At 50.4% G+C, this 230,686-nt stretch carries 198 protein-coding genes and 1 tRNA gene (1 of these 199 cut by a window edge); 109 read left to right on the plus strand and 90 right to left on the minus strand.

All coding sequences use genetic code 11. The features are described from left to right. The first annotated feature begins 602 nt into the window (after positions 1–602). Both ACO0LI_RS10070 and ACO0LI_RS10075 read left to right on the plus strand, forming a co-directional pair. Positions 603–3,374 (plus strand): beta strand repeat-containing protein, encoded by a 2,772-nt coding sequence (locus ACO0LI_RS10070; protein WP_423032448.1) that lies wholly within the window; start codon positions 603–605, stop codon positions 3,372–3,374. A 97-nt stretch (positions 3,375–3,471) separates the two neighbouring features. After that, complete coding sequence (locus ACO0LI_RS10075) at positions 3,472–4,614, plus strand: OmpA family protein (protein WP_423032449.1); 1,143 nt, start codon at positions 3,472–3,474, stop codon at positions 4,612–4,614. A 97-nt stretch (positions 4,615–4,711) separates the two neighbouring features. Here ACO0LI_RS10075 and glnE read toward each other — a convergent pair whose 3' ends face one another. Next, complete coding sequence (glnE, locus tag ACO0LI_RS10080) at positions 4,712–7,441, minus strand: bifunctional [glutamate--ammonia ligase]-adenylyl-L-tyrosine phosphorylase/[glutamate--ammonia-ligase] adenylyltransferase (RefSeq protein WP_423032450.1); 2,730 nt, start codon at positions 7,439–7,441, stop codon at positions 4,712–4,714. Positions 7,442–7,805: 364 nt separating this feature from the next. Here glnE and ACO0LI_RS10085 point away from each other — a divergent pair, with 364 nt between their 5' ends. The 12 genes from ACO0LI_RS10085 to aroG all read left to right on the plus strand — a co-directional run bounded on the left by ACO0LI_RS10085 (position 7,806) and on the right by aroG (position 33,923). Beyond that, a complete protein-coding gene (locus ACO0LI_RS10085) occupies positions 7,806–11,984 on the plus strand; it encodes a YhdP family protein (RefSeq protein ID WP_423032451.1) in 4,179 nt (1,392 codons plus the stop codon). Positions 11,985–12,044: 60 nt separating this feature from the next. Beyond that, positions 12,045–12,839: a carbon-nitrogen hydrolase family protein gene (locus ACO0LI_RS10090; RefSeq protein ID WP_423032452.1), complete on the plus strand. Its 795-nt coding sequence runs from the start codon at positions 12,045–12,047 to the stop codon at positions 12,837–12,839. Positions 12,840–13,012: 173 nt separating this feature from the next. Beyond that, positions 13,013–14,473, plus strand: coding sequence for a metalloprotease TldD (tldD, locus tag ACO0LI_RS10095; protein WP_423032453.1), 1,461 nt, complete (start codon positions 13,013–13,015; stop codon positions 14,471–14,473). A gap of 43 nt (positions 14,474–14,516) precedes the next feature. Further along, positions 14,517–15,284 (plus strand): cellulose biosynthesis protein BcsQ, encoded by a 768-nt coding sequence (gene bcsQ / locus ACO0LI_RS10100; protein ID WP_422953914.1) that lies wholly within the window; start codon positions 14,517–14,519, stop codon positions 15,282–15,284. A gap of 334 nt (positions 15,285–15,618) precedes the next feature. Further along, positions 15,619–16,110 carry a cellulose biosynthesis protein BcsD gene (bcsD, locus tag ACO0LI_RS10105; protein ID WP_423032454.1) on the plus strand — a complete coding sequence of 164 codons (492 nt, stop codon included), beginning with the start codon at positions 15,619–15,621 and terminating at the stop codon, positions 16,108–16,110. A gap of 41 nt (positions 16,111–16,151) precedes the next feature. After that, complete coding sequence (gene bcsP / locus ACO0LI_RS10110) at positions 16,152–16,949, plus strand: cellulose biosynthesis protein BcsP (RefSeq protein ID WP_423032455.1); 798 nt, start codon at positions 16,152–16,154, stop codon at positions 16,947–16,949. Beyond that, positions 16,946–17,713, plus strand: a complete 768-nt coding sequence (gene bcsQ / locus ACO0LI_RS10115; RefSeq protein WP_422953911.1) for a cellulose biosynthesis protein BcsQ — start codon at positions 16,946–16,948, stop codon at positions 17,711–17,713. Before bcsP ends, bcsQ (ACO0LI_RS10115) begins: the two co-directional genes overlap by 4 nt. Beyond that, positions 17,714–22,270 (plus strand): UDP-forming cellulose synthase catalytic subunit, encoded by a 4,557-nt coding sequence (bcsA, locus tag ACO0LI_RS10120; protein ID WP_423032456.1) that lies wholly within the window; start codon positions 17,714–17,716, stop codon positions 22,268–22,270. A gap of 160 nt (positions 22,271–22,430) precedes the next feature. Beyond that, the gene (locus ACO0LI_RS10125) at positions 22,431–27,038 is read left to right on the plus strand and encodes a cellulose synthase subunit BcsC-related outer membrane protein (protein WP_423032457.1); all 4,608 of its coding nucleotides are present in this window, start codon (positions 22,431–22,433) and stop codon (positions 27,036–27,038) included. A 243-nt stretch (positions 27,039–27,281) separates the two neighbouring features. After that, a complete protein-coding gene (locus tag ACO0LI_RS10130) occupies positions 27,282–32,006 on the plus strand; it encodes a cellulose synthase subunit BcsC-related outer membrane protein (protein ID WP_423032458.1) in 4,725 nt (1,574 codons plus the stop codon). A 23-nt stretch (positions 32,007–32,029) separates the two neighbouring features. Continuing rightward, positions 32,030–32,461 (plus strand): tetratricopeptide repeat protein, encoded by a 432-nt coding sequence (locus ACO0LI_RS10135; RefSeq protein ID WP_422953907.1) that lies wholly within the window; start codon positions 32,030–32,032, stop codon positions 32,459–32,461. A gap of 400 nt (positions 32,462–32,861) precedes the next feature. Continuing rightward, entirely contained in the window at positions 32,862–33,923 is a 1,062-nt protein-coding gene (gene aroG / locus ACO0LI_RS10140) for a 3-deoxy-7-phosphoheptulonate synthase AroG (protein ID WP_422973853.1), read from the plus strand. Between the two features lie 152 nt (positions 33,924–34,075). Here aroG and ACO0LI_RS10145 read toward each other — a convergent pair whose 3' ends face one another. Beyond that, entirely contained in the window at positions 34,076–34,726 is a 651-nt protein-coding gene (locus ACO0LI_RS10145; protein WP_423032459.1) for a retropepsin-like aspartic protease family protein, read from the minus strand. 5 nt (positions 34,727–34,731) lie between these two features. Beyond that, complete coding sequence (locus ACO0LI_RS10150; RefSeq protein WP_186957195.1) at positions 34,732–35,217, minus strand: YajQ family cyclic di-GMP-binding protein; 486 nt, start codon at positions 35,215–35,217, stop codon at positions 34,732–34,734. Positions 35,218–35,305: 88 nt separating this feature from the next. Between ACO0LI_RS10150 and murB the strand changes: the two genes are divergently transcribed. Together murB and ACO0LI_RS10160 are read left to right on the plus strand one after the other, a co-directional pair. Next, positions 35,306–36,334 carry a UDP-N-acetylmuramate dehydrogenase gene (gene murB, locus ACO0LI_RS10155; protein WP_423032460.1) on the plus strand — a complete coding sequence of 343 codons (1,029 nt, stop codon included), beginning with the start codon at positions 35,306–35,308 and terminating at the stop codon, positions 36,332–36,334. A gap of 76 nt (positions 36,335–36,410) precedes the next feature. Next, positions 36,411–37,940 (plus strand): C13 family peptidase, encoded by a 1,530-nt coding sequence (locus ACO0LI_RS10160; protein ID WP_423032461.1) that lies wholly within the window; start codon positions 36,411–36,413, stop codon positions 37,938–37,940. 143 nt (positions 37,941–38,083) lie between these two features. Here the strand turns inward: ACO0LI_RS10160 and ACO0LI_RS10165 are convergent, their stop codons facing one another. From ACO0LI_RS10165 to ACO0LI_RS10180, 4 genes are all read right to left on the minus strand, one after another. Then, complete coding sequence (locus ACO0LI_RS10165; RefSeq protein ID WP_423032462.1) at positions 38,084–39,091, minus strand: M48 family metallopeptidase; 1,008 nt, start codon at positions 39,089–39,091, stop codon at positions 38,084–38,086. Further along, positions 39,088–40,170, minus strand: coding sequence for a YjgN family protein (locus tag ACO0LI_RS10170; protein WP_423032463.1), 1,083 nt, complete (start codon positions 40,168–40,170; stop codon positions 39,088–39,090). The genes ACO0LI_RS10165 and ACO0LI_RS10170 overlap by 4 nt, the downstream gene beginning before the upstream one ends. A gap of 151 nt (positions 40,171–40,321) precedes the next feature. After that, positions 40,322–40,876 (minus strand): lipocalin-like domain-containing protein, encoded by a 555-nt coding sequence (locus ACO0LI_RS10175; protein ID WP_423032464.1) that lies wholly within the window; start codon positions 40,874–40,876, stop codon positions 40,322–40,324. 1 nt (position 40,877) lies between these two features. Beyond that, entirely contained in the window at positions 40,878–41,870 is a 993-nt protein-coding gene (locus ACO0LI_RS10180) for a quinone oxidoreductase family protein (RefSeq protein ID WP_423032465.1), read from the minus strand. A 129-nt stretch (positions 41,871–41,999) separates the two neighbouring features. On the opposite strand from ACO0LI_RS10180, the gene ACO0LI_RS10185 reads away from it, so the two are divergent. The 7 genes from ACO0LI_RS10185 (at position 42,000) to ACO0LI_RS10215 (ending at position 49,561) form a co-directional block, all read left to right on the plus strand. Continuing rightward, on the plus strand, positions 42,000–42,866 hold the full coding sequence (locus ACO0LI_RS10185; protein WP_423032466.1) for a LysR family transcriptional regulator: 867 nt from the start codon (positions 42,000–42,002) through the stop codon (positions 42,864–42,866). Positions 42,867–43,114: 248 nt separating this feature from the next. After that, positions 43,115–43,501 (plus strand): flagellar protein FlaG, encoded by a 387-nt coding sequence (locus ACO0LI_RS10190; protein WP_423032467.1) that lies wholly within the window; start codon positions 43,115–43,117, stop codon positions 43,499–43,501. 14 nt (positions 43,502–43,515) lie between these two features. Further along, complete coding sequence (locus ACO0LI_RS10195; protein ID WP_423032468.1) at positions 43,516–44,451, plus strand: hypothetical protein; 936 nt, start codon at positions 43,516–43,518, stop codon at positions 44,449–44,451. A gap of 210 nt (positions 44,452–44,661) precedes the next feature. After that, the gene (locus tag ACO0LI_RS10200) at positions 44,662–46,125 is read left to right on the plus strand and encodes a pyridoxal phosphate-dependent decarboxylase family protein (RefSeq protein WP_423032469.1); all 1,464 of its coding nucleotides are present in this window, start codon (positions 44,662–44,664) and stop codon (positions 46,123–46,125) included. A gap of 4 nt (positions 46,126–46,129) precedes the next feature. Next, positions 46,130–47,383: an ATP-grasp domain-containing protein gene (locus tag ACO0LI_RS10205; protein ID WP_423032470.1), complete on the plus strand. Its 1,254-nt coding sequence runs from the start codon at positions 46,130–46,132 to the stop codon at positions 47,381–47,383. Positions 47,384–47,416: 33 nt separating this feature from the next. After that, on the plus strand, positions 47,417–48,949 hold the full coding sequence (locus ACO0LI_RS10210; RefSeq protein ID WP_423032471.1) for a hypothetical protein: 1,533 nt from the start codon (positions 47,417–47,419) through the stop codon (positions 48,947–48,949). A 75-nt stretch (positions 48,950–49,024) separates the two neighbouring features. Further along, the gene (locus ACO0LI_RS10215; RefSeq protein ID WP_423032472.1) at positions 49,025–49,561 is read left to right on the plus strand and encodes an isochorismatase family protein; all 537 of its coding nucleotides are present in this window, start codon (positions 49,025–49,027) and stop codon (positions 49,559–49,561) included. Between the two features lie 35 nt (positions 49,562–49,596). On the opposite strand, the gene ACO0LI_RS10220 is transcribed toward ACO0LI_RS10215, so the two are convergent. After that, the gene (locus tag ACO0LI_RS10220; RefSeq protein WP_423032473.1) at positions 49,597–50,277 is read right to left on the minus strand and encodes a hypothetical protein; all 681 of its coding nucleotides are present in this window, start codon (positions 50,275–50,277) and stop codon (positions 49,597–49,599) included. Between the two features lie 392 nt (positions 50,278–50,669). Here ACO0LI_RS10220 and ACO0LI_RS10225 point away from each other — a divergent pair, with 392 nt between their 5' ends. Together ACO0LI_RS10225 and ACO0LI_RS10230 are read left to right on the plus strand one after the other, a co-directional pair. Further along, the gene (locus ACO0LI_RS10225) at positions 50,670–51,377 is read left to right on the plus strand and encodes an SDR family oxidoreductase (protein WP_423032474.1); all 708 of its coding nucleotides are present in this window, start codon (positions 50,670–50,672) and stop codon (positions 51,375–51,377) included. A gap of 90 nt (positions 51,378–51,467) precedes the next feature. Beyond that, entirely contained in the window at positions 51,468–52,025 is a 558-nt protein-coding gene (locus tag ACO0LI_RS10230; protein ID WP_423032475.1) for a hypothetical protein, read from the plus strand. Positions 52,026–52,027: 2 nt separating this feature from the next. Here the strand turns inward: ACO0LI_RS10230 and ACO0LI_RS10235 are convergent, their stop codons facing one another. Both ACO0LI_RS10235 and ACO0LI_RS10240 read right to left on the minus strand, forming a co-directional pair. Further along, entirely contained in the window at positions 52,028–52,783 is a 756-nt protein-coding gene (locus tag ACO0LI_RS10235; RefSeq protein ID WP_423032476.1) for an SDR family oxidoreductase, read from the minus strand. A 205-nt stretch (positions 52,784–52,988) separates the two neighbouring features. After that, positions 52,989–54,899 carry an ATP-binding cassette domain-containing protein gene (locus ACO0LI_RS10240; protein WP_423032477.1) on the minus strand — a complete coding sequence of 637 codons (1,911 nt, stop codon included), beginning with the start codon at positions 54,897–54,899 and terminating at the stop codon, positions 52,989–52,991. Between the two features lie 175 nt (positions 54,900–55,074). On the opposite strand from ACO0LI_RS10240, the gene ACO0LI_RS10245 reads away from it, so the two are divergent. Then, positions 55,075–55,149 (plus strand) — tRNA-Arg (locus ACO0LI_RS10245). A 183-nt stretch (positions 55,150–55,332) separates the two neighbouring features. Here ACO0LI_RS10245 and ACO0LI_RS10250 read toward each other — a convergent pair. Next, positions 55,333–55,707, minus strand: a complete 375-nt coding sequence (locus ACO0LI_RS10250) for a VOC family protein (RefSeq protein WP_423032478.1) — start codon at positions 55,705–55,707, stop codon at positions 55,333–55,335. Positions 55,708–56,142: 435 nt separating this feature from the next. Between ACO0LI_RS10250 and ACO0LI_RS10255 the strand changes: the two genes are divergently transcribed. Both ACO0LI_RS10255 and ACO0LI_RS10260 read left to right on the plus strand, forming a co-directional pair. Continuing rightward, the gene (locus ACO0LI_RS10255) at positions 56,143–56,763 is read left to right on the plus strand and encodes an ATP-dependent Clp protease proteolytic subunit (RefSeq protein ID WP_423032479.1); all 621 of its coding nucleotides are present in this window, start codon (positions 56,143–56,145) and stop codon (positions 56,761–56,763) included. A 113-nt stretch (positions 56,764–56,876) separates the two neighbouring features. Next, positions 56,877–57,434, plus strand: a complete 558-nt coding sequence (locus ACO0LI_RS10260; protein WP_423032480.1) for an STM3941 family protein — start codon at positions 56,877–56,879, stop codon at positions 57,432–57,434. A gap of 74 nt (positions 57,435–57,508) precedes the next feature. On the opposite strand, the gene ACO0LI_RS10265 is transcribed toward ACO0LI_RS10260, so the two are convergent. The 4 genes from ACO0LI_RS10265 to ACO0LI_RS10280 all read right to left on the minus strand — a co-directional run bounded on the left by ACO0LI_RS10265 (position 57,509) and on the right by ACO0LI_RS10280 (position 63,229). Continuing rightward, the gene (locus ACO0LI_RS10265; RefSeq protein ID WP_423032481.1) at positions 57,509–58,207 is read right to left on the minus strand and encodes a phosphodiester glycosidase family protein; all 699 of its coding nucleotides are present in this window, start codon (positions 58,205–58,207) and stop codon (positions 57,509–57,511) included. A gap of 93 nt (positions 58,208–58,300) precedes the next feature. After that, a complete protein-coding gene (locus tag ACO0LI_RS10270) occupies positions 58,301–59,017 on the minus strand; it encodes a substrate-binding periplasmic protein (RefSeq protein WP_423032482.1) in 717 nt (238 codons plus the stop codon). 482 nt (positions 59,018–59,499) lie between these two features. Further along, a complete protein-coding gene (locus ACO0LI_RS10275) occupies positions 59,500–62,469 on the minus strand; it encodes a site-2 protease family protein (RefSeq protein ID WP_423032483.1) in 2,970 nt (989 codons plus the stop codon). A gap of 376 nt (positions 62,470–62,845) precedes the next feature. Further along, positions 62,846–63,229, minus strand: a complete 384-nt coding sequence (locus ACO0LI_RS10280) for a RidA family protein (RefSeq protein WP_423032484.1) — start codon at positions 63,227–63,229, stop codon at positions 62,846–62,848. A 75-nt stretch (positions 63,230–63,304) separates the two neighbouring features. Here ACO0LI_RS10280 and ACO0LI_RS10285 point away from each other — a divergent pair, with 75 nt between their 5' ends. After that, the gene (locus tag ACO0LI_RS10285; protein WP_423032485.1) at positions 63,305–64,042 is read left to right on the plus strand and encodes an ArsR/SmtB family transcription factor; all 738 of its coding nucleotides are present in this window, start codon (positions 63,305–63,307) and stop codon (positions 64,040–64,042) included. A gap of 200 nt (positions 64,043–64,242) precedes the next feature. Continuing rightward, complete coding sequence (gene sodC, locus ACO0LI_RS10290; RefSeq protein ID WP_423032486.1) at positions 64,243–64,755, plus strand: superoxide dismutase [Cu-Zn] SodC; 513 nt, start codon at positions 64,243–64,245, stop codon at positions 64,753–64,755. Between the two features lie 75 nt (positions 64,756–64,830). On the opposite strand, the gene ACO0LI_RS10295 is transcribed toward sodC, so the two are convergent. Further along, complete coding sequence (locus ACO0LI_RS10295; protein ID WP_423032487.1) at positions 64,831–66,132, minus strand: GNAT family N-acetyltransferase; 1,302 nt, start codon at positions 66,130–66,132, stop codon at positions 64,831–64,833. Positions 66,133–66,282: 150 nt separating this feature from the next. Here ACO0LI_RS10295 and ACO0LI_RS10300 point away from each other — a divergent pair, with 150 nt between their 5' ends. The 3 genes from ACO0LI_RS10300 (at position 66,283) to ACO0LI_RS10310 (ending at position 68,176) form a co-directional block, all read left to right on the plus strand. After that, positions 66,283–67,242, plus strand: coding sequence for a ribonuclease Z (locus ACO0LI_RS10300; RefSeq protein WP_423032488.1), 960 nt, complete (start codon positions 66,283–66,285; stop codon positions 67,240–67,242). Between the two features lie 141 nt (positions 67,243–67,383). After that, positions 67,384–67,776, plus strand: coding sequence for an MAPEG family protein (locus tag ACO0LI_RS10305; protein WP_423032489.1), 393 nt, complete (start codon positions 67,384–67,386; stop codon positions 67,774–67,776). 19 nt (positions 67,777–67,795) lie between these two features. After that, positions 67,796–68,176: a hypothetical protein gene (locus ACO0LI_RS10310; protein WP_423032490.1), complete on the plus strand. Its 381-nt coding sequence runs from the start codon at positions 67,796–67,798 to the stop codon at positions 68,174–68,176. Between the two features lie 58 nt (positions 68,177–68,234). On the opposite strand, the gene ACO0LI_RS10315 is transcribed toward ACO0LI_RS10310, so the two are convergent. Beyond that, positions 68,235–69,407, minus strand: a complete 1,173-nt coding sequence (locus ACO0LI_RS10315) for a serine hydrolase domain-containing protein (RefSeq protein WP_423032491.1) — start codon at positions 69,405–69,407, stop codon at positions 68,235–68,237. Between the two features lie 415 nt (positions 69,408–69,822). Between ACO0LI_RS10315 and ACO0LI_RS10320 the strand changes: the two genes are divergently transcribed. Further along, positions 69,823–74,052 carry a hypothetical protein gene (locus ACO0LI_RS10320; protein ID WP_423032492.1) on the plus strand — a complete coding sequence of 1,410 codons (4,230 nt, stop codon included), beginning with the start codon at positions 69,823–69,825 and terminating at the stop codon, positions 74,050–74,052. Positions 74,053–74,054: 2 nt separating this feature from the next. Further along, positions 74,055–74,594, plus strand: a complete 540-nt coding sequence (locus ACO0LI_RS10325) for an alpha-ketoglutarate-dependent dioxygenase AlkB (RefSeq protein WP_423032493.1) — start codon at positions 74,055–74,057, stop codon at positions 74,592–74,594. A gap of 13 nt (positions 74,595–74,607) precedes the next feature. On the opposite strand, the gene kynA is transcribed toward ACO0LI_RS10325, so the two are convergent. Both kynA and kynU read right to left on the minus strand, forming a co-directional pair. Next, entirely contained in the window at positions 74,608–75,459 is an 852-nt protein-coding gene (kynA, locus tag ACO0LI_RS10330; RefSeq protein WP_423032494.1) for a tryptophan 2,3-dioxygenase, read from the minus strand. Between the two features lie 139 nt (positions 75,460–75,598). Continuing rightward, positions 75,599–76,855: a kynureninase gene (gene kynU / locus ACO0LI_RS10335; protein WP_423032495.1), complete on the minus strand. Its 1,257-nt coding sequence runs from the start codon at positions 76,853–76,855 to the stop codon at positions 75,599–75,601. Between the two features lie 484 nt (positions 76,856–77,339). Here kynU and ACO0LI_RS10340 point away from each other — a divergent pair, with 484 nt between their 5' ends. From ACO0LI_RS10340 to ACO0LI_RS10355, 4 genes are all read left to right on the plus strand, one after another. Further along, the gene (locus ACO0LI_RS10340; protein ID WP_162040649.1) at positions 77,340–77,816 is read left to right on the plus strand and encodes an Lrp/AsnC family transcriptional regulator; all 477 of its coding nucleotides are present in this window, start codon (positions 77,340–77,342) and stop codon (positions 77,814–77,816) included. 38 nt (positions 77,817–77,854) lie between these two features. Beyond that, positions 77,855–78,331 carry an NUDIX hydrolase gene (locus ACO0LI_RS10345; RefSeq protein ID WP_423032496.1) on the plus strand — a complete coding sequence of 159 codons (477 nt, stop codon included), beginning with the start codon at positions 77,855–77,857 and terminating at the stop codon, positions 78,329–78,331. A gap of 432 nt (positions 78,332–78,763) precedes the next feature. After that, the gene (locus tag ACO0LI_RS10350; RefSeq protein ID WP_423032497.1) at positions 78,764–79,525 is read left to right on the plus strand and encodes a hypothetical protein; all 762 of its coding nucleotides are present in this window, start codon (positions 78,764–78,766) and stop codon (positions 79,523–79,525) included. A 216-nt stretch (positions 79,526–79,741) separates the two neighbouring features. Further along, entirely contained in the window at positions 79,742–80,635 is an 894-nt protein-coding gene (locus ACO0LI_RS10355) for an MBL fold metallo-hydrolase (protein WP_423032498.1), read from the plus strand. A gap of 34 nt (positions 80,636–80,669) precedes the next feature. On the opposite strand, the gene ACO0LI_RS10360 is transcribed toward ACO0LI_RS10355, so the two are convergent. Then, positions 80,670–81,668, minus strand: coding sequence for a type II secretion system F family protein (locus tag ACO0LI_RS10360; protein WP_423032499.1), 999 nt, complete (start codon positions 81,666–81,668; stop codon positions 80,670–80,672). Positions 81,669–81,730: 62 nt separating this feature from the next. Between ACO0LI_RS10360 and ACO0LI_RS10365 the strand changes: the two genes are divergently transcribed. From ACO0LI_RS10365 to ACO0LI_RS10375, 3 genes are all read left to right on the plus strand, one after another. Further along, positions 81,731–82,276, plus strand: coding sequence for a hypothetical protein (locus ACO0LI_RS10365; RefSeq protein WP_423032500.1), 546 nt, complete (start codon positions 81,731–81,733; stop codon positions 82,274–82,276). Positions 82,277–82,322: 46 nt separating this feature from the next. Continuing rightward, positions 82,323–82,988: a hypothetical protein gene (locus tag ACO0LI_RS10370; RefSeq protein ID WP_423032501.1), complete on the plus strand. Its 666-nt coding sequence runs from the start codon at positions 82,323–82,325 to the stop codon at positions 82,986–82,988. 119 nt (positions 82,989–83,107) lie between these two features. Then, positions 83,108–83,641, plus strand: coding sequence for a glycine zipper 2TM domain-containing protein (locus ACO0LI_RS10375; RefSeq protein ID WP_423032502.1), 534 nt, complete (start codon positions 83,108–83,110; stop codon positions 83,639–83,641). A gap of 97 nt (positions 83,642–83,738) precedes the next feature. Here the strand turns inward: ACO0LI_RS10375 and ACO0LI_RS10380 are convergent, their stop codons facing one another. Further along, a complete protein-coding gene (locus ACO0LI_RS10380) occupies positions 83,739–84,833 on the minus strand; it encodes a serine hydrolase domain-containing protein (RefSeq protein ID WP_423032503.1) in 1,095 nt (364 codons plus the stop codon). A gap of 102 nt (positions 84,834–84,935) precedes the next feature. Here ACO0LI_RS10380 and murJ point away from each other — a divergent pair, with 102 nt between their 5' ends. From murJ to ACO0LI_RS10395, 3 genes are all read left to right on the plus strand, one after another. Continuing rightward, the gene (gene murJ / locus ACO0LI_RS10385) at positions 84,936–86,489 is read left to right on the plus strand and encodes a murein biosynthesis integral membrane protein MurJ (RefSeq protein WP_423032504.1); all 1,554 of its coding nucleotides are present in this window, start codon (positions 84,936–84,938) and stop codon (positions 86,487–86,489) included. A 193-nt stretch (positions 86,490–86,682) separates the two neighbouring features. Continuing rightward, positions 86,683–87,012, plus strand: a complete 330-nt coding sequence (locus ACO0LI_RS10390; protein WP_423032505.1) for a hypothetical protein — start codon at positions 86,683–86,685, stop codon at positions 87,010–87,012. A gap of 323 nt (positions 87,013–87,335) precedes the next feature. Next, the gene (locus tag ACO0LI_RS10395) at positions 87,336–88,634 is read left to right on the plus strand and encodes a right-handed parallel beta-helix repeat-containing protein (protein ID WP_423032506.1); all 1,299 of its coding nucleotides are present in this window, start codon (positions 87,336–87,338) and stop codon (positions 88,632–88,634) included. A gap of 173 nt (positions 88,635–88,807) precedes the next feature. On the opposite strand, the gene ACO0LI_RS10400 is transcribed toward ACO0LI_RS10395, so the two are convergent. Beyond that, the gene (locus tag ACO0LI_RS10400) at positions 88,808–89,998 is read right to left on the minus strand and encodes a pentapeptide repeat-containing protein (RefSeq protein WP_423032507.1); all 1,191 of its coding nucleotides are present in this window, start codon (positions 89,996–89,998) and stop codon (positions 88,808–88,810) included. 146 nt (positions 89,999–90,144) lie between these two features. Here ACO0LI_RS10400 and ACO0LI_RS10405 point away from each other — a divergent pair, with 146 nt between their 5' ends. Continuing rightward, complete coding sequence (locus ACO0LI_RS10405; RefSeq protein WP_423032508.1) at positions 90,145–90,630, plus strand: hypothetical protein; 486 nt, start codon at positions 90,145–90,147, stop codon at positions 90,628–90,630. A gap of 555 nt (positions 90,631–91,185) precedes the next feature. Here the strand turns inward: ACO0LI_RS10405 and ACO0LI_RS10410 are convergent. The 8 genes from ACO0LI_RS10410 to ACO0LI_RS10445 all read right to left on the minus strand — a co-directional run bounded on the left by ACO0LI_RS10410 (position 91,186) and on the right by ACO0LI_RS10445 (position 103,805). Beyond that, positions 91,186–92,397 carry a serine hydrolase domain-containing protein gene (locus tag ACO0LI_RS10410; protein WP_423032509.1) on the minus strand — a complete coding sequence of 404 codons (1,212 nt, stop codon included), beginning with the start codon at positions 92,395–92,397 and terminating at the stop codon, positions 91,186–91,188. Positions 92,398–92,451: 54 nt separating this feature from the next. Beyond that, a complete protein-coding gene (locus ACO0LI_RS10415; RefSeq protein ID WP_422951267.1) occupies positions 92,452–93,252 on the minus strand; it encodes a YfaP family protein in 801 nt (266 codons plus the stop codon). Positions 93,253–93,257: 5 nt separating this feature from the next. Then, positions 93,258–94,037: a YfaP family protein gene (locus tag ACO0LI_RS10420; protein ID WP_423032510.1), complete on the minus strand. Its 780-nt coding sequence runs from the start codon at positions 94,035–94,037 to the stop codon at positions 93,258–93,260. After that, positions 94,034–95,785: a DUF2300 domain-containing protein gene (locus ACO0LI_RS10425; RefSeq protein ID WP_423032511.1), complete on the minus strand. Its 1,752-nt coding sequence runs from the start codon at positions 95,783–95,785 to the stop codon at positions 94,034–94,036. The genes ACO0LI_RS10420 and ACO0LI_RS10425 overlap by 4 nt, the downstream gene beginning before the upstream one ends. Beyond that, a complete protein-coding gene (locus ACO0LI_RS10430) occupies positions 95,763–100,430 on the minus strand; it encodes an alpha-2-macroglobulin family protein (RefSeq protein ID WP_423032512.1) in 4,668 nt (1,555 codons plus the stop codon). Before ACO0LI_RS10430 ends, ACO0LI_RS10425 begins: the two co-directional genes overlap by 23 nt. A 9-nt stretch (positions 100,431–100,439) precedes the next feature. Further along, complete coding sequence (locus tag ACO0LI_RS10435) at positions 100,440–101,177, minus strand: DUF1175 family protein (protein ID WP_423032513.1); 738 nt, start codon at positions 101,175–101,177, stop codon at positions 100,440–100,442. Further along, entirely contained in the window at positions 101,174–102,766 is a 1,593-nt protein-coding gene (locus ACO0LI_RS10440; protein WP_423032514.1) for a DUF2138 family protein, read from the minus strand. Before ACO0LI_RS10440 ends, ACO0LI_RS10435 begins: the two co-directional genes overlap by 4 nt. Positions 102,767–103,136: 370 nt before the next feature. Further along, positions 103,137–103,805 (minus strand): glutathione S-transferase family protein, encoded by a 669-nt coding sequence (locus ACO0LI_RS10445; RefSeq protein ID WP_423032515.1) that lies wholly within the window; start codon positions 103,803–103,805, stop codon positions 103,137–103,139. Between the two features lie 145 nt (positions 103,806–103,950). Here ACO0LI_RS10445 and ACO0LI_RS10450 point away from each other — a divergent pair, with 145 nt between their 5' ends. After that, on the plus strand, positions 103,951–104,928 hold the full coding sequence (locus tag ACO0LI_RS10450) for a helix-turn-helix transcriptional regulator (RefSeq protein WP_423032516.1): 978 nt from the start codon (positions 103,951–103,953) through the stop codon (positions 104,926–104,928). A gap of 347 nt (positions 104,929–105,275) precedes the next feature. On the opposite strand, the gene ACO0LI_RS10455 is transcribed toward ACO0LI_RS10450, so the two are convergent. After that, the gene (locus tag ACO0LI_RS10455) at positions 105,276–106,178 is read right to left on the minus strand and encodes a LysR family transcriptional regulator (protein ID WP_423032517.1); all 903 of its coding nucleotides are present in this window, start codon (positions 106,176–106,178) and stop codon (positions 105,276–105,278) included. 126 nt (positions 106,179–106,304) lie between these two features. Here ACO0LI_RS10455 and ACO0LI_RS10460 point away from each other — a divergent pair, with 126 nt between their 5' ends. Further along, on the plus strand, positions 106,305–106,916 hold the full coding sequence (locus ACO0LI_RS10460; RefSeq protein WP_423032518.1) for an FMN-dependent NADH-azoreductase: 612 nt from the start codon (positions 106,305–106,307) through the stop codon (positions 106,914–106,916). Continuing rightward, complete coding sequence (locus ACO0LI_RS10465) at positions 106,891–107,550, plus strand: NADPH-dependent F420 reductase (protein ID WP_423032519.1); 660 nt, start codon at positions 106,891–106,893, stop codon at positions 107,548–107,550. Before ACO0LI_RS10460 ends, ACO0LI_RS10465 begins: the two co-directional genes overlap by 26 nt. Before the next feature lie 81 nt (positions 107,551–107,631). Here the strand turns inward: ACO0LI_RS10465 and ACO0LI_RS10470 are convergent, their stop codons facing one another. Further along, a complete protein-coding gene (locus ACO0LI_RS10470; protein WP_422951256.1) occupies positions 107,632–108,099 on the minus strand; it encodes a c-type cytochrome in 468 nt (155 codons plus the stop codon). A gap of 361 nt (positions 108,100–108,460) precedes the next feature. Further along, positions 108,461–109,084: a glycoside hydrolase family 25 protein gene (locus tag ACO0LI_RS10475; protein WP_422951255.1), complete on the minus strand. Its 624-nt coding sequence runs from the start codon at positions 109,082–109,084 to the stop codon at positions 108,461–108,463. Between the two features lie 264 nt (positions 109,085–109,348). On the opposite strand from ACO0LI_RS10475, the gene ACO0LI_RS10480 reads away from it, so the two are divergent. The 3 genes from ACO0LI_RS10480 (at position 109,349) to ACO0LI_RS10490 (ending at position 112,040) form a co-directional block, all read left to right on the plus strand. Further along, a complete protein-coding gene (locus ACO0LI_RS10480) occupies positions 109,349–109,507 on the plus strand; it encodes a DUF3096 domain-containing protein (RefSeq protein WP_422951254.1) in 159 nt (52 codons plus the stop codon). Between the two features lie 62 nt (positions 109,508–109,569). Next, the gene (locus ACO0LI_RS10485; RefSeq protein ID WP_422951253.1) at positions 109,570–110,100 is read left to right on the plus strand and encodes a GFA family protein; all 531 of its coding nucleotides are present in this window, start codon (positions 109,570–109,572) and stop codon (positions 110,098–110,100) included. Between the two features lie 368 nt (positions 110,101–110,468). Next, positions 110,469–112,040 carry a methyl-accepting chemotaxis protein gene (locus ACO0LI_RS10490; protein ID WP_423032520.1) on the plus strand — a complete coding sequence of 524 codons (1,572 nt, stop codon included), beginning with the start codon at positions 110,469–110,471 and terminating at the stop codon, positions 112,038–112,040. A 145-nt stretch (positions 112,041–112,185) separates the two neighbouring features. On the opposite strand, the gene ACO0LI_RS10495 is transcribed toward ACO0LI_RS10490, so the two are convergent. The 5 genes from ACO0LI_RS10495 to ACO0LI_RS10515 all read right to left on the minus strand — a co-directional run bounded on the left by ACO0LI_RS10495 (position 112,186) and on the right by ACO0LI_RS10515 (position 115,654). Continuing rightward, entirely contained in the window at positions 112,186–114,021 is a 1,836-nt protein-coding gene (locus tag ACO0LI_RS10495; RefSeq protein ID WP_423032521.1) for a TonB-dependent receptor plug domain-containing protein, read from the minus strand. A 32-nt stretch (positions 114,022–114,053) separates the two neighbouring features. Beyond that, positions 114,054–114,389, minus strand: a complete 336-nt coding sequence (locus ACO0LI_RS10500; protein ID WP_423032522.1) for a hypothetical protein — start codon at positions 114,387–114,389, stop codon at positions 114,054–114,056. A 77-nt stretch (positions 114,390–114,466) separates the two neighbouring features. Beyond that, positions 114,467–114,772, minus strand: coding sequence for a hypothetical protein (locus tag ACO0LI_RS10505; RefSeq protein WP_422951250.1), 306 nt, complete (start codon positions 114,770–114,772; stop codon positions 114,467–114,469). Between the two features lie 108 nt (positions 114,773–114,880). Further along, the gene (locus ACO0LI_RS10510; protein ID WP_422951249.1) at positions 114,881–115,246 is read right to left on the minus strand and encodes a hypothetical protein; all 366 of its coding nucleotides are present in this window, start codon (positions 115,244–115,246) and stop codon (positions 114,881–114,883) included. 48 nt (positions 115,247–115,294) lie between these two features. Next, positions 115,295–115,654, minus strand: a complete 360-nt coding sequence (locus ACO0LI_RS10515; RefSeq protein ID WP_423032523.1) for a hypothetical protein — start codon at positions 115,652–115,654, stop codon at positions 115,295–115,297. 339 nt (positions 115,655–115,993) lie between these two features. Here ACO0LI_RS10515 and ACO0LI_RS10520 point away from each other — a divergent pair, with 339 nt between their 5' ends. After that, on the plus strand, positions 115,994–116,908 hold the full coding sequence (locus ACO0LI_RS10520; protein ID WP_423032524.1) for a LysR substrate-binding domain-containing protein: 915 nt from the start codon (positions 115,994–115,996) through the stop codon (positions 116,906–116,908). A 174-nt stretch (positions 116,909–117,082) separates the two neighbouring features. Here the strand turns inward: ACO0LI_RS10520 and ACO0LI_RS10525 are convergent, their stop codons facing one another. Next, entirely contained in the window at positions 117,083–117,277 is a 195-nt protein-coding gene (locus ACO0LI_RS10525) for a hypothetical protein (protein ID WP_423032525.1), read from the minus strand. A gap of 274 nt (positions 117,278–117,551) precedes the next feature. Between ACO0LI_RS10525 and ACO0LI_RS10530 the strand changes: the two genes are divergently transcribed. Next, the gene (locus ACO0LI_RS10530) at positions 117,552–117,935 is read left to right on the plus strand and encodes a glutaredoxin family protein (RefSeq protein ID WP_423032526.1); all 384 of its coding nucleotides are present in this window, start codon (positions 117,552–117,554) and stop codon (positions 117,933–117,935) included. Between the two features lie 96 nt (positions 117,936–118,031). Here ACO0LI_RS10530 and ACO0LI_RS10535 read toward each other — a convergent pair whose 3' ends face one another. The 3 genes from ACO0LI_RS10535 to argF form a co-directional block, all read right to left on the minus strand. After that, complete coding sequence (locus ACO0LI_RS10535; RefSeq protein ID WP_423032527.1) at positions 118,032–118,346, minus strand: pyrimidine/purine nucleoside phosphorylase; 315 nt, start codon at positions 118,344–118,346, stop codon at positions 118,032–118,034. 82 nt (positions 118,347–118,428) lie between these two features. Beyond that, positions 118,429–119,661, minus strand: coding sequence for an argininosuccinate synthase (locus tag ACO0LI_RS10540; protein ID WP_110257440.1), 1,233 nt, complete (start codon positions 119,659–119,661; stop codon positions 118,429–118,431). A gap of 402 nt (positions 119,662–120,063) precedes the next feature. Then, a complete protein-coding gene (gene argF, locus ACO0LI_RS10545) occupies positions 120,064–120,978 on the minus strand; it encodes an ornithine carbamoyltransferase (protein ID WP_423032528.1) in 915 nt (304 codons plus the stop codon). A gap of 516 nt (positions 120,979–121,494) precedes the next feature. On the opposite strand from argF, the gene ACO0LI_RS10550 reads away from it, so the two are divergent. From ACO0LI_RS10550 to ACO0LI_RS10575, 6 genes are all read left to right on the plus strand, one after another. Next, positions 121,495–122,154 carry an SGNH/GDSL hydrolase family protein gene (locus ACO0LI_RS10550; protein ID WP_162040678.1) on the plus strand — a complete coding sequence of 220 codons (660 nt, stop codon included), beginning with the start codon at positions 121,495–121,497 and terminating at the stop codon, positions 122,152–122,154. Between the two features lie 39 nt (positions 122,155–122,193). Beyond that, positions 122,194–122,850, plus strand: coding sequence for an alginate O-acetyltransferase AlgF (locus ACO0LI_RS10555; RefSeq protein ID WP_423032529.1), 657 nt, complete (start codon positions 122,194–122,196; stop codon positions 122,848–122,850). Between the two features lie 20 nt (positions 122,851–122,870). Continuing rightward, entirely contained in the window at positions 122,871–124,268 is a 1,398-nt protein-coding gene (locus ACO0LI_RS10560) for an MBOAT family O-acyltransferase (RefSeq protein WP_423032530.1), read from the plus strand. Positions 124,269–124,277: 9 nt separating this feature from the next. Continuing rightward, the gene (locus tag ACO0LI_RS10565) at positions 124,278–125,414 is read left to right on the plus strand and encodes an alginate O-acetyltransferase AlgX-related protein (RefSeq protein ID WP_423032531.1); all 1,137 of its coding nucleotides are present in this window, start codon (positions 124,278–124,280) and stop codon (positions 125,412–125,414) included. Between the two features lie 25 nt (positions 125,415–125,439). Next, positions 125,440–125,940 (plus strand): 2'-5' RNA ligase family protein, encoded by a 501-nt coding sequence (locus ACO0LI_RS10570; RefSeq protein ID WP_423032532.1) that lies wholly within the window; start codon positions 125,440–125,442, stop codon positions 125,938–125,940. A gap of 106 nt (positions 125,941–126,046) precedes the next feature. Beyond that, positions 126,047–126,790, plus strand: coding sequence for an SIR2 family NAD-dependent protein deacylase (locus ACO0LI_RS10575; protein WP_423032533.1), 744 nt, complete (start codon positions 126,047–126,049; stop codon positions 126,788–126,790). Positions 126,791–126,806: 16 nt separating this feature from the next. Here the strand turns inward: ACO0LI_RS10575 and ACO0LI_RS10580 are convergent, their stop codons facing one another. Genes ACO0LI_RS10580 through ACO0LI_RS10600 form a run of 5 tightly spaced genes read right to left on the minus strand, consistent with a single transcriptional unit; the run spans position 126,807 to position 130,583 of the window. Then, on the minus strand, positions 126,807–127,442 hold the full coding sequence (locus ACO0LI_RS10580; RefSeq protein ID WP_423032534.1) for an SMI1/KNR4 family protein: 636 nt from the start codon (positions 127,440–127,442) through the stop codon (positions 126,807–126,809). A gap of 43 nt (positions 127,443–127,485) precedes the next feature. Then, positions 127,486–128,052, minus strand: a complete 567-nt coding sequence (locus ACO0LI_RS10585; RefSeq protein ID WP_423032535.1) for a hypothetical protein — start codon at positions 128,050–128,052, stop codon at positions 127,486–127,488. Between the two features lie 5 nt (positions 128,053–128,057). Then, positions 128,058–128,963, minus strand: a complete 906-nt coding sequence (rsgA, locus tag ACO0LI_RS10590) for a ribosome small subunit-dependent GTPase A (protein WP_423032536.1) — start codon at positions 128,961–128,963, stop codon at positions 128,058–128,060. Next, entirely contained in the window at positions 128,963–129,313 is a 351-nt protein-coding gene (locus ACO0LI_RS10595; protein ID WP_422951234.1) for a 4a-hydroxytetrahydrobiopterin dehydratase, read from the minus strand. Before ACO0LI_RS10595 ends, rsgA begins: the two co-directional genes overlap by 1 nt. A gap of 10 nt (positions 129,314–129,323) precedes the next feature. Beyond that, positions 129,324–130,583 carry a M48 family metallopeptidase gene (locus ACO0LI_RS10600; RefSeq protein ID WP_423032537.1) on the minus strand — a complete coding sequence of 420 codons (1,260 nt, stop codon included), beginning with the start codon at positions 130,581–130,583 and terminating at the stop codon, positions 129,324–129,326. Positions 130,584–130,625: 42 nt separating this feature from the next. Between ACO0LI_RS10600 and orn the strand changes: the two genes are divergently transcribed. Then, entirely contained in the window at positions 130,626–131,222 is a 597-nt protein-coding gene (gene orn, locus ACO0LI_RS10605; RefSeq protein WP_162040688.1) for an oligoribonuclease, read from the plus strand. Positions 131,223–131,319: 97 nt separating this feature from the next. Here the strand turns inward: orn and ACO0LI_RS10610 are convergent, their stop codons facing one another. Continuing rightward, positions 131,320–131,754, minus strand: coding sequence for a VOC family protein (locus ACO0LI_RS10610; RefSeq protein ID WP_423032538.1), 435 nt, complete (start codon positions 131,752–131,754; stop codon positions 131,320–131,322). A 27-nt stretch (positions 131,755–131,781) separates the two neighbouring features. Then, the gene (locus ACO0LI_RS10615) at positions 131,782–132,138 is read right to left on the minus strand and encodes an FKBP-type peptidyl-prolyl cis-trans isomerase (RefSeq protein ID WP_422951232.1); all 357 of its coding nucleotides are present in this window, start codon (positions 132,136–132,138) and stop codon (positions 131,782–131,784) included. Between the two features lie 449 nt (positions 132,139–132,587). Between ACO0LI_RS10615 and ACO0LI_RS10620 the strand changes: the two genes are divergently transcribed. The 8 genes from ACO0LI_RS10620 to ACO0LI_RS10655 all read left to right on the plus strand — a co-directional run bounded on the left by ACO0LI_RS10620 (position 132,588) and on the right by ACO0LI_RS10655 (position 140,549). Further along, positions 132,588–133,562: a cytochrome D1 domain-containing protein gene (locus ACO0LI_RS10620; protein ID WP_423032539.1), complete on the plus strand. Its 975-nt coding sequence runs from the start codon at positions 132,588–132,590 to the stop codon at positions 133,560–133,562. 61 nt (positions 133,563–133,623) lie between these two features. Next, the gene (locus ACO0LI_RS10625; RefSeq protein WP_423032625.1) at positions 133,624–134,379 is read left to right on the plus strand and encodes a polysaccharide deacetylase family protein; all 756 of its coding nucleotides are present in this window, start codon (positions 133,624–133,626) and stop codon (positions 134,377–134,379) included. Beyond that, complete coding sequence (locus ACO0LI_RS10630) at positions 134,379–135,359, plus strand: sterol desaturase family protein (protein ID WP_422951230.1); 981 nt, start codon at positions 134,379–134,381, stop codon at positions 135,357–135,359. The genes ACO0LI_RS10625 and ACO0LI_RS10630 overlap by 1 nt, the downstream gene beginning before the upstream one ends. Beyond that, entirely contained in the window at positions 135,356–136,201 is an 846-nt protein-coding gene (locus ACO0LI_RS10635) for an EI24 domain-containing protein (RefSeq protein ID WP_422951229.1), read from the plus strand. The genes ACO0LI_RS10630 and ACO0LI_RS10635 overlap by 4 nt, the downstream gene beginning before the upstream one ends. A gap of 20 nt (positions 136,202–136,221) precedes the next feature. Beyond that, positions 136,222–137,022 (plus strand): competence/damage-inducible protein A, encoded by an 801-nt coding sequence (locus ACO0LI_RS10640; RefSeq protein ID WP_423032540.1) that lies wholly within the window; start codon positions 136,222–136,224, stop codon positions 137,020–137,022. Between the two features lie 2 nt (positions 137,023–137,024). Beyond that, positions 137,025–138,371, plus strand: coding sequence for a TAXI family TRAP transporter solute-binding subunit (locus tag ACO0LI_RS10645; protein ID WP_422951227.1), 1,347 nt, complete (start codon positions 137,025–137,027; stop codon positions 138,369–138,371). Between the two features lie 39 nt (positions 138,372–138,410). After that, positions 138,411–138,896 carry a hypothetical protein gene (locus ACO0LI_RS10650; RefSeq protein ID WP_422951226.1) on the plus strand — a complete coding sequence of 162 codons (486 nt, stop codon included), beginning with the start codon at positions 138,411–138,413 and terminating at the stop codon, positions 138,894–138,896. A 360-nt stretch (positions 138,897–139,256) separates the two neighbouring features. Next, entirely contained in the window at positions 139,257–140,549 is a 1,293-nt protein-coding gene (locus ACO0LI_RS10655; RefSeq protein ID WP_423032541.1) for an acetamidase/formamidase family protein, read from the plus strand. Positions 140,550–140,606: 57 nt separating this feature from the next. Here ACO0LI_RS10655 and ACO0LI_RS10660 read toward each other — a convergent pair whose 3' ends face one another. Then, positions 140,607–140,864, minus strand: coding sequence for a hypothetical protein (locus ACO0LI_RS10660; protein ID WP_423032542.1), 258 nt, complete (start codon positions 140,862–140,864; stop codon positions 140,607–140,609). Positions 140,865–140,939: 75 nt separating this feature from the next. Here ACO0LI_RS10660 and ACO0LI_RS10665 point away from each other — a divergent pair, with 75 nt between their 5' ends. Beyond that, the gene (locus tag ACO0LI_RS10665; protein WP_423032543.1) at positions 140,940–141,731 is read left to right on the plus strand and encodes a helix-turn-helix domain-containing protein; all 792 of its coding nucleotides are present in this window, start codon (positions 140,940–140,942) and stop codon (positions 141,729–141,731) included. Between the two features lie 31 nt (positions 141,732–141,762). Beyond that, positions 141,763–142,239, plus strand: a complete 477-nt coding sequence (locus tag ACO0LI_RS10670; RefSeq protein ID WP_423032544.1) for a type II toxin-antitoxin system RatA family toxin — start codon at positions 141,763–141,765, stop codon at positions 142,237–142,239. On the opposite strand, the gene ACO0LI_RS10675 is transcribed toward ACO0LI_RS10670, so the two are convergent. Beyond that, positions 142,234–143,307, minus strand: coding sequence for a hypothetical protein (locus ACO0LI_RS10675; protein WP_423032545.1), 1,074 nt, complete (start codon positions 143,305–143,307; stop codon positions 142,234–142,236). The genes ACO0LI_RS10670 and ACO0LI_RS10675 overlap by 6 nt on opposite strands. A gap of 150 nt (positions 143,308–143,457) precedes the next feature. Between ACO0LI_RS10675 and ACO0LI_RS10680 the strand changes: the two genes are divergently transcribed. Continuing rightward, the gene (locus ACO0LI_RS10680) at positions 143,458–144,168 is read left to right on the plus strand and encodes a response regulator transcription factor (protein WP_423032546.1); all 711 of its coding nucleotides are present in this window, start codon (positions 143,458–143,460) and stop codon (positions 144,166–144,168) included. Further along, positions 144,165–145,598: an ATP-binding protein gene (locus ACO0LI_RS10685; RefSeq protein ID WP_423032547.1), complete on the plus strand. Its 1,434-nt coding sequence runs from the start codon at positions 144,165–144,167 to the stop codon at positions 145,596–145,598. Before ACO0LI_RS10680 ends, ACO0LI_RS10685 begins: the two co-directional genes overlap by 4 nt. Positions 145,599–145,630: 32 nt before the next feature. On the opposite strand, the gene ACO0LI_RS10690 is transcribed toward ACO0LI_RS10685, so the two are convergent. Both ACO0LI_RS10690 and ACO0LI_RS10695 read right to left on the minus strand, forming a co-directional pair. Then, entirely contained in the window at positions 145,631–145,972 is a 342-nt protein-coding gene (locus ACO0LI_RS10690) for a hypothetical protein (RefSeq protein ID WP_422951218.1), read from the minus strand. A 116-nt stretch (positions 145,973–146,088) separates the two neighbouring features. Further along, positions 146,089–147,192: a threonine aldolase family protein gene (locus ACO0LI_RS10695; RefSeq protein ID WP_423032548.1), complete on the minus strand. Its 1,104-nt coding sequence runs from the start codon at positions 147,190–147,192 to the stop codon at positions 146,089–146,091. Between the two features lie 104 nt (positions 147,193–147,296). Between ACO0LI_RS10695 and ACO0LI_RS10700 the strand changes: the two genes are divergently transcribed. From ACO0LI_RS10700 to ACO0LI_RS10725, 6 genes are all read left to right on the plus strand, one after another. Continuing rightward, complete coding sequence (locus tag ACO0LI_RS10700; protein WP_423032549.1) at positions 147,297–149,006, plus strand: M14 family zinc carboxypeptidase; 1,710 nt, start codon at positions 147,297–147,299, stop codon at positions 149,004–149,006. Positions 149,007–149,108: 102 nt separating this feature from the next. Further along, on the plus strand, positions 149,109–149,324 hold the full coding sequence (locus ACO0LI_RS10705) for a hypothetical protein (protein ID WP_423032550.1): 216 nt from the start codon (positions 149,109–149,111) through the stop codon (positions 149,322–149,324). A 20-nt stretch (positions 149,325–149,344) separates the two neighbouring features. Next, a complete protein-coding gene (locus ACO0LI_RS10710) occupies positions 149,345–151,102 on the plus strand; it encodes a diguanylate cyclase (RefSeq protein ID WP_423032551.1) in 1,758 nt (585 codons plus the stop codon). A gap of 107 nt (positions 151,103–151,209) precedes the next feature. Further along, positions 151,210–151,482, plus strand: coding sequence for a hypothetical protein (locus ACO0LI_RS10715; protein ID WP_423032552.1), 273 nt, complete (start codon positions 151,210–151,212; stop codon positions 151,480–151,482). Positions 151,483–151,683: 201 nt separating this feature from the next. Further along, positions 151,684–152,511, plus strand: coding sequence for an SAM-dependent methyltransferase (locus tag ACO0LI_RS10720; RefSeq protein WP_423032553.1), 828 nt, complete (start codon positions 151,684–151,686; stop codon positions 152,509–152,511). Between the two features lie 242 nt (positions 152,512–152,753). Further along, positions 152,754–153,152, plus strand: a complete 399-nt coding sequence (locus ACO0LI_RS10725; RefSeq protein ID WP_423032554.1) for a hypothetical protein — start codon at positions 152,754–152,756, stop codon at positions 153,150–153,152. Between the two features lie 111 nt (positions 153,153–153,263). Here ACO0LI_RS10725 and ACO0LI_RS10730 read toward each other — a convergent pair whose 3' ends face one another. The 5 genes from ACO0LI_RS10730 to ACO0LI_RS10750 all read right to left on the minus strand — a co-directional run bounded on the left by ACO0LI_RS10730 (position 153,264) and on the right by ACO0LI_RS10750 (position 156,732). Further along, complete coding sequence (locus tag ACO0LI_RS10730; RefSeq protein ID WP_423032555.1) at positions 153,264–153,479, minus strand: DUF3820 family protein; 216 nt, start codon at positions 153,477–153,479, stop codon at positions 153,264–153,266. A 3-nt stretch (positions 153,480–153,482) separates the two neighbouring features. After that, positions 153,483–154,142, minus strand: a complete 660-nt coding sequence (locus ACO0LI_RS10735; RefSeq protein WP_423032556.1) for a DUF2242 domain-containing protein — start codon at positions 154,140–154,142, stop codon at positions 153,483–153,485. A 51-nt stretch (positions 154,143–154,193) separates the two neighbouring features. Continuing rightward, positions 154,194–154,391 (minus strand): hypothetical protein, encoded by a 198-nt coding sequence (locus ACO0LI_RS10740; RefSeq protein WP_174244932.1) that lies wholly within the window; start codon positions 154,389–154,391, stop codon positions 154,194–154,196. Positions 154,392–155,160: 769 nt separating this feature from the next. Further along, complete coding sequence (locus ACO0LI_RS10745; protein WP_423032557.1) at positions 155,161–156,147, minus strand: LacI family DNA-binding transcriptional regulator; 987 nt, start codon at positions 156,145–156,147, stop codon at positions 155,161–155,163. Between the two features lie 144 nt (positions 156,148–156,291). After that, positions 156,292–156,732, minus strand: coding sequence for a GNAT family N-acetyltransferase (locus tag ACO0LI_RS10750; RefSeq protein ID WP_423032558.1), 441 nt, complete (start codon positions 156,730–156,732; stop codon positions 156,292–156,294). Between the two features lie 87 nt (positions 156,733–156,819). On the opposite strand from ACO0LI_RS10750, the gene ACO0LI_RS10755 reads away from it, so the two are divergent. Further along, positions 156,820–158,235, plus strand: a complete 1,416-nt coding sequence (locus ACO0LI_RS10755; protein WP_423032559.1) for a PLP-dependent aminotransferase family protein — start codon at positions 156,820–156,822, stop codon at positions 158,233–158,235. 156 nt (positions 158,236–158,391) lie between these two features. Here the strand turns inward: ACO0LI_RS10755 and hutC are convergent, their stop codons facing one another. Continuing rightward, the gene (gene hutC, locus ACO0LI_RS10760; RefSeq protein ID WP_423032560.1) at positions 158,392–159,102 is read right to left on the minus strand and encodes a histidine utilization repressor; all 711 of its coding nucleotides are present in this window, start codon (positions 159,100–159,102) and stop codon (positions 158,392–158,394) included. Positions 159,103–159,212: 110 nt separating this feature from the next. Continuing rightward, positions 159,213–160,148, minus strand: coding sequence for a LysR family transcriptional regulator (locus ACO0LI_RS10765; RefSeq protein ID WP_423032561.1), 936 nt, complete (start codon positions 160,146–160,148; stop codon positions 159,213–159,215). Between the two features lie 192 nt (positions 160,149–160,340). Between ACO0LI_RS10765 and ACO0LI_RS10770 the strand changes: the two genes are divergently transcribed. After that, the gene (locus ACO0LI_RS10770; protein ID WP_423032562.1) at positions 160,341–161,132 is read left to right on the plus strand and encodes a 3-oxoacyl-ACP reductase family protein; all 792 of its coding nucleotides are present in this window, start codon (positions 160,341–160,343) and stop codon (positions 161,130–161,132) included. A 178-nt stretch (positions 161,133–161,310) separates the two neighbouring features. Next, positions 161,311–162,117 (plus strand): isocitrate lyase/PEP mutase family protein, encoded by an 807-nt coding sequence (locus ACO0LI_RS10775; protein ID WP_423032563.1) that lies wholly within the window; start codon positions 161,311–161,313, stop codon positions 162,115–162,117. A gap of 81 nt (positions 162,118–162,198) precedes the next feature. Here ACO0LI_RS10775 and ACO0LI_RS10780 read toward each other — a convergent pair whose 3' ends face one another. Both ACO0LI_RS10780 and ACO0LI_RS10785 read right to left on the minus strand, forming a co-directional pair. Continuing rightward, entirely contained in the window at positions 162,199–162,678 is a 480-nt protein-coding gene (locus ACO0LI_RS10780; protein ID WP_423032564.1) for a GNAT family N-acetyltransferase, read from the minus strand. Then, the gene (locus tag ACO0LI_RS10785) at positions 162,675–163,082 is read right to left on the minus strand and encodes a rhodanese-like domain-containing protein (protein ID WP_423032565.1); all 408 of its coding nucleotides are present in this window, start codon (positions 163,080–163,082) and stop codon (positions 162,675–162,677) included. Before ACO0LI_RS10785 ends, ACO0LI_RS10780 begins: the two co-directional genes overlap by 4 nt. A 303-nt stretch (positions 163,083–163,385) precedes the next feature. On the opposite strand from ACO0LI_RS10785, the gene hutU reads away from it, so the two are divergent. The 5 genes from hutU (at position 163,386) to ACO0LI_RS10810 (ending at position 172,653) form a co-directional block, all read left to right on the plus strand. Continuing rightward, entirely contained in the window at positions 163,386–165,089 is a 1,704-nt protein-coding gene (gene hutU, locus ACO0LI_RS10790; RefSeq protein WP_423032566.1) for a urocanate hydratase, read from the plus strand. Positions 165,090–165,302: 213 nt separating this feature from the next. After that, on the plus strand, positions 165,303–166,844 hold the full coding sequence (gene hutH / locus ACO0LI_RS10795; RefSeq protein ID WP_423032567.1) for a histidine ammonia-lyase: 1,542 nt from the start codon (positions 165,303–165,305) through the stop codon (positions 166,842–166,844). A gap of 119 nt (positions 166,845–166,963) precedes the next feature. Continuing rightward, positions 166,964–167,572, plus strand: coding sequence for a HutD family protein (locus ACO0LI_RS10800; RefSeq protein WP_423032568.1), 609 nt, complete (start codon positions 166,964–166,966; stop codon positions 167,570–167,572). Further along, complete coding sequence (gene hutI, locus ACO0LI_RS10805) at positions 167,572–168,795, plus strand: imidazolonepropionase (protein ID WP_423032569.1); 1,224 nt, start codon at positions 167,572–167,574, stop codon at positions 168,793–168,795. Before ACO0LI_RS10800 ends, hutI begins: the two co-directional genes overlap by 1 nt. 123 nt (positions 168,796–168,918) lie before the next feature. After that, positions 168,919–172,653, plus strand: a complete 3,735-nt coding sequence (locus ACO0LI_RS10810; RefSeq protein ID WP_423032570.1) for a DUF748 domain-containing protein — start codon at positions 168,919–168,921, stop codon at positions 172,651–172,653. Between the two features lie 121 nt (positions 172,654–172,774). Here ACO0LI_RS10810 and ACO0LI_RS10815 read toward each other — a convergent pair whose 3' ends face one another. Further along, complete coding sequence (locus tag ACO0LI_RS10815; RefSeq protein ID WP_423032571.1) at positions 172,775–174,418, minus strand: M28 family peptidase; 1,644 nt, start codon at positions 174,416–174,418, stop codon at positions 172,775–172,777. Between the two features lie 364 nt (positions 174,419–174,782). On the opposite strand from ACO0LI_RS10815, the gene ACO0LI_RS10820 reads away from it, so the two are divergent. The 4 genes from ACO0LI_RS10820 (at position 174,783) to ACO0LI_RS10835 (ending at position 179,734) form a co-directional block, all read left to right on the plus strand. Then, the gene (locus ACO0LI_RS10820; protein ID WP_422951193.1) at positions 174,783–175,175 is read left to right on the plus strand and encodes a response regulator; all 393 of its coding nucleotides are present in this window, start codon (positions 174,783–174,785) and stop codon (positions 175,173–175,175) included. Beyond that, entirely contained in the window at positions 175,176–176,819 is a 1,644-nt protein-coding gene (locus ACO0LI_RS10825) for a diguanylate cyclase (RefSeq protein WP_423032572.1), read from the plus strand. 204 nt (positions 176,820–177,023) lie between these two features. Then, the gene (locus tag ACO0LI_RS10830; RefSeq protein WP_423032573.1) at positions 177,024–177,905 is read left to right on the plus strand and encodes a phosphatidate cytidylyltransferase; all 882 of its coding nucleotides are present in this window, start codon (positions 177,024–177,026) and stop codon (positions 177,903–177,905) included. Between the two features lie 26 nt (positions 177,906–177,931). Next, the gene (locus ACO0LI_RS10835; RefSeq protein ID WP_423032574.1) at positions 177,932–179,734 is read left to right on the plus strand and encodes a bifunctional alpha/beta hydrolase/class I SAM-dependent methyltransferase; all 1,803 of its coding nucleotides are present in this window, start codon (positions 177,932–177,934) and stop codon (positions 179,732–179,734) included. Here ACO0LI_RS10835 and ACO0LI_RS10840 read toward each other — a convergent pair. Together ACO0LI_RS10840 and ACO0LI_RS10845 are read right to left on the minus strand one after the other, a co-directional pair. Further along, positions 179,682–180,302 carry a CDP-alcohol phosphatidyltransferase family protein gene (locus tag ACO0LI_RS10840; RefSeq protein ID WP_422951189.1) on the minus strand — a complete coding sequence of 207 codons (621 nt, stop codon included), beginning with the start codon at positions 180,300–180,302 and terminating at the stop codon, positions 179,682–179,684. The genes ACO0LI_RS10835 and ACO0LI_RS10840 overlap by 53 nt on opposite strands. Beyond that, positions 180,299–181,492, minus strand: a complete 1,194-nt coding sequence (locus tag ACO0LI_RS10845; RefSeq protein ID WP_423032575.1) for a phosphatase PAP2 family protein — start codon at positions 181,490–181,492, stop codon at positions 180,299–180,301. The genes ACO0LI_RS10840 and ACO0LI_RS10845 overlap by 4 nt, the downstream gene beginning before the upstream one ends. A gap of 41 nt (positions 181,493–181,533) precedes the next feature. Here ACO0LI_RS10845 and ACO0LI_RS10850 point away from each other — a divergent pair, with 41 nt between their 5' ends. Both ACO0LI_RS10850 and ACO0LI_RS10855 read left to right on the plus strand, forming a co-directional pair. Then, the gene (locus ACO0LI_RS10850; protein WP_423032576.1) at positions 181,534–182,631 is read left to right on the plus strand and encodes a patatin-like phospholipase family protein; all 1,098 of its coding nucleotides are present in this window, start codon (positions 181,534–181,536) and stop codon (positions 182,629–182,631) included. Between the two features lie 2 nt (positions 182,632–182,633). After that, positions 182,634–183,365, plus strand: coding sequence for an SDR family NAD(P)-dependent oxidoreductase (locus tag ACO0LI_RS10855; RefSeq protein ID WP_423032577.1), 732 nt, complete (start codon positions 182,634–182,636; stop codon positions 183,363–183,365). Between the two features lie 225 nt (positions 183,366–183,590). Here ACO0LI_RS10855 and parC read toward each other — a convergent pair whose 3' ends face one another. Continuing rightward, entirely contained in the window at positions 183,591–185,918 is a 2,328-nt protein-coding gene (parC, locus tag ACO0LI_RS10860) for a DNA topoisomerase IV subunit A (protein WP_423032578.1), read from the minus strand. Between the two features lie 51 nt (positions 185,919–185,969). Continuing rightward, positions 185,970–187,961 (minus strand): DNA topoisomerase IV subunit B, encoded by a 1,992-nt coding sequence (locus ACO0LI_RS10865; protein ID WP_423032579.1) that lies wholly within the window; start codon positions 187,959–187,961, stop codon positions 185,970–185,972. 150 nt (positions 187,962–188,111) lie between these two features. Between ACO0LI_RS10865 and ACO0LI_RS10870 the strand changes: the two genes are divergently transcribed. Next, positions 188,112–188,939 (plus strand): response regulator, encoded by an 828-nt coding sequence (locus tag ACO0LI_RS10870; protein ID WP_422951183.1) that lies wholly within the window; start codon positions 188,112–188,114, stop codon positions 188,937–188,939. A gap of 120 nt (positions 188,940–189,059) precedes the next feature. Here the strand turns inward: ACO0LI_RS10870 and ACO0LI_RS10875 are convergent, their stop codons facing one another. Further along, positions 189,060–190,229: a vWA domain-containing protein gene (locus tag ACO0LI_RS10875; RefSeq protein ID WP_423032580.1), complete on the minus strand. Its 1,170-nt coding sequence runs from the start codon at positions 190,227–190,229 to the stop codon at positions 189,060–189,062. 19 nt (positions 190,230–190,248) lie between these two features. Continuing rightward, positions 190,249–190,839, minus strand: a complete 591-nt coding sequence (locus ACO0LI_RS10880; RefSeq protein WP_423032581.1) for a GNAT family N-acetyltransferase — start codon at positions 190,837–190,839, stop codon at positions 190,249–190,251. 321 nt (positions 190,840–191,160) lie between these two features. Here ACO0LI_RS10880 and rpsT point away from each other — a divergent pair, with 321 nt between their 5' ends. Beyond that, the gene (rpsT, locus tag ACO0LI_RS10885; RefSeq protein ID WP_162040741.1) at positions 191,161–191,424 is read left to right on the plus strand and encodes a 30S ribosomal protein S20; all 264 of its coding nucleotides are present in this window, start codon (positions 191,161–191,163) and stop codon (positions 191,422–191,424) included. Between the two features lie 268 nt (positions 191,425–191,692). On the opposite strand, the gene ACO0LI_RS10890 is transcribed toward rpsT, so the two are convergent. Together ACO0LI_RS10890 and ACO0LI_RS10895 are read right to left on the minus strand one after the other, a co-directional pair. After that, positions 191,693–191,869, minus strand: coding sequence for a hypothetical protein (locus ACO0LI_RS10890; protein ID WP_422951180.1), 177 nt, complete (start codon positions 191,867–191,869; stop codon positions 191,693–191,695). A gap of 145 nt (positions 191,870–192,014) precedes the next feature. Next, entirely contained in the window at positions 192,015–192,560 is a 546-nt protein-coding gene (locus tag ACO0LI_RS10895) for a pseudouridine synthase (RefSeq protein ID WP_423032582.1), read from the minus strand. 360 nt (positions 192,561–192,920) lie between these two features. Here ACO0LI_RS10895 and icd point away from each other — a divergent pair, with 360 nt between their 5' ends. The 3 genes from icd (at position 192,921) to ACO0LI_RS10910 (ending at position 198,704) form a co-directional block, all read left to right on the plus strand. Next, complete coding sequence (gene icd, locus ACO0LI_RS10900; RefSeq protein ID WP_422942419.1) at positions 192,921–194,174, plus strand: NADP-dependent isocitrate dehydrogenase; 1,254 nt, start codon at positions 192,921–192,923, stop codon at positions 194,172–194,174. A 359-nt stretch (positions 194,175–194,533) separates the two neighbouring features. Next, positions 194,534–197,452, plus strand: coding sequence for a DUF3857 domain-containing protein (locus ACO0LI_RS10905; RefSeq protein ID WP_423032583.1), 2,919 nt, complete (start codon positions 194,534–194,536; stop codon positions 197,450–197,452). Between the two features lie 22 nt (positions 197,453–197,474). After that, on the plus strand, positions 197,475–198,704 hold the full coding sequence (locus tag ACO0LI_RS10910) for a hypothetical protein (RefSeq protein ID WP_423032584.1): 1,230 nt from the start codon (positions 197,475–197,477) through the stop codon (positions 198,702–198,704). 136 nt (positions 198,705–198,840) lie between these two features. Here the strand turns inward: ACO0LI_RS10910 and ACO0LI_RS10915 are convergent, their stop codons facing one another. The 3 genes from ACO0LI_RS10915 to ACO0LI_RS10925 form a co-directional block, all read right to left on the minus strand. Beyond that, on the minus strand, positions 198,841–199,482 hold the full coding sequence (locus ACO0LI_RS10915) for a response regulator transcription factor (RefSeq protein ID WP_423032585.1): 642 nt from the start codon (positions 199,480–199,482) through the stop codon (positions 198,841–198,843). After that, positions 199,479–200,846, minus strand: coding sequence for a cache domain-containing protein (locus tag ACO0LI_RS10920; RefSeq protein WP_422951175.1), 1,368 nt, complete (start codon positions 200,844–200,846; stop codon positions 199,479–199,481). Before ACO0LI_RS10920 ends, ACO0LI_RS10915 begins: the two co-directional genes overlap by 4 nt. Positions 200,847–201,035: 189 nt before the next feature. Further along, entirely contained in the window at positions 201,036–201,239 is a 204-nt protein-coding gene (locus tag ACO0LI_RS10925) for a cold-shock protein (RefSeq protein WP_110257373.1), read from the minus strand. Positions 201,240–201,636: 397 nt separating this feature from the next. Between ACO0LI_RS10925 and clpS the strand changes: the two genes are divergently transcribed. From clpS to ACO0LI_RS10940, 3 genes are all read left to right on the plus strand, one after another. Beyond that, entirely contained in the window at positions 201,637–201,945 is a 309-nt protein-coding gene (gene clpS, locus ACO0LI_RS10930) for an ATP-dependent Clp protease adapter ClpS (RefSeq protein ID WP_422951174.1), read from the plus strand. After that, entirely contained in the window at positions 201,942–204,242 is a 2,301-nt protein-coding gene (gene clpA / locus ACO0LI_RS10935) for an ATP-dependent Clp protease ATP-binding subunit ClpA (RefSeq protein WP_422951173.1), read from the plus strand. The genes clpS and clpA overlap by 4 nt, the downstream gene beginning before the upstream one ends. 75 nt (positions 204,243–204,317) lie before the next feature. Further along, complete coding sequence (locus ACO0LI_RS10940; protein ID WP_422951172.1) at positions 204,318–204,584, plus strand: hypothetical protein; 267 nt, start codon at positions 204,318–204,320, stop codon at positions 204,582–204,584. 53 nt (positions 204,585–204,637) lie between these two features. Here the strand turns inward: ACO0LI_RS10940 and ACO0LI_RS10945 are convergent, their stop codons facing one another. Both ACO0LI_RS10945 and ACO0LI_RS10950 read right to left on the minus strand, forming a co-directional pair. Continuing rightward, on the minus strand, positions 204,638–205,042 hold the full coding sequence (locus ACO0LI_RS10945) for an OsmC family protein (RefSeq protein ID WP_423032586.1): 405 nt from the start codon (positions 205,040–205,042) through the stop codon (positions 204,638–204,640). Between the two features lie 8 nt (positions 205,043–205,050). Then, on the minus strand, positions 205,051–205,917 hold the full coding sequence (locus ACO0LI_RS10950) for a pirin family protein (protein ID WP_423032587.1): 867 nt from the start codon (positions 205,915–205,917) through the stop codon (positions 205,051–205,053). 255 nt (positions 205,918–206,172) lie between these two features. Between ACO0LI_RS10950 and ACO0LI_RS10955 the strand changes: the two genes are divergently transcribed. Then, on the plus strand, positions 206,173–206,697 hold the full coding sequence (locus tag ACO0LI_RS10955; RefSeq protein WP_423032588.1) for an NADPH-dependent FMN reductase: 525 nt from the start codon (positions 206,173–206,175) through the stop codon (positions 206,695–206,697). A gap of 302 nt (positions 206,698–206,999) precedes the next feature. Here ACO0LI_RS10955 and dut read toward each other — a convergent pair whose 3' ends face one another. The 7 genes from dut to ACO0LI_RS10990 form a co-directional block, all read right to left on the minus strand. Then, the gene (gene dut / locus ACO0LI_RS10960; protein ID WP_422951164.1) at positions 207,000–207,449 is read right to left on the minus strand and encodes a dUTP diphosphatase; all 450 of its coding nucleotides are present in this window, start codon (positions 207,447–207,449) and stop codon (positions 207,000–207,002) included. Between the two features lie 58 nt (positions 207,450–207,507). Further along, positions 207,508–208,713 carry a bifunctional phosphopantothenoylcysteine decarboxylase/phosphopantothenate--cysteine ligase CoaBC gene (gene coaBC / locus ACO0LI_RS10965; RefSeq protein ID WP_423032626.1) on the minus strand — a complete coding sequence of 402 codons (1,206 nt, stop codon included), beginning with the start codon at positions 208,711–208,713 and terminating at the stop codon, positions 207,508–207,510. A 17-nt stretch (positions 208,714–208,730) separates the two neighbouring features. Continuing rightward, entirely contained in the window at positions 208,731–209,255 is a 525-nt protein-coding gene (gene lspA, locus ACO0LI_RS10970; protein WP_422951163.1) for a signal peptidase II, read from the minus strand. Positions 209,256–209,347: 92 nt separating this feature from the next. After that, the gene (ileS, locus tag ACO0LI_RS10975; protein ID WP_423032589.1) at positions 209,348–212,212 is read right to left on the minus strand and encodes an isoleucine--tRNA ligase; all 2,865 of its coding nucleotides are present in this window, start codon (positions 212,210–212,212) and stop codon (positions 209,348–209,350) included. A 66-nt stretch (positions 212,213–212,278) separates the two neighbouring features. Continuing rightward, on the minus strand, positions 212,279–213,256 hold the full coding sequence (locus ACO0LI_RS10980; protein WP_422951161.1) for a bifunctional riboflavin kinase/FAD synthetase: 978 nt from the start codon (positions 213,254–213,256) through the stop codon (positions 212,279–212,281). 138 nt (positions 213,257–213,394) lie between these two features. Further along, entirely contained in the window at positions 213,395–213,610 is a 216-nt protein-coding gene (locus ACO0LI_RS10985; RefSeq protein ID WP_110257360.1) for a hypothetical protein, read from the minus strand. A gap of 74 nt (positions 213,611–213,684) precedes the next feature. Continuing rightward, the gene (locus tag ACO0LI_RS10990) at positions 213,685–214,833 is read right to left on the minus strand and encodes a methyltransferase (protein ID WP_423032590.1); all 1,149 of its coding nucleotides are present in this window, start codon (positions 214,831–214,833) and stop codon (positions 213,685–213,687) included. A gap of 231 nt (positions 214,834–215,064) precedes the next feature. Here ACO0LI_RS10990 and ACO0LI_RS10995 point away from each other — a divergent pair, with 231 nt between their 5' ends. The 7 genes from ACO0LI_RS10995 to ACO0LI_RS11025 all read left to right on the plus strand — a co-directional run bounded on the left by ACO0LI_RS10995 (position 215,065) and on the right by ACO0LI_RS11025 (position 223,665). Next, entirely contained in the window at positions 215,065–216,852 is a 1,788-nt protein-coding gene (locus ACO0LI_RS10995; RefSeq protein WP_423032591.1) for a DUF885 domain-containing protein, read from the plus strand. A gap of 73 nt (positions 216,853–216,925) precedes the next feature. Next, entirely contained in the window at positions 216,926–217,402 is a 477-nt protein-coding gene (locus ACO0LI_RS11000; RefSeq protein WP_423032592.1) for a hypothetical protein, read from the plus strand. 170 nt (positions 217,403–217,572) lie between these two features. Beyond that, positions 217,573–217,950 carry a protein-tyrosine phosphatase family protein gene (locus tag ACO0LI_RS11005; RefSeq protein WP_423032593.1) on the plus strand — a complete coding sequence of 126 codons (378 nt, stop codon included), beginning with the start codon at positions 217,573–217,575 and terminating at the stop codon, positions 217,948–217,950. Positions 217,951–218,473: 523 nt separating this feature from the next. Continuing rightward, positions 218,474–221,266 (plus strand): Ig-like domain-containing protein, encoded by a 2,793-nt coding sequence (locus ACO0LI_RS11010; protein ID WP_423032594.1) that lies wholly within the window; start codon positions 218,474–218,476, stop codon positions 221,264–221,266. A gap of 132 nt (positions 221,267–221,398) precedes the next feature. After that, a complete protein-coding gene (locus tag ACO0LI_RS11015; protein WP_423032595.1) occupies positions 221,399–222,019 on the plus strand; it encodes a glutathione S-transferase family protein in 621 nt (206 codons plus the stop codon). A 99-nt stretch (positions 222,020–222,118) separates the two neighbouring features. Next, positions 222,119–223,027, plus strand: a complete 909-nt coding sequence (locus ACO0LI_RS11020) for an ADP-ribosylglycohydrolase family protein (protein ID WP_423032596.1) — start codon at positions 222,119–222,121, stop codon at positions 223,025–223,027. Next, entirely contained in the window at positions 223,024–223,665 is a 642-nt protein-coding gene (locus ACO0LI_RS11025; RefSeq protein ID WP_423032597.1) for an alanyl-tRNA editing protein, read from the plus strand. The genes ACO0LI_RS11020 and ACO0LI_RS11025 overlap by 4 nt, the downstream gene beginning before the upstream one ends. 60 nt (positions 223,666–223,725) lie before the next feature. On the opposite strand, the gene ACO0LI_RS11030 is transcribed toward ACO0LI_RS11025, so the two are convergent. The 7 genes from ACO0LI_RS11030 to ACO0LI_RS11060 form a co-directional block, all read right to left on the minus strand. Then, positions 223,726–224,151 (minus strand): YidB family protein, encoded by a 426-nt coding sequence (locus tag ACO0LI_RS11030; RefSeq protein ID WP_423032598.1) that lies wholly within the window; start codon positions 224,149–224,151, stop codon positions 223,726–223,728. A gap of 131 nt (positions 224,152–224,282) precedes the next feature. Further along, positions 224,283–225,008: a 16S rRNA (uracil(1498)-N(3))-methyltransferase gene (locus ACO0LI_RS11035; RefSeq protein ID WP_423032599.1), complete on the minus strand. Its 726-nt coding sequence runs from the start codon at positions 225,006–225,008 to the stop codon at positions 224,283–224,285. A gap of 36 nt (positions 225,009–225,044) precedes the next feature. Then, positions 225,045–225,452: a DUF350 domain-containing protein gene (locus tag ACO0LI_RS11040; RefSeq protein ID WP_162058418.1), complete on the minus strand. Its 408-nt coding sequence runs from the start codon at positions 225,450–225,452 to the stop codon at positions 225,045–225,047. Positions 225,453–225,460: 8 nt separating this feature from the next. Further along, on the minus strand, positions 225,461–226,594 hold the full coding sequence (locus tag ACO0LI_RS11045) for a glutathionylspermidine synthase family protein (RefSeq protein WP_423032600.1): 1,134 nt from the start codon (positions 226,592–226,594) through the stop codon (positions 225,461–225,463). Further along, positions 226,594–227,091, minus strand: a complete 498-nt coding sequence (locus ACO0LI_RS11050) for a hypothetical protein (protein ID WP_423032601.1) — start codon at positions 227,089–227,091, stop codon at positions 226,594–226,596. The genes ACO0LI_RS11045 and ACO0LI_RS11050 overlap by 1 nt, the downstream gene beginning before the upstream one ends. Before the next feature lie 27 nt (positions 227,092–227,118). Beyond that, a complete protein-coding gene (gene speE, locus ACO0LI_RS11055) occupies positions 227,119–228,354 on the minus strand; it encodes a polyamine aminopropyltransferase (protein WP_423032602.1) in 1,236 nt (411 codons plus the stop codon). 10 nt (positions 228,355–228,364) lie between these two features. After that, a protein-coding gene (locus tag ACO0LI_RS11060) for an SNF2-related protein (protein ID WP_423032603.1) crosses the window boundary here: on the minus strand, positions 228,365–230,686 show its 3' portion. It continues 1,059 nt past the right edge of the window; only the last 2,322 of its 3,381 coding nucleotides appear in the window; its start codon lies off the right edge, out of view; its stop codon occupies positions 228,365–228,367.

A 230,686-nucleotide genomic window follows, 5' to 3' on the forward strand; every position in this document is an offset into this window, starting at 1 on the left:
CATCGGTTTGCTGGGGCATGCGCCGGATCAGGCGACGTTTGATGCACTGCTGGCGCAATCGGGTACCGATGTGGTGACGCTGATCGGGCAGTTTATTAATTCGCCTGAGTATCTGGCGCGGTTTATGGCCTGAGCCTGAATTCCTCAACATGCAAAGCCGCCTGGGAAAATTCCCCGGCGGCTTTTTTTATTTGATGCGCGTAAGAAAGTATCATCATCAGAGCATCATTCCAGAATCGAAAATGCTCATAACTGTTGTTTAAAAATGCAATTAAAAATTCAATAGCTTATGAGTGCGCTATCGCACAGATAGCGTCCGTAAAAAGAGAGATAAGGGATGCTTGATACCTTACTCAAGCAGAAATTGCCTGGTCAATCTGTCAAAGCTGGACGGATAAAGACTGCCTCCCCCATGTGAAATCAATGAAACCAATGAAATTAATCCTGGTTATTCATTTCACCTCAAGGTCGCTTTCTGAAATATGAAAGAAGCACCGTATTGCGGCCACACCGAAATTACTCGGCACCGGTTTCATCTGAAAAAAAAGGCAAAAATGAACATCCTACAGCGCTACCTGAGGCCGCTTGCGTGCGTCTCTGCAATGCTCATCACATCATTTCTTGCCGGTTGCGGCGGTGGTGACCAGGGCCGCGATCCGATTTTGGGATTGCCATCAACCACTCTTTCTACACTCACCGTCACCCCAGCTACTTCCACAGTAGCAAGTGGTGGTATGCAACAATTTGTGGCTACAGCAACCTTTGCCGACGGTGTTTCCCGTGATGTCACGACGGCTTCCGTGTGGAGTTCTGGCAGCCCTGCGATAGCCAGTGTCGTCAGTGACACTGGTGTTGCCAAAGGTCTGGTGAGTGGATCGGCGATTATCACCGCCAGCTTCGGTGGCAAACTTGCCTCTGCGACCGTGACAGTGTCGCCTGCATCCCTGCAATCGATCAACCTGCTTCCGGCAAATCCTTCTTTAGCTGTTGGTGGCAAGCAGCAATTTTCAGCGATGGGAACTTACTCTGATGGCACCACCAGTGACATTACAGCGATCTCCAGCTTTACGTCAGCCACGCCTGCATCGGCCACGATCAGCAGCACTGGATTGGCGACGGGTGTCGCAGTCGGTTCAAGCGTCATTACAGCAGCGTCAGGTGCAAGGACGGCATCGACCTTGCTGACCGTGACACCGGCAAGCTTGCTCTCCATTGCTTTGACGCCAGCTAATCCGACTATGCAAGTAGGTACGACGCAACAGCTGACTTCTACGGCTAAATATTCAGATGGTAGCAGCGTGAATGTTACAGCGACGACCAGCTTCAGTTCTGCCACACCTGCCAATGCAACAGTCTCGACTGTCACAGCCAGTAATGGTCTGGTGACTGCAATTGCTACTGGCTCCTCTGTCATTACAGCGACGTTTAATGGCATGAGTACGACAACGACCATCAACGTCAGCTCTGCTGTGTTGCTCACTATTACCGTGATACCACCTAATGCTAATGTTGCGGTTGGCAGTACCCAGCAATTTGTCGCCAGTGGCGGTTATTCTGACGGAACTACAGCAAACATCAGCAATGGTGTGACCTGGGCGACGAGCTCACCTTTAGTTGCAACGGTCTTGCCAAATGGTCTTGCTACTGCTGTGGCTACCGGCCCTGCGCTTATCACAGCAACGCTGGGTGGTAAAACAGGTTCTGCCGCATTGACTGTGGTACCCGCTGTTACTTTGAACTCTATTGCGATCACCCCCGTCACTGCAAATCTGGCAATAGGTTCTACCCAGGCATTCGTAGCGATTGGTACTTACTCTGACGCCAGCAATGTCAATGTGACGAATTTGGTTACCTGGAGTTCTGGCAGTAGCTCAGTTGCAAGCATATTGTCGACCGGTGTAGCAACGGGTGTGACGGCAGGTACATCGGTGATCACTGCAAGCCTCAATGCTAAATCTGCGACAGCCACACTCACAGTTGTATCCAGCCCGGCCCTGACTTCGATTTCGATTGCCGCACCACCAGCGAGTTTGCTTGTTGGCGCTACACAGAATCTGGTGGCAACAGGTAATTACTCGGATGGCAGCACCGCCAATATTACAAACACCATCACTTGGAGTTCTGGTGCAAGTACGATTGCAACGGTAAATGCAAGTGGGCTGGTGACTGCAGTCTCTCCTGGTACTACACCTGTTGTGGCGATATCTGGCACTAAATCTACTTCAGTAACGATTAATGTGTTGCCCGTCGCAACTTTAAATTCCATCGCAGTGACCCCAGCCTCGCCAAGCATAGCTGTCAATGGCGCACAGAGTCTGGTCGCTACGGGTAGCTTTGCAGATGGCAGCATCCTTAACATCAGCAATTCTGTCACCTGGTCTTCTGCTAACGCTGCAGTTGCTTCGGTGTCGGCGACAGGTGTTGCCAATGGCTTGTCCGGTGGTACTGCCGCCATTACTGCCAGTTTTGCTGGCAAGCTGGGTAGTGCCAGTTTGACGGTAACACCTGCAGTCACGCTTACGGGTATCACGCTTGCGCCAGTCAATGGCTCAGTACCTGTTGGATCATTGCAGCAATTTACGGCGACCGGCACTTACTCAAACGGCACAAGCAATAACATCAGCAGCACGGTAAGCTGGAATTCAGGTGTAAGTAGTGTCGCTAGTATCTCATCCAATGGACAAGCTACGGCACTTGCAGCAGGTGTGACAAATATCACGGCGACGCAAGGTGCGCAGACAGCAAGTACCAGTTTTACCGTGACAGCTGCACCACTGGCAAGTATCAATCTTGGTAGTGCGGCCAGCTTTGCCGTCTTGGCTGGTGCATCAATCACCAATAATTCTGGTGGCATTACCTTGGTGAGTGGTGATGTAGGCGCGCCATCGCAGATAGTTGATCCGGTGCAGGCAGCAGGTTTTAGCAATTACAAATCTGGTGCCATATTAAACACAGCATTGGCCGACCTGCAAGTTGCCGTTGCTGATGCGAATAACCGCACCTGCACTGTTAATTCGGCGAGCGGCGTTGATCTGGGCGGGCAGACATTTACACCTGGTGTGTATTGCTATGCAGGTGCCATTACTATTACCGGTACTTTTACGATGAATGGTCCTGGCCTCTATCTGTTTCGTAGCAGTTCTACTTTAAATACGACTGCGAACTCCATCGTTGCCTTAAATGGTGGTGCATCAGCGGCCAGCGTCTTCTGGGTACCTGTATCCGCAACAACTCTTGGCGCAAACAGCGTGTTCAAGGGAACTATCATGGGGCAATCTGCAGCCATCACGATGGGGGATACGGCGACCTTGCAAAACGGCCGGGTATTGTCGGGCAGTGCTGTGACGCTTAAAAATAATGTGATTGCACGTTAAACACACATGGATATCTGAAAGAGTTCCCGATGAACTCTTTCAATAAATCATCCAATAAGTCATTCAATAAATTCGGCAAATTCATCAGGAGAAAATTATGGCGCTGCCAAAAAAATTATTCACACTTAACTTGTTCGCTTGCGCACTACTTGCCACTCAACTGGCACAAGCAGATGAACCATGGACCAACCAGGAATGGGCAGATAATGCGTGGTATCTAGGTGTGGGTGCCGGACGTGCAAACACCAGCATCGATAAAGACAGAATAGTACGCAGCCTCATGGACAATGGTGCAAGTTCTGTGACATTCGGATCAAACGAGCGTGATACCGCCTTCAAGCTGTTTATGGGCAAGCAAATAAATCGATACTTTGCCATAGAAGCAGGTTACTTTGACCTTGGCAAATTTGGATTCAATGCAACGACCACACCGCCAGGAGCTATCAATGGTGAAGTAGGCTTTCGCGGTTTTAATCTGGATTTGGTGGGGCAATTGCCATTGTCTGAGCGATTTTCATTGCTTGGACGTGTAGGTGCAAATTACACCAGAGCTGACGCGCACTTCAGTGGCAACCGCTTGTTCTCGATAACAGATCCCAATCCCACCGAGAAAAAGCTGAATCCAAAAGTTGGTGTTGGCCTGGAATATAAATTTACGCAAGCATTGGCAATGCGTGGTGAGGCAGAAAGATACCGCATCAATGATGCGGTACATAATCGTGGCGACGTGGATTTTTATTCTGTCAGCCTCGTCTATAAGTTTGGCAAGCCAGCTTATGCCAGACCGGTAGCCTACGTAGCGTCACCAGTACCTGTGATGCAACAAGATCCTATACCCGTCACTGTTGCGCAAAATCCGCCACCGCCACCAAGGCCGCAGCCTGTGTCTGAAAAAATCACTTTCAGTGCAGAAGCCTTGTTTGACTTTGATAAATCCGTCGTCAAACCACTAGGCAAGCAGGCACTGGATGATTTGTTGAATAAGCTGCAGGGCATGAATACCGAAGTGATGATTACCGTTGGTAACACTGATTCTATAGGCAGTGATGCATATAATCAGAAATTATCCATCCGTCGTGCTGAAGCAGTAAAAGCCTATCTGGTTAGCAAAGGGATTGATGCAACACGCGTCTATACCGAAGGTAAGGGTGAAACCCAGCCGATTGCAGATAACAAGACGAGTGAAGGGCGCTCCAAAAACCGTCGTGTGACCGTGGAAGTTGTTGGTTCACGTCGCTAGCAGAAAATAAGAGGATATCTTTATCCACCTTATGAAAATTGCTTAAAAAAATGTCGCTCAGAATATAAACTGAGCGGCATTTTTTCGTTCTGCTGGATTAAGCGAACAGGCTATCCCATAAAGCTTTGGTCGCACCCGCTTCTTTGCTGGCTCTTTCGCCTTCCACCCTGGCGCGGTCTTCACCCTGCAGCCGTATGCCATGCTGCAATTTACGGAATAAGCGATAAGCATCTGATACCTGATTAGCCAGTTGCAAATCGATTAGGCCTAACTCTCCGCAACGTTTTAATAAGGCGATATTGCCTTTGTTAGCGGTCAATTCAGGATACTGGTTTGCATATTTCAATACCAAAAATTGCACGATGAATTCTATATCTATCATGCCACCCGCATCCTGTTTGAGATCAAACAGGTCGCTGCGATTGACGTTGGCATCATGCATTTTTTTACGCATGCCGATGACTTCAGTACGCAACTTCTCTATATCTCTATGCTGGCGCAGGACTTGTTCGCGTATCTGCTCAAACTGCGCACCTATGCTGGCATCGCCGGCGCAAAAGCGGGAACGTGTCAGTGCCTGATGCTCCCATAGCCAGGCGGATTTTTCCTGGTAACGGGCAAAGGAAGACACTGAGGACACCAGCAAGCCACTGGCTCCATCAGGACGCAAGGCGATATCAATATCGAATAAGATGCCTGCCGGTGTGTGACTGGTCATCCAGGTAATGAAGCGCTGCGCCAGCTTGGCATAGTTGGCGGGAGCCTCCTGGTCTTCATCTTCATACAAAAAGATTACGTCGAGATCGGATGCATAACCCAGCTCTTTGCCACCTTGTTTGCCATAGGCGATGACCGCAAAGCTTGGCTCGGCTTTATGCCTGGTAGCAATAGTTTGCCAGGCAGATTGCAAGACGGCTTCAACGATAATGTCGGCCAGTTGTGAGAGTTCATCGGCCAGATGTTCTACGCTTAGCTGGCCTTCCAGATCTTGCGCCAGCAAGCGAAATTGCATGGCATGGTGCATTTCACGCAGGGTTTCCATTTGCCTTTCAGTGTCGCCGGCATGCTGCGCCAGATGCTGTTGCAAATCCTGGCGGAACACTGACCAGTCCGGGCGCTGATGCAGTGAAGACTCATCCAGCAATTCATCCAGCAGCAGAGGATGGCGGGTCAGGAACTTGGCTGCCCAGTCAGACGCGCCCATCATGCGTATCACCCTTGCCAAAGCATGCGGGTATTCAGTTAGCAGTGCGAGATAAGCCGCGCGGCGGGCGATGGCTTCCATGAAGTCGAGCAGGCGGTTCCAGGCCAGTAATTGGTTACTGCTTTGTCTGGCGATAATGTTGAGGGCATTATTGACCAGTGCCACCAGTTTCATGCGGCTGGCTTCAGACAGGGATTGCACTTTCGGTGATTGCCAGGTGGCCTGCAGTCTTTGGCTGAACGCTGCCGCATCCTGTGCTGAAAATTCCAGACCTGCCAAATGGGCAGCGATTAATTCGTCACTGTCAGGGCTAGACAGGCTGACTGCCAGCATGCCTTGTTCATTTTCGCTATTGTTCTCTGCCTTGTCGCGGAAGATCGCATCAAACTGATCGGCGATGAATTCACGGTGAGGGCGCAACAGGTCCAGCAATTCTGTCACGCTGGCGCAACCCATCATCTGCGCAATCCTCAACTGATCCTCATCTCTGGCCGGGAAGGTATGGGTCTGAGCATCATCCAGATATTGCAGTCTATGTTCGAGATTGCGCAAAAAGGTGTAGGAGTCCAGCAGTTTTTCTATGATGGGCGCATCCAGAATGCCTTTTTCTGCCAGGGTCTGCAAAGTCAGGCGGGTGGAGCGTTCACGCAAGCTGGCATCACGGCCACCGCGTATCAATTGGAAAACCTGTGCCAGAAATTCTACTTCCCGTATGCCTCCACGCCCAAGCTTGACGTTATTGCTGCGCTCTGGATGTTTGGTTTCCTGGCGCACGACTTCCGCCCGGATCTGGGCATGCATGGAACGCAAGGAGTCAATCGCGCCATAATCAAGATAACGACGATAGACGAAAGGGCGGATGATTTTTTCCAGCGCAGCGATGTCTTCGGCATTGCCCGTCATTGCCCTGGCCTTGACCCAGGCATAACGCTCCCATTCTCGCCCCTGTATCAGGAAATACTCTTCTATCATATTGAAGCTGGCGACCAGCGGGCCAGATGCGCCATTCGGGCGCAGGGCCATATCGACACGGAAGCTATAACCATCTTCTGTCACTTCAGAAATGGCAGCGATGAGTTTTTTACCAAGGCGGCTGAAGTACTCGTGATTTGACAGACTGCGCTGGTTGGAGTCTGTGGTTTGTGTTTCGCCGTCTTCGGCATAGCAAAAAATCAAATCTATATCAGAAGAGACGTTGAGCTCATAGCCACCCAGTTTGCCCATGCCCAGCACGATCATCGCTTGTTGCGTGCCACTTTCTTCCCCTATGGGAATACCATGCATGGCTTGCATTTCGGTATTAAGGGCTTGCAGATGCTGTTGTACGACAAAATCCGCAAACAGGCTGATTGTCGTAATCACTTCATTGAGGTCTGCCTGCCCACAGAGGTCGCGCTTGATCAGGGTGCAGACCACCAGCTTGCGCAGACGGCGCATGGCTTTGTTAAGAGTGGCACCTGCGTATATTTCTTTTTGTAAAAACTGCGCAAAATGGGCCGGGCTCAAGGATAATTCAGAAACTTGCTGTAACTGCTCATTTCGGCTGGTATCTGCTTCCATGCAATGAATGAAAAAGCGGGAGGCCTGGAGAATTTCGGCGTTCATGCTGGTGCTTGCGGTCATAATAGGGTTGTAATAAAGCTGAAATGGACAGATATGGTCAGTGTTGTGATTGATTTTAAGCGATAAGAGTCGGGCAGGGTGGTATTGGCTGCCAGGACTATGCAAGCAGCAGTAATTAATTTTATACTCCTTGGGAGTATAAAATTGATGTCAAGTGCCAGAGTGGGTTAAGCTTGATTGTTGCGGGAGTTATTTAATTGATAATGAATGCTGTTTATTTAATTACAGCATGTTAAAAATTCCGGGCTTGTTTTGCTGATATTTCCCGGCATGTGAGGATTTGCGCAAGGGTAATGGAGCTTGCTCATTTGCAAGCGCATGGTTTTTGCGCAAGTTTTACTTACAAACAAATTAAACATTAGCAATGACACAAGCAGATCAAGAGAACATTGCTAACACCGCAGTCAAGGACGACGAGCCGGGTCATTTTTGGCGGTTCTGTCGCTTTACCTGGCGGACTTGCGATAAAAGCCTGCGCTTCACGCTCAGGCTGATATTGGCATTGTATTTCCTGTTTTGCATACTGGTGCTGGTATTGCGCTATGTCGTATTGCCCAATGTAGACAGGTATAAGCCTGATATAGAACAGGCGATTTCAAACTCTCTCGGACGGCAATTGCAGATTGCAAGTCTGCGCGCTTCCTGGCAGGGCCTCAATCCACAACTGACGCTGGAAAATGTCGTGCTGCGTGACAAGCAGGGTGGTGCCGCGCTGGTTTTGCCCGAAGTGTCGGCAACCATGTCCTGGTGGACACTCGCAGTTGCCGATTTGCGTTTTGAGCGTATCGTCATCAATCAGCCTTCTCTTGATATACAGAGGGACGCGGACGGTAAAATTTATGTCGGCGGTTTTCATATCGATCCTGCTGCTGAAAGCAAGGGGCAGGGCCTGGACTGGGTGCTGGCTCAGCATGAAGTATTGATACGCAAGGGGTCTGTGCGCTGGACAGATAAACTGCGTAATGCGGCAGAGCTGAAATTGCCGGATGTGAATTTCCTCTTGCAAAACCAGTGGCGCAATCACAGGTTTGCCCTTAAGGCAACGCCTGATACCAGCCTTTCTGCGCCTTTGGATATACGAGGCGATTTCCAGCACCCGGTTTTTGCCAAAAAGATTTCAGATTTTTCTTTATGGACCGGCGATCTGTACGCCGATCTGCGCCGTACTGACCTGGCTGCATTAAAGGCCTATATAGACTATCCCGCCGATGTCAAGAAAGCCTATGGCTCAGTACGTGCCTGGCTGCATCTGGACAAGGGCAGGCTGGCAGACCTGACTGCAGACCTTAGCCTGGCGGACGTGTTAGGCAAGTTCCGTGCTGATCTGCCTGAGCTGGACATGGCCCTGGTCAGTGGTCGCCTCGTCGCCAGCGAAACCCAGACTTCGACACACAAGTTCCTGGCGGCCCTGATGGGCAAGGCTGGTCATAGTGTCTCGCTCATCAATTTTTCCATGCGCACCCGCGAAGGCCTGCAATTACCTGCCACCACCATCAAGGAAACATTTACCCCCGGTGACAAGGGCCAGCCTGAAAAGGTCGAGTTATACGCCAAAACTTTGGATTTACAGACACTGGCCAATTTTGCCGAGCACCTGCCTTTGCCAAACGACCAAAGGCAGATGATGCTGGACTTTGCACCCAAGGGGCAACTCCGTGACTTCACTGCCAAATGGCAGGGTACTTATCCTGATGTGTCGTCTTATAGTGTGAAAGGGCAGTTCATCGATTTGTCGATGACCGCGCAGCCAGCGCAACTGGCCAGAGCCAAAACCGCCACGTCCCCGGCAAAAGCGGCTGTGCCCGCAATACCAGGGTTTGAAAACCTGTCAGGTAGCCTGGAGGCCAATGACAAGGGTGGCAGTTTCGTGCTGGATTCCAAAAACCTGTCCTTGCGTCTGTCCAGTTATTTTGTTGATCCTCTCATGCCGTTTTCAAGCCTGAACATGCATGCGCAGTGGCAGTTTGTTGAGCAGGACAAACTGATTTTCCAGATACATAAAATGGAAGCGCAACAAGAAGGCATGCGCGCCATTTTGTCCGGCAAGCACATCATGTCCATGCGTCATGGTGCCGATGCCCAGCCGGGCGAGGTAGATTTGACCGGTAGTATTACAGGCTTTGACCTGAAGCAGCTTGACCGTTACATTCCTGCCGCAGCAGAAGAGCATTTGCGGCACTGGCTGCTGAACTCCATACTGGAAGGCAAGGCCAATGATGTCAGCGTGCGCATACGGGGTGATCTCGCGCATTTTCCATTCCATACTGCTGACGGCAAGAAAAACCACAGGGGTGAATTCCTGATCAAGGGTAGCCTGGCTGGCGCCAAACTCGATTTTTCTGCCGGCGCACTGAATGAAGAAGGCAAGCCCCTATGGCCAGTCATTGATGACATTAAAGGTGGTTTTGTGTTTGATAAAGCCAGGATGGAGATTACTGGCGACACCGCCAAAACCCTGGGTGTCGATCTGAAAAAGGTCAAGGCGATTATTCCTGATTTGTCGCAGCATGGTGCCATCCTGAGTATTGATGGCGCGGTCAGTGGCAGTCTGCAAAATATGCTGGCCTATGTGGGGGCGAGTCCGGTCAGTGGCTGGCTGGGGCATTTTCTCAAGGAAGCCAAAACCTCGGCACCTGCTGCCTTGCAGCTCAAATTGCAATTGCCCTTGCAGCATTTGATAGAGTCAAAAGTCCTCGGTATTTTGCAGTTTGCTAATAACGACGTGGTATTACAACCTGGTATTCCCCAGGTAACAGGTTTGAATGGCAAGCTGGAGTTCAATGAAACCGGGGTCAACCTCGGGACACTGAGAGGCATGGCGCTTGGCGGCCCGGTACAAATTACTGGCGGCTCGCAAAAAGATAACAGCGTTAAAGTCAGGCTCGATGGTACCGTCACTGCCGATGGCATACGCAAGATCATCCCCGTCAGCATGGTCGATAAAATGGCTGATCGTGTCAGCGGTGCCAGCCGTTACACGGCCAGCATCCATGTCAAAAAACGGCAGCCGGAAATCATCGTTGATTCAACGATGGCGGGCATCTCCCTGAATTTTCCTGCACCCTTGAAAAAGGCCAGTGCAGAGCTCATGCCTTTGCATTTTGAGCTGTTGCCACAGGCAGGCCAGGATGCGCAAACCTTGCGTGATGAAATCCGCGTTAGTCTTGGTAACTCCATCAACACCAGATATTCGCGGCAAAAACAGGGCAGTGGTCCATGGCAGGTAGTGCGTGGTGGCATAGGTGTCAATGCACCCGCACCAGAGCCGGATAGCGGTTTGAATGCCAATATAGAATTCAAGTCCCTGAATATAGACGAGTGGCGACGCCTGATGGCGCCAGTGTCTGCGAGCCAGCAGGCCAATGCCGCCGGTGCAGAAAGGGATAGTGCCGAAGTTGATTTGTCGCCTTACCTGGAACCGAGCACGGTCGCTGTCAGGACGCCGCAATTGAATATCATGGGCAAGCAGCTCGAAAATGTCATTGTTGGTGTTTCCCGTCAAAATAAAACCTGGCAAGCCAATATACATTCAAATCAGGTTGCCGGTTATCTGACCTGGAATGAAGGAACAGGTGGACAAGCGCTGAGCAGTATTACGGCACGCCTGAGTAATCTCATCATTCCCCAGTCGGCAGCTGCCGATGTCAGTGAGTTGCTGGAAGGAAAAAATACCACGACACAAATTCCTGGACTGGACATCGTTGCTGAAAACTTTGAGTTGTTCAATAAAAAGCTCGGGCATCTGGAGCTGCAGGCAGTTAATCAACTCGTCAGCCAGGGTAATGGGCGTGAGTGGCAGATCAACAGGCTGCTGTTGAGAAATCCTGATGCAGACTTTTATGCCACCGGTAAATGGGCCAGTCAGGGCGGCGATGGGCGTACCCAGCTCAATTATGTGCTGGATATTGCAAATTCAGGCAAGCTGTTGGAACGGCTGGGTTTTGCCGATGTCTTGCGTGGTGGTAAAGGTAAATTAGAAGGCGATGTGCAATGGAACGGCCTGCCTTTTGCGATGGACATACCCAGCATGAGTGGCCAGGTCAAAATGGTGCTTGCTAGTGGGCAATTTTTGAAAGTAGATCCAGGGGCCGCGAAACTGCTGGGCGTGTTGAGCCTGCAATCCTTGCCGCGCCGCCTGACACTAGATTTCCGCGACGTGTTTTCTGATGGCTTTGCCTTTGATTCCATCGCAGGTATTGCGCATATACAGCAAGGTGTGGCAAAAACCGATAACCTGAAGATGCTGGGTGTCAATGCGACCGTGTTGCTGGAAGGAAATGCTGATCTGGTCAGAGAAGCTCAGGACCTGCATGTGACCGTCATTCCTGTGGTGAATGTGGGTACGGCATCGGTCGTTTATGGTCTTGCAGTGAATCCGGTCATCGGCCTTGGCACCTTTCTTGCTCAATTATTTTTGAAAGAACCTTTGAGCAGGGCATTTACGTTTGAGTACAAGGTCAGTGGTTCATGGAAAGAACCTACGGTGACCAAAGTTGAAAGCCGTGACAATCCGTCGGCGATCAAGGCCGCAAGCAAGCCTTGAGTATGGCGGGAATGGAGCCATTTGCTCTGTGACGGTAACATACTGATAAAAGAGGGTGATATGAAGATAGCAGCAATACAAATGATATCCACGCCCGTGCTGGCAGAGAACATGGCAACTGCCAGACGCCTGTTGCAGGAAGCGGCGGCCTCAGGCGCAAAATTATTATTATTGCCTGAATACTGGCCGCTGATGGGCTTGCAGGAAACCGATAAGGTAGATATCGCCGAGCCTATAGGGCAGGGGCCCATGCAAGCCATGATGGCCGAAATGGCGGGTACTCTTGGTGTCTGGCTCATCGGTGGCACCATCCCTCTGCAGGCCGCCGAACCTGGCAAGGTCTTGAATACGACCCTGGTCTATGACCCTCAAGGCCAGCAGATTACGCGCTACGACAAAATTCATTTATTTGGATTCAGCAAGGGTGAAGAGTCGTATGAAGAGGCGCGCACTATCGTCGCCGGTAACCAGGTCAGCAGTTTTGATGCAGGTTTTGGCAAGGTGGCGCTGTCTATCTGCTATGACTTGCGTTTCCCTGAATTATTCCGTGCGCTGGGAACCAGCTCTCTGATCGTTGTGCCTGCTGCATTTACCTATACGACCGGCCAGGCGCACTGGGAAATACTGTTACGTGCCCGCGCGATAGAAAACCAGTGTTATGTGCTGGCTTGTGGCCAGGGCGGCAAGCATGTGAATGGCCGCCGTACCTGGGGGCATAGCATGCTGATCGACCCTTGGGGCAAGGTCTTGAATGTACTGGAAGAGGGCGAGGGTATTGTCAGTGGGGACATTGATGAAAGCCTGATTGCCAGCATACGCGAAAGTTTGCCGGCATTGCGTCATCGCAAGTTATGAAACTAATGCGGGGGACAATGTGGCAATGAGCGAAGTGAGCAGACCAGAGAAACCCACAGATGCTCTACAATGTCAGTGTGTGCGCCAGCGCTTTGCATGTATGTTGCCAGTATTTTGCAAATATTTTGCAAATAATGTGCGCTAATTTAATTGCAGTGTAAATAATTTATTCTATGACCCCATTTGATCCCGCCATGAGCCACCTCGCTATCGCACGCGATATTTTGCTGACCCCATTTGGCCTTGATGAAGCCAAACTCAGCAAGGTGCTGGGCAGCATGTTCACTCATAAAGTCGATTATGCCGATTTGTATTTTCAGTTCACCCGCAACGAAGGCTGGAGCCTGGAAGAGGGCATAGTCAAGACTGGCAGTTTTTCTATCGACCAGGGTGTGGGTGTACGTGCCGTTTCTGGCGATAAAACCGCATTTTCTTACTCTGATGAAATATCCGAGCAAGCCCTGTCCGATGCTGCCAGGGCAACCCGTACTATCGCCCGTCAGGGTACTGGCAAAATCCAGGTGGCATCCAGTCTCAAAGGTCTGGATAACCGCTCACTGTATTTGCGTGATGATCCCCTTCATTCCATGGACGCCAATCAAAAAGTCCAGTTGCTGGAAAAAATCGAGAAAATCGCCAGAGCAAAAGACCCGCGCATAGTGCAGGTCATGGCCAGCATGGCCGGTGAATATGATGTGGTGCTGGTGGCACGCAGTGACGGTGTGATTGCTGGCGACATCCGCCCTCTTGTGCGTGTTTCACTGACGGTCATTGCTGAACAAAATGGTCGCCGTGAAGTGGGTACCAGTGGTGGTGGTGGCCGTTATGATTATTCGTATTTCACTGATGTATTGCTGGAGCAATATGCAGACGAAGCCGTCAAATCAGCGCTGGTGAATCTGGAAGCGCGTCCTGCCCCGGCTGGCCCGATGACCGTAGTACTTGGCCCTGGCTGGCCTGGCGTACTGTTGCATGAAGCGATAGGTCATGGTCTGGAGGGGGACTTTAACCGCAAGGGTTCCAGCACTTTCTCTGGTCGCATAGGTGAACGTGTCGCAGCCAAAGGAGTGACGGTAGTGGATGATGGCACCATGGTGAACCGCCGTGGTTCCCTGAATATGGACGATGAGGGCAATCCTACCCAGTGCACGACACTGATAGAAGATGGCATCCTCAAAGGCTATATCCAAGACACCATGAATGCGCGTCTCATGAAAATGCCGGTGACTGGTAATGCCCGCCGTGAATCATTTGCCCATTTGCCCATGCCTCGCATGACCAACACTTATATGCTGGCCGGTGACAAAGATCCCGAAGAAATTCTCGCATCTGTTAAAAATGGTCTCTACGCTGTCAACTTTGGCGGTGGTCAGGTCGATATAACGAACGGTAAGTTCGTATTTTCGGCCAGTGAGGCATATATGATAGAAAACGGCAAAGTAACCTATCCAGTCAAGGGCGCTACCCTGATAGGCAATGGCCCGGAAGTATTGAATCATGTCAGCATGATAGGCAATGATCTGCGCCTGGACTCAGGCATTGGTGTTTGTGGCAAGGAAGGGCAGAGTCTGCCAGTCGGCGTTGGCCAGCCTAGCCTGCGTATAGAAGGCCTGACAGTAGGGGGCACTGCCTGATGGCTGGTGGCTCTCCATGTATTGACATGCCGGGCTTGCGCACATGATAGTCATTGCCATTGTCTCTGCGAAAGGCGGGGTCGGTAAGACCACGATCACCGCGAATCTGGGTGTCGGCCTGGCTCAGCGCGGGTTTCCTGTCACTATTGTTGATCTTGATCCGCAAAACGCCATGCAATGGCATCTTGGTGGCCTTGAGGCAGGCGAGACCAATGGCGTCAGCCTGTTGACGGCGGCACGCGCCAAGTTGATGGATGCCTGCTACACGAGTCAATTCGGATTGAATTTTGTCCCCTTTGGCAATGGTGGAGAAAAGCAGCGCATGCGTTTTGAAGATGTGCTTGAGCAGCAAGAACCCTGGCTGCGCAAGAAGTTGCAGGCTGCAAAACTGCCTGCCAATGCCATCGTATTGCTGGACACACCGCCTGGGCCTTCGGTTTACCTGAAGCAGGCGATCCATGCGGCAGACTTTTTATTGGTGGTGGTACTCGCCGATGCGGCTTCATATTCAACCCTGCCTGAGATGGAAGAATTGATTTCTACCTATGGGCACAGGAACCAGGCAGATATTGGTTCTGCCTATATAGTTAACCAGGGTTCGCAGCGGCAACTGGCGCAAGATGTGGTAGCCCTGATTGCCGACAGGCTGGGTGAGCGCATGGTGCCCTTCATCGTCCAGGAAAGTCCGCAAGTCGAGGAAGCGCTCGCCTATGAGCGCCCGGTGCTCGAATACAAGCCGGATAATCCCGCGTCTTTAAGCATACAAAAAATCATAGACTGGCTGCTGGCTGGATTGAAGAACGGGCGCTGAGTTTCAAATGCTCCAACAGATTGAAATTCTGTGAGCTATTTGTGAGGCTAGCTGTTTTTGTCAGTCCATTTATCTGCATGGGTAATTGTCAGTGCCTCGCAAAAAAAAGGGGATATTGTGTGCTTTTTGCCCCGTAATTGTGAAAATGGTTTGCAAAACAATTAAATTTTTATAAATGCTTGATCTTATTATTAATTGTTGACATTTCACCATTCATATAGGCTGGACTAGCAATAAAGGCGAGTGGTAAAGTCGCAACGAATCAACACTCTCTATGATTTGCATGTCACGATAGTAGCTATAGAGAAAAAGTTAACGCAAAGGTGTCATTAGCATGTCCACAAATTCAATTCGCTATTACGAAGAGCAGCAGTGCTCAGTTCAATGGAGATCTTTCCTTGGAGCATTTTCTGCTGAATTCGCTTCCAAAGGTGAGCCTGGCGACCTGCGCGCTTTCATGCATCAACTGGGCCGCACCATGGCTGCGGGCTTTCATGTGGATGACGGCAGCAGCCTGCAAGCGCTGGAAGCATGCATGAACAAGGTCTGGTCAGAAATGAACTGGGGCTGGGTCGAGCTGGTGGAAGAAGCCGATGCGCTGGTCGTTGCCCATCACGCCTCGCCATTGAAAGTGGCATTCGGCGAGCAGGCACTGGAATGGTCACCGGCATTACTGGAAGGTGTTTATGCCCAGTGGTTTGATGGCCTGGGTATGGACAAGTCCTTGCGCCTGACACAGCGGGCTGGCGTATTCGAAGATGGACAATTATTTGTATTTGATTTGAAGAAGCAGTCAGAAGAGCCGTCTTATTTCACACGTCGTTAATTGAATCGTGACGCTGCAAGTAACCGGAGCTGGTGAACATTATGGATGATGACGTAAAAAATCTTTTTCAGAAATTTGGGCAATCGACTGATGCGTATCGCGAAATCAATCGCGATGCTGACAGTGAACAGGCAAAGCAGCGCTGGCCCTTGTTGCGTGATGTGCATCTACACTCAGCACCTCCCGCAGTAGCACCTGTACGTGCCCGGCATCGTGAAGAAGACCTTGCCACACCAGTACCATCGAATGATAGTCCATTCCGTCCGGCTGCAGCAAAACCTGCGGCGGCCAGGTCGGTTGCCGTTAAGACCAGTTCCTTGCAGGCAGCACCTGAAGTTCATGCCAGTATCAAACATAGTTCGCAATTGCCCTTAAAGCAAATGCTGATGCAAAACGCTGCGCCTGAAGAGCAGGAAGCTGAGCCAGAAACAGCATCACCATTCTTATCAAAAATTTTGCCGACGGCGAACAAACAAAGTACAGGCAAGCAAAAAGAAGCGGGTAGTACTGGCCTGTTTTCCGGCAGGGCGCAAACACCTGCCCCTGAAGCTCTGACAGCAGCGCCGGGTATTGCAGCGCTTGCCGGCACCCGCAAGCCTGTAGTTGTTGCACCTTCGGCCGCCACTGTCATACATAGTTTGCCAGCAGCACATGCGATGCCCGTGAAGCAAGCTCATGAAGCTGCTGAAGAACCACGTAATCAGACTGTAAAGTCCAGGTCTGCTGCCAAGGACCAGGCTGTCAGTGCAGTCTTTGGTCGCCTGGCAGGCAAGCAGGAAGAAGCCAAACCCGCCGATACTGGCAGTAATTCTTTTTTTAAAAAAATATTTAAACCATGAGGGTAGTTGCTGTCATTTCTCCCAAGGGTGGGGTAGGTAAAACTACCGTTACCGCAAACCTGGCGGCATCCCTGGCCCGTCTTGGTCCCCGTATCACGATACTGGACCTTGACCCGCAAAATGCGCTCAGGCTGCATTTTGGCATGGCACATGATGATGCCAGCGGTATTGCGCAGCAAGAAACCATGGAGAACAGCTGGACAGATGTCTTGTTTGAAAGCGCTTATGGTGTTGATTTCCTGCCCTATGGAAGCGTAGATGAAGATCAACGCGCAGTTTTCGAGCAGGAGATCAAGGCCAATCCAAAATGGCTGGCAAATAAACTGGCTTCGCTGAATTTGCCTGAGAACAGCGTGGTCCTGATAGACACGCCACCTGGCCCCAGTATTTATTTGCAACAAGTCTTGCACGCAGCAAATTATGCGCTGGTGGTTTTGAAGCCGGATGCGGCATCGTATTCGACAATACCATCGATAGAGTCCCTGATTGAGTATTACTGTGCTGACCGCAAAGAGTTTCTGGGGTATTGTTATCTGTTGAATCAGATGGACGCTGCCAAGCAACTGAGCCGTGATGTGTTTGGCATGTTGCGCAGCAGCCTGGGCAAACGCTTCATTCCAGTGACCATCCATAAGGATGAAGCAGTCAGTGAAGCACTGGCTTGCCAGACGCCGGTATCGTATTACTCCCAGCATTGTTCTGCCACCCATGACATGCAAGAGTTGACGGCCTGGCTGCAAACGAATTTCAGATTGGTAGATTAAATGCGCTCGATACTTAACTCCCGATATCTCTATGGTCGTCTTAACGACCTGGGGCGTGCCATGGTCAACTGGCCAGGCTGGGAGCGCAAGACGCCGCGTTTTCTGGCCTTGATGGTCGCAGTGTTCTTGTACTGGACCAGTATCAGCATCCCGCTGGATTTGCCGCTGCAAACACTGTTTTCGATTATCATTTTCAGTACTGCGCTGTACCTGCGCCGGTATACCGGCACGCTGATTTCACTGGTGATGGTGATGTTCTCCATCAGTGCCACCAGCCGCTATATCTATTGGCGCATCACCTACACCATAGGCACGGACAATCTGATCGACCTGTTTTTTGCACTGGTGCTGATCATGGCTGAAGTGTATGCCTGGCTGGTGCTGTTGCTGGGTTATTTGCAAACTGCCTGGCCCTTGAAGCGCAAGCCAGTCATGATGCCGCCAGATACCTCGACCTGGCCTACGATAGATTTGTTCATCCCCAGCTATAACGAAGACCTGGCTGTGGTTAAGCCTACCGTGCTAGCGGCTATGGGCATAGACTGGCCCAAGGATAAACTCAATATCATTATCCTTGATGACGGACGTCGCCCTGCCTTTGCCGAATTTGCTGCCTCAGTCGGTGTGCAGTGTTTTACCCGTGCGGATAATAATCATGCGAAGGCCGGTAATATCAATGCTGCCCTGAAACGCACGACCGGCGATTTCGTTGCGATCTTCGATTGCGATCACATGCCGACGCGCTCATTTTTGCAATATACGATGGGCTGGTTCTTGGTTGATCCCAAACTGGCGATGGTACAGACACCCCATCATTTTCTATCGCCAGATCCGTTTGAGCGCAATTTGCAAACCTTCCGCAATGTGCCAAATGAAGGTGAGCTGTTCTATGGTCTGATACAGGACGGTAATGATCTGTGGAATGCGACTTTTTTTTGCGGTTCCTGCGCCATTTTGCGCCGCACCTATCTCGAAGAAGTCGGCGGCATTGCGGTTGAGACTGTGACAGAAGATGCACATACCGCATTGAAAATGCAACGCCTGGGCTACAACACTGCCTATCTAGCCTTGCCGCAGGCGGCCGGTTTGGCTACTGAAAGTCTGTCCGCTCACGTTGGTCAGCGTATACGCTGGGCGCGGGGTATGGCGCAGATTTTCCGGACTGATAATCCCCTGCTGGGCAAGGGACTCAGTTTTGGTCAGCGGCTTTGCTATAGCAATGCCATGCTGCATTTCTTTTATGGTTTGCCGCGCATGGTGTTTTTGTTGGCACCGTTGTCCTACCTGTTTTTTGAAGTGCATATCATCAAGGCCTCGGCTTTGTCGATTGCGGCATATTCCTTGCCCCATCTCTTGCATGCCAACCTGACCAACTCCCGTATACAGGGCGCGCACCGGCATTCCTTCTGGGCAGAGGTATATGAAGCGACACTGGCCTGGTATATCTTCCGCCCCACACTGGTGGCGCTGATCAATCCAAAACTTGGTAAATTCAACGTGACTGCCAAAGGTGGTCTGGTCGAGCAGGAGCATTTTGACTGGTCGATTTCCAAGCCTTATCTGATCATGCTGGGCATGAATGTATTGGGCTTCTTTGTCGGCATAGGCCGGGCGGTGTGGTGGAATACCTATGAGATGGATACCGTTATCCTGAATATGCTGTGGACGATCTATAACCTGGTCATCCTGGGCGCAACACTGGCTGTTGCCACAGAATCCAAACAGGTCAGGCGTACCCACAGGGTCAGGGCAGTATTGAATGCCACCCTGCGTTTGAGCAATGGCCACTCCATCGTTTGCCGTACTGAAGATTTTTCCATGGGTGGCATGTCTTTCCGTGTACCTGAAGGTTTTCAGATGCACAAGGATGAAGATTTGATGATTTCCCTGTATGGCACCAATGGGGAGTCAGTATTTCCGGCTAAGACAGTGTTCTTCAAGGATAATCTGCTCAGTGTACAATTCGCGCCGCTCGATTTGCAGCAGGAAATGGATTTGATCAATTGCACCATAGGCCGTGCCGACGTCTGGCTCAGCTGGTCAAACGACAGGGATATCGACCACCCGCTGAATGGTTTGAAAGAAATCGCATACCACAGCATGCGCGGGTTCAGCAGGTTTGGTAGCAGCATGAAGCAATACGTAGCGGAAAGAACAGGGCATATGAATAAAATAAATGAGGCGTCCATCGTGAAAAACATCGTGACAAGTGTCAGAGCTAAATTAACGCGCAAAGGCAGTAGCACGGCTCTGGCCATACTGTGTGGCGTAACAGCGGTAGCACACCATGAAGATGGTTTGGCCAAGTCCAAACATGCGAACGCGAGTGCTTCAGCCACAGCTACCGCCCAACCTGCCGTTACTGAAAAAATTGCGCTGGAAGACTTGCAGCCAACCTCGGTAATAGGTGGACAAAAGACCTATAACATCAGCCTCAAGGACATGATAGGCGTCAGTTCCAGTGTCGAATTACGTGGCACTGAGGGCGAGCGTTCCTTCCCCTTCACTGTACGCAGCGACGAGGTGATTACTGCAGCCAAGGTCAAATATGGCATTGCCTATTCACCGGCTTTATTGCCTGACCTGTCGCACATACAGGTGCTGGTCAACAATGAACTGGTTAGCGTTGTTCCTTTGCCGAGAGAGACGTCCAAAGGCATCGTGCGTGAAGACGTTATAGATCCACGTTTTTTTGCTGATTTTAATCAACTCAGTTTTAAACTCATCGGCCATTACACCAGGGATTGTGAAGACCCTTATCACTCCAGCCTGTGGGCCAAGCTCAGCCACACCACCAATCTGGAATTGACAGTTTCTCCCCTGACCCTGGCAAATGACCTGGGTATGTTGCCAGCACCTTTCTTTGACAGACGCGACAACAAATTGCTGGAGCTGCCTTTCATCCTGCCCGCAACACCTTCACTGGAAGTCTTGCGCAATGCAGGTGTCGTTGCTTCCTGGTTTGGACATCTGTCTTCTTATCGTGGCGCGCGCTTCCCTATCGAAGCCAATACCCTGCCACGTGGTAACGCCGTGTTGTTCGCTACCGCCAATGAGGCACCGGCAGGCATTACTTTACCTGCAATTTCAGGTCCGACTCTGGCCATCATGGCTAATCCTTCAAATCCCAAAGCCAAGTTGTTGCTGGTGTTGGGACGTGATGTCAATGAACTCAAGATTGCCGTACAAGCCCTGACCATGGGCCAGATGGCCATGTCTGGCGAATCTGCCGTGATCAAGAACCTCAAAGAAATCGATCCACGCAAAGCCTACGATGCGCCAAAATGGTTGCCTACTGACAGACCAGTCAAGTTTGGTGAACTGGCTGCGCCACCGGCATTGAAAGTTAATGGTCTGACACCAGACCTGATACGCGTGAACCTGCGCGTTGCGCCTGACTTGTTCACCTGGCAAAAAGAAGGCGTGCCTATCGATTTGCGTTACCGTTTCACGCCGCGTCCTACCGTTGATAAATCTACTCTGAACATAGGCATCAATGATGAGTTCGTGCGCTCTCTGCCTTTGTCCGGTGGTCAGGTCGATAAAGGCAAGATCAAGGAATCGGTCATGCTGTTCTTCAAGGATGGCCAGCGTTATGCTCAGGATGAAATCCAGGTGCCGACTTTCCGTATCGGTGCAGAGAACCAGTTGCAATTCCACTTCTTTTACGACTACCCAAAACAAGGTGCCTGTAAAGACGTGTATCTCGACAATGTCCGCTCTGCCATAGACCCTGATTCGACGATCGATTTCTCGAACATGCCACACTATGCCGCCATGCCTAATCTGGCATATATGGCAAATGCCGGCTTCCCGTTCACACGCATGGCAGACCTGGCGCAAACAGCCATCGTCATGCCAGACCGCCCAAATGCACAAGAGATGGAATTGTTCCTCAATGTCATGGGCCGCATGGGTGAATCTACAGGTTACCCGGTACTGAACAGTACCCTGATCCGTAGCGCCGACGTTGAAAAACATAGTGATAAAGACTTCCTGCTGTTAGGTGCAAGCGGCAATCTGCCTTTGCTCAAGCAGTGGTCAAAATACATGCCGATGAGCATGGATGAAAACGGCAACCGCCTGCAATTGCCTACAGGTTTCCTGCGTCTCGTGACCCGCTGGGCTGGCCGTGATCTCGATACCATGGAACGCCATGCCGGTGAAATGCTGGCCAAGACTGGCAATGCCTTTGGTGCCATGATGCAGTTTGAATCACCATTGTCCAGCGGACACAGCGTGATTGTCATGACCTCTGGCGACTCGGCCAGCCTGGCTGACTTGACCGCAGGTTTGAATAAGGCTGATCTGCGCAGCAAATTCCAGGGTGATCTGGTGCTCATCAAGGGCGACCGCATCGCCAATGCACAGATAGGTGAAACCTATTACGCAGGCAGTTTGCCATGGTGGACCTGGCTCAAATGGCATTTATCTACCCAGCCTTTCATCATGATTATTTTCCTGATGCTGGCCTCGCTGATTGCTGCGACCATGCTGTTCCGTTTCTTGCGCAAGAAAGCGGCATCCCGCCTGGCGCTGGAAGATAAAAAGAAATAATTGAAATGGATTGAGTTGTTTGGGCAGCGTGCTATCTGAAACGTAAAATAATGGATAGCGCTGCCCATTTCCTTGATTTAAAACCTGACACAGTGCTGATTTTCTGAGGTGACGATAAACAAGCTGACTCACAGAAAAAAGCGATCATTAGGGGAAGTAAATGGTCTTCAAGAAGAAAGCGATAGTCTTTGCGCTTTTGACGGTTTTTTTTGAGAGCGAAACTGCGTTCGCGCAATCAGCTTTGACACAGCAATTGAAAGAGCAGGCGCAGTTCTGGCAACAGCGTGGCCGCGACGATAATGCGGCAGATATCTGGCGCAAGTTGTTGAAGGTCGATGCCAATAATATCGACGCGCTGATGGCCTTGTCCATACTTGAAGCCAAGACAGGCAATCCCGAGCAGGCCAAAACCTATTTTTCGCGCTTGCGTGGTACGCAGGCGAGTTCTGCACAAATACGCAATGTTGAGCAGGCTTTGCGCCAGGGTAGTAATGGTGGCGTAGGCCAGCTGGAAAACGCCCGCATGCTTGCCAAGCAGGGCGATACTGAAGCCGCGGTCGACGCTTACAAGCAGATTGGCGATCCTTCCAGACTCAAAGGCGATGCCGCTTTTGAATACTTCCAGGTTCTCGGCGGCACTAAAAATGGTCATGCCGAAGCCCGTAAGGGATTGGAAAAACTCAGTAAAGAAAATCCAGGCAACAGCAAATACGCACTCGCCTACGCCCAGGTGCTGACTTACCGTGAACCCAGCAGGGTAGAGGGCATGGCCTTGCTCGAAGGTCTGAGTAGCAGGCCCGATGTCGGCAAACAGGCGACAGAATCCTGGCGTCAGTCCCTGAGCTGGATGGGCATGAAGCCGGAAAATGCCAAATACTTCAATCACTATCTCGAAAAACATCCAGACGACCAGCTCATCAGGGACAGGATGGTGGGTTTGACCAGACCTGCGGCGGTTACGCCACCAGTGGCACAAATCGCACAAACTACGCAAACTGCAAAGCCAACGGAGATCAAGTCCGCAGATAAGCCAGTGAAGCTTGAAAAGGCAGAAAAGGTCGAGAAGACCGAGAAGCCGGAAAAAGCTGAGAGGGTTGAGAAGGCTGATAAGGCTGATAAGACTGAGAAAGCAGCGCTAAAACCCAAGCCAGTCGCAGAAAATCCTATAGAGAAAAGCCGCATAGCCGGCTTCAAGGCGCTGGACGACAATGAGATCGAGGCTGCAGAAGCCGAGTTCCAGGGCCTGATCAAAAACTATCCCAAAAATCCGATAGGTTATGGCGGTATGGGCCTGGTCAAGATGCGCCAGGAAGAGTTCATCGAGGCGCGCACTTTCTTGCATAAGGCAGTCGATTATTCACCTGCGCAATCCAAGGACCAATGGAAGCAAGCTTCGGACGATGCCAGTTATTGGGCAACCGTGGCCGAGGCCAGGAATGCCTTTGAAGATGGTGACAGTACCAAGGGTATCCATTTCCTGCGCAAGGCGATCGCCCATAATGGCAAAGAGCCAGCCGGTATCCTGCAGTTGGCAGATGCCTTGCAAGCAGAAAATGATTTGAAGGGGGCAGAAGAAAATTACCGCCGCGTCCTGGATGCAGACAAAACCAATATCCGCGCACTTGATGGTGTGATTGGTGTACTGGTTTTGCAAAAACGTATAGCTGACCTGGAAGCCTTGAGCAGCATCATGCTGCCGCGCCATCTGGCCATCATCGCCAACCTGAAGTCAGAAGATTTGTGGAACAAGGCCAAGGCTGCAGAAGCCGCAGGTGACATCAACACAGCACAAAAAATGCTGGAAGATGCCATCATGATCAAGCCGGATAATGCATGGCTGCGCATGGCACTCGCCAGGATTTATCTGAAGCGCGACATGCCAGGACAAGCACGTGCCCTGATCGAGGCCATGACCAATGTCGAAGCGCCAGACCCTGAAGCGTTGTATGTCAGCGCCTTGCTCAGCGAGATGCAGCAACTCTGGTGGGAAGCCCTGAATACGCTGGAGCGAGTACCTGCAGCTTCACGTAAGAAAGAAATGGTGGATCTGCAAAAACGCCTGTGGATCAGGGTACAGATAGACCGCATCACCTTGCTGGCCAGGCGCGGCAATACCAGTCAGGCGAGTGAGATATTGACACAGGTTGAGCAGGTCGCCGGGAGTGATATGGAATTCACCGGCACCATGGCGAATCTGTACATACAGCTGGGCAACAAGGAACGTGGTTACGCCATGTTGCGCGATGCTGTGCAAAATACCTCTAAACCAGCAGCAGGTTTACTGTTGCAATATGCTGGCACGTTGATGCAAGCAAACCAGGAAGGTGAGCTCGAAGCCGTCATGCGCCGGGTAGCGGCCATGCCCAATCTGCAAGAAGGAGAGATTACTGCTTTCACGCAATTGCAAAGAGTATTGGCGATGCGCTATGCCGAGCGTGCGCGTGAGGCGGGCGATTATGCTACGGCTTATGCCTACATACAGCCCATGCTGATTGCCACGCCTGATGACGAGATGTTGCTGCTGACGCTGGCCCGTATTTATACGGCTTCAGGCGATAGCGCATCGGCGCGGGAATTGTATGTCAAGGTTTTGCAAAGCGATCCAGAAAACCCGGAAGTCTTGCAGGGCCTGGTCTATGCCGCAATGGAAGCACGTGATCTCGACAATGCAGAAAAATACCTGAGTGTGTTGCTGCGCCAGGAACCGGATAATCCGCGTTACCTGGCACTGGCAGGCAATGTCGCCAGGGCGCAGGGAAATAATAGCCGCGCCCTCAGCTATTTCAAAAAAGCGCTGGCACTTGAACAGGCGCAAAAAACCGTGGTCGGCTCCGGCCCGAATGGTTTGCGTCTGGTGGATACTGCACCAGCCAGTACGGTCAATGATTTCAAGGTCAACCCTTTTGCTGACCGCAAATCTGGTGCACCTGCCAACGCTCAACAACCACAGCTAAGAACAGTAGCGCCGACGTCGGCACCAGGAGCAGTACTTGCCCCAGGAGTAGCACCGGCACCAGGACCACTCCTGAAAGAAGCCCCAGCCAGTAACTTTACCGGCGGTATATTTGCGCCAGTCGGCAAGCCATTGACTACGTCGCCTGCACCTGCTGGTGTCCCATTGAATAATGTAGCGCCTGGCAGCACTCTACCCAAAACTATCCCAAGTTTGCCGAGCTTGCCACCAGCTCCAAAAGCTCAACCTGCTCCAGCCAGTGCACCTGCGGGCTCGGCACCGCCACCTGCCAATACCTTGCAGCCCAAGATGCCAACTGCTGTCGGTGCGCCACCAGAGCCAAACCGTGGCAGGCCAGATACCTATAGCAATGGCGCGACCATGCAAAGCCCTTATCCTGAAGGGCAAACCATGCTGGCGCAGTACACGCCAGCTGCGCCATATGTACCATATGTGCCACCGAAAACCAGCTTCACGGCTGCAGTGCCAGTGCCGCAGCAATATGCCGTTGCTAATAGCAATAGCAGCAAGGCCAGGCCAGTCAAGGCAGCGAACGTAAGCGCCGAAGAAGCGGCATTGTTAAAAGAAATAGACTCCATCAACGAACTCAAGCGCACAGAAGTATCGGTCGAAGTTGCGACCAGAGCGCGCAGTGGAGAAAAAGGTCTGTCAGCGTTGACCGATGTAGAAATCCCGATCGAAGCCCGCATCAATACCCTCGGCCTCGGCCAGTTTGGTCTCAAGATCATTCCCGTGGTTGCCGATGCCGGTACCCTGTATCTGAACGACCCTGCTGTTTCAGGCCAGTTTGGCCGCAATGCGATAGTGGTAGAACGCGCCAGATACGCCAAAGTCCCGTTCACCACCATCGCCCGTCAGCAAGGCCTCTCCAATGTCGCCACACTCGATGAAGAAGCCAAAGGCGTCGCCCTCAACCTCAGCTACGAAATAGCCGGTGTCAGAGCAGACATAGGCTCCAGCCCCATAGGCTTCCCCGTACAAAATGTAGTCGGTGGCCTGCGCTGGAGCGGCAGTGATGATGGCGCCAGCCTAGGCATAGAAATCGCCAGACGCTCCGTGACAGACAGCTACCTCTCCTATGCCGGAGTCAAAGACAGCCTCTACGGACTCACCTGGGGTGGCATCACCCGCACCGGCGTCAAGATTGACACCTCCTATGACGGCGAAGATGGCGGTGTCTATGCCAGCTTAGGCTATTACGGCCTCACAGGTAAAAACGTCGCCAAGAACACCGAAGCAGAAGTCGGTGTCGGCGCCTACTGGCGCGCCTACAAAACCAATGACTTCAGCTTCACCACTGGTTTAGGGCTCACCTCCTTCTTCTACCAGAAAAACCTGCGCTACTTTACCTACGGCCATGGCGGCTACTTCAGCCCCAAATCCTATGTAGCTCTGGGCATACCGCTAGAGATAGCAGGACGCAAAGGCAAGTTCTCCTACCAGCTCGCCACCTCACTCGGTGTCCAGCACTTTCGCGAACTGTCAGCTTTGTATTACCCGAATTCAGCAGCAGACCAGGCAGAGCTGGAACAATTTGCCGCGGCCAACCCCACCATCAACATCCAGACCAGCTACCCTGGCCAGACCAGGACAGCGTTTGCGTTTAAAGTGGGTGGAGCAGCAGAATACCAGCTGACCCCGCATTTATTCCTTGGTGGCAAGATCAGTGCAGACAACTCGGGAGATTTCAACGACACTTCGGCAGCGCTGTACCTGCGCTACAGCTTTGAGCCGCGCAAGGCACCGGTGACGTTCCCGCCTGTCGCCCCCAAGGCTTATTACCAGGGTAACTGAGTCAGGCTAATCAGACTTAAATTGCGCAATGCAAGGAAACCGCTCAAATCTTTCAGGCTTGAGCGGTTTTTTTTATTGGATTTACAATAGATTTACAATTCCTGCCACACATGGACTTCCTATTTATGCTGGCTTACTTCAAAATGCAGGTAAAGTGAGTGTTTGTAGAATGTTTGTAAAGTGTTTATCTATAAGCATTGGCAGACGATGCCCTCACTAGCGAAGAAGTTAAAGGGGACATGAATGACATTTAAGAAGAAAGCGCTGGTACTGGCGCTTTTGACGGCATATCTGGAAAGCGGGACAGCTCTCGCGAATACCCCTTTGACGCAACAATTGAAAGAGCAGGCGCAATTCTGGGCACAGCGTGGCAAGGATGAAAACGCTGCCGATGCCTGGCGCAAGGTCTTGAAGCTGGAACCTTCCAATGTGGATGCCTTGTTGGCCCTGGTCTTATTTGAAGCCAAGGCGGGCAATACTGCACAGGCAAAATCCTATTATTCCAAACTGCGGGGTTCGCAAGCCACGATCACGCAATTGCGCACGGCTGAAAATGCTGTCCTGCAGGGCGGTAGTGGCAGCGGTGGACAACTCGAAGAAGCACGCAAGCTGGCCAAACAGGGCGATGCCGATAGCGCGGTCGAAGCCTACAAGCAAATGGGCGACCCTTCCAAGCTCAAGGGCGATGCCGCTTTCGAATATTTCCAGGTATTGGCCGGTACCAAGGCAGGCTATCCTGATGCCAAGCGTGGCCTGGAAAAGCTGCAAAAAGAAAATCCAGGTAACACCCGCTATGCACTGGCATATGCCCAGGTCCTGACTTACCGTGAGCCTACGCGCCTTGAAGGTATGGCAGCGCTGGAACAATTGACTGTCAAGGCTGATGTTGGCAAGCAGGCCGGGGATTCCTGGCGTCAGGCTTTGAGCTGGATGGGCGTCAAGAATGAAAATGCGAAACACTTGCGTCGTTATCTCGATAAGTTCCCGAATGACCAGGTCATCAGCGAGCGACTTGCTAGTCTGAGTCATCCGGCAGCGCCAGCAGTGCCAGAAGAAAAATCCAACCCTGCCAAGGTCATGGCGGCTGCCAAGCAAAGTACGGCAGTGCAGGCCGCGGCTGAAAGCAAGCAAAAAATAGAAGCAGCACCAAAACCTGAAGTGGTCGCCAAGGCAGAGCCAAAAAACAGCAATAAGCCAGAGGCCCAGTCAAAATCAAGCGGTGACGCGCCAGAAAAAGCACGTACTGCTGCTTTCAAGGCCCTTGATGACAATGACCTCAAAACAGCGGAAGCAGCTTTCCAGGCGCTGATCAAATCGCATCCCAAAGATTCAGCGGGGTATGGTGGCATGGGCCTGGTAAAAATGCGCCAGGATGAGTTTATCGAATCGCGCACACTCTTGCAAAAAGCGGTGGAATTGTCGCCATCAAATCGCAAGGATCAATGGAAACCCGCTTATGACCGCGCCAATTACTGGGGCATGATCGCAGATGCGCGTAGCGCATTTGAAGACAGCAATAGCAGCAAAGGCATCGCCTTATTGCGCAAGGCCGTGGAAATGGACCCCAAGGAAGCAGTCGGCATGTTGCAGCTCGGTGATGCCTTGCTGGCAGAAAATGATGTTGTCGGTGCCGAGGCAAATTTCCGTCTGGTCTTGCGTGACGATAAAAAGAACCAGGGTGCACTTGATAGCCTCATAGGTTTGCTGGCGCTGCAAAAACGCATTAAGGATCTGGAAGAGCTCAGCGCCTATATGTCGCCGCGCCAGATGACAGTGCTGTCTGAATTGAAGGCAACGCAGCTATGGGACAAAGCCAAGGCGGCTGAAGCAGCGGGTAATATCGCCGTCGCGCAAGCCAACCTCGAAGATGCCGTGCTGATCACGCCAGACAACCCCTGGTTGCGCATGGCCCTGGCTAAAATCTACCTGGGGCAGAATGCACCTGGTGCAGCACGCGCCCTGATGGATGCGATAGCCAATGTAGAAAATCCCCAGGCCGAGGCCTTGTATGCCAGTGCCTTGCTGAGCGCCATGCAGCAATTATGGTGGGAAGGTTTGATCACGCTGGAGCGCCTGCCTGCCGCCGCCAGAAAACCTGAAATGTTCGAGCTGCAAAAGCGTCTCTGGACCAGGGTGCAGGTTGATCGCCTTAATGTCTTTGTCAATCGCGGTGATACCGCGAGAGCGCGTGAACTGCTCGGTATCATAGAAAATACCGCCGGCAATGATGCAGAATTTGTTGGCATCATCGCCGCCTTCCACATGAAGGTGGGTGACCCTGCGCATGGCCTGGCCCTGGTTAAACGTGCAGTAGAAGGTACACCCAATCCGCAGGCAGGTTTGTTGCTGCAATATGGCATGGCTTTATTGCGCGCAAATCAGGAAGCAGAAGTGCTGGCCGTTATGCACCGCGTGGCTGACATGCCCAAGCTGACTGCGGAAGAAGTCACTGATTACAAAGACTTGCAGCGTATAGTCTCGATGCGCTATTCCGAGCGTGCGCGTGAGGCGGGTGATTATGCCAGCGCCTTTAATTTTATCCAGCCTATGTTGGTGGCTGACCCTGAAGACAATTTGCTGTTGCTGGCTTTGGCACGCATCTATTCTTCTGCGGGTGATACTGATTCGGCTAAAGATTTATATCAACGCGTTTTGCAGTCAGAACCCGATAATCCTGAAGTCTTGCAAGGTCTGGTCTATGCGGCGATACAGGTCAAGGATTTTGACACGGCCGAGCAACACCTGGCAACGCTGATGCAACAGCAGCCATCCAATCCGCGTTTTATTTCTTTGGCAGGTAACCTCGCACGTGCACGCGGTAATACCGGTAAAGCCCTGGCGTATTTCAGGCAGGCCCTGGCATTGGAACAGTCACAAAGACCAGGCACTGATATGGGTGCAAATGGCATACGCCTGGTCGCACAGGCGCAGCCAGCGAATGTCAGCGAATTCAGTGTCAACCCTTTTGCTGACCGCAGCGGCAGAACCCAGATGGTAGCAGCATCCTATGCAGCGCCTGCACCTGCCCCTGCACAGCAGCTAGTTGCACCTAATCCCAGGAGCGCGATTTTTGCTCCGGTAGGCGTGCCTTTGCAAACTGCGCAGCCACAGTATGCTCAACCCCAATATGCGCAACCTCAATATGCACAGGCACCTCAGCCTGTGATACCACAATTGCCAGCCTCTACCATGGCGGCGGCACAAAGCCGTGCCGCCAATCCGGTAATGGCCGCTACTGCTCCAGCACCTATGCCCAGTATCCCGCAATTGCCCGCTACTGCCTTGAATAACAGAGCACCGGTACCGCAACAGGCTTATGCTGGCAATGCTATTCCAGTGGCAGTGCAGGGTGGCTCCAGCGGTAATGTCAGCACGGCGACAGGTGCGGCAACGGTATATCAGATTCCACCAGCTAATCTGACACGCAGTCCATTATCACAAGCTTCACAAGCAAATCAAGCGACACAAGCTGCGCCAGTACAAACGAATCCACTGCAAAATCAGGCTGCACCCAAAAATAATGATGTAAGCGGCAGTGCTGCTAATGTACCTGCACTGGTGACACCTTATGTGCCACCCAAAGCCAGTTATTCCGCTGCGCCCGTGCCTGTGCCGCAACAATACGCAGCGGCTGGCAACAACGCTTATGCTGCTGCTCCAGCTAACCTGGCGCAGGCAAGCAAAGTCCGGCCCGCGAAGGCAGCGAACGTAAGCGCCGAAGAAGCGGCATTGTTAAAAGAAATAGACTCGATCAACGAACTCAAGCGCACAGAAGTCTCGGTCGAAGTCGCGACCAGAGCGCGCAGTGGAGAAATAGGTCTGTCAGCGTTGACCGATGTAGAAATCCCGATCGAAGCCCGCATCAATACCCTCGGCCTCGGCCAGTTTGGTCTCAAGATCATTCCCGTGGTAGCTGATGCAGGAACTCTGTATCTGAACGACCCTGCTGTTTCAGGCCAGTTTGGCCGCAATGCGATAGTGGTAGAACGCGCCAGATACGCCAAAGTCCCGTTCACCACCATCGCCCGTCAGCAAGGCTTATCCAACGTCGCCACACTCGATGAAGAAGCCAAAGGCGTCGCCCTCAACCTCAGTTACGAAATAGCCGGTGTCAGAGCCGATATAGGCTCCAGCCCCATAGGCTTCCCCGTACAAAATGTAGTCGGTGGCCTGCGCTGGAGTGGCAGTGATGATGGCGCCAGCCTCGGCATAGAAATCGCCAGACGCTCCGTGACAGACAGCTACCTCTCCTATGCAGGCGCCAAAGACAGCCTCTACGGACTCACCTGGGGTGGCATCACCCGCACCGGCGTCAAGATCGACACCTCCTATGACGGCGAAGATGGCGGTGTCTATGCCAGCCTTGGCTACTACGGCCTCACAGGTAAAAACGTTGCCAAGAACACCGAAGCAGAAGTCGGTGTCGGCGCCTACTGGCGCGCCTACAAAACCAATGACTTCAGCTTCACCACTGGTTTAGGGCTCACCTCCTTCTTCTACCAGAAAAACCTGCGCTACTTCACCTACGGCCATGGCGGCTACTTCAGCCCCAAATCCTATGTCGCGCTCGGTATTCCGCTAGAGATAGCAGGACGCAAAGGCAAGTTCTCCTACCAGCTCGCCACCTCACTCGGTGTTCAGCACTTTCGCGAACTGTCAGCTTTGTATTACCCGAATTCAGCAGCAGACCAGGCAGAGCTGGAACAATTTGCCGCGGCCAACCCCACCATCAACATCCAGACCAGCTACCCTGGCCAGACCAGGACAGCGTTTGCGTTTAAAGTGGGTGGAGCAGCAGAATACCAGCTGACCCCGCATTTATTCCTTGGTGGCAAGATCAGTGCAGACAACTCGGGAGATTTCAACGACACTTCGGCAGCGCTGTACCTGCGCTACAGCTTTGAGCCGCGCAAGGCACCGGTGACATTCCCGCCTGTCGCTCCAAAGGCGTATTACCAGGGTAATTAAGTATTTTTTGAAAGCAAGAGATCATGAAAGTCGTGGCACACCATATCCAATCGCTCATTACAGGCTTGTTGGCCTTGAGCTTTGTTGCAAACGTATATGCTCAAGACCCAAATGCAGAAGGTCGCAATTTCCTTGCTGAAGGAAACAATAGCGCTGCCAGTAAAAAATTTGCAGAAGCCGCCAAGATCAACCCGTTTGATGCTTCCGCACTCAATAACCAGGCAGTTGCCCTGGCGGCACAAGGCGACAATGAAAAAGCCTTGAACTTGCTGGAAAGGGCAAACCGCCTTGCCCCCAACCGTGCTGATATTGCCGCCAATCTCAATGAGTTGCGTAACTGGATGAACCGTAACACGCCACAAGTGGCTGCTGTGCAGAGAAAGGGCCCAGTACCTGGCGCTTACCCCAATCAGGGGGATATTCCACCAGAGCCGCCACCTTTGTGGAAAAAATGAATAAGCTTATTTCCGCAACATTCTTGCAAATTGCTGAATTCTGAGGCACTATAGTTTTGAATTACTCGTTTTACCGAGTAAAACCATGTAAAAACAATAATTGAGCTGAATACATACGCAAATATTGATATGAAACACATTGCTTTCTTTTTCTTCTTTTATTTTAGCTATTCCAAGCCAAGGGCGGTGGAAAGACGGTAAGCACTCGAAGAAAAAGAGCCAAACCAAAATTCTAAAAAACCGCCCGATCAGGCGGTTTTTTTTTGCCCTTGCACTTATTACCAGTAAATTGCAATTGGGCCAGGAAAAAATTGAACCATATTTATCCGTAATTATTTTTACCGATCAGAATTTGACTACATTGACACATATTATTTTTTAAGAATTCTCAGGAGAAAACATGCAACGCACCGATGATTTACGCATACGCGAAATGAAGGAACTGGTTCCACCCTCACATTTAATACGTGAGTTTGCCTGTTCCGAAAAAGCGTCGGAAACCGCAGCCAATGCCCGTACCGCCCTGCATCGCATTTTGCATGGTCAGGATGACAGATTGATGGTCGTCATCGGTCCGTGCTCCATCCACGATACCAAAGCCGCAATGGAATATGCACAACGCCTGGCAGAAGAACGCCCGCGCTTTGCTGGTGAGCTGGAAATCATCATGCGCGTGTATTTTGAAAAACCACGCACCACAGTAGGCTGGAAAGGTCTTATCAATGATCCTTACCTCGACAACAGCTTCCGCATCAATGATGGCCTGCGCATAGCCCGTGAACTGCTGCTGAACATTAACGAACTCGGCCTGCCTGCCGGTACTGAATACCTCGACGTCATCAGCCCACAATACATCGCTGACCTGATCAGCTGGGGTGCGATTGGTGCCCGCACGACTGAATCACAAGTTCACAGGGAACTGGCATCTGGCCTGTCTTGCCCGGTAGGTTTCAAGAATGGTACAGACGGTAACGTCAAAATCGCTGTTGATGCGATCAAGGCTTCTTCCCAGCCTCACCATTTTTTATCGGTGACCAAGGGCGGCCATTCTGCCATCGTATCGACCAATGGTAATGAAGATTGCCACATCATCCTGCGCGGTGGCAAAGCACCTAACTACGATGCCGCCAGTGTTGATGCGGCCTGCAAGGACATCGCCAGTGCGGGCCTGGCATCCCGCCTGATGATAGATGCATCGCACGCCAACAGCTCAAAAAATCCCGCTAACCAGATTCCGGTCTGCGCTGATATCGGCAAACAAATTGCAGATGGCGATACCCGTATCGTCGGTGTCATGATCGAATCTCACCTGGTTGCCGGTCGTCAGGACTTGGTGCCAGGCAAAGAACTGGTCTATGGTCAGTCAGTAACAGATGGCTGCATCGATTGGGAATCAAGCATCAAGGTGCTGGAAGGTTTGGCAGAGTCTGTTAAACAAAGGCGCTTGAAGCAGGCTTATTGATAATCTGGCTACCAAACAAATCGCTACGGTTTGAGGTGGGACCAATGTGCCAGCAGACATGCGCAATGTCTGCTGGCCAAATTATTTAAAAGGCTTGAGAGTTTGACCCCTAACCTTTGCAATCTTGGATATTGCAATGAACGCAAAAGAGATTAATACCGTTTAGTCAACGTCATCTGATCGCCTTCACGTCGCATGTCCATGCGGTTCAGGAAAGACATGCCCAGCAAAGGGGTGGACAGGCCTTGCTCCAAGATGGATGCATCCACCTGATACAACTCCACGTCACCTATTTTGATTTTATCAAGTTTGACGTGGTAGGTTTTTACAACTCCACCAGCAGTATCTGCACTGTTAGGCGTGCCTTGCTTGTAATTGATGCCCAGCCTGGTTGCCTCCGTCGCAGGAAGGGCGATGAGACTGGCCCCGGTATCGACCAACATATTGATGCTGATGCCGTTGATCATGGCCGGTGCCGTGAAATGGCCGCGATCATCTGCACGCAATACGACGCTGCTGCCACTGCTAGGCGCAGAGCGATGCACGGTTCGTCCCATGACCAGCACTTGGCGTTTGCCGTTAATGAGCACCGTGGCTGATTCACGGTCAGCATCAACGAGCTTGGCGTCGCTGCTGATATTACTGCCCACGGTATAGGTTTTTGGTGAAGCACCATCAACCACCAGGATAGCCTTGCCCGGGAATAAACCGACCACACCTATGTCGGTGGCATGGGCCATTGCAGTGCCTGCCAGCAGGCAGATTGCGCTCAGAAGTTTCAGTTTTTTTACAGGCAGGCGCATGCTGATCAATCGCGGAAGTTATTGAATTCCAGAGGCAGGTCTTTGATTTCCTTGCGCAGCATTGCCATGGCAGCTTGCAGGTCATCACGCTTGGTACCCGTCACGCGTACAGCGTCACCCTGTATGCTGCCTTGGACTTTCAGCTTGCTGTCTTTGATCGCTTTGACGATTTTCTTGGCATCTTCAGTTTCTATGCCATTTTTAACCTTGATGCCTTGCTTGACTTTGTCACCGCCAATTTTTTCTATCTTGCCCATGTCGAGAAAGCGTACATCGACATTGCGCTTGGCCAGGGTCATCGTCAACTCCAGGCGAACCTGGTCGAGATGGAATTCTGAATCGCCATAAATGGTCAGTTCACGGTCTTTTTGTTCAACTTTGGCGCTGCTGCCTTTGAGGTCGAAGCGATTGGTGACTACCTTATTGGTCTGGTCTATGGCATTCTTGACATCAACCATATTAGCTTCAGAGACTGTATCGAAAGAGGGCATCTTGCTTCCTTGCTTAAAATAATGAATTAAGCTCCATTTTAGCAAATGCAGGCAGGCATGAGAGAGCAAAGGCTATAATTTGGGTCTTATGACGAATTTACTCACATTTTTAGCAGATTATTCTCTGCAAAACCTCAATACCTTTGGCATTGCCGCCCGCGCCAGCCAGTTTTTGCGCATACAGCAGTTGGCGCAACTGCAAGCCATCTTTGCTGATGCCCACCTAAAAACCTCACCGCGCCTGATACTCGGGGGCGGCAGCAACCTGGTTTTGTCTGATCACGTCAATGCGCTGGTCTTGCAGATATGCATGAAGGGCAAGAAGATTCTGTCTGAAGACGACAACTATGTGTATGTGCAGGCTGCCGCAGGTGAGAACTGGCATGAATTCGTACTGTGGACGCTGGAACAAGGCTTGGGGGGGCTGGAAAATTTGTCCTTGATACCTGGCACGGTAGGTGCTGCACCCATACAGAATATAGGTGCGTATGGTATCGAAATCCAGGATGTATTTACCAGTCTGAGTGCCTTCGATTTTGTCACCGGCCAGTTGGTGGAAATCGACAAGGCTGCATGCCGTTTTGCCTACCGCGATAGTATCTTCAAGCAGGAATACAGAGATCGCATGGTCATACTCAGTGTGCGCTTTGCCTTGCCCAAGCGCTGGCAGGCAAAGCTGGGCTATGCCGATGTCGCGCAATATTTAAGCCAGCACCAGATTGCCGAGCCCGGTGCCAAGGATATCAGTAAGGCGGTCATCGCCATACGTCAGGCAAAATTGCCAGACCCAGCCAGGATAGGCAATGCGGGTAGTTTTTTCAAAAATCCGATAGTCCCCGTGAGTTTGCGCAACAGCTTGCTGGCTGCTTACCCCGGACTAGTCAGCTACCAGCAAGATAGTGGTGACTACAAGCTGGCTGCAGGCTGGCTGATTGATCAGTGTGGCTGGAAGGGCAGGCAGTTGGGCAAGGCTGGCGTCTATGAAAAACAGGCGCTGGTACTGGTCAATCATGGCGGTGCCAGCGGAGCAGAGGTAAGGGCACTGGCGCAGGCAGTGCAGGCGGATGTGCTGAGCAAGTTTGGCGTGCTGTTGGAAGTTGAACCGGTGTTTTTCTGACGCGTTTATTTGTCGCTACAGGTTTTACTGCAAGGCTGTAAATATTATCCTCGAGTATTTTTTAACAGGTAATTGAATGACGGAATTTTTATCAGCAAATAGTGCAGCGCACAGCTCTGAATCAGAGGAGGAAGTGCTGCCCCTGACACCAGCCACAACATCCACGCAGGACCCTGGCGACAATCATGCTATTGCCCTGCGTCGTTTGCTGGTAGAGGCCATGCGCGTCAGTATGTGCTTAAAACCGAGGTGGCAGGGGCTGCCAGCGTCACCGTGGCTGATCGCGCTATTGATGTCCTTTTACTTATGCTGCCATATAGGCTTGCAGCGCCTCATGTTCGTTGGCTGGGCCCGGTTTTATTGGCAAGTTCTGGCTTCAGGCTGGTTGGAATTCGCTGCTCTTGCCTGGGGATGTTACTGCTTGCGTCCAGTGAGTATCCTAACGCCAGGAAACCATGCAACTTCTGACAGCAGAGCACCGGACGCGGCGCATTTCTTTGTGCTGGCGCTTGCTCAAATGCTGGTATTGAATGTTGTCATCTGCACTATCGGCGCTTTACTCATACATATGGGTTGGTATGATCTGTCAAAATTATCCATGCGCATGCAATGGCTGGTCTATCTTGTGCCACCTGTCGTAGTTTTGTTTATTCAGTGCTTGTTCTTCTGGCGCGCTAGTGACAGGCGCGTACTTGCCATGCTGTCGGTTGTCATCGCCATGGCAGTGGCTGGTGGCTTGGGTATCAGCACCAATGCAACACAATTCTGGTATCCGGTCCAGGAAAAGACAGAAAAAAATGAGGAAGATACAGAGGTCAAGTCCCCTGAAATTACCCAGGAAATATTCGAAGAGCAAGCGCTTTTGCTGAACCAAAAACTCGAGGCACTGCAGCCACACAGACCAGGCATCATAGACTTGTACAGCCTCAGTTTTGCCCCTTATGGTGAAGAAAATGTTTTCCTGAATGAGACCAGCATGGTCACGCAAGTGATGGCGAAACGTTTTGATGCAGAGGGGCGAAGTCTGCAACTGGTGAATAATCCGGGAACCATCCATAGCCTGCCCTGGGCTACACCCTTGAATCTGCAGCGCGCCATACAACAGATGGCAAAACGCATGGATGTCAATGAAGATATCCTGTTCCTGCACATGTCTTCACATGGTGCCAGTGATGGAGAGTTGTCTGCCGGGATGTGGCCGCTCAGCGTGAAGTCGGTTACGCCAGACGACTTGAAAAAATGGCTGGATGAGGCGGGTATCAAATACCGCGTGATTTCAATTTCAGCTTGCTTTGCGGGTAACTGGGTCGCACCTTTGTCGGATGCGAAATCTCTGGTCATGACAGCATCAGATGCCGATCATACTTCTTACGGCTGCGGCAGTAAATCTGACCTTACTTTCTTTGGCCGTGCCATGTATGACGAACAGTTGCGTAACACGACACTGTCTTTTGAAGCTGCACATGCAGCAGCAAGACCCATCATCAAGCAGCGTGAAGAAGAGGCTGGCAAGAGTGACGGTTATTCCAATCCGCAAATTGCAGTTGGTGAAGAAATACGCGGGCGTTTGAAGTTACTGGAGCAACGCTTGCAGGTGCAAAAATAGCGTAGGCTGACGCTAATACTGTTTCGTGATCAGCACCATGGCTATGGTGCTGATTTATGCTCAGTTTGAGTTGACGCTTTTTGAAAATCCCAAAAACAGGATTGAAGTCAGTCGCGGTCTTGAGCTTATTTCAATTGCTGTCCTCAATTATTGCCGCGTATGCGCATGACGCGTTCGCTGCCAGAGGGGTGGCTGGAGATGTAAGGTGATACACCAGGAGCAAGGGCTTCGAGCTTTTCAAAAGCTGCTGCCAGGTGTTCACGGGCTATGCCATTGGCATCCATCATTTGCATGGCGTAGTCATCCGCTTCAGTTTCAGCGTCGCGCGAAGACTTCATATCCAGCATCAGGGTCGGTATATTGGCGATCACTGCTGACACATCACCAAACAGCAAAGTAGCGATCGCACCTACTGCAGAACTTTGTATGATGCGGCGTGTCATGTGGCGTTCGTGCAAATGCCCAAGCTCGTGTGCCAGCACGCCCATGACAGCGTCGTCGTCCTTCATCAGGGCAATGATTTCATCGGTGACGATGATGTCGCCAGATGGCAGGGCAAAGGCATTCGGGCCTATCTTGCTTTTGCGAAACACCAGCTGATATTTGGGGCTGCCTTCACGTGGTGGGCGCAAGCGCTGGAAGCGTTCACGCAATTCAGCCTGTTTGGCGGCAGGCAATTTTGAAGGCTGGAATATATGCTTGTCAAAAAATTCCAGCACCCCGTCACCCAGCTTGCGCTCTACTGATACCGGGACGGAAAACGCCACTACCCGGGCAGCTGCAGGCAAGCCATAGATATAACCCAGGGTCAGGGTAACGATGACAGCGGCGAGAGCTGCCAGCGTGCCTGTCCAGCTCTGCTGCAATTGAACCACGGCAGAATCCTGGTAGCCAGTACTGTCAAGTATGGCATTGAAGCTGGCATGATCATTGATTTCCAGGTAGGCGCCATCGCTGAAGGTGACCTTGCGCGGGGCATGCCGGGTACGCTCAGATACCCGCAATTCTGACAGCGGGCAACTGCGTATAACTGATGCATGCAGTGTATTACTGGCTTCGCATACCTGGGCGATATCGCCCTGCACCGAAAATTCAACCTGGTGCAGGCGCGAGGTTTTGCCATCAAAATAGATGGCGGCAACTTTGTTCATAGAGATAAATCAAAATCCAGTAAATCAGCCATGCCTTCGCCAGTTGCATTGACTTGTTCTTGTGTTTCGGCGATGAAATCGTCCAGACTGCCATTGACTTCCAGTTGCAGGCTTTCAACACGGTAACGCAGGGAGCGAATTTGTGCAAACGGGATAAACAGGCCCAGAGTACAAACAATACCAAGTATATTGGTGATGGCAATAAAAGTCATGCGACCCCATTGCAGATTGTTCTTGAACTGATGATCACCGAGTTTGGTATGGTTCCAGATCAGGTTTTGCAGCAAGGTCAGGAAGATAGGGTAAATTGCAAACATCCACATATACAGGACGAAGATGAAAAGGCCAAATGAGGCTGCTGCAGCAACATCAAATTTGTCCCCATGGCCGCCGGCAAACAATGCCATTACTGTACTGCCAAAACCTATGCAAATGACGATAACGCCTGCCAGCAGGATGCCTATACCAACCAGATAGGCCCAGTAAAACTGGCCAACGCCTGCATTGAAAGAAAAATGCGTACTGCCAAACCGGCTTTCGCTATGCTGGAATCTTTTCAGGCGTTGATGCAGGACTGGTGCCAGTAAATACAAAGTGATGCCTGCCAGCAGTGGCCACAGCAAAAAGGTGCTATATGCCTGTCCTGCTGTGCCACGAAAGCCAAAGCGTATGCCACGGTAACTGGAGTTATACAGTTTAAACTGCAAGCTTTTCCAGACCAGCCAGGGCATGACTGCAACCATCATCAACATCATTACAAAGCCCAAGGGCACAGAGAATCTGAATGCCAGTTGATACCCAAAGACAAATACGAAAGCGACGATGCGACCCTTGAGTATGGCAATGGCATTACCATGATATTCAAAACTGCTGCCACCCAGATGCGTGCTGGAATACAGGTAGCGGTTGCGACGTACTTTGGCCCAGGCTGAGTAAATACCCAGCGTGACTATCGTGAGTAATAAATTAACTATCCAGATACGGAAATATTCGCTGCCACTTCCCCTGAACTCAAGTTGCAGCGTGCTACCTGATGATTGCTGACTTACTGAAAAGTCATTGTTTTGAAAGTTATCCATGCTTGTGTTTTTCCCATGCACTTTAATTTTTTTGGAGCTTGGACAATCGCATGGAGTTGATATTAAGTCAAGTGCATTAGCGCTTGCGACCTCTCATCAAAGATGCTTTACCACAAACTGTTGTGGAAAATAAATGGTTAAGGCAACTTGGCTAATGCAGCTTTTTCCAGGTGGAGATAGCAGTTGTGCCATTGCCGCTAGCGCCGGCGGGTACGCGATAGCTAAGTACGTCATCCTTTAACTCAAACTGCCGGGCCTGCTCACTACCATCCCAGTTAGCGAAGGATGCATGTTCTACTTTGAAGACCAACACATTTCTCTCGGTATCAATGAAGCAGCGACCATAATGTGAACTGGTATCGAGGGCGGCAGCGCGGTATTCTGCTTCCGTACCTTTGCGTTTGTCGCCTGCGGCAAATTTGCTGCGTTCGGATTTGTAGATTTGTAGTGAATAGCGACCAGTGCCATCAATGATGAGCAAGCCTTGCGGATTTGGCCCAAAGGTTTCGCCACGGCTGCCGTCGGCGCGAATTTCTGGTGCAGCCAACAATGTCCAGGTACCTGCCAGGTATTTTTGTGCCTGCTCATTCTTATCAACTTCCTGTTCGGTGAAAGCGCTGGCTGGCAGACTCAGGGCCAGCAGGCAAATCACAGCGATGACGTTGTTAATTTGGGTTTTCATTGAGGTTTTAACTGCGATTTTCATGTCATTTCCCTTGCTGTTCATTTTTTGCTGTGTCACTGATTGCCAGCAGTAATTTGCCTGTCGTCTGGCGTGATTCCAGATCTGTATGGGCTCTGGCAGCCTGCTCCAGTGGATAAACCTGATGTATGCGCAAGCGCAATACGCCTTCGCGCAACCAGCCCAAAACCCGTTGGCTACGGTACTTGAGGCCTTCGGCGTCAGCAATATGATGGGCGAGGGTGGGACGCGTGAAGAACAGTGAGCCCTGGCGGCACAAGTGCATGGGGTCTATCGGTGGCACATTCCCGCTGGACTGGCCAAACAAGACCAGACTGCCCAAAGGACGCAAGACCGCCATGCTGCCCAGATAAGTAGTCAGGCCGACTGAGTCATACACCACATGCACACCTTTTTGCTGAGTCAGCTCCATGGTCGCCACAACAAAGTCAGTCTCCGTATACAAAATAACGTGATCTGCTCCAGCGGCTTTGGCCAGCTCTGCTTTCTGTTTACTTGATACTGTGCTGATAACGATTGCACCCTTATGTTTCAGTATCTGGGTCAGCAATAAACCAACTCCGCCGGCGCCAGCATGCACCAGCACGGTATCGCCAGATTGCACGCGATAACTGGTCTCGGTCAGATATTGCACGGTGACGGCTTGCAGCATGGCCGCTGCGGCTTCCTGCGTGCTGACTTCTGCTGGCAAGGCGATCAGCTTCCATGCTGGAATAGCCAGGTATTCGCCATAAGAGCCGGGTTGTGACAGCCAGGCCACCCTAGTGCCGGGTGTTAGTTCCGCATTGCTTTCGACCACCGTGCCCGCACCTTCTGCCCCCGGTATGAAGGGCAGGGAAGCCGGGTTTTGTCCATTGCGCTGATACACATCAGCGTAATTGATGCCGGCGTAATCGACGCGTACCAGGACTTCACCTTCTTTTGGAGTGGGTTTTTGCAGGTCGCGCACCTCTAGCACTGCTGGCCCACCTTGTGAAAAAATTTGTATGGCTTGCATATTTTCTCTCTTGTTCTCTCATCACCTATTGTTCAGACCCTATGTCTGTTTGTCTGGCTTGCAGCTTAATCAAACGTGGTCAGAAAGAAAATTACTGAAAAATTCGCCTGGACTGTGCATAATTGCACCATGATGAATTGGGATGATTTACGCTATTTTTTGGCACTGGTCGATTGCGGTACACTGACCGGGGCTGCGCGCCGCCTGCAGGTGGAGCATACGACGGTTGCGCGGCGTATTGATAAGCTAGAGGCGGCGATCAAGTTGCGTCTGTTCGACAGACTGGTGCGCGGCTGGCAACTGACCACAGAAGGACATGACCTGGTCACTCATGCACGGGAAGTGGAAGAGCGCTGGTTCAATTTTGAGAGAAAGGCGCTCAGTACCAGCAAAATGGAAGGCATAGTGCGTATTTCTGCACCGCCCAGTTTATCGACTTTTGTGCTCGCGCCCCAGCTTAAAAAACTCTGCGCCAGCTTGACCGGCGTGGAATTGGAGTTACAGGCAGAGCGCCATCAGGTCAGTCTCGGCAAGCGCGAGGCAGACATCGCTTTACGAATGGCGCGCCCACAAACCGCGGGTCTGGTCATTAAGCCCTTGGCCAGCGTAGGGTATGGCCTGTACGCCAGCAAAACCTATCTGAAAAAGCGCAAGGAAGAAGATTGGGAATTTGTCGCCTATGAAAAAAACTCTGCAACGCCCCATCATCAATGGCTGGAAGATTATCTGGCGCAGCGCAAAGTCATGCTGCGCAGTAATGACCAAATGGTGCTGGCTCAATGCGTGGCGGCAGGTCTTGGCGTAACCGTATTACCGCATTATTTGCGCCAGAGTCACCGCGAACTGCACCGTATTGAGCATCAGGCTTGCCCTCTGCGCAGAAAACTTTGGCTGGTCATGCATGATGATGTACGCCGTTCACCCAGGGTAAGGGCAGTGGCTGACGGATTGATCGACTTGTTTTCCAGTGCAGAAATGAATGACTTATTGTTATGAACAACGTCGGTCCGGTTTGATGAAAATAAAACATTGACTTTTTATAATGTTATATTTAATATAATTCTATGGGGTAGGCCAAACGCTTGCTTACATCTGCTCACATGTCTGCTCACATATCTGTTCACACTAAGCACCTATTAAATTAAGCTACTTTCAAGAATAAACCTAAACTTTTGACAAAATCGACCGTAATACACAATATGCGGTAATCCGTCACGTGGTTTAATTTAGGGCTGGAGAGCAAAATGAGCATCAATCAAATAGCAGGTGGGGCCACTGGCAGTGTCAGTGTTGATACCCGGCAAGATGTCAAGGCTGCACCAGTTGTTGCTAAAGCGGCATCTGCGCCGGCAGTTGTTGAGGCCAGTAAAGTTGCCGTCAGCAAAGATAACCAGCCCCAAAGTGACATTTCTGCCAAAGAACTCAAGAACTCTGTCGATCAGATTAACCGTGCCATAGGTTTGAATAAAAGCGTTAATCTCAATCTGGACAATGATTCTGGCAAAGTGGTGGTGCAGATTGTTGATAATGAGACCAAGGTCGTATTGCGACAAATTCCCTCCAGAGAAGTGTTGGCGATAGCCCGTGATCTGGAAGGTAAAAAAGGTGTTTTGTTGAACGACCATGCATGAATGGATAAAGAGTAGTGATTGTCAGCTCTGACGTTGAATACTGGTTAAAGCAAGCAAATCTTCCCCTCCCCGACAGGATAGGTAAAGCACCTGAAGAATTATTGGCCTATGTTGCAAAAGTGAATAACTGCACTTCTGCTGACCAATTGCCTGCGCAAGTTGAATTGAATCCCGATTTTTTAAATGATATCCGCGCAGCGATAGCGGATATGCCACCTGTTGTGTTGCAGCTTTTGGATAAACCCCTGCTAGGTGTCTATCTTGGGCGTGGCCTTGGTTCATCTGCGGTAACCGACGTTGTCGCGGGCCCCGATGGTCAGATACTGGGCCTGGTGACCCTGATGGATGCCGACGCTTTTTTAGGCCGCACTGCCAATGACTGGGCTAGCTGGAAAGAAAATACGCCGTTTTTGTCACACTCAGCTTTTCAAGTCCATCTGCAAATTGAAGCTGCGGAAAACGATAACCGTAAAAATGCCATGCAGTTTTTGCTCTTGCATGAATTTGGTCATGTGCTGACGGCCAATAGCGAATTTTTACCCGACTGGTGGATAGGTTCGCAAAAATTCAAATCGACTGAAGAGTATAGTTTCTTGAGTCTGTCCTGGCAAATCACCATGAATGGCGACATCATTCCCTTGCTCAGACATGATTTCGAACACCGCAAGAACTTGCACTTCTATAGCGATCAGCAGGTTGCGGGAGATTTAATTCCCGGCATTTACAATGCGCTGGAAAAAACCGGTTTTTCCAGCCTGTATGCCGCAACCAATGCCTATGATGATTTTGCCGAGGCTTTTGCCATGTATGTGCATAGCGTGATGATGGGCAAGCCTTATCGATTGAGCATCCGTTCTGGCGATGAAATTATCATGGAAGTGGCAGATTACTGGTCCAGCCCACGATCCCGCTCCAGAAAACAGTTATTTGCTGAGTACCTCGGTAATTGAGAATACTCCCCCTAAGCTCTGGACATAAGTAGGGGGTAGATAAAGCGTTGCCTTTAGGCCACTTATTGCTATTGAACTATTCGTTTGCATCAATAAAGCAGCAAAATTTGCTTTATTCGACACTTCATTTTCCATCCGCTCATCCATAATGTGAATAAGCTTAGACGCTTCTTGTCTTTATGCTGCAATTATTCACGGATGGATATCTGAATGACCGTACCGCCAAAGAACTCACTGGACCCGGATGACTGGCAGGCCCTGCGTGCGCAGGGACATCGCATGCTGGACGATATCCTTGATTACGCAGAACACATACGCGACCGCCCGGTCTGGCAAGTGATACCCGATGAAGTGCGCGCAAAGTTCCAGTCCGGTTTGCCAACTGCGCCGGCTGAGCTCGGTGACGTGCATCAACAATTCATGGAAAATATCTTGCCGTATTCGGTAGGCAATAGCCATCCTGGATTTATGGGGTGGGTGCAGGGAGGTGGCAACCCCGTGGGTACGTTGGCAGAGATGCTGGCAGCGGGTCTGAATGCCAATCTCGGCGGGCGTGATCATATACCGATAGAGGTCGAGCGCCAGATAACCCGCTGGGTCAGCGAGCTATTTCATTTTCCGGATACTGCCAGTGGTCTGTTTGTTACTGGTACGTCGATGGCGAACTTCATTGCCGTACTGGTAGCGCGGGCGCGCACTCTGGGTGCAGAGGTAAGGCATCAAGGGCTCACGGCTTTTCCTGAACGGTTGGTGGCTTATACCTCAGCAGGCGCCCACGGTTGCGTAGCACAGGCCATGGACATGGCAGGGATGGGTAGAAACGCCTTGCGCGTTATTCCCATGAATGCCAGCTTTGAGATGTATGTTGGCGCATTGCAGGCAGCAATCGCGGCAGACCGCGCAGCGGGATTGACGCCATTCATGCTGGTAGGTACTGCCGGTTCAGTGGATGTTGGCGCGATTGATGATTTACAGGCCCTGGCAGATGTAGCCAGCACTGAAAAATTATGGTTCCACATAGACGGTGCATTTGGTGCTCTGGGTATGCTATCTCCCGTCATTGCTGCACGCCTGGTTGGCATAGAACGAGCTGATTCTATTGCCTTTGATTTTCATAAGTGGTTGCAAGTACCTTATGACGCCGGTTTTATTCTGGTGCGTGACAGTGATGCCCATTATGCGACCTTTGCCACGCCAGCCAGTTATTTGCGGCGTGAGAGCAAAGGCCTGGCAGGTGGCTCACCCTGGCCCTGTGATTTTGGCCCTGATTTATCACGCGGCTTCAGGGCGCTTAAAACCTGGTTCACTTTGCAGGTATACGGCGCAGAACGCCTGGGCCAGATGATTGCCCACACCTGCGAGCTGGGGCAGTATCTTAAAGCCAGTATCCTGGCGAATTCAAAATTTGAATTGATGGCACCGGTTGCCTTGAATATCGTCTGTTTTCGCTATCGTGTTGATGGACTCAGTGATGAGGCGGGTGATGCGCTCAATGCCAGCATCGTCATGGCTTTGCAAGAGTCAGGTATAGCAGCACCATCCACCACCATCATCAACAAGCGGCTTGCCATACGCGCGGCAATCGTCAATCACAGAACTACCTCTGCCGATATTGACGCCTTGCTCAATGCAACTCTCGCCATAGGCGAGCAAATTCATAATTCAGGTGATTGAGAATATGACCAATATCGACGAATCCCTTGTTGCAGAAAACAAGCCAGCGCAAAGTAAATTGATAGGCCTGGCTCCTCTGATGCGCATCGCTTTTTCTGGTGGTGATTTAAAGCCACTCGGGACAGAATTGATCGCTTATGCAGGAGAGCATCCGCATGACGCGCATGCACTCATGAACCTGGCCACGGTATTGATCTTGCTCGGTCATCGTGATGCGGCCTTGTCCACTCAGATGGAGGCATTGCGCCTGCAGCCATTGTATTCTGTCCCCACGACCCGCGAGCCTGCCTTGCGCTTGCTGGCGCTCATGACAGACGGCGACCTGATGGCCAATACCCCGCTTGAATTTTTGGTTGAAGATTCCGATATCGCACTTGACTTGTTATATGTAGGCGCAGGCATACCCGCAGTCGAGCAAGTGCCACCACATGACGTCATGTTTGTTGCTGTGGGTGAGGCCGATGACAAGAATAGCTTGCTGCTTGACCTGCAAGAGATTATCCAGACCTGGCCCACACCGGTACTGAACGCGCCTGAGCGTATCACCCACCTGGGCCGTGACCGCGCCTGCGCCCTGCTGCAAGATGCACCAGGTGTTGCCATGCCTACATCCGCCCGCATCAGCCGTCAAACGCTGGAGCAGATAGGCAGTGGCGAGGTGGCTGTCAGCAGTATTTTGGGTGGCGATGATTTTCCCATCATCGCCCGTCCGCTGGGTTCACATGCGGGCCATGGCTTGCGCAAAGTATTGTCGGCTGAAGATGTGCCGGATTATCTGCAAGCCGTACCTAGTGAAGAGTTTTATATTGCCCGCTTTGTCGATTACCGCACTCTTGCAGATGGCCAGTTCAGGAAGTACCGCATTATCCTGATTGACGGTAAACCCTTCATTTCGCACATGGGTATTTCCAAACACTGGATGATCCATTACTTGAACGCCGGCATGACAGACAGCGCAGAAAAACGGGATGAAGAAGCACGCTTCATGCAAAGCTTTGATGAAGATTTTGTACCCCGGCATGCAACAGCATTTGCAGAAATATTCAAACGCCTGGACCTTGATTATGTCGGCATAGACTGTGGTGAAACCCAGGATGGCAAGCTACTGATTTTTGAAGTCGATAGCGACATGATTGTGCATGCGATGGACCCGGTCGATATGTTTCCCTATAAGCAGGAACCGATGCAAAAATTATTTGCCGCATTCAGGGATTTGCTGATCAAGACAGCCAGAATGTCGCCAGCCTATCAAGGCTAGCCTGTACCGGATTGCGCAAGTCCATGCCTAACCATGTCAAATAAAACTCATACCGCATTCCCATCGTTCGATCAGCTTTTGACAGGTGGTGGCGATGCGCGTATCGCCCTGGATGATGATGGCTATAATAAATACGGGTGCGGCATAGTGCCAGACAGCTTGTCGCTGGCCTTTGGTTCTGCGACTGCATCAACGATCTCTGATATGGCACGTTCTGCTGCTGACGCTGTTTATCAAAAACTGGCAGCCGTCAATGCTGATGCAGAATTTTACTCGTTAGCAGAACATGAGCTTGAACTTGTCAGGCAAGAGTTAAAGCAATTATGTGGGTTAACAGGGGAGGGTAAATCTGCCGACCTGGCAGCGACTGATATCGTCTTCGCCGCCTCAGGTACCGACCTGCATTTGATTGCCGCGCAAATGCTGGCCTTGTCATCACAAGCCAGTCAGTCTGCCTTGCCCATGCTGGTGATCATGGTCGAGCCAGGTGAAACAGGCAGCTCGGTACCAGCCGCTTTAAGCGGGCAGCATTTCAGCAACCGTTCTGCTCTTGATGTCACAGTCACTGCAGGCGAAAACATCCCTGACACCATACCCACAGAATTGCGCACGGTAAGCATCAGAGATAGCGACGGCAGTGCGCGCAATTTGCAAGAGGTTGATGCAGAGGTGAGAGCATTGACTGAGGTGGCAATTGCCCAGCACAGGCAGGTCATGCTGGTGCTGGCAGATGTCAGCAAGACTGGTATGATTGCACCTGCTATCGATGTTGCCACGGGTTTAAGCATGCGGAATCGCCACAATTTTCATGTCATGGTAGATGCCTGCCAGTTCCGCATTTCCAATATCAGCCTGAATGCCTATTTGCAGCAAGGTTTTCTGGTTGCAGTTACTGGCTCCAAATTTTTAAGTGGCCCCAGCTTTTCTGGTGCATTGTTTGTTCCTGCTCCAGTAGCAAAAAAACTCAAATCATTGAGTTTGCCGCTGGCTTTGCAAGCTTATTCCAGCCGTGCCGACTGGCCGCGTGACTGGCTAGGGGCATACAAGCTGGGCAGGCAAGTCAATACAGGTTTGCTACTGCGCTGGGTGGCGGCGCTCGCTGAATTACGTGCGTTCCGGCAACTGCCGGAAACTGCCATCCATCGTTTTTTCCTGCAATTTGGACATGCCATCCAGTCTTATTTTAAACATAGCGCTCATCTGGCTTTGCTACCCATGGTCATTCCTGAACGCGGTGCTTTGCATGAAAATGTGTCCTGGGACCAGTTACCGAGCATCTTCTCCTTTTTAATCAAGGATGCCAGCGGCCAGCATTTTCTTAATCGTGAGCAAACCATGCTGGTATACAGGCGCTTGCAAAAAGAAAAACATATGCAGTTAGGGCAACCAGTGCTGTGCGGCGTTCGCCAGCAAACGCCCGTTAGTGCACTCCGCGTCTGTCTCAGTGCACGGCTGATAGTCAGTGCAATTGCCGGAGAGGGTGATAGTGCGCAGAAAGTTATCGAAGATGCATTACTGGTCCTGGATACTACGGCACAATTGGCAGCACAGCTTGAACAGGCCTAGCGTTGCTGCACCGGGTTACCATATCCGCAGTATCATATTGCTTTATGCCATATAGTGCTTTTAGGCTTTGCTACAATGAATACCTTACTGATTATCGATATGCAAAATGCCTGGTTACATGGTCAAACCCGGCGTTTTGACAAGGTAAACGTCATCAAGCGCATACAGCGCGCAGTAGAGCATACCCGTGAGCATGGTGGTCAGGTGATTTTTGTGCGTCATGCCAATGACGAAGCGCTGGCTGGTTCTGCAGGGTGGGAAGTCATACCCGAACTGCCATTTGCACCTGGCGATGTTTTCGTCGATAAAACTGCCTGCGATTCATTTGCTGGTACCGGACTGGATACACATTTAAAAGTCACCGGTGCACAAACGCTGATTGTTTGTGGTTTGACGACAGAGTTTTGTGTCGATACGACAATCCGTGCTGCCGCATCGCATGGTTTTGATGCGATTGCCCTGTCTGATGCACATACGACTGGTGACAGACCTCACATGAAAGCCGAAAAAATAGTCGAGCATCACAACTGGGTCTGGTCGAATATTGCGACTCCAGCCAATAGCCGCATCATGGTGCGTACTACGGCTGAAGTGTTTGGTCAGCACTATTAAGCTCGCTTAGGCACGCTCAAGGCCAGGCACGCATACTACTTTGTACAGCCCAGCTCTTTCAAGCTGGTGTCAGTGTCGCGCTTGTTATTGGCCTGTGTTTCCATGTCCTGTGCCGTTCCACCTGCTTTTTGGGCATTACGCAAGGCATTGATTTGCTTGCGTAGTTCATCGCACTGCTTTTGCTTGCGGGCAGCTTCGGCAGGATCTGGCTTGCTGCTGTCTTTTGAGTTTTCACCAGTCACTGCCTTGCGCTCAGCAGCCTGATGGCGGCTGGCCTCATCTTCACTCGCGCGTGGACCAAATTTGCGCTCGGCTTCTTTTTCAGCCATGCAATCACTTTCGATTTTCATGCGTACGTCATTGGCATTGCCCTTCATGGCATAAACATCAGCAACAATTCTGCGCTGCTCGGCAGTCTTGGCTTCAGACAGCATTCTGTCCTGCAATGCGCCGCCTTCCTTGTACCAGATCATTTTCTTCGCTTCTTCGCCACGGCGCACGCAATTGGCATCGAGAGGCAGTTTGTCCGAGGTAGAAGGGCTGGGGTTTTTCTTGATCATTTGACCTTGCCCGCCATCACAAGGTTTGTCCTGATACGTGCTGCCACAGCGATACAGGTTTTGCGCCTGGGCCTGGCCAGGCAAGCTACTGCCAGCGATGAGCACGGCTTGCAGTGACAGGGTGATAGCGAGTGAAATAAAGAGAGCGGGGCGCATGCTGATTAACCAATGCAGAGAGATAAAGATTCATTACTTTAGCATCCTGCCCGGCACAGTGGTGAGCTGTAGAGGCAGGGAGGCCCCTGATTTTTGTAAATTACGTAACATTCTTTGATCAGTTTTTTACAATCAGCATTTGAAATTTATTTAAATGATGATTGACATCTAAAAATATGACGATCATAATCTAATTAACTTGATTGATTTCAAACAGGGGAAAAGCAAGCTTTTGACGGTCTCGCCTGCAACGCTATCCAATCAAACTGATTTATCAAGCTTGTTTACCAACTTAGTTTTCAACCTTTGCGGTCAAACTTATTTATCAAACTTAGCTGTCGAACTTAGCTGTCGAATTTAGCTGTCAAACTCATTCATCAAAAGGATTAATCATGGAACTCAAGAATACTGTCGCCTTCGTTACTGGTGCTAATCGCGGTTTAGGTCTGGCATTTGCCAAGGCCTTGCTGGATGCGGGCGTCAAAAAGGTTTATGCAGCGGCCAGGAACCCTGCGCAAATTACTTTGCCCGGTCTCCATCCCATACAGCTGGATGTCACCGATCAGCAGCAGGTGCTGGCCGCAGCCCAGGCTTGTGGTGATGTGAACCTGCTCATCAACAATGCAGGCATTGCCCAGCCATCACCATTTCTTGCCAGCGACAGCGTGGCTGCCATACGTACGCAGTTCGACACCAATTTCTTTGGCATGCTGGCAATGAGCCAGGCTTTTGCCCCTGTGCTGAAAGCCAACGGTGGCGGTGCACTGGTCAATATGCTCTCGGTCCTGAGCTGGATTAACCTCGCTGGCATCAATGGTTACAGCGCATCCAAGGCTGCAGCCTGGTCATTGACCAATGGTTTGCGCAATGAATTACGGGCGCAGGGTACGCTGGTCGTTGGCGTACATGCCGCCTTCATCGATACCGATATGACGCAACATGTAGCGATGCCAAAATCTACTCCACAGCAAGTTGCATTACAGGTCGTGGAGGCAATAGCGCAGGGCAGGGAAGAAGTGTTTGCCGATGAGATTACGCACCAGGTCAAGCGAGCTCTGTCGCTGGACTCTGCCCCCTATCTGCGTGAGGGCGGTCAGTAAAATTCAGCGATGTGAATTAGCGCAGCAGTGCAATGAAAGCCTTTGCCGGGTTATGATGCAAAATCCCCAATCCGGTGAAAGGACGTGCCCGTGTCTGGACTTATCCGTAATTTCCTGACGGTCATACTGGCCCTGTTTGCTTACTGCATAGTCCGCCGCCGCGCAGCTGCAACTGCTACTGCAGGTGATATTATTACTTCGTATTTCTGGATCACGCCATGGGATACCGGCATCAGGACGTTGAAGAGTGACAAATACTTCCAGCTCGCAGAATCTGCTCAACTGGACTTTGTCATCAAAACCGCTTTGTTGCGTCCCATGCTGAGTAGCGGAACGGCTTTTGTCAATGTATCGCAACTGGCCAGTTTCATGAAACCCATACACATTTTCCAGCGAGTGCGGGTAGAGACGCGCATCATGCATGCAGATGAAAAATGCGCATATTTTTCACATGTATTTTACGCAAGTGATGCGCTACATGTTGAGCCACATGCTGAGCTACTGGTCAAAATGAAATTCAAGCGCGGGCGCTTAACAGTAAACCCATTTGAATTGCTGGGCTTGCGTTTTGAAGAGCCACCCGCACAACTGCTGGCCTGGGAGCAGGCGCTGGCAGCAATGACATCTTTACGAAACGCCTCGCAATAACATTACCGCCCGCCAGACACATCAACAAAACTGCCGGTGATATAAGAAGCCGCATCACTCAACAAAAAATTGATGGCTGACGCCACTTCTTCCGGTGCACCGCCGCGCAACATGGGGACATTGGTTTTCAGTCTTTCTACCCGGTTCGCCTCGCCTCCATCTGCATGCATGGTGGTGTGTATCAAACCAGGCCGCACGCTGTTGACACGTATGCCTTCAGCCGCCACTTCTACCGACAAACCCTTGGTCAGGGTATCAATCGCCCCCTTGGTCGCCGCATAATCAATGTATTCAAAAGCGGAACCAAGACGTGCCGCGGCTGAAGAAACATTGACGATGGCGCCGCCTTTGCCACCGTGCCTGGTTGACATGCGTTTCACCGCTTCGCGGCAGCATAGAAAATAACTGGTGACATTGGTGCTGAGCAAGCGGTTGATGCGCTCTGCCGTCAAGTCTTCCAGGCGGCATTGCTGCATGAGTATGCCTGCATTATTGACCAGCGCATCGAGCTTGCCAAGCCGCGCATCTATTTCATTGAACAGGCGTACGACCTCTGTTTCATTGGCAACATCAGCTTGCAGGGCAATCGCCGTACCACCTTGCGCCTCTATCTCTTGCACGACTTGCTGTGCAGCTTCATGATTGTGCAGGTAGTTGATGCAGACGGCATAACCGGCAGCGGCCAGTTGCTGTGCCGTAGCTGCACCTATGCCGCGACTACCACCTGTGACCAATGCTATTTTGGCGACTTTTGTCATGACTACTCCTTCTTATAGTATGCATGAAATCATGCATCAAGAACGCATAAAATATATCATCCAGCTATGGTAACCGGGATGAAAAATCTTCGCTGACAGAGTGGACTTAGAGGGGGAAGGAGTTGAGAGGAGGAGGTGGTGCGCATGGCGCACCCTGTTGAATGCATCCCTTGCAGTTGCGAGGGATGCTGTGTGCTATGGATAATCAGCCTTTACTACGTGCTTCTATCACTTCCCATTTTTCCAGTGCTTCAAGCAATTGCTCGTCAATTTCAGCATGACGCGCATTCAAGAGATTGGCTTGCTCCGGGCCGTTTTTATACAGATTGGCATCGGCCAGTTTTTCGGTGATGGATGCCTGCTCGGCTTCGAGAGAAGCGATCAGCTTGGGCAATTCTTCCAGTTCGCGCTGCTCTTTGTAGCTGAGTTTTTTCGGCTTGGCTGCGGCCGGTGCACTCATGGTCGATACTGCTGCCACGCTTGGTTTTTGCTCAGTCTTCGCTGCTTTGGTGATCGGCACTGTGCTGCGATAGCGTTCCCAGTCGGTGTAGCCACCAATAAATTCACGCCACTGGCCTTCGCCTTCAGCGACAATAACTTGTGTCACCACATTGTCGAGGAAGGTGCGGTCATGGCTGACCAGGAAAACTGTGCCAGTATATTCTTCCAGCAATTCTTCAAGCAACTCCAGCGTGTCGATATCCAGATCATTGGTCGGTTCATCCAGCACCAGTGCGTTGGCTGGTTTGGCGAACAAACGGGCCAGCAACAGGCGGTTGCGTTCACCACCTGACAATGATTTAACGGGTGAGCGTGCGCGTTCTGGCGCAAACAAGAAGTCACCCAAATAAGACATCACATGCTTGCGCTGGCCATTGACTTCTACCCAGTCACTACCCGGGGCTATCGTGTCCGCCAGGCTGGCTTCTTCATCCAGTTGCGCGCGCATCTGGTCAAAGTAAGCGATCTGCAATTTGCTGCCTTGCTTGATGGTGCCGCTGTCTGGTTGATCCTGGCCCAAAATCAGTTTCAGCAGGGTAGTTTTACCGGCACCATTCTGGCCTATCAGGCCAACCTTGTCGCCACGCAAAATAATGCTGGAGAAATCATCAATGATGACTTTCTCGCCAAAGCGTTTGCTGACGTTTTCCAGCTCTGCCACGATCTTGCCTGAGCGTTCGCTAGAGCCTACATCCAGCTTGACCTGGCCCTGTTGATCACGACGGGCGCTGCGTTGCAAACGCAACTGTTCCAGGCGCTTGACGCGGCCTTCGTCACGTACGCGGCGGGCCTTGACGCCTTTGCGTATCCAGATTTCTTCCTGCGCCAAAAATTTGTCAAACTTGGCGTTTTCTACTTCTTCATTTTCCAGCAGATCTGCTTTGCGGGTCTGGTAAGTCGTAAAATTGCCTGGGAAAGAAGTCAGTTTGCCACGATCCAGTTCTAAGATGCGGGTCGCTACATTATCCAGAAAACTACGGTCATGGGTGATGAACAGCACGCTGCCTTTAAAGTCTTTCAGCAGAGCTTCCAGCCATTGTATCGATGAAAAATCCAGGTGATTGGTTGGTTCATCCAGCAGCAAGACATCAGGTGCACTGACCAAGGCACAAGCCAGAGCCACGCGCTTTTTCATACCGCCCGATAAAGTGCCCATGATCGCATCTTTTGACAGGTTCAACTTGTCCAGCGTGGTTTCTACCTTGTTACCCAGGCTCCAGGCATCAGCCGCATCCAGTTTTACCTGTATGTCATGCATGCGCTCCATCAGGGCATCATCATTGTCACCGCCAAACTGGCCAGTCAGTGCTTCATATTCCTGCAACAGGGCAGGCAGCTCACCCAGACCGGATGCCACCGCGTCGAACACGCTGAGTTCCATGTCAAATTGCGGTTCTTGCTCAACATAGGCGATCTGTATGCCTTGCTGCATGACCAGCAAGCCGTCATCAATCTTGGACGTGCGGGCGATAATCTTCAGCAAAGAAGACTTGCCTGTACCATTGCGCCCGATCAGGCCTACGCGCTCGCCTGCTTCTATGGAAAACTCTGCGTGGTCGAGCAGAGCAACGTGACCGAATGCCAATTGGGCATCGCTTAATGAGATAACTGCCATAAAACCCTGTGGAACCGGCATCATGGAGATGCGCGGACATAAATTGGAGAAAAGCAGTATTGTACGCTAGGGGGCACCTAAACTCATCTGCTGAATTGATTGTTGGCCCAAGCTCAGGTAAGATGGCGGGCTGATTGAGAAATGCACAAGCAAATCCGGGCATTTCTCACCGTGTCTCGCCGTAGTTCAATGGATAGAACGTATGCCTCCTAAGCGTAAGATACAGGTTCGATTCCTGTCGGCGGGACCAGTCACCTAATTGCGAATTCTCGCAAATCATCGTAAAGCTAAGTACTGTCAGGCTTTCCAGGCCTTCTTGGCTATTTGAAAAATTCCAGAAGCTCCCTAAAATTGTATATTTTCGTTAATGTTTTTTTACTATAATGGCCATCAGTGGCTAAAACTGGTAAAAATACTGGGTGACATGGGAAGCTTAAGCCTCAGGCTCGTGGTAAACCGCTTCAATATTGTGACCATCAGGACCAATCACAAAAGCCGCATAATATCTACCCTGATATTGTGAACGCAGACCGGGAGGGCCATTGTCTTTGCCACCGGCCTCAAGTGCTGCACGATAAAAATCTTCCACCTGTTGCCTGCTTTCTGCCTTAAAGGCCAGGTGAAGATGGGCAGGTTTTTCATCGGTTTGATACAGGCACAATGACACTTCATCATTGGCACAAAGTTCGACTCCGTAGCTTGGTATCCCCTCGGCTATTACTTTTACGCCTAAGGGTTCCAATGCCTTAAGGAAGAAGGTTTTGCTCGCAGTGAAGTCACTGACTCCGAATTTGACGTGATCAAACATGGCTTATCCTGGGATGATTGCTTATGCAGAAGCAATTAGTTTTAAATGCGCATTCAAAACTTAGCAGAAAAGTTCTAATCAGGCAATTGTGATGATCTTTAATTATGCATTCACGCATTTGTTCAGTTTTTAATCCAGAAAATTGCCCATGTGCAAAGCAATGCTTGTTTATTTCAGTCGAGGGTACAGTTTTCTCACTTTAAGAAGTGATTTTAATTTGCGCAAAAACTGCTTTAAATAATAAGATGCCGAAAAGTAAATCCTTTTTGCTTGTATGCAAGCTTGGTTTTCACCAGGGATTGCTCTGGATAGGTCTGATACATGAATCGAAGTAACTCTTACAATGAAGATGATAGGTATATGAAATTGAATTCCCGGATAATTTTGTTATTCTTGGCACTATGTAGTACTTTCTTTTCAGCTCATGTTTCTGCGATGAGCATGGTGCGTTCGTATGAAACCCTGATCTTGTTTGGTGGTGTTGAACCAGATGATGCTGAGCGCTTTCGCAAACATCTTGAAAAAGGTGTGGTCAAACAAGTTGTTTTGAGTGAGAGCCCTGGTGGCGATTTGAAGGCGGGTTATGCCATCGCTGAACTTATCGCTGCCAATAAAATCAATACGGCAGTTCAGGGAAATTGTTTTTCTTCATGTGCCATCATTTTCATGGCCGGTGTGAAAAGACAAATGCTGGCAGGCAAGGCTCTCTCTCGCACGCGCCTTGGTTTCCACGGTCCGCATAAAAAACAGACACATGAGGTCGCTGTGGCGGCGATTCCCCACTTGCGTGAATGGTTGCTGGCAGCAACGCAAGGTAAATTCCCCGAAGAGATATTGAATCGTGCGATGTATATAGATCGTGCTGGTGACATGATGCTGTTTTACTACCCTGGCCAAAGCCGTTTTGGCGACATCCGTTTTTGCACTGAGGGTTCCATTCGTTGTGAAGGTGTAGAAGGCTACGACATTGTCAGTGTAGGCATTCTGACGACGGCTGAATTGCTGGATTCTGACAGTCTTGCCCCTGCTGCTTCAGGCAATAAGGCAAGTCAATAAGCAGTAGCTTGATGAAAAAATGCTTTGCTCTCTACTGCTGACTTGCTCCTGAATCTGCTTTTAAATCTGCTTGTGAATGTGCTTATAAATCTGCTTATAAATAAGGTGCACTGATGAACCATGATTTGAATGTCGAAGACGAAAAGCGCATCGCTTTAAGTAAGAGCAAATTACGCCTGTTGTTTGTCGGCTCCATCCTGTTTGTCGTAATGGGCATCTGGATGGTGCAATTGGATGCTGCTGATATTGAAGCACATAGCCGTTATAACAATCCTGTCATGATGCATGGCATAGGTGTGGTGGCTATCCTGCTTTTTGGGCTTTGTGCCGTGTTTGGTGCCAGAAAATTGCTGGATAACAGACCGGGTCTGATATTGAATTCAGCTGGCTTACTTGATAACAGCAGTGCCGTTGCCGCGGGCTTTGTACCCTGGTCTGAAGTTGTTGGATTCAGTATTTTTGAAATGCAAAACCAGAAAACCCTGGTCATCAGGGTGCGCGAGCCCGAGCGCTATATCATGGCTGGTGGCATGTTCAAGCGCATGCTGAACCGCATGAATTACAAGCTCTGCGGTAGCGCGGTCGTCATTTCAGCCAACTCCCTGAAGTTGAGTTTTGACGAATTGCTGGAGATCAGCCATACCTACTTTCATAGGTATGGTGATAAATGATCAAGCTGTGCGTTGCAGCCCTACATAGCACAGGGCAGGTAAGGTAGAGTGAGTAAGGAACATCAACGCACTAATCAACGCACTACCGCGATGATCGGCCCCAAATCTACCGTCCCATCATTCCTGTTGAGTTCCACTGAATAAATGCCAGAGATACTGCCATCCAGATACAGGGCATCTGGGCAGTGCAGCGTATCGCGAAAAAATATCGCCATCTCATAAAAATTGACAGGCTGTGCGCTGATCACAAATATTGCTTTACTGCCGATGACGCCAACACCGTTACGCTTCAGGCGTGAATTTGAATCAGGTTTGAATGCGGGATGTATTATGCCGTTTCTCAGCAGTAGCGGGCCAGACTGGGTCGCCAGTAAAACATCCTTGGCCAGTGCCGGGTATTCCGAGGATTCAACAACCTGCGGACCTGATTTTTTGAGCAGGAAAACGCCATTCGGTTTCAGGAAAAAATTTCCCCAGTTACTGCTCAAGTTCAATGCAGAGACCTGTTCTCCATTCTGTACAAACAGACCTACAGGTGAGTAGTCTGCATGGTACATGCCAGCGTTCATCGCGAACAGCAGTTGCTTGTTGCGTGCTGTCAGTGAATTCTTGAGTTGCTCAAAGCGCCTGTATCCCTTGCCAGCTTCATCGCGCAAGAATAACTGCAACTCCTCATGTTCCGTATCTACAGTGATGAAGGTGAAGCGTGGGTCAGCGGCCCAACACGTCAGACTGAGTAGCAAGCACGCCAACAGCAATAAGATTTTTTTCATGCAGGATAAATTCGTGAGTTTTTTGCGACTTTGATTTTACACTGCCTAATATGCCTCCTATGCTTCTCACCTGGAAACAAATTTCATGAAGATCTACTTGTATCGTTTTTCTATGGCAGCGCTGGTGCCATCCTTATCCATCTCCTTCAAGATCTGGTTCCATTTTTCAATTTTCGCTTGTGACATCGTGGTATTGCAAGCCAGGTACATCTCGGTCTGATTAAAGGTGAACAACTGGACTACCATCTTGGTCAGGCCTTGTTGCTTGAGTATTTCCCAGCCCAGCAATTCGCCGCTGGCCCAGAAATCAAAGCGTCCTGCCAGCATCTTGCGCGGGTTGTCGGCATCCGTGCTGGCCAGTTCGGTATTGAAACCCTTGAGTGAAAAATACTCTGCAATGGCATCATTGCGGTAAGAGCCTATGGTGTATATGCGCAAGTCTTCCAGGGTTTTGGGGTGACGGGTATCGTCGGCCCTGGCGAAGATGACCCAATTGTTTTTGACCAGCGGCCCCACCCATTTGTAGAGCTGCTCGCGGCCTGGCGTGCGCGAGGTGGAAAAGACACAAGTGTCAGGATTGTTTTGCGCCATTTGTATCGATCTTGCCCAAGGGTAAGCCGTGATACTGTATTTCTCCCCGGCACGGCGCATGAGTTCCTGCACCTTTTCTGTGGATAAGCCAGTGACTTCACCTGTCTTGGGATTGACGATATTGAAAGGGGGATAGTCTTCGGTGACCAGTATCTCTGACCAGCAAGACAATGGCAGGGAAATGCCCAGTATGAATATACAAAAACGCAGGATAGCCATGTTGCCCCCTACAATGTCTGCCCATCGGCAGACTCGATATTGGCCTGTGGGATATCTTTGATAAATAAGCAGCCTCAGAGGCAGAGGTGACCTGGCCTGATCACCCGCTTGTCTTGCATCAACAAGAGATGTTGTTCACATTTCTATCAGGATAGAACATTTGAATTACTTTACGATGTTTTTCTATCCGCTCACATGATGTATCACGCGCTTGCCATTTCTATATGTAAATAAAGTGAGCGCGGGTTGCTGGATGTCGTCGCTGTCGTCAGATGGGGCCTGACTCTTGAGGTGCATGCTGACCAGGCGTTGTATAGGGGTGACTACCATTCTGATGGGACAGCATCGTCATTTTCTGTGATTAACTCAAACTTGATTGACTGGGCACTGGTAACGATATTCATGAAATTCAAATCTTCAATACCTATTCCCAGCGAAGAAGCGCAGCAGGCATCTGCCTGGCGGCGCTTCATTTGCCAGCCTCAACGTGACATCTGGCCCATGCCGGCACGGGGCGCGCACCGGGTTTCTCTTTGCTCAATATTGAGCAGGGTTTGCAGTAACTGGTTTTTCCAGACGTCACCCTGGATGAGGGTTTTACATGCAATTTCGCTGCTGACTGATTTGGTATTGCCGGACTCTGCATGCGTTTTGCGCTGCGCTTCCTGTAACTGTAAGGCAATTTTGCCTGCCTCATCCTGTTTTCCTTGCGCGCGCAAGGTTTCGATCAGCATTAGCATCAACTCTGATTGCTGATAATCTATCGGCTGGGCACGTTGCATAAACAGATCCGTCAGCCAGTTGCCGGTACCTGGCACTGGTGATTGCGCGAGTGCCATGGCTTCCTGCCTGGCCTGAACGTAATCTTTCTGGTGCATGGCGATGATCCATTTGATCTCGTGGATATCACGCCCGACGATGTCAAACCCGGCTTGCTGCCTGGTATGGGTTGCCAGAGATTTGAGCATGTCCTCAGTGGGGCCAAGTTTCTTGAGATTCAGCAATAGCCAGGCTTGATCTCTTTTTAACATGCGGCAGAGAATATTGCTCGTGTCTTTGCTTGCGCAAGAAAAATCATCGTCTGCGGCGTGCAATTGATTTTCTGCATCTACAGCCCTGCCTATTTTATAGTAGGCGCGCGCCAGCATCTGCCTTGCTTGCAGTAACTCTGTGTCATCTGCTTTTTTGTCTTTTGCAAGCAGGTTGACGACTTCTTCTTTCAAGTTCAGTTGTGCGGGATTTTCCGTATCGATATCGCGTGCCTGCAAAACTTCTGCCAGCAAACGTGCGTCACGTCTTTCACCTTGCTCACGCAGTCTTGCACGCAGGATGGCTTCTGCTTCCTGCAGATAGTTGGCGATGTCTGTATCGTTTTTCTTTGCGTTTTCAGTGTCATCCAGCTCTGACCATTCACGTATCGCGTTTGCCATTGCCAGCGCCGCATCGGCATGCAGATAGGTTGGCTGCAACGAATTATTATTTTCAGCGTAATACATTTTGGCGATACGCAAAGCATCTTCAGGGTCAGCTTCCCTGGCCTCATCCAGTACAGATCTGAGTATGTCTGCTCTTTCACTTCCTTGCGCGGCCGAGATTTTCTCGGTTCTCTCCTGCCTTTGCTTCATTCTTTCTTCTTGCCAGGAACGTTCGCTATCCCCGTTTGCATGCTCGCTGATTGCCACGGGCTTGCTGGCATCGTCTGATGCCAGCAATGCAGACATACCCTGGCTAGTCATGCTCATCATGACGGATGGTGAAGTGTAGAACATGGCAAACAAGGCGGCCAGCGGTAGAATAATGCAGGCCAGATACAAAGCCATACCTGCACTACTTTCTTTCCAGCCGGGCAGGCCACCAAGGTAACGCGACAATATGGTTTGACCCACAGTCAGTTTACTGGTGTAACTCCATTTGCTGAATTTTTCTTGACTCAGAAAATCAAATAAATCAGCCGCTGCTTGAGAAAAGTTTTTTTCCTTGCCTGGTGCACTGACATTTTGCCTGGATAAAAGTGCAGCCGCACTGGCGAATTTGTACTGGAATTGCGCACCAATGAGCGCAAACATGCCTATGCCAGCCAATACCTTGTCGCCGGAGTATAAGCCATATCCCAGCATGGCAAGGCCACTGCATAAGGCAAATAAAAACCGCAACCAGGGCAAACGGGCCATGAGCAAAAGCTCTATCACCCGACCGCCATCAAGTGGCAATAAAGGCAGGAGATTAAATCCATTCACCATGAAAGATGCCATCGTCGCCATCGACAGAAGTGGTCCCCATGCCGTATTGAGTATGCCTGGTTCCCTGAATATCAAGGCCATGCCGACCAGCGACAATAGCAGGCCAGGCAGAGGGCCTGCCAGATAGACCAGCAAATGCGTCAAAGGACGGGCTTCATGTTTTTCTCCACTGGTGATGCCTCCCATACCTGGTACAAAAAATACCTGTACATCGCGAAATCCTGCCATTTTCATTGCCAGCCAGTGCCCACTTTCATGCAAGGCAATGACAGCGCCAATGACAATGGCACCGGCAATACCCCACCACCAGGTACCCAATGCGAGAAATAACAAAGCAGACAATGCAAAGCTTGAATATTGATACCAGCGTGGTGCCCGCATGGAGCGCAAGGTGCATAGTGAGCGTATGAAAGCATGGCGGTCGCGCAAGCGAAGTGCGGTGTTCAAACTCTCTCCGTCAATATTCGCCAAATTGCTGGCTGCGTCTGATCCTGACAGAGATTTCATGGATTTGTGTGTACTCTCTTTGCGCAATTGCCACGCCAGTTTCAGGGCGGGCCATAGGCGGAAACCATAAATATTTTCTTCACCGCGCTGATCGCGTTGATATATTTTGCCCTCTCTTTCCAGTCTTACCAGCCAGCGTTCGGCCAGGTTCTGGGAGATTCCCGGCGCATCGGCAGGGTCACTGCGTTGTACGGTAATCAGCTCGCGTACATTTAAATGCGTTGCCAGTTGTCCGGCCAGATTGCCACTCTTGTCGCTGATAGCGCTGACCCTTGAGGGGTAAGGTATTCTGGTTTGCAAAGAACCATTGATTGTCAGCAGGGTTTTTCCATCGACATAGGTATTCCATAGAAAAACTGTGTAGAGACTTGAATCAAGCAGCGACTCGTTTGGATAAACCTCAGCCAGCACATCTTGCGCCAGATGGTGATAGACATCGCAATAACTGGCTGGAATATCTTCGGACGCGATTATCGAACGTTCACGCCAACTGTGCATATAACGGAACCCGGCTTGCTCCATTTCAGTACGGGCTGCTTCAAGTATAGGTAAAAGTCCGCCGCTGGCTGTGCGCAGGCAGGGTGTTTTGCGTGGTGTCCATAATGGTAATTTTAGTAAGCGGTTGGCGCTAACCAGCAGGGTTGCGGCCTGCAAAAGCAAAATAACGACAATCAGTGTTATGCCTACACTCAACAACAGGTCCATCCCAATTTCCACCCAATTCTCCACGCGCAAAGTATCAGCAGCATTGTCAGCTAAATAGTGTGAAATTGCGAGTGCATGAATAGAATTAGAGCGCAATTCAATCGAATAGATGACTGAAATTGCATGAAACCTGCGCCTTACTGCGTTACTTTTTTCATTTCGATAATAATTATGAAATCAGTTCCTGCAAATGAAGGAATCGCATGTCCTGCATGTCCTTATACAATTTGCATTGAGCCAGCGTTGTTATTACCTGGACATATGATCGCGCCAGTATAAAAATATAAATGGATGTAGCCATGTACAGGCATTTGCCGGGACATGGCTATTCAAATCGCCAGCTTCAATCAAGCTGCATGCAGTTGTCAAGACAGTATCAATATTGTGCTGCGATGACTTCTATTTCCAGCAGAAAGCCTGGCTTGACCAGGGCAGGAATAATCATCAGCATGGAGGCAGGGCGCGCATCAGCAAGATAATGGCTGCGAACCTTGACATACTCTGCGATGTCGGATTCCCTGGTCAGATAGTGAGTCACTTTGACGATGTCAGCCGTCGTAATTTTGCTGCTTTCCAGTATGCAGACAATATTACGCCAGGCTAGGTCGGCCTGACCGGTAATGTCATCTGGCAAATTGCCATCTTCATCCAGACCCGGCGTGCCCGAAGTGAATAACCATCTTGCATTGCCAGACACTTCCTGTGCATCAGCGTATTTGCCGATCTGGCTGGCGATACCGATATTGTGAGGAATATGCATGTTCATCTTTCGTTGTGGATAGTGATGTACATTATGGTTAAGATGTCATGCCGACATTTCAGCCCAGGATGAAATATGGACGATGCGCAAAATATTTCCGACGCTATACCTCACATCATTCCCCGCATTGCGGCTTTGCTGGCAGACCCTGCACGTGCCGCCATACTGTGGACACTGATTGATGGCACGACACGTCCTGCAGGTGAACTGGCTTTCGCCGCAAATGTATCAGCGCAGTCAGCCAGCGCCCATCTGGCAAGGTTGGTGGAAGGCGGCTTGTTAACCTCGCAGGCACATGGACGGCATCGCTATTTTTGTATTGCCAGTGCTGAGGCTGCGAGTCTCATAGAATCCATGGCCGTTCTTGGTGCAGCAACTCACACGAAAGCATCGAGCCAGCCACCTCAGCCTGCCTTGGTACGTACCATGCCAAAGCCGTTTTTACATGCAAGGACTTGTTATGACCATCTGGCGGGGGAACTGGCTGTGCAATTGCTGGATGCCATGCTCACAGCGAAATGGCTGGAAGCAGATGGCAAGGATTTCAAGCCAAGCACGTTGGGCAGTGAAAAGCTCGTCGCTCTGGGTATTGCAAGGCCTGAGACAAACGCTGAGCACACAAAGAGTCGCCGCATATATGCCCGCTGCTGCATAGACCTGACGCAACGCCGCCCGCATCTGGCGGGAGTACTGGGTGCCGAGTTGTTGAACTTGTTTGTCAGAGAAGCCTGGATACTGCGCATCCCCCATTCACGGGTCGTCAGTGTAACGCCCAAAGGCCAGCATGCTTTGCGGCAAATTCTTGAGGCCTAATTTGAGGTATTGAGGCGTACACCAGGGCCTGCCTGCTCATGGGCAATATCATCAGTTTTGTTTGTAACACCATGTAATCCTGCACTGTTAACCTGGCTCCGAAATTGCCAATCGCATGCCAGTCGCGTATATTTTCACTCCATACGTTACGATGTTGGCGTTGATTGTATTTCTTTAAGGTAAAAGAAGGTAATAAGACCATGAAAACCAAATTAATTTTTTGCTTGTTAAGCGCCTTGCCACTGATCGCAGCGGCGGATGTCACTGTGAACATGAACCAGGTCAGTGAAGCTGGTGTTGGTACCAAACTGGGGCAGGTTGTTGTCTCTGAAAGCAAATACGGCCTGGTGTTTACGCCTGCTTTGACAGGACTGACACCTGGCTTGCATGGCTTCCATGTACACCAGAATGCAGATTGCAGCGCCAAGGAAAAAGATGGCAAGCTGGTTGCAGCCCTGGGTGCAGGTGGCCACTATGATCCAGAAAACAGCAATCGCCATGGCACACCCTGGGGTGATGGTCATGCTGGCGATTTACCACCTTTGTATGTCGATGCAAGTGGCAATGCCAACCAGCCTGTACTGGCACCACGTTTGAAACTGGCTGACCTAAAAGGTCGCTCACTGATGATACATATAGGCGGTGACAACCACTCTGATCATCCGGCAGTATTGGGTGGCGGTGGCACGCGCGTAGTGTGCGGCGTATCCTGATTTATTGAGTTTATCGATTATCGCTTATCGCTTATCGTACAGGCTGCTGCTGAAGGCAGCAGCTTGTAAGAGGCTTTACGATGATGTTTCAGCTTTGGCCGCTTTTTCTTTTTTGAAGGGATTCCGGTCAGGTGCATCTTCATGTTCTATGCCCAGTAACAGGCGTTTCATGAGTTTGTTCAGCACTGGTTGACGGTGGCGCACAAATACACCAAAGGTTTGCGGCTTGGCACCCAGTGCAGCCTTGGGTTCCAGTGCTGTGCGGCCATAAGAGATACGTTTGCAACCCAGGTCTATCGCGTCGGCAATGCCTGCATGCAGCAGGCGCAGGTAGATTGGTAATTCTTCTGCGGCGGCGCGGTCAAAACCTATGTGATAGGCAATCGCCGTTTCACCGTCTGCGACGGAAATCAAAAAGCCTAACAAGCGGCCATCGCGCTTGATGACGCTGCACCTGAACTTGTCGCCAGCGGCAGCCTGCAAGACAGGAAAATATTCAGGCAATAATTCAAACGGACGGAAGTTGGCATTCACCTGTACCGCTTTGTACAGCGCAAAGATATCGTTAATCACCGGGCTCAGGTCATCCAGCCTTTCTACACTGCAGCCAGCTTCATCGAGTGGTTTGAAGATGGCGTTGCGGATATTGCTGCGGTATTTGGATGCGAGGCTGGCGAGATAGTCGTCGTAATTTTTCCAGGCGGGTGACAGCTCAAGTACCATGTTAGGCTCAGTTTCTACATAGCGGTAACTGAGATTTTCGAGGTGGGCAGCCTGGTCTATGTAAGGATCATGCAAATCCTTGATCATGACAAAATGGGTTTTACCTGCGAGTTTTTCTGCCTGGCGCACGCGGTATAACACTTCGACCACGCCATGCCATGCCAGCTTGGGATCGACATCTTTGGCAAAGGCAATGCCGTGCTGGCCAAAGGTCAGGAAATTGCCGCAACTGAGTATGCGCTGTTTGGCATGCTGGGCCAGTTGGTCCAACGGCAGTGCCCATTTTTTATCCGTGTCCGTTGATTTTTCTGGTCTTGCCTGCGCGAGGCTGATATCGGCAATTTGCATATACACGGCGGCGACCAACTGGCGATCTGCGCCGGTACCATCAAAAATCAGCGCATAGCGGGCGGAGAGATTAAGTGGCAATACCTGTTCGAGTGCGCCCAGATATTCCAGCGACATGAAAAAGCCAGATTGTGCCGCCAGTTCCTGCCAGGAGTTTGCATCAAGCATGCTGATGGAGTCGGCAATGGCATAATACAAGTCAGCAGGCCCACGCAGACGCTTGCGTTCTTTCTGGCGCTCTCTCAAGGCATTGGTAACGGCACTGGTAACAGACTGCAGTGATTGCAGGGCAGCAGGAATTTTCATGTCTCAGATAGATGATGAATTGTGAGCTTGCATCATAAGCGCAAATCAGCATACAGAATAGTATGCTAGAGACTGTATTGTTAGAATTTGCAACAACGACAAATTTCCATACAATCAGTAGAAGAACAGAAAATCAAGTTTAAGGAAATTGTGGATATTTTATTTTTAGGCACCTCGGCAGGTGCACCTACCCGTCAGCGCAATGTCACTGGCCTGGCTTTATTGCCTGACCAGGGCAGTGAATGGTATCTGGTTGATTGCGGCGAAGCTACCCAGCATCAGATATTGCATACCTCATTATCCATCCATGGCTTGCAGGCGATTTTTATTACCCATGTGCATGGTGATCACTGTTATGGTTTGCCGGGTTTGCTGGCCAGTGCGGCCATGCATGGTCGCAAAACCCCTTTGCACATCATTGCACCTGCAGGTATACAGCACTGGTTGCAGGTCACGCATGCAATGTCAGAATCTTTCCTGCCGTACGAATTGGTATTCACGGATGTTGAGAACATGGATGCCTGGCATGATCATGCCGTCAATGTAAGCGCAATCAAATTGTCACACCGTGTACCTTCGCATGCTTATCGCTTCAGTGAGAAGCATACTGAGGCGGTGCTGGACACCGCCAAACTGCAAGCCGAGGGTGTGCCAGCAGGCCCGCTCTGGGGACGTTTAAAAAAAGGTGAAGATGTCATTCATGAGGGGAAAAAATTAATCAGCCACGATTATCTGCATCACCCTTATCCGCTACGCAGCATCATCGTCGGCGGTGATAATGACGCGCCAGACTTGTTGCTGGAAGCCAGCCAGCAAGCCCATGTGCTGGTACATGAAGCGACTTATACAGAAGAAGTGGCAGAGAAAGTGGGCGCGCGCGTCCAGCATTGTTCTGCCGCCGCCGTCGCCAGCTTTGCTGCTACTGCTGCCTTGCCCAACCTGGTGCTAACGCATTTCAGTGCGCGCTATCAGCATGACAGCGAAAGGTCACCGTTTATAGGCGACATCGAGACAGAAGCGAGGGCGCATTATCAGGGCAATCTGTTTCTGGCTGAGGACTTCGCGCGTTTTCGCTTGGATAAAACAGGGGTTTTAAGCAGGATTGCATAAAACTGTTGCTGTTTTCATGCCAAAAATTGAGCTTGTTGAAAAAATAAGCACAAGTGCTTGTTGTCATAGCATAATCGCTGGCACTGGGCGCTAACATAGTCGCCTGGTCAATGATAATCCAACCTGAGACGAGGAGTGAGCATGAAAACAGAATTGCTGTACCTGAGCTATGTCACGATATTGACTGGCGTATTGTGGATACCTTATATACTTGACCGCGTGCTGACCTGTGGCCTGCTGGCAGCGGTTGGTTATCCAGATAACAGCAAGCCGCAATCCCAATGGGCAGTGCGCCTGATGAAAGCGCACAGCAATGCAGTAGAAAATCTGGTGGTGTTCGCTACCCTGATACTGCTGGCCAATGCCATGAATATCTCCAATCCGGTAATTGCCAATGCCAGCATGCTCTACTTTGCTGCCCGTGTGGTACATGCAGTGTGTTATACCCTCGGCATACCCTGGGTGCGTACGCTGGCTTTTTTAACTGGTGTGGTCGCGCAGACCATGGTTGCCGTGCAATTGCTGGCGCATTAGTCAGGCGTGATGGGACACCATGATTGAATTTTTTTTTGAAATTCTATTGCAGCTGGTCTTTGAAATTCTTGAACTGGTGTTCACATCAGGAATAGAGACGCGTGAGCGTAGTCCACGGTCTCCGCTTGTCACAGCAATTTTATATATCGTATTCGGTGTCGTTGCGGGTTTCGCCAGCTTATGGATATTTCCGCAGGCATTCATCCACAGCAGTGTGGGTCGCATCATCAACCTGATATTGACGCCGGTGTTGATGGGGACGCTGGCGGCTATTTTTGCAGCATGGCGTACTGGTGATGGCTTGCGTCTCTGGCGTTTCATCAATGCATATGTGCTTGCATTGTCACTGGCGCTGGTGCGGTTCGTCTTTGCGGGCCATTGCATGACCTGCGTGCAATGATGCCTTGTGCCTGCACTGGGCACAAAGCATCAATTTATTGGCCTCAGCCGGTTTGTCATTATTTAGGTATCAGCGGCTGCATCAGCGAGTCTGCAAAATCGTCCAGCTTGCTGATGGCGGCTTCGTTATAGCAATTGCAGGCGATAGCAATAGCAACGTTTTTGCTGGGGATCACTCTGTTACTGGCGTAATAAGTCAATTCTGTACCGTTATGTATGCTGACATTACCCAGCCCAGGAACAGTGGCGATACCCCAGCCCATGCCATAATTATCGACAGGCGTGTGCATCAGCTGGAAATTGGCTTGAGTCAGATAAGTGCTCTGGCCCTGCAAGCCGCGTAGTTGTTCACGCAAGAAGAGGCCATAGTCAGCCAGGCTCAGATTCATGCCACCTGCAGCATTGATAAAAAATGCGTAGCGGGGATCGACGAGAGATGATGTAACCTGCCACTTGCCGCCGACCAGGGTATGCCCAATATTGTTATTGACGCCTGCATCTTCAGGAAAACCAAAGCGTCCTTTGATACCCAGTGGTGCAAATACTTCTTTCTGCATCAGGTTTTCATAGCTGTCACCACCTGCGACCTCGGCCATCAGACCAGCCAGGGCATAACCTATATTTGAATACACCATCTTGCTGTTGGGTGGATATTCAGGAACGTCTTGCAATAGCAAAACGGCGAGGCCACGGCGGTCTGCCAGCAAGTCGCCAGTCAGCAAGGGCAGGGCTTTTTCTATGGTTCCATCGTTCACTTCACGTGGCAGGCCAGAGCGGTGGCGCAGTAATTGTTCTACCGTGACATTCAAATATTCAGGACGGATTTGCGTGCGCCAGGCAGGGAATATCTCTGCTATCGTGCTATCCCAACGTAGCTTCTTTTGTTCCACCAGGCGGCCTACCAAAGTGGCGGTAGCCGCTTTTGTCAGCGAACCCAACTGGAACAGGTCTGTACTTTGCACAGCCTGGCTGCCATTGACTTGCCTGGTGCCTGTCACGACGTTTTCTACTTTATCCTGATTGACGATAGTGACTGAAACTGCAGGAAAATTGTTGGTGCTGCGGAAGCGCTCAACTTCGGCGCGCAGTGCATCTCCGGTCAATAGTGCTGCCGGTTTTTGTACTTCTACGGCTGGCGTGGTGACGGGAGCCGTAGAGCTGGAGCTGCCACCACCACAGGCAGCGAGCACGCCGGAGAGGCAGGCGGCAATCAGTATATTGTTCAAGCGCATATGCATGGTCCCATAAAAAAGTATGCCATCAGTATCTTCAGGAAAGAATGGAATGCCGGGCGCCTGTGTAAATTCTGCCCAATCTGTTTGCAGGCTTGCAGAGTGGTGGCTTACAGGCACCGCAGCGGGCGCAGTATCGCTAGTTATTTGTCAATAAACTATGTTTTCGTACAAGGTATAGTTTTATAAAACGACAAGTATTATCTGGTAGAACTTGGCAGTTCCGGCGGTATCTTATGTCATGCAGGCGTCATACCGGCGTCATGTAGAGCTTGTGAAGTTCAGGCAGGTCAATAATGATTTCTGTTTTAGCCAGGCAAAGAAGCTTGCAAATAAAAATCACCAACGCCGGGTGCTATTGCAAAATATGCCACTATAATTGCCGTGACCATATCTTAACCATCAGGGATACAGAATGCTGAAGAATTGCATTGCAGCCTTAGTCATCGTTTTATTTGCTTCATTGCTCAGCCACGCCAGCCAGGCTGCTGAATTCCCTGTCGGTGCCGTCCCCGATCCCTTAAAGACATGGGTACCATGGGCACTGGATGGTGTAGAAAACTTCGGTTGTCCGCAACAGGGGGCTGACGCCAGCCAAAAGCAATGCGTATGGCCCGGCCTGCTGGATATAAAAGTAAATGCGCAGGGGGCGAGTTTTGCCCAGGATATGCAAGTGCATAGAGACACCTGGGTTTATTTGCCGGGCAGTGCCCTGCATTGGCCGCAAGAAGTCAGTGCCAATGGCAAACCACAGGCAGTACTGGCACGCGATGAAATGCCTGTTATAAAACTGACGCGTGGCACCTATAAACTGGCAGGTAAATTTATCTGGACTACAGTACCAGAGTTTTTACCCCTGCCACAAAATGCGGCTTTATTGAAGCTGGACTTGAATGGCAAAGCAGTGAATTTCCCTGTGCGCGATGAAAGCAATCAGTTGTGGTTGCAACGCAAAGCCGATGCAGACAGTGGCGAACAAATCCAGATACGCACCTTCCGTAAAATCACGGATGGTGTGCCGGTCATGGTAGAGACTTATATCCGGCTCGAAGTCTCCGGCAAGGGCAGAGAGATCAAGCTGGAGCGTGCACTCTTGCCAGATTTGATCCCGCTGGAATTACGCTCTGGATTACCTGCCAGCCTGAAGCCGGACGGCAGCATGACAGTACAGGTCAGGGCAGGCAAGTGGGAAATACGTTTGCTGGCGCGTCAGTCCGGGTCTTCCAAGTCTCTCAGCATGCCCGAAGGTGCTGAGGAAGAAGTCTGGTCTTATGAAGCGACCCCCTTGATACGTACGGTGGCGATAGAAGGACCATCCACCGTTGATCCGCAACAAACTACCTTGCCGCCAGAATGGCGTAATTTGCCAGCATATCTCATGCGTGCTGGCAGTACATTTAACTTCAAGGAGATACGCCGTGGCGACAGTGATCCGGCGCCGGATAAACTGTCTTTGCAACGCCGTTTGTGGTTGAGTTTTGATGGCTCCACGCTGACCATGAGTGACCAGATCAAAGGTGACATCAGTCATTCCAACCGCCTGACGATGGGCAATATCGCCCAACTTGGTCGTGTCAGCGTAGCCGGACAAGACCAGTTGATCACCCGTGGCAGTGACAAGCTGGCGGGCATAGAAATCCAGCGCGGCAGCATTGATGTGGGTGCTGACAGTGTGATCGGTAATAGCACCCGCAAGCTTTCTGCCGTGACCTGGCAAAAGGATTTTGACAAGCTGGGCATAGAATTGATCTTGCCGGCAGGCTGGCGTTTACTGCATGCCGGCGGAACTGACCGGGCCGAAGGAGCCTGGCTGTCTCGCTGGAATTTGCTGGATTTTTTCCTGGTGCTGGTGATTGCGCTGGCTGCGGGCAAGTTGTGGGGTAGGCAATGGGGCGCACTTGCCTTGTTTGCGCTGGTGCTGTCTTATCAGGAGGCAGATGCGCCACGTTATTCATGGATAGTCTTGCTGGCACTGACTGCGATTTTGCGCGCCTTGCCAGCCAGCCGCTTCCAGATCTGGATCAAGCGTTTGCAGCAAGTCAGTTTGCTGGTGCTGGTCTTGCTGACGCTGTCATTTGCCACGCAACAGGTACGTTCAGCTTTGTACCCTGTGCTTGAGACCGATGGTAGTGCAGCTTATAGGTATCAGACAGTTCAAGGCGATATGTCGCCAACACCTGCCGCTGCGCCAGCTGCAATACCAGTCGATGCTAATACAGAAGTGCAGGGCGGTAGCAATGCTGAAATTGCGTCACCACCTCCGCCTCCAGCGAGGATGGTAGAGGAAGTCAAGCCAGCCGAGCGCGCTGCCGAAAAACTCGCCAAAGGGGACGCAGTGCGATCTTATAGAACGACCAGTCCCAAGGCAATTGTCGGTACGCGCGCAACTAACTATCAAGTGCTGGACCCCGATGCCAAGGTGCAGACTGGCCCGGGCTTACCCACCTGGAACTGGCGTTCCCATCAGTTGATTTTTGATGGCCCGGTCAGGCAGGATCAACAACTGGATTTATGGCTGTTACCACCCTGGGCAAATAAACTGCTGGTTGTGTTGCGCCTGATACTGCTGGGCTTTTTATTGCTGTGCGTTAGCGAGTTGAGAAAAGGATCAAATCAAGGGCCTTCGGGCAGTGACAAACCAGTTGCTGGCAGATGGCCATGGCGTGGCTTGGGCGAGGCCGCGTCCCTGTTGGTGATGTGCAGCTTGATTACACTTCCTGTTGTGTACAGCGAAGCTGCACATGCCCAGATGCCGGACAATGGAAAACTGGAAGAGTTAAAACAAAAATTAACCCGCCCGGCAGACTGCCTGCCAAATTGTGCAGAAATCTCGCGCATGATGGTGCAAATCAATGGTAACAGTGTCAGACTTGGGCTGGATGTTGATGCCGCCATTGAAGTTGCCTTGCCATTGCCAGGTGGTATAAAAAACTGGTTACCTGCGCAGGCGCAACTGGACGGCAAGCCAGCCTATATAAGCCGTGCCGAGGATGGAACCATATGGTTGCTGGCCCCGGCAGGACGACACAGACTGGAACTGACAGGCGAACTGATGCAGAGCGATACCTTGCAACTGCCCCTGCCGCAAAAGCCGAGACAGGTCGATGTACATGCAGATGGTTGGGATGTGGCAGGTTTGTCAGACGACTCTGGTGTTGCCGATACCCTGCAATTCAACCGCCGCATCAAGGCCAGCAGCAAGACTGAGGCGAATGCTTTGCCGAGTTTTTTACGTGTCACCCGTCGCCTGATACTGGACAAGGAATGGCAAGTCGAAACCACAGTCTCGCGCCTGTCTCCCTCGGGCCAGCCTGTCTTGGCGCAAATTCCATTATTGCCGGGTGAGGCAGTCACTACTGCTGGTTTGAATATCAGGGATGGCAAGGTTGCCGTTAATCTGGGGCCACAAAGTGAGAGCATGGAATGGCATTCGAATTTGCCACAAACTGCCCAGCTTAAACTGAATCTTGCGCAGCAAAGCAATTGGGTTGAAACCTGGGTTATCGCCGCCTCAGGTATCTGGCATCTGGGCACGACAGGATTACCGCCACTCGCCAGTGATGCCAGCAATGGTGAGAGCGGTGCTGATCTGGTGTTCCGGCCATGGCCGGGCGAGACCCTGGCTATCACTGTAGAACGTCCACAAGCCATTCCCGGACAAACCCTGACCATAGATGAAAGCCGCTTGCTCGTCAGCCCAGGCAGCAGGGCTACAGATCATCAACTGAGACTGCATTTGCGTAGCAGCCGTGGTGGCGACTACACCCTCACCTTGCCTGAGGGCGCGGTATTGCAGCGTGTGAACATCAATCATCAGTTAAGGCCATTGCGTGCCAATGGCAGGCAACTGGTGTTGCCGGTAGTGCCAGGTGCGCAAGACATAGAAGTGCAATGGCGTCTCGATCAGGGCGCAGTGGTCAGCTATACGACTGCCACTGTGAATTTACAGCAGGCCAGTGTTAACCACACCCTGCAATTGATCTTGCCACGAGACCGCTGGCTGTTGCTCGCCAGTGGGCCCGGCATAGGGCCTGCCATCCTGTTCTGGGGCAAGCTCATCGTCCTGTTGCTGGTTGCAGTTGCCCTTGGCCGTTATGCAGGCTTGCCTGTCACGACCCGACAATGGCTGTTGCTGACCCTCGGTTTAACCCAGGTTACCTGGTGGTGCGCAGCTCTGGTTGTGGCCTGGTTCTTTGCATTTGTCCGGCGCGCGGCAGCGGCTGAGACAGTCACAGCAAGATGGCAGTTCAATTTGCGTCAGTTGGGCCTGGCGGTATTGACACTGGTCATGCTGTGCATCTTGCTGGATGCCGTGCAAAGCGGCTTGCTGGGTCAACCCGACATGCAGGTTGTCGGCAATGGTTCCAGCGCCAATAGCCTTGTATGGTATCTGGACAGGGCGATGGCAGACCTGCAAACCGCCTGGGTATTATCACTCCCCATGCTGGTCTATCGTGGCCTGATGTTGCTGTGGGCCTTGTGGCTGGCATGGTCCTTACTTGGCTGGTTGAAGTGGGGCTGGTCGGCATTTGCCAGCGGCAGCTTGTGGAAACAAAAGCAGCGTGTGCTGGAGACTGACACTATTTTGCATGAACCTACCGTCAATGCAGAGGAGCCAGCACCTGAGCAAACGCCGCTGAAATAATTATGTCAACACCAAATATTTATTTGAAGCCAAATTTTCTTACAGCACCGCAGGACTTGTTTGATCTCTTGAAAAAAGAGGTCATCTGGGATGAAAGAATGTGCGCCCGTAAAACGGCGAGCTTTGGCGTTGCCTATGATTACTCGCAAATCTCGTATGCTGAGACTGAGATGCCACAATTCTTGCAGGTGATTTGTAAGGATGTAGAAAATGAACTCGGTTTTTTACCCAATAATTGCCTGCTGAATTTTTACCTGGACGGTAACTCAAGCATGGGATTTCATTCAGACTCTACTGATGAACTGGCAGAAGGTAGTGGCGTCGCCATCGTCTCGCTTGGCAGTTTGCGACATATCGCCTACCGCAGCAAAGAAGATAAAAACCAGGAATATTTTTACCCTTTGCCAGCGGGAGGATTGCTGTATATGTCGGCAAGCATTCAAGAGGAATGGCTGCACGCCATTCCTAAAGAACCTGGGGCTGGTGAGCGAATTAGTTTGACGTTCAGAAAGATATTGAACAAGGCCCGCACAGAGCCTTGAGCATAGCATTGGTTTATAAAGCCGTCCGCAAAGCAAACAATTCCGGGAACAACACCACATCCAGCATCTTGCGCAGATAGCTGACACCTGCAGTGCCACCTGTGCCGGTTTTGAAGCCGATGATGCGCTCCACCGTCGTCACATGGCGGAAACGCCAGATACGGAAGGCGGTTTCCATATCCACCAGTTTCTCTGCCAGTTCATACAAAGACCAGTATTTTTCTGGTGTTTGATAGACTTGCAGCCACGCCGCCTTGACAGATTCATTGGCAACCACGCCTTGTGACCAGTCTTGTTGCAAGCGGTCTGCATCTATCGCAAAACCCTGGCGTGACAAGAGCATGATGGCTTCATCATAAATCGATGGTGTGCGCAGGGATGCATCCAGGGTTGCATGTACTTCGGGTTTGCTTTCGTGCACGCTCATCAGGGTCGCGTTCTTGTTGCCCAGCAGGTATTCCAGTTCACGGTATTGATGTGACTGAAAGCCTGATGAGGCACCCAGATAAGGGCGTATCGCCGTATATTCACTGGGCGTCATGGTAGATAAAACATCCCAGGCATGCACCAGTTGGTCCATGATGCGGGCGACGCGCGACAGCATCTTGAAGGCTGGTGGCAGATCATTGCTGCGTATGTGCTGGCGCACGGCATGCAGTTCATGCAGCATCAGCTTGATCCACAGTTCGCTGGTCTGATGCTGAATGATGAACAGCATTTCATTGTGATTGGGTGAGCGCGGATGTTGCGCAGTCAATATCTGGTCAAGGCCAAGATAATCGCCATAGCTCATGGATTCACTAAAATCCATTTGCGCGCCATGCCATGACATAGGGCATTTGCCAGCTTGTTCGTTGTTGCTCATGATGTTTCCTTAAAATTTTTCGCACGTAAAACCACTGCACACAGCTAACTCAGAGAAAGGCGAAAAGCTTTTTATGCATTTGGACTTCTCTTTGCTTTTCTCTGTGTCTCTGCGTCTTTGTGTTAAGAGGTCTTAACGATCAAGTCACTGCATTACGCTCAGCGTTGGCATCGTAGTCTTTGCTGTCGAGTATATCGCGCAAGCCTTCTGCCGCGTCCCAGACATCCACGAAGCTGGTATATAGCGGTGTAAAACCAAAACGCATGATGGCTGGTTCACGGTAGTCACCGATGATGCCGCGCTTGATCAGCGCCTGTATCACGGCATAGGCATGCGGGTGTTTGAAGCTGGCCTGGCTGCCACGTTGCTGGTGCTGGCGAGGTGTGACCAGCTCCAGCGGGTGTGATGCACAGCGGGCCTCTACCAGGGCGATAAACATGTCCGTCAGCGCCAGCGATTTTTTGCGTATTGCTTGCATATCGGTCTTGCCGAAAGTATCGAGGCCACAGGCGACCATGGCCAATGAAGTGATAGGCTGGGTGCCACACAGGGCGCGGCGTATGCCTGGGGTAGGCGTAAAGCCAGGGTTCATGGCAAACGGGCTGGCATGGCCCCACCAGCCGGATAATGGATGGTGAAAAACTTCCTGATGACGTGCCGGCACCCAGATAAATGCTGGTGAACCAGGGCCACCATTCAGGTATTTGTAAGTGCAACCTACGGCAAAGTCGGCATTTACAGCGTTCAGGTGTACCGGTACTGCGCCAGCAGAGTGGGCTAGATCCCACAAGATCAGGGCACCATGTTGATGGGCACGCGCAGTAACTGATTCCATGTCATGCAAATAACCAGTACGGTAATTCACGTGCGTGAGCATCACCAGCGCCGTGCTGTTATTGATGACTTCTGGCAGTTCTTCCGGTGAGTCTATCAACTGGATTTGATAACCGCGATCCAGCCAGCGGGTGACGCCTTCCGCCATGTAGATATCGGTAGGGAAGTTGCTGCGCTCAGTAATGATGGTTTTGCGTTTGTTGTCTGCTGACTGTATCTGCAACGCGGCGGCGATGGCCTTGAACAGATTGACCGATGTCGTGTCGGTGACGACTACTTCATTATCTGCGGCACCAATCAAAGGGGCGAGCTGGTTGCCCAGCGTGGATGGCATATCAAACCAGCCAGCAGTATTCCAGCTCTTGATGAGATCAGTTCCCCATTCGCGGGTGATGACATCTTGTGCCCTTTGCAGCGCTGCCTTGGGGCGCGCACCGAGGGAGTTGCCGTCCAGATAAATCACGCCGGCAGGCAAATCAAATTCTTCACGCAGGGTGGCCAGCGGATCTTGTTGGTCAAGCTTTTCGCAATCACTGCGGGTGATGGTGGTGGTTTGTGTCATTACGGCAGGCTCCTTAATATGGCGCGTAGTGGGCTGGTATCAAGCCCGGTAAGTTTTTGGTAGCAGGCAAAGCAGTTCATCTTCGCTGTAACGACCTGCGCGCGGCTATGGTTCATGAAAAATATGCAGAGATTTTATGCCCGATTGCCTGAATTTTTCTTGCAAATTGCAGTATGAAAATCGAAAATAATAGAATATTCTGCGATTTATATCTGAAATATTGATATAAAATGCATTAATGGGTTTGTGCATTGCGCAAAGGCACCAGATTGTTTTCATCTTTGCAATTACTTGTTCTTTTCATCTGATGGTAATCATAGATTAAAAAACACTCACCACAGCGGCATATTGGAAGCAAAGAATGCTTGCAAGTAAGCTTTCCTGCTCCTTCGCTTGTCTCAGTATGACCTTTATGTCTTTGTGCCTATGCGCTTGTGCCTCTTTCTTAAGAGGGTTTGTCATAAATTAAAAAAGAGATTGTCAAATGCAACTCGACGCCACCGATCTTAAAATCCTCCAGCAATTGCAAGCCGATGGCCGCATCAGTAATCAGGAACTTGCTGACAAGGTATTCCTGTCCCCATCATCCTGCCTGCGCCGCGTGCGCATGTTGGAAGAGGCGGGTATCATCCATCATTATTGTGCCGTCATTGATGCTGCGGCAGTTGGCCTGGAAGTTGATGCCTTTGTCCAGGTCACCATGCGGCGCGATGTAGAACAATGGCATGAAAATTTTTCGCAAGCCTTGCAACAATGGCCGGAAGTTGTCGGGTCTTATATCATCACCGGCGATGCCAACTACCTGTTGCGCGTGCGTGCACGTAATCTCAAGCATTACTCAGCATTTGTACTTGAACGTCTGTATAAAACCACCGGTGTGCTTGATATAAGGTCAAACATCGTACTGCAAACCTTGAAGGACACACAGCAGATTGCCACCAGTTTGCTGGTGGCCGAATAAACCAGGCCAGGCCTGACCAACATTTTCATGTCCAAGCCATGATTTCTTTTGATATTGATGAATACCGCTATAACCTGCGGGCTGCTGCCATCATTCTGAATGGTGACAGGGTGCTCTTGCATAAAATCGAAGGCGATGCATTCTGGTGCGTGCCGGGCGGGCGGGTTGATGCGGGCGAGCAAGCTGCGGCCACAGTCGTGCGTGAAATGCAGGAGGAATTGTCTGAGCAGGTAACATGCGGAAAGCTCTTGTGGACGGTAGAGAATTTTTTTGAATACCGGCAGCAAAAACATCATGAACTGGGTCTATATTTTTTGGTTCATCTCTCACCCGCATCACGTCTGCTGACATCTGCTGGACCTTATATCGGTAACGAAGGAAAACTCAAACTGACTTTTGCCTGGTTTAAACGTACAGAATTGATGGCATTAGATGTACGTCCTTCATTTTTAGCTCAGGCATTGGCAGAACCAACGCTGCTTATGCAGCATGTGGTACATCATGAGCAATCCTGATGATGGTCACCATCGCCACTATCATCAAAAACCTCAAAACCATCACAATAATCACGTCGGATAATTTTCATTTTCCTGATACCCATAAATTCTGATTCGCCACGAATCTATTGCTACCGATTTTGTTTTTTGCTGTCCGACAGTCAAGTCTTACAGGTTTTTAGGACTGGTCTGATACGTAAAAATTGCTCTTCTGCTTACACTGTCCTTGGTATGTTCAAAGTGGACATTCAGTGATCAAAGAAAGCCCTGCTATTTTTTTTGGGTCTTTTGTGAGTCACTTGTTACTTTGGACCTGCACAAGCCTGTATCTCTGCCGCAATTGCAATTGCGTATAAATTACGTATAAATTGTGTTTATACAGGTCCTTTGGAATTTCAAGAGAGTGCGTATTTCGCGCTAGCTTGTTTAATCAGTTTTCAGGAGATTTATATGAAAAACGGACGTCAACAAGACCATTCTTTCCAAGACCGTGATCGTCAGATCAAGTCACATCATGTTAACAACGGTAGCCGTCATGATGCCTACGGTCACCATAATGACTTCGATCAGGATGCACGTCACGCATCCTCTCGTTACGCCAATGATTTTGGCCGCGAACAACTGCAAAGCCGTAATACTGGCTCGCAAGGTTTTTACAGTGGTCAGTATGACCTCGATGGTGGCCGCCAGCAAGATCAGCGCTATCTGAACGACAATGGTCCTGGCCGCTCTTACCCTGATCAATACGATCGTCAGAACGCTGGTCAGTCCGGTCGTTCTTATGGCCAGCAATCCAGCCAGGACTTTTATGGTAACCAGGCCAATGATGGCCGTTATCATCCAAACGACAATGGCCAATATGAGCGTAACCCCAATACCTATCCACGTCAGAATGCAGGCGACCGTGATGGGTATAACCGTGGCAACAGCCAGCAAGTAACGCGCGGTGGCTATGAAGATACCCGCCACTCTCAACAAGGTGGTCATTTTGATCCTGATTATCACCAATGGCGTAATCAGCAAATTGAAGCGCTGGATAATGACTATGATGACTGGCGCAAAGAGCGCTATCAAAAATTCTCTACCGAATTTGATACATGGCGCAGCAGCCGTTCAGCCAATGCAGGCAAGAACACGCAAGAAAAGAATGGTCAGAATACCGCAGTCTCTGCTGCCGCAACTGATACCACTACCACAGGCAAATCGAAATAAACGTTTTCTGCTTGAGTAATTTCAAGCATTGTTGAAAATAAGGGGAGACAGATTTCTTGTCTTCCCTGCCTGTGTTATACATTACTGCAAATCTGCTCTGGTGCCCGCGATAGCTTTCTGCCACAATTTGTATGTCACCTATAAGTTGCTGCGGAGCCTTTCATGCCATTTCTTTCGCATCCCATTCGCCTTGTTCAATCCTTGATTGGCACAAGTTTGTTACTTGTCAGCTCCTGTGTTCTCGCTGTTTGTCAGCCAGGTAAGCTGGTAGTACAAGTACTGGGTTCCGGCGGGCCTGAACTTAGTGATCAGCGTGCCTCTACTTCTTATCTGGTCTGGGTGGATCAAAAAGCCAGGATACTTGTTGATTTTGGCAGTGGGGCAACCTTGAATTATGAAAAGTCCGGCGCCAATCCGGCTGAACTGGACGCGGTGCTTTTCTCACATTTTCATGTTGATCATACGGCGGATTTTCCTGCGCTGGTCAAAGGTTTGCCGTTTGCTGGCTATGATAAAGAGCTGCGTGTTTTTGGCCCGCCCAAGCGTGGGGTTTTTCCAGGTATCAAAGAATTCGCACATGCCCTGTTTAACCGGGACACGGGCGCTTATGCCTATCTGGCAGATTATGCTGACCCTGATGTCAGCAGTCAGTTTAAAATGGAACTTGAAGAGGTGAGCGTCAAGCCTAAAGAAATCAGGCGTTACGATATTGATGAGAGTCTGACGGTCAGTGCCGTCAGCGTCTTGCATGGCCCGGTACCTTCATTGGCATGGCGTGTAGAGAGCAAGGGCTGTAGTATCACCTTCAGCGGTGACACCAGCAACACTGATCAGGCGCTGGATCAACTGGCGCAAGGCACGGATGTGCTGGTTGCTCATAATGCCGCCCGCGAAAACGATACCGATGAAGTGGCACGCTTACTGCACATGATGCCGACAGAAATTGGCCGCATCGCAGGTGCGACAAAAGCAGGCAAGCTGGTTTTGTCACACCGCATGAAACGCACCCTGGGCCATGAGATGGAGAGCACAGCGGCAATACGCAAAAATTATGCAGGAACGATTTTGTTTGCCAACGATATGCAACGCATCATCGTTGGCGGCAAATAAGTGCGGGCATGGCCGCAATTGAAATGCGTTCTGCTTAAAGATCCTTGGGTACTTGCGGAAGAAATGCGCCGCTGTTTAAAATGCCGTAGGCAATCACTGATGCTATCAAGGCATACGCAATTCTGGGTATCCATTCTGCCACCTGTCTTTGTTGCAGTATCAGGCTGGCATTTTCGCCCTTGGCATAACGGGACAGCATTTCAGGCAAGGTACCGCTGGCCTCTCCGGTTTGTATTAATCCCAATAATGTGTCGTTGTTAATTGCTGGTAAAGCGCGTACCGCTTCTGCCAGAGTTGCCCCTTTTTCCATGCGTGGCAAAATACGCGCTAACTCACGTCTCAACAAGACATTACTGGCTCCTTGCAAGCCCAGGGGCAGGGCATCAAACATAGGCAGGCCAGCTTCCAGCAGCAAGGCCATGCTCTGCCAAAAATCGCAGAGATTGCGCCGCTTGTGCATGCCCCCAAAAACCGGCAAGGCCAGCAGCACCTGATCCAGCCATGATGCAGGCGCATCTGCAGGACGCATCTGGAAACGCCTGTAAGCATAGATACCTCCCCCCACCAGGCCTGCGGCGAGCAAGATGCTGCGTACAGCATGCCAGAGATAAGCACCCACGCTCAGTGAACCAGCAACCAGTTGTGGCAAAGGCGGGATGAATAAAGCCGCTATGCCCATCAAGATGGGTCGCGTCATGCCTGATCTGACCGTGGCAATCTGCTGGGCTTTTTCTTCGTAATAGCTGGCTAGGTGGCGATAGGTCGGGGTTGGATCACCGGCAGCCAGTGCAGCTTTGAGCAAGCCTGCTTCCAGCGGGGTCCAAAGACTACTTTGCAAGCCCGCATCTGCCAGGTTTTTGCCACGCTTGACGGCATGCAGGGTTGCCGTCATCCGGCTTTGATACGGTGCGGGCAATTTGATCATGGGCAAAGCTTGCAGTGCGGGGATGCCGGCATGGCTTAATGCAGCCAGTTGTTGCAGTAAGTCTGCACGAATACGGTAGGGCAGGGCTAGTTGGGGCTTATTTTTCATGCATGCTATTGTGCCATGGATTAAACTAGAAAAAATTCCTTGCAATGCAAATGGAGAAGACCATGCGTACATTATTAAGCGTACAGCGCTTGCTGTTGCGCCTGGCTGCCAGCCTTGCCACCATTCTGGGACTGGGATTGACCGGTACTACTGCTGCCAGCGCTGCGAATGTTCCCAGTTCGGCCTGCTCAAATCCTGCCATGCGCGAATTTGACTTCTGGCTGGGGGAGTGGCAGGTGCATACCCCGGACGGCAAACTGGCTGGAACAAATAGTATCCAGCGTGAATACGATGGTTGTGTCATTCACGAGCGCTACACCACAGGGCGCGGTTATAGTGGCGAAAGTTTAAATATCTATGATGCGCCGCGCAAAGTCTGGCACCAGAGCTGGGTAGATAATAGCGGTACATTGTTATTACTTGAAGGGCGCTTGCAGGGCGGTAAAATGGTGCTGGAAGGACAAAACCTCGCTCCTGAGGGACATAAAATTTTGCACCGCATCACCTGGACACCGAATGCAAATGGATCTGTGCGCCAATTATGGGAATCTACTGATGTCAAAGGTATATGGGCAATCGCTTTTGATGGTCTGTACACAAGAAAATAGATGTTGATGACGGATTGTTTTACTTGAAAATAAACAGGAGAGCCTGATGTCCATCGCAAAATTAGCCCTGACAGTTTTATGCATGACCTGCGCTTGGCATACCCAGGCTTCTGAAATTCTCGAACTACAGGACTATCACGCCAGCGAAGCCAAGGTCGGCAAGACCGTCCCCTGGCTGGGTTTGCAGCAGGCAGGCAAGGGCTGGCGGCTGGTGACTGTCAAGCCCAGCTTCAGAAAAATACCTGATTCCATTAGCGGCGAGGGTGTCAGGGTTGCGGCAAACACAGCCAATGTCAGGATGTTGTTGTCTGATCCCGGTTTGAAGGCCGGGGCAGTCAGTGTTTCAGATGAAGTGAAACTGGTCAGCGGCTCTATGGACGAAGAATTCGAATTATCGACCTTGCCATCCCTGGGGCAGGAAAGGCTCATGCATTTGCAAGGAAATGAATATAGCCTGCAAAATCGTGAGGGTAAAATTTACCTTAAATATGCAGGTGCAGAACAATACTTGTTCGACTATGTCGAAAACAAGGAAGACAATAATGCCCGCATGATCTGGGTAGGTGATCTTGATCATGATGGAAAACTGGATTTCATCATTGATACCTCAAATCACTATAACGTCACAGAATTGCGGCTGTATCTGTCGGGGCAGGCAGCAAAAGGTGAGTTGTTGAAGCTGGTTGCCAAGCGCAAGAGTACCGGCTGCTAATCCAAATTGCTTATTCTTAAGTTACATTTGCTTACCTGCGTAACATTATTCATGTCTCCTTTTTAATAGCCTCATGCGTTGTTGGAGCATGAGTCACTGTTAAATTGAAGGAGAACAACATGGAATTAGCCAATACCAGCAAACGCATACACCCCTTGGTAGCAGGCGCCGCATGCTCAGTTATACTGGTGAGCCTCTTGGGTGCTGCTGCCCTGACAGGCGTATTGCCCAGTTCCCACAGCACGGCATCATCAGGCAATGAGATTGTGCCTGCCATGAGCAATAATGCCAATGCGATCAATCCTGCAGGCAATGCTGCCATGCCGCTTGCCAATAACGGTAATCAGCCTGCAGCTAATTATGCAAACACGCAGTATGCTAATCCTCAGTATGCAAATACTGCGCAAAATAATTATCCTGCACCTGCACCAGCCAGGGTTGCACAGAGCAGCAGCCATCATCAGCCAGTCAGAAATTATCAAACACAGCCTGCCCAGGCAAAGAATAGCCCGGTTGGTATAGGTGTGGGTGCCGTGATCGGTGGCCTGGTTGGTAGCCAGATCGGTAATGGCAATGGCCGCACGCTGGCAACTATCGCCGGTGCAGTTGGTGGCGGTTATGTTGGTAATGAAGTTGCGAAAAGAAATCCATAATGGGATTTGGGGATTACAGGATTTTAAGTAATCCATGGTAAGTACGGAGTGCCAGTTTGATATCTGGCACTCCGTTTTCATTTAATACGCATTGGTTTTAACGCGCATTCGTTGTGTTCATCAGCGAACGCAACAAGTCGGCAGCAATGCCTTTGTTGGCCCAGGTTTGCGACAAATCCAGATCACCGTTGGTACTGACGATGATGAGTATATTCTGGTTTTGCAAATCCACCAGATTCAAGATGCGTACACCGGCTATCCAGCCCTGACGCTCAACTATCATGGCCGCAGCGCCATCGTCACTGGCTTTGAATGGATAAGACCAGACACCTATCGCTCCACCGACATTATTCGGTTTAACCATCTCGTCGCGGTTTTTGGCAGACAGATATTTACCACGCATGAATGCCAGGTCAAATGCATACAAATCCCGCAGAGTGCCAAAGCTGCCCCCAGCAGGGCCATAACTGGCAAAGTTCACCGCAGGTTCAGGCTTGCCACCGAGGGTGCCATGGATATGGGTTTTGACGTCTGGCTGGGCCGCAGTGTAATAGCCTACGTTTTGCATGCCAGCCGGGCTGAAGATGCGTTGTTGCAGCAGGCTTGAAAAGCTTTGCTTGCTGATCTTTTCCAGCAAGGCACCCAGAACGATGTAATCGCAATTGTTATAGTCAAATTTGCTGCCTGGCGTAGCATTGGATGGCCCTGCACACAGGCCAGTGGCAAATTTCTGGATATCATCACCGCTGTTGGCATCCATCATGTGGACCGCGGGATTGACCATCTCATTGTACAAGCCAGAATAATGCGTCAGCAATTGGCGCAGAGTGGCACCGCGCGCCTGTACGTTGGGGTAGTCGGGCCAGTAATGTCCCAATGTTTGATCCAGTTGCAGCTTGCCCGCTTCTACTTCCTGCATGACCAGGATGGCAGTCATTTGCTTGGTGATGGACGCATAGCGAAAAGTTTGTTTGGTATCAGTGACATTGCCAAAACTTTTTTCTAGCAAGACCTTGTCGCCACGCGCGGCAAATACCAGGCCTTGAAAGCCAGTATTTTTGAGGTTTTTGGCTGCCTCTTCAAGCGTAGGAATAGCTTTGGCAGGTGCAGCATGGCTGACTGGACTTAGTAAACTGCTTGCGGTAATGGTGAAAGTGGTAAAAATAGCAAGACGGCGATGAAGGTAAGACATATTGTGCTCCGGTACATTAGTCAAACAGATGCTCTGGCCTGAATATTAACAAAAGTTTAGCCTTGATGATGAGCGTTTAGCCTCAGGCTATAATGCCGCACTATGAATCTATTAAGAACCCTTGCCTCCATCAGTGGTATGACCATGCTGTCGCGGATTACCGGGCTGGTACGTGACGTATTGATTGCTACCCGTTTCGGGGCTGACGCCTATACCGATATATTCAATATCGCTTTCCGCATTCCCAATTTGTTGCGGCGCATGTTTGCCGAAGGCGCGTTCTCGCAAGCCTTTGTGCCCATCCTTGCTGAATACAAAAACAATAAGGGTGATGAAGCTACCAAGAAATTGATCGATCATGTCTCTACCGTCATGACATGGGTCTTGGTATTGACTTGCATACTGGGCATCGCTGGCGCGCCGATTTTGCTTTATTTTTTTGCCGAAGGTTATAAAGACAAGCCACAGATTTTTGACATGGCGGTGGTGATGACCCGCATCATGTTTCCGTATATCGGTTTTATGTCCATGGTTGCGCTGGCAGGCGGGATATTGAATACCTGGCGTGAATTCAAGGTGCCTGCCTTTACGCCGGTTTTATACAATCTGTCTTCGATAGCCGGTTCCTTGTTCCTCGCACCTTATCTTGAAAAACCAATTTATGCGCTGGCTATTGCCGTTTTTGTTGGCGGCGTTTTGCAACTGGTGGCGCAGGTACCCTCATTAATCAGGGTAGGCATGCTGCCGACGATTAGCTGGCGTGTAGGTACGGCCTGGCAGGACGAGGGCTTACGCCGCATCATGCGCAATATGGTGCCCGCCATTCTGGCTGTGTCGGCAACGCAGATCAGCATCGCCATCAATACCAGCCTGGCATCCAAACTTGCGCCGGGCAGTGTAACCTGGCTGGCGAATGCAGACAGGTTGATGGAATTTCCAACGGCTTTACTGGGCGTCGCCCTGGGCACGATCTTGCTACCGGGTCTTTCCAAAGCGCATACAGATGGTGACACGGTCGAATATTCCGCCTTGCTGGACTGGGGCTTGCGCCTGACTTTTCTGCTGGCCTTGCCTGCTGCAGTCGGTCTGGCAACCATACCAGATGCGCTGACATCTACCCTGTATCATCACAATAAATACGATGGACATGCCGTGCAAATGACATCCAATGCCCTGATTGCCTATGGTATTGGTTTGCTCGGTCTCATCGTCGTCAAGATTCTGGCGCCGGGTTTTTACGGTAAGCAGGATATACGCACACCTGTAAAAATTGCTGTGGCTGTCATGTTGGTGACGCAGGCTTTGAACTATGTATTTGTACCTTATCTGGCGCACGCTGGTCTGGCCCTGTCTGTCGGCCTGGGAGCCTGCGTGAATGCAATTTTCTTGTATACAGGTTTGCGCAAACGTGGCATTTACCAGCCGCAAAAGGGGTGGCTGCTGTTCCTCATTAAGCTTGGTGCTGCACTGGTCTTGATGGCCGGTGTAGCTTTGTGGACTTCAGCGCAATTCGATTGGTTAGCCATGCGCCATACTCCTGTCTTGCGTGCTGCCTACCTGGCGCTGGTGCTGTTGGCTTGTGCCAGCACCTATTTTGCTGCATTGGCGCTCATGGGTTTCAGACCCAGGGATTTCAAGAAAGTGACCAGAGTCTGATCCCTTAGCCCTCTGCTTGACGCAGTGTCAACCGCGATCATCCTTACCTGACATAGTCATCATTGTCGCCCGGCTGTCGGCTGATTAAAATGCCTACAGCCGGTCAGCTAAGCCAGTGCATTATGCAGATAGATTCACGCATGGTTTTCTTGCCGGATTCAATGAATCCTATTTGCCATGAGAGAGTTGAACCATGTCTGACAACCATGCATTGATTACAGATGCTGAAGCCCCGCCGAAAAAATCCTGGTTACTAAAAATCCTGGGATGGTTAGTATCGATCATAATTTTGATCGTTGTGGCCCAATTTATTACTGGCTTAAAAAGCGATCAAAAAACCAAATTTGCTAACGAATCACGCGGTCTGGCTGAGGCAGCCTGCGTCAGTGATGCTGCCTGTCTGAATGCAGTGAAATCCAAATTTGAGGTCTGCCTGGAGCTGCACTCAGAATCGCATAAGACAGGTAAATTCGGCCGCAAATACACTTTGCATAAAGAAGAATTTTTAAGCTGCATGAAGTAGTTAAAGATCCAATTTCTGCCTTATATGAGTCAGCACCAGCTTGTGATATTTGATCAGAAATTTGATTGGGGAACGCAAAATCCAAGAGACAAAAAAATCAAAAGAATCAGCAAGATGATTGAAGAATGAGGCTAATTCCGTACAAATTCGCCTATATACACCCGATAATGCACAGAGCAGGAAACTGATATTGAAGAGTCATAAAGAACTCACTATTGTGGCATTCACAATTTGAAAAGCGTGGTATTTGTGAGCATCCAGCACCTGACTTCGCCTTTTTTCTGTGGATGTTTATTATCGATGGAGACAAGGGGAATAAGGGAATGAAAAAAATTATATTGGCAGGGCTCATGTATGGCATGGCAGCGGCAAGCAGCGCAGCCACTTACTACGTTTCACCCACTGGCAATGACGCAGCGGCGGGAACCAAAGCAGCACCATGGAAATCCATAGCGCGCGCCCAGACGGCTGCAGTTGCTGGCGATACCGTGTATTTCAGAGGTGGTAACTACAACTACACGGCAGGCATCAACACCTGTGCTACTCGCACTGACATCGTCAATGCGATTACGCTCGACAAGAGTGGTAGTTCTGGTAGCCCGATTCGTTATTGGGCTTATCCTGGTGAGACACCGGTATTCGATTTTTCACAAATGAAAGACGATTGCCGCGTCAAAGCCTTCAATGTGGTGGCCAACTGGGTGCATTTGAAAGGGCTGGAAGTCACAGGTGCGCCACAACAACCCGGCAACCGCCTGAACCATGAATCATGGGCAGTATGGATCAACGGCAGCAATAATACCTTTGAACAGTTGAATACCCATCACAATATGGGGCCTGGCCTGTTCATCCAGAATGGTGGCAATAACCTCGTTCTCAATAGCGATTCCCACCATAACTACGACCCCTATACCTCGAATGGCGCAGGCCAGAGTGCGGATGGTTTTGGTGCCCACATCAAGGCGGGCAACCCTGGCAATGTATTCCGTGGTTGCCGTGCCTGGGCCAATTCAGATGATGGCTTTGATCTCATTAATGCTTACTCACCCGTGTTGATAGAAAATTCCTGGACCTGGTTGCAAGGCTATTTGCCAGGCACTACCACACCAGTGACTGCCGGTAATGGCAATGGTTTCAAACTCGGTGGTTATGGTGGCGTGTATGTATCGAATGCCGTCAAACATACGATACGTTACTCGGTTGCCTTCAATAACAAGGCGGCAGGTTTTTACGCCAATCATCACCCGATTGCGAATGACTTCTACAACAACACCAGCTACGGTAACAACAGCGATTTCAACATGCTGGGCATAGATGAAAATGGCAATGCGGTGAACCTCGGTAACCTGCGTAACAACATCGCATTTGGTGGGACGCTGGTATCAAATATGACGGGTGCCAATGATCAGTTTAACTCATGGAATCTCGCAGTAACGGTTTCATCAGCTGACTTCCAAAGCATATCCACCACTGGCTGGGATGCTCCACGTCATGCCGATGGCAGTCTGCCTGTACTGAACAAGTTCCGCCTGGTTTCTGGTAGCGACCTGATCAACAAAGGCACTAACGTTGGCCTGCCTTTCAACGGCTCTGCACCAGACCTGGGGGCGTTTGAAAACTGATGGATCTGATGTAGGCGCGAGAAGAATAAGAGGGGTGAGCTACATGTGGTCTGTGTATCTTGTTCCTCTATTTTATTCAAATGCCCAAGAGGTAAGTCGCAAGATGAACAAGCATTTTTTAGCTGCGTGCCTGATTTTTCCGATTGTTCATCTATGAAGCGAGATTCACTCGCTTAACGCCAATGTATATTAGAAATACTGTCACCATAGGCTGCATATTGCTGTTCTATAATCTTGCGCACTTTTTCAATCTGATATTTCACATGACTCTCTGTGACGCCAAAATCTTCTGCGACTTTGGCTCGAGTCGCACCATTTGCATAGAAGCATTTAAACATCTCCTGATCTCTCTTATTTATGCGACCAACAACGCTAACCTCGGGCCATATGACACCATAAGGCGCAGATGCTGAGTGCACTATAACTCCCCAATTGATCTGGTCATCCCTTTCAGATGCAGAAGGCATTGGCACGTGGTGCCCCGTCAATTCTAGTACAGTCTCTCTTACACACCGTTTAACTATCAGGTTGCTCATTTCGCTAGTTATCGGGTCCCATGACACCGCCATCTTGAAAAGTGCATCGCTAATAATCGGTTCAGGATTTTCATGGGGCACCAATAGTTTGATCAGATCCTGTGCAGTTGGAACTAGTTCAGCAGCAACTTGTCTGAATTTAGTCCAATACGACCCGTGATTGAATTTTTGAGGGTCAAAGTGCGCAATTGCCGTATGCATAACTGATTGCATTTCCTTGAGCCCAGAGGTCTCATTTGATATAACTAAATCATCAAAACGTACCTTTCGCATCTCTGCGTCAGTAAGATTCGCTGCTTTGAAGTCGCAATTCAAGAACCAACAATTGTCTAATAATGCCAGTGTGAGATTAGCGCCATGGAAAGATGTGTCTTTGCAACGAGATGCCATTAATATGGCACTTGTTAAATCACTGTGATCGAATCGAGTCATTTCGCATTTGATCTGCAACATATCCGCGTTGCTAAGATTACTTCCAGAAAGATCAGCTAAGCTAAAAGTTGAGCCCTGTAAACACGCACCTTTGAGATTCGCCCGTCTTAAAAAACTAAAACTGAAATCTATGAAACTTAAATCTAGATTTTGCAGCTCGCAATTATCAAGAACGATACCTCGAAGATCATCAAGTTGACCAGAGGCGCTATCCTCGGCCATAAGTAAATCTTCAGGCGTATCCAATTGTTTTGGTAAATCAACCCAGCTATCATCCTTCGCGCGAATTCTTTGTAATATCTCAGCGTAAATTTTTCTACCTTTTACAGATTCCCACCGAGAACGTAGCGCTACGGCCTGCTCTGCAGATTTCAAAAGTTCGGATTTGGATGCCATTTTCCCACCTTAACTCTAGTACCACGCCCTGCTACAATTTCTGCGGCTCGAACTATACGATATGGTTCCACTATAGCAGGAATTGCAAATTCAAGTTCCCCCGCAGTTGGACAATTACCAAAGCCTGTCACTGATGGTACTCTGCCTTGAAGCTGTTGAACTGTATCCCAAGTAGGAACTTTTTCGATCTCATACACCCAGCCGCCAACTTGAGCGAACAATGCGGCACCCGGCCCATCTGGAGTGTGAAGTATTTGTATGGTAGTTCCCCGGAAAGCGCTCTGATCGTTGCCATCGCAATGTTCTTTCAATCTACGATCAGTGCCTTTTTTGGGTATTCCCGTGATAAATACCTGCGACGGGGCGAAATTCCGCGTGCCATGAAAGCCGCCAGAATGAGTATTTGGAGAAACCTGCTTACCATTGGGGAGGATCGCAAGCATACCATTGTATTCTGCGCCACACTGTGGTTTGTTGTTTGCAATGTTACTCAAGAAATTCCTCAATTTCTATTATTTGAAAAATCAGATTGTTTTCATAACTATATAAAACATTGCTGCACGTTGAATATCAGCGATGCCTATCGGCGCATGAAAGAATCGGAAATAAGATATGGCATTCCTGTAACTTAACTAGTAAACTCAACCTAATTGAGAAACGTTAATAGAAGCATGTTCCATTGTCAATCATCGACGCCATGAAAAAGACTGCATTTGCCCAATGAGGCTTTAAAACGCTACGCCAAGACGGAGCGAGCAGTATTTCTATCCGATGTGAATCAAGTTTTATGCCCAAGTCAATGTTATGCTACCAAGTTGTACCGCATTGCACGAAGGCTGGTAACGGACAGTTATCAGTAGGTGTAGAGCCTGCTCTTCGAATCTACTTCTTGCAGCAACGATTCAATTTGTCTGACTTAGTCGTTGAAGACACTGTGTCCGAATTAGTCTCTATGCATATTTTTGTATTGACTTGGGCAACGAGTCTGTTCCTGATGAAACAACGGTGCGCAAATTTCAGCATCTACTGGAATGGTACGCACTTGGCAAACGTATTTTTGATGAACTGGGTCGTCATTCGAAAGAACGCGGGATGAAGATGTCGTGAAGTACCCTCGTCGAATAGTTTCTATATAATTTAAAATATCTCTCCTCGAAAATATCGAAAATTAGTCAATTTACTTTATTTTATCTCCCTATTTCTGATGCATTCACTTCCATATTTTGACACCGTTTAGGTAAATATCCCTCCCATTTCCATGGTGTGTACACGTCCTGTATCAGCAGGGCCAACAGGTCTTTGAAGATGTGGTCGCCGTTGGCGCTGTTGCTCATGATGACTACACCAGTTTTTTGTTCGTCGAATACTACGGAATGGTTTTCCCAGCCGTCATCATGGCCTTCCTTGAAATAGGCTTTGCCATAAGGTGTTTGAAAAATACCCCAGCCCAGGCCATAAGCCAGTTGTATGTGCTTATTCTCATCTGTTGATGCAGTCGACAGGGTGGGGAACTGGCTGGGTGTGGTGATGGCAATCTGCGGTGCCAGCATGATGGTTTTTGCTTCTTTGCTGATGATGCTTGCCTGCATGATGCCTTGTATGAAGCGTGCATAATCATTCAGAGTCGTATCCATGGAGCCTGCAGCATTCACTTTTTTTCTTTTTACATGGCCCAGTGTTTTTTCTTTTTCATCGTGACCGACCGCCAGGTTGTCATTGAAACGGTCTTGCCATTGCATGCTGGTGTTATGCATGGCCAGTGGATTGAAAATGCGTTCCTGGATTAATGTATCTACACTTTTTTGCGTGACGGTTTCAACGACGAATTGCGCCAGATTGATGCCTTCGCCTGAATAGGCATATCTGCTGCCAGGAGTAAATTTAATCTCCAGTTTTTTGCCAGGATTGAGCCAGCGGAAATTGGCAAAGCCTGCAGTGTGGTTCAGCAGCATGCGCAGTGTGATGGTCAGATAACGCGGATCATCTGCGAGATCGCGGTAGTTGTCGTAGTCTGGCAAGGGCTTGGGCAGATATTGTTGTATCGGCAGGTCCAGATCAAGCACACCTTCTGCCGCCAGTTGCTCCACTAGTGTGGCGAACACGGCCTTGGTGAAGGATGCGCCGTACATGACGGTATCTGTGGTCAGTGGCAGTAATTTCTCTTTATCGCGGAAACCAAAGCTCTTGGTATAAACAATCTTGTTGTCATTGAGGATGGCGATATTCAGTCCGGTAACACAAGAGACGGCCATCATGTTGCTGAGCTTGTCTTCTATGGTTTGCGAAGAAATGCTGGAGCCATCAAGCCGTTTGATGATGACGGGTTGCGCCAGTGTAGTGATGCTGGCGGCAAGTAATACAGGGAGCATCATGAAGCTGGTTAATGCATTTTGCCGCATGATGCAGTTCTCCCTTTAGAAGATTTTTGCTACTGTCATGTTTTAAAACTTCCCTTAAAACATGAACGATTTCACCAGATTCAAATCCCCGATCTTGCGCAATGGGATGACAAAGCTTTCGCGTTTTTCTCTGGCAGTATTTTCATAGAATACCAGGGTCACACGGGTAGTGATGATGGGTTGCTTGCGCTGGCCTTCATCGAAGTTATAGCCACCTGCGCCATAGTTGCCCCAATAGTTGACGAACACATGGTAAGCGCCATGCTTGGGGGCGATCGTCGTGAACATCTCTGGCCCCGGGCCATCGACGCTATCTACATCGAGGCCACCGCCACCATTCAGTATCGGCGCTGCAAAGAAGGCGTGCTGGCCATCGGGCGTGATGATATGCAGATCAACTTCTGCCTCAGGCGCATCCCACGAGCAGATGATACGTAGCTGTGGCGACAGTTGCTGGGTATTGGCTTCGTAATATTGCACGCGTTGCAGGCTCTTGCCGTCTGGCCCCTTGATTTCTATATTGTTGGAACCGCTGCCAAAGGCATAGTGACGTTCAAAGCGGCCATCTGTGCCGTAATTGAGCACCATGGGGTTACCATTGACGATCAGGGTATGCTTGCGCTGTTTGCCCGCATCGCGGATATGGCCTTCGATGAGGGTGCGGTTTTTTTGCGTGCCACGGTCTATCGGTGGCAAGGGATAGGAGGCGCGTGTATCGCTGGATTTATCAGTCAGGCCGCCATAGTTCCAGCCGCCACGGGGGCTGTTGATGGTGGGCTGGTCTTCAGCTACACAATTGGCGGCAGCGACGAACAGGGCGCATGCCAGCAGGGCAGGTTTCATCATTGTTTGCATGATTATTACGGATAGGTAAAGGATTTAACCAGGGTCAGCTCACCCGGTTTGCGCATAGGCACCTGAAAGCTTTGCTGCTTCTCGGCCAGCGTGCCTTCCTGGCTGATGATGGCAACTCTGGCGATAGTCAATTTTTTGTCGTCGCCGCCACTGCCATAGTAATTGACATACACATGATAGGTACCTTTCGGCGGTGTGGTACTGGCGTAAATCTCAGGGCCATAACCGGTGGTGACATCAACATCGAGTGCGCCGCCATTGTCAACCACGCGATTGCCGTAGAACACATGCTGACCATCCGGCGAGACTACATGCAGGTCCAGGTCAGTGCCGTCACTGTCCCAGGACAAGACTACCCGCAGGCGTGGGTTGGGTCGGCTGGTATTGGTGTCATAAAACTGTACGCGTTTGACTTCAGTGCCATCGGGACTGCGCACTTCTACATTATTCGAGCCGGAACTGAAAGAATAAGGACGGGAGAACTCGCCACTTTCACCAATAGCCAGAGGCATAGCGGCACCGTTGACGATGAGCTTACCTGGTTTCTTCTTGTTGCTGGTGCTGATACGGCCTTTGATCAAGGCCATTTCACTTTGCCCTTCGGTATTGACCGAGGACGCAGGGTAGTGCACAGGCTGTTTAAAGCCAGAGGCTTCGCCACCGCTATTACGCCATCCGCCGCGCGGCAGTTCTATCGTGGCGTCTGCTGATGCACTTAATTGAAAGCCGGCAAGCAGGCTGGCTCCGATGCATATGATGAGTCGCTTTTGGTAAAACTTGATCATGTTGTTCCTTCTATGAGACGGCGTGCCAGTTTTTCTACATAGTCTTCATTGGCACCGTTCGGATGAAATCGTAAAGCGAGATGCAGATATTCATGGGCGAGGGTGATGCGCTCGTCCAGGCTGCGCCAGCCGCGGGCGTAGATACGCATGCGCTTCTGGTCAGAGTAGGGGTTGCCGCTTGCCAGCGAGCAGATTGCAGGCGGTGTGTCTGGATGCTCAAAACCGGGTTCACGACGCAATATGCTTTGCCATTTGTTGCGGGCATTGCTTAACCAGGTTTGCGCTGCGGCTAATGGCTTGCAGTCGGATTTGCCGTTGAAGCTGGCGATGCTGGCTTGCGGATAGCTGGTGGCCAGGATACGTTCAAAATTCCAGCCCTGGTTTGCCTGCTTTGTCGCTTCTTTCAATGACATGCGGTTGTTGCCTGCGCTGTCATTGTGATAGCGAATGTTGGCTCCTTGCAGTATCAGATCATCTGTGAACCAAGCTGCAGCCAGTGCAGCATCGGTGGGTGCATTGGCGCTGACTCGCTGACGGGTAGTGCTGTCGGCAATGCGCCAGCAGCCATGATCAAGAGCAGCGTTTTGTACCAGATAGCTGCGCGCCGCAATCGCGAGGCTGCGGGCGGCCTGAATATTGCTGGCGTTACCCTCGCGGTCTATGACACGGGCGACATAATCATTGATGCTAACGCGCCCAGTGATTTGTGGAGCTACGCCTGGGTTGCGTTGCAGCGTCAGGCTGCCATTGCTGTTGATGTCCAGGCTATTGCCGTTGGCGAATTGAAGCCTGTATTTGCCGGACAGCGTTCCCGCACGCGCAGGAGCGTTTGCAGATATGGACAATACTTCGCGCAATGGATAGCGCGCAAAAAAATCTACATCCACGCAATGTGCCTCATCACCGACATTGTCAATATTATTGATGCCCACCCAGCGTGGTGGAGGCAGGGTAGTTGCCAGTGTACTGGCCCAGGTAGTGAGGGTAGAGCGGCTGGAACCACGGGCACCAAACCAGAACGGCGTGCTATCTGCCAGCCAGCCTGCTGCGCCACCAAAGGCGCTGTTGTCAGGCAAATGCCAGGAATAGGTTTTGTAACGTATGCCTGTGCCCAGTTGCGTCCAGGCTTCACGGCCATAGCCCTGTACCGCTGTTTCCAGCAAGGCTGTGCGTGCGGCAGCGCGAGCTTGTGGCGAGAACTTGTTCAGGGTTTCCAGTAATTCTTTTACGCTGATCTGGGTGTCGGGCTGCAATTGCGCCGTGCGTTGCAGCCAGTTGGCGTCACTGCGGGTTTGCCAGTAGCTTTTCCAAGCCTTGTCATTGACACCCAGGCGCGCTGATGAGAAATAGGGTGCGCAGGAGCGTGCCAGGGCAGAGTCGCGTTCTACCTGTTCACCGGGTTCGCAGCAATACAGGTCTTCGTTTTTTTCCTGTTTTTCGCGTAGCTCTTTTTTTGCTGTGCAGGTGTAAGCGGCTTCCTGCACATGATTGTCTTGCAGGTAGGCGTAGACAAACAACTTCCACAAGCTACCTAGGGGTATCTTTTGAGCTGTGATTTTATTGTCTTGAGAATTCAATGTGCGCACTTCCACTTGGCCATCACGCAGCCAGGCTACCGTTGCTGTACCGGCTGCATCTGCGGCATGAGCAACTTGCGCAGATGCAGCCAGCGTGACTATGGTCGCGCTGGCAAGCATGATGGTGCTGATCGCTTTGTGGGCAGGATCAGCGGATTTCCATAAACGCACGTGGCTTGTCCTCAAAGGCTTTCTGGTCTGGCTGGTACATGCGGTAGTAGCGTGCTGGTGGAAGGGCGAACTTGCCGGTTTGCGCTGCGCGCACCAGATGACGTATCACGACCTGGCCATCCAGTGCATCTACCGGCACGGCATAGCCGCGTGGCGTTTGCTCGTAACGTGCACGTTCCATCGCTTCCATATCTTTGCCGCCTGGGTAACGCAGGCTGATACCCCAGGTGGAGCGGTCAGCCGAGGTACCTGGTGGCAGAGGTACTTCAACTATGCCAAAGTTCAGCTCAGGGCCGGATGTGCGGGTGAGTACCACTTCATCCAGATAGACTTCATCTGTCTTCAGTGCTGCACCATCGCCCAGCAATTCCAGCTTGAAGCCTGCTTTGCCAGCGACTGGCTGCACAGGCGCACCAGTTGTTGGATTGACGGCAGGTTTGCTGGCACTGTTTGGTGTTGGCAATGCTTCTGGTACCAGACGATAAATACGGCGTTCCACTTTTACTGGCAAGCTGGATTTTTCTGGTTCACGGCTGTCGAACTGGGCAATGGCAATCATGCCTGCGCTTGGGTTGGAAACCATTTTGATCACAGACGGGGTTGGCATCGCGGCTGTGCTATTCCAGCGATACACGCTTTGACCTGTGATGGTTTCACGTGGCAACCAGCCAGCTTCCAGCTCTACCTTGGCCATATTATTGCGCAACAGAGGATCATTGCTGCCAGACTTGCCACCGAGAGCGCGGTAAGTCCACAGCAGACTCAGGGCGCGGTCTATGGTCGGCGATTCTGACCTAACACGTTCGAGCACGGCAGCCGCATCACTGGCAGGGCGTTTGCCTGTCAGTATCAGCAAGGCTTCACCCAATGGCAGGTCAGCCTGGTGTACGCGGGCTGCTGCTTCCGGCAAGGTCGTGACGGTAATACCTGTCAGATTACCTTTGCTTTGCTGGACTACATAGGCCGCCAGCAAGGTGCTCATGGCATGTTGTACATCATCATCCTTGTTGGCAAAGATCATGCTGTTCATGCCTGAACGAGGGGTGATGACGACAGGTTTGGCAAACGCGCCTTTGGCACCGAGTTCTTCACTCAGGGCTTCTGCCATGGATTTTACCGGCAAGCCCATGTCCTGCATCCAGTACAGCATCAGGGCGCGTTGCCAATGTGATTGCTTGACGCCATCCTTGCGGTAGACATCATTCAGCTTATCAAAATGGCCTTCTGGCAGTGACAGTTTCAAGGCGCGGCTGGCATGCCAGTCAGCATAGTAGGCATAGGTGGTCAGCAGGGCATCACCATCTTTTTCTGGCACACTCCACCAGCCAAAAGTCGCGTTTGGCCCGGCCATTTGTGCGAGGCGGAAGCGGTAGCTATACAGCCTTTGCGTCAATTGTGCAGTCAGTCTTTCTTCACTAGGCAAAGTTGATTGCAAGGCCAGGCTGTAAGGGATGAGGCGGCTGGAAGTCTGCTCGACGCAACCATATGGATAGTCGATCAAATCATCCATCAAACGGCGGAACTGTGTGCTGGCACTGTCAGCAAATTGCAGTTGCAGGTTGCTCGCATCTGCCGGCAGTTTCAAGACTGTTTCCTTGCCAGTCACAGGCACACTGACCGAGCGCTGGCTCAGCCAATGCACAGGAATAACTTTCAAGGGCACATTCAGCGCATCAACAGTCTTGCCGCCTACCGCCAGTGACAGGTCTATCTTGTTGTCCAGGCCGTTGGCTTTCAAAGGCACGGAGATAAAATTCGCACCAGGTTTCAGTTTCAGGCTTTCTTGTTTATTGACACCGGAACCGGTGATGTTCAGGCTGGCACTGGCATCCTGGTTGCCCTGATTAAAGATGGCAACGCTGGCATTAGGAGTATCCTGCACCCGCATCCAGTTCGGACTGGTCCATTTCACATAAAAGTCTTTGTCTGAACGTACATAAGCGATGTTCTGACCTACATTGCCACCAGCTTCTGTTGCACGCACGGTAATGCGCCAGCGTGTCAGCGAATCGGGCATGGTGAAAGTCAAGCGGGCACGGCCAGCAGCATCCGTGGTGACGCTTGGTTGCCAAAGGGCGGTATCCTTGTCTTCACGGCGTGGTCTTTCCAATACCTTGATGGCGCGCTCATGGGTTTGCCCGTTGGTTGGCAAGGCCAGCTTGGACGGTGGCACGGCCAGGTCATACGCGATAAAACTCAGGCTGGCAGAAGTGCGCACATTATTACGACGCGGGTGATAGAAGAAGTCAGAAATGTCTGGTGCAATTTCAGGTTGCAGCACATAAATCATTTCATCAACAACACCTACAGTGAGTTGGCTGCCTGCGGCTGGCTTGCCATCGACCATGGCGGTCATGTCCAGTGTGACTTTATCACCAGGCGCATAGACGGCCTTGTCAGCTTTAACGGCGACATTGATGCGTGGCTGCTCAACTTTCAAACCCAGGTTCTGGAACACATAATCAGCGCCTTTGACATACACCACAGACAGCGTGATGTTGGGGCCATAAGTATCCTGCACAGGGAGTTCTACCTTCCATTGCATCGGCGACAGACGCTTGGCGCTGAGCCAGCCACTGGCATTGCTCATGAGAGCAGTTTTTTCTACCTTGTCTCGCTCCAGCGTGAACAGCGCCTGATCAACTTGCTGCGGGAAGGTGATCAGTGCACTGGCAGTTTCACCTGGCTTGTAGCTGGTCTTGTCAAACACCATTTCTATCGAACCCTGAGGTGCACTGACTCCCACACCACTGACGTAATGGGAAGTCGCACCGAGGATATTGCCTGCTGCATCACGTACAGACAGGGTATAGGTGCCAGGTTCAGCAAAAGCCAGTGTCAACTTGCTGGCGTTGGCGAGCTTGCCGTTTGATTTTTTCTGGTTTTCCAGCCTGACCCAATCCCATGTTGCCGGGGCACTGACTGTGCTGACAGTATTGCCTGGTACAGGCAGAGCAGTCAGCGCAAAATTCATGTTTTCGCCAACGGCAGAGAAGGCGCGGTCTGCCTTCAGGCTATAGGTGCCAGCGCTACGTTCCACCAGTATCTCCTTGGTAGAGCGTACGCGGTAAGCGGCGCCATCAGTTGCCAGCACCGACAAAATATAGCGGCTGGGTTCAGTTGCTGCAGGCAGTTTGAATTCAACAAAACCGCTGCTATCAGTCGTAAATGTCGTTGTGCTCATTTGTATCGGGAACTGGCCTGCATAACCAAGGTCGCCTTCAACAATAGTCAGGCGCTGGGCGCGTACTGTCAGGTCTGCCTTGGCATTGATGACAGGTTTGCCATCGGGATAAACCAGTTGCAGCTTGCCCTTGATTTCTTCATTGGTTTTGTAATCCTTTTTGCCGGGCATGACATTGATTTCAAAATGCGGCTTTTGGTATTCAGCGACGCGGAAGGCAGCGCCATAGCTATTGCCCTTGTAGCTGAAACGCAATTCATAGCCACCTGCGACGGCATTGTCTGGCAACTGGAATACCGTATCACCGCCAGACTGCGGTGTCATTTGCAGGGTCTGTGCCGCAACCGGGAAACCATTTGCATCAAATACCTGCAGCTTCAACTCACCTGCAGTAATGGCTGTGGATTCGCGGGCAGACACAAAAGTACGACCCAAAAATTTCACATAGACAGTTTCACCAGGGCGGTACAGAGGACGGTCAGTCACCGCATACAGCTTGGTGTTATAGATTTCACTGTCGTAGTAATAATTTTCTGCGACGAACACGCCGCCTTTGCTGTCTTCGCCATACACATAAGTCTTCTCGGGGGCATCACGTTCAAAATTGACGATGCCGCTGGCATCTGTTGCGCCTGTACTCAGGATACCTGCGCCATCTGTCCACACTGTTTTTGCATCTGCCACAGCCTGGCTGGTGCGGCGGTCAGCCACCCAGACTAGCATTTGTTTGCTCGATACCTTGGTCACTGCGATAGAGTCAGAGACAAACACCAGGGTCACGGCGCGATAACTGCCGACCATGGCTTCGACCAGATACAGGCCAGGCTCTCTTTTACCCAGGGGTATGAGCACATTGCCTTTGGGCGACATGATGAATTCACTGCTGCTGCCATCCAGCTTGACGCCTTTTGGTGGTTGTATGGGTTGGGCGACATGTACAGGGTAGCGGAAGCTATCAACCAGGGTATGCGCCTTCAGTGGCTGGTACAGCGGGTTCATCTGTTGTGGTGTTGCTGCTTTGACCAGCGGGTGCAGGCGTGTTTCTGGTGCCTGGGTGGTCACTGCTTTTCTGGCATCGGATGAAAACAGCTTGCGCCACATGCGTCGAGATGCATCCCACCAGCTATCCCAGGTACGTGCCAGCGCATCCGACACGCCTTTGCCCTTGTAGTTACCCTGGGCATCAATGCGGTGCAAATTCTTTTGTGCTTTTAAAAATTCCAGCGGGTCTTTGACCTTGTATACATAGACATCGACACCACCTAGCTCAGAAATCTGCCCCATGTCCTGGGCTTCCAGCCTCACCATGGCGGTATCGCCAGAACCATAGGCTGCATCACTGAGCAGGAAGAAAGACGAGCCGCCACCGCCATCTTGTGCCAGGGCAGGCATGAATAGCAGCATCGCGCACAGCGCAGTCAACAGAGTGAAATAACGGGATTGTTTGAATGTAGCTTTCATTGGGCGCTTTCAGGCGGACAAGAAATTGAGGCGATACACGCCAGCAAAATTGGGATTATCTTGGGTAGGGTGCCAGCGCGTGTCGCGCCAGGCTTGCAGGTCACGCAGCTTGACGGCGCGCAGACCATTGTCAGTTGGTGTGACCGTGCCAGTGTGATAGGCGATGTAAGAATTCATCCACACCATCAGATGTTGGGCGTCGCCCTGGTCATAGAACAGCAGATCACCGGGGGATGCCAGATTGCAGTCCTTGCCACGGAACTTGGCATTTTCCTGCACCATTTCTATGGCGCTGACATAGGCAGAGGTACTACCGTCAGCCAGCCGCCATTGATGGCGTACTGATTGCGTTCCTTGATCGAGAACTATTTCTGGCGGCAGGGCAGTACCAAGCATGCCATTTGCCCGCTTCCATTTTTCATCATGCTCACGTAAAGATTCAGCCACCGCAAAACGCACCAAGCCGACGCAGTCACGCTGTTGCCAGCGTGGTGTCGGGCCAGCAGTCAACTGGGCAGCGATAATGCGTGTCATCCAGGCGCGGCAACTGCGCGACTGGGCGGGTGTTAATGTTTGTGCAGCGGTTGATGCCGAGATGACAGGCGCGGTAGTTGTTCCAGCTTTGGCAGTATTTGCGGCAGGCAGTGGTACAGCCGGCGCCGTGAGCTTATTGGCCAGCGCCAGCCTGTGCCAGCCCAGCATGGTGCTGGTGGCGAGCATGCCAGTTAGTACATGCCGGCGTTTCAATTGGATTTCTCCTTGCTGATCCATTCAACTTTTTGCCAGGCTTTGCCACTGGCCTGTGCCTTGCTCAGTTCCAGACGGATGGGCGGGTAAGTTGCCAGGGCTTTGATGCGGGCAGGCAGATGGGTTTTTGCAGCTTCCAGGAAGCTGGCATCTTCAGGTTTTGCCAGGGCCGCGTAGATTTCACGTTGTGCCATTTCTGACAAGGGGCGCGGTGTGATCAGCCCCAGAGTGCTTTGTGCGCCAGATGTCTGGTCAGCCACGCTGGGGTTACTGCGGGCGATGGTATCCACCACTTTTTCTACCAGGCCACCATCAGGTGAGAACACCACAAAGTCGCCGCTGGCTGCCAGCGTAGCCATGCTCTTGGTATTGCGCCATAGTTTCTGATCAGGCTTGGCTTTGGTCGTGCCCTTGCCTGGTGCAGCCTGTTCACCACTGGCAATCGCCCAGGTCGCCATGCCTTGCAAGGTGGCGTCGCGGTTGGCAGTGTTCAGTGGCAGCTTGGTGATAAACACCGGAGAATACAAATTCGATTCGCGGTACCAGCAAGCCAGGCCTGGGCCAGACAATGGTGCCAATGCCTGCTCTGGCAATTTTGGTTTGGCATCAGCCTGTTTCAAGACAGTATTGACCATGCTCCAGTCAATTGGCACGGTGATACATGCGCTTGGATTGGCTGGTGCCGCCGTCCACAAGGCTGGGTCAAGTAATTGTGCCGATGAGGTCTTTTTGGAATCCAGCCAGACCGAGGTTGACCAGTTGCCGCCAAAATCAAAGCGCATGCCCTTGAAGCCTGATACAAAAGCGCCGTAACCCAGAGCCATCGTCGGGGCACCTATCGCCATCGTATGTTTTGCCGTGCCAGCAGCCTGGGCTGGTGCAGGGGCGATATTGTCGAGATCAAATTGCAGCGACAGCGCGCCATCATGTTCCAGCCAATTGGCTACCGCAGCGCGGGCTTCTGTCACGACGCCGTTTTTGTCATCAAACAAAAGGCCAGGGTCAGACAAGACCACGACGCGGTCGCCCTGGCTGATCAACAGCAGGGTACGGCGTGGATTGACTTCCAGTGCCATGATCTGGGCCTTGCCATTGCTGGTGCTGATCTCGCCAGCCAGTTTGAGCTGGCCATCTTTCATCGCTACCTTGGCGGCTTCCTGCAAGGCTTTATTGAACAAGCCCATGCGCATGACGACGGCATAGTGGCGCAAGGCACCTTTGCCATCGCGCCAGAAAGCCACTTCTGCCGGTTCATTGAAAATGCTCGCATACAGCTTGTCTTGCCAATCAAGCTCATGCTCGTAGGCAATACGTTTGACGGCACCATTCAAACCGAGGCGGTCTTCATTTTGTTCATAATAGAAGGCCAGGTCTTCAGTCAGCACATCTTTGGCTATAGGCACTTGCAGCAAGTCGCGCGGCAGTTTCGACAGACTGGTGGTGCGTATTAAGGCATCTGGTTGGGAAATATCCACCATGAGGCGGGTACCAACATAGTGGTAATCCTTCCAGTGCTTGCTCATCTGGTAGGCAACAGCAGCAGCGGCAACTGTAACAACAGTACCGGTGACGATCCAAATACGACGCATGAATTCTCCCTCTGGGGTATGGCTTTTTTATTGCACGGATACTATCCAAAGCAGGCCTGCAAGACAATCGTTTGCGGCTCTCTAATTGGTAATTTTCTGTAAGCGTGCAGGTAAAGACTGCAACTGGCAATTGTGCCATGCATAGCCCTGGGAATTTATATTGTTGCAATATATTTTTGCAGGCACGTGAGGAACGCGAGGCATGTTTCAGAGGGAGGAAAACCGAAGGCGGGGAAACAAAATAGCTGGAATGAATTTCATGATTGAATTTCACATGCGCGTATATCGCCCGGAGAGACAACCGGGCGACATACACTACTTTTTAGCTTGTAATTTAGCTTGTAATTTAGCTTGTAACTTAGCTTGTAACTCAGGCAGCCTTGCTTTCAGACTGAGTTTCACTGGCGATGCGCTCGTGTTCTGCTGCCCGGGCTGCATCAATGGCACCGACTTTGACAAACGCCGGACGGCTGCAGACGCGTTCAATGTAATTCATGACGACAGGAGATTCAGGCACGAGCTTGAACATGGTACCCCAGCGCAAAGCATTGCCCCAGAGTACATCTGCTGCCGTGAATTGCTCACCCAGTAAATATGGCCCTTTTTCCAGTTGCGCCTTGATGATACCCAGCATGGTGTCAAAATCACCGTAAGGGCACATCGAAGGCATTGCTGGCGGATGTTGCGCAAACTTGTCTACCAGTGCAGGCTCATAGCAGGCCGCATAGTAGGCCATCCAGCGCAGATAAGGACCGCGCAACTGGCTATCCAGTGCGGGTGTCAGGCCTGCCTGCGGGAACAGGTCTGCCAGATACAAGAATACTGCCACTTGCTCGGTAATGAGCTCGCCACGATGCTGTATCGCAGGCACTTTACCCATGGGGTTGATGGCCAGATAGGCGCTTTGCCTTTGCTCGCCAGCTTTCATGTTCAAGACATGCAGTTGATAAGGTGCACCTAATTCTTCCAGCATAATCAAAGCGCCTGTAGCACGTGTTTGTGGGGAGTAGAACAGGGTGATGTTGTCTGCATTGCTCATGATAAGACCTTTCTTTTTATCGCGGAGGCGGAATTGCCGGGCCGTTGATGTAAGAATATGCCTCCATACCTGACACCTTTTGTCAGGTTGAGTTAATATTTGCTACTATTTTAAGATTAGTACAAAAATAAGGCTTTGCCCACGTATGCGTGCCAGTCGTCTGATTAATATTCTTGCCATCCTGCAGGCGCGTGGTTTTGCCACTGCGCCAGAACTGGCTGATGAATGCGCAGTCAATCTGCGTACTATCTATCGAGATATCGACGCCATGAGTGAGGCGGGCATCCCCATCTATAGCGAACGTGGATCAGGTGGCGGTTATCGCTTGCTTGACGGCTACCGCACTCAGCTCAATGGCTTGTCCGCCAAAGAGGCCGAGGCTCTGTTCATGAGCGGGCTGGCAGGTGCCGCAACGGATATGGGGCTAGGCTCTGTCATGATGGCCGCGCAAAACAAGCTGCTGTCAGCCATGCCCGCCTCTTTACGCGAAGGTGCGCAGCAAATGCGTTCGCGCTTTCATCTCGATGCACCGGCCTGGTTTGGTCAGTCAGAACAACCTGCGCACTTGCCCAAAGTTGCTGATGCGGTGTGGGAGCAAAAGTGCTTACAGATACGTTACCAGAGCTGGAAAGGCATCAAAGAGCGCGTCGTCGAGCCTTTGGGCCTCGTCATGAAAAGCGGTTCCTGGTATCTGGTCGGGCAAGTGGATGACACACCACGCACCTACCGCATTTCACGCATGCTGGAATTATCTGTGCTTGAAGAACGCTTTGAAAGACCTGCGCCTTTCGATCTGGCAGCCTACTGGCGTAAATCTACCGAGCGTCTGGAGCAGGACATGCACAGGAATATGGCAACCGTGCGCCTGTCACCAAGAGGCGTGAAATTCAGGGAGCACTTTTTGTCCCCCTATGTCTTTTCTGAAATGCAGTTGGCCAATGAACTTGACGGGGACGGCTGGTGCAGGGCGACCATGCCAGTCGGTTCTTTAATGATGGCATGTGCAGAAATTCTGCGTTTTGGTGAAGATGCCGAGGTGCTGGAGCCACCAGAGCTGGTGAGTAAGGTGAGGGAGCACGTAGAAAAAATGGCGATGATTTACAGCAAGCCTGCAAGTAAGTAAGTTAGTAACTGAGCAAACTGATCAATTAAATAAGCCAGCGTAATTCCCTTGAAAATAAAAAAATCCCACAACCGTTGCCAGTTGTGGGCGAACACCTTTTGGAGAGGAATACCTTAACCCTGAAGAGCAAACTGTTCATGCTCGTTCAGATAAAACAAAAAATCAAATAACGGATTAATTATATATGTTTTATTTATAAAATATCGATAAAATGATTTTATTGTGGCTTTTATGGGATGCTCTGATTCAAAATTAATTGGAGGCAATATTAGAAAGCCAGATACAGCATGGGATACCTGGCTTAAGGACTGATGTCCAAACAAGCGAGTGTTGCATCTCAGTCTGGCTCAGGCCTGATGTAGATAAAAGTCCACCTGGTCGATAAACCAGCGTCCGGCCGGGCCGGGTGGCGCGGCTTGTGGATACACCGCCTGCATGGCCAGTTTTTTGCCACCCTGGGGTATGCTTTCTACATCCAGCACTTGCAAGATGCCTGCCGCAAGATCGTGTTCTACCATGTGCAGTGGCATACCACCCCAGCCCACACAATTGAGAATGAATGCATGTTTGGCCGACAGGTCTGCCAGCCGCCAGGTATGAGGCGACATGACACCGTAGTCCTGGCCTGCCATTAATTCTGACCTGTCGGTAATGACCAGTTGCGTATGCTTTGCCAATTCAGCTTTTGGGATGGTGCCGTTAATTGCCGCTAATGGATGGCTGTGCAAAGCCACCATCAACAGTGACACTTCGCCCAAGGTCTTGGTGCTCAAGCTTGGAAAATCGATGGGCAGGGCTGCCACTATGCCTATGCTACAGCGCTCATCCAGCACCGGCTGATAGGCAGCACCCAAACCCTCAACATACAGCCGCAAAGGAGTATGAGGAAATTGCCTGGCAAAATCCTTGGCTACAGCGGCTATCACTGCAGTAGGAAAAAACACATCCACTACCACCGATAACTCTGGCTCCAGCCCGGACGCCATGAGCTTGGCACGTGCCTTCAAGGTATCGACGCCTGCTACGATATTGCGAGCGTCGGCTAATAGCAAAACACCTTCAGGTGTGAGTTTTGGGTAGCGGCCAGAGCGGTCAAAGAGTAGCACACCTATCTGTTCTTCCAGACTATTGACCCAACCGCTGACGGCAGACTGCACCCGGTTCAGCTTCCTCGCTGCAGCGGAAAAACTGCCTTCATCTACGGCTGCGATGAAGGTGCGGAGTTGGTCCAGTGACACGCCGTCGAGCATGATTGATCCTCATATCTCTTTAATCCATCTCAAATAAAGATGGTATATATCTCAATATATCATCTTTTCAGATTCAAATATTGGCAGCATCATTCAGTTCACTTTCTCTATATTAAAGGTTCTGTCATGAAACTCTTGCATCTTGATTCCAGCATACTTGGCGCTTACTCCGTCAGCCGTCAATTGTCTGCCGAAATCGTGGCACGCGAAATTGCCCTGCATCCGGGTATTGAAGTCATTTACCATGACCTGGCTGCAGATGCAGCACTCCATTTGTCTGGTACTCACATAGCAGTGCGCCAGGGAGCAGCGCTGGAAGATACTTCCCTGAGTAAGGACATCGCCAAGGGCGACGCCTATGTGGAAGAGTTGATCACCGCAGATATTGTAGTGATAGGCGCGCCCATGTATAACTTTTCTATCCCTACTCAACTCAAGGCCTGGATAGACCGGGTTGCTATTGCTGGAAAGACTTTTCGCTATGGTGCGAATGGTCCTGAAGGCCTGTTATCCAAAAATAAAAAGCTCATCATTGCCGCCTCGCGTGGCAGTGTGTATTCGGCAGGCAGCCCCGCCGCCGCTTATGAACATCACGACAGTTATTTGATGGGGCTGATGTCATTTCTGGGCATAACTGACATCACCGTTATTCGCGCCGAGGGCTTGGCATTCAGCACGGAAGCCAAAGAGGCATCTATCAAGCAGGCCTTGAATGAGATCGCTGCACTGGCCGCCTGAACCCAAAAATCCACCTGATAAAAAAAATTTGATCAAGGAAATAAACATGACTTACTCTATTATTGGCGCAGGCAAAGTTGGCATCGCACTCGCTCGCCACTTTGCACACGCAGGTATCGAAGTGTCGATCGCTAATACCCGAGGCCCTGCCAGCCTGGCAGATCTGGTCAAAGAACTGGGATCTACAGTGAAGCCCGTGAGCTTGCAAGATGCACTTGCTGCTGACACGATCATCTTCGCCATACCATTCCGCGCACACAGCGAAGTCGCTGGCGCTTTAGCCAGCTGGAATGGAAAAATCGTTGTCGATGCCATGAATGCCTATGGCATTGCGCCGGAAGAATTGCAGGGCATGGCCTCAACAGAAGTGCTGGCGACAGCATTGCCTGGTGCACGCGTGGTCAAATCTTTTAACCAGTTACCTGCGGCTTTGCTGGCCGCTGACCCTGCATACGATCAAGGTCGCCGTGTTATGTTTGTTGCGGCTGATGATGCTGAAGCCAGTACCAGCATCGCCCATCTCGCTACCCAGTTTGGTTTTGCGCCGATACAACTGGGCAGGATAGATGAGGGTGGCCGCTTGCTGAAGTTGAATGGGCCACTCTTGCTTCAGAATTTAATTAAACTGAGCTAAAAATAGGCTCAGACGCTGGATGGAGTCGTGAAGATCAAAAGTCGGCACTAACACATTAATAATCTGCGCCTGGACCCTCAACTAATGTCGATTGTGCTTATCATTTTTCAAGGTCAGGGTTTTCAGGTAAGCGATCAGGTTTTTCCTGTCACCGTCTTTACTGACGCTGACATCCATTTGTTGTCCAGGGATATAGGCTTCAGGGTCTTGCAGCCAGCGGTCCAGGGTTTTTTCATTCCAAACTATCCTGGCATTACGCAAGGCTGGTGAATACTCAAAATCTGCAATGCTGCCAGCCTTGCGGCCAAATACGTTGGCGTGTCTTGGGCCGATATTGTTGGCTTCCACAGTATGGCAACCCAGGCAGCGTGATTCATAGATGATTTTGCCAGCCTGTATCTCATCTGCTTTTGTTGCCGTGGCATCAGAAGCTATCAGTGCGACGCCTAATGGCAGCAGGCATACGAGCAGTTTTCTAAAACTATTATCCAGCTCTGATTTTTTCTGCTGGACGGAAAAAATCCTGGCGTTGAAAAGAGCCGCCATCATTGATATGCCAGTTCAGTTGCAGTCAGCGCGGCACGGCATGTGTTGCAATAAATTGGACAGCGCCAGCCAGCCAGAATGGAAATATACAAATTTGTCATGATGTTCTCTTCGTCTTCAAATACGCAGCCCTGTTGCTGCTTGGGAATATACGCAGACGGGTGCAGACTGGATTCACAATTTTTAAAAATTGCCACAAGGAAATTAAAATGTTATTTACTTGCTATTTGAATTGGCGGAGCGAAAGTACGACAAGAGGGGCGTGGAAGGAGCTGGATTGAAGGTGATTGATGTTGATTGATCTTCATTGAGCCAGATTAATGTGAATCTGGCTCAATCAATTGCATCAGTTCGGTGAACGATCTTATTTTTTCGCTGCAAAAGCCAGCAAGTCGGCCATCGAACCTGCAAAGACGTCGGTATCTACACTACCGGTGACGCCAGCCACTCTACCAGCTTCAGAATTTTGCCAGAAGGTCCAACTGCTCCAGCCAGTGGGAATTGTTGGCTGTGTCGCACCATATTGCGCAATCCACAATGCATACCTGGAAAAGCTGTTGTTCATATTCTGGTTCCAGAACGATGGCCCGGTATAAATCATCGGCGTGCGGCCCAGTGCCTGCTCTACCGTGTTGAGCCAGATTTGCAGGTTAGCCGCCAGGGTCGCATTACCAAAACCACCTTTATTGATTTCAATATCGACTACCGGGGGCAAGTCGCCAATGGCAATACTGCCTACCGCCTTGATGAAATTATTCGCCTGCGTGACAGGGTCGTCAGTGCTCTCATAAAAATGATAAGCGCCGCGCAATATACCCGCTGTCTTGATGCCAGACCAATTGGTCTTGAACTGCGGGTCGGTATAGGTATTGCCATCCGTAGCCTTGGCAAAGGCAAAGCCGATACCCGCGTTTTTGACGGCATTCCAGTTGACTGTACCCTGATAGTGCGAAACATCAATGCCAGATACCTGAGTATTGATTGCCATTTCATGCCCCCATGGATTAGTTGTAGATCAAATTGCAAGTTCGTACGATATCAGCATTATGGCATCTTATGCAAAAGATAATATGTTTTTAGCCAGCGCACCTTGGCTTATCATCCGGGTTGCGTTCTTCTATCAGAAATAGAAATATCTGCAATACATCGCTGTGGGGAGAAACAAAAGTTCTGCCCGCAAATTTTGTGCAGAGTATTTTACTTTGGCAATTGCACTGGTAAAGTAGCAGCCTCCCTAACGAAGAAGTTATTCATGAATATTCATTTGTCCCTCATGCCCGTTCTCGCCCTTGTCGCTGGCATCTGCATCCTGATCAAACCCAAACTGGTGAGCCTTATCGTCGCCCTGTATCTGATCGCCGTTGGTGTGATAGGCATACTTGGCCTGGGCCGACTGGGATTTCATTTATAAACCCTGATGCTGCCCGGTCAGTTGCAAGAGCGGGTCATTAAATGCGCTGAAAGGAGGTGATCATGAATAGCTTGCCCACAGTATTTCCGCTTGAAGGTGGATGCGATTGCGGTCATATACGCTACCGCATGACTGCCGCACCACTAATTGTGCATTGCTGCCATTGCACCTGGTGCCAGCGTGAGAGCGGCGCCGCCTTTGCGCTCAATGCCATGATAGAGGCTGACCGTGTCATTCACACCGGTGCAGAACCTGAACTCGTGGAAACGCCATCAGCCAGCGGCAAAGGCCAGAAAATTGCGCGCTGTCCACATTGCCACATTGCGATCTGGAGCAATTATGCAGGCGCCGGCCCGCTATTGCGCTTTGTGCGTGTTGGTACGCTCGATCAGGCTGGGTCCTTACCACCGGATATACATATCTTTACCGCGACAAAACAAACCTGGCTCCATCTGTCAGGAGATATACCTGTAGTCGAGGAATACTACGACAGACAACAAATCTGGTCGCCCGACAGCCTAGCACGCCGCAGCGCCATCCTGCCTCAGATAGAGGCTTACCAGGTAGCGCAAAAACAAGCCGCCACTAAATAATAAAGCCCGCAATCGTAACCGCAACCACAGGCGCCTGGTATGAACGCCCTGACTACCCTGATTTATAAAATTGCTTAATGCGAAGTTTGGGAGGGAGCATGCCAATTACACTTTGTTATGCTGATTAGTGGCGATTTTTATCTGTATTGCAAGCAGATAGTTAGCAATTGTGTCCAGAAGATTTTCCCCTGAGCTATTTTTTCAATAATTTGCAAAGTAAATTATTGCTGCATGTCACTATTCAACTTTGTCAAGCGGTATGTTGCGACTTTGAAATGACTAGGCTGATGGAGATGCGCTTAGTCCCGGTTCGCTTATGCCATATGTTTAGATTTGCTATCAAACATCAAAAAGCAAGGGATTCCAGAATGAAAATCGCTAACCTTAAAATTGGCCTGCAGCTTGGTATAGGCTATGGCGCAGTATTATTATTGCTGGTCGGTGTGGCATTGCTGGGCATACGTGGCATGGTTGTCACGAATAATGCTTTGCATCATGTCGTCAGCGTGAATGTGCACAAGATCGACCTGCTGGAAGAAATGTCGAAATCGGTGCACATAGTGTCACGCGTCACCCGCACCATCGCCTTGCTGACTGATGAATCCCAGGCAGCCATCCAGCATAAAAAAATTGACGAGGCACGCCTCAAATACAATGCTGCTTTTGCAGAGCTTGAGAAATTGCCGCTTGACGAAACTGGCAAAGCCTTTGTCACCAGAATCAAGGAAGAACAGGCAGCGGGCAGGGCAGCCAATGACAAGTTTCTGGAAATGGTCAAAGCCAATAAGGAAGAAGGCGTTGCTTATCTGATGACCAAGGTTATTCCCGTAAATACCGTGTGGCAAGACACCTTGCAAGAATTCATCAACCTGCAGGACAGCAAGAACAAGCAGGATGAACAAATGGCGGCAGAATCATTCCAGTCGTCAATGCGCTGGATGATTGCCACGACCCTGCTGGCGATAGTGATAGGTGCCATCATTGCCTGGATAAGTGCCCGCGCGGTCACCGTACCTATGGCTGCGGCTGTCAGCCTGGCGCAGACGGTTGCCAGCGGTGACCTGACCAGCCAGATAGAAATCAAGTCAAACAATGAGACTGGGCAGTTATTGCGCGCCTTGAAAAACATGAATGACAACCTGCTTGATATTGTCAGGCAGGTGCGTAGTGGTACTGAAACCATCAACACCGCATCCAGCGAAATTGCGACGGGTAATATGCATTTATCGTCGCGCACGGAAGAGCAGGCCAGCTCACTGGAAGAAACTGCATCGTCGATGGAAGAATTGACCAACAACGTCAGGCACAATGCGGACAATGCACGACAAGCAAACAAGATGGCGATATCCGCCTCAGAAATCGCTGTCAAAAGCGGTGCCGTCGTGGCCGAGGTGGTGGCGACCATGGGCACCATCAACGCTTCATCCAAAAAGATTGTTGATATCATAGGCGTGATTGATGGCATCGCTTTTCAGACCAATATCCTGGCACTGAATGCAGCGGTGGAAGCTGCCCGGGCAGGTGAACAGGGCCGTGGTTTTGCCGTGGTTGCCAGCGAGGTGCGCACGCTGGCCCAGCGTTCGGCTGCGGCCGCCAAAGAAATCAAAATACTGATCAATGATTCCGTTGAGCAGGTAGCGACTGGTTCGCGTCTTGTCGATGAAGCTGGTATAACCATGGAAACAGTCGTCAGCAGCATAAGGAATGTCACCGACATCATGAGCGAAATAACTGCCGCAAGTAGTGACCAGACAACTGGCATAGACCAGATCAATATCGCCATTGGCCAGATTGATGAAACAACCCAGCAAAATGCGGCCCTCGTTGAACAGGCTGCTGCTGCAGCTGGCTCATTGCAGGATCAGGCAGCACATCTCGCCGCTCTCGTCGAAACTTTCAAGCTGGCATCAAATGATGGGGTGATGGTATTGCGTTCGTGAATACAGCCATGCAGCCATGCTGGCTGCATACCGGATAAATAAAAAGCCGCAGCGTTGGTAGGATGCCAGAAGTGCAATAAGGACAGTAAGAGCAATAAGGGATATTGAGCGCGGCTATTTGAAGTTACTTAATTCATCAATGTTTTTATAGTTTGAACTCCATCCGCAATCCTATACGTGCATAGTTGGTTTTTTGCGTGCCGGTTTGTACTGTGCTGCTGGTATTGAAATATTCCCTTACTGTCTGGGTATCAGGTGCCAGCAAATTGTCGAGGTTCAGCACCAGGCGGCATTGCGGGTTGACCGTCCAGATGGCATTCGCCGTCAATGTCGTGCGGTGCGACTCATAAGTACGCTGCGTCAGGTTATTGCGCAGCCAGTCGCCAGGCAGCCAGTTGGCATCGACATCAATTTTGACAGGCATGTCACTCATGGCATAAGTCAGGCCCAGTTTTGCACGCCAGGGCAACTGTCCTTCCAGTCGGTTATCTGGCCCCGGAACATCGCTGAGTACCGAGTGTGCCCAACCGAGGTTGCCGCGCACATCCAGTTTTGGGGAAGTTGGCCAGAGATCGCGTACAGCCACACGCCAGTCCAGATTAAAACCCTGCACGCTGGCGCTACCCAGGTTGGCAGGGCGCTGTACATAACGCGGCACATTGGCCCAGGGCACCGGCGCCAATACAATTTCCTTGCCGATTTTGCGCTCTATCTGGCGCGCATAAAATTCCAGGCTGATCTGGCTATCCCGGCTCAAGCCATGTTCATAAGCCAGATTCAGCGCCAATGCACGTTCCGGCTGTAAACCGGGATTACCGCTACTGTCCGCAGTATCAATGGTATTAGCGCCGCAGCCAGTCATATTGGTACAGGGAGCCAGCGAATTGACTGAGGGCTGCAGCATCAATTGATTGCTTTCTGGTGCCTTGAAGCTGCGCGCCAGCGATGCCCGCAACTGACGTCTTTGATCACTTTCCAGTTTTTTTGTCACATGTAAAGAGGGCGACCACACGCGAAAACGTGACTGGCTTGTGAGATTGTCTTCGGTCAGATCAAAGCGCTGTTCTTCAGTTGATAAGCCCGCATTCATGGCCAGGTTTTTATCTATACGCCAGTCATCCTGGATGAATGCCCGCCATTTATCTTCCCGTATGCTGGTTTTGTTTCCCAAGACAAGCAGGCTGGTGTCGATGGCACCATTGAGCAAATAACTGGTGCTGGTGTCATGCTGATCACGGCTGACTTGCAAGCCGGTTTTTAATCTGTGACCACCATTGAGGCGTTTTTGATGGTTGATGGCTAATAGCAAGTTCCAGTTATTGTCGCGCCATTCCTGACGTCGTAAGCCACTGCTTGCGGCATTATCCTGGTCATTCAGAAGGGTGTTGGAATTATATCGTATCTGGCCATCATTCCAGACAAGATTTGCATCGATGTTACCCAACTCCTCACTCTCGTACTGCCAGTTCAAGGGAAGCCGGTAGCTGCGCAGTGAGGCGGAAGAAATTTGGGTCAACTGCAACGATTGCCCAATTGCCCAACGACGTTGCTCTTCATTGAGTTTATTGGAATTGATTTGCCCGGTAGAGGGCTTGAAACTCAAACTGCCATTTTCAGTTTTATAGGCAATTTCTCCGCTCAAAGCTCCTGCCTCATTTTCATTCAGGTTGTGACGACTAGCAGTAAATTGAGGTAATAGCTGTGATCGAGCTATCAATATTTGCGTGTCTTGCGCATTGCCAGGAGACTGGTTTTTTTGTAGAAATACACTGGCCATCAGACTAATCGGGCTGTCCTGGCTAAACTGGTTCAGTAGCCAATTGGCAGAGCCACCATGCTCGCCACCCATGCTTTTGACTTCCAGATTAAGTTGTTGCTGGTTTTTGCGTACGTGTTTACGCAGGATGACATTGATAGTCCCCGCAATCCCAAACGGGCCGGTCTCGGCGGTGGTAGTTTTAATAATCTCTATCTGCTCCACTTCACTGAGATCAAGGTCCAGCGGGTTTTTACCTATGGCAGGTAACCATCGACGAGAATCTGAGTGTAACCGGGCAAGCCCAGCAAGCTCAAACGGCCATCTTTACCTATGGTGATGGCCGGCTCGCGTTTGAGCAATTCACTCACGTTTTGCAAGCCGCTATCGGTAATTTTTTGGCGACCTATGATGAGCTTGCCTGCTGCCAGTTCGCGGTTTGCCTCTATATCTGTTTGCGCGCCGTTGATCTCTACCTGTTGCACTTTTTGAGCTTCCACATTGGCAGGTGGAACAGCAGGAGTATTTTGTTGTGACCAGACTGCGCTGCTGGCGAGCAGCAAGCCGGACATTGCGGTGATGCGGATATACATACAATTTTTCAGAAGTCTAATCTTCGCAAGAGGGCATTACAATTAATGATCAATTACCGACAGTAAAACCTCGAGGTTTATTCTGGATTGCGCGAGCATATTTTTGTGCAGTCTTTTTCTGCCTTAATTCTGACGCGCTCCAGTTCATCTTCCTCTTTTTTGCGTAGCTCTTTTAGCTTTGCTGGCTCTTTTTCTTTTTCAATTTCTGCACGAATGATGTCGAGCCCTTTTCGATTGACTGCGAAATCAGGGGATACTTCATTACATACACGTTCGCACTCTGCACGGGGACGCGCTTTCCTGCCTTCGGGGCTAAACTGTGCCTGAGCTTCAATACAAGGCAATGCGCTTAGCATCAACGTCAGCAATAAAAATATTTTCATTCGGTCAGATATCTCTTTGCAAAGGGCAGTATCGTTAGGCTTAGTTTGTGCCAGGCAACCAGGCAATTATGAAGTTATCAAAAAAAAATGCTAATTGAGTCTTATGGCTTATTCTGGATTGTTGATGCAAATATTCTGGCAAACGTTTTCTATTTTTTCTTTTACCCGCTCCAGCTCTTTTTTCTCTTCTTGACGTAATTCACTTAACTTTTCAGGGTCTGATTCTTTTTTTATCGCGGCAAGGATTTTGTCGAGATTTGTTCTGAAATTCGGAAGCTCAATGGTTTTTGCATTACATCTATATTCACATTCAGCACGTGTACTCACCCTCTTGCCTTGATGGTTAAACTGCGCCTGAGCGTTCATGCCAGACAATGCGCTTAATATCAATGCCAGCAATAAAAATCTTTTCATTCGATTTAATCTCATTTTATTTTTGACAAACGACTTCATCGCAGGCTTCGCTCCTGCCATAGAAGAGTGTGATTATGAATTTATTCAAATACTAATTAGACCTCAGATTTAGTCAGGATTGCCCTCGCAAATATATGTGCAGGATTTTTCAACTTTGTCTTTGACACGTTCCAGTTCGTTTTCTTCTTTTTTGCGTAGATCTTTGAGTTTTGCAGGATCTTTTTCTTTTTCAATTTCCGCCCGGATTTTATCTAGACCTTTCCGGTTATGTGCGAAATCAATAGATCCTTCATTACATAAGCGCTCACACTCTGCGCGTGGGCGGGCCTTTCTTCCTTCTATATTAATCTGGGCCTGCGCCTCGATACAGGACGAAGCGCTTAGTATTATTATCATTAATAAAGATAGTTTCATTCCATCTGACCTTTGTGAGTAACAGCCTACCGTATTGCCTGTGCTGAGAAACATGCTGGCTTTGCATGCATTTCCATTGCAAAAAAACAAACTGCATATTAGTTGTGTAAGTTTCACAATGTCAATTGTTATAGCGATATTTTTTGCTGAACATGCTTCATGCAGATATCTTCGTCAGGCTCATAGTTATTGCCTGCATCTCACCTTAATTCTGCATCTGCTTCAAATGAGATAAAGCACTGACTTTGTCCTGATAAGTTCTTCTTATACTTGGGCTTAAATAGCAATGCCATTGTGGTCGATTGCGTATTTCGGTAAGATCAAGACGGATAAAATAAGTATTTTGCGAATTAAGCAAAGATAGGTCAGGCTTGGCCAGAAAGTAGCATCATCATGCTGGATGAAATCAAAACCTTTATCGCGGTTGCTACTGAAGGCAGTTTCAGTGCTGTTGCGCGCAGCCATGATCTGGCGGTCTCTTCCATTACCCGCAAGCTTGATGCGCTGGAGGCCGATCTGGGTGTCAGGCTGTTTGCCCGCAGTTCGCGTTCCATTACTTTGACTGATGCCGGTAATCAGTTCTTGCCGCGTGCCCGTACCATCGTTGCTGAAATGGAGGAGGCCAGGCATGTGCTGGCTGACCTGCATGCTGATCCGCGAGGTTTGTTGACCGTGACAGCGCCGGCAGCGTTTGGCCGCATGCACGTAGTGCCTGCACTGGCCAGTTTTCTTGAACGCTATCCTTTGATGCAGATAGATTTACATCTCAGTGATGATTTCGTTGATTTGCTCACGCGCAGGGTGGATGTAGCGATACGAATAGGTGTGCTGCCTGATAGTGACCTGGTTGCCACCCGGCTGGCACCGATTAACCGGCTGGCTTGTGCCAGCCCGGCTTATCTGGCTGCGCATGGGCGGCCAGCCTCTCCCGAGCAATTACTTCAACACAATTGCCTCAATATCGCATCGTCACCCTTGCCATATGGCTGGTGGAGTTTTGCGGGTGCCAGGAATGAGATGGCCTTGCCTGTCAAAGGCAATTTCAAAAGTGATGATACCGAAGCACTGCTCGCTGCCGCCGTGGCAGGTATGGGTATTGCGCATCTTGCCAGCTGGATGGTGTGCGATATGCTGCGCGCAGGCAGGCTGGAACTCTTGTTCCCCGACTTACCCATGCCAGCCAAAGCTGCCCAGACAGGCATACATGCAGTGCGCATGCCCGGGCGTTCTCATACAGCCAAGGCGCAGTTGTTTATCGCCCATCTGAAGGCGTGTTTTGGTGAGCAGCCGTATTGGGAAGATTTTTAAATAATACTTAGGATAGTGCCAGTCGCGACCATTCGGCGTATTGATCGTCAGGTTTGAATAACCGGGAGGTCGGTCGGGAAGAAGCCAGTACTCTTGCAGAACAGCCTGTGGTGGCATTGCTGCCCACACCAGGCTGTTACATCTCGTCAATCAGGCTGACGAGCTAGGCTAATGTTAGCCTATGCAGCCAGCGCAACGATAGCGTGGTGTGTAGAACAGGTTGCAAGAATCCTGGTTGCCATTCTGGCATTCTTCATACCAGGCTACACAAGTTTCACAGGGGATAAGGGCAGATGCGCTGCCTGCGAAACCGAAAGCGATACCAACGCCGACAAAAAATGTAAACAATGCTTTTTTCATTTTGCTCATTACTGACTCCTGGGGTTGTGTGAAAGTCAAATGTCGTTGTGTCGAGAGTAATCTCGACGCGTTGATGCTAGGTTAACAATGTCAATAGGTCAATATTTATTTATTGAATATACTTATTAAATATTTATATTGACAATATTTGCCTGGCCAGAATATTGTTCACAACTGCTGGTTGTGACTCAGGTCATAGAACTTGATTGCAGTTCATCAAGGTTGCAGTTCATCAAGGCCTGGCTTGCAATCGTTGTTTGGCTTATCAATGGAAGGTGGAAAAATGCTGAAACAGAGACTGAAATCAATCGCTTCATACGCTTTGATCCTTGTCGCTGGGCTGGCCGTAGGGCTGGCAGCGGCTAATGTCCCGCGCTGGCTGACGCCTGCTTATATTGAAGGGGATTACAAGGCGTATTTCCCTGATGCAAAGACCAAGGTCGTGCTGTATGCGACATCTACTTGCCCGTATTGCACCAAAACCCAGGAATACCTGAAGGCGAAAAATATCGCTTACGTCAAATTTGATATTAATGAATCAGAGCAGGCACGCAAGGAATTCAAGCAGTTGAAAGGAGAGATGGTACCGCTGATACTGGTGGGCAACCGCCAGATAGCCGGTTTCAAACCTGAAGTTCTGGATTCAGCATTACAGCAACTGCATTAGTGCAAGGCGCTGATTGTCTTGCAAGTGCAAGCCTGGCGTCAGCCGACGGGATTGCCATCGTCGGCTTTCTGCTTACTTTTTGCTGAATTAGACTGCTCAGATAAAATGACAGACATAATCGAGAGTATCAATAGTCTCGATTTCAAAACGTGAATTGGCCGGGACGTTGAATTGCTGGCCAGCTTCATAGGTATTCCATTCCGTTTCACCCTGCAAACGTATACGGCATTTGCCTGCATTTACTTCCATGATCTCGGCTGCAGCTGTATTGAATACCAGGCTGGATGGGAAGATCACGCCTATGGTTTTTTTGCTGCCATCGGCAAACAGAACGGTGTGGGAGACGCATTTGCCATCGAAGTAGAGATTGGCTTTTTTAACGACACTGACTTGATCAAATTGAGTGGACATGCGGTAAAACTCCAAAAAAAGACCCGCGCAAATGAATGGGCGGGTCGGGAATAGTTTAAAGATTCAGGTTTTATTGATTGCGTTACTGACCGCGTTTTGCGCGGGCATTGGCTGCAATACGCATGCGCAATGCATTCAGTTTGATAAAGCCGCCAGCGTCTGCCTGGTTGTAGGCGCCGCCATCTTCATCAAAAGTAGCGATGTTCATGTCGAACAACGAATCGGTTTTGGAATCACGCGATACCGTGATGACATTGCCCTTGTATAGCTTCAGGCGTACCCAGCCATTGACTGTGTGTTGGGTATGATCAATCAGGGTTTGCAGCGCGACGCGCTCTGGTGCCCACCAGTAGCCGTTATAAATCAGGCTGGCGTAACGTGGCATCAGGTCATCTTTCAGATGGGCGACTTCACGGTCCAGGGTGATGGATTCTATTGCACGGTGGGCGCGCAGCATGATGGTGCCGCCCGGCGTTTCATAACAGCCACGGGATTTCATACCAACATAACGGTTTTCCACCAGGTCCAGACGGCCTATGCCGTGCTTGCCACCGAGGCGGTTCAATTCTGTCAGCACCGTCGCTGGCGACATGCGTACGCCATTCAGGGCAACGATGTCACCGCGCTCAAATTCTACATCCAGGTATTCTGGCTGGTCTGGTGCCGCTTCTGGGCTGACAGTCCAGCGCCACATGGATTCTTCAGCCTCAGCACTTGGGTTTTCCAGGTGACGGCCTTCAAAACTGATATGCAACAGGTTGGCATCCATGGAGTAGGGCGCGCCACCGTTTTTATGTTTCTGGTCGATTTCTATGCCTGCATCTTCAGCATATTTCATCAGTTTTTCACGGGACAGCAAATCCCATTCACGCCATGGAGCAATGATCTTGATACCTGGCATCAACGCATAGGCACCGAGCTCGAAACGTACCTGGTCATTACCTTTGCCAGTCGCGCCATGGGAAATGGTGTCTGCACCAGTTTCTTTAGCGATTTCGATGAGGCGTTTGGCGATCAGTGGGCGGGCGATGGACGTACCCAGCAGGTATTCACCTTCATACACGGTATTGGCACGGAACATAGGGAAGACGAAGTCGCGCACGAATTCTTCACGCACATCATCGATAAAAATATTTTCAGGCTTGATACCAAACTTGATGGCTTTGGCGCGCGCTGGTTCCAGCTCTTCACCCTGGCCCAGATCGGCAGTGAAAGTGACGATTTCGCACTGATAATTATCTTGCAGCCATTTCAAAATGACAGAGGTATCCAGACCGCCAGAATAGGCGAGGACGACTTTTTTAGTATCGCTCATGATGTGCTTTCGAAAAAATTAAAACTTAAGGCTTAAGACCGAAAAGATCACCACAGAGACACAGAGACACAGAGGAAAAACTTGGAGAAAATCCAGGTCGATTCTTGGTCAGTATGAGTCTGCTTGCTCTTTAAATTAATTTGCAGCTATATAAATACTTAAAAAGAGAGAGGTCAGCAAAATTGTCCAACTCAAATCTCTTGTAGGTTGGGCTACACTTTATCAGCCCAACAAAATCACAGATACCAGTCTTGTACAATCTGGAGTTGGATAAAGGCCTTGTCCAAGTCGCAAATTCTTTGACCCATATTAGATGAGCCGTAACAAGATTTTCTCCGGTTTTTCATCTGTGCCTCTGTGTTGAGAGGTCTTTTCCAAAAAATTACCGTGGTCGTAACAAGATCAGCGAATCTCGCCCACCACCAAATATTCCAGCAAGGCTTTTTGCACGTGCAGGCGGTTTTCGGCTTCGTCCCAGACTACTGATTGCGGGCCGTCAATCACACCGGCAGACACTTCTTCACCACGGTGCGCGGGCAGGCAGTGCATGAACAGGGCATCGGGATGGGCGCGGGCCATTTTTGCTTCATCGACTATCCAGCCATCAAAGGCTTTCAGTCGCGCCTGGTTTTCATCTTCATAACCCATGCTGGTCCAGACATCGGTATTGACGAGATCGACACCGGCACAAGCTTCGGACGGGCTGTCAAATACCGTGTATTGCGACGGGTCTGCCGTCACCTGCGCCATATCGATGTCGTAGCCTTTTGGCGTAGAGATATGCAGGTGGAAGTTGAATACCTGGGCTGCCTGCAGCCAGGAGTACAGCATATTATTGGCATCACCTATCCAGGCCACCTTTTTGCCGGTGATGGAGCCACGGTGCTCAATATAGGTAAACACATCGGCCAGTACCTGGCAGGGGTGATGTTGATTCGTCAAACCATTGATGACAGGTACGCGCGAATTCGCCGCAAAGCGTTCTATCATTTCTTGCTCAAAAGTGCGGATCATGATGATGTCACACATGCGTGACATGACCTGGCCTGCATCTTCTACCGGCTCGCCGCGGCCCAACTGGCTGTCGCGGGTATTCAGGTAAATGGCTGCACCACCTAACTGATGCATGCCCGCTTCAAAGGACAGGCGGGTACGAGTCGAGTTTTTCTCGAACACCATGACCAGGGTTCTGTCCAACAAAGGGTGATAGGTCTGATAAGCCTTGAAGCGCTGTTTGATGATGCGGGCACGCTGCATCACGTATTCAAACTCGGACAGGCTGAAATCGGAAAACTGCAGGAAATGTTTGATAGCCATAAATAAAACGGGCAGCAAGTTAAGCTTGCCGCCGCTTGTCATAACTGCTTAATTATAAGGGATTAATCGAGGCTTCCCATATTAAATTCTGGGAGCAGGCAAATTTGACCCTTTTTACTTGGGTTTGCCCATAAAAGAAGATATTGCACTTCTTGTTACTGCCTTCTCCCAAAGCTTAGCATCAAATGATGGTTTTAGGCAGATAGAAGGAATGAGCATAGCAACAAGAGTGTTTTTGAGATGTTGCCGCAAGGAAAATTGCATTTGTGAACTTTCGTCAACTAGCTGGAATTTCATATTGGTTTGTTTAAACTAGATTTCATTGCTGTATTTGCATAAATATTTGGTGATTAGCGCCGCGGTTGCGCGAAATTCCGAGGGAATTGTAAGCAAATGCAATCAAGTGTTAATAAATGAAACATCTTGCAGATGAAGTTCGCCTGATAAATTCTTCCAGAAATGATGAAGGACTCAACAGCGAATATTTTTTAAATGATTTTGTAAAGAATACAAACTATGAGCGCTCTGTTAGCCGGACTGACCGTCCTGATCATTGGCGATAGCCATATGTCCACCCCGGATTACCTGATCACCACTTTGCACGATGACTTGATGAGCAAGGGTGCCGTAGTGTATTCCTTCGGTGCCTGCGGTGTTGCCGCTGGTGACTGGATGGTGAAAAGCCAGTCACCTTGCGGTGGTGCTACCCGTATCAAGGATGGTCCGGTAGAAGTGAAAACCGGGCAAGACGCGATGACCCGCCCCTTCAATGAACTGGTCAAAACCTACAAACCTAATCTGGTGGTTGTCGTCAATGGCGACACCATGGCATCTTATGCCGCGCCTGAATTGCCAAAGACATGGATCTGGCAACAGGTGTCTCGCCTGACCAAAGGCGTTAAAAACAATGCAGTAGGTTGCGTCTGGGTAGGCCCGGCCTGGGGTACTGAAGGCGGCAAGTTCAACAAGACTTTTGCCCGCGCCAAAGAAATGTCCGGTTATTTGTCCGAGATCGTCGCCCCTTGTACTTACATCGATTCCCTGACCATGTCCAAGCCGGGCGAATGGGCATCGTCTGATGGCCAGCATTTTGATCTGGCTGGTTACAAAGCCTGGGGTACTGCAATTGGCAATGCCATTTCTTCTCCTGCAGTTTTGCAAACCATCAAAAAATAAATAAAAAATCATTAAAAATAAATACGGACTCTGACCCACATGAAAAAGCTTATCTTTGCTTGCCTGACTTCAGCCTTGACTCTGGCAGCGCATGCTGACAATCCTTTGTATGAAACCGGGCCTGCTCAGGATTCATCCTTTGTCAGGTTTCTCAATGCAAGCGAAGATAAAGCGAATGTGGTCAATGGCGCAGCCAAAGTGGCTCTGGCTGCCCAGGGTGACGCCAGGGTTTCCCGTTTTTATCCCGTTAAGGCGGGTGCCAAGCTGGCAGCCAATGTGCAGGTCGGTAGCGCCAAGACTTCTGTCGAAGTCGTTGCCAAGCCAGGTGAATTTGTCACCATTGCCATCGTCAGCAATGGCACCGGCATAGCAACGGTGGTAGTCAAAGATACGCCGACAGATTTTAATGCCAGCAAAGCCTCGGTTGCCTTGCTCAATCTGGACAGCACTTGTAATGCCGCTGGTTTGAATGTGGCAGAAAAAAATACCGCCATACTGGAAGCAGTGAAACCAGCCAGCCTGCAGCGTCGCCTGGTCAATCCCATCAGCCTGAAAACTCAGGCGATCTGTGATGCCAAGGACGTGGGTAAAACCATAGACCTTGGGCAGTTGCAACCAGGTGAGCGTTATAGCGTGGTTGTCATGCCTGGCAAAAAAGCACGCCAGACTTTCTTTGTACGCGACAGTACGTCCTGATCTGATTACGGGTTCTGGCCATGGTATTTGCGTCCCTGGAGTTTCTGACTCTCTTTCTACCCCTGTTCTTTGCACTTTATCTCGTCACGCCCCAGCGTTTTCGTAATCACACTTTATTGGTCGGTAGCTGGCTGTTCTATGCCTGGTGGACACCAAAATTCCTGTTGCTGATTATCGCTTTGACGGTACTCGCCTGGGGTGCAGCAATACTGATAGACAAGAGCCAGAGCGAACAACGCAAAACCCGCTTGATGGTGATTGCCATCGTCCTCAACCTGTCGTCGCTGGTCTGGTACAAATACACCAATATGCTGGTGTATTCACTCAATACCATTTTGACTGGCCGTGACATGCCCACCATACCGTGGGAAAACCTGATGCTGCCGATAGGCTTGTCCTTCACGGTCTTGCATGCGATTTCTTATATCGTTGATGTGCGCCGCAAAACGGTGGATGCACAATACAGCATCATTTCTTTCAGCGCCTATATGGCGATGTTCCCGCATCTGATCGCCGGCCCGATTGTGCGCTACAAGGTTATCGACACCGAATTGCGTGAACGTGTTTTTTCGATAGACAAGTTTGCTGCCGGTGTGCGCCGCTTCATGGTCGGCTTTTCGATGAAGGTCCTGATTGCCGACACCTTGTCACCCATCGTGACCCTTGGCTTTGGCTTGCATAATCCCAGTTTGATCGATGCCTGGACTGCTTGTGCGGCCTACACCCTGCAACTGTATTTTGATTTTGCCGGCTACAGCGCCATGGCGATAGGCCTGGGCCTGATGCTGGGTTTCGATTTCCAGGAAAATTTCAATAATCCCTATCTGGCGGTATCGATACAGGATTTCTGGCGTCGCTGGCACATGACCTTGTCGTCATGGTTGCGTGATTATCTTTATATTAGCCTGGGTGGTAACCGTGGTGGTCCAACTCGTACCTACATCAATCTTTTGCTGACGATGGCCATAGGTGGTTTGTGGCATGGCGGCGAAAACTGGAATTACCTGATCTGGGGCATCATCCAGGGCACCGCCCTGTGCTGTGACCGCGCATTTACCCAGCGTGGTTTATCCATGCCCAATTATTTGTCGCGCACTCTGACCTTGCTGGTTGTCATGCTGGCATGGACAATTTTCCGTTCTGAGAGTTTTGCTACTGCCACTGATATCTGGGCAGGCCAGTTTGGTATGCACGGTGTTGCCATGGGTGACGCGATCGCCCAGGCGCTGCGTCCCAGTATCATCGTGACCTTTGTGCTTGGTCTGGTCTGTGTCATATATCCTGCCACCAAAATTGGCAAGCAGGGCGGCCTCGGTTTTGCGGGCTGGAGCATGACCTGGCCAGTGCTGACTTTTGCTTATGCTGTCGTGGTTCTAGCTGGGCAAAAAGCGATTCCCTTCCTGTATTTCCAGTTTTAGGAGATCATCATGAGTGAGTGTTTTAGTTTTGATCCCAAAAAAGCTGGCTGGACACGCTTTATCCCTGTTGCTGCCTTTGGCGTCATCATGCTTGGTGGTTTTGCCGTTACCCAGACATCCCTGCGCGATGTGCCAGAAGAAAAATGGGAGGGCATAGGTAAAATACACCGTCTGCTCGATGGCGAAGCAACGCGGCAGTTTTCAACCCAACTGAATGAGCACTTCCTGTTAAGCAAACCATTTGCAAAAATTGAACGTGGCGTCACTTGGACTATCGCCGGTGACACCGGCGCTTCTGTGCGCCGTGGCTGCGATGGCTGGTTGTTTTTGTCAGATGAGCTGACCCCTTATGCGCATGCAGCAGAGAATGCAGCAGCCAGGGCCAGGATCATTACCCAGACTGCCGCTGACCTGCAAATGCGCGGCATCAAACTGGTGGTTGCTGTCGTGCCCGACAAAACCCGCATAGAAGAAGATCATCTGTGCGGTTTGCATCGTCCCACAGCATTTGCCAACCGTTTGAATGACTGGGTCAGCACCCTCGCAAGTAACAAGGTCGAAGTGCTGAACTTTGCACCAGCTTTGTCAGCCATGACAGGCGAGCGTTACTACCGCAGTGATTCGCACTGGAATGAGCGCGGTGCCAACCTTGCAGCGACGACCCTGGCAGACCGCCTGCAATCTTTGAAGCTCGTCGATAAGCCAGCAAATGCGCCTGACCCCAAAGCCATACAAAGCAATACGACCGAACGTTCTGGCGACCTCATGCGCGTCTCCAATCTTGAAGGCTTGCCAGCATGGATGCGCCCAGCGACAGAAGTCACCCAGGTCAGCAAGGTCGCACCCGTAGCAGTCGCCAGTGATGATTTGTTTGGCGATGCAGGCTTGCCGACCGTGGCCCTGGTTGGCACATCCTTTAGCCGCGCAGCGAATTTTGTCCCTTTCCTGAGCCAGCATCTCGGCGCCCCGGTTGCCAACCTGGCCAAGGATGGCGGGGATTTTGACGGCGCAGCTTACGCGTACCTGAACAGTAAAGAATTCAAAACCCAACCACCTAAAGTCGTAGTCTGGGAAGTGCCGGAGCGCATGCTGCAAAAAACACTGACTGCATCAGAAAAAAAATGGCTGGAGACTTTTAAGACATAATCCTGATTTGCTTGGGATTTCTGCCATGCTACATTCACGTCAGCAGTTGAGCATGTTTGTACCTGTACAAGCCGCCATAGAGTTGGAACAAGTGCGGCGGGTAGTCGATCCTGTGCAGAGCAGTCTTATCCCGGCACATATAACTTTATGCCGCGAAGATGAACTGTGGGATTTACCCGCGATAAGGAGCCGGCTGCAAAACTTGCGCCAGCCTGCCATATCCCTGAGTTTCGCTGCTGCAGAAATATTCTACGAGCACGGCCTGATCATGCATTGCGTAGCAGGGGCGGATGCATTTCTTCATCTGCGTGAATTTGTGCTGGATTCAAAAGACATCAGGGCGCAGCATCCACACATGACTCTGGCCCACCCCAGAAACCCCAAGGCTCCCGGCAATTCTCTTGACGTTGCGGCTAACCTGCCGACACCCTTGCAGCTTGTTTTCCCCAGCATTTGTCTGATAGAACAAAGCGGCAATGATCCCTGGCGAGTTCTCGAAACTTATGAATTTAGTGTTGGTGCCTGAGCTACCTCGGGCGGCATTTTTTCGACATATGATATGCTGAACTTTCACTTGATGCCGTGGCGTTGAATTTTCACGGAAAAATTCCTTCAGTGCGCCAACATTGCTTATGAAAGCCGAAATACAAACAAATAAAATAGTTGTCTTGTCAGGTTCAGGCATCAGCGCCGAGAGCGGAATTCCCACTTTTCGTGATGCAAATGGCCTGTGGCATAACTATTCCTGGGAAGCCGTGGCCAGTCCCAGCGGCTGGCAAGCCCATCCCGAAGTCGTGCTGGAATTTTATAATGAACGCAGGTTGCAGGCAGCCGAGGCACAACCCAATGTCGCCCATCTTGCTCTTGCTGAACTTGAATCGGCCTATGAAGTTGTTGTGATCACCCAGAATGTAGATGATCTTCATCAGAGGGCCGGCTCTTCAAACGTCATTCATGTGCACGGACAATTGAATCATGCACGCGGCACTTCTGAAGCGCGCAGGCGTTACCGTATTGATGCTGCGCCCATACAATTGGGGCAACTCTGTGAAGATGGTACCCAACTTCGCCCTGATATAGTCTGGTTCGGTGAAGATGTTGAATATCTCGAAGAATCCAGAAGGCATATCGCAACCGCTGCCAAAGTTCTCGTGGTCGGCACCTCATTGACTGTTTTTCCCGCAGCTTCATTGGTCAGGGCCGCGAGGGGCAGGGCAGAGAAAATACTGGTTGCACTGGCAATGGACAAGCTGCCTTATGGCTTCAGGTTCATGCGTGGCAAGGCGAGCAGTATTGTTCCATTCTTATGTCAAGGTTGGTTGGCTGAACACCAAAATCGCAACCTCTATCCTGATTCAGATAAGCACGCTTCCTGATGAGAATGGGCTGTAATTAATACAGCCATTTCCTCACAAGCCCGGTGCCGTGGCGCTGGGCCAGCAGGTCAAGGCCTGCGTCTTCATTCTCATGTATTTCTGCCAGGCAGCGTATCATCAGTGCATCCAGATATTCTTCCACTGAAGTGAAGAAGGGATTAAGCATGCTGCCATCATCATGGTCAAAATAAAAGACTTCGCCGCTGTCACGGAGAAAGCAAAACATATTGCCGTTACCCAGGTAGTCACCAAAGACTACCATGTCTTCAAACAGCTCCAGCACTTGCTCATCTTCGTACTTGAGCATATCAACGATGCTTGGATACGCTTCCAGCAAAGGCTGGATAGGAGTATCGCCAACTGAGCTGACGCTGCATAATTTTTCTGCCAGTGACAGAGCGCCCAATTCAAGGTGGTAAGCTTTCAATGCAACTGGCAATTGACAGGATAAGCGCTGTTCCAGTTCAAGTACCTCTGTCTCGCTGACTGGGGCAAAAACTGCCTGGCTGACATGCCCTTCCCATAATGCAGCATAGGCGGTGATGACGGCGCGATACCAGACTGACCTGTCTTCAGGCGTCAGCAGTTCTGGCCAGCATAAATCAGGGCAGCCAGGTGGTGGCCACTGATCTGTTGAACCCATGTCTTGCATTCGAATGTCTCCTGTTTCTTGTCGCACTGCTCGTCAGCCTGGCTTAATTGCATACTTTCTTGTCAGACGGGCCCAGTACCTTTGCCTGCGTAAGCAATAATTGATAGATGGGATAGGGCCAGTGTTCAAAGAGTTTCAGTTTGCCACCTACCGGGCAACTGGAAGTGGCGTATATTTTGCTGGAGTCTGTCAGCATATATCCCATCTTGAATTTAATATTCTCAGGGAATGGATTTTCCACTTCGAGGAACATGTCCTTCTTTTTATCCATTTGTTCGAATTTCAAAACCAGAGTGCGCTCCGGGTGCGTGTTGGCAGCGACCGCTTGCTCCAGTTTGATTGCCCCGTTCTCGACACTCGCTTCTATAAACACGGTCTCACCAGGGTATACAGAAATCAATTTATTATTGATCAGTACGGGTAGCGGTGTTTCAATTGCACTTTCAAATATCTCTTGATTATTCAACTGAAGCCGGACGTTCGGTGTACGACAATAGATCTGCTTGCATGGATCCTTCTCGTCTGTTTTAGCGTCAGCAGTTTGTGCAAGGGAATAGCCCGCTTGCAAAAAAAGTAGTGATGCCAGGAGGCTCGCGCGTAGTAAATTCATGCGTTTCAGTATCCTACAGTCTGCTTAGATTCATGCACCAGTTGTTCAAACATGTCATGCCGCATGGTCGAGATTTCGCCATCCTTGACTGCCGCCAGAATTGCGCAGCCAGGTTCGGTGTGGTGGTGGCAATTATAGAATTTACACTTGCCCAGATGTGGCAAAAACTCTGGGAAGGCGCGTTCCAGCATGCCTTCACTGAGGTGGTGCAAACCAAATTCCTGAAAGCCTGGGGAGTCGATCACATAGGAGTTCTCATCCATGTGATACAGGCGGGTGAATGTGGTCGTGTGTTTGCCGGTGTCCAGCGCTGCCGAGATTTCGCGGGTCGCGATTTCTGCATCGGGGATCAGCAAATTGATCAGTGAAGATTTACCCATGCCAGACTGGCCGATCAGGATAGTGCTTTGCCCCTGCATCAGATTATGCATGAGCTGGCGCGTACCTTCGGGATCTGTTCTGACCGATACTTCATGTACCGGATAGCCGAGCTTGGCATACAGGCCAACGCGCTCTCTTGCCTTGGGCAGGGAGGCAGTGACATCGACCTTGTTCAGGATCAGGTGCGGTTTGATGCCCGACGATTCCGCCGCCACCAGGGCGCGTGATACCAGGTCATCGGTAAAGCTGGGTTCAGTCGCAACAACGATCAGCAATTGCGTCAGGTTGGCTGCCAGCATCTTGGATTTGTACTGGTCAGAGCGATACAGCAAAGTCTTGCGCGTGGTGATGGCTTCTATCACGCCCTGGTTTTTGGATGTCAGGGCGTATTCAACAATGTCGCCAACCGAGACATCGCTTTTCTTGCCACGGGTGACGCAATGGAGCTTGATTTGCACCCCGTCAATCTCTGCCTGTACCAGATAGTGGCGGCCATGGGCAGCAATGACTAAAGCTTGTGGACGCGCCATCAGGAAAAACTCTGCTGAAAAATCGCGTCTATCTTGGCAGCACAGATAAAGTCATTTTCTGAAATGCCACCTTTGCCATCATTTACAGTGTGCGTATCAAACTTGATGACGCAACGGTTATAAGTCACCACCAGTTCAGGGTGATGGTCTTCTGCATGGATCACGTAGGCAATCGCATTGATGAAGGACAGGGTTTCATAATAATTCTTGAACTGGAAAGTCCTGACGATGCGTGGGCCATCTTGTGTCCATTGTGGTGTGGCCGCAAAGTAGGCTGGCAGGCTGGCGTCATCGAGGCCGGTTTCTGTATGCTGGGATTTCTTCGCCAGCAGGTCTGTGAATTTGATCATGGTGTCTCCGTTATTGTGCTGCCAGCAGGTGGTTGATACGCACCGATGCTGAGGGATGTGAGTCATAAAACGCCGAATGCAGAGGATCAGGCGTCAGGGTAGAGGAATTGTCGTCATACATCTTGACCAGGGCAGTGACCAGGTCATTGGCATTCGTATGTTTGGCAGCAAAGGCATCGGCTTCAAATTCATGTTTGCGTGAAGTGATCGCGCTCAGCGGTGAAAACAGGAACGTAAACACCGGCAAGACCAGCATGAATAAAATAATCGCCATTGCATCATTTTGCGCCAGCAACATGGGATCAACTCCCAGGCCAGTGTAGAACCAGATTTGCTCTTTAAAAAAGCCCAGCATGGCCATGAAGACCAGCGACAAAGCAAACATGACGGCCATGCGCTTGATAATGTGCTTGAGCTTGAAGTGACCGAGTTCATGGGCCAGCACGGCTTCAATTTCATTTGGTGCCAGACGTTCCAGCAAGGTGTCATAAAACACGATGCGTTTGGCGCCACCAAAGCCGGAGAAGTAGGCATTGCCATGACCAGAGCGTTTTGAGCCATCCATAACAAAGATGCCTTTCAAGGCAAAGCTGACGCGTTTGCTCAGGTTTTCTATGCGTTCGCGTACCTCTTCATTGTCCAGCGGCCAGAATTTGTTGAACAGGGGCGCAATCACGATCGGGAAGATCAGCATGATCAACATCTGGAAACCGATGAAGAATGCCCAGGCGTACAGCCACCACAGGCTGCCAGCTTTTTCCATCAGGGTCAGTATCACCCAGATCAGGGGCAGGCCCAGTACAGCACCTATCAGGGTATTCTTGATCATGTCAGTGAAAAACAGGCTCAGTGTCATTTTGTTGAAACCAAATTGTTCTTCCAGCACGAATTGTGAGTAATAGGTAAAGGGGAATTCAATCACGCTGCTAATAATGGCAAATGCCACCAGCAGGCTGATCTGATACCACATGCCAGGGCCAGTGAGCTTGACCAGATGCACAGACAGCCATTGCAAGCCGCCAAACAGGGTAAAACCCATCAGCACGGCTGCATTCAATAGCAGCATGGCCATGCCCAGCTTGGTCTTGGCAATAGTGTAGTCCGCCGCCTTTTGGTGAGAGGCAAGACCTATCTTTTCTGCGAATTGCGCAGGCACAGCAGCACGGTTGCGCAGGATGTGGCGAATATGGCGGGAGCCCAGCCAGAACTGAATAATCAGTGCCAACAGCAGGAAGGAAACGAATAAAACCGAAAAAACGGATGAAATCATGGGAAAATGTGACATTCGATAAGTAATAGCCAAGGAAGAATTATGTCACAAGCGACCGACATTCAAACAAACACTGCAAATCCTGCCACGCCAGCACGTCCAAATGAAATGAACCTGATCTGGCTGGACATGGAAATGACAGGCCTGGACCCGGATACAGATCGTATCATTGAGGTGGCCGTGGTGGTAACGGATTCACAATTGAATGTACTGGCAGAAGGCCCCGTATTTGCAATTCATCAATCTGATGAAACCCTGGACAAGATGGATAACTGGAACAAGGGCACGCATGGTCGCTCTGGCCTGATCGACAAGGTCAAAGCCTCTACCGTGACGGAAGCCGACGCTGAAGCCGCCCTGATCGCCTTCTTGAAGCCCTATGTGCCTGCAGGTAAATCACCTATGTGTGGCAATACCATTTGCCAGGACCGCCGCTTCATGGCGCGTGGCATGCCCAAGCTGGAAGCTTTCTTTCACTACCGTAATCTTGATGTATCGACATTGAAAGAACTGTGCCGCCGCTGGAAGCCGGAACTGGCATCCGGCTTCAAAAAGCATCAAAAGCACACCGCACTGGCGGATATTCTGGAATCCATCGAAGAGCTCAAATACTATCGCGAGCATTTCATTAAAGAATAAGCTGTATTCACCAAATTTGTAACAAATAAGCAAAAAAGCCAGGCTAAGCCCTGGCTTTTGTCTTTTTGGTTTATTTTTTGTGCTTATTTGAGCGGTCTCAGAACAGCACCAGTCCCTCATAGGGATTGAGTTTCAAGCTATCTAACCGTGATTGCAAGTCACCGACATGCAATTCCAGCTTGTGGCCGTCAGGATCAAGCAGGTAAAGCGAATCACCTTCGCTTTTATTGATTTTCCATAGCGTCAATTCGCCTGCATCTGCCATTTGCTTAAAAATGGCAAAGGACGCAAGGTTCACGGAAAATGCAGTGTGGGTGTATTCAGGGGGAACACTGGTACGGCAATCCTGGTCAAGCGAAAGACAAATCCAGTCATTGCCAGCTTCCAGATAAGCACCGTTTTTCCAGCGGGCGACTGGTTTCAAGACCAGTGCATCGACATAAAAGCGAAAAGAGCGCTCAAGGTCAGTGACCGAGAGCGTAATATGATTCAAGCCCATGACAGCTGTCACGGGCTTGTTCAAATCAGACATGCTGATTGTTGAAAGTGCAGGGGACTATTAAACGCCCAGCAATTCCACTTCAAATATCAGGGTTGCATTGCCAGGGATGACACCACCAGCGCCGCGTGGGCCATATCCCAGGCTGGAAGGAATAGTCAGCAGGCGGGTGCCGCCCACTTTCATTCCTTGTACGCCTTCATCCCAGCCTTTGATCACATGACCAGCGCCTAATGGGAAAGAAAATGGCTGACCACGGTCTTTGCTGGAGTCAAACTTCTTGCCTGCGCTACCGTCAGGATTTTGCAACCAGCCTGTGTAGTGAACATCAACGTGGTTACCGGCTTCTGCTTCTGCGCCTTCGCCGATGACTTTATCTTCATACTGCAAACCGCTTACTGTTGTAATAGTGCTCATTATTTTTCCTTTATATCGCGTCTTGTTACGCTTGTTACGATTATTACGCTTTAAATTTGTTGCTGTTATTTAATGCCAGATTTGCCGCTTTCAAGCCTGTCGTTCAATTCGATCTGCTAAATAATAAAACAATATGCAGAGCGATAGTATTGACTTGCCATCATGTTGCCAGATATTGCTATCAGGTAATTTTTCTGGGAATTTTCAAAGAAGCCGATGATCAAGTACCGGAATCGTCATCACTGATCTTAAAAAAGCTGGCGCAATTGTAGAGCAAAAGAAAAGAATTTGGTCACTTGCATCTGGTTTCTTGCCCTGACAGCAATAGAGGCAAGCTTGATTTTGGACAAATTAGGTGAAAAATCTCAAAAACAATTGAAGGAAAGCTCTTTCCTTATTGTCATGCGCTGTAAAATGCCAGTTCGATTTATTTTTTTGCGGTCTTTTTCATGCGTAGTCGTATCTTGTTGTCGTCTTTGGCGTTTTCTTTGGTTTCCGCACTCTCTGCATTTTCTGCACAGGCCAATGTAGTCGTGGTGCTCAATTCGCGCGATGCCACTGTGAGCCTGCTTGACCAGGCCACTTATAAAGAAATCAGCACCTTTCCTGTAGGCAAGGAACCCCATCATTTGATGGCCACCCCAGACAACAAATCCCTGATCGTGGCAAATGCGGTTGGCAATGAGCTGGTTTTCCTAGACCCCAAGACTGGCCAGATACAGCGCCGCATGAAGGATATTGCCGACCCTTACCAGATTGGCTTTTCACCAGACCAGAAGTGGTTTATCTCTAACTCCCTGCGCCTTGACCGTGTTGATTTCTATAAGTTTGACGGCCAGGAGATGAAGTTGGTACAACGTGTACCACTGGCGAAATTGCCTAGCCATATGGCTTTTGATGCAGCCAGCACGACGGTTTTTATCACCCAGCAAGGCAGTGACCAGATTTCTGCGATTGATCTGGCAACTCAAAAAATCAAATGGACTATCCCGGTAGGCAAGCTGCCTGCAGGTATTTCCATGACGCCTGATGATAAATACTTGCTGGTGGGCATTATGGGCAGTAATTATATTGAAGTCATCGATTGGCGCACACAGAAGACCGTCAAGAAAATCAAGGCAGGTGAGGGTACGCATAACTTCCGTGCCCTGGGCGACAAGCGTCATACCTTTGTCTCCAACCGCACTTCCAACGAGATCAACATCCTTGACCAGCAGACCCTGGAAATTATCGGCACTATTCCCGTTCCAGGCGGCCCTGACTGTATGGAAGTCAGCGAAGATGGCAAAACCCTGTGGGCAACCCTGCGCTGGATCAAGAAAGTGGCTGTCATTGATATTGCCAGCCGTAAGGTCATCAAGCTGATTCCGGTTGGTCGTTCCCCGCATGGCGTCTTCTTTGCCAATCGTGCCGGCAATATGTAAATTGCAGTGGCCTGCACGTGTGGCCACTGTGGCCATTGCGCCCATTCTGGGCTTGGTTGCCATGCTGTGCTCGCCTGCGGTAATTGCAGCGACGGCAGCGGGCAATTGCAAGGGAAGCATCTACCTGACTTTTGATACCGGCAGCCAGTCGCAGGCAGAACTGATTGCTGCGACCCTGCGCCGTCATCAAATCAAGGCGACTTTTTTCCTGGCGAATGAAAAGACCGTGCGAGGCGACTATTCGCTGGACATGAGTTGGTCACCGTACTGGAAAAAATTGGCAGAAGAAGGCCATGCTTTTGGTACCCACACTTTCGATCATGTGTATGTCGCCGGCGATTTGCCCGATGGCCGTATCACCGTCAAGCCGCAGTTTGGTGCGCAAGCTGGCCAGACCCTGCAATGGACAGCAAAAGAATATTGCCAGGAGCTACGCCGTGTTGATCAGCGCTTCTTTGCCCTGACGGGTAAAAAGCTGGATCCTTTGTGGCGCGCGCCGGGTGGCAAGCTCACGCCCAATTTGTTGAAGGCCGGGCAGGCTTGTGGTTATATGCATGTGGGCTGGTCACCCGCCGGGTTTTCTGGCGATGAATTATCCAGCGAAAAATTCAGCAACCCCATGCTGCTCAGACGCGCTCTCGATAAGCTCAGGGATGGTGATATTTTTATGGCGCATCTTGGCATATGGTCACGCAAGCAGGCCTGGGCACCAGAAAACCTGGAGCCACTACTTAGCGGCCTTGAGCAAAAATCCTTTTGTTTTGCTACTCTACGCGAACACCCCGCTTATCAAAATTTACATCAGCAGAAAAAATAATGACTATTTCCGATCTGTTCACGAATCTGCAAGCCTGGATTTTTGAAACGATAGTACAGCCCGCCATGTTCAATCTGGGGCTGGGTGAATTTGTAGAAGACTCCTATGAAGGCGTCGAATGGTTCATGCTCGGCGTTTTGCAATTGATTGTGCTGTTCATCATCTTGCGCCCGCTGGAATCATGGATGCCAGTGCATGAGATCAAGAACCGCTATGCACGCTGGAATGATTTCATCTATACCGCCTTGCACAGGCTGGGGGCTTTTTCCATCCTCGTGTTTTTTGTGCTTGACCCTTTGCTGGATCAACTCACAGCCCTGCTGCACCTGCAAGGCGTGAACCCCTTCAACCTGGAAAACATCTGGCCAGATATGTTGCAATATCCGGTTCTGCTGTTTTTGGTGTACCTGGTGGTGCTGGATTTTTTTGATTACTGGTATCACCGTGCCGAGCACCAGTTCAACTGGTGGTGGGCACTACATAGCCTGCACCATAGCCAGCGCGACATGAATTTGTGGAGTGACAACCGTAATCACCTGCTCGATGATTTTATCCGCGATATTTACATGGGTTTGATTGCGATTGTCATTGGTGTGGAGCCAGGGCAATATGTCATGCTGGTCATGGCATCACAAATGCTGCAAAGCCTGCAACATGCAAACGTACGCATCCATTTTGGCCGCATCGGTGAATACCTGCTGGTGTCACCACGTTACCACCGTACCCATCATGCCATAGGCATAGGCCATGAGACCCATGGCAAGGGTACCCTTGGCGGGCATAACTTTGCGGTGTTGTTCCCCATCTGGGATGTATTGTTTGGTACCGCGCTGTTCGCCAAAGAATTTTCGCTGACTGGCATACGTGACCAGTTACCCGCACCGGAAGGCAGCGCACGCAACTATGGCGAGGGATTCTGGTCACAGCAATGGCTGGGTTTAAAGCGCATGTTTGGATTTGACAAGGAAAAACAATCATGAATATCGCATCCGTGATGCGGGCCTGGGGCAGGGCAGTAGCAGCGCAATTGCATTACCGTATGCTGCTGCTGACTTTTTTGCCTTTTATGGTCGCCCTCATTTTATGGGGCGCTGCCATGTGGTGGGGCTTGCAAGCAATGATGGATTTTATACAGGCCTGGTTGAGCGAACATGATGGTTTTGCAAGGGTAAGCAGTGTTCTCAACATAGTCGGCCTGATTGCTCTCAAGATGGTGGTCGTACCGCTGGTAGCCATGTGGGTACTTTTGCCATTGATGATATTTACCTCATTGATGTGCATAGCGGTGTTTGCCATGCCCGCCATCAGCAAACATGTGGGTATGCGTGATTACCCTGAGCTGGAACAAAAGAACGGCGGCACGTTCCTCGGTAGCATGGGACATTCCTTATCTTCTTTCCTCATTTTTGCGCTGATCTGGTTTGTGAGTTTGCCGCTGAACCTGATCCCCTTCGTTGGCCTGGTGCTGCAACCGCTTTTATGGGGCTGGCTGACTTACCGGGTCATGGTGTACGATGCACTGGCCCTGCATGCGGATGCAGATGAGCGTGCCAGCTTGATTCAGGAGCATCGCTGGTCTTTGCTGTCTATAGGCATCATTGCAGGCCTGTTTGGCGCAGCACCTGGTTTGTTGTGGCTTGGCGGGGTTGTCTCTACCCTGTTCTTGCCTGTGATCGCAGGCGTGGCGATCTGGGTTTATGTACTGGTGTTTGTCTTTACCGGACTGTGGTTCCAGCATTACTGCCTGGAAGCCTTGCAGCGTCACCGTAGCGTAGCGCCCCAGGCAGGGGCGCCAATTCCGCAAACACTGCCCAGCCTGTAATATAAAAATAAGGAGAAATCGTGGCAATCGGTCTGATTATCGTTGGCGATGAGATTTTATCTGGTAAACGCGAAGACAAGCACATGTCCAAAGTCATCGCCTTGCTGAAGGCGCGTGGCATGCAGCTTGACTGGGTTGAGTATATAGGCGACAACCGCGAGCGCATTACATCGACTCTGAAGCGCAGCTTTGCCAGTGGTGACGTGGTGTTTTCTACCGGGGGCATAGGTGCAACACCAGACGACCATACCCGTCAATGCGCAGCAGCGGCGCTGGATTTACCTGTCGTTCTGCATCCAGAAGCCAAACTGCTGATACAGGAACGCATCATGGATATCGCCAAAGAAAAAGGCGAAGTGGCCGACCTGACGACGCCTGACCATTTGCACAGGTTGAAGATGGGCGAGTTCCCGCTTGGGGCCGATATCATCCCCAATCCTTTCAACAAGATCGCCGGTTTTTCCATACGCAACCACTTCTTTGTTCCCGGCTTTCCGGTCATGGCCTGGCCCATGCTGGAATGGGTGCTCGATACGTATTTTTCTCATCTGTTCAATCAGCATGCACAGTTTGAACAATCAGTACTGGTATATGAAATGGCTGAATCCATCGTCACACCTCTGATGGAGCAACTGGAAGCCGATTTCCCGCTGATCAAAGTTTTCAGCCTGCCTACTGTTGGCAGTGAGACAGAACGCAGGCATATAGAACTGGGCGTCAAGGGCGATGAGCAACAAGTGCCTGTTGCCTATCAAAAAATGCTGGAAGGTTTGCAGCAACTGAAAGCAGAATACATCCCCACGCCTGCCAAGTCTGCTTGAACATGCAAAAGATCAAATTCACTCTCTTCAATCTGCGTGATCTGCTGGTTGCATTTGGCCCGATCACGCTGATGGTGGTGATAGTTTGTGGCGTTGGTTACTGGCTGGTAGATCCAGCACCACCGCGTGTAATTGATATTTCCAGTGGGCAGGAGAATGGTTCTTATGAGCGCTTTGCCAAACGCTATGCGCAAGAACTGCAAAAAAACCAGATCACTCTGCGCCAGCAAGTGTCGCAAGGATCAGAAGAAAACCTGAGCCGCATCAGTGACCCTGATTCTGAAATTGAAGTGGGCTTTGTGCGCAGTGGTTCGAGTGATGAAGCACAAGCGCATGAACGTGGCCTGATCTCACTGGGCAGCTTGTTTTATGAGCCTATCTGGGTATTTTACCGCAGCCCCAAAGAAGTCACCACGATTAGCCAGTTCAAGGGCAAGACTGTCAATGTTGGCCCTGATGGTAACGGCGTCGCCAAACTGTTCAGCCAGATTTTAAGTGTCAACGGCATGTCAGAAGAAGACGTCAGCATACAAAAACTGGCTGATACGCCGGGCACGGCTGCTTTGCTGGATGGCAAAGTTGATGTATTGATTTTCAGCTCTGCCAGTGATTCGCCGCTGGTGCAGATGTTATTGCTGACTCCCGGTATACGCCTGTTTGATTTCGTCCAGGCAGAGGCGTATACAAGGCGCTTCCCGTTCTTGTCACATGTCGTGCTGCCGCGCGGTATTGTCGATATAGGCAAGGATATTCCTGCCCGTGATTATCACTTGATTGCACCAACAGCGACCCTGGTCGCCCATGAAAGCCTGCATCCGGCACTGATGGGTTTGCTGCTGCAGGCAGCGCACAGGATACATAGCGGCGCAGACTGGTTCAGCCGCCAGGGCGAGTTCCCCTCCGATAAATATACTGAAATACCAGTAGCACATGAGGCCGAGAAATTCTATAAGAACGGCCCGCCTGTGTTGCAGCGTTACCTGAGCTTCTGGATTGCCAACTTCATCGAGCGCATGTGGGTCGTCATCGTCGCCCTTGGTGCCTTGTTCCTGCCACTGTCAAAGATCATCCCACCCTTATATGTCTGGCGCATACGCTCGCGCATTTACCGCTGGTATGGGCAATTGCGGCTGGTGGAACAGGCGATAGAAGAAGTCGCAGCAGAGGACAGGCATAGCGTTGCAGAGAAACAGTTGCGCCATCTCGATGAGATAGAAGAAAAAGTCAACCGTATCACCATACCCTTGTCCTATGCCGAGGAATTATATGGCTTGCGCAGCCATATCGCTTTTGTGCGCTCAAGAGTGCAGGCGATGCTGGCTGTATCCATGGGGCAGGCGGCGCAGTAATGGACCTGTACTTCCAGTAAGGATTTTTAAAGCAAATTTATGCTTGAGAAAAAAACTACCAGTGAAAGCAAATATACCGCCCCTCGCTTATACAGACTGTTCTTAAAGAGCCTGGCTGCAGTTTTATGTCTCATCTTTCTGGTGCTGTTGAGTGGTCCCTGGCTATTGTATGCATACGGTTTATCAAACATTACAGGCCGGCCCGAACATGCCAAAATCGCGGTGCTTAGCCCAGAAGACAAAGCGCTGATCTGGAAAGAATTGAAAGAGCAGGGAGCTATGCAAGTAGAGGTCTTAACGCCCTATGAAATATATTCTCTGTTGCTGGATAAGTCCGACCCTGCTGGCTTACGCTTGGCCTGGTATGTTGCCAGAAACTATAATTACGATCACCTGCAAGACCGCCGTATGGTGAATTGGCACATCTCCGGCGAGGCACTTACGGTGTGGCTGACGCGGCACTGGAGTGCTGATGAATTGCTGGCCAAGGCACTGGAAATTCGTCAAAGCAAGGCAAAACCATGATTTCATCATGCGTCGGTGAGGTAAGCCAACGCAAATTAACGCAAACTAAACGATTAGGACTTACGCAAAATTGTCCCAGCAAGGCTATCGCCAAGGAAACCTCCCTGGTAAGGGAGGTTTGTTCCGTCGGCAGACAATGTATTGCCTGAAACCCCGACTACACCGTAGCGACGAAGACAGTACTTTAGTACGCGGCTCCTAGGAGAGGCGCTGCAACGCAGCTGGGGCGGTTTTGCGTAAGTCCTAATGATGTGTTTGCAGTCTGTGCATGGTAATTGGCAGTTCATCGCATTTAATGAAGCTTAGGAGCAGAATAATTTAGTATTGCAGCTACATTTAGTTTTTTTCACGAGAAAAAATATGCTGCGATACGCGATGTTATTGATTTTTCTTGCCCCTTGTCTGGCGACTGCAGCAGATGAGGAGCATTGGCTATTGCAAGTCGACAGATGGGGTAACCGTTCTTATCAGACCTTGAGCCTGACAGTAAATGGCGGCAGCATCAGCGGCAAGCTTGATGGTGATCAGCTTCTTGGTACGCGCACCGCCAAAGGCATAGAGTTCACGGTAACGGATGCTGACAAGGCAAAGTATTCCTATGTCGGTACAGTCAGCAAAGATGCCATGCAGGGCACGGCTGATTTTCCTGATACCAATAATCCGCAGGCAAGAGCCGCGCACACATTCAGTGCACGCAGGATACCTGCTCGCCCTGCCGGAGCGGCACGAAAATACGATTTCCAGCCCACAGATTATTCCAATGAATTCGACCCGCACCGTCTGCCAGTGATGACGATCTGGCCGGGCGATACAGTGCACACCAAGACCGTAGACTCTGGCGGCGTCGATGAAAATGGCGTTACCAAAGCCTTGTATGGCAATCCACAGACTGGCCCGTTTTTTGTCGGCACTGCAGAGCCGGGCGATACGCTGGTCATCCATCTTAAACGCTTGCGCCTGAACCGTGATTATGCCGACAGCCTTGACAGTATCGTCGGCAGGGCAATGGGTACTGCACTCGCAGCCAAAGCCACAAATCTTGGCAAGCCCATACGCTGGAAGCTGGATAGGGAACGTGGTTTGGCCAGCCCGGAAAAACCGACAGAAGGTTTGCGTAATTTGAGTTTGCCAGTGCGCCCCATGCTTGGAGGGCTGGCGGTTGCGCCGGGCAATGGTTCGCCACCTGTATCTACAGGTGATACTGGCCGCTTTGGGGGCAATATGGATTTTAACGAGGTCGTTGAAGGTAATACCGTTTATCTGACTGTGCAGCAACCTGGTGCCTTGTTGTATCTGGGTGACGCCCATGCCTTGCAGGGTGATGGCGAGACTTCGCAATATGCATTGGAAACATCCATGGACGTGGAATTTACTGTGGATGTCATTAAAGGAAAATCTGTCAATACACCAAGGGTAGAGTCACCAACGCAGATCATGGTACTGGGGCAGGCGGGTTCGCTGGATGATGCCCTGCGGGCAGCAACCGGCGGTATGGTGCAGTGGCTGCAACAGGATTACGGGCTCAGCCTGTCGGAGTGCGCGCAGATTTTGGGTAGTGCAATTCATTTCAGTATTCCCAATCTGGCGGGGCGCAGCGTCGGTGTGGCAGCAAAACTCGACAAGACTGTGCTGGCAAACCTGCGCCGTCAATAAGGACAATAACCAGGGTAATGGCTTGCCTCATTGACGATCTGCATGGCCGGAGCCGGGTTATGACTGATGTGCGGCCAGCATGTCACGCAGGCCAGGGTCTGCAATAGCGAACACATCAAAGATACCTAAAGCCTTCAAGGCGGGCAGGGCTTCGATTACGGCTGTTTTTGCCTCAGCGCGTTCGTTTGGTGAGCTGTCTGGCTGCAAATAGGTCTTTGCATTGACCACGAAGGCAGCAACCGTTCCTTTCCTGATAGTCAGGCCATTGATGGTGGTGGTGTTGATGTGATCTGGGAGTATGTCTTCGGCTTTCATCGTGTTTCCTTGTGGGTGAATGGAGACTGAAGTTTGCGCTCCATGCCCAAAAGTCGCTTGCGATATAATGCCAACATGTGTCGAACTGAGGCCAAGCCCTTACCCCTGATCAACCCTGAGCACGCCAATGCGGATGGCGGGGCGATTGCTTACGCTGTCACCAGCAAGGCGCATGCGAGGATGACGCCAGAACATAGCCATGCCCGCGGCCAATTGCTGGCGGCAACGACAGGCGTGCTGGTGATCGAAGCAGAACAGCAGCATCTGGTTGTGCCTCAGGGCTATGCCATCTGGCTGCCACCGTTTATTCTCCATGCCTTGCGTACTAGCCATCTGTTCAATGGCTGGAGTGCCTATCTTGCACCTTCTGAAGTGCTGCCTGGCAAGACCCAGGTGTTTCCGGTATCCGGTTTATTGCGTGAATCAGTTTTGCGTGCGGCGAGCTGGGGTTTCAGCGATCAGTTGAATCCAGCTCAAGAGCGTGTGCTTGCCGTCATCGTCGATGAAGTATCCAGCCTGCCACCTCAGGATTTTGTACTCGCCATGCCCACCGATCGCCGTCTCGTCAAAATTGCCAGCGCACTATTGGAAAATCCTGGCGACTCGCGCCCCATGCAAGAGTGGGCGACCTGGGCAGGCATTGCACCACGCAGCATGACCCGCCATTTCGCAGACGAAACGGGCATGAGTTTTTCTGACTGGCGGCAACGTGCCAGACTCATGCGGGCGCTGGAATTGCTGGCTGGCAGTACAGCAGTGACCAGCATCGCACTTGAATTGGGTTACGATAGTCTGAGTGCCTTTATCGCCATGTTCAAGCGGCACTTTGGTGTACCACCGAGCCAGTTTTTGGCAGACGATCAATGAGTTCTCTACCATTAACATCACAGGACAAGATATGCTGATCAAACATGAATTTGAAGTCAGGGCCAGTGCCAAGTATCTGTTTGACCTGACCCAGGATTACACGCTCAGGCAAGAATGGGATACCTTGACTACCAAGTCCTATTTGCTGAATGCAAAACAGGCTGCGGTAGGTGCGCAGGCACGCTGCATAGACGGCAATGGCCTGGCGATGGATATTGAATATGTGTCGTACAAGCCAAATGAAGTGGCCGCCGTCAAGATGGTCAGCGGCCCCTATATTTTTGACCAGTTCGCTGGCGGCTGGCACTTCAAGGCCTTGTCTGATGGGCTGACCCGTGTGCGCTTCTCGTATAACATCACGGCCAAACCACGCTGGCTGTCATGGTTGTTGACGCCTATCTTGTGTCTGAAATTCAAACGCGAGACAGAAAAGCGTATCGTCGCACTGACAGCCTATGCAGAGCGGCAATTTGCAGTCTTGCCGCCCGCGCATCCTGTTGCTTCATAATGCATTCATGAAGGCCTTGCGTATCTGGCGGCCGCATTTGACGGATTCTACGTAAGCCCCGGCTGCCTTATCGTGGCGCGACAGAATGCCATAGTATTTCCTGTCAGGGCTGACCCATGGGTAGAAACCCCATTTGCCCGGGCTGGAATACGCATCGACACTGCCATTGCCTTTTTCTGATTCTACCCAATGATTGTAAGAGTAAGTCCAGGGTTCATTCATCAATAATATAGGTGAGAACACCACCTTGCCAGGGCAGGCAGAAGGCAGGGCGCAGACTGCCTCGTCACCGAGGTAGCTGCCTATCACCAGTTCCTGCTTCATGATTTTTTTGAGAAATAGTGCATAGTCGGTGGCTGTACCCATCATGCCGCCTGCCATCAGCGGGTCAAGCGCTGCCATGTTGAAACCCTTGCTCAGGCCTACGGTGTTCTGGTATTCCGTATCCAGCTGGTTTGCCGTGAAATTGCCCAGGCCCAGATCTACAACCGCCAGCTTTTGGTCATGTCCGCTGTCATAGTCAAATCTGTTCTCGGTTAGTGGGTTGGGTTTGTCAGTGTTAGTGCCCATACCGGCTTTATAGCAATCAGATACATTCTGAGTGCCAGCACAGGCATCTTCATTGAAGCCGGTATAACCGGACATGAAGCGCAAACCATCCTTCAGGGTATTGTTGCTGCGTACCTGGTTGATGCCTTTCTTTTCCAGCACATAGGCACCAAATATCCATTTCGAGGCAGAGGCAATATTGAAGTAGCTGTTTGATTTGACGCTGCCAGCGCCTTGCGAAGCAGAGACTATGGGAGCATTGTCGGTGGCATTGCCGATTTCCCAGTAAAAATCGCCCAGCTTGTCGGTGGTACACATGGGGTCTGTGCTTGCGGTATTCTTGGCCGCTGCGATGGCAGCGGTAAGACGGATGGTGGAATTGGTAGCACTGGCCGAAACGGGTGGTACAGCGTCACTTGTAGTGCCAGGACTGGCAGGGTTGCCACCGCCACAGGCACTCAGCAAGCTGGCTGCAGCCGCAATGGTGGCAAGGCTCAGCACGGAAGCAGGATAGTTCATGTTATCTCCAGTAAGGAACAGATAATGGACAGACCCGCTTGTCAGATCGAGAGGTGCAGGCCCGCTGTCAGAAACTGTAAACATGAATCCTGTAATTTTGATGGAAGAGTTTCTCGTTCACCGCAATATGGCAAAATGAAGGAGTAAACTTTGTTACCACATGTTTCAAACTCCATGAATCTTGCCACTACCGTCCTGCTTGTAGAAGATGACCCCATGATTGCCCGCACCTTGAGCATGGGCTTGCGCTATGAGGGTTTTGAACTCAGCCATGCAGGCAGCATCGCTATTGCCATGCAGTTACTGGAGCAGCAGGCCTTCGAGCTGATATTGCTGGATGTGGGCCTGCCTGATGGTGATGGCATCAGCCTGTGCAGTGCATTGCGCGCATTGCACCCGGCAACGCCGATATTGATGTTGTCTGCCAGGACCGATGAAAGCGCCGTGGTCGCCAGCATGGAAGGCGGTGCCGACGATTACATACGCAAGCCCTGTGGGCTGCGGGAACTTAGTGCCCGTATGCGCCGTCTATTGGTCAGGGTACAGCCAGCCAGGGAGCCAAGGGCGGTCATCAGTTTTGGTGATATTGAGATGGATGTACAGCGCCGCAATGTCAGTGCCAGAGGAGTACCGCTACAATTGGGTAAGAAAGAATATGATGTGCTGATGTTGCTGGTACGTGCCAATGGTGATGCTATCACCCGTGAGCAAATACTGAGCCAGTTTGAGGACAGTAATATCATTTACGACCGTACCATCGATTCCCACCTTAGCCATTTGCGCCGTAAATTAAAGGATGCCGGTGCGACTGAGCGTATCGTCGCCATTTATGGCATAGGTTATAAACTGGAGCATGCATGAGTCGTTCATTATGGTTGCGGTTTTTTGCGATCAGCGTATTTTTTGCATTGCTGCTGAGTCTGTTCTATCTGTGGATGATCAGGGAAGTAACTACGCGCCCCGGGGACGAAGTACAGCGCAGCATGTATCTGTTTATCGCCCGCATTGTGGAAGGGCATGATTACGCAGAGGGGCTGCGTCTTGTACAGACTTACCGCAGCGAGTCACCGGCGATCCCGCTGGAAATGTGGATAGTGAATGCAGACAATCAGATACTCGCGAGCAGCCCGGCAGATGCCATTCCACCAGCCGCGCTTTTGCAGCGTACCAAACCAGGAGTAATCCATGAGGTAGTAGCACGCGGGCGATTTTTTTCAGGGACGGCAGCTTCTGCCATTGTGCGCCTGCAGTCAGACCGGCCCAGTTATTTACTGATACATAATCCGGGCACACCTGCACGTGGCGCATTTTTTACCATGGCGACCTTGTTCGTGGTGACACTTGTTACTGCAATTTTGCTGGGCTTGTTATTGCTGACGCTATATCTGCGCATGCGGTCGGCAGAAGCGCGAAAAGTGATTCAAGACATGGAGGCCGGTAACCTGAGCGCACGTTTTACCTCTGGCAGGCTGGATGCGATAGGTGGTCTGATGCAGCATTTCAATGCCATGGCCAATGAAATACAGCGCTTGGTCTTGCAGTTGCAAGCCATAGAAAAAACCAGACGCGAACTTTTGCAAGAGCTGGGTCATGATTTGCGCACGCCATTGACCAGTTTGCGTACCGCGATTGATACCCTGTCTGTGCATGGTGACGCGATGGAACAGCAGGAACGTGAAGAGTTTTTCACTGTCGTCAGTAATGAACTGGATTATTTCACCAAGCTCATCGATGACTTGTTCTTTATCGCCAATATTGATGAGCCACGTTACCGTAACCAGGCCAGCAGTGTCGATTTATGCGACTTGCTGAAAGCCGAAACAGGCCATGCCGCACACATGCAACAGCAGGCAGATCAGTCCATAGAGTTTGTGCTGGAGATAGACGCAGACTGTGAACAAGGTAGCCAGCAGGGCGGGTTTATTACCGGTGATACTTACCTGATATCCAGGCTCTTGCGCAATGTTTTTGAGAATGCTGCCAGATATGCGCAAAGCAGGGTTCGCATACGCCTGTATGCTATTGATACAATGCTGGCATTGAGTATTGAAGACGACGGCCCCGGTTTGTCTGCCGATGCCATGTTCCGCTTTGGTCAGAGGCGCGACACCCGCCTCCTGTTCCAAGGTTTGCCAAGCAGGCAGGCGGGAATATCGCTGGGCCTGGGATCAGTCATCATCAAGTCTATAGTCGAATTGCATGGCGGCCATTACGAGATAGCTAATGGCGAAGCCCGCAGCGAGTACCCCGGTGCACGCCTGAACCTGACTTTTCCCAGGCGATATTCCTGATCAGCGAATTAAGCCTGAGCCCGGTACTGTTCTCAGTACTGGTGGCTCATGGACTGTTCTTTGCTTTTGGGGCGTGACTTCGCGAGCGCGGGTTTTAATTGCGAATCCGTTATGCGGAAGGTTTCCCTTTTATCGCCCATCAGAGCGCGTAATTCCTTGATCGTGAGGCCACTGATTTCATGCATGCTGATCATCAGCGACGCACCTATAGGCAAACGCAAGTGACGGATTTTGCTGATCACCGGTGGTGCCACATCCAGCATTTTTGCCAGTGCTGCATCATTTTTCAGATGCAGGCGCCTGATGAGCGTATCAAACAGGTGATTTGGGTTGTACTTGACCTTGTCGGACTGCAGATTGAGCAGGCTTATCATTATTTCTCCTTGACGTTTCTTAAGAAAATGAAACGATGTCAAGTAGCTTAATAAAGATATAAAGTTTTGTATGTGCGATAACTCACATAGCGCTGGCCTGCTGCTTGCAAGCGGCTTCAGCGCGGGTCTTTTTTGAGGGCCTGCGCCAATAGTTGCAATGCCTGTCTTAGCTTTTCGTCTGGCATGGCAAGCAGGTTATCGCCTATATACCACTCGAACATACATTGCCCTGGCAAGGCAGTGTGCACGGCATTATTGAACAGCCATATCCCGTGTTCTTGCGCAATGCGGTTGCGGATGGCGATGGCAGTATCCCGGTCAGTTGGCAGATACAGGTGCAGCATATTGCATTGTGGTGCGGTGGGATTGGTGTTGAATTCAGGATAAGCGCGCAATTCGTCAAACAACCAAAGGGTGCGGGCGTAGCAGGCGGGTAGGGCAGCCAGCCTTTGATCAAACTGCATCGCAGCAGCGACGACATAGGGGCTGCGGCGGAATACACTGCCACCTTGCCTGTGCATCCAGACACGTGCTCTGGCAATGAAATCGGCACTGCCCAGCAGCATGGCACCACCCAGGCCAGCTATACCTTTGTAGAACGAGACATAGACCGTATCAAAACCTGCGCTTACTTCTGCCAGGCTGCGGCCATAACCGGCGGCAGCTTCCCACAGGCGCGCTCCATCCATATGCAGGTGTATATCCTGCTGGCGGCAATGGGCCTTGATGGCGTTCAACTCTTCCCAGTCCGGTAATTGACCGCCTATTTCGCGCATGGGTAATTCATATTGTGCCGCAGCGATTTTCTCGGGCTGGGCCTGCAAGTCCTTCAGTGTCCAGGGTCGATATGGGTTGCCGAGCTGCACGGCCTTGAAATGATCAAGCAACTGATAATTGCTTTTTTCATGAACCAGGATATGCGAACTCGCATGCAAGGCGACCAGCGGGCTGCCTCTTTCTTCGCATGCCAGACGCAAGGCAGTAACCTGGGTCAGCGTGCCGGTGATGCAGAACAGACCTGCTTCCATGCCGAGTAAAGCTGCGATCTTGCTTTCGAAAGATTGCACCAGTTCACCCTCACCATAGGTGTCATGTTGCACCTGATGCTGCTCTGACCAGGCTGCCATGCGTGCAAAGGTTTCTGCAGGCGTGATGGCACGATGGCCAGGCAAAGTGGTATGACAATTCTGGCGCAGTGCGCTTATTTCAGCATCGGTCACAAGGTTCTCCTGCAATTTGTTCAATCAAGCATCAGTATGCCATGTCAGTACCGCCACTTGTACGCTAAAATCGTGGGATATATTTACTTCAACTGGTGTAACGCATGTCATCACATACAGACCATACCACCGCCTTCATCACACCCTATGAAGCCGGTAACCAGAACCAGACTACGACCTGGCAAGCCTGCATACAGTTTTACCAGAACCTGGCAGCGCAATTTCCAAACATCCTGCAGTTCAGCCAGATCGGTGTTTCTGATAACGGCAAGCCCATTCACGCCGGTATTGTGACTGCTGATGGCGTATTTGAGCGCGAGCGCATCAAACAGGAACAACGGACGGTATTTTTCAATAATAATGGCATACACCCGGGTGAGCCTGAGGGTATCGATGCCTGTATGGCGCTGGTACGCGATTTTTGTATCCAGCCTGAACGCCTCGCAGCACTGGGTAAAACGGTATTCCTGTTCATCCCCGTATATAACGTCGATGGCAGTCTGAACCGTCAGGATACTTCACGTGTCAATCAGGATGGGCCAGAGCAGTTTGGTTTTCGTGGCAATAGTCTGCATCTTGACCTGAACCGTGACTTCATCAAGTGTGATAGCGAAAATGCCCAGGTCTTCAACCGCTTTTTCAGCGAATGGAGCCCGGACGTCATGGTTGATACGCACACCTCAAATGGCGCTGACTACCATTACACCATGACCCTGATACAAACCCAGGCAGACAAACTGAGCTATGGTCTCGGCCCCTACTTGCGCAACACCATGTTGCCTGCCATTTATACAGAGATGCAGGAGCGTGGCTGGCCGACTTGTCCCTATGTGAATCCCGTCAAGGAAAGCCCTGATCATGGCATAGAAGATTTCCTGGAAACGCCACGTTTTTCTACCGGCTACGCAGCCCTGCATCACACCATCGGTTTCATGCCTGAAACCCATATGCTGAAACCTTTTGCCGACCGCTATGACTCCATGCGCGCCCTGGTGGAAACTGTGCTGGCATTCACAATCGCCCATGGCGCAGAGATACAGGCATTACGTGCGCAAGCACGCGAGGCTGCCAGCCAGCAACAGCAGGCAGCAGTACATTGGGTAGCTGACCACAGTCAGCCTTCCAGCTTCATGTTCAAGGGTTACCAGGCGGTGTATAGCCCCAGCGTGCTGGGTAATTACACGCGCCTGTCGTATGACCGTAGCCAGCCATGGGAAAAAGCTATCGCTTATTACGATCACTTTGTCGCTGATATCACAGTCAAGCAAGCCAGGGCTTACCTGATACCGCAAGCCTGGCGCGCAGTCATAGAGCGCCTGCAATGGAATGGCGTGCAGATGCAGAGGCTGGAAGCCGATACCAGCTTGCAGGCCGAGGTTTATCACATACAGTCAGTGCAATCACGCCCGCATGCTTATGAGGGGCATATGTTTCATGACGATGTACAGTTGTTGCCGACCAGCGCAAACGTGATTGCCAATGCAGGTGATTACCTGGTCCAGCTGGATCAGCCAGCTGCACGCTATATAGTCGAAACCCTGGAACCGCAGGCACATGACAGTTTCTTCCGCTGGGGCTTCTTTAACAGCGTACTGGAAAAGAAAGAAGCTTATTCAGATTATGTCTTTGAAGACACCGCCACCGACATTCTCAACACCGAGCCAGAAATTAAGGCCGCCTTTGAGCAATGGAAGCAGGAAAACCCAGGTTTACTGGGCGACCAGCAAGCGGTTCTCGACTTTATTTTTAGCCGCTGTGCAAGATTCAAGGAACCAGAATGGCGCCGCTACCCTGTGTTGCGCATAATGCATTGATTTTTTGAAATTTGTTACAAGTTTTTACAGAAACATAATAGAATCTTCCGTGGTATTACCTCGTGTTTTATACAACGGAAGTCTATTGAAAGGTTAAAAATCATGTCTAAATTGCTTGAATATTTGAATACACTGGATAAAGATGCGGATGCCCTTGATGCTCACAAAAGCGGAGCAAAGTCAGCTATGACAAATTTTGGATTGACCGCTGAAGAGCAAGATGCAGTATTGTCTGGCGACAAAAGTACTGTAGCTGGATTGTTGGGAATCTCTGCGGATGATGTTCCTGCAATTGATACTACAGAAACCGCGTACTAAAATTTTTTCCGGCTCAAGTGATGATTCCATTTAGGATCCTGACATTTTTAATTGTATTGTTACTTGTAGCCGGAAACCCTGTTGCCCACGCACAAACAAGCAGTGAAAAAAACATTGACGATTTGCTTTCAGCTGCCGCACAGGATATCCGTACCGCACCCGAAAGAGCTGTTGATACTTTGGGTAAATTGCAATTGCTTGAGTCAGGTTTCAATGATGTTCAACGCAGCCGCTTTTATTTGCTCAGTGCGTCCGCATTGGGGTTCAAAGGACGACATAAAGAACGAGTAGAATTAGTTGAGTCATATATTGAAAAAGCAATAGATCCTGATTTTCAGGCTAGATTGTTATATCAATTGACCTCCGGATATACCAGCATGGGGGAGTACGAAAAAGCTTTGCTTGCGATGAACAAGAGCATAGTTTTACTACCAAAACTGATAAATCAAAATGCAAAAGTGGATGTGCTGCAATCGGCGATAACCTTGCTGAATTCCTTGCGTGCATATGACGAAGCTTTAAGTTATACCGATAGAATGCTTTCTTTTGATTTAAAAATCAAAGAGAGCGGATCAAAATGTGTCGGCCTTGCAAACCTTGTTGAGATTAATCTAATGCGGGGTGAAAGACAACGTGCACGATCAATTTTGCCTGAAGCTTTACAGGTCTGTGAAGAGCATGACAGGAAATTTATAGCTCTTATTCTGCGTTCCCTGGCAAGCGTGGATTTGATTGATTCCGGCAATTATCTGCAAGGCAAAGGTGCTGGCTTACCTTTGCTGGCCGAGTTCGCAAAGACTAATCAAAGTTCTGACTACCTCACTCAACTTGAAGACGCGTTGTCTCGTGCGTATATGAATTCTGGCAACCTGGAACTTGCCGAACGTTATGGTCTGCAAGCTTACCAGCATGCAAAAGCTGGAAATGCTGTTTATCTCATGGAAAAGACTGCCGAAACGATGGCGACTATTAAGCGGGCGCAAGGTCTGTATTTAGCAGCACTAGAGTATTACGAAGCGGCCTTAGTATTGAAAAATCGTGTTCTAGACGATCAACTTCATAAGAATCTTGCTTATCAACGTGTTAAGTTCGATACTCAAGATAAAGCCAATCAAATGAGTCTGCTCGAACAGAAGAATAAGATACTGGCGGTTGAGCGTGAATTGGAAAAAAAGAATAATCAAAATCTCCTGCTCTTGGTTGCCTTAGTAATAATTTTCCTGGTTGTGCTGAGTCTTTGGTTACTCAAGGCTTTGCAGCAGAAAAATCAATTCCGCCAGTTCTCACAAACAGATGGTTTGACCCAGGCAGCCAATCGCATGCATTTCATCAGCTTCGCTAATGAAGCATTTAAATTGCGCACTGGTAGCGTCAGCATCATCCTGTTTGACATGGACCTGTTTAAAAATATTAATGACACTTATGGTCATGCTACGGGTGACTGGGTATTAAAAAACGTCAGTGAAACCGTCAAGACACATTTGCGCAAGGTTGATTTATTTGGGCGGTTAGGTGGCGAAGAATTTGGTATTTGCATGCCAGATTCAAGCCAGGCCTCTGCGCTGCAATTGGCAGAGCGCTGCCGTATGGCAATCACAATGATAGATACAGAACCTAGCGGCCATAAATTCTCATTGTCGGCCAGTTTTGGCGTGGCTACAGTAGATGGAAATGGGCTCAAGAATTTTGATGAAACCCTGGAGGCGGCTGACAAGGCACTGTATATCTCCAAAGCCGAAGGTAGAAACTGCGTTAGTGTCTTCAGGCAAACACCATAGATTTTTTGATGATAATTTGCTAAAAATAGTTTTGCTTTAGTTAATGCTTGAGCTTAGAATCATTCTTGGTATTACCCCTGAAAGTTTTGCCAACCAAGGAGAAAAGTATGTCTAAGTTGTTAGATTATCTGAATGCTCTTGACACTAACGCTGTGCTTATTCAGGCACATAAAAACAATCCACTTCAAGCTGCGCGTGATTTTGGTTTGTCACATGAAGAACAATTAGCCGTGACTGGATGCGACAAGCAGAAGGTCGCTGCATTCCTGGATATTCCTTTCAAAGATTTTGACGCCATTGATATAACAGAGGGCTATTTCCGCTCTTGGGAGTATGAAAAGACAAAGGCGCCGAGAGAAGTTGAAGAGATTTTTGCTTAGCCTATGAGTTGCCGGACTCGTCCTTTTCTGTAAAACAGAACATGAGTTCTGCTGAAAGGTTGCGGTATTTTTATAGAAATAATTACTTTAGTAAAAATTTCCATCGCTGTCTTTTCTAGATAGGGCCGTGCTGAGTCTTCTTGCATGACCCTATTACCCTTGAGTTTTTCAATTTTCCCTAATTTTCAATTCTAAAAATCTATGACAATTCAAAAACAAGGATCACTCGTCTGTGTGGGTACTGGCATGCGCATGGCGGGGCAATTGACACCAATTGCGCAAAGCTATATCGAATCTTTTGACGTTGTCGTTGCGGCGGTGCCGAATATTTTTACGCATAAATGGTTGCAAGGTGTAGCTAAAGAATATATCTGCCTGAATTCCTATTATGAAGACATGAAAATTGACGGGAAAAATAGACGGGATACATATAGGCGCATGGCAGACACCATATTGTCTGAAATGCGCTCAGGCAAACGAGTATGCGCTGCCTTTTATGGTCACCCCGGAATTTTCGCCTGTATTTCTCACATGGCAATTGCAGACGCGAGAGCTGAGGGATATCAAGCACACATGGAGCCCGGTATTTCAGCTCTCGATTGCCTGGTTGCAGACCTGGGTATAGACCCGGGTACCTATGGCATGCAATCGATGGAATCAACGCAATTCATGATTTACCACCGCACTATCGACACAACGGCGCTGCTGATACTGTGGCAGCCAGGTATTGCAGGTGAGCTGGCATTGAAAAAACTTGAAACCAATGAAGAGTATTTGCAGATATTGGTTAACAAGCTTGCACGTAGCTATTCATTGGATCATGAAGTGATTTTATATGAAGCTGCCACTGATCCTTTGGAAAAAACACGTATAGACAAGATTCGTCTTGGAGACTTACCACGAATGAAACTCAAGCAAATCACTACTCTGGTGATCCCCCCAGCCAAGACACTGGAAAGAGACCAGTCAATTATCGATGAGCTCAATGCAATCGCTGCACAGAGAGGGCAGGTCCAGCAAGCAGCTTGAGAGCCAGGATAGCTCAGGTTTTGCCTGTGCTCTGGCGCGAACGCCCTTTAAACAGAAGGCGCGTATAAATTCTATTGTTGGCATACCAGTGACAAAATCCTTTAAAAGTAGCTAAATGCTAATTTGATCAATATATTGATCTGAGCCCGCAGGTTACAAATATCTGCTTTCAATTTGATTTACACTTAATTAGAATCATTTGCGTGCGACAAAATGGTTTGTCAACAAGTTGGAGGATACTGATGAAAAAAATGATCAAAAATACATTGATGGGTCTGGCTTTGGCCGGTGGTTTGTCGGTAGCTTGCGCTGAAGGCGTAGATACCTCTGTTGATGGCATTTTCAATGCGCTGACAACGACAAGTAATTTACAGGCTACGGTTGATAATCTGGTCGCCAGCGGTGCTAATCCACAATCCATCGTTTCTGTTGCTGCCGCAGCTGGTATTCCTCTGGATACAGTCAAGGATTTGCAGGTATGCGTGAACTCTGCTGCACCTGATGCAACAGTACTCAGTGCTTCTTGCATGAGACAGCGTAGCCTGGTAACTGCCTATGCAGCCGGCGTGAATGATCCTATGAAATACCTGCCTGCAACTGCTGCTGGCAAACGTCAAAGCAAAGAAGTCAAAACGAACTAATCAATTAGTTCAGGATGGCAAAAAAGCAGACATGTTGAACATGTCTGCTTTTTTTTATTTTAGGCCCCATGCGATTTGCTGCTCTGACCGTAGCGAGCGAGGGGAGTGTTTTCAGCTCTTGTTCCTCAATGGCTCCAGCAATTCTTTAAGGTTATTGTGATCGATCTCATGCATCAATTCCAGTAACCGGCCTATCTCACCCTTGGGGAAACCTTCGCGCGCAAACCAGCCCAGGTAATTGCCGGGCAGGTCAGCGATGACAGTATCCTTGTACTTGCCATAGGGCATCTTGAAACTCAGCAGTCTTTGCAGATCGTCCGCTTGCATGAGTTAGTCCTCGGATTTCTTGCCAGACTCAATGGGCGGCGGCGTGCTGGTAGCAGGCTGGCTTGCGCTCGTGGCCGCTGGGGTCGCAGGCGTTACAACAACAGTCTTCTTTTCTTCTTCGGTATCCTGGATATAGGGAACCGCATCCAGGTAACGATCAACGAGTTCAAAGAACTGCTCATAAAACTGGCCAGTAGGAATGGTTTCGCTGGCGACCTTGACCAGGGCATCGTCAGTTGAGCCAAATGGCAGTGACACTGAACCCAGGGCGCTGACGCCTATGCTCGCTGAAGTATTACTCTTTTTCAGGGAATAACGGTCACGAACGGCATTCGCAAAAACGGTCGTGCTATTGCTGCCTTTGCTGTTGGCCACGCAGACGACATTAAATTCAATTTCTGCGTGGATGTCTGCTTCTGGCTGGTATTTCCTGCGGCCTTTGAGTACAGAAGGCTTCCATTCACTGATGACGTAACCCTGGCTGAGCAAGGCACGGCGCGCTGCCTCACAGGCGCTTTTTTCGGTGCCGGGAAAGGCGCGGGTAAACACGCCGGTTGCACCAAATTCTTCGTGCTGCAGCCCCGCATGTTTGGAGCTGGTGGTGCAGGCGCTTAACAAGGCAAGAGCGAGGGTGAGGGGTACTAATAATTTGCGATGAATCATCTTTATTTCAATTAATTGCTAGTTGAGGCGGGTATCTGAGGATACAGGCGCTTAAGCCAGCGCTTCCTTGGCAGCTTCTTCTGGTGTTAATCCATCAAAAAACAGATCGGTGAACCACTCTATCTGCTCCTCTATATGATCCTGGGCCTGGCTCACGGTGGCACCGCCAGCGACCAGGAAGCCTTCTACTTCCGTGCACCAGGCAATCAGCGCCTCGGTTTCCGGGTCCAGTTCATTCTTTTTTGCCATGATGTTTCTTTCTTGCTTATATCAATGTAAGCCGTATTTTAACTTGTCAGCACATGCAAGGTGTTACCGCTGCATTAAATACAAAATTACAAGTGCCAGATTATCAAGATATAACGCGCTGAGGAGGGATTTGGGTGACAGATATCGTGGAAAATTTTAAGGCGAAGAATTCGCCATTTATGAAGGACCACGAACTCTTTTTTTGAACGCATCGAGCAGTTTTAATGCAAGATCAATAATAGATTGTAGTTTGATCGCTATAAATCTGACATAAAGCAATCATGAATTAATGAGTTACAGTTGGCACCAGTGTCAGCATCGGTTACGTTATTGGCTATCCTGATCGAAAACCTGATCAAGAACGTCCTGTGTTTCGATGTTGGGCTTGCGGAGCTGGGACGACTAGCTTGCAGTAATCTGCCACCGGAAGCGCTCGACAGGATAGATTAGGACGGCAAGACTGATCTGCGAGGAAGCGGTTGGCCTCTGTGCCCATTGAGCATTGAGCCACGGTCTTCTTGAAGGCCAGACCCGAAGTCGCAGGGCAAAAATAGAACATGCCAAAAGGCATGACTGCCCCCGCAAAAGTATTGCTCTGGTTTGATTTACCTTTCAGTGGATTGACTTCTTCTGCAAGATCAGTCCCCGCCTTTGCGTGATGTTGTCGCACACAACGTAGCGCAATTGAAGCAAAAAATTGTTGGGGGCGACGCACGGTTTTTTCAAAAATTCTATAGCGCTGTTGCCTTAGTCCGACCACGCGCAGATATTAAACAGCTTGCACACTACTGCCCCGTACTATCAATTTCACTGCAAGTGTTGTCTCCAGGTTTTCTTGTTGTGCATTGCGTAGAAGCATGGCTATTCCTTCTGCGCCTAGTTCTTCTTTATCCACGGCGATGCTACTTAAAGCTGGATGAGCGTTCACAGCAGCAAGGATATCGTCAAAACCAACAATAGCAATATCGTCAGGAACCTTTACCCCCTTATCAAGAAATGCAGCCATAGCGGTCAAGGCAGTATGGTCGTTGTAGCAAAATAGAGCATCTGGTGGCTCAGACATGGAAAGCAAATCTGTGACTGCTTGCCTCACCAATTTTTCTTCTTCTGCCTGATGTGGAATCGCAATTTCATATTCTGGATTGGTCAGTATTTTTGCGTCAAACAAGGCCTTACGAAAACCGTGAATACGTTCTTGAATACTGTAGTGTGCATGAGGACCTGTCAGCATGGCTATCCGTTTGCGGCCCGTTTTTATCAAGTGCTGTGTGGCCAGATAGGCACCCAGGCGATGATTTGGGTTAATCGAGGTGTAACCGGGCAGGTGCATATCGATCAGCACCATGGGTTTTCCTGAAGTGCGTATCGATTGCAATAATTCTGTTTCAAAATATCCTGCACACACAATCGCGTCTGGCTTATGCACCCTGATTTGATCCATCACTGGCTCCGCTGGACCAACTGCGATAAATGACAAAGTAATTCCAGCTCGCCTGCAGGCTGCTTCTGCTCCATGCAAAACGATAGAATAAAATGGACTGCTCGACAAATTATTGTGCTGCCTGTGTAAAAGGAAAGCGATGCGACGTATGCGCCCAGGCCTTAATCTTGACAGGTCGTAACCCATTTCTTGCGCTGCATTAAAGACCAATACGCGCGTGGCTTCTGTCAATCCAGTCTGATTTTTGAGTGCACGAGAAATCGTCCCCACTGAAAAACCAGTAGCTACAGCCAGGTCACGTATGGTTATGCACATGCTATTAGAGAGAAAAATAGAGTCATCATAATTTGCTAAACAAATTTAAGTAGTTGTAATAAAAATTGTCTTTCGCGAACGTCGAAATAGTGAGGTTGTTGCCGTCGACGCAGCTTTGACCGCAAACTACAGAAACTCATCTTTCTAAGTTGTTCCAAGTTTTTGAACAAAACGCATGCCCGTCGCCAGCAGACCTTCACGATAATAGAATCGTTGGGCCATAGGTTTTTGCAGACTGGTATCTAGTACGATAAAGGTACAATCGAGCCGTTTAGCTTCGTCGCGAACCTTGTTGAGCAGATCTGCACCCAGTCCTGAATTCCGCAGCGATACGGCGACAACTAAGTCATCCACATATAGGTGTCGCCCGTAAAGCATGTTCTCTGATTCACGAAATCCGATCAGTCCGGCCAATTTTTCGTCCTGCCAAAGGCCTGATAATCGATATCCTTGTTGTGATTGACGATCTATTTGTTGCGTGAATGAGTCCAGATCTCCTAACTGTGGCCGGAGCTGTCGCATCAGTTCAAATCCTGCCTCAATATCAGCTTGGCTCTGCAACAGTTTGAACTCTCTACGCTTCATAAGCAGCTTCTCATCGACGAAAGGATGTTAGTGTACTATCCTCGGGCCTGACGCTATAGAGCCAAAAACTGGAAAAACGACTAGGACATGTTATTGGAAAATATTCTTATTAATAAGGAAGAAACGCCCCCTTTATATCGACAGATTTACTTACGTTTCAGTAAATCCATCTCTGATGGTCGCTTGAAACCGGGTGATCGCGTACCTTCTGTCCGGGCGTTGGCTTCTGAGCTAAATCTGGCGCGAGGAACAATCGAAACTGCCTACCAGTTGTTGATCAATGACGGATATCTGATCGGGCGTGGAGCTGCCGGAACAATTGTGTCGCCGTTTATTAAGCCCGCCCCACAAAACTCGGCAACACCACTTAGTTCATTGGCTCAAAATTCTCTTGTTCACTCAGGGGAAGCGCCATTGCCATTTCAAATGGGACTGCCAGCGCTAGATGCTTTTCCTCGCAAGCTATGGAACCGAATTGCCTCAAACGAATTGCGGCACTCCTTTCTGGACAGTTCAATTTGTCCGGATGCAAGGGGCCATTTGTCGTTACGAACGGCGGTTGCGGGGTATCTCGGCGTTTCCCGAGGTATATCTTGCACTCCAGGCCAGGTTTTCATCGTTGCGGGTTACCGGGCATGCCTTGATTTAATTTGCCGTAGTTTGTTGCAAACGGGTGATAGTTGCTGGGTGGAAGATCCCGGATATTTTGCAAGCAATAACTTTTTTAGTGAGGCCGGGGCAAAATTGATACCAGTACCTGTGGATGGTGATGGAATGGTAGTTGAAGCAGGTATTGAGCTAATGCCGGATGCACGCTTTGCAGTTGTTACACCGACACATCAGAGCCCACTATGCGTTGCATTGTCGATGCCTCGCCGCCGGGCTTTGTTGGATTGGGCGAGTGATCAGGAAAGCTGGATTGTAGAAGATGACTACGACAGTGAGTATAGATATAACGGTCGGCCATTACCCGCACTAAAAAGCTTGGATGTGCAGAACCGGGTTTTGTATTGTGGAACGTTCAGCAAGGTGCTGTTGCCTGGTTTGAGACTTGCATATTTAGTGGTGCCAGAAAAACTTGTTCCTCGTTTCACCGAAATGATCGACAAAATGCACAGCCATTGCCCTCATTTATGGCAGGTAACGACTGCCAGATTTATTGAGGAGGGGCATTTTGGGCGCCATCTTAAAAAAATGAGGGATCTCTACTCGAAGCGACGGCAACTACTGAGCGACGCATTGCTCGCAAAACTTGCTGACCGCCTGTCTATTGATCATCAGGTAGGAGGTATGCATCTGCTTGCGCGCTTGGACAAGGGCATGGACGATTGTGTCATTTCAGAAAATGCACAACGTGCTGGACTGAGTGTTCAGCCGCTGTCCAGATCGTATATTTCAGCAACCGCAGAGAGTGGCTTGCTGTTGAGCTTCACGAACGTGATCGACAGAGAGCAAGCAGCGGAATTGGCTGAGCGCCTTGCTCAAGCATTCGTCAGTCAGTGAAACGCCGCCCGTATTACGCAGTTACGCAGCGCTTTATTGATAGATGGATTGGCTTGCTTGCGAAATTTGCAAGTACAACAGACTCAAATCAATTTCTCTGAGCCCTCTGTGCCTTCTGTGCCTCTGTGTCGGCAGATTTTTTGAGCCGCCTTGAATTTAAAAGCTACCCGCAAACTGATAACGCTTACCCGGATGCCACATCGTCACGCAGGTGGCGATCATGTCGCGCGATCGGGTAGTTCTGTGCAAGACCAGGCAGGCTTCTTTGGCTGAGATATGCAACATCTCGGCGATCTGTTTAGGTGGCAGCACTGCTTCTATGCTGTAATCAACCCCTTGCAAAGGCGCGACTGCGACCAGGTATTCGTTTGGGGTCATGATGCTGAAGTCTTGTTGCAGGTATTCTGGCGTGACGCTGGAGTTGACCCAGCGGTCTTCAACCTGTATCGCCACATCGTTCTCAAAATGGACAATGACGGAATGGAATAAACTATGACCCGCCTTGACCTGGAATTTTGCTGCCAGTTGCTCGCTCGCGGTTTCTGCTTTTAACTCATGCAGTTCGCTGCGATGAGTATGGCCGCGTGAGCGGATTTCTTCTGCGATGCTTTTGATTGCCACCAGCGTTGCCTGGTATTTTTGTTGTGCCACATAAGTGCCTGAGCCCTGTATGCGCGTCAGGATTTGCTCGCTGGTAAGTTCGCGCACGGCGCGGTTGACTGTCATGCGCGAGACACCAAACTGGCTGGCCAGTGCAGTTTCGGCGGGGATGGCATCACCTTCTTTCCATTTGCCTGACTGGATTTCCTGGAGCAGGGTATCTTTGATGACTTGAAACGCTGGGGTATCTGGCTTGCTGGGTTTCACAGTATGGCTGACATGGGAGTGATAGGTATTTGCATTTTCTCATAGCACTGCTGTGATAGCGAATATATTGGCATGTACTGTTACTAAGTGTCACTTAGTGTCCCCTAGTCTCACTTCTTGCGCGGTGATGCAGAAAATTTACCGGCAATATCCAGTTCACGAAAACGCATGAGGATGAAATCGACAAACAGCCTGGTCTTGGCTGGCATCAGCTTGCTGCTGGAGTAGTAGAGCGAAATAGGGCCAATATCCGCATACCAGTTGGGTAACAGGCGTAGCAATGTGCCGCTTTCCAGATAAGGCAATGCATGCAGCCTGGGCACCATGGCGACACCCAGATCCAGCAAGGCAGCACGGCACATGGCTTCCGGGTCATCCATGATGATGCGCGTCTTCAATTCCATGTGTGCTTCTTCACCCGCAGCATTGCGCAGCGTCCACGAGCGCAGCCTGCCACTTTGTGATGAGCGGCGCATGATGCCATCCAGGTGAGCCAGGTCTGCGGGTTTTGTTGGCATATTGTGAGCCGCGATATAGGCTGGCGAAGCAACCGGTATGACATGAGCACGCCCGATTTCACGCGCAATAACACCCGGCACCAGTTCTATGCCACCGCCGATGGCAACATCAAAACCTTCAGCGATGATATCTACGCTGCGGTTATCAAAATGCAGATCGGGTATGACATCAGGGTAAGTGTTAATAAAATCATTTACCGCAGGCAAAACATAATCTCGCCCAAAGGCCAGCGCCAGGCTGATCTTTAATACGCCAGCGGGTTTGCCTGCGACGTTTTCTACATTCGCCAGTGCAGCCTGTATGCTGTCCAGCCCACCCTTGATCTGCGCCAGGAATACTTCTCCCGCCTCCGTCAACATCAGGCTGCGCGTGCTGCGCTGGAACAAGCGTATGCCCAGCCGGGATTCCAGCTTGGCGACATTTTTACTGACAGCCGCTGGGGTCAGGCCCAGGTTACGTGCTGCCTGGGAAAAACTGCCTGCCTCAGCACTACGGACGAAAGATTCTATGCTTGCCAGTGTTTCCATGATTCCCTCTGGGTTAAGTCTTTGATCTTGATTATTAGCTTCATTCTACTTTCAACCTTTGGTTGAAAGTGATGTTATCGATTATGGACTACTTGTAATCATTTAAAAAGCACAAAATAGCCACATCCAATCACGGATTAAAGAAATTAAACCGAATCAAACTTAAGCAAGTCAACTACACAGGAGAACGACATGACACAAGCATTCAGTACACAAGCACTTAGCACACAAGCAAACACATCCAAAGCAAACCTGGCTGGTAAAACGGCCCTGGTGACCGGCGGTTCACGCGGTATAGGTGCTGCCATTGCACGCAAACTGGCAACAGATGGCGCAGCAGTTGCGATCACTTACTCCAGCAGCGCACAGCAGGCAGAACAACTGGTTGCAGATATACGCTCAACGGGCGGCAGGGCACTGGCTATCCGTGCTGATGCGCAAGATGCAGATGCAGTTAAACAGGCGGTGGCAAAAACAGTCGCAGAATTTGGTGGTCTCGATATCCTGGTCAACAATGCGGGTGCACTGGTCGCCGGTGGCATTGCAGATATCAGCATGGAAGATTATCAACGCCTGATTGCTGTCAATGTGACAGGCGTGTTTGTCGCCTCGCAAGAAGCGCAACGTCATATGAAAGAGGGCGGCCGCATCATCAACATCGGCAGCGTTAACAGTGATTATGTGCCTGTACCTGGCTTGTCGCTGTATGCACTGACCAAAGGTGCGGTGGCCTCTTTCACACGCGGCCTGGCACGCGACCTGGGCGCACGTGGCATCACCGTTAATAATGTACAGCCAGGCCCGGTTGATACAGAAATGAATCCGGCCAACGGTGCTTTTGCTGACACCATGCGCAGCTACATGGCGACAGGTAAATACGGTACAGGCACACAAATTGCCAGCCTGGTTGCCTACCTGGCGAGTGAAGATGCGGCATTCATTACCGGTGCCAATCTCAAGGCAGACGGTGGCTTTGATGCCTGATATGCTTGATGTGGGCAGATAAAAAAATGTATGAATCAAAGAGCCGGATTGCCTGCAGGTTGGTGCAGCGCAGCCCGGCTTTTTTTGCGTGACAATAATGGCCGAATCCGGCGTGATATATCCTGTCGCATTGCGTAAGATTTCGATGTTTTCTACCTGACTAACATTTGGAGTTTTCATGACAGTCACAAGCTTTAGTACATTCAAAGAATTGCACGAGGGCAGTACACCCTTGTTGTTACCCAATGCCTGGGATGCTGCCAGTGCAGTCCTGTTTGAGCATGATGGTGCAAGCGCAATTGCCACCTCCAGTGCCTCGCTGGCCTGGGCGCTGGGTTATGCAGATGGTGGCACCTTGCCCCGTGAAGAATTGCTGGCAGCCGTACGACGCATCATGCGTGTCATCAAAGTGCCTTTGTCCGTGGATATCGAAGATGGCTATAGCGACGATGCCGACGCCGTTGCCAGCCTGGTAGCCGACTTGCAGCAGTATGGCGCGGCTGGTATCAATCTTGAAGATGGCGGTGGTACACCTGAATTGCTGGTCGCAAAAATCAAGGCCATACGTAGCAAGCTGGCAGGTACCGGATTTTTCATCAACGCCATGACAGATGTTTATTTACGTGGACTGGCGAACGGTGATGCTGCCATACAAATGGCGATTAACCGTGCGCAAGCCTATCAGGCTGCCGGAGCCAGTGCTGCGTTTTTGCCAGGGCTATGCGACGCTGAAACCATTTCTACAATTGCCCAGGCACTTGATATTCCAGTCAACATCATGGCTGTGCCCGACATGCCAGACATCAGCCAATTGTTTGCCGCCGGCTGCCGTCGTTTTTCGCTAGGGCCTGTGCCTTTCCAGCTTGCTTATCACCACGGCAGGGAAGGCGTGCACCAGTTTTTGCATCAGCGGCAGACAGCTGCCTTATTCAAACATGAGCTAAGCTATCCATCTATGAATGCGGCCTTGAATATAGATGGCTGAAATGTATTGGAAATCCTTGGAAAAACAGATCATCCATGCGGGATGATCTGAAAAATATTCATGAATTTAACTGGGTTTAATTCAGGGCGTGAGTGCCAATGCCCACGCTTCCCAGTCCTTTACCGGTTCACCACCAAGCTGTCTGTAAAACTGTTTTGCATTGCTATTGTCTGGCAGCACATCCCATTTTAATCTGCCGCAACCATGCTGCCTGGCATCGGCTATGACTGTTTCCATCAATGCCTTGCCTATGCCAAGCTGGCGCGCCGTTGCGCTGACATACAATTCTTTGAGTCGCCAGTCCGGGTGCAGGTCATAGGTGAAAGCGACTTCGACCAGGACTGCATAGCCCAGCAAGGCACCTGTTGGTGCTGCCGCCACATAAGCCCTGAATTGTGGCCTTTCTGTATCCAGGCCACGTTCCAGCAAATCTTCAACGGTGACGCTAAATTCAGCGAGGTAGCCTTCAAAGGCTGCCAGCTCACGCATCAGTTGTAACAAGTCTGTTGCGTCGCTGGCCAGAGCAGGTCGTACGCTGAATTCAGTTGCTCCTGTGCTCATGCCAGTTCAGTGGCTTCTGTTGTCAGGCTAAAACCCTCATCCAGCCAGCCTGTGATGCCGCCTATCATGATTTTGACAGGGCGGCCAAGCTGCGCCAGCCTGATTGCCGCTTTGGTTGCACCATTGCAATGAGGGCCTGCGCAATAAGTCACAAATAGAGTATCTGCCGGATAGCTGGCCAGTTTTGAGGCAATGATTTTCCCCCTGAGCAGATTGATTGCGCCAGGTACATGGCCTTTGGCATAAGACTCGGGGCTGCGCACGTCCAGCAAGACAAAATCGGCCTTGCCTTCAGACATTGCATGGTGAGTATCCCAGCAATCTGTCTCAAAACGCAGGCTGTCTGCAAAATAGGCGATGGCTTCCTGGCTGCTGGCTGCGGCGACTTCAGTGACGACGGACATGGTTTTTGCCTTTCATGAGTGGGTTGACTATGTAGCTATTCTCGACCTTTTTTGCATGGGTAAGTAGTGGCGTTAACGGCATGATCCGGTAATATCTCGCCAAAGTGGCGGATGACTAAAATTTTTGCACTATCCTTTTATTATTCGCTTGCAAAAGTTGTATATACAACTTAAACTTTCTCTCAATGATTCAGCTTTGTCCGGTTTTGCGCATGTTTGCTGGCTTGACCGGATTCTTAAATTTGGGCGGTATATCTGCGATTTTGCCGCTATCCTGTATTCACTGACTGATGGAGAGAGACTATGAACAACGATCCACGCTGGGATGCCAGCCGCGAAATCCACGCACCACGCGGCGCAGAAAAAACCTGCAAGACCTGGGTAGCCGAAGCGGCCTACCGCATGATCCAGAATAATCTCGACCCCGCGGTCGCAGAAAACCCCAAGCATCTGGTCGTCTATGGCGGCATAGGCCGCGCAGCCCGTAATTGGGAATGTTATGACCAGATACTGGCATCGCTCAAAGAACTCAATGAAGATGAAACCCTGCTGATCCAATCCGGCAAACCAGTGGGCGTATTCAAGACGCACGAAGACGCACCGCGCGTGCTGATTGCCAATTCCAACCTGGTTCCCAAATGGGCCAACTGGGAACATTTCAATGAACTCGACCGCAAGGGCCTGTTCATGTATGGCCAGATGACTGCAGGCAGCTGGATTTATATAGGCACGCAAGGCATCGTCCAGGGCACGTATGAAACCTTTGCTGAGGCAGGCCGCCAGCATTTCAATGGTGACTGGGGTGGCCGCTGGATATTGACAGCAGGCCTCGGTGGCATGGGTGGCGCACAACCACTGGCCGCCAGCTTTGCCGGTGCGGTATCGCTGAATATTGAATGCCAGCAATCCAGCATAGACTTCCGTCTGCGCACTCGCTATGTCGATAAGCAAGCCAAAGATCTTGACGATGCTCTGGCTTTGATCAAACATCATTGCGACCGTAAAGAAGCAGTATCCATCGCCTTGCTCGGCAATGCTGCAGAAATATTGCCTGAGTTGGTCAAGCGCGCAAAAGCGGGTGGCATGAAACCTGATCTGGTAACGGATCAAACCTCTGCTCATGACCTCATCAATGGTTACCTGCCTATAGGCTGGACAGTCGCTGAGTGGAAGGCTGCGCAACAAGACGTTGCCCAGCATGCCAAACTGACCGCCGATGCATCACAAGCCTGCGCTGTGCATGTACAAGCGATGCTGGATTTCCACGCCATGGGCATACCGACGGTTGATTATGGCAATAATATCCGTCAGGTGGCCTTTGACACTGGTGTCAAGAATGCCTTTGACTTCCCTGGCTTTGTACCTGCATATATCCGCCCACTGTTTTGCGATGGCAAAGGCCCGTTCCGCTGGGTAGCTCTGTCGGGTGACCCGGAAGATATCCGCAAGACCGATGCCAAGATCAAGGAACTGTTCCCTGACAATAAAGGCGTACACAAATGGCTGGAGATGGCCGGTGAGCGCATTGCCTTCCAGGGTTTGCCTGCACGTATTTGCTGGCTGGGCCTGGGTGAACGTCATATCGCTGGTCTGGCCTTCAATGAAATGGTCAAAAATGGCGAATTGAAAGCACCGATCGTCATTGGCCGTGACCATCTGGACACAGGCTCAGTCGCCAGCCCCAATCGTGAAACCGAAGGCATGCGCGATGGTACAGATGCAGTCTCCGACTGGCCTTTGCTGAATGCTTTGCTCAATACCGCTGGCGGTGCCAGTTGGGTATCGCTGCATCATGGCGGTGGCGTGGGTATGGGTTACTCTCAACATTCTGGCATGGTCATCGTTGCTGATGGTACCGAAGCTGCGGCGAAACGCCTGGCGCGTGTACTGGTCAATGACTGCGGTTCTGGCGTCATGCGTCATGCGGATGCGGGCTATGAGCAGGCGGTTGCTTGTGCTGAGCGTGAGGGTTTGAATTTGCCTATGATTAAGGGTACTGCCAAGTAAGCTGATTTTATTTATCGCGAGAATGGTAATTTGCTTTTATATTCCCTCCCCTTCAAGGGGAGGGCCAGGGTGGGATGGGTTTCGGTTGATCGATTACGAATCCAAATTGCTGAAGAAACCCATCCCCATCCCAACCTTCCCCTTGAAGGGGAAGGAGTAGATTGCCCTCCGAATTTGACCATGCAAATTATTTAAAGTATTCAGGAAAAAAACATGAGTAATCATTTTGAAATTCAACCCGGCCAGTTCACGCTGAGCGACTTGCGCTCTATCTGGATCAAGGCGCAGCCTTTGAAGCTGGCAGTATCTGCCTATGCAGCAATCAATGCATCTTCCGCTACCATCGATAAAATCGTCGCCAAGGGCGATGCTGCTTATGGCATCAATACCGGTTTTGGCAAACTGGCCAAGACGCGTATCCCTGATGACCAGCTGGAACTCTTGCAGCGCAATCTCATCCTGTCGCATTCCGTTGGCTCAGGCGAATTTATTTCTGACGAGATCGTGCGCCTGATCCTGGCGATGAAGATCGCCAGTCTGGCGCGTGGCGTGTCCGGCATCCGTGCTTCTGTGATTGACAGCATGATCGCCATGTATAACGCAGGCATCATGCCGACTATCCCGGTCAAGGGTTCGGTGGGTGCATCCGGTGATCTGGCTCCTTTGTCGCATATGACCCTGGCTATGCTGGGTGAGGGCGATGCACGGGTGAATGGCAAGCTGGTGCCAGCAAAAGAGGCACTGGCTGCTGCCGGGATCAAGCCTGTCGTTCTGGCTGCGAAGGAAGGCCTGGCACTGATTAACGGTACGCAAGTATCCACTGCGCTGGCCTTGAATGGCCTGTTCCTGGCAGAGCGTTTGCTGGAAGCTGGCACTATTACCGGTTCCTTGTCAGTCGATGCTGCCAAGGGCAGTGATGCACCGTTTGATGCGCGCATCCATAGCAGCCGCGGTCAGCCTGGTCAGATTGCGACAGCTCAGATATATCGCAGCCTGCTGGAAGGCAGTGAAATCCGCCAGTCCCACCTCGTCAATGATGAACGCGTGCAAGATCCATATTGCCTGCGCTGCCAGCCGCAAGTCATGGGTGCCTGCCTCGACATTATCAATAATGCGGCACGCACTTTGCTGATAGAAGCGAACGCGGTGACGGATAATCCACTGGTGTTCGTGGAAACAGGTGAAGTTATCTCTGGTGGTAACTTCCATGCAGAGCCTGTGGCTTTTGCGGCCGATACCCTGGCTCTGGCGATAGCAGAAATTGGTTCTATCTCTGAACGCCGCATCGCCTTGCTGATCGATTCATCGATCTCTGGCCTGCCACCTTTCCTGGTGCCTTCATCTGGTTTGAATTCTGGCTTCATGATCGCCCATGTGACCGCAGCGGCGCTGGCTTCTGAAAACAAATCACACGCCCATCCATCCAGCGTGGACAGTATCCCGACTTCTGCGAATCAGGAAGACCATGTCAGTATGGCGACCTACGGCGCGCGTCGTTTGCATGAAATGGCCCACAATACAGCGACCATCGTTGGCATAGAATTGCTGGCGGCGGCACAAGGTGTGGATTTCCATGCGCCTTTGCAAACTTCGGCCATGCTGAAGCAAGTCCATACGCTTTTGCGTGAAAAAGTGGCTTTCTATGATAAAGACAGGTTCTTTGCTCCTGACATAGAAGCAGCAAAAGCGCTGGTGGTTGAAGGCCATTTGAGCGCGCAATGCCAGCAGCTGTATCAAAATCTGTATTTGGCCTGATTCTGCTTGAACCTGAGCAGTTTGCATTAGGCAGCTTGTATTAAGCAGTTTGTATTAAGATAGTGGCTCTCTCATCTGGGAGGGCCATTTTTGTATTTTGTTGAAAGCTTTTGATTACCATGCGTAAGTGGACAAGACTCGATTATCAAACCATGCCATGGAAAAATGGCGGCGGTAGCACGACTGAGCTGGCGATATTTCCTACAGATGCCAGCCTTGATCATTTCGTCTGGCGTCTGAGTACGGCAGAAGTCAGCAGCAATGGCCCGTTTTCGCATTTCGCCCAGATAGACAGGACGCTGGCGATTTTGTCTGGGGAAGGCCTGATACTGCATAGCGATAGCGAACAGGTTCATGGCCAGAGTGTTTTCCTCAAGCAGGACAGCCTGCCGCATCAGTTCAAAGGTGAAACACCCATCAATGCCGAACTCTTGCATGGCACCGTGCTGGACCTGAATATGATGACGCGGCGCGATGTCTGTACCCATCACATGCAAAGGCTGGAAGCAGGCAAGCATTTCATCGAAGCGAATGATGCCCAGCAGCTTTTGTTGTTTTGCGCCAAAGGCAATGCCAGTCTGGCTACAGGTGAGACTTTGCAAGACTATGATTGCTGCCTGTTTGAAGAAGAGCATGAGCATCAGGGCATACTCCTGAACCTGCACGCTGACGAGGGTGCTGTACTGTATCTGATACGCATACAATTTTTAAGCATGGGTGACAGCTGATGACTACTACAGCTTTATCCTGGGATAGCCTGTGGATCAATGTCCATCTCGCATGCATGACAGATGGCTATGGCGAAATCAGGGACGCAGCCATCGCCGTCAAAAACGGCAAGATTGATTGGCTAGGCAAGCAAAGTGAATTGCCTGCCGGGTATGTCGCCGTCAAAACCCATGATGGCAAGGGTTGCTGGCTGACGCCTGGCCTCATCGATTGCCACACCCATCTGGTGTATGCCGGCAACCGCAGCAATGAATTTGAAGCGCGCCTGAATGGCGTCGCCTATGAAGAAATCGCCAGACAGGGCGGCGGTATCACCGCCACCGTGCATGCTACCCGTGCAGCGTCTGAGGATGAATTGCTGGTAGCAACGCTGCCGCGCTTGCATGCCATGCTGGCCGAAGGCGTGACGACGCTGGAAATCAAGTCTGGCTATGGCCTGGACCTGGAAACCGAGGCCCGCATACTGCGCGTGGCCAGACGCATAGGGCGTGAATTCCCGGTACGTGTCAAAACTACGTTTTTAGGCGCGCATGCCTTGCCACCCGAATATGCAGGCAGAGCCGACGATTACATCAAACTGGTTTGCGAGCAGATGTTGCCAGCTCTGGTGGCTGAAGGTCTGGTTGATGCCGTTGATGTATTCTGTGAAAAAATAGGGTTCACGCCAGCGCAAACCGAACTGGTGTTCAAGGCGGCGCAAGCGCATGGCTTGCCAGTCAAGCTGCATGCTGAACAATTATCGGATCAGGGCGGTGCAGCATTGACGGCACAATATAAAGGCTTGTCTGCCGATCATCTGGAATATTTGTCGGATGAAGGCATAGCAGCGATGGCCGCCAGCGGCACGGTAGCTGTGTTGTTACCAGGGGCGTTTTATTTTTTGCGCGAAACCAAATACCCGCCATTGGCTGCCATGCGTGCTGCTGGCGTGCCGATTGCGCTGGCAACGGACTGCAATCCTGGTACTTCACCCATGACTTCGCTGTTGCTGACCATGAATATGGCTTGCACCCTGTTCCGCATGACTCCGCTGGAAGCACTACAAGGCATTACTTGCCATGCAGCGCAAGCCCTGGGTTTGAGTGAAGAAACTGGCAGTCTGGCAATAGGCAAGGCGGCTGATTTTGCGCTGTGGGACATCGCCAGACCGGCGGACCTGGCCTATCACATCGCGGGCAACCCCTCGCAAGCCAAAGTGTTTGCAGGTAAGTTGCTAGCCTGATGATGTCTGAATTTCTTTGCTGATTGACATTTTTTAACCCCGCTCAGACGGGGTTTTCTTTTGATCGCTGTCGTTGAAGACTATAATCTTATACAGCCATACACAAACGCACCAGACTCTACTATGACGACAATAAAACAAAAAATCACCAATGCAAACCAACGCCGGCACCTGGGGCGCTGGGCGGCAGGACTGGTTGGCCTGGTCTTATTGCTGGCTGCCCTGAGCTGGGCTTTTCTGCCGGGTATCGTCAAACGTATCGCTGCCGAACAAGTGCAACAGCAGATAGGCCGCAAGCTGGACATGACGGATATCCGCTTTTCCCCCTTCAAACTGGCGTTGACGATAGAAGGTTTGACCCTGTATGAGGCTGACCAGCGCACAGCGGCAGTCAAGGTTAAGGAGCTGGTGCTGAATCTGTCGGTGGCATCGCTGTTTCGCCAGGCCCTGATCGTTGACGAGGTCAAACTCACGGAGCCTTATGTGCATATTATCCGTACTCCGGGAGAGGGCTATGGCCGCTACAACTACAGCGATATCCTGGAAAAAATTGCCGCCATGCCCAAGAGCGAATCAACTACACGTTTTTCGCTGGCGAATCTGCAGCTTGCCGGTGGCCGTATAGAGATAGACGACAAGGTCGTTAATGAGCAATTCAAGATAGAAGCACTGCAAATCGGCGTACCCTTTGTGTCCAACTTCCCTAATCAGGTAGAAAGTTTTGTAGAACCCCTGTTGTCGGTCAGGGTCAATGGTTCAAATTTTGTACTCAAGGGCAGGGCCAGGCCATTCACAAATAGCTTGGATACTTCACTGGCGATTGATTTGGATAAGCTGGACCTGACACAATATCTGCCCTATGTACCCGTGGCTTTACCTGTGCAAATCCAGAACGCAAAACTCTCTACCAAACTGGATTTGATTTTCAGCCGCAAAAATGCCCATGCCGAATTGCTGCTGGCGGGTGACGTCAATCTGGATGATTTGCATGTCAACGATAAGTCAGATGCACCCTTGCTAAAGCTGGGCAGCCTGCACGCGCAAATCAAGCAAGTGAATGTCATGACAGCTGCAGCCAGCATCAGCAAGTTGGAACTGACATCACCAGAAATCTGGCTGGATATCAATCAGCAGGGACAATTGAACTGGGCCAGCCTGGCTGCCCCGGCTAACCCAGCCAAAGATGGCAAAGCAAATAACAAGAATACGGCAGTGTCAACAGTAGCCAGCGCCTCTGCCTCTGCATCGTCTTCAGCAGCGAGCATGGCAAAACCTGTCACAGTCTTGCAGCAACTGGCTGAACTGCAATTGTCAAAAGGGATAGTGCATTTCCGTGACGCCAAGCACGCCAACCCCGCACAGACCGTCAATCTCAAAGATATCAGCTTTAGCGCGCATGGACTGTCATCTTCAGCCGATGCCAAAGCTGCGCCTTTCAAGCTTGCATTAAGTGGTGAAAATGACGAGAGCCTGAAACTGGAAGGCGAGATGCAAGCCCTGGCTGGCACGCTCAAAGCGCAACTGGCGTTAAGCTCCTGGTCACTGGCTACTTACCAGCCTTTGCTGAGCAATTATCTGCTCGCAAGTGTCAGCGGGAAGTTTGATGTCAATGCACAGTTGCAAGTGCAAAAAGGCCTGGTGCAAGTCGATGATCTGGGGATGAAGCTCAGTCAGTTCGCCATCAAGCCCAAGTCTGCTGATGATGGTATTTTTAACCTGAAAGCATTGACGCTTGATAAGCTGACCCTGAACATGGAGAGCAGGCAAGTCAATATAGGCAGTATATTGTTTGATGGTTTGGTGACCGATGTATTGCGCGATGAACAGGCGGTATTGAATTTTAAAAAATGGTTGAAATCTGGTGCTGGCACAAATCAGGCCGCACCTGAGGTAGCTAGCAGCAATGCGGCAAGCACCGCATCTGCTCCTGCATGGAAAGTTAATTTGGCCAGCCTGGATTTCAAGGATAGTGCTGTCAGCTTCAACGATAAATCCATGTCGCCAGAAGTAAAAATCAGGCTTGACGGTTTTAACCTGCATGCAGAAAAACTCAGCAGCGATATGTCACAGGCAGTGAAAATGACTCTGCAGACCAATATAGGTAAAAAGTCCAAACTGATTCTTGATGCAACAGCATCCAGCCAGTTAAAAAATATCAGCATGAATTTGGATGGACAGGGTTTGCCTGTGTCAGCATTGTTCCCCTATGTATCACCGTATGTGAATGCCGCCCTGACACGTGGCAGGGCAGATATCAAGGGTAAGCTGAACCTGACTAATGTCCTCGATAGCAGCAGGCAGATCAATTATGAAGGCATGCTGGCATTGAATGATTTTCACCTGCTGGAAAATGGTGCGGAAGAAGATTTCCTTGAATGGAAAAACATCTCCATGGATGGCATCAGCGCTCAGATTGGTGGCGACAAACAATTAGTCAACCTGAAGAAGCTTGCTCTCAACGACTTTTATGCGCGTGCCATTTTGTCTGCCAAGGGCAAGCTGAATATACAAACCATACTCAGCACCAAGAAAGCAGATGCCGAAGAAGCTGAAGCAACTGCTCAGGCAACTCAGGCAGATGATGCTGCCAAAGCTGTTACCAGCAAAACTGCGACATCGACTATCGTTACCGTACCCTTGCCAGCTAAGGTAGAAAAAGCCAATCCGCTTGCGATACGTATAGCACAGACCACGCTCAAGGGCGGTAATATCAATTTCACCGACAATTTCGTCAAACCGAATTACACCGCTAATCTGACGGGTGTTGCCGGTACCATAGGTGCGATAGCTTCAGACAATCCTCAACCCGCAAGCATAGAACTGACAGGCAAGGTCGATGATGATGCACCACTGCTCATATCAGGTGCTTTGAATCCTTTGTCCAATCCGATTTTCATGGATGTGAAGGCTAGTGCAAATGGCTTGGAACTGACACGGCTGACGCCTTATGCGGCCAAGTATGCAGGTTATGTCATAGAAAAAGGCAAGCTGTCGATGCAGGTGTCTTACCGCATAGAGAACCAGCAATTACAGGCAGAAAATGATGTGCGTCTTGATCAGCTGACTTTTGGTGAAAAAGTGGATAGCCCGACCGCGACCAAATTGCCCGTCATGCTGGCCGTGGCCTTGTTACGCGATAATCAGGGCAGGATAAATATTAATTTACCGATTACCGGTTCTCTGTCTGATCCGCAATTTTCAGTCGGTGGCATTATCTTCAAAGTTTTCATGAACGTGATTACCAAGGCCGTGACTTCGCCATTCGCCTTGCTGGGTTCCATGTTTGGTGGCGGTGAAGAACTTGCTTATACCGAGTTCTTGCCAGGTCAAACCAGCCTGACGCCCGAGGCAACAGCCAAGCTTGATAATCTGGCCAAGGCACTTAAAAGCCGCAGTGCCTTGAAGCTGGACATCATAGGCCGGGTAGAACCTGCGACTGATAGCGATGGCATACGCCAGATATTGCTGCTGCAAAAAATGCGCGAATTGAAATGGAAAGACGTGCATCAAAAAGACCGCACGATCAAGAAAGAAGAAATCGTCATCACAGATACTGAAAAAGCCAAGTATGTAGAAGAAGTCTATCAGGCAGAAAAATTCACCAAGCCACGCAATGCGATTGGCCTTGCCAAGACCTTGCCAACGGCAGAAGCCGAGAAAATGATACTCGCCAATACCCAGGTCACGCCGGATGCCTTGCGCAGCCTGGCGCAAAAACGTGCAGATAATGTACGTGATTATCTGGAAGATGTTTCTGGCATTGAACGCGAAAGATTATTCCTGATTGCCCCGAGGCTCAATGCCGATGGCATCAAAGACAAGGGCAGTCCGAGCCGGGTGGATTTTTCGCTGAAATAACTGAAAATAGCTTAAACCAGATTACAGCAGCGCAAATTGATTACCTGCTGTAATGATGTGGCGCGTTGATGTTGTTGCAGTAGTTGCAGCAGAGACTGGTATATGACTCTGCTGCAGTCTGTTACTGCGCTGCGCGCTTCGCTGTTCGCGTATATATACCACCCTTTTTCCAGACTGGCATAGCAGTATCGTTAGCCACTGCATAACCCAGATTCAAGGTAAATTGCGCCTGTTGTAGCATGCCGCTTAAATCCCATGTCTGGTTATAGCGATCACGCGGGGTATGGTAGTCTTTTTTAAACGCTTTCATTTGCGCAGCCTCTTGTTCGGCATCATGATCGAAGGCAAATGATCCATCACCAGAAAACACGGCAGAACCGACATTAAATGCTGGAACACCGGCCCGCACGAAATTGAAATGATCTGCGCGAAAGAAGGCACCTCCTAAATCGGCAACGGGTGGTGCAATACGTAAGCCCATTTTTTTTGCAACGGACGTGGCGCTGTTAAACAGGCTGCTGTGCTCACTGCCTGCTACGCCCATGTCCTGGGTTTTGCCGACAAAATTCATGCTGTCCAGATTGAGATCAGCCGCAGTGTTTGCTAGTGGCCACAATGGATGTTGTACGTAAAATGCGCTGCCTAGCAGGCCCTGTTCTTCTGCTGCAGGCCACAAGAAAATCTGTGTTCGTTTAGTTGGATGTGTCACCGCAGCTTGTGCCATGGCCAGCAATGCCGCCGCACCGGAGGCATTATCTACGGCACCATTCCAGATTTGCGCAGGTTTACCGGGTTCCTGCACTATGCCCAGATGGTCCCAGTGCGCGGAATACAATAAGGCCTGCTGTTTCAGTTTTGCATCCTTGCCGGGTACCATGCCAATGATATTTTGCTGCTCCACTTTACGCACGCTGCTGCGCAATGTGACATGTACCCTTGCATCGATTGCGACCGGCTTGAATTCACGGGTTTCAGCTTGTGCACGCAGGGCATCCAGGTCTTGTCCAGCCGCAGCGAACAGGGCTTTTGCAGTATCTTCCTGCAGCCAGCCTTCCAGTGCATTACCCTTATTGTCATCGCTGCCAAGGCTGAAGCGCTCGTGGCTAAAAGATGTTTGTGGCACGTTCCAGGCGTAACTTGCTGATGGCGTAGTATGTATCAATAGGACACCCGCAGCACCTTGCCGTGCCGCTTCTTCAAACTTGTAGGTCCAGCGGCCATGATAGGTGAGTGCCTTTCCTGCAAAACGATTTGGCTCCGCCACTGTTGGCTGGGGATCATTGACCATCATGATCAGCAGCTTGCCTTTCAGATCGACGCCTTTGAAATCATCCCAGCGCTCTTCTGGTGCGCGTACACCGTAGCCGACAAATACCAGCGGAGCATCAAAATCATTGCTGGCTTTGCCGTTGGAAGCACCATACACAATCTCAGCTCCCAGGGCTGGCGACAGGGTAGCTTTGTTTGTTTCAAAACGGAGTTGGCTACTACTGAGGGTTTGGCTGCCAACCAGTGTTACCGTTTGTCTATAGCCGTTTGCGCCCGGTAAGGGCACTAACCCCATTGCTGCCGCCTGGGCTTCCAGATAGCGCACGGCGAGATCGCCACCGCGTTGTCCGGTGCCACGTCCTTCCAGTAAGTCGTCAGATAAAAATGCCAGATGCGCTCGTAAAGGAGCTTCTTGTACTTGTTGTGCCTGGACGGGATGATGGGACAACGCAAAATGTAAAGCGATGCTGGATATGGCGATAGACGCAAGGCGCATCAGTACTCCTGTGAATTCTATAAATTGATTTGATTTGGCTTGATTTGCGCCAGATCATATTACAAAGCAGGTGCTTTTTCTTTGCTTTAGATATTAATGATCTATGAAAACAGAAAAACAGCCATGTTCTCCAATTACTTGTCTTGAGGCAATGATAATCTTGATTGCTTGATGCACAAGTGAGCAATTATTTCAAAAAATACATTTTCTTTGGAAGTAAAGGGCAGATTTAAGTCCTGACTTGTTGTCGATGGCTCTAAGTATGATGATTATTCTGATAATGAACAGGATTTATTGTTGTTTTGCGAGTAATCTTGATTTATCCTGAAGCCATCTGTTTTATCTATCGCAATAAGGAGTAGTAATGACTTCTGCAACGCTCGCCAGCATTTTGTATGTTGAAGACGATGCTGATATACAAACCGTGGCTCAAATTGCTTTGGAAGTTGTCGGTGGTTTCAGTTTGAAAACCTGTAGTTCAGGGGCGCAAGCCATTGCCGAAGTCAATGCTGGCTTTGTTCCTGATTTGCTGCTGCTGGACGTCATGATGCCGAATATGGATGGTCCGACCACCCTGGCAGAGCTACGTAAATTACCAGGCACTGCTTCTACGCCGGTTATCTTCATGACTGCCAAGGTGCAGTCATCCGAAATGGATTTTTATAAGTCGCTGGGCGCTATAGGCGTCATTGCAAAACCTTTTGATCCTATGGAACTGTCTATCCAGGTGCGAGGTTTATGGCAGGAGAAGGCTTAAATGTCTGACAAAAATGATAGCCTGCAAGAAAAATTGCTTGCTCTCGAGGCAATTTTTTTCCAAAAATTGCCATCAAAGTTTGAAGAGATAACCAGTACCCTTCAAAAGGTCGTTGAATCCCCAACTGACAAAGAGTCCATGGTTGTCCTGCACCGCCATCTGCATACCATGGCAGGTTCTGCCGGTACATTTGGTTTTGCTGACATAGGCACCCAGGCCAGGGTATTTGAATCTACCTTAAAGCCGCATCTTGAAGGAAAAGCCTGGGACCCGACAGAGCTGAAAGCTTATTCGGAAGAAGTTAACCGCTATTTTGAATATGCCCTGAAGCATGACAGCAAGCCAGTCAATGGTGTGGCAGAGAGCGTGCAGGAAGAAGAACGTGAGCTCAGCGACCCCCACCTGATCTACCTGGTGGATGAGGATGAAGCGCAAAATCAGGAGATTACCACGCAGCTTGAGCATTTCGGCTATGAAGTGGTGCGCATCAATCACCTGGCTGCACTGGCAAAGGCGGTGGCTACCCGCAGGCCGCATGTCATTGTCATAGAACTGAGTTTCCCGGAAGGTAAGGTCGCTGGTGCTGAAGAAATATCGCGCATCAAGCAGATAGAGCGTTTCCGCATCCCCACCGTGTTTGTGTCCCGTTCCAGCAGCTTTGATTCGCGTTTATTGGCCGTGCGCGCCAGTGGTGACGGTTATTTCACCAAGCCTGTCGATGTTGTTGCACTGACTGAACGTATAGAATCCCTGCTGCAACTTGATGAAAACAAGGGTTATCGCGTGCTCATCATTGATGATGATGCCGTAACTTCCAAGTTCTACGGCGCGATCCTGCGTGATGCCGGCATGAATGTTTATCTGCTCAATGACCCTACGCAGATATTGACGGTGATGACAGATTTTCGTCCTGAATTGCTGCTCATGGATATTTATATGCCAGTCTGCAGTGGTGTCGAACTCTCGCGCCTGATCCGGCAAGATAATTCTTATGTCGATGTGCCCATCGTATTCCTGTCCAGTGAAGCAGACCTTAGCAAGCAGCTTGATGCTGTCAGGGCAGGGGCGGATGATTTCATTACCAAGCCGGTAGCGCCTGAATACCTGAAATCTTCGATTGCTTCCAGGGCTGAGCGTTACCGCTCCTTGCGCGCACTGATCATGCGCGACGGCTTGACAGGCTTGTTCAATCATACGGCGATCAAGGAACAACTGGCATCCGAGATTTCCCAAGCGGGCCGTACCGGTTCGCCACTGGCCCTGGCGATGATAGACCTGGATAATTTTAAAACGATCAATGACACTTACGGACATCCCGCTGGTGACCAGGTCTTGCGTACCCTGGCAAGGTTGTTACGCCAGCGCTTGCGCCGCAGTGATATCGTTGGCCGTTATGGTGGCGAAGAGTTTGCCGTGATTTTCCCGGACACCAATGCCACCACGGCGCGCCGCGTTCTTGATCAGGTCAGGCTGGCCTTCACCAAGATACAGCAACATTGCGAGGGTGGACATTTCTCGGTCAGTTTTTCTGGAGGAGTAGCGGATCTTGAGGCTACACTGGATGCTGATGAATTATTTGATATAGCCGATGCTGCCATGTATGTGTCGAAGCAGGAAGGGCGCAACCGCATCAGTCTGGCCTGAACTTAGCTACTGAGCAGGAAGTAAAACAGGAAATAAGACAGGAAACAAAACAGGCTGCCATGGAGACCCAACTCCGTGGCAGCCTGTTTAGTTTATGGCACAGTTTTGTACCTGCTTTGTTTCTTATGCTTACATATTGAAAAAGCAAGAGCACACAAAGTTCGGTGTACACTGGAGTATCTTTACTGTTGTTCAGGTTGCTTAGTGTTTTCAAAATTACTTCTCGGCAATTCGACTTTGGCTGCCATGTTGATGCTCTACCTGCTGCTGGCGTTTGCGAGTGTTGGTGTAGGCAGGCATAGTTTGCCCGAAAGCCAGTTGCGCAAACAGGTGAATGCCTGGTGGTTTATCTTCCCCGTGGTCAGTCTGAGCCTGTTTTTATATCCATTGGGGCCACTGCTGATGGCCTTGCTTATCGTCTTGCTGGCAGTGCGTGAATTGTCCCTGCACTACACCGGCCCTCGCTGGCGCTTCCTGTTGTCATGCTTTGTTCTGCTATTTTTGCAGGTGGGTTTGCAATATGTGGATAGCTTTGATGCTGGACTGATTTTGCCTGTCTTATTGTGTCTGCAAGCGCTGCAGTTTTTTATCTGGCGACAACGCAATCATTTACTTCTCATGCTGTTTTTGCTGCTCTGCTACGGCCTGAGTTTCATGCTGGATTTATTGACGCTGCCATTTTCAAATGAAGTCAGGCTGGCCTGGTTTTTTTATCTGTTTGTAGTAACTGCACTCAATGATATTGCGCAGTTCGTCAGTGGCAAAATTTTTGGCAAACAAACCATCGCCCCCACCATCAGCCCGAATAAAACTGTACAGGGTTTGATCGGCGGTGTCGTGATTTCCATGTTGGTATCTCTTGGCCTTGGCATGTACTTGCATCTTGCCAGCCCCGGTTATTTACTGCTGATGGGTATCTTGCTGTCGCTCGGCGGCTTTGCCGGTGACCTTATTTTTTCAGCAGCCAAGCGCTATCTGAAGATCAAGGATTTTTCTGAACTGATACCCGGACATGGCGGCATACTGGACAGGGTGGATAGCCTGGTCCTGACAGCACCTTTGCTGTATCTGGGATTGTTGTTTTGAAGTAAAGAATTTAATAAGGACTATGCATGACAACAGAATTGCAAACAAAATGGCTGTGCAGTGAATCTGGCTTTGATAGCCATGACAGTACCCGTTTGTTTTATCGCATCTGGCAACCGCTGGCGATTCCTGCAGGCCAGCCACAAAAAGCCCTGATATTTTTACACCGCGGCCATGAGCATTCTGGCCGCATAGGCCCGCTGGTAGAACAATTCGGTTTTACCGGGGACTGGGCGTTTGCCTGGGATGCACGTGGCCATGGCAATTCACCGGGTGAACGCGGTGATGCACCCGATTTTCAAACCATGGTGCGCGACTTTGACAGCTTCATCAATCATATCCATCAGACCTACGGTATCGCCAAAGAAGACATGCTCATTGTGGCAAACAGCGTGGGTGCCGTGATTGCCGCAACCTGGCTGCATGACTATGCGCCGCGCGTGCGTGGTGTGGTCATGGCTGCTGCTGCATTTGATATCAATCTGTATGTGCCATTGGCTAAGCCAGCGCTGCGCTTTGCCACCTGCTTCAAGCCTGACTTGTTTGTCACCAGCTATATACGCTCGTCCATGCTCACGCATTCTGCCGAGCAGGCCAAAGCCTATGATGCCGACCCGCTGATTACCAAGAATATTTCTGCCCGTGTTTTGCTGGACCTGGCTGATACTGCCAAGCGCGTGGTCGAGGATGCCCAGGCGATAGATGCGCCTGTGCTAATGCTGGTGGCTGACAAGGATTACGTCGTCAAACAGGCACCTCAAAAGCAATTTTTTGAAACTATCTCATCTACACTGAAACGCTATGTGCTTATAGAAAATTGCCATCACGCGATTTTTTATGAGAGCGAAAACCAGATGCAGCAAGCCATACAGGCCGCTAAGGATTTCATCAATGAATGTTATGCCAAAGAGCTGTTGCCCTTGCCGCATTACTTCAAGGCAGATACCTTAAGCCAGAGTGCGCGCCAATACCAGGCATTGCAACAAGGCAAATTAGGTGGGGCGCTGGAAAACGCTTTTTACGGCATGCAAAAATTCATGCTCGGTCACTTGGGCAGGCTCAGCAATGGCATGACGATAGGTTTGCAACACGGTTTTGATTCTGGCGCATCCCTCGATTATGTTTATCGCAACCAGGCAGGTGGTCGTTTGCTGATAGGTGGCATGATAGACCGTGGTTATCTGGATGCGATAGGTTGGCGCGGTATACGCCAGCGCAAGGCGCAGATGCAGCAGACTTTGTCTGACCTGATACAGCAATACCCGGCAGACCAGCCTGTGCGCATACTTGATATTGCTGCCGGTGGTGGCCGCTATGTGCTGGAAACCATCAAGCGCTTCCAGAACCGCAATATAGAAATCAGCCTGCGTGACTTTGACCAGGCCAATCTGGATCAGGCCAAATTGCTGGCAGAGCGTTTGCAGTTAAAAAACAAAATCAGCTATCAATGCCGCGATGCCTTTGCCGCAACCAGTTATCCGGCAGAAGAAGATGTCTATGACATCGTCATCGTCTCTGGTTTGTATGAGCTGTTCAGTGACAATGTGCTGGTACTGGCATCACTGCGCGGCATACAGCAGCAATTGAAAATTGGCGGGCATCTGGTTTACACCGGCCAGCCATGGCATCCGCAGTTATTGATGATCGCCAAGACCCTGAATAGCCATCGCGGCCAGTCATGGCAAATGCGTCCACGTCCACAGGCAGAGATGGACGCCCTGGTCGCCAGCATAGGTTGCAAAAAAATTGCGACTCAGCTTGGTATAGCGGGGATATTTACGGTGTCGGTGGCGCAGCGTGATGCGGCAGTGCCCGTTTTATCCGATTGAACAAAGTCCAGAGCAAGAGCAGCAGGACGATGATCAACACGGCATTCAGCCAGACTGCTGGAAGCTGAAACGCTACCAGCAGGGCCAGCAAACCAAAGGCAAAAGCACGGTCGCTTTTGCCCATGGGGCCGTCAAAGCGGCGTTTTGAACCTGCTAGCAAGGCGGCAACGCCTGCAAACTCTGTCAACAGTGCCAGCATGGCTACCGCAATCAGCAAAGGTACTTGTATCCCCGTTACCAGGGCAAAAGGCAAGGCCAGGGCGGCATCTGAAACCTGATCGCCAAGCTCATTGAGAATCGCTCCAAAGGCAGTTTTTTGCTGGGTGAAGTTGGCCAGCATGCCATCTATCGCATTCAGCGCCATGCGCACGAACATAAAGACTGGCAGCCCCAGCCACAAGCTTTTATTCTGCGGATAACAAGCCAGTGCAATGCCATAGGCGATGGACAAAACCATCGCCAGCAGAGTTACCTGATTTGGCGTGATATGTCGTTTCGCCAGGCTAGCCAGCAAAGGTTGCAGCAATTGCTGGAAGCGCGGCTTCAGTTGGTAAATAGAAAAACTCATGGTCTGCTGTTTGTTCCTTGTGACATATACAGTTTGGCCAGCAATATACATCGGCTATAACCCATGGCGCAATGCAGGTAAACCGTTTTGCCCGATTCAATTTCCTGGCGCATGTATTGCAAGATTTCATCGCTTACCTGTTTGCCCGGCTTGCGAAGATCGAGCAGAGGAAAATGTCTATAAGCGTGCTTGCGCAAGGCAGGCGTTTCGCTGAGTTCATTTGCCAGGTCGATGATGCTGCAATCTGGTGGCAGTTGTTTTGCCTCCCGGCTGCTGAGGCGGCGCCCTACCCAGAGTCGATCTGTCAATTTGATGATGACGGGTTTGCGCCTCTCACGCCAGACAACGGCCAGCCAGGTAAGCTGGTAACCGAGTAAATAAGGTGCATACATGGCCCATATCCACCACGGATATTGCCCCTGTTTTTTATGCAGAAAGTGAACATCGTTACGATAATAAGCCAGACTGACCAGGGCGAGACCGCATGCTATGTACAAAGCCAGCCAGCTATGGGCAAAGATGAAGCCTGTGATAAAAAATATGCTGGCAAATATCAGGTAATAAAACGCTACATGCGGTTCTGCTCTTTTCGGTTTGATAAAGACGAGGCAAAACAATCCCAGTAAAATGCCGCCCAGCACATCCAGCAAATGGTGTTGATAAGTGAATACCGTCGAGGCAGCTGTGAGAAGTAACCATATAGCCAGCGCCATGCGCAGCGGTCTTGCGCGGACATGCTCGCGCAAGGCGCTCCAGAATAACAGGCAGTAAGCAACATGCAGCGAAGGTAATTGATTATATGGTTTATCCATTAGCGCCAGATAATCATATAGATATGCACACCATGCAGAGGAGATGACAGGTCTGGGCCAGCTGAATTGCAGAGGGTAGAGCACGAAGATGAAGGCCGCAATGACGGTTGCCAGTAACAGGCGCTGGCTGAGCAGGCGTAATTGATCCTGGCTACGCACTACAAAGAATGTCAGACAAAAAAACAGGCCTGAACTGAGGTAGGGCAGTATCATCCATTGCAAAAACGGGATGTTAGCCTCAAATGTCAGGGCAGCGTGTCTTACCACTCCTTGCCGCTGCGCCAGTATATTCGCGGTCAGATAGCACAAGCCAAATGCCAGGGAATTCAGCAACCAGTGACGCAAGCGGTGTTGCACAGTTGCAGGAGTGGATGGCATTTGATATATGTTTAGCCTTAACAGTGTGATATTTTAGCAGGATGAATCAAGTTAAAAAATATAAACGCTGCATGGTATTGGCAGGTGGTGGGTTTCGTTTTGGTATTTACCTGGGAATGTACGCAGCCGCCTGCGAGGCTGGTCGTGCGCCAGACATACTGCTGGCCAGTTGCGGCGGTGCGATTGCGGCAAGCATCATTGCCGGGTTTCCTGACGATGCGCAACGCAAGGCATGGCTGAGCTCTGAAGAAATGTACCATTACTGGAGCGGTTTGAAATCTTCTCCCAGGGCAGGCATAGTCCGCGCCCTGGCCTTGGCCGCCAAACGTGGTTTTGGGCGTGACTCTGCCAGCACCATACCTGACCTGTTCAACGAATACCTGTTTGAAATCCCGGCGGAATTGCCCTTGCCACGATTGGCGGCAAGCGAGCAGTCAGTAGCGACTGCCATCATAGGTGGCAAATTGCTGTTTGATGAAAACGAAGTCGGCCTTGCCCGTGGCCAGCGCAAATTATTTGCCGAAACCGTGTTTTGTGATCCAAGAGCAGCAGCGCTGCTGGATGGAATGGCATCACCACTGGCAGACTCGCGTTGGGGTGAGCATGCCATTTCAGAGCAGTTATTGTGCGATGTGCAAACGCCAACCAGTCTGGCAGCACGTATTTCTATCACTGACATGTTTTACTTCCGATGCCATACCCACACTGATGGCAATTATTTTGGTGGTGTGCTGGACTTGTTCCCCATAGAGATTGCAAAACGCCTGGCCGATGAAGTCATGATGGAATTCAAGCAAAGCTTTGACCAGGCTTTTTCCATCCCTGCCTGGCGTACAGTACTGGGTCTCGATGGCAATGCCCGCTTGCGCTATGCAAATGGTCAGGCAGTTGATGTGCGTATCGATACCTCCGATGTAGCGACGGTCTTGGCCAAAGAGTCAGTACAAAAGAAGCTGGACTGGCGCAATAACCGCATACGCCTGAGCATGCCAGAAACCCATGCCACCTATGCTGCCTATATGGAAGCCCAATGGCAATATGGTTATGCACGCGGCATGGAAGCTTTCACCCGCCAGACGGCTTATGACGAAGCTGCCATGATACGCAGCAGCGATAAATACAGCCGGGGCATGGCCTGAGCATGAAGAGCATTATGGTCATAGGCGGCACCAGTGGCATAGGCCTGTCCCTGGCACGCCACTATCTGCAGCGCGGTGACCGGGTCGCCATCTGTGGTCGAGACTTGCAGCGCCTGCCAACTAACGTGCATGGTCTGCCTGGTGTAGTCAGCTACCAGTTCGATATTGCTGACCGTGCTGCTTTGTCGCAAGCCATCGATGACTTTGCTGGGCAGGGCCTGGACATGCTCATCGTTACTGCCGGTATTTATTACAATACCCGCAGCCATTTGCTGGATGAGGCTGCCACCCTGCATATGCTGCGCACCAATGTCAGTGGCCTGAGTCATGCATTTGAACTGGCAGCGGAAAAAATGCTGCTGCAAAAGTCGGGACAACTGGTTGCCATCTCATCGGTTGCGGGTTTGCTGCATGATTATCCCGGCGCGTCCGTCTATAGCGCGACCAAGCGCAGTGTCTTGAGTTTGTGTGATACCTACCGCATTGCACTCAAACCTTTTGCTATTGCCGTGACAGCGATAGTGCCTGGCTATATTGATACCGAAAAACTTCGGGCCTTGAATGAGGGCGATGCCAGTCATAAGCCTTTTATCATGTCTGAGCAGAAGGCAGTGGCCTTGATTGTAGAGGCTATTGCCGCACGGTGTGACAGGCTGGTGTTTCCGTGGCAGATGAAGTGGCTGATTGCGGCATTGAATTTGTTGCCTAGGTGGGTGTTGAAAATGAGGAAATAGGATTGTGTTACGCTGAATTTTTGCGTTTCAAATTACGGCAATCATACAGACCTCATTCCAGCATGATTTTGGCTGGAATCCAGCGACGCTTGTATAACAACAAGTGAAATGCCTTTGATATTCAATTTGAGCAGCTTGCAATGAAAAATCGTCCATGACACTTAGGTCATGGACGATTTTCAATATCACAATCAGTAAACAATACTGATCAAACGCAAACAGCTATTACTCTTTTGCCGTAATTTTTTGCAAGCCACTAGCCTTAATCTTGGCTTCCAGTGTCTTGCCTTTACGCGCACGCTTGCCGATATGGATACCCAGACCGCTTGCGCTGAGATTGACTTCCTGGGGTTTGCCACCACGGCCTATACCAAGCACGCGTACACCGCGTTGACTGATAGCCTGAGCTGACACAAGGCTTTCCTTGTCTTCCAATTCCATCAAGATCACGCCACGGCCACCGCTGGAGAGTTGCTTGATTTCTGCCAGACCAAAGACCAGCAAGCGGCCTTTTTCTGACAAACAGGCAATTGCGCTGGCGTCCTCAGTGACTACGGCTGGCGGCAGTGGCTGGTCTGCTTCTTCCAGTGTCATGAAAGCTTTACCGGCTTTCATGCGGCCTACCATGTCGCCGACTTTTGCGGTAAAGCCATAACCAGCGGTTGATGACAGCAACAGGCTGATGTCGGCACTGCCAGCAAAGTAATGCAAAATCTTGCTACCTACTGCCAGGTCGATCAAGGTGGTGATAGGCACGCCATCGCCACGGGCGCCGGGTAAGGCAGAGACGGCGACGGAATATACGCGGCCATTTGAACCAAATACCAGCAATTGATCTACCGTGCGGCATTCAAACGTGCCGTACAAGCTGTCACCTGCCTTGAAGGTGAATTGGCCATTATCATGACCATGGCCGGTACGTGCACGTACCCAGCCTTTTTCGGATATGACAACGGTCACTGGTTCATCGATGACTTTTTGTTCTATCGACGCTTTGGCGGCTTCTTCAATGACAGTGCGGCGGGCATCGCCAAATTGTTTGGCATCGGCCTCAATTTCCTTGATGAGCATGCGCTTCATTGAAGACGGATTTTCCAGCAAATCGTGCAGACCCGCTTTTTCTTTACGCAATTCATCCAGTTGCTGTTGGATCTTGATAGATTCCAGACGTGCCAACTGACGCAAGCGGATTTCGAGAATATCTTCCGCCTGGATATCTGACAGCTTGAAGGCAGCAATCAGTGCAGGCTTGGGATCGTCAGATTCACGAATGATGCGTATGACTTCATCAATATTCAGCAAGACCGCTTCACGACCTTCCAGGATATGAATGCGGTCATCGACCTTTTTAAGGCGGAACTGGGTACGGCGTGTGACGGTGGTAAAGCGGAAGGCTATCCATTCACTAAGGATGTCAAGCAAGCCTTTCTGGCGCGGGCGGCCATCGCCGCCTATCATCACCAGATTGATCGATGCCGAGGTTTCCAGCGAAGTGTGGGCGAGCAGCATTTGCATGAACTCGGCCTGATCCTGATTCTTGGATTTTGGTTCCAGTACCAGACGTACAGGCGCATCCTTGCCTGATTCGTCACGTACCGTATCCAGTACCGACAGGATGACCTGTTTCAATGCGGCTTGTTCAGGCGACAGCGTCTTCTTACCCAGCTTGATTTTTGGATTGGTTAGCTCGTCAATCTCTTCCAGTATTTTTTGTGACGAGGTACCTGGTGGTAATTCAGTGACTACGGCTTGCCATTGGCCCCGTGCCATTTCTTCTATCTTCCAGCGTGCACGTACCTTCATGCTGCCGCGGCCAGTCGCATACATATCGGCAATGGTAGAAGCTGGCGTAATGATTTGCCCGCCACCCGGGAAGTCCGGGCCGGGGATGTATTCCATCAACTCGGCATGTTTCATGGCCGGGTTGCGTATCAGGGCTACTGCGGCTTTGGCAACTTCAGTCAGGTTATGGGAAGGAATTTCTGTCGCGAGACCCACTGCAATACCGGATGCACCATTCAGCAAGACGAAGGGCAGGCGGCTGGGCAGCAATTTTGGTTCTTCGGTAGTGCCGTCATAATTAGGCTGGAAATCAACCGTACCCTGATCGATTTCATCCATGAGCAATTTGGAGATTGGTGTCAAGCGCGCTTCTGTATATCGCATCGCCGCCGCACCGTCGCCGTCGCGGGAGCCGAAGTTACCCTGGCCATCAATCAATGGGTAGCGCAGAGAGAAATCCTGCGCCATACGCACCAGCGCGTCATAGACAGACTGGTCACCATGTGGATGCAGCTTACCCAGTACATCACCAACCACAGCAGCAGATTTACGCGGCTTGGCGGCAGAGTTCAGGCCCAGCTCATTCATCGCATACAGGATGCGGCGTTGCACTGGTTTTTGACCGTCGCAAACATCAGGCAGGGCGCGGCCTTTGACGACCGAGATGGCGTAGTCAAGATAGGCGCGTTCTGCAAAGGTCGCCAGGGTCAGGGTTTCACCATCGCCTGGTGGCGGTGGGGTTTGATCAAATAAATTCGCTTGTTCGCTCATGGTTCTATTCGTATTTTTTGTATTCTTTTATGGTTTGCGAGATCAGGTATCTTAGATGTCGGCTTCAACTGCATTACCATGCTCTTCTATCCAGGCACGGCGGGCGGCGGCTTCGCCTTTGCCCATCAGCATATTAAAACGGCCTTCAGAAAAGACCTGATCAAACTCACCCAGAGAAACTGGCAGCAGGCGGCGCGTATCCGGGTTCATCGTGGTTTCCCATAATTGGTTGGCATTCATTTCACCCAGGCCCTTGAAGCGGGAAATCGCCCAGGCGCCATCCTTGACACCGTCCTTGCGCAATTTGTCTTCGATAGCGATAAGTTCGCCTTGATCCAGTGCATAGATTTTCTGTGCCGGTTTCTTGCCACGTGCAGGTGCATCAACGCGGAACAGTGGCGGGCGAGCTACGCAGATATGGCCGCGTGCAATCAGTTGCGGGAAGTGACGGAAGAACAGTGTCAGCAACAAGACCTGGATGTGCGAACCATCAACGTCAGCATCAGAGAGTATGCAAATTTTGCCGTAGCGCAGATTGGTAAAATCAACAATCTCATTCATGCTATGTGGATCAACGCCTATTGCGACGGCAATATCATGAATCTCGTTATTGGCAAACAGGCGGTCGCGCTCAGATTCCCATGAGTTCAAGACCTTGCCGCGCAGTGGCAAGATCGCCTGGAATTCCTTGTCGCGGCCCATCTTGGCAGAGCCACCTGCAGAATCACCCTCGACCAGGAAGATTTCATTGCGGGCAATATCATTCGATTCACAGTCGGTCAGCTTGCCAGGCAAGACGGCCACGCCTGAAGATTTTTTCTTTTCCACTTTCTGGGCAGAGCGCAGGCGCGATTGCGCTTGCTTGATGACCAGTTCAGCGAGCTTCTTGCCATATTCCACGTGGGAGTTCAGCCACAGTTCCAGTGGTGGCTTGGTGAAAGACGACACCAGACGCACGGCATCGCGGGAATTCAGCCTTTCCTTGATCTGGCCCTGGAATTGCGGGTCCAGTACCTTGGCAGACAAAACGAAGGATACGCGGGCAAATACGTCTTCTGGCAAGAGCTTGACGCCTTTAGGCAGCAAGGAATGCATCTCGGCAAAGCTCTTCACCGCACCAAACAGGCCTTCACGCAAACCGGATTCATGCGTACCACCAGCGGGGGTAGGGATGAGGTTGACATAGGATTCACGGACGACATTGCCTTCTTCTGTCCACGCCACTACCCAGGAGGCGCCTTCACCCTCGGCAAAGCCGTCGCTGTCTGAATTGGCAAATTGCTCGCCTTCAAACAGGGGGATCAATGGTTCACCATGCGAAGACTGTGCCAGTGCCTCAGTCAGATAGCCACGCAAGCCCTGGTCATATTGCCAGGTCTGGCTCTCGCCGGTTTTGGCATTGAGCAGCGTGACTTTAACGCCCGGCAGCAAGACTGCTTTGGAGCGCAACAGGCGTTGCAATTCGCCTTGCGGGATGTTGGCGCTGTCAAAATACTTGGCATCTGGCCAGATAGTGACGCGCGTACCGCTTTTTTTGTCTCCGCGCGCCAGTGGCTGGCTGCGTAATGGTTCTATCACATCGCCATTGGCAAAAGTCAGGTTATGCAGGCCTGCTTCGCGCCAGACTGTGATTTCCAGACGCTTGGACAGCGCATTGGTGACTGAGACACCGACGCCATGCAAACCGCCGGAGAAGGCATAGGCTCCACCAGAGCCTTTATCAAACTTGCCACCTGCATGCAAACGGGTGAAGACGATTTCCACAGTAGGCACGCCTTCTTCTGGGTGCAAACCAACTGGAATACCGCGGCCATCATCTTCTACACTGATACTGGTATCAGCATTGATGGTAACGAGGATGTTCTTGCAATGCCCGCCCAGGGCTTCATCCGAGGCATTGTCGATGACTTCCTGGATGATATGCAGCGGGTTTTCGGTGCGGGTATACATCCCCGGTCTTTGTTTGACCGGCTCCAGGCCTTTGAGTACTCGGATGGATGATTCGCTATAGTCTGACGGAGAAGTATTTTTTTTAGTGGCCATGCGAATGAAAATCTGTTGTTTTGGTTAATTTTTTGATGATGTTTTGCAATTTTTTTGTGAGGCTGGCAGAATTAAGCTGTATTCTTGCAGCGTTTTTGCAGCTATTGTAGCTGCAATGATCGAAGCTGCAATGTGTAAGATGGAAAAACGATGCCAACAAAAACTCCAACGATCGCGATCCGACTGTTTGGATTTTCTCCAAAAGAGGAAGAAACCTTCTCAACCGTTCTTGCTGTTCTCCGCGAGAAGGGCTATCGCTATCTGGTATTAAAAGCCGGTAGTTTACAAGATCCTGACATTCATATTGTCAACGCAGAGGATTTAAAAGCACTGGCGACCCTGTCCGACCTCAATCTGGGCGGAGCGCAGCCAGTATTGCTTATTGGTAAGACTGAAGTCAATTTACATTATCAGTCCATGCCGCGTCCTATACGCTGGCGTAAATTGTTTGACGTCCTCGATGAACTGATAGACCGCCGTCAGCTCTTGCTGACCACCCTGAGCGCCTTTGGTGAGGTGGCTGTGCCTGAGCGCCGCCGCCGCGAACGTCTTGACCTTGATCTGACCGACCCCAGCGAATACCAAAAGATGCGCAGGCCCAGTGTGCCCAAGGGCGGCATCATGATCGTCGATAAGGACATGCGCTTTCGCGAGTATGTCGCCATGATCATGGATAAATATGGCATCACCGTGACACTGGCAACAGATGAACGTAGTGCCCTGATGCTGGATAAGAACAATCGCCATGCCATGACGATGATTAATTCTTCCACGCCAGACATTGACCCTTATCGCCTGTGTGCTGAGCTGAAAAAGCAAAATACAGACCGTAGGACAACGGTGATCTTTTTGGTTGATAAGAGTTTTAATTATAAAGTTGCAAATGCGCAACAGGCAGGGTGTGAAGGCTTTTTGACCAAGCCTTTGTCGAGGAAGCAGGTGTTGTCGACAATACAAAAGTTTTTGCAGTTGCGGTAACAAATAAAATAGTCACCCAGCACTCGCTTGTCCCTGGTAAAAGCCCCTACCTATAATGTAACAATTGTCTAAAACAAGCTTTGGCAACACAGTCTGCCAAAGCTTGTTCTTGATTGATTGTTATTTGCTCAACAGCCTCATTCCCCGCTCCAGACCCTCTATCGTTACCGGAAACATACGGTTACTCATAATCTGCTTGATGACGGATATAGACTGCCGGTATTGCCACAAGCCTTCAGGTTCAGGATTGAGCCAGATGTATTTTGGGAAGGCAGACGTAAACCGTTGCAGCCAGGTCGCGCCAGCTTCTTCATTGTTGTATTCAACAGAGCCGCCAGCTTGCAGGATTTCATACGGGCTCATGGTCGCATCACCGACGAAGATGACCTTGGTATCGGGCGTGTATTTGCGCAAGACATCCCAGGTTGGAAATTTTTCTGCATGGCGGCGGCGGTTGTTTTTCCACAGATAGTCATAGACGCAATTGTGGAAATAAAAGAACTCCATATTCTTGAATTCTGTCTTGGCGGCAGAGAATAATTCTTCAGTTTGAGCGATGTGGTCGTCCATGGTGCCGCCTACATCCAGCAACATGAGCACTTTGATATTGTTCTTGCGCTCAGGCTGCATCTTGATGTCGAGGTAACCGGCATTGTTGGCGGTGGCCTTGATTGTCGCATCCAATGCCAATTCTTCTTCTGCACCTTGGCGGGCGAATTTGCGCAGGCGGCGCAGGGCGACCTTGATATTGCGGGTGCCGAGTTCGCGTTCAGCGTCATAATCGCGGAAGGCGCGGGCTTCCCACACCTTGACGGCGCTACGGCCACCGCCTTTGCCACCTATGCGTATGCCTTCCGGGTTGGTGCCGCCATTGCCGAAAGGCGATGTGCCGCCCGTGCCTATCCATTTGCTGCCACCTTCGTGGCGTTCTTTTTGTTCTTTGAGCAATTCCTGCAACCTGTCCATCAGCTTGTCGTAGCCAAATTTCTCGATGGCGGCTTTTTGCTCGTCCGTCAAATCACGCTCCATGCGCTTCATGAGCCAGTCCAGCGGGATGTCGGGGCGCTTTTCAAATATCGTGTCTATGCCCTTGAAGTACAGGCCAAAGGCTTTGTCGAACTTGTCGTAATGCGCTTCATCCTTGACCATGATGGTGCGCGCCAGGAAGTAAAAGTCGTCGAGTGACATGCTGATCAAGCCTTTTTCCATGGCCTCCAGCAGCATCAGGAATTCCTTGATGGATACCGGGATCTTGGCGTCTTTCAGGGTAAAGAAAAAATCGATCAGCACTGGTCAGTCTCCCTACTATTTATTCATATTTGGATTGCATATATTGCAAATTCTTTTTCACGCCCGCCCATTCAGAATGCAGGATACTGTATACCACCGTATCACGGATGCGGCCATCAGGCAAAATCATGTGATTGCGCAAGACGGCATCACGCTTCGCACCCAGGCGTTCTATCGCTGCCTGTGAGCGGCGGTTAAACCAGTCAGTACGAAACTCGACAGCTATACAGCCAAACTCTTCAAAGGCATGACCCAGCAACAGCAATTTGCACTCGGTATTTACCGGGCTGCGCTGTACCCGCTGCGCATACCAGGTGTAGCCTATTTCCAGACGTTTGTTATTGATGTCCATATTACAGTATCTGGTGGCGCCGACTATCTGGCCAGTCGCATTTTCGCGGACGACAAAAGGAACGGCTTTTTGCTGCTGTTGCATGTCCAGGGCGATATTGAGCCAGTTCTGGGTATTATCGGGGGAGGGGACTGAGGTAAAAAACAGCTTCCATAATTCACCATCTGCGGCGGCGACCTGGATATCAGCCAGGTGATGCTGTTCCAGCGGCTCCAGAGTGGCGTGTTTTCCTTTTAAAGTAATAGCGTTGCAGTGCATGTTCATCCTTGTGATGGTGGATTGTGGATTGTGGATTGTGGTGTCGGCAGAGAAATGGCATTGGTAGTAAAATCTGGATAGTGCCTAGTTTTGCATCCCCACACCCAGGCGCATAGGTACAGTCGTGCAGATTTTGAGCATGACAGTTGCGTAAATTTCGCTGAAACAGCAGAAATATGCCTGTCTGTTGCAAGAATCGACAGGAAAGCTTGCTATCAAAAATAAATCCGGTTATACTGCAAAGCTGTATAGAATTTTTGCGGCGTGGCATTTAAATCAAATGTTTTGACCTCGTCGCTTTGACCACGTTTAGGAAATCTCATGGCAAATACCGCACAAGCACGCAAACGTGCTCGTCAAGCAGTTAAACTGAATGCACACAACTCCAGCCAGCGCTCTACGCTGCGTACAGCGATCAAAGCTGTTCGTAAAGCAATCGAAGCTGGTGATAAAGCTGCTGCTGCAACAATTTTCCAAAGCTCCGTATCGGTTATCGACCGTATCGCTGACAAGAAAATCATTCACAAAAACAAGGCAGCTCGCCATAAGAGCCGTCTGGCATCTGCTTTGAAAGCACTGGCTTAATTTAAGCCTGCTTCTAAAGCTGTAAGTCAGTGCTAATGTGCTGACTTGACTGCCTGAAGTGAAAAAAGCCGCAATTTATTGCGGCTTTTGCTTTTTGTCGCTTCTTTATCGTTTTTTCGTTTCTATGATTTGCATTTGTAGCTTGATGCATGTTTGATGCGTGTTGGAGCTCTTTAAGCACGCCCTTAAAACTGCCGGTCAATAATTTCGAACGCAAAAAAAGGCAGGTGATAAGCCTGCCTTGCTTCTGTACTGAAAAGCGACAGAATTACATGGATGCAGAAGCGGATGCAGATGCTGCTTTAGCTTTCTTGGCTTTCTTCGCTTTTTTTGCTGGTTTGGAAGCTTCAGTAGAAGCAGCAGCGGATGCTGAAGGAGCAGGTGCCTGGGCGAAAGCAGCAGAAGCAAACAGACCTACGACCAGAGCGGCGATCAATTTTTTCATTTTGGTGTCCTTCATAAAGTATTGGTTAAGAGTGATTCAATTGAATCAAGGCAAATAACGCTACCGATGAATCGGGCGTTGACAGGAATTCTAATTAATTTATAACGTTTATGGATTTTTTTCTGAATTTCTGTGCAAACATTATTTAAATTTTAACTTCTTGCCATTCGCCGGGTAGTAAGGGGTGGGTTTCCAGTGAATATCCACCTATGCTGATACGCACCAGGCGCAAAGTTGGCAAGCCAACTGCTGCTGTCATGCGCCTGACCTGACGATTTTTTCCTTCTGATAAAGTCAGGCTTAGCCAACTGGTAGGAATGTTCACCCGTTCACGCACCGGCGGGTTGCGTGGCCATAGCCATTCTGGCGGGTATATATGTTTGACGACGCAGGGCTGGGTCACAAAGTCACCAAGGTCCAAAGGCTGACGCAGTTTTTCCAGTGCTTCGCGCTTCGGTGTGCCTTCGACTTGCACCAGATAAGTTTTTGGCTGTTTGTGATCGGGGTGGCTGATACGGTTTTGTAGCTGGCCGTCATCAGTCAGTAATATCAATCCCTCACTATCTGCGTCAAGCCGGCCAGCGGGATAGATGTGCGGTATCTTGACATAGTCAGCCAGGGTAGGGCGGCTGGGGTGTGCCGAAAACTGGCACATCACATTAAATGGTTTGTTGAGTAAAATCAGTTTCATGGCAATATGGTAACCGTAAAATGCACTTGCATGATTGAACAGTGGTGCATAGTCTGCCATATGAAAAACGAGTGTATGCGAAGATAATTTCCCTTATGCCAATTACTTTGTGTCTGTCCAGGTGAGATTGTCCCAGAGCTTGTCATTTTGTATTTTCAAACTGGGTAATACGTGAAAACCGAAGTCGCCGTGACGCCAGCAAAGCTGACAAACTGATGGCATACGGTAAAATAGTAGTGCATAATACGAAAAGATGGTCTTGTGTCTTATAGAAGAGTGATTACTCTACAAAATATACGCACGCAAGGCAGATGATGAGAAAAGCGTGACCCGCTTGATCGCCCAACTACGGAGAAAACGATGTATCAACATATTCAAGTACCTGCTGAAGGTAAACAAATTACCGTCAATGCTGATTTTTCATTGAATGTACCTGACAATCCTATCATTCCATTCATCGAAGGTGATGGTACTGGCGTTGATATCAGCCCGGTCATGATCAAGGTCGTTGATGCGGCCGTAGCAAAAGCCTATGGCGGCAAACGCAAAATCAGCTGGATGGAAATCTATGCTGGCGAAAAATCCACTAAAGTATATGGCCCTGATGTCTGGTTGCCAGAAGAAACGCTGAAAGTCTTGAAAGACTACGTAGTTTCCATCAAAGGCCCATTGACTACGCCAGTTGGCGGCGGCATCCGTTCCCTGAACGTGGCCCTGCGTCAAGAGCTGGACCTGTATGTCTGCCTGCGCCCAGTACGTTATTTCAAAGGCGTGCCATCCCCAGTGCGTGAGCCAGAAAAAACAGACATGGTCATCTTCCGCGAAAACTCTGAAGATATCTATGCTGGTATCGAATTCGCTGAAGGCTCTGACCAGGTTAAAAAACTGATCAAGTTCCTGACAGAAGAAATGGGCGTCAAAAAAATCCGTTTCCCAGAAACTTCCGGTATCGGCGTCAAGCCAGTATCCCGTGAAGGTACGGAACGTCTGGTACGCAAAGCGATCCAGTACGCCATCGACAATGACAAGCCATCTGTGACTATCGTCCACAAAGGCAACATCATGAAGTACACCGAAGGTGGCTTCCGTGACTGGGCATATGCTCTGGCGCAAAAAGAATTCGGTGCTGAGCTGATCGACGGCGGCCCATGGTGCAAATTCAAGAATCCTAAGACAGGTAAAGAAATCACTGTTAAAGATTCCATCGCTGATGCGTTCCTGCAGCAAATCCTGTTGCGTCCGGCAGAATACAGCGTTATTGCTACACTGAACCTGAACGGCGACTATATCTCTGACGCGTTGGCAGCTCAGGTTGGTGGTATCGGTATTGCTCCAGGTGCAAACTTGTCTGACTCTATCGCGATGTTTGAAGCAACTCACGGTACAGCACCTAAGTATGCCGGTAAAGATTATGTGAACCCAGGTTCCCTGATCCTGTCCGCAGAAATGATGTTGCGTCACATGGGCTGGCTGGAGGCGGCTGATCTGTTGATCAGCGCAACAGAAAAAGCCATCACAGCCAAGAAAGTCACTTATGACTTCGCCCGCTTGATGGAAGGCGCGACACAAGTGTCTTGCTCCGGTTTCGGCGATGTCATGATAGAAAACATGTAAATCTGAGTCCGCTGTTTGTTTGTTTGGCAGGAGTAAATCCGGCCAGACAGTCAAGACGCAGTCAAAGCCCCCTGTTTTGCGACAGGGGGCTTTTTTGTCGCTTATCTGCACCATGAGCGTGAGATTTAATGAAGTTTTCTTCTACCGGTTTTTAGACAAAAAAACATGTCATTCTGATAGAATCAAGTTGAAAAACAAATCTCGAAGTTGATTTTCAAGGCGGGTATAGTTTGTTGGATCAAGGCTTCGGGATCCGTATGTGACCACTCCGGTCTGTGTTCCTGTGGCTTGTGACAGCAAAATGCTATTCACTTATCTTGATCATGGATTTCAAGTAAGTGCCCATTCCTTGCATACTTATGACGCCATTGATGACACCAGCCCTGCTCAAACTGACCAGGCTGAATAAAATATCCTCTATATCCTTCAAGAGTACTGCTTCTGTACTATGCATCTGTTTTTGCCTCTGTTTGCTGGTTCTGGGCAGTCATGCCTCTGCGGCGCAAACCGAAGTGCAGACCGAAGTGCAGACTAGTGGCAGGCCACAGGAATCCCAGCGCTTCGAACGAAACCTGACTCGCGCTGAACCAGTGCCCTCATGGGTGGAATTGGATAATGGAAGCCAGGTGGCAAATGCCAGTAATGCAGCGCCACTGGTGATCCGCCTGTCTGATGTCCAGACCTATGTAGATAAGCAGGCGAGCACTTATGTGCATCGCATGATGCAGGCAAATGAAGCCTCCATGCTTACGCAGGTGGGCCGGATTGAGATTCCATTTCATCCTGAATATCAAAAAGTGGGCTTGCACAGTATCCGGGTCATACGGGGTAGCCAGGTATTTGACAAAACGACCACTGCTGATATCCGTTATCTGCAGATGGAAAGTGAACTTGATTCCGGTATTTTTACGGGTTCAGTCACAGCATCGATTGTGATTGACGATATCCGCGTGGGTGATATTGTCGATATAGCGTATTCAACGACGGGGCAGAATCCGGTTTTTGACGGTCATTTCTTCTCGACCCTGGTATGGGATAACGGCTACCCGATTTTACGCAAGCGCATACGCCTGAACACGCCTGCCAGCAGGCCTGTCAAGTACCGCATTCTTGGCCAGGGCAGCGGCAATATCCAAACCAAAGAAGAACAGCTTGCGGGCCGCAAGATCATTACATTTACTGCAGATCAGATCAAGGCCATCGAGTTTGAACCCTATGTGCCCCAAGACATATTCCAGTTCAGGGTCATACAGTTTTCAGAGTTTTCACAATGGCAGCAAGTTAATCAGTGGGCACAAAATCTGTTTGATGTGAACACCAATAGTGCTGAGCTTGATAAAGTCGTCGCGGGGTTGCGTGGGGCAGGGAACTCAGACCAGACTGTGCAACAAGCGCTGGCGTATGTACAGAATGAGATACGCTATCTGTCGATTTCCATAGGCGAGAATTCTCACAAGCCTTTCCCGCCAGATGTGGTGCTGGCTCGCCGTTATGGTGATTGCAAGGATAAGTCTTTGTTGTTATCGACGATTTTGCGCAAACTGGGAATAGAGGCATCCCCGGTTCTGATTTCTGCATCCAATCCGGCAATGCCAGGAAAAATGCTGCCTTCACCTTTGGCATTTGATCATGCAATTGTCAGGGTAAAAGTGAATGGCAAAGTCTATTACCTCGACCCGACCAGGGCAGCCCAGTACGGGCCACTTGCCAATATGGGGCAGGTACATGGCGGTGCTGAAGTGCTAGTGATTAACAAGGATACTTTTGAACTTGGCACGATTTCCAAAAATGAAGAGGGCACAGCGACCGTCAATGGGCGTCTGGAAAAAATACGTCTGGATAAAATGGATGGTATGGCTGAGTTTCAAGTCACGCATCAATATTCAGGCGTAGAAGCAGAACAGATACGTTCCTATGTGGCAAGGCAAACTAGGGACCAATTAAAAAATGCCTATATCGCCTCAGTGTTAAGGCGGTACCCTGATGCCGAGCTCAAGTCTGGCCCCACTGTATCTGACAACCGCCAGGCCAATACAGTCAATATTGAATTGAAATTCCAGATACCTGGCTTGCTGGTCAAAAATGCTTCGGGATGGCAGCTGCGTTATCAGGCATCGAATATGCGTGAACGGTTTTATGTTCCCGAAAACCCCAAGCGCAAGCAAGCCCTGGTCGTGCCGACACATCCGCCGCTGATACGCTATGAACTGGAAGCCAGATTGCCAGAAGAGGTCAATGCGAACTATACGCCGTCGATTACAAATATCGATGACACGGCATTCAAGGCAAGTGAAACTTTGACTTTCAAACAGAATATATTCAAGGCCAGCGTAGAACTGCGCAGCCTGACAGACAGGGTAGCGCCGCAGGACGTGGTTGATTTCATGGCGAATACCCGCAAAGTCGGTGTCATGCTGGAAGGTAGTATACAGATACGCAAGACAGACTTGCGCGATGCGGCTGTCCGTAAGGTACCTGATGTGGCTAATGTGCCTAACGTTCCGGATGTGCCTGATCTGCCCATGAAGCAGAGAATCAAAGAGCAACTGGAAGAAGACATCCGCAACAAATCCAGTCTGATCAATGAAGCGCGCGCCAGCGGTAATAGTTCTGCACTGGCTCTTTGCGAACGCGGTTTGGCGTATGCACGTGTGGCGCGCAAGTCTGATGCATTGGCGGATTTGCAAATGGCCAAAAAAGATGGCCTGGATACTCAGGAATATGTGCGCTGCCGTGCAAGCACCTACTTTGCACTAGGTGACTTCAAGAATAGCGAGGCTGACAGCGCACGATTATTGTCCATTGGGGCCGCTGACAGCAGGCTCTACATGTTGCGTGGCATGTCCCTGTATGCCCTGGGCAAATGGAAGGATGCCACAGACAGTTTTGCTTTAGCGATAGAAAAAAGCAGTGGCAGCCAGTCCAAACTGCGCGCCAGCATCATGCGCCAGCTTGCACTCAGGCGGCAGAATCTGTCAGTGATAGCGGCGAGCGTTAGCGATGGCGGTGACGATTGGCTCAATGACATGTTGTCTGCCACGCAGCCCGGTGGTAAGTCTGAAGACCAGGTATTGCATCAGGTGCATAAACGTACCGGTGATGAGCTGGATATGGCGCTGGCTGAAGCATACTTCTATATCGCGCAACTGAATATGATTAACGGTAACAAGATCAAGGCCCTGGTTTACATGCAAAGGTCTTTTGAAAAAAGCATGCTCAATGCAGATTACAGGCCATTGGCTGAGTTTGAAGCAGAGCGATTGAAGAAAAATAAATAAAACTATTAATGAGGGAGTAATGATGTTGGTGTGTAGATTATTGTTAGTGCTGTTTTTGTCGTCCCTGGTGTCGTTTGCTGGTGCAGCAGGGATACCGATCAAGGATCCGGCTGCAATTGAGGACGTGCAGCAAATTGTCAGTATCTTTGGTATAGATCAGGGGATACAGAACTCCATTCGTCGTGACCTGGAAAATAACAACAGGACAAAACCTGAAATGTATTTTGATCAGGAAATCTATATGCGCCCATTTACTGTGGATGCAATCAATTTGCATATATCGACGGTACTTGCAAAGCACATTTCATCGGATTATGCACAAAAGCTGTTAAAGGAATTGCCCAAGCCTACCGCTAAAATTTCTACCCGCCTCTGGCGCACCGAGATGAACCAGGGTCTTGATGCGGCGCGCAGCGAGTTCAATAAGCTCGCGCCCGCTGACCGCAAGGCTGTCAATGATTTTCGTTCAACGCCAACTTTCCTGAGCATGCTCAATGCCCTGAATAACAGCAAGGAAGAACGCAATGAAGAAATGGCAAACTGGTCGGGCAAGGAAATGCAGAGCCGCGTGCGGCAAGCACGCCAGGTTATTGCCGAGTTGATGGAAATCAGCATCAAGCTCGAAAAAGAAGAGATAGATGAAAACGTCAAATTATCTGAACGTATTCCTCTTACTGGCCAGCGCTCTCTGGATCAGGAAGTGCGTCTGACATTTGAATACTTGCGTGCCAATATCAAGCAGAATTTGCGTTTCTCTGAAGAGCTCAAGGCATTGGACCTTGGGGGCTTGTTAAAGCCCGCCAACCTGACTTCGCGTCAAGGTATAGAAAATAGTAATCTGTCTATCCTGGCGGCAGAGACCATGTTTGATAATAATTCCAAGCGTTACGACAGTTTGCGTGCAAGCTATACCGATGCGCTGGAAAGAATCAACATGTCTCCGCAACAGCGCCAGGAAGTCATTGCTAACAATAAAAAGAATATGGAAGAAATTCTCGACTCGAGATTAAAGCGAAATGAACATTTGCGCGCTTTTCTGGAACTGAAGAAACAGGTATTGGCGCTCTGTGAAAGCAGTTTCGGAAAAATAAAAATCGATGGTGACACCCTGCTTTTCGATAATGATCAGGACGTTAATAAATATAACAGCCTGGTCAGGCAGATCAATATAGAAAGACAAGCCTTGCTTGATCTTGAGAAGCAGGACCTGGACGAACGTACCCGCACTCTGGCGACGTTTAAAAAGAAATAAAAAATAGCCCGGCCCGTGATTTATCCAGGCCGGGCATTTTTTTTCACCGTTCCGTTCCAGTCAGATTTTTTTCTGCTCTTTTCCGCCCTTATGATTTGCATGTGCGGCTTGAATTCTATTCAGAGCCAGTCGGTCTTCAGACGATCACATTGCTCAAGGCATAGCGTATAAGGTCGGCCTGGCCTTCGATGTTGAGCTTGCGTTTGATATTGAGCCTGTGGGTTTCCACCGTCCTGACGCTGAGCCCCAGTTCGCGGGCAATATGTTTATTCGATTTGCCGGTTGCTATGCATTTAAGGATGGATTGCTCTCTCTGAGTCAAAAGCTGGCCGGCATCGCTGCTGGCAGTTTGCCGGTTCAGGCCTGAGCTGAAATAGGTGCCCCCGGCGATGACGGTGTCGATTGCTTCTATGATTTCTACCGCAGGAGCATCCTTGAGCACGTAGGCGCGGGCACCAGCCTGTATGGACTGATTCACATATTCAGTTTTTTCATGCATTGACAACATGATCACCGCGATGTGCGGGTACTCGGTCTTGAAGCGCGCAGTCAGGCTGATGCCATTGCCAGTGCCCAGGTTAATATCCATCAGTATCAAATCTACAGGGGTGCTGGCAGCGATGGCCAGCGCCTCTTCTGCCGTACCTGCCTCACCAGCTATCCTGATGCTGGCGATGGTCTCCAGCCTTGCTCTTAAGCCGTCCCTGACCAGCGGGTGATCATCGACCAGTAATAAATGCACTTGTCGTACAGGCTGGACCGGTATCTGCTCGGTCATTGGTTGTCTCCATTTGGTATGCAGGCGGTCACGGTAGTGCCGCCGGTATCGGATTGTAATTGCAAACTGCCATTAATCGCAGCCAGACGTTCACGCATATTGCTCAGCCCTATGCCACGGTGTGGATGGTTGGCTACGCCCTTGATATCAAATCCACGCCCATCATCGCTGATGATGAGATTGATATTTTCAGCGTCGCTGAGCAGGTGCACATTGACATGGCTGACTTGCTGGGCATGTTTATGTATATTCGTCAGGGCTTCCTGTGCGACCCGGAACAGGACGGTGTTGCCGATTTCATCAAGTGCATGGAAATCACCAGAAGCATGAAAGCTGACCGGTAAGCCACTGGCGTGCTCAAACTCATCGCTAAGATGCTCAAAGGCGGCCACCAGGCCCAGATCATCGAGCAGGGCGGGGCGGAGATTGTGCGAGATGCGCCTGACCTCGCTGAGCGCTTCATTGAGCTGGTCGGTGGCACGGGCAAATGACAGCTTGGCGGCTTCCGGCCCCGCACTGGCTTGATGCAGTTTGACCTGGCCTGACTCAATTTGCAGCTTGACGGAAACCAGTAGCTGGCTCAAACCGTCATGCAGGTCGCGGGACAGACGGGCACGCTCATCTTCCTGCGAGCTGACCACGCTTTGCGCGAGCACCTTGAGCTTGGCTTCGGCAAGCCGCGATTCGGTGATATTCAGGGCCAGGCCGGACAGGGCAATCAGCAAGGCACTGATAATCGCGATGCCGGCAATCCATGACATGGTGCTTTGTATGTTTTTTGCCACTTGTACATCAATTTTATTGAGGGCGGTATCGACGTCGTCGAGATAGATGCCCGTACCCATCATCCAGCCCCATTTTTCCAGGTGCACTACATAACCGAGTTTGGGCATGACCTTTTGCATGGATGGTTTTTCCCACATATAACGAATGGCACCACCACCCGCCTTGGCCTTGTTGAGCAGGTTTTGTATGGTCAGGCTGCCCTGGGGGTCGGTCATATTCCACAAATCCTGGCCTACCAGGTCAGGGCGGCGGGGATGCATGAGGTTTTTGCCATCCATGTCATAGATGTAAAAATAACCATCATCACCAAAATCCAGGGCAGCCAGTATTTTCTTGGCTTCTTCCTGCGTGGCAGGGCCTTGCTGCTTGCTGTTGTAAAGGTGGGCAATCGCTGCAGTACCCAGAGTGACATAATGCTTGAGTTCGGCTTCCTTGCTGGCAATGTAGGCTTGTTCTATTGTGCTTCTTTGCTGTTTTGCCAAAAAAGTCGCTTGATAAAATACCGCCATGGCGATGCCGGCAAAAGCCAGCAGCAGCGGGACAACAGCCAGCAAGATGATTTTATGCCTAAGCTTCATGGGGGAAATCTGGGCCTGCGTTTAATAAAAGCATTTGGAAAAGGTATCTACTTTAGCCTTGAACTCCATTAAAGCAAAATTTAATCAGTAGAGGAGGGGCGACAGAGGATAAGAGAATTGGCAATGGACGAAAAAAAGCCCCGGATTGCGGGGCTTTTTAAAAAACCAAAATCTGAGAAAGATCTAAGATTAAGGGTTTTGGATGTTAGAAGCTTGCTTGCCTTTAGGGCCTTGCGTGACTTCGAACGAAACTTTTTGACCTTCTTTCAGGGTCTTGAAGCCGTTCATCTGGATTGCGGAAAAGTGGGCGAACAAATCCTCACCACCGTCATCCGGAGTGATAAAGCCGAAACCTTTGGAATCATTGAACCACTTGACGGTACCTGTTGCCATAATGCATCTTTCAAATAAAAACTAATCACACGAGCCGTAAAAGCAAGAAACCTAGCACTACGCTACCTCCCCCTTGACCTGCTCACTTCATATTGACGATTTACTACTTTATTTGTCAATAAATATCATTCTTGGCGGAAAAAAAGCTAAAGTCAAGAAACTTCTGGTTACATATCAAGTAGTTTTGCAGTACTGTTGTATTTTTACTTAATGACAAGAAAATACCGTGACATTTGATGTGAAGAAATAGTTTTACCATTGAAACTTGATCTAAAGGAATTGATCACCATCTGCGAGGAAAGCAGAAAGCGCGTAACATTGACCAAGGAGAAAATTAAGCCGTTTTTATTCGCTTATTATTTGTCTCTGAAATGAATCAACGTACTAGAATATACGTATGGGAAACAAGCAAGAAAACGGTACGATACTGGAACGTCAGGCACAGAAGTTAAAACCGCCTTCCATGTATCAGGTAACTTTACTCAACGACGACTACACTCCTATGGAGTTTGTGGTGGCGATCGTTCAGGAATATTTTAATAAGGATCGTGAGACTGCCATGCAGATCATGCTCAAGGTGCACAGGGATGGCAAAGGGATATGTGGTGTCTATTCCAAGGATATTGCGCTGACCAAAGTGGAACTCGTTTTAACGCACGCCCGTAAGGCAGGACACCCCCTGCAATGTGTGATGGAGGAAGTATGATTGCGCAAGAACTGGAAGTTAGTTTGCATATGGCCTTTGTCGAGGCCAGGCAGGCTCGTTATGAATTCATCACGGTAGAGCACCTGCTGCTCGCCTTGCTGGATAACCCTTCTGCTGCGGAGGTGCTAAGAGCCTGCGCAGTGAATATCGAGGATTTGCGCAAAACCCTGGGTAATTTCATTACTGATAATACCCCCACCGTACCTGGCACCAATGAGGTTGATACCCAGCCTACGCTTGGTTTCCAGCGCGTGATACAGCGCGCCATCATGCATGTGCAGTCAGCATCGAATGGCAAGAAAGAGGTGACTGGTGCGAATGTACTGGTTGCCATCTTCGGTGAGAAAGATTCGCATGCTGTGTATTATTTACATCAGCAGGGTGTGACACGTCTCGACGTCGTCAACTTCATTTCGCATGGCGTGCGTAAAGACAGCCATAACGAAGTGCCTAAATCCCCTGAAGGCAGCGAAGAAAACCAGGCTGAAGCACAAGCCAAGGAAAACCCGCTCGACCAGTTCACGCAGAACCTGAACAAGGCTGCCGCTGAAGGCAAGATAGATCCACTGATCGGCCGCGACAATGAAGTTGAGCGCGTGATCCAGATCCTGTGCCGTCGCCGCAAAAACAATCCTTTGCTGGTGGGTGAAGCCGGTGTTGGTAAAACAGCTATTGCCGAAGGCCTGGCATGGCGTATCACCCAGAGTGATGTACCTGATATTTTGCAAAACGCCGTTGTCTATTCTCTGGACATGGGCGCTTTGCTGGCCGGTACCAAATACCGTGGCGACTTCGAGTTACGCCTCAAGGGCGTGCTCAAGCAGTTGAAAGACACGCCCAACGGCATTCTGTTCATTGATGAAATTCATACCATCATTGGTGCTGGCTCAGCATCGGGCGGTACGCTGGATGCGTCCAACCTCTTGAAACCAGCCTTGTCCAGTGGACAACTGAAATGCATAGGTGCGACCACTTACACAGAATACCGTGGCGTCTTTGAAAAAGACCATGCTCTGGCGCGCCGCTTCCAGAAGATCGATGTCAATGAACCAACGGTAGAGCAAACTGTGCAAATTTTGCGCGGCTTGAAATCCAAGTTTGAAGAACATCACAACGTCAAGTATTCTGCTTCCGCGCTGACGACTGCGGCAGAATTGTCTGCACGTTTTATCAATGACCGTCATTTGCCCGACAAGGCGATTGATGTCATTGACGAGGCTGGTGCTGCGCAGCGTATTTTGCCCAAGTCCAAGCAAAAGAAAACCATAGGCAAGGCAGATATCGAAGACATCATTTCGAAAATTGCCCGTATTCCGCCACAAACGGTTAATCAGGATGACCGCAGCAAGCTGCAAACCATAGAACGCGACCTGAAAAATGTCGTGTTTGGCCAGGAGCCTGCAATTGAAGCACTGGCTTCATCGATCAAGATGGCACGTGCTGGTCTCGGCAAGACAGATAAGCCTATTGGTTCTTTCCTGTTTTCCGGTCCTACCGGTGTTGGTAAAACCGAGGTTGCCAAGCAATTGGCCTTTACCCTGGGTATAGAGCTGATCCGCTTTGACATGTCTGAATATATGGAGCGTCATGCCGTCAGCCGTCTGATCGGTGCGCCTCCGGGTTATGTGGGCTTTGATCAGGGTGGTTTGATGACTGAGGCCATCACCAAAAAACCACATGCCGTATTGTTGCTGGATGAAATTGAAAAAGCTCATCCTGATGTTTTCAACATCTTGTTGCAGGTGATGGACCATGGCACGTTAACAGATAACAACGGTCGCAAGGCAGATTTCCGCAATGTCATTATTATCATGACGACAAATGCGGGCGCTGAAAGTTTGCAAAAACGTTCTATCGGTTTCAACGACAGCAAAGAAGCTGGCGATGAAATGGCTGATATCAAACGCATGTTTACGCCTGAGTTCCGTAACCGTCTGGATGCCATTATCAGCTTCCGCGCACTCGACGAAGAGATCATCTTGCGTGTGGTCGATAAGTTCCTCATGCAGCTCGAAGAACAATTGCATGAGAAAAAAGTTGAAGCCACATTTACCGAAAACCTGCGCAAGTTCCTCGGCAAAAAAGGCTTTGATCCTTTGATGGGTGCCCGCCCTATGGCACGATTGATACAGGATATGATACGTAAAGCCTTGGCGGATGAGCTCTTATTCGGTAAGCTGGTGACAGGCGGACGTGTGATTGTCGATCTTGATGATAAAGACCAGGTCAAACTGGAATTTTCTGAAGGCGATGCCACCCCCCCTGAGGCATCTCAAGAGGTGGTAGAAGTAGAATAATTCCACCCTTGTCTGCCCCGGCTACGGCCGGGGTTTTTCATTAATTTTGTATATTTTTGCGTGATGGAGACAAGTATGGCAGGCCTGACACTTCCCACATATGTACTTGAATATACAACCAAGACCATAGACGCAGTTCTGTCCCAGGCCGCCCTGGAAGGAAATGAAGTTGAAGTTGATGTCTATGAGCGTAGCGATGTCAGCAAGAAGCATGTCGCACTTGGCAAGCGCCTGAAAGGCGACAGTGATATGTTCCGCGTATCAGTAGGTTCTCATGATGACGACTGGAATTACACTATCCTGCGTGAATCTGCAGGACGCAGCCGCAAACTGAAAAAGTAGTTGTACAAATAAAAAGCCCGGATCAGATAGCGTTGAACCGGGCTTTTGCTTTTTCAGCCTGCGCTGGTTTCTATGATGGGTGAACTGGTGATGGTTTTATGCACCGGGCACTTTGCTGCAATAGCGACCAGTCTTGTCCTTTGTTCTTCTGTTAAATCTGCACCATGCAGGATGACTTGTTTCTTGAAAATATCCTGCACACCTTCCTTGTGATGCGTCAATTTGACTTCAACCTTGTCCAAAGGCCATTGATGCTGGTTCGCATACCAGCGCACGGTCATGGCTGTGCACTCACCCAGCGCTGCAGTCAATAAGTCGAATGGGGCAGGGCCCAGATTGCCGCCGCCAGCATCCAGTGGCTCGTCACCTTTGATCTGGTGGTCAGAGACATTGATATCTACGGCAAAAGCGGTTTCGCCGGTTTCTGTGACATGGGCGAAGATGGTTTTATCTGACATGTTGCTTCCTATTCTGGTAATGGAATAAATTCATTGTCGCCTGGCACTTTGGCAAAACGTCCGGCCTTCCAGTCGGCTTTTGCCTGCTCTATGCGTGCTTCTGAAGTGGAGACAAAATTCCAGAAAATATAACGCTGCTCAGGCAATGTTGCTCCACCCAGCAATACCAGATGGGCATCGCTGGTGGCTGTAATTATCACGTCGGCACCTTCCACAAATACGGGCATGGTGCGTTCTTCAACGGCTTCATCATTGATGCTGACCTGGCCGGAGATCAGATACAAAGCACGTTCCGCATATTCTGCCGGTACTTGCAACTGTGTACCCGCAGGCATTTTTGCCTCTACATAAAACAGCGGGCTGAAAATTTTAACGGGAGCGGTGTGCCCATAGGCAGAACCGGCAATCAGTTTCAGTGCCACCTGGCCAATATCAAACACCGGCAAACTCTCTGATGCATGATGATGAAAAGAGGGCTCAACCTCTTCAAATTCCTTGGGCAAGGCCACCCAGCTTTGCAGGCCATGTACTGTGCGCGTCTGCGCACGTTGCGCATCGCTATTGCGTTCTGAATGGGTAATGCCGCGTCCAGCAGTCATCCAGTTGACTGCACCAGCCAGTATCTCTTGTTCTGAGCCCAGACTGTCGCGATGGTACATGCTGCCTTCAAACAGATAGGTGACTGTTGCCAGACCTATGTGGGGATGGGGACGTACATCCATGCCTTGTCCTGCCTCAAATTGGGCCGGGCCCATGTGGTCAAGAAAAATGAAGGGGCCAACCAGGTGTCGTTTGGCAAAAGGCAAAATGCGCCCTACAGTAAAACCGCCAAGGTCTTTCGTGCGTGCGGAGATGGTCAGGCTGATGACGCTCATGATGGATTTCCAATAAAGATTTGCGGGGATGCTCAAGTAGCACGGAGCGCTGGCTTCAATTACTCAGTTTGAATAAACATCGCTTGATAATGATGTCGCTTATGTCATTTAATCAGCATTCTAATCCAGATTGATCATTGCAGCTCTGCCCAAGTACGGCAGGTTTTATCGCCTAGACACTTGATCATCTTGCTTTACAATGTAACAAGCAGATTTGCACTTAATTTGATTCTTAATTTCGATAAGGACATCGTCATGAAATTACTCGCCTTCGCCGCCAGCAGCAGCAAAAAATCCATCAACAAGCAACTGGTCACTTATGCTGCCAAGCAGGTCGCAGGCGCTGAGGTTGAATTGCTGGATTTGAATGACTATGAATTGCCTTTGTTTAGCGTAGATAAAGAAGCCGAACTGGGCAAGCCCGCTCTGGCACTGGCATTTCTGGACAAGATCGCTGCCAGCGACGCCATCCTGATTTCTTTTGCTGAACATAATGGCTCCTACAGCGCTGCCTATAAAAACCTGTTTGACTGGTGCTCTCGTGCCAATGGCAAGGTATTCCAGGGCAAGCCCATGGTCATGCTATCGACTTCGCCAGGCGCACGTGGTGGTGCCAGTGTACTGGCTGCCGCTACAGGATCTGCGCCATTTTTTGGTGGGCAACTGAAGGCAAGTTTGTCTGTGCCGACTTTTCATGAGAATTTTGATGTGGAGAAGCAGGAATTGAAGAATGAGGAATTGAAAGCTAAATTGGTGACGGCGCTGGCTAGCCTGACCTGAATTGCGGTAACTGCTACGCTATTTGCTTGAGGTGCATATCAGTTGAACGACTGTAGTTTTGGCTTCGTCGCTCCAGCGCAGGCTGGAGCCTAGTGTCTTTAATTGTATGCCGTGTAGTTTGAGTCAAACCATACTTGTGGACAGCAGCGGGCAAGGACTCGGTTTGATATTTGCGGAGCGTCAATTTATTGACGATAAATGTATGCTATGAACGTCGCTAGGCTCCAGCTTGCGCTGGAGCGACGATGCTAAGATAGCAGTAACTTTTTGAAGTGACGCTCCCAGCCGCCAGCAAAAAATACTTAATGCTTGCCGGTGCTCCCAAACCCACCTTCACCACGCTCACTCTGCCCAAATTCATCGACGATATTAAAGCCGACTTGCAACACAGGTACGATGATCAGTTGCGCCAGTCTTTCCATAGGTTGCAGGGTGAATTCTGACTGGCCACGGTTCCAGGTCGATACCATCAATTGACCCTGATAGTCGGAATCAATCAGACCAACCAGGTTGCCCAGCACGATACCGTTTTTATGGCCCATGCCGCTGCGTGGCAAGATCATGGCGGCGTAGCCCGGGTCAGAGATATGAATGGCCAGACCGGTAGGGATCAACACTGTCTGGCCGGGTTGTATGGTAATCGCTTCATCTATGCAGGCGCGCAGGTCGAGGCCAGCGCTGCCAGGTGTACCGTAGGCTGGCAGCATGTCTTTCATGCGGCTGTCGAGAATTTTCAGGTCTATGTTTTTCATGGTATTGAGAAAAAATAATGCTCAAAGAGCGGGCGCTCTTTGAGCAGGTAGGGAAGATTTAAATGAGGCTGGAACGCAAGGCGATTTCTGCCACCAGTTGTTGGGCCAGTGCTTGTTTGTCGGCGCGCGGCAAAGTAGTGTGGCCGTGCACATCAAACAGCACCAGCTCGTTCTCATCCTTGCCAAAGGTGTGATGGCCGATATTGCCAACCAGCAGGGGCACGTCTTTCTTCTGGCGTTTGGCAGCACCATATTGCAAAAGGTTTTCTGATTCTGCGGCAAAGCCTACGCAATAAGGTGCATTTGGCATGGCGGCGACGCTGGCCAATATGTCAGGGTTTTGCGCAAATTGCAGTTGTGGCACATCGCCTTCACTGGTTTTTTTCAGTTTCTGCGTGCTTGCATTGGCAACGCGCCAGTCGGCGACGGCGGCAACGGCAACAAACACATCCTGCTTGTGCTGCCGGAGTTGAGCCACTACCGCATCAAACATTTGCTGCGCAGTTTGTACATCGACACGGCGCACCCCATGTGGCGCATCCAGCGCGGTTGGGCCAGACACCAGCGTCACGATGGCACCAGCTTCCCAGGCGGCCTGCGCAATCGCATAACCCATCTTGCCAGATGACAGATTGGTAATGCCGCGTACCGGGTCTATTGGCTCAAATGTAGGGCCAGCGGTGATCAATACATGTTTTCCAGCCAGCGTCTTGGCCTGGAAGGAGGCGATGATTTCTGTCAGTAATTGCTCGGGTTCCAGCATGCGGCCCATGCCGGTTTCGCCGCATGCCTGATCGCCAGCAGCCGGGCCCAGCAGATGTATGCCATCTGCCCTGATCTGTTGCACATTGCGCTGGGTGGCCGGGTTTTGCCACATCTCTACATTCATGGCTGGGGCTATGAGTAATGGTAGATTGGCAGGGCGGGCAACGCACAGAGTGGAAAGTAAATCATTGCAGGCACCATGTGCCAGCTTGAAGATAAAGTCCGTGCTGCAAGGCGCGATGACGATGGCATCAGCGTCCCGCGTCAGGTCTATGTGCGGCATATTATTATTGACGCGCGCATCCCACTGGTCGGTATAGACCGTATTGCCAGACAGGGCTTGCATGGTCACTGGCGTGATGAAATGGGTGGCAGATTCTGTCATCACCACCTGTACATCGGCCCCAGCCTTGCCAAGTGCGCGCGTCAATTCTGCAATTTTGTAACAGGCGACGCCGCCAGTCAGGCCCAGAACAATCTTTTTACCAGCCAGTCGCAGACTCATGGTGTTATTCCTTATTTTTTGACGCGGCGTAATTCATCTATTATGAATAATGCCGCACCTACGCAAATCGCGCTGTCAGCGATGTTAAATGCCGGGAAATGATAAGTTGTGTAATGGAAATCCAGGAAATCTATGACATGACCATACACCACCCTGTCGATGACATTGCCTAGGGCGCCACCCTTGATCAGCGTCAGTGCAGTGCAAAACAGTTTTTGTCCTGCATGGCGTTTCAACAGGTAAATAATGTAAGCGGCTGCGATCAAACCGATAGCCGTAAAGAAGTACCGCTGCCAGCCTGGTTCATTGGCAAGGAAGCTGAAGGCTGCCCCGTTGTTGTAAACCAGCGTCAGATTGAAAAACGAAGTAATACTCAAAGTCTCGCCAAAGGCAAAGGCCTTGCTGATCGTGATTTTTGTGACCTGATCCAGTAAGATAATGATGGCGGCCAGACCCAGCCAGGGTATCAGGCTGGAACCAGATGACTTGGTGCCTGAAGAATTATTTGATGCAGCAGGACGTTTTTTGGTCGCCATGGATATTGAACTCTTGTGAAGTCTTGATTAATGCAGGCAGGAGCAGGTTACACCTGCTCCACACTCGCAACTACATTACAACTACATTTTTACTATGCAAAGCGACGTGCTTCACCAGCGCCAAACAGATTACTGACACAGCGGCCACACAGGCCAGCGTGCTCAGCATTGCTACCCACGTCTGCACGATAATGCCAGCAACGCTCGCACTTTTCGTATTTGGATGGAGTAACGACCACGGCTTCTTCCGCTTCGCTGGCAACCTGCTCCACACCTGCTGCGGAGGTGATCAGGGTGAATTTCAAGTCATCGGCAAAGCTGTTCAATACATCAAACTTGCTGCCGCTGGCCTTGATTGTCACTTCTGCCTGCAGGGATGAACCTATGCCACCAGCAACACGTACTTCTTCGAGTTGTTTGGTCACATCAGTGCGCACTGCACGCAGGGCGGCGTACTTGGTCAGCAGGGCTTCAGCATCAGCGATCTCCGGCAAGCTGTAATAAGTTTGCGTGAAGATGGTTTCATCGCTGTCTTTGTAGGCATCGGCAGCGGCAAAGAATTGCCATGCTTCTTCTGCGGTGAAAGACAGCATTGGTGCCATCAGGCGCAGCAGTGATTGCGTGATATGCCAGATCGCCGTTTGTGCAGAACGGCGCGCATGCGAAGTCGTACCGCTGGTGTACAGGCGGTCTTTCAGGATGTCGAGATAGAAACCACCCAGATCTTCCGAGCAGAATGATTGCAATTTGCTGACCACAGGGTGGAATTCAAATGCCTCAAAATGTGCCAGGATATCTTTTTGCAACGCTGCCGTATTGGCGATGGCATAGCGATCTATCTCCAGCAATTCATTGATCGCAACAGCATCTTTTGCCGCATCAAAATCAGAAGTGTTGGCCAGCAAAAAGCGCAGGGTATTACGGATGCGGCGATAGGCTTCTGTCACACGTTTCAGGATTTCATCAGAGATAGACAATTCACCTGAATAATCAGAAGACGCTACCCACAGCCGCAAGATGTCAGCACCCAGGGTGCTGGAGATTTCTTGCGGCTCCATGCCGTTTTTCAAGGACTTGGACATTTTCCGGCCTTGGCCATCGACGACAAAACCATGTGTCAGCAAGGCTTTGTAAGGCGCACGACCATCCAGCATGGATGCTGTCAGCAGTGAAGAATGGAACCAGCCGCGATGCTGGTCAGAACCTTCCAGATACAGGTCTGCCGGGAAGGCTGACTGCGCTTTATGTGAGCCGCGCAAGACAGTCTGATGTGTCACGCCAGAATCAAACCACACATCCAAGGTGTCACGGTTCTTGACATACATGGCAGCTTCATCACCGAGCAAATCAGCAACTTCGATTTTTTGCCAGGCTTCGATGCCTTCTTTTTCTATGCGCAGGGCGATTTGTTCCAGCAGCTCAGGTGTGCGTGGATGCAATTGGCCAGTTTCCTTATGCAGGAAGAAGGCCATAGGCACACCCCATTGACGCTGACGTGACAAGGTCCAGTCAGGACGGTTGGCGATCATGCCATGCAAACGTGCCTTGCCCCATGCCGGGAAAAAGGCTGTGTCATCGATGGCTTTCAATGCTGTCTGACGCAAACTGTCGCCACCGGCTTTGGGCGTATTGTCCATGCTGGCAAACCACTGTGAAGTGGCGCGATAGATGATAGGCGTCTTATGACGCCAGCAATGCATATAGCTATGCTCAAACATCTTGAACGAGAACAGCGTACCTGCTTCACGCAGCTTGTCGCAGATAGGCTTGGATGCTTCCCAGATTGTCATGCCGGCAAAGAAAGGCAGGCTGGACGCGAATTTGCCATCACCCATGACAGGGGCGATGATGTCATCATCCTTCATGCCATGCGCCTTGCATGACTGGAAATCTTCGATACCGTAGGCAGGGGCAGAGTGGACAACGCCAGTACCGGTTTCTGTACTCACGTATTCACCCAGATAGACTGGAGAAAAACGGTCATAGCCCGCATCCAGTGCTGACAGTGGATGTTTGAATTTGATTTCAGACAAATCCGCACCCAGGCAAGTTGCGATGACTTCACCTGTCAAACCGTAGTTAGTCAGGCTGGCTTCAACCAGGTCTTTTGCCAATATCAGCAGGATGTCTTCACCTTCACGCTGGGTCTTGACCAGAGCGTAAGTGATTTCCGGATGCATGTTCAGCGCCTGGTTGGACGGGATAGTCCATGGCGTTGTCGTCCAGATGACGCAATAGCCTTTGTCCAGCGGCAGTTTGTCGAGCTTAAAGGCGGCAGCCAGCTTGTCATGTTCCGCAAACGGGAAACCGACATCGATGGACGGGTCGCGTTTGTTTTCATATTCAACCTCGGCTTCCGCCAGGGCAGAACCGCAATCAAAACACCAGTTGACTGGTTTCAGGCCACGATAGACATAGCCTTTTTCCAGCAATTTGCCGAGTGCGCGCAGTTCATCCGCTTCATTGCCAAAGGCCATGGTTTTGTAGGGGTTATCCCATTCGCCCAAAACACCAAGGCGGATGAAGCCGGCTTTTTGTTTTTCTATCTGTTCATTCGCATATACACGTGCTTTGGCATGTACTTCGGCCACTGGCAGGTTCTTGCCAAACAGTTTTTCAACCTGGATTTCGATAGGCATGCCATGGCAATCCCAGCCTGGCACGTACGGTGCATCAAAGCCAGCCATGGTGCGGGCTTTGACTATCATGTCTTTCAATATCTTGTTGACCGCGTGACCGAGATGGATATCACCATTGGCATACGGTGGTCCGTCGTGCAGGATGAATTTTGGGCGACCGGCAGATGCCTTGCGCACGCGTTCATAGATTTTTTTGTCTTGCCATTCCTTGACCCACTTGGGTTCACGCTTGGCCAGATCGCCGCGCATAGGGAAGGTGGTTTCGGTCATATTGACCGGGTATTTACTGGCAGTTTTTGCCGCTTTGTTTTCAGACATAATGAGTTTTCTATTTTTAAAATCGGGATGAAGTCACAAGCAATCACAACAAACAAAGTGTGAGCTTCAAATTCGGTCAGTGGCAGAGCGGGCAGGGCGGTGGCTGTCGGCAAAATAGGCACGAGCCTGTTCAGCGTCTTTGTTGATGGCCGCAGTCAGGGTAGGCAGGTCTATGTATTTTTCTTCGTCACGCAGTTTTTTCAAAAATTCTATCTGCACGACTTTGCCATAAGCATGGCCGCTGTAATCGAATACATGGGTTTCCAGCAGCACGCGGCCACTGTCATCGACAGTAGGGCGCACACCCAGGCTGGCAACGGCGGGCAAAGGCTGTTCGGCCAGGCCGTGAACCTGCACGATAAAGATGCCATGCAGGGCAGGGCGGTGATGGGCAATACGCAGGTTCAGCGTAGGAAAACCTATGGTGCGCCCCAGCTTTTGGCCGTGCACCACATGGCCTGAAATACGGTAAGGGTGACCCAGCAGGGCTTCTGCCTCATCAAAATCACCATTCGCCAGCGCAAGGCGTACTGCAGACGAGGATATGCGCACACCCTTGTTTTGCACTGAGGGCAGCGTCTCTACGGTAAAACCGTGGCGCAAGCCTGCTTCGGTCAGGGTGGCGACATCGCCAGCGCGTTTGGCACCAAAGCGAAAATCTTCACCGACCATGACCCATTTGACATGCAGGCCATCGACCAGCACTTTTTCTATGAAGTCTTGCGGTGACAATGCGGCAAAGTGGGCATTGAAATGTTCAACGATGACGCGATCTACGCCAGCAGCCTGCAGCGAAGCCATGTTGTCGCGCAAATTGGCGATACGGGTAGGTGCTTTCGACAGGTCGCCCTGCATCTGCGCGAAGAATGCACGCGGATGTGGTTCAAATGTCATGACGGCAGCTTCTATGCCCAGACGTGTGGCGGCATCCCGCAAACGGGCAAGCAAAGTCTGGTGGCCCAGATGTACGCCGTCAAAATTGCCTATCGCCAGCGCACAGGGTGCACGGGAGGCTGCATTTGGAAGTCCGCGAAATACCTTCATTGTTTCCAGAAAACTGCTGCAAAGCCGTAGATTATAAATGCTTTCGTCTGGCTATAGACCTGATCTGAGGTGGAAATGCAAATTTCACAAGGGATTAATTTGTGAAATCCTCCCATTTCTCAGCATTTGGCACCTGAATCAATGATGATGTGACCACAAAACATCATTGGAGCTCAGGTAAGACTGCACAGCTTCCTTATTGCCAGTTGCATGTTTCATGATCTCGCCGCAGTTGCAAATGCCTTGATAGGGTTGAATGTGGGAGCAGGCAGAGACTTTTTGCAGGAAAACCTGGACGGATTTGCTGCAATTTTTGCATTTAAAGGTCAGGATGCGGGCGGGTTTGTTGATCATGATGCTAATTTTCTAAACGATTAATCAATTCTGGTGGTCAGTACCTTGGCAGCTACTGACCACAACTACAAATGCTATTTTAATTTCAAACGCCACAATGAAGTAACTTCTTTGACGCGGGCTGCGTGCAAGGGATCGTTTTCATCGGTTGATTTTGGATGGCGCGGTTTGATATCCATCTTGCCCGCTACCGTCAAACCACCAGCATCTATCCAGCCTTGCAACTCTGCAGCAGTACGCAGGCCCAGGTGTTCAGCAAAATCAGACATGACCAGCCAGGCTTCACCCTGTGGTTCCAGGTGCTCTGCCACGCCAGCCAGAAAGCCGCGCAACATGCGGCTGTCGGGATCATAGACGGCATATTCTATCGGTGAATTAGGGCGTGCCGGCAACCATGGTGGGTTACAGACTATCAGGGGCGCGCGACCAGGCGGAAACAGGTCTGCCTGCACCAATTCAATCTGGGCGGACAAACCCAGTCTGTCTATGTTTTCACGGGCACAGGCTAGGGCTCGCTGGTCCTGATCGGTAGCGACTATCTTCTTGACGCCACGCTTGGCCAGCAAGGCAGACAGTACGCCCGTACCCACACCAATATCAAACGCCAGTGTCGTCGATGGCAGCGGGGCTTTTGCCAGCAAATCTATGTATTCACCACGTACTGGAGAAAACACGCCATAGTAAGGGTGGATTTTTGCACCCAGCGCAGCTATCTCTACACCATTCTTGCGCCATTCATGCGCACCTATCAGACCCAGCAATTCACGCAGGGAAGCCACAAAGGCCGTGCTGGGTTCACCATAGACTTCGCGGCAGGCTAGTGTTACATCCGGCGCTCGGCGCAGGGTGATGCGGTAGTCGGCTTCAAAGGGTATCAAGACCATCGCCAGCACGCGCGCTCTTTGCGATTGTGCCTGGCGGTGCAGGTTGAATGCTTCTTTCGCAGATTCAGGCACCTTGGCCTTTTTGCTGGCCCTGGCTGGTTTTTTATCTATGCGGCGTGCCAGTGCCTGCAATAGCTGCTTGGCATTGTGGTAATCACCACGCCATAGCAAGGCTGTACCTTCACACGCCAGCTTGTAGGCGGTTTCGACATTCATGCGATCATCGGCAATCTGCACACGCTTGGGCGCTGCTGCACCACTCTCGGAATGCCAGCGGCATGAGCGGGCTTCGTCGTTTTCTGTCCAGTGCAATTGCAGAGCGGGATCGGGGGTGTTCATATTTTTCTTTTTGTTGATTTTGTTGATGCTGCAGGTTTGCCAGTGTCTGGCCAAGGCTGGAGTGTAACAAAGAATGCAGACTGGATGAGGGCTCTGTGAGGGTGTGCATGGTTTTGCAAGCGAATTTCCCTAATTGGGACAAAGTAAAAATACAGCTGCCAGGCACAATCTTATGTTAACCTCATGCTTCTTAATATATTAAGCCTGCTATTAGCCTACTAGGAACTCACTATGCCCATCCAATTTCGTCCTGTTGTTCTTGCGACTTTGTTGTCGTCATTGATTATTGCTGCTCCTCTCAGCCTGGCTGCTACTCCCTCGACCGCATTGGAAAGCAAGAAGGCAGACCTGGGTTTTGCACAGATCAAGACAGCCTTTCTCAGCGCATTGTGGCAACAAGACCCGGACATGGCGATGGCAGCAGGCCGTTACCAGGATGCCAATAAGCTGGTATTGCCAGATCAGGCTACCCGCGATGCCTATGTTGCATTCACCGATAACTGGCTGGCGCAGTTGAACAAGGTCGGGGCAGATGCCTTGTCCGCCAAAGAACAGACTGACCTGGCGCTGATACGCAATTACCTGAATGGCACACGATGGTATTTGACACAGTTCCGCGAATTTGAATGGAACCCTACCCAGCATAATATTGCCGGCAGTTTTGATGCCATTCTCAATACGGACTTCGCGCCGAAAGCAAAGCGGGTACTGATGGCGATACAGCGCCTGCAAGCTGTGCCTGCCTATTATGCAGCAGCTAAAGCCAGCATCAAAAACCCTACGCCTGAGCACACCCATCTGGCGATCAAGCAAAGTGCTGGCGCGATTTCGGTATTGGCTGATCTGGAGAAAGCAGCATCGCAGGAAAAACTCTCAACAAAAGACAAGCAGGCGTTGGAAGAGGGCTTGAAAAATGCCCGGGCTGCCGTCAATGACTATGTGCAATTTCTGGAAAATCTGGAAAAGAAACTTGATCCTGCAACGGCCCGTTCTTTCCGCATAGGCAAGGAGCTATATGAAGGCAAATTCACTGCGGATATCCAGTCTTCATTAAGCGCCGAACAAACTTATCAGCGCGCACTGACCGCCAGGGACGAAGCGCACAATAATATGGAAAAACTGGCTGACCAGCTCTGGGATAAAACCATGGGTGCGCAAGCCAAGCCTGCAGATCGCGTCAAGAAGATTGCCATGGTCATCGACAAACTGTCTGAAAATCATGTGGTCGCAAAAGACTTGTATTCTGAAATTCGAAAACAATTGCCGCAGCTGGAAAAATGGATACGCGAACATGATCTCGTCAGCCTGGACCTGAAAAAGCCACTGGTCGTACGTGAGACACCAGAATATCAACGCGGCGTCAGTCTGGCCTCCATCGAAGCACCGGGCATCTTCAGACCCAATGATAAAACCTATTACAACGTTACTCCTTTTGATGGACAACCCGCCGACCAAGTTGAAAGCACGCTGAGGGAATACAATCACTGGGTCTTGCAGATACTGAACATCCACGAAGCAATTCCTGGCCATTACACGCAACTGCAACATGCAAATAAATCACCGTCAATAATCAAGACCCTGTTTGGCAATGGCGCAATGATAGAAGGCTGGGCCGTGTATAGCGAACGCATGATGCTGGAGTCAGGCTATGGTGGCAACACGCCCGAGATGTGGCTTATGTATTACAAATGGAACTTGCGTGCAGTCTGCAATACCATCCTCGATTATCAGGTGCACGTACTCGGCATGACTGAGGCAGAAGCCAAAGACTTCTTGATGAACCAGGCTTTTCAGACCAAGGCAGAGGCTGACGGGAAATGGCTGCGTGTGCAATATACATCCGTGCAGCTCACGAGCTATTTCAGTGGTTATAGCGAGATACTTGAATTCCGCGAACAGCTCAAGAAAGAGCAAGGCGATAAATTCAAACTCAAGCAATTCCATGAGCAATTCCTGAGCTATGGCAGTGCACCTGTGGGGATGATCAAGAAGCTGATGTTGAAGGATGCGGGAAAGTAAAGATTTCTTAAATGATTTCTGAATTGTTGCTAGTATTGTTGTTCTTCAAAATTATCAAGTAAAGTCGCCCGCCATGATCAGATTAAAATCACTCAATTTTATGTTAGCTCTTATGGTGATGTGCCCCGGTTACGCATTCAGTCTGGAATCGGCTATCAAGGATAAAGAGCAACTGCTTATCGGCACATGGCAAAAAGGTTTGACCACCGAAATTGCTGCATTAAGCGCAGATAAACTGGCTCTTTACAAATCGTCGAGCCCTTTAGGAGAAGTGGTTCAATACAAGGCGGACCATAGTTTTGTCATGTATCCACCTTGTGGGAAAAAGGCGGAAGATTTGCGTAAACTTGGGCTGAGTTTTATTGAGGGTACCTGGCAGATCAATGACGCTGGTGATTTGGTGAGTGAAGTCAGCAATAAAGGCAAAGTCTTTACGCAAGTATCGAAAATTGATTGGATAAATGAACAGCTTGTGTTGACCATAGGCAAACCTGGCACGGGCGACAGGATGGGGAAATATTCTGGCAAGTTGCCTCCGCAATGCTCTTAGTATTGTGCAAATCAAGCTGACATGATTCTCAACAGTAAATAGCAATGCGCCCTGATATTTATAAAGTCAGCCAGATCGGCAAAGGTTTTATCGCCGTCATGGCCAAGCCTGTTGCGGGCGAATGGATAGAAGATGAATTTCGTGGCATTGCGTAATTCGGCATCAGCAGGATGGTCTCTCTGCTGGAAACCCATGAAATACGTGATCTGGGTTTGCTGACCGCGCCAGATTTATGCGCTGCAAATCAAATTAACTTCATGCATTACCCCATCAAGGACAAAGGCTTGCCATCGTCTTTTTCTGTCACGCAGAGACTGGTGGTGCAATTGCATGATGACATTCTCCATGGAAATAATATCGTCATTCATTGCCGCGCCGGGATAGGGCGGATTGGCCTGCTTGTCGCAGCAGCATTGATAAGACGCGGGCTTGCTGCTAATGCTGCGCTGGCAATGATCAGCAAGGCAGGCGCTGTTACCGTTCCCGATACCGAAGAACAAATCGATTTGGCTGAACAGGTATCAGGCCGCATTGCGCGCATGAAATAGCAAAATTCTGCTTTTCGCAGATTTTGTTATTCATCTTTTCCGATAAATATTTCACTGAGGAAATTTAAATTTCCCTCGGGAAAAATATTCACTCGCCTGTTTTGGTGCGCCACCAAAAATTGTGGTGCAAAAGTCATAGAAATGCACAAAACAGATAAGCAAGAGTGGTTTTTTCACAAATTTGTTAAAAAAAGTCAAACCTCGGTAACAAAACTGACATAAGCGGATGTTAATCTAGTAATCGTTTGCGCAAACGATTGCTTAATATAACTGTCGTTAAATCTCGTTTCTGGAAAGCTGCAGACAGCATGGTGGTAAGAAAAATAGTAGAGCTGTACAAGAATGGCTGCTTACGGATATCTGAACAAAGGCTGAAGAAAAAGAAGCGAGAGAGATGTGTTCCTCATGGGATACGCGCTGGCAAAGTATGACTCTGCTTTGATACTTTCATCTGGATGAGGATATGTGTGAGACGGCCACATAGATCAATACTAATGAACAATCATTCAGGGGGAATATTTTTATGCAAGGTCTACAAAAAGCCGGCAAGCTAAAAGTGCTGGCACTGCAACTTGGTCTTATCTTCACAGTTAGTTTTACAGGTATCGGCGCAGCCTACGCGTCCATCCCGGATCATCACGAGTTTGACGCAAGTCTGCATGTGCCATATCGCTCAGATGCACAAGCCGGTGCCGAATCCCGTTACTTTACGATGGAATTCGAATATCCCTACGTGACCAAAGAACAGACCATCACCTGGCGTCTGGAGTTGCTGGGCAGCGATGGCAAGGTCGTTGACCGCTGGTATGGCACAGAAAAACTGTTCAAGAAAACTGTCGCCGCACAAATGTTCTGGAGTGGCCGTGGTCCAACTGGCGCAGCCTTGAAAGATGGCATCTATCAAGTCAGGCTTACCGCCAAGGCGACGGATACATCTGCCCTGCAGGCGGCTCCCGCTGGCGATGTTGCCAGCACGGTAGAGCGCGCATTGGCTGTCCACGACACAGAAATCATTACACAAAGCTGGCCGCTGCAAGTCGGTAAGCTGGCTACACCAAAAATGCCAAGCTTTGCTGCCTTGCCGACCAAGGCCAGCAAGGCACTTGCCACTGCATCCACAGCCAAATCTGTCGCAGGCATGGCACCGCCGCCAGCAGCGGCTACAGGTTCATTGCCTTACACTATCTACTACGGCAACCTGCACAGCCAGACCAATCACAGTGATGGTGGTGGTGAACTGACTTCATGTACAGGTGCGCAAAACCCGCAATCTGCCGCTTATGGTCCAACCGACGCATATCAATATGCATTGAACAAGGGGCTGGACTTTTTGATGACGTCTGAGCATAACCATATGTATGATGGTTCTGACAGCACGAATACTTCGGCCAACCCGGTAACAGCAAAGAACTTGTATCAGTCAGGTCTGACAGCGGCGAGCAGTTTTAATTCTGGCCATGCTGGCTTCCTGGCGATTTACGGTTTGGAATGGGGCGTCATCAACAATGGCGGCCACATGAATATTTTCAACTCCAATGAATTATTGGGTTGGGAATACAATAGCAGCAATCAGTTGATCGCAGACACACTGACTGCCAAGAATGATTATGCTGGCTTGTATACCCTGATGCGTCAGCGTGGTTGGATAGGGCAGTTCAATCATCCATCGAGCAGTGGTCAGTTCATCGTCAATGGTACTGCACTTGGCTACACCGCCGACGGTGACCAGGCTATGGTTGCCTGCGAAGTCTTGAATACTTCAGCTTTTTCGACCAACACCACAGAGACAGAAACCAGCCGTAGTAGTTATGAAGGTGCCTGTAACAAAGCACTGGAAGCCGGTTTCCACGTTGCATTTACGACAGACCAGGATAATCACTGCGCCAACTGGGGTGCGTCTTATACCAACCGCACCGGGATCTTGCTGGCAAACGGCGCTGCTTTGAATAATGCAAATTTCGTCGATGCCATGAAGGCACGCCGCATTTTTGCCACCATGGACAAAACTTCGCAAATTATCCTGACTGCGAATGGCCATATCATGGGTGAGCGCTTCACCAATAGTGGCCCGTTGACCCTGGTCAGCAATTTTGCCAGCACCAGTGGCCGTACTGTTTCTACCGTGGTGATCTATGAAGGCGTACCAGGCCGTAATGGCACAGTCACGCAATTGTCCAGCACTGCAACGACAACGATTACTCCTGCAGTGGGCGAGCATTTTTACTATGCAAAGATCACCCAGGATGACGGTAAAATCCTGTGGTCTGCACCGATTTGGGTTACCCAGTCGAATAGTACAGACAGCACGCCACCGACAGTCAGCGCAGGCGAATCCGGTACTAGCGGCAACATCACCTTGTCTGCCAATGCGACAGATAATGTTGGTGTCAGCAAAGTGGAATTCTATGTCGATGGTGCACTCAAAGGTACTGCCACCAGCACGCCGTACAGCATGACGCTGAACTCCACGACCTTGACCAATGCCAGCCACAGCCTGGTCGCCAAGGCCTACGATGCGGCCAATAATGTTGGCACTTCATCGGCAGTCAGCTTCACTATCAATAACCCAGTCAGTGATACGACTGCACCTACAGTGTCGGCCAGTGAAAGCGGCACCAGTGGTAACATTAGCCTGTCAGCGACAGCGACAGATAATGTGGGCGTGACCAAAGTGGAGTTTTATGTCGATGGTGCACTGAAAGCGACCAGCACGACGTCACCATATTCAACGACATTGAATTCAACTACTTTGTCGAACGGTACGCATAGCCTGGTTGCCAAAGCCTATGATGCTGCCAATAATATTGGTACTTCTTCTACCGTGAGTTTTACTGTCAATAACAGTACCTCTACACAGTTGATTACCAACGGCGGCTTCGAGAGTGGTGCCACTTCATGGACGGCTAGTTCAGGCGTCATCAGTACCGGTGGCTCTGAAGCATCGCGTACAGGCAGCTACAAAGCCTGGCTCAATGGCTATGGCAGTGCCCACACTGATACTCTGTATCAGCAAGTGACTATCCCTGCCGCAGCAACATCTGCCAGCCTGAGTTTCTGGCTGAAAGTGAGTTCCGACGAAACCACGACTACCCAGGCTTACGATACCCTCAAGCTGCAAATTCAAAACAGCAGTGGCACAGTATTGGCAACGCTGGCGACTTACTCTAACCTGAACAAGGGGACGACCTATGTCAACAAAACCTTTGACCTGAGCAGCTATAAAGGTCAGACCATACGCGTGTATTTTGTGGGCGTTGAAGGTAGTGTGACAGCGACATCTTTCCTGATCGATGATATATCGCTGATTTCGCAATAAACTCTTTTCATACGCTTGAGTAGTAAAAACGGGAAAAACCCGCCAGGTCTGGCGGGTTTTTTTATTCGTGCGATTCGCGGTAAGATATGCCATCTAACCAAGCCATCCACCCAACGAATGCCGGAGACAAAAATGAAGATCAGGTTCTATCACGCACCAGATGCGAATTGCTGCGAACGCCTGTTGTGGATACTTGACTATAAAAAAGTTACATACGAGCGCATTGATGTAGGCTTGGGTGATGTTGGTGAGCAGGTCAGATTGCTGAGCCCCTTTGCCCGCGTACCGCTGATGGAAGTCGATGGCATTGCTCTCAGTGAATCCATGGCCATGGCGGAATTCATTGAAGAGATTGCGCCCAATCCACCACTGCAATATACCGAGGTCTTCGCGCGCGCACAGGTGCGGGAGATTTGCGAGGCAGTCAATTCTTCCATACACCCTCAGCAAAATAGCAGTACCGTCCGCTATTATCATCCCGACTGGAGCAAGGAGCAGATGCGGCCGGTGCGTGCCAAGTGGCTGTTTATTAATTTGGAAAAATTGCAAAATCGTTTATGGCTACAAAGTCAATTTGCAATTGGCAAGCAATTTACGATGGCAGATATTTTTGTCAGTATCATTTATCGCAAAGCCTTGGACCTGGGGCGACTTGCGACTGAATTGCCACGTTACGAACAACACTGGACTTTCCTGATGTCAGATGCTGAGATACGCAATGCTTGTCCGATTGCCTGCCAGGGCGTGGCTTAAATATGGCATTGCCATTGACAGAAAATCAAATCAAGATTTAAGGTTGAGATCAAACTTTGATTTTGGGTTTGTTTAGCATATAAAAAAAATACCTGAATAATGAAATCATTAGAACGCGCACTGACGTCACTGGAAGGTTTATCCATCGGCGATGCTTTTGGACAGTGTTTTTTTCAGACAGAAAATCAGTTGCTGCTTGCTGAGGGGCCGCAACTACCTGATGCCCCCTGGTACTTTACTGATGACACAGAGATGACTTTGTCCATCGTACATGTACTGCGCAGTCATGGGGAAATTGATCAGGACATCCTCGCAAAAAGCTTTGCGAAACACTATAGCTATGACCGTGCTTATGGCCCTTCCATGCACAGAGTGCTGGCACGCATTGATGCTGGCGAAGCATGGCAGGAGGTGGTTGCCAGCGCTTTTGAAGGGCAGGGGTCTTATGGCAATGGCGCTGCCATGCGTGCAGCACCATTGGGTGCATATTTCGCCGATGACCTGGGTTTGTTAATGAGGCAGGCAAGTTTGTCTGCCGAAGTGACACATGCGCATCCAGAGGGAATAGCAGGAGCCGTTGCAGTTGCATTAGCTGCCGCGCAGGCTTGCCTTTACAGCGATGCGGGAGTAAGACCCAAACATGCAGAATTTTTAGGAAAAATTATCGACTTGTTACCGCAAAGTGAAGTGCGTTCCAAACTGGTTCGCGCGCAATCCATAGCGACAGCAGGGTCTATGGATTTTCTGGTTTCTGTTCTGGGTAATGGTAATCATATGTCGGCACAAGATACAGTACCGCTGGCCTTGTGGTGTTGCGGACAGGCACTGGAAGATTTTGAAAAAACCATGTGGCTGACTGTCAGTGCAGGTGGGGATCGCGATACTTTATGTGCGATTGCAGGAGGTGTTGTTGCCTCCTTCGTTGGCGACAAAGGTATTCCTGAAAGCTGGAGAGCGAGACGCGAAGCTCTGCCAGGCTGGTATCTTGAATCCAGGGATGCAAATTGACAAAGAAAAGCTTTTGGGATGACCCGTATCAAACCAGTTTGCAAACGCAAGTCAGCAAAGTGGAGGGCAGTGACATTTACCTCGCATCGACCATTTTCTTTGCCTTCTCTGGTGGGCAAGAAAGTGATCATGGCAGCATTGCCGGGCAAGCAGTTGTTGCGGCACGCAAGGAAGGGCTGGAGTTGGTATATACCCTGGCAGAAGGCCACGGTTTACAGGCCGGGCAGGATGTCGAAGTTTGCATTGATTGGGATAGACGTTATCGCCTCATGCGCCTGCATTTTGCGGCTGAGCTAGTGCTGGAATTGTTTTACAAGTCGCTGCCTGGCGTGGGCAAGGTCGGTGCCCATATTGCGCAAGACAAGGCACGCATAGATTTTATCTGGCCTGAAAGCATCGCACCCTTGCTGCCTGCTTATACGCAAGAAGCGCAAGCCATCATTGATGCTGATCTTAACATTACATGTGCTTTTGAAGATGAAGCGTCAGGAAGACGCTATTGGGAAATTGCAGGATTTTCCCGAGTACCTTGCGGCGGTACTCACGTCAAACACACTGGCGAACTGGGGCAAATCAGATTGAAGCGTAACAATATCGGGCGAGGTAAGGAGAGGGTAGAGATTTACCTTTTGCCATAAAAAAACAGCGACTGAAATATCGGTCGCTGTTTTCTTTACGCTATAAATAAGCAGCTGAGACTACTTGCCAAACAAGGATGAAAACTGTTGTAGCACCGCAGCCGGGTTGATATTGCCAGCTTCGGGCACCTGGCCATGTGGTGTCAGGTGATCGATAATGCCTGGCAAAAATTCAGCGAGGTGGCTTGCGGCACCTTCATGTGAAATGCCTGCAGCATCAGCTAGTTGCTGCAACTGCCCACCACTCAGGGCTTGCTGGATTTGCGCGGCAGAGATGGGCATGTTTTGTCCTGTGCCTATCCATGATTGCACGATGTCAGCCAGGCCTGCCTGGTGGAACGCGCTGATCAGGGCTTGCAAACCACCAACGCCACCAGCTTGTTTGTCACCCAGCATGGCAACCACTGCCTGCATCAGGCCTGCCTTGCCATCATTGTCCTGGTTCATGCCGCCAAGCATGCCTAATGCGCTATCGAGTAATCCCATGATGTTCCTCTTTGAATTGGTAAAGTGTAGCAAGTGTAAATCTGAGTATCGACGGGAATTGTGAACTCTGTATGAAATTTGACAATGTTTTACGGCGATGGAAATTTTCTCTTTTAGTTGACTTGGGGCAGTTACATTCCGCCCCATGCTGCATTTAATATCGCAATCGCTGCCAGCCCTGCAGTCTCGGTGCGTAATATGCGTGGCCCCATGGACAGTGCCAGTACGCCGTGTTTAATGGTGAGGTTTTCTTCTTCATCGGAATAACCGCCCTCAGGCCCAACCATCAAGCTGACTGCTTGTGCAGGATGATGGCGTGACCAGTCTGCCAATGATTGTTCTGCGCGCGGCGTCAGCAATATTCGCTGATGCATATCTTGCTGGCTCAGCCACTGGTTGAAATTCATCAATGGTGCCAGGTGAGCAAGGCGGTTGCGGCCACATTGTTCAGCCGCGGCTACGATGATGCCTTGCCAGTGCGCCTGCTTTTTCTCGGCGCGTTCTGCTGACAGTTTGACGACACAGCGTTGCGCCGCCAGTGGCTGGATTGCACTGACGCCCAGTTCCATGGCTTTTTCTATGATCCAGTCCATCTTTGATGCTTCTGGCAGGGCCTGCACCAGATTCAGCGAATAGGGCAGTTCACATTCTTCTGGCAAAAATACTTTGACTTCTGCGGTCACGTTTTTCTTGGCGACCTGGGTTAGGGTGGCGACATAGCTGCCACCTTCGCCATTAAAAATATGAATGTTATCGCCCACATTCTGGCGCAACACAAAAACATGGTGCGCGACTTCATCAGGGAGGTCGATGGTGATCCCTATGCTTAAAGGGAGAGGGCAGTAAAAACGTGGCATTCAATTCTCTGTATTCAAAAGCAAAATCATTAATTTTTAATAGGTCATGCAGGCAGCATTCAGCATACCCAGGCCCAGACTCAGGGCACCAAGAAAAACGCCAGAGGCAATTTTATTACCTGGTATGTCAGAGACTATGCCGGGTATCAACAAGCGGGCAATACCAAAGGCCAGTAATTGTATGAGTAGCGCTATCACACCCCAGAAGCACATATCAATCAGACTGACACTATTGGCAATGGCCGATGCCAGGGCAGTGCAATAACCCAGCACTGCGCCAGACAGGCTGGCTGCTGCAGCAATATTACCTTCGCGTATCAAGGCGATCTCGCGGTAAGGCGTGATACGTATATACACCACGACAAATATCGCCAGCAAGACGAAAGCGGCAGCAATATGGCTGAAGAAGGCGAGTAGGCCGTGTGCCAGTAATTGTTCACTCATGGGTTATCCTATTCTACAAAATAATGGGGAATGAAACGGCTGGTGTTTTTTGTGATCAGGGTTTCATCTTCACGTATACCTATGCCGGCTGGTTCATCACCCACTATCCAGGCGCCAATAGACGTGTATGCCGGCGTGATGCCATCATCAAATTTTGGCTGTGGCGCGTATGCCTGGTAGATATAGCCTTCATCACCATAATCACCACCAGTATGCATGACTTCGCCATTGGCATAGATGGAAATGTTTTCTCCCTCTCGTGAGTACAGAGGTTTTTTCACATGGTTGCCGCTGATACGCCATACATCGAAGTATGCGGGCAAGAGATTTGGGTGATTCGGAAACAGTTCCCACAATATCGGCAATATCGCCTTGTTCGACAAGATCATTTTCCAGGCTGGTTCTATGATGCGCATGGGGCGCTTGAGCAAGTGATTGGAAAAATCTTCGCGGCACAGCCATTCCCATGGGTAGAGCTTGAACAGGTTATCGATACGGCTGTCGAGATCATCGACGAACACGCCTTCGTCTTCATCCCAGCCCAGGGATTCTATCGCGCATTGTTTGGTGGCAAAGCCCGCCTGTATCGCTGTGTCGCGCAGGTAAGAGAGATTGCCTTCGTCTTCTTCATTGCCACCGGCACAGGCAAAGTGAAGCAGACCTTTGCCAGGGAATTTTTTCCACTGTTCTATGAGTTTTTCATGCAGGGAATTGAACTGGTCAGCATCAGGAAATACATCCTGCAACCAATACCATTGAGCGACACTGGATTCGACCAGTCCGGTGGGTGTGTCGGCATTGTATTCCAGCATCTTGGGTGCGCCTGTGCCATCCCAGCTCAGGTCAAAGCGGCCATACAAAGAAAATTCTTTTGCGCGCCAGTTGTCTTCGACTTGCGACCAGAATGCCTGGGGAATGGCAAATTTTTCTTGCATGCCGTGTTTGACGACATGGTCCACCGCTTGCAATGACATCTGGTGCAAGTCCAGGCTGGCTTGTTCCAGTGTGTCTACCTGGTCGGCAGTAAAACGATAGGCATAACGTTCATCCCAATACAGGCCATCAATGGAGTGGTAAGTAAAGCCCAGGGATTCAAATTGCTGCTGCCAGCCCGTGCGTGGCGTTAATGAAGTCCTTATCATTAACCACCCCCGCTGTGGCCGTGTGCAGTGCCGCCAAAACCACCGCGGCTGACACTGCTGCGACTGGTGGATACACTGCGGCTGACGGCATGGTCACTACTGGAATTGTGTACGCCAAAGTTTCTTTGCACCGTGTCGCGATAACCAGGCGAATAATATGGCCCGAAAAAACTGTGGGAGTAACCGCTGTAGTGGCTGCCACTGGTGCCTGTATAGCTGCTACCAGTCGATGAGGCTGGTATGCTGGCAGCATTGAGGTCAGTACTGGAGGCGACGGTTTCGCAGGCCGTGCCAGTACCCCAGTCTTTCTGGCAGTCTTCCAGGTTTTTATACTGATCGCGTATGGATGTCAGTTCCTGGCTGCCGCCACTGCCATTATTGTCGGCACTATCGCTGCTGACGCTGCACGCAGTCAGGGCAGCACTGGTCACTAGCATTAGCGGCAGAGTGCGGCTGACTCTGCGTTTGCCATGTTGTTTGCTTATTCCGGCACTCACGGTTTCTCCTGTTTTCCTGTCTAGGAATTAGGGCATCAGGTCTTTCACATAATTGGGTAAGGCAAATAATGCCTGATGCACATCGCCATTGTAATACTTTAGCAATGGCAAACCACGGTGTTTGATCTGAAGATTTACCGTTGACGGGCTTATCGATAATGGGTTGCCATGCTTGCTGGCAATAGCCATTCCCCATAAAGCCCCATACAAGGGAATGAATACTGTATAGGGATGTAGTTGCGGAAATATATTACTGAGTTTCTTCAAGGTATCAGCAAAGCGTTGCGGATGATAATAGGGACTGCCCAGATGCAGTACCAGCATGCCTTGCTCAGTCAGCCTTTGCGCACAAGCCTGGAAAAATTCTTCTGTCATGCAGGTGGCTGCCAGTGAGTTACCATTCGGGCTGACCGGGTCGGTCAGATCCAGCAGTATCAGGTCAAATTGCTCTGCACTGTTGTGGATATAGGCAAAGCCATCTTCATAACGGTGTTGTATTTTTGGATCATCCAGTGCGCCGCGATGAATACTAGCCAGGTGCTGACGTGCCATCTTGACGACTTCTATGTCAATTTCACACAGGGTGATGCTGTTGATGGTGGGGTGCTTGAGTAATTCTTCGCAGGAACCACCGTCACCACCACCGATGATGAGGGCAGTGTGTGGCTCCGGATGGGTCATCGCCGCAGGGTGCACCAGGCATTCATGATAAAAGAATTCATCTTTTTCTGAAGTCATCATGGCACCGTCTATGCGCATGACTTTCCCAAAATCTGTAGTGTCGACAATGTCAATCTCCTGCATGGCGCTACGCTGGCGTGCCAATACCTGATTGATACGGGTGGCGGCAAAGCTATCTTCTGTCAGGGCTTCAAAGGCCATGGCCGGACCATGTTCACCGCGTTGCAATTCCTGGCGCGAGACTGTGCGTGGCTGGAAAACAGCAATCAGGGCATCAACGATTTGCCTGGCCTTGCTGCCATTGTCATGATTGAAGTTGCAGACATACACATCCAACGTCACCGCATTGCGTTCTGGCCAGGTGTGGATGGCGACATGTGACTCTGCCAGCAACAAGGCACCGGTGACACCAGCCGGGCTGCCATCTTCATGCGTGAAGGGGTGAAATTTTTCCCCGACGATAGTCAGGCCCGCAGCGACGGTGATGTTGCTGAGGCAAAGACGCAGGCTTTGTGGGCTGACGAAATATTCTGGCGCTGCTTCACAGTCAAAGCAGTCGGCGGTCAGGTGTAAGCCTTCCATAAGTCTTTCTTTAATTCAATGGTTCAAAAATGCCCTGCAAATCTTCTGCAGTCAGTTGCACGCTGGCGATTTCACCCTGGTCAAGGATGGCACGGGCCAGGTCAGATTTTTTAGCCTGCATTTCCTGTATCTTTTCTTCCAGCGTGCCCTTGGCAATCAGGCGATAGACAAATACTGGCTTGTCTTGGCCTATGCGCCAGGCGCGATCAGTGGCCTGGTTTTCTGCTGCCGGGTTCCACCAAGGGTCATAGTGGATGACAGTGTCGGCAGCGGTCAGGTTCAAGCCTACGCCGCCAGCTTTCAGACTAATGAGAAATAGAGGGATATCACCTTCCTGGAAGCGGCGTACCACTTCACCCCGGTGCTCGGTGTCGCCTGTCAGTATGGCGAAGCGCAATTGTTTTTCAGTCAGCGCTTCGGCGATCAGGGCCAGCATGCTGGTGAATTGTGAAAACACCAGGATCTTGCGGCCTTCAGCAAGCAAGTCATCGATCATGCTTAGTAATTCTTCCAGCTTGGCTGACGGTGGCATCTTATCCTTACCACCTTTAGTAGATTTGGTAACGGTGGTGGCCTTGGCACCGGTAATTTTGACCAAGCGTGGGTCGCAGCATACCTGACGCAGTTTCAGCAGCGCATCTAGAATAACGATCTGGCTGCGTGCCACACCTTTCTTGGCGATTTCTTCGCGGACTTTTTCATCCATGGCCAGGCGCACGGTTTCATACAGGTCGCGTTGTGCGCCGCTGAGTTCTATGTGGCGCAAGACTTCGGTCTTGGCTGGCAATTCTGTCGCTACTTTGTCCTTGGTACGGCGCAATAAGAAGGGCTTGATGCGGCGCGTCAGCAAGGCATGGCGCTGGCTGTCACCGAGCTTTTCTATGGGGTGCTGGAAGTCCTTGGTAAATGACTTGATATCACCCAGCAGGCCAGGCATGAGGAAGTTAAATTGCGACCACAGTTCGCCCAGATGATTTTGCAGTGGCGTGCCAGTCAGACACAAGCGATGGTTGGCCTGCAACAGGCTGGCAGTCTGGCTAGCCTTGGCCTGGGCATTCTTGATGTACTGTGCCTCATCGAGTATCAGCAAATGGTAGCGGTGCTGACGCAGGGCTTCTTCATCGCGTGGCAACAGGGCGTAGGTGGTCAGTACCAGATCGACTTGCGGGATTTGTTCAAACAATTTACTACGGTCTTTGCCTTGCAAGACCAGCACGCGCAGATCAGGCGTGAAGCGTTGCGCTTCGCTGGCCCAGTTATCCATGAGGCTGGTGGGGGCAACCACCAGCGCTGGCTGGGTCAAGCGGCCAGCTTCTTTTTCCATGAGGATATGGGTCAGGGTTTGTATGGTCTTGCCCAAGCCCATGTCATCAGCGAGGATACCGGCAAGCTGGTACTCGCGCAAAAACTGCATCCATGCCACGCCTTCTTTTTGGTAATCACGCAGGCTGGCCTGCAAACCAGCAGGGGGTGTGATGCTGCTGATGCCACCAAATTCTGCCAGTCGCTTGCCAAAGCTTTGCTGGCGTTCGCCACCTATCCAGCGCAAGTGGGTAGTGGCTGACAGTTCTGCCAGGCGTGCCGCATCCAGCATGGGCAGGCGCAGTTTGTCGCCTTGATGCTCATTGAAATACAATTCACCCAGTATCAGCAAGATAGGTTTGATGCGCGCATAGGGCAAGGCGACCCGGGTATTGTCCGGCAGGGCCAGCAAGACTTGTTCATCATCGGCACGCTGGTTGACTTGTTGCAGGCTAAAGTCTTGCGGCGCCTGGCGTATCAGGCTGACCAGCAGCGGTAACAGTGAAATCTTGGCCTGGTTGACGACGATGCCCAGTTCCAGTTCGAACCAGACGGATTGCTGGTTATCTTCATCAACCTCGGCATACCAGTCTTCCACTTCTTGCAGGTCGTAGCGGTAGTCATTTTGCTGACGGATGTCCCAGCCCTGGCTGATCAGCTCAGGCAAGTCTTTTGTTGCAAAATTCAGCCAGGCATTTTGGTCGGTCAGGCAAAGTAAAAGTTCCTTTTCATGGCCTGCTACCGGCTGAGATTGAAAGCCTAAATCCTGCAGGGTTTGCATGGCACTCTGTTCAGCAGGCAAATCCCTGAGTATTTTTTCCAGGCCATGCTGGCCACGGCGCAGCAAATGATCTCCGGTCTGGTCTGACTCGGCTACCGCGTCTTCATAGGCGAATTTGAGAATGGCAAAGTCAGTGCATGTGCTGGATGTCGTCAAACTATTCAGTTCCAGCACCGGGCGCATACGTATATCTGCACGCAGTTGTGCGTCCAGTTCTGCCGGTAAGGGGATCAGGTTTTGCAAGCCCAT

It is taken from the genome of Undibacterium sp. Tian12W (assembly GCF_049339405.1).
In the GTDB taxonomy this organism is placed as follows: Bacteria; Pseudomonadota; Gammaproteobacteria; order Burkholderiales; family Burkholderiaceae_D; genus Undibacterium.

Bases quoted from the DNA above. Each gene is read 5' to 3' on its own strand.
- ACO0LI_RS10070 (WP_423032448.1), top strand. From the start codon at position 603: ATGCTCATCACATCATTTCTTGCCGGTTGCGGCGGTGGTGACCAGGGC.
- ACO0LI_RS10075 (WP_423032449.1), top strand. From the start codon at position 3,472: ATGGCGCTGCCAAAAAAATTATTCACACTTAACTTGTTCGCTTGCGCA.
- glnE (WP_423032450.1), bottom strand. From the start codon at position 7,441: ATGACCGCAAGCACCAGCATGAACGCCGAAATTCTCCAGGCCTCCCGC.
- ACO0LI_RS10085 (WP_423032451.1), top strand. From the start codon at position 7,806: ATGACACAAGCAGATCAAGAGAACATTGCTAACACCGCAGTCAAGGAC.
- ACO0LI_RS10090 (WP_423032452.1), top strand. From the start codon at position 12,045: ATGAAGATAGCAGCAATACAAATGATATCCACGCCCGTGCTGGCAGAG.
- tldD (WP_423032453.1), top strand. From the start codon at position 13,013: ATGACCCCATTTGATCCCGCCATGAGCCACCTCGCTATCGCACGCGAT.
- bcsQ (WP_422953914.1), top strand. From the start codon at position 14,517: ATGATAGTCATTGCCATTGTCTCTGCGAAAGGCGGGGTCGGTAAGACC.
- bcsD (WP_423032454.1), top strand. From the start codon at position 15,619: ATGTCCACAAATTCAATTCGCTATTACGAAGAGCAGCAGTGCTCAGTT.
- bcsP (WP_423032455.1), top strand. From the start codon at position 16,152: ATGGATGATGACGTAAAAAATCTTTTTCAGAAATTTGGGCAATCGACT.
- bcsQ (WP_422953911.1), top strand. From the start codon at position 16,946: ATGAGGGTAGTTGCTGTCATTTCTCCCAAGGGTGGGGTAGGTAAAACT.
- bcsA (WP_423032456.1), top strand. From the start codon at position 17,714: ATGCGCTCGATACTTAACTCCCGATATCTCTATGGTCGTCTTAACGAC.
- ACO0LI_RS10125 (WP_423032457.1), top strand. From the start codon at position 22,431: ATGGTCTTCAAGAAGAAAGCGATAGTCTTTGCGCTTTTGACGGTTTTT.
- ACO0LI_RS10130 (WP_423032458.1), top strand. From the start codon at position 27,282: ATGACATTTAAGAAGAAAGCGCTGGTACTGGCGCTTTTGACGGCATAT.
- ACO0LI_RS10135 (WP_422953907.1), top strand. From the start codon at position 32,030: ATGAAAGTCGTGGCACACCATATCCAATCGCTCATTACAGGCTTGTTG.
- aroG (WP_422973853.1), top strand. From the start codon at position 32,862: ATGCAACGCACCGATGATTTACGCATACGCGAAATGAAGGAACTGGTT.
- ACO0LI_RS10145 (WP_423032459.1), bottom strand. From the start codon at position 34,726: ATGCGCCTGCCTGTAAAAAAACTGAAACTTCTGAGCGCAATCTGCCTG.
- ACO0LI_RS10150 (WP_186957195.1), bottom strand. From the start codon at position 35,217: ATGCCCTCTTTCGATACAGTCTCTGAAGCTAATATGGTTGATGTCAAG.
- murB (WP_423032460.1), top strand. From the start codon at position 35,306: ATGACGAATTTACTCACATTTTTAGCAGATTATTCTCTGCAAAACCTC.
- ACO0LI_RS10160 (WP_423032461.1), top strand. From the start codon at position 36,411: ATGACGGAATTTTTATCAGCAAATAGTGCAGCGCACAGCTCTGAATCA.
- ACO0LI_RS10165 (WP_423032462.1), bottom strand. From the start codon at position 39,091: ATGAACAAAGTTGCCGCCATCTATTTTGATGGCAAAACCTCGCGCCTG.
- ACO0LI_RS10170 (WP_423032463.1), bottom strand. From the start codon at position 40,170: ATGGATAACTTTCAAAACAATGACTTTTCAGTAAGTCAGCAATCATCA.
- ACO0LI_RS10175 (WP_423032464.1), bottom strand. From the start codon at position 40,876: ATGAAAATCGCAGTTAAAACCTCAATGAAAACCCAAATTAACAACGTC.
- ACO0LI_RS10180 (WP_423032465.1), bottom strand. From the start codon at position 41,870: ATGCAAGCCATACAAATTTTTTCACAAGGTGGGCCAGCAGTGCTAGAG.
- ACO0LI_RS10185 (WP_423032466.1), top strand. From the start codon at position 42,000: ATGATGAATTGGGATGATTTACGCTATTTTTTGGCACTGGTCGATTGC.
- ACO0LI_RS10190 (WP_423032467.1), top strand. From the start codon at position 43,115: ATGAGCATCAATCAAATAGCAGGTGGGGCCACTGGCAGTGTCAGTGTT.
- ACO0LI_RS10200 (WP_423032469.1), top strand. From the start codon at position 44,662: ATGACCGTACCGCCAAAGAACTCACTGGACCCGGATGACTGGCAGGCC.
- ACO0LI_RS10205 (WP_423032470.1), top strand. From the start codon at position 46,130: ATGACCAATATCGACGAATCCCTTGTTGCAGAAAACAAGCCAGCGCAA.
- ACO0LI_RS10210 (WP_423032471.1), top strand. From the start codon at position 47,417: ATGTCAAATAAAACTCATACCGCATTCCCATCGTTCGATCAGCTTTTG.
- ACO0LI_RS10215 (WP_423032472.1), top strand. From the start codon at position 49,025: ATGAATACCTTACTGATTATCGATATGCAAAATGCCTGGTTACATGGT.
- ACO0LI_RS10220 (WP_423032473.1), bottom strand. From the start codon at position 50,277: ATGCGCCCCGCTCTCTTTATTTCACTCGCTATCACCCTGTCACTGCAA.
- ACO0LI_RS10225 (WP_423032474.1), top strand. From the start codon at position 50,670: ATGGAACTCAAGAATACTGTCGCCTTCGTTACTGGTGCTAATCGCGGT.
- ACO0LI_RS10235 (WP_423032476.1), bottom strand. From the start codon at position 52,783: ATGACAAAAGTCGCCAAAATAGCATTGGTCACAGGTGGTAGTCGCGGC.
- ACO0LI_RS10240 (WP_423032477.1), bottom strand. From the start codon at position 54,899: ATGGCAGTTATCTCATTAAGCGATGCCCAATTGGCATTCGGTCACGTT.
- ACO0LI_RS10250 (WP_423032478.1), bottom strand. From the start codon at position 55,707: ATGTTTGATCACGTCAAATTCGGAGTCAGTGACTTCACTGCGAGCAAA.
- ACO0LI_RS10255 (WP_423032479.1), top strand. From the start codon at position 56,143: ATGAGCATGGTGCGTTCGTATGAAACCCTGATCTTGTTTGGTGGTGTT.
- ACO0LI_RS10260 (WP_423032480.1), top strand. From the start codon at position 56,877: ATGAACCATGATTTGAATGTCGAAGACGAAAAGCGCATCGCTTTAAGT.
- ACO0LI_RS10265 (WP_423032481.1), bottom strand. From the start codon at position 58,207: ATGAAAAAAATCTTATTGCTGTTGGCGTGCTTGCTACTCAGTCTGACG.
- ACO0LI_RS10270 (WP_423032482.1), bottom strand. From the start codon at position 59,017: ATGGCTATCCTGCGTTTTTGTATATTCATACTGGGCATTTCCCTGCCA.
- ACO0LI_RS10275 (WP_423032483.1), bottom strand. From the start codon at position 62,469: ATGGACCTGTTGTTGAGTGTAGGCATAACACTGATTGTCGTTATTTTG.
- ACO0LI_RS10280 (WP_423032484.1), bottom strand. From the start codon at position 63,229: ATGCATATTCCTCACAATATCGGTATCGCCAGCCAGATCGGCAAATAC.
- ACO0LI_RS10285 (WP_423032485.1), top strand. From the start codon at position 63,305: ATGGACGATGCGCAAAATATTTCCGACGCTATACCTCACATCATTCCC.
- sodC (WP_423032486.1), top strand. From the start codon at position 64,243: ATGAAAACCAAATTAATTTTTTGCTTGTTAAGCGCCTTGCCACTGATC.
- ACO0LI_RS10295 (WP_423032487.1), bottom strand. From the start codon at position 66,132: ATGAAAATTCCTGCTGCCCTGCAATCACTGCAGTCTGTTACCAGTGCC.
- ACO0LI_RS10305 (WP_423032489.1), top strand. From the start codon at position 67,384: ATGAAAACAGAATTGCTGTACCTGAGCTATGTCACGATATTGACTGGC.
- ACO0LI_RS10310 (WP_423032490.1), top strand. From the start codon at position 67,796: ATGATTGAATTTTTTTTTGAAATTCTATTGCAGCTGGTCTTTGAAATT.
- ACO0LI_RS10315 (WP_423032491.1), bottom strand. From the start codon at position 69,407: ATGCGCTTGAACAATATACTGATTGCCGCCTGCCTCTCCGGCGTGCTC.
- ACO0LI_RS10320 (WP_423032492.1), top strand. From the start codon at position 69,823: ATGCTGAAGAATTGCATTGCAGCCTTAGTCATCGTTTTATTTGCTTCA.
- ACO0LI_RS10325 (WP_423032493.1), top strand. From the start codon at position 74,055: ATGTCAACACCAAATATTTATTTGAAGCCAAATTTTCTTACAGCACCG.
- kynA (WP_423032494.1), bottom strand. From the start codon at position 75,459: ATGAGCAACAACGAACAAGCTGGCAAATGCCCTATGTCATGGCATGGC.
- kynU (WP_423032495.1), bottom strand. From the start codon at position 76,855: ATGACACAAACCACCACCATCACCCGCAGTGATTGCGAAAAGCTTGAC.
- ACO0LI_RS10340 (WP_162040649.1), top strand. From the start codon at position 77,340: ATGCAACTCGACGCCACCGATCTTAAAATCCTCCAGCAATTGCAAGCC.
- ACO0LI_RS10345 (WP_423032496.1), top strand. From the start codon at position 77,855: ATGATTTCTTTTGATATTGATGAATACCGCTATAACCTGCGGGCTGCT.
- ACO0LI_RS10350 (WP_423032497.1), top strand. From the start codon at position 78,764: ATGAAAAACGGACGTCAACAAGACCATTCTTTCCAAGACCGTGATCGT.
- ACO0LI_RS10360 (WP_423032499.1), bottom strand. From the start codon at position 81,668: ATGAAAAATAAGCCCCAACTAGCCCTGCCCTACCGTATTCGTGCAGAC.
- ACO0LI_RS10365 (WP_423032500.1), top strand. From the start codon at position 81,731: ATGCGTACATTATTAAGCGTACAGCGCTTGCTGTTGCGCCTGGCTGCC.
- ACO0LI_RS10370 (WP_423032501.1), top strand. From the start codon at position 82,323: ATGTCCATCGCAAAATTAGCCCTGACAGTTTTATGCATGACCTGCGCT.
- ACO0LI_RS10375 (WP_423032502.1), top strand. From the start codon at position 83,108: ATGGAATTAGCCAATACCAGCAAACGCATACACCCCTTGGTAGCAGGC.
- ACO0LI_RS10380 (WP_423032503.1), bottom strand. From the start codon at position 84,833: ATGTCTTACCTTCATCGCCGTCTTGCTATTTTTACCACTTTCACCATT.
- murJ (WP_423032504.1), top strand. From the start codon at position 84,936: ATGAATCTATTAAGAACCCTTGCCTCCATCAGTGGTATGACCATGCTG.
- ACO0LI_RS10390 (WP_423032505.1), top strand. From the start codon at position 86,683: ATGTCTGACAACCATGCATTGATTACAGATGCTGAAGCCCCGCCGAAA.
- ACO0LI_RS10395 (WP_423032506.1), top strand. From the start codon at position 87,336: ATGAAAAAAATTATATTGGCAGGGCTCATGTATGGCATGGCAGCGGCA.
- ACO0LI_RS10400 (WP_423032507.1), bottom strand. From the start codon at position 89,998: ATGGCATCCAAATCCGAACTTTTGAAATCTGCAGAGCAGGCCGTAGCG.
- ACO0LI_RS10410 (WP_423032509.1), bottom strand. From the start codon at position 92,397: ATGCGGCAAAATGCATTAACCAGCTTCATGATGCTCCCTGTATTACTT.
- ACO0LI_RS10415 (WP_422951267.1), bottom strand. From the start codon at position 93,252: ATGCAAACAATGATGAAACCTGCCCTGCTGGCATGCGCCCTGTTCGTC.
- ACO0LI_RS10420 (WP_423032510.1), bottom strand. From the start codon at position 94,037: ATGATCAAGTTTTACCAAAAGCGACTCATCATATGCATCGGAGCCAGC.
- ACO0LI_RS10430 (WP_423032512.1), bottom strand. From the start codon at position 100,430: ATGAAAGCTACATTCAAACAATCCCGTTATTTCACTCTGTTGACTGCG.
- ACO0LI_RS10440 (WP_423032514.1), bottom strand. From the start codon at position 102,766: ATGCGTCGTATTTGGATCGTCACCGGTACTGTTGTTACAGTTGCCGCT.
- ACO0LI_RS10445 (WP_423032515.1), bottom strand. From the start codon at position 103,805: ATGAGCAATGCAGACAACATCACCCTGTTCTACTCCCCACAAACACGT.
- ACO0LI_RS10450 (WP_423032516.1), top strand. From the start codon at position 103,951: ATGCGTGCCAGTCGTCTGATTAATATTCTTGCCATCCTGCAGGCGCGT.
- ACO0LI_RS10455 (WP_423032517.1), bottom strand. From the start codon at position 106,178: ATGCTCGACGGCGTGTCACTGGACCAACTCCGCACCTTCATCGCAGCC.
- ACO0LI_RS10460 (WP_423032518.1), top strand. From the start codon at position 106,305: ATGAAACTCTTGCATCTTGATTCCAGCATACTTGGCGCTTACTCCGTC.
- ACO0LI_RS10465 (WP_423032519.1), top strand. From the start codon at position 106,891: ATGAGATCGCTGCACTGGCCGCCTGAACCCAAAAATCCACCTGATAAA.
- ACO0LI_RS10470 (WP_422951256.1), bottom strand. From the start codon at position 108,099: ATGATGGCGGCTCTTTTCAACGCCAGGATTTTTTCCGTCCAGCAGAAA.
- ACO0LI_RS10475 (WP_422951255.1), bottom strand. From the start codon at position 109,084: ATGGCAATCAATACTCAGGTATCTGGCATTGATGTTTCGCACTATCAG.
- ACO0LI_RS10480 (WP_422951254.1), top strand. From the start codon at position 109,349: ATGAATATTCATTTGTCCCTCATGCCCGTTCTCGCCCTTGTCGCTGGC.
- ACO0LI_RS10485 (WP_422951253.1), top strand. From the start codon at position 109,570: ATGAATAGCTTGCCCACAGTATTTCCGCTTGAAGGTGGATGCGATTGC.
- ACO0LI_RS10490 (WP_423032520.1), top strand. From the start codon at position 110,469: ATGAAAATCGCTAACCTTAAAATTGGCCTGCAGCTTGGTATAGGCTAT.
- ACO0LI_RS10500 (WP_423032522.1), bottom strand. From the start codon at position 114,389: ATGTATATCCGCATCACCGCAATGTCCGGCTTGCTGCTCGCCAGCAGC.
- ACO0LI_RS10505 (WP_422951250.1), bottom strand. From the start codon at position 114,772: ATGAAAATATTTTTATTGCTGACGTTGATGCTAAGCGCATTGCCTTGT.
- ACO0LI_RS10510 (WP_422951249.1), bottom strand. From the start codon at position 115,246: ATGGCAGGAGCGAAGCCTGCGATGAAGTCGTTTGTCAAAAATAAAATG.
- ACO0LI_RS10515 (WP_423032523.1), bottom strand. From the start codon at position 115,654: ATGTTTCTCAGCACAGGCAATACGGTAGGCTGTTACTCACAAAGGTCA.
- ACO0LI_RS10520 (WP_423032524.1), top strand. From the start codon at position 115,994: ATGCTGGATGAAATCAAAACCTTTATCGCGGTTGCTACTGAAGGCAGT.
- ACO0LI_RS10525 (WP_423032525.1), bottom strand. From the start codon at position 117,277: ATGAGCAAAATGAAAAAAGCATTGTTTACATTTTTTGTCGGCGTTGGT.
- ACO0LI_RS10530 (WP_423032526.1), top strand. From the start codon at position 117,552: ATGCTGAAACAGAGACTGAAATCAATCGCTTCATACGCTTTGATCCTT.
- ACO0LI_RS10535 (WP_423032527.1), bottom strand. From the start codon at position 118,346: ATGTCCACTCAATTTGATCAAGTCAGTGTCGTTAAAAAAGCCAATCTC.
- ACO0LI_RS10540 (WP_110257440.1), bottom strand. From the start codon at position 119,661: ATGAGCGATACTAAAAAAGTCGTCCTCGCCTATTCTGGCGGTCTGGAT.
- argF (WP_423032528.1), bottom strand. From the start codon at position 120,978: ATGGCTATCAAACATTTCCTGCAGTTTTCCGATTTCAGCCTGTCCGAG.
- ACO0LI_RS10550 (WP_162040678.1), top strand. From the start codon at position 121,495: ATGAGCGCTCTGTTAGCCGGACTGACCGTCCTGATCATTGGCGATAGC.
- ACO0LI_RS10555 (WP_423032529.1), top strand. From the start codon at position 122,194: ATGAAAAAGCTTATCTTTGCTTGCCTGACTTCAGCCTTGACTCTGGCA.
- ACO0LI_RS10560 (WP_423032530.1), top strand. From the start codon at position 122,871: ATGGTATTTGCGTCCCTGGAGTTTCTGACTCTCTTTCTACCCCTGTTC.
- ACO0LI_RS10565 (WP_423032531.1), top strand. From the start codon at position 124,278: ATGAGTGAGTGTTTTAGTTTTGATCCCAAAAAAGCTGGCTGGACACGC.
- ACO0LI_RS10570 (WP_423032532.1), top strand. From the start codon at position 125,440: ATGCTACATTCACGTCAGCAGTTGAGCATGTTTGTACCTGTACAAGCC.
- ACO0LI_RS10575 (WP_423032533.1), top strand. From the start codon at position 126,047: ATGAAAGCCGAAATACAAACAAATAAAATAGTTGTCTTGTCAGGTTCA.
- ACO0LI_RS10580 (WP_423032534.1), bottom strand. From the start codon at position 127,442: ATGCAAGACATGGGTTCAACAGATCAGTGGCCACCACCTGGCTGCCCT.
- ACO0LI_RS10585 (WP_423032535.1), bottom strand. From the start codon at position 128,052: ATGAATTTACTACGCGCGAGCCTCCTGGCATCACTACTTTTTTTGCAA.
- rsgA (WP_423032536.1), bottom strand. From the start codon at position 128,963: ATGGCGCGTCCACAAGCTTTAGTCATTGCTGCCCATGGCCGCCACTAT.
- ACO0LI_RS10595 (WP_422951234.1), bottom strand. From the start codon at position 129,313: ATGATCAAATTCACAGACCTGCTGGCGAAGAAATCCCAGCATACAGAA.
- ACO0LI_RS10600 (WP_423032537.1), bottom strand. From the start codon at position 130,583: ATGATTTCATCCGTTTTTTCGGTTTTATTCGTTTCCTTCCTGCTGTTG.
- orn (WP_162040688.1), top strand. From the start codon at position 130,626: ATGTCACAAGCGACCGACATTCAAACAAACACTGCAAATCCTGCCACG.
- ACO0LI_RS10610 (WP_423032538.1), bottom strand. From the start codon at position 131,754: ATGTCTGATTTGAACAAGCCCGTGACAGCTGTCATGGGCTTGAATCAT.
- ACO0LI_RS10615 (WP_422951232.1), bottom strand. From the start codon at position 132,138: ATGAGCACTATTACAACAGTAAGCGGTTTGCAGTATGAAGATAAAGTC.
- ACO0LI_RS10620 (WP_423032539.1), top strand. From the start codon at position 132,588: ATGCGTAGTCGTATCTTGTTGTCGTCTTTGGCGTTTTCTTTGGTTTCC.
- ACO0LI_RS10625 (WP_423032625.1), top strand. From the start codon at position 133,624: ATGCTGTGCTCGCCTGCGGTAATTGCAGCGACGGCAGCGGGCAATTGC.
- ACO0LI_RS10630 (WP_422951230.1), top strand. From the start codon at position 134,379: ATGACTATTTCCGATCTGTTCACGAATCTGCAAGCCTGGATTTTTGAA.
- ACO0LI_RS10635 (WP_422951229.1), top strand. From the start codon at position 135,356: ATGAATATCGCATCCGTGATGCGGGCCTGGGGCAGGGCAGTAGCAGCG.
- ACO0LI_RS10645 (WP_422951227.1), top strand. From the start codon at position 137,025: ATGCAAAAGATCAAATTCACTCTCTTCAATCTGCGTGATCTGCTGGTT.
- ACO0LI_RS10650 (WP_422951226.1), top strand. From the start codon at position 138,411: ATGCTTGAGAAAAAAACTACCAGTGAAAGCAAATATACCGCCCCTCGC.
- ACO0LI_RS10655 (WP_423032541.1), top strand. From the start codon at position 139,257: ATGCTGCGATACGCGATGTTATTGATTTTTCTTGCCCCTTGTCTGGCG.
- ACO0LI_RS10660 (WP_423032542.1), bottom strand. From the start codon at position 140,864: ATGAAAGCCGAAGACATACTCCCAGATCACATCAACACCACCACCATC.
- ACO0LI_RS10665 (WP_423032543.1), top strand. From the start codon at position 140,940: ATGTGTCGAACTGAGGCCAAGCCCTTACCCCTGATCAACCCTGAGCAC.
- ACO0LI_RS10670 (WP_423032544.1), top strand. From the start codon at position 141,763: ATGCTGATCAAACATGAATTTGAAGTCAGGGCCAGTGCCAAGTATCTG.
- ACO0LI_RS10675 (WP_423032545.1), bottom strand. From the start codon at position 143,307: ATGAACTATCCTGCTTCCGTGCTGAGCCTTGCCACCATTGCGGCTGCA.
- ACO0LI_RS10685 (WP_423032547.1), top strand. From the start codon at position 144,165: ATGAGTCGTTCATTATGGTTGCGGTTTTTTGCGATCAGCGTATTTTTT.
- ACO0LI_RS10690 (WP_422951218.1), bottom strand. From the start codon at position 145,972: ATGATAAGCCTGCTCAATCTGCAGTCCGACAAGGTCAAGTACAACCCA.
- ACO0LI_RS10700 (WP_423032549.1), top strand. From the start codon at position 147,297: ATGTCATCACATACAGACCATACCACCGCCTTCATCACACCCTATGAA.
- ACO0LI_RS10705 (WP_423032550.1), top strand. From the start codon at position 149,109: ATGTCTAAATTGCTTGAATATTTGAATACACTGGATAAAGATGCGGAT.
- ACO0LI_RS10710 (WP_423032551.1), top strand. From the start codon at position 149,345: ATGATTCCATTTAGGATCCTGACATTTTTAATTGTATTGTTACTTGTA.
- ACO0LI_RS10715 (WP_423032552.1), top strand. From the start codon at position 151,210: ATGTCTAAGTTGTTAGATTATCTGAATGCTCTTGACACTAACGCTGTG.
- ACO0LI_RS10720 (WP_423032553.1), top strand. From the start codon at position 151,684: ATGACAATTCAAAAACAAGGATCACTCGTCTGTGTGGGTACTGGCATG.
- ACO0LI_RS10725 (WP_423032554.1), top strand. From the start codon at position 152,754: ATGAAAAAAATGATCAAAAATACATTGATGGGTCTGGCTTTGGCCGGT.
- ACO0LI_RS10730 (WP_423032555.1), bottom strand. From the start codon at position 153,479: ATGCAAGCGGACGATCTGCAAAGACTGCTGAGTTTCAAGATGCCCTAT.
- ACO0LI_RS10735 (WP_423032556.1), bottom strand. From the start codon at position 154,142: ATGATTCATCGCAAATTATTAGTACCCCTCACCCTCGCTCTTGCCTTG.
- ACO0LI_RS10740 (WP_174244932.1), bottom strand. From the start codon at position 154,391: ATGGCAAAAAAGAATGAACTGGACCCGGAAACCGAGGCGCTGATTGCC.
- ACO0LI_RS10745 (WP_423032557.1), bottom strand. From the start codon at position 156,147: ATGTGCATAACCATACGTGACCTGGCTGTAGCTACTGGTTTTTCAGTG.
- ACO0LI_RS10750 (WP_423032558.1), bottom strand. From the start codon at position 156,732: ATGAAGCGTAGAGAGTTCAAACTGTTGCAGAGCCAAGCTGATATTGAG.
- ACO0LI_RS10755 (WP_423032559.1), top strand. From the start codon at position 156,820: ATGTTATTGGAAAATATTCTTATTAATAAGGAAGAAACGCCCCCTTTA.
- ACO0LI_RS10765 (WP_423032561.1), bottom strand. From the start codon at position 160,148: ATGGAAACACTGGCAAGCATAGAATCTTTCGTCCGTAGTGCTGAGGCA.
- ACO0LI_RS10770 (WP_423032562.1), top strand. From the start codon at position 160,341: ATGACACAAGCATTCAGTACACAAGCACTTAGCACACAAGCAAACACA.
- ACO0LI_RS10775 (WP_423032563.1), top strand. From the start codon at position 161,311: ATGACAGTCACAAGCTTTAGTACATTCAAAGAATTGCACGAGGGCAGT.
- ACO0LI_RS10780 (WP_423032564.1), bottom strand. From the start codon at position 162,678: ATGAGCACAGGAGCAACTGAATTCAGCGTACGACCTGCTCTGGCCAGC.
- ACO0LI_RS10785 (WP_423032565.1), bottom strand. From the start codon at position 163,082: ATGTCCGTCGTCACTGAAGTCGCCGCAGCCAGCAGCCAGGAAGCCATC.
- hutU (WP_423032566.1), top strand. From the start codon at position 163,386: ATGAACAACGATCCACGCTGGGATGCCAGCCGCGAAATCCACGCACCA.
- hutH (WP_423032567.1), top strand. From the start codon at position 165,303: ATGAGTAATCATTTTGAAATTCAACCCGGCCAGTTCACGCTGAGCGAC.
- ACO0LI_RS10800 (WP_423032568.1), top strand. From the start codon at position 166,964: ATGCGTAAGTGGACAAGACTCGATTATCAAACCATGCCATGGAAAAAT.
- hutI (WP_423032569.1), top strand. From the start codon at position 167,572: ATGACTACTACAGCTTTATCCTGGGATAGCCTGTGGATCAATGTCCAT.
- ACO0LI_RS10810 (WP_423032570.1), top strand. From the start codon at position 168,919: ATGACGACAATAAAACAAAAAATCACCAATGCAAACCAACGCCGGCAC.
- ACO0LI_RS10815 (WP_423032571.1), bottom strand. From the start codon at position 174,418: ATGCGCCTTGCGTCTATCGCCATATCCAGCATCGCTTTACATTTTGCG.
- ACO0LI_RS10820 (WP_422951193.1), top strand. From the start codon at position 174,783: ATGACTTCTGCAACGCTCGCCAGCATTTTGTATGTTGAAGACGATGCT.
- ACO0LI_RS10825 (WP_423032572.1), top strand. From the start codon at position 175,176: ATGTCTGACAAAAATGATAGCCTGCAAGAAAAATTGCTTGCTCTCGAG.
- ACO0LI_RS10835 (WP_423032574.1), top strand. From the start codon at position 177,932: ATGACAACAGAATTGCAAACAAAATGGCTGTGCAGTGAATCTGGCTTT.
- ACO0LI_RS10840 (WP_422951189.1), bottom strand. From the start codon at position 180,302: ATGAGTTTTTCTATTTACCAACTGAAGCCGCGCTTCCAGCAATTGCTG.
- ACO0LI_RS10845 (WP_423032575.1), bottom strand. From the start codon at position 181,492: ATGCCATCCACTCCTGCAACTGTGCAACACCGCTTGCGTCACTGGTTG.
- ACO0LI_RS10850 (WP_423032576.1), top strand. From the start codon at position 181,534: ATGAATCAAGTTAAAAAATATAAACGCTGCATGGTATTGGCAGGTGGT.
- ACO0LI_RS10855 (WP_423032577.1), top strand. From the start codon at position 182,634: ATGAAGAGCATTATGGTCATAGGCGGCACCAGTGGCATAGGCCTGTCC.
- parC (WP_423032578.1), bottom strand. From the start codon at position 185,918: ATGAGCGAACAAGCGAATTTATTTGATCAAACCCCACCGCCACCAGGC.
- ACO0LI_RS10865 (WP_423032579.1), bottom strand. From the start codon at position 187,961: ATGGCCACTAAAAAAAATACTTCTCCGTCAGACTATAGCGAATCATCC.
- ACO0LI_RS10870 (WP_422951183.1), top strand. From the start codon at position 188,112: ATGCCAACAAAAACTCCAACGATCGCGATCCGACTGTTTGGATTTTCT.
- ACO0LI_RS10880 (WP_423032581.1), bottom strand. From the start codon at position 190,839: ATGCACTGCAACGCTATTACTTTAAAAGGAAAACACGCCACTCTGGAG.
- rpsT (WP_162040741.1), top strand. From the start codon at position 191,161: ATGGCAAATACCGCACAAGCACGCAAACGTGCTCGTCAAGCAGTTAAA.
- ACO0LI_RS10890 (WP_422951180.1), bottom strand. From the start codon at position 191,869: ATGAAAAAATTGATCGCCGCTCTGGTCGTAGGTCTGTTTGCTTCTGCT.
- ACO0LI_RS10895 (WP_423032582.1), bottom strand. From the start codon at position 192,560: ATGAAACTGATTTTACTCAACAAACCATTTAATGTGATGTGCCAGTTT.
- icd (WP_422942419.1), top strand. From the start codon at position 192,921: ATGTATCAACATATTCAAGTACCTGCTGAAGGTAAACAAATTACCGTC.
- ACO0LI_RS10905 (WP_423032583.1), top strand. From the start codon at position 194,534: ATGACGCCATTGATGACACCAGCCCTGCTCAAACTGACCAGGCTGAAT.
- ACO0LI_RS10910 (WP_423032584.1), top strand. From the start codon at position 197,475: ATGTTGGTGTGTAGATTATTGTTAGTGCTGTTTTTGTCGTCCCTGGTG.
- ACO0LI_RS10915 (WP_423032585.1), bottom strand. From the start codon at position 199,482: ATGACCGAGCAGATACCGGTCCAGCCTGTACGACAAGTGCATTTATTA.
- ACO0LI_RS10920 (WP_422951175.1), bottom strand. From the start codon at position 200,846: ATGAAGCTTAGGCATAAAATCATCTTGCTGGCTGTTGTCCCGCTGCTG.
- ACO0LI_RS10925 (WP_110257373.1), bottom strand. From the start codon at position 201,239: ATGGCAACAGGTACCGTCAAGTGGTTCAATGATTCCAAAGGTTTCGGC.
- clpS (WP_422951174.1), top strand. From the start codon at position 201,637: ATGGGAAACAAGCAAGAAAACGGTACGATACTGGAACGTCAGGCACAG.
- clpA (WP_422951173.1), top strand. From the start codon at position 201,942: ATGATTGCGCAAGAACTGGAAGTTAGTTTGCATATGGCCTTTGTCGAG.
- ACO0LI_RS10940 (WP_422951172.1), top strand. From the start codon at position 204,318: ATGGCAGGCCTGACACTTCCCACATATGTACTTGAATATACAACCAAG.
- ACO0LI_RS10945 (WP_423032586.1), bottom strand. From the start codon at position 205,042: ATGTCAGATAAAACCATCTTCGCCCATGTCACAGAAACCGGCGAAACC.
- ACO0LI_RS10950 (WP_423032587.1), bottom strand. From the start codon at position 205,917: ATGAGCGTCATCAGCCTGACCATCTCCGCACGCACGAAAGACCTTGGC.
- ACO0LI_RS10955 (WP_423032588.1), top strand. From the start codon at position 206,173: ATGAAATTACTCGCCTTCGCCGCCAGCAGCAGCAAAAAATCCATCAAC.
- dut (WP_422951164.1), bottom strand. From the start codon at position 207,449: ATGAAAAACATAGACCTGAAAATTCTCGACAGCCGCATGAAAGACATG.
- lspA (WP_422951163.1), bottom strand. From the start codon at position 209,255: ATGGCGACCAAAAAACGTCCTGCTGCATCAAATAATTCTTCAGGCACC.
- ileS (WP_423032589.1), bottom strand. From the start codon at position 212,212: ATGTCTGAAAACAAAGCGGCAAAAACTGCCAGTAAATACCCGGTCAAT.
- ACO0LI_RS10980 (WP_422951161.1), bottom strand. From the start codon at position 213,256: ATGAAGGTATTTCGCGGACTTCCAAATGCAGCCTCCCGTGCACCCTGT.
- ACO0LI_RS10985 (WP_110257360.1), bottom strand. From the start codon at position 213,610: ATGATCAACAAACCCGCCCGCATCCTGACCTTTAAATGCAAAAATTGC.
- ACO0LI_RS10990 (WP_423032590.1), bottom strand. From the start codon at position 214,833: ATGAACACCCCCGATCCCGCTCTGCAATTGCACTGGACAGAAAACGAC.
- ACO0LI_RS10995 (WP_423032591.1), top strand. From the start codon at position 215,065: ATGCCCATCCAATTTCGTCCTGTTGTTCTTGCGACTTTGTTGTCGTCA.
- ACO0LI_RS11000 (WP_423032592.1), top strand. From the start codon at position 216,926: ATGATCAGATTAAAATCACTCAATTTTATGTTAGCTCTTATGGTGATG.
- ACO0LI_RS11005 (WP_423032593.1), top strand. From the start codon at position 217,573: ATGGTCTCTCTGCTGGAAACCCATGAAATACGTGATCTGGGTTTGCTG.
- ACO0LI_RS11010 (WP_423032594.1), top strand. From the start codon at position 218,474: ATGCAAGGTCTACAAAAAGCCGGCAAGCTAAAAGTGCTGGCACTGCAA.
- ACO0LI_RS11015 (WP_423032595.1), top strand. From the start codon at position 221,399: ATGAAGATCAGGTTCTATCACGCACCAGATGCGAATTGCTGCGAACGC.
- ACO0LI_RS11020 (WP_423032596.1), top strand. From the start codon at position 222,119: ATGAAATCATTAGAACGCGCACTGACGTCACTGGAAGGTTTATCCATC.
- ACO0LI_RS11030 (WP_423032598.1), bottom strand. From the start codon at position 224,151: ATGGGATTACTCGATAGCGCATTAGGCATGCTTGGCGGCATGAACCAG.
- ACO0LI_RS11035 (WP_423032599.1), bottom strand. From the start codon at position 225,008: ATGCCACGTTTTTACTGCCCTCTCCCTTTAAGCATAGGGATCACCATC.
- ACO0LI_RS11040 (WP_162058418.1), bottom strand. From the start codon at position 225,452: ATGAGTGAACAATTACTGGCACACGGCCTACTCGCCTTCTTCAGCCAT.
- ACO0LI_RS11045 (WP_423032600.1), bottom strand. From the start codon at position 226,594: ATGATAAGGACTTCATTAACGCCACGCACGGGCTGGCAGCAGCAATTT.
- speE (WP_423032602.1), bottom strand. From the start codon at position 228,354: ATGGAAGGCTTACACCTGACCGCCGACTGCTTTGACTGTGAAGCAGCG.